Genomic DNA, 226,632 nt, shown 5'->3' with positions numbered 1-226,632 from the left:
ACGCCGGGGATCGGCCGCGGATAGCCCGATGCGGACAGGGCCGCTTCCGCCCCGTCCGCCGCGTCCTCGCGCATGCGAAAGCTGTCTCGCGGGCAGTCCCAGTCGACATCGACCCCGATCACCCCTGCCAGCGCGCCGGGCAGGCAGGGCGCATCGTCCACCGCGCGCGGCGCGACAACGATGGAACCGGCCATGGCCGCCCGATCGACCGCCGCGCCAAAGGCCGCCGCATGGCCCATATTGGTCGAACCGAGCGAGAGATTGACGATATGCGCCCCGTTTTCCGCCGCCCAGTCGATCGCCGCGATCAGCGCAAGGCCGGTGGCGCGCAGGCTGTCGTGAAAGATGCGCACCGGCATGCACAGCGCATCGGGCGCCTTTTCCTGAATGGCGGCGGTCACGGCGGTTCCGTGGCCCAGCCGGTCCATCACCGCATCGGGCGCGGCATCCAGCGTGCCGTCGCCCGCGATGGCAATGCCCGGGGCGATGCGCGTCTTGTCGATATGCGGGTGGTCGGGGTTCACCCCGCTGTCGATCACCGCGATCCGGATGTCAGCCATCGACCAGTTGAGCCCCGCGCGTCACCGCGATCTTTCCGTCATTCAGCGTCACTACCATATCGGCCAGATCGGCCAGCGCGGGCTTGTGCGTGATCACGATGATCGTCGCCTTGGGCAAAGCCTCGCGCAGGCCCAGCGCGACCAGCCGCTCGGTCTCGGTATCGAGCGCGGCAGTCGGTTCGTCGAGGATCAGCACCGAAGGCTTGCGCAGCAGCGCACGCGCGACGGCCACGCGGTGCCGCTCTCCGGCAGAGAGTGCCAGCCCGCGTTCGCCGGTCGGCGTGTCCAGCCCCTGCGGCAGCCGCGCGATCAGCGGCGCAAGACCCGCCTGCCGCGCGGCATCGGCAATCCGGTCGGCCCCCGCGTCGGGACAGGCGAATCCGATATTATTGGCCAGACTGTCGTTGAACAGATGCGGCGACTGATCAACCATCACCACCGCATGACGCAGATCGGCCAGCGACAAGCGGCGCAGGTCGATCCCGTCCGCCGTGATCGTCCCGCCATCGGGATCGAGCTGGCGCACGATCAGATCGGCCATGCTCGATTTGCCGATGCCGCTGGGGCCCAGAACCGCGCAAAAACAGCCCGCCGGAATGAACAGGTCGATCCCGTCAAGGATCACGCGCCGGTCATGCGCGAACCGCACATCGCTGAACTGCAGGCCGCGCTCGATCGCGGGAAGGGGCACAGGGTCGTCCACCTCCACCACGTCGGGCGCGGTATCGAACAGCGCATTGATCCGCCCCAGCGACACCCGCGCCGAGGCAAGGCCCGATACCATGCCCATCAGCACCTGCACCGGCGAGAACAAGCGCCCCTGATAGGTCATGAACGCGACCAGAGTGCCGATCGTCATCTCGCCCGCGATTATCCGCGATCCGCCATACAGCACGACGGCCGCGCTCGACGCGGTCAGCAGCGTGCCGGGCAGCGCGCCCGCCATGAAGGAGGTGATCTGCATCTTCTGCATCGCCGCGACAAAGGCATCGTTGCGCTGGCGGAAACGGGCAATCTCGTGATCCTCGGCCCGCAGGGACGTGATGGTGCGCATCCCCATCACCGTATCGACCAGCAGGCTGCCCAGATCGGCGCCGCGTTCGCGCATCGTGCGGGTGATCGCGGTCAGCCTGCGTTGCAGATGGACGAACAACAAGACGCAGACCGGCATCACCACCACGCCGATCAGGAACATCACCGGATCGAGCCACAGCATCATGCCGATGCAGCCTGCCAGCATCAGCAGATTGCTGAGCACCGAAAGCAGCGAATCCGCCGTCACGCGCTGGATATCGCTGACATCCGAATTGATCCGCGACATCAGATCGCCCAGTCGGAAGCGCGCGTAAAAGCGCGGCGACAGGCGTTGCAAATGCTGAAGCAGGGAAGCGCGAATATCGAACAGCATCGCCGCGCTGGCCGCGACATAGCGATAGCTGGCCCACATATTGAGCGCAAAGCCCGCCAGCGCGACCGCCACCATAGCGCCCGCAATTTCCAGCAATGCGCCCATGTCGCTGCGCATCAGTGCCTTGTCGATCAGCAGTTTCGACAGATAGGGCTGGGCGAGGTTCATGGCCGTTGCGATCAGGCTGATCGCCAGCACCAGTGCCAGCGGCCGGTAATAGGGGCGCAGGAACGGCAGCAGGCGGCGATAGGCGCTCCACCCCGCGATTTCGGATTGCGGATCGGGAATTGGCGTCATGCCGCCAGCTCGCGCCGGATCAGGCGAAAACCGTCAAGCGCGAAACGCGGCGGCGGTGTGCGTTCCAGCACGGCGCTCAGCGCGGCAAAGCCGTCCTCTATCGCCCGTTGCTGCGCGCGCCACCACGGGCCGGTGCCGCCGGTGGCATAGAATTCGGACGAGAGCCGCAAATGGCGGCGCATCGCGGCCACCATCATCGCGCGATAATGGGCTGTCATTTCCTCCTCGTCCCCTCCATCGAACCCGCGCTCAGATAGGGCACAGGCGATGGCGCTGGCCAGGATCGCCTGCCGCACGGCCAGCGCGGTGCCGTCGCCGCAAATCGGATCGAACGCCATCGCCGCCGAACCGCAGGCGATCATGCCGGTTGTGGCCATGCGGTCCAGCAGGCGCGGCGTGGTGTCGAAGCGGGCAGGAGCAGTGTCCGGCGGCGCGATGCGCGCGCGAACATGACGGCTCTGGCCCAGCAACACGTCGCATGGCGCGCCGATGGCAAGCAACCAGCCGGTCTCCGCGGTCGAGGGGATCAGGAACAGCCAGCCGTCATCGACCGATTCCACGAAACAGGCATCGGCTTCCCCGGGCCGGAGCCATTGTACCCGCGCGGCCTCTCCCTGCCGGTCGCCGAAGCGGTGCATGGGTTCTTCCGCCGCAATGTCGGTTCGGATGATCAACCTGGCCGCAGGGCCGGGCGCTTCTGCGTGCCCGGGCAGCTGTTCGGGCGCGAAATCCAGATCGCCCGCGCCCAGCATCACCGCGTCATGCGGCAGAGCGACCGGTTCCTGTCCGCCCCAGGCGACGATACGCCGCGCGATGCGCCGGTTTTCCGCGAACAGATCGGGCCGCGCCAGCGCGTCGCGCAGCAGCGCACGGGCCGGATCGCTGAGCATGATGGCGGGCACACCGCGCCGTTCGCGCATGCGCCAGCGGGTCGCGACCCCCGCCTGTCCCAGCAGATGCGCGCAGCAGGCGGCGGCCACTCCGCCGCCGTCTATCGCCACGCCTTCGGGCAGGCTCACGGCAGGGTCAGCAGACCCGCCATGGTAATATCGTTGGTAAGGTCCCAATCCTGCTCGAACTTCAAGGTTTGCGCATCATACACGTGGATCTGATATCCCGCGCCATAGATATAAAGCTTCTGCCCGTCGCGCGACATGCTGAAATAGAACCGCGACCGGCAGGGAAATTCCGCCTTGTCGAGCGCCGCGTTCGTTTCCAGATCGAATTTCCAGAACTCGCAACGCATCGCGCCCAGCTGGCCCGTGACGGTCACCGTATAGCCGGTCTTGCCGTCGGGCGTAACTTCCAGCCCTGCCATTTCGTCGGGCGCGGGACCGATCGGGTCGAAGGTGAAATCGCGCGACGACAGATCGAAACGCGCGATGCCGAACACCGGATTGCGGATATAGGGGTCTTGCGAATTGAAGACCGAGACATATTGGCCGGGCGTGCGCAATGTTTCCAGCCCGCCGCCAAAGCCGACATCCTGCATGCCGGGAAAATCGGGCTTTTCCAGATCGATCCGGTCGACCACTTCCAGCGATTTGGTGTCGACGATCAGCACTTTTTTCTGGAACACGTAAAGCGTCTTGCCATCGGGCGCCATTGCAAGGCGGGTGCGCCAGGTGGGGCCGCCATCTTCCTCTGGCAGATCGACCGCGCGCACGATTTCACCGCTTTTCAGGTCCACCACCATGAATTGCGGCTGGCCCACGCGGTACAGGTCGATCTCTTTCGAAATCTTCTCGCCGACTATATAGAAATAGCGCCCCGTCGGATCGGGCACCCCGCCCGAAAAACGGTATTTGGTATAGGCATCGTTCAGGCTGACCGACGTCACCACCTTGCGCGTGGCGGTGTCCAGCACTTCGATCCCGCCATGCGTCAGCGTGGTGACATAGGCGCGCTTGCCATCGGGAGAGAGCTGCAGATTGGTCGGCAATCCGGAATCGAGTGTGATCTTGTGGATCACCTCGCCCGTCTCGTCATCGATGAACTGCAACTGGTCGGGATAGCCGCCCAGAATGATGGTCGATGCCTGCGTGGGGAGCGCGCCTGCGGCCATCGCAAGGGCGGCGAGAGCGAAAGCGGGCCGGGCGAAAGCGGGCCGGTTGAAACTGGAAAGGACCGGACGGGGCGTTTTCATGCTGCGGGCTCTTTCTGAAAAAGGGCGGAACATTGGGCCGGAATGCGGCCGGTCAGGGGAAAACGATGTCCAGATTGCGCCAGTCCTTGGTCGCGACTGCGCAATTCGATGCCCAGTCGGGCGAATAATTGACATGGTCGGGCACCTGTACGGGCCAGAAACAGGTGACGTAACAGTCATAGATGTCACGCTCGACCGGCTGGCACAGGCCCGCCGTGCCGCCGCCCGCATCGACTTCCCAGCCGGGGGAGAACGACAGGGTGCACCCCATCGGCACATGCGGCAGCGGCGTTTTCTGCTGCAGGGCGACGACATCCTCTTCCATCAGGGATGCGGATTCGTCGATCCGCGCGGCTTTCAGATTGACGGGACGAAGGTGCTTCATGACAGGCCCTTTCGTGCTGCAAAACGTTGCAGGAATTCGGGATTCATCACGCTGACCGCGCCATAGATGCGCAGGCAGGTGTCGGTCCATTCGCGGATCCAGTCGCAATAATGCAGGTTCGCGTGGCCGGTATCGCCGTAACGGACGAACGCCTCGTGATGGCAGCCGCCCGCGCACAGGGGCCGCGCCCAGCACGACTGGCATTCATATTTCGCGCCGACATGGCCGCGCGACAGGAAATCCTCGCGCTTTCCGGCGTCGATGCCGGTGGCGATATTGCCCAGCGTGTGCGTGTCGGCATCGGTAAAGCGGTGACAGGGCGACAGATCGCCCGACGGGCTGACTCCCAAAAGGCCAAGCCCCGCGCCGCAGGGGTGCGACTTGTTCACCCCCTGAATCAGCTCTCCGATCGTCTCGCTGACATTCGAAAAGCCGTGCATCTCTCCGCGAAGGGCGAATTCCAGCCATTCGTCGGCCAGCTCGTGGAACTGGGCCAGCACTTCATCCATGCCCGAATCCGCGATCATGTAATCGCGGTCGCCCGAATTGGTGACAGGCGCAAAGCCGACTTCGTGAAAGCCCAGATCGTCCTTCAGGTGGCGATAGATGCGGATCACGTCGGTCACGCCGTCGGTCAGCGTCACGCGCGCGGTGATGGCGCGGGTTTTGTGCCCTGCGATCAGCTTGCGCAGCCGCGGTTCGATCACCGCATAGCTGCCCTTGCCCGACTTATACACGCGATGCTTGTCCTGAAGGTCGGGGGGGCCGTCCATGCTGACCGTCACGCCGATGCCGTGGTCGGACAGGAAAGCGATAATCTCGTCCGTCAGCAGCGTGGCATTGGTCGTCAGGCTAAAGCCGATGGTGCGGTCCTGCGCCGCGGCGCGCCCCTCGGCATAGTCGACCACTTCGCGCAGCAGCTTGAAGTTCATCAGCGTTTCGCCGCCGAAGAACGTAACATGCACCGCCTGGCGGCCGGGCGATTTCTCCAGCAGGAAATCGATCGAGTCCTTCGCCGTTTCCAGCGCCATATATTTGGGCTTGCCGCTGGGGGTGGCGATCTTGTCGGCCCCGAATTCATAGCAATAGGTGCAGGCCAGATTGCACTGGTTGGTGATGTTGAGCACCAGCGCCTGCAGCGGAAAATCGGCGGGCGGATTGCCCGGATGACTTTCGGGGGACGGGGCCTTGGCGGGGCGGATCGCATCCGATGTGATGCCCTGCACGAACAGCAGTTCGCGGATCAGTTCGAACGCATCCTGCCGCGAATAGCCCCCTTCGGCCAATGCGGCGACCAGATCCTCGTGGCTAAGCTCCTCATGCTCCAGACGGCGCAACACGCCATGCGCCGCCTCGTCCAGCGCAAAGATCGCGCCTGCCGAAACGAGATAGGCGAAGTTCTGCCCTTTGGCCGAAAATTCGTGCATTTCGCCCAGCCTGTAACGGCCCGACATAAGCGCGGTCATGCTGGTCATTGCGACACCTCCGGCTGGTCCCAACGACGATACATCGGAACGGTGGTGACAAGATAGGCCCGCGACGTCATCGGGTCGCCCTTCCTGTCCTTGAGCGCTTTGGCCGTCGCGACCACCCAGACTTCGCCGTAATTATTGCGGCTGAAGCGGCGTTCGGGATTGGGCCCTTCGAAGCTGGGGTCGAAAAAGCCGCTGTCGGACAGCGTGCCGACGAATTTCACATCATCGTCATAGGTGACGGTCGGCAGTTCCTGCATGGTAAAGCTGGCGTCGATAGGCATGATCGCGAAATCGTCTTCGGTACCGCGCTTGCCGTCGGGTCCGTCGGACCATGCGATCGCTTCGAACTGTTCGTAACCCTTGGCGTATTTGATCCCGCCTAGCCGCGCCATGGCGGTTTCGGGCGTGACTTTCATGTAATCGGCGGCATTGAAGACCGGCAGGGCCCCCGTCAGGACCGAGCTTCCCAGCGCGACATCGCGCACGCCGATCATCGCGTCGCTGGCCACATCGACCGTCGCCACCGCTTCGCCCGGCGATACGAGCGAGACGCTGCGCACCGTGATCCCGCTGCCGAAGTCGAGGTCGGCAGGCGCAAGACCGGCAGGCAGCGCATCGCCGTAAACATGGATCTGCGCGCCCTTGGCCCCTGTTTGCACCGCATAGGGTGCAACGGCCGACAGCACAGGCGCGCCGGTCGCGCGGGTCATTTTCACGTCGAGGCCGAATTCGTGATATTCGCCCCAGTACCACCGCCCCTCGGCCGAGGACTGGTCGGGCGAGAACCACATCGCCTCGCGCAGGGTCTTGGCGACATCGGCGGGAGAGGCGGGTTCGGCGCCGCTGTTCGACGTGCCGCGCCAGCTATAGCCGGCATAGACCAGCCCCTTGCCCGAACGGGTCAGCGTTTCGCCCGTCGACAGCGAGCGCAATGTGACGCTGGTGGTGAAATCGTCGCCAGCGGGCGTGATCGTCATTTCGCCGACATAGCGCCCCTTGCCGCGAAGATCGGCATCGACCAGCCATTTGCCGCCCAGCCGCGGGGTGCGGATGCGCGGGCGCCATGCCGACCACTCGGGCGTGTTGAGCGAGGCATTCTCGCTCAGCCACGCCAGCGCGACCTCTCCATGCGAAAGCGGCTTGGCATCTTCCGCGCGGCCCTCCGGCTGATCCCCGGCAGGACGTTCCAGCGCGAATTCGGCCTGCGAATACAGCGCGGAATGCATGCTTTGCAGCAGCCCCCATTCGCGCTTGCTGCGGCGCGAGGACAGCGGCTGGCCAAAGGCATGGCAGGATGCGCAGGCCATTTTCATATTATCGTTCGGGATCAGCGTTTCCTCGACGATGCGGCGTTCGGGCATATACATCACCGGCTTCGCCTCTTCGGGCGCAAGTCCGTGCCATGTGCCCAGATAGCGGGTGATCGACCGCGCCTCGTCTCCGGTGATCTGCATGCCGTTCAGCGATGCCATGCGCTTGATCGATTGCGACCACATTTCGGGCGTGGCGCGGATCCACGATATGCGCGACAGATTGCCCTTGTCGTCGGGCGCGTGACAGGTACCGCATTTCTCGATCGTCAGCGCGTCGGTGACGGGGATGCCTTCTTCGTCCTCGGTCCAGTCGGCAGGGTCCTTGGCGCTGCTGCCCGACGATTGCGCGGTCACCACCGATGCCGACAATATGGTCGCGGCGAACAGAGGGACAAGCAGGGCGGGGCGGGCGAAACGGCGGCGGGGCGCAACGTCGCGATCGGGCGGCAGATCGCTGCTGGAAACAGAACCGGTCAATCGTGCAACGGCCATAATCGCAATGCCCCCGAAGATCAGAAAACCGCGCGATCCCGATGCGGCCTTCAAGTCCGATGGATCGAACATAGGACGGTCGTCAAAATTTGGTCAAGCGTCTTTTTTTGCGACTGCGAAATCTGTTTGACGGGGGTGGCCAGACCCCTTGGGTAACCGGCGCCAGACCGCCCGACCGTTCAGCTGTCGGATGCGGTCCGCAGCATGCGCAGGCTGGCGGGGCGCAGCGAATCGGCCTCGGCATAGAGCAGGAACAGGCAGGCGAGAGCGATGGTGCAGATCGCCGCCGCCAAAAGCGAGGCGGGGCCAAATGCCGCGGTGACCAACGACCCTGTTAACGGCCCCAGAATCATGCCCAGTGCATGGGTGCAGGCAACGAAGCGGCGGAACAGATCGCCCCTGCTTGCTGCACTTGCGAGACCGGATGTGCGCGTGATGATCGCGGTGCATCCGATATTCAGCGCGACGATGGCGGCGATGAATGCCAGCGGGTCGCCGGTCTCGACCGCCGCGATCGGGGCCAGCAGGGCCAGCCCAGCCAGAATACCGCTGAGGGGCGGGGGCATCACCGGCTTTTCGCGCATGACCATGATCGCCGTTCCCGCACCTGCCAAAGAGCCGAGCGCGACCGCATCGCCGATGACATCCTCGGACAGGCCCGCCGATACGGCAAGGCCGCCCGCGAAGGTCCAGACCATCATCGTCGAACAGATGAACAGCAGGCACGATCCCGCCGCCGCCCATGCGCGCAGGCCCGTTTCTTCCGTCCCATGACCGGCGGGGAGAAATGCATGCGTTTGCAGGCGGACCGACGAATGCGAAAGGGCCGTGACCAGCGCCAGCGCGGCCAGCGGCGCGGCTGCCAGTGCCGAGAGTGCGGTTTTCGGCCCCGCGACATCGGCGATGGCGGGCAGGACCAGCGCAATGGCCGATGCCAGAAGCAACTGGAACAGGAAAACCGCGCCATAGGACCCGTGCGGCCGGTTGGCCGAGGCATTGGCCATGGCCTGCGTATAGAGCACCCCCATCGCCCCGCCATACAACGCGCGCAAGGCGATCATCGCGGGAAAATGACCGACCTGCGCGGTGGCCAGCGACACCGCAGCCGCCAGCACGGCCGCCGCGATGAAGGCGGGCTGCGGCAGCCGCGATCCCAGCCGCCATGTCGCCAGCGACCCCAGCGCCATGCCGCTTTGCGTGGCAGTGACGATCCAGCCGTGCCAGCCGCTGTCAAAGCCGTGGGCGGCGGATAGCAGGGTCAGGAAAACGGGGTCGATACCGGGCTGCAGACAGCCGATACTGGCCAGCACGACCGCCGGGAGAACGAGTTTCTGATTGCTTGCGGAAAATCCCGACACCACGCACCCCATCGCAAGACCGGCGCCCCGTCGCGCCTGCCTTTCAGGATGCCTTTCCCCCTGGCGTTTTACCGGTTGCCTATTCCAGCCCCGTCGCCTGTGCCATGCGTGCAATGTCACCCGGCTTGGTCGATTTGACAAGCGTTACGAACCAGTCGCTCGAAATTCCGATGACTGCGGGCATTTTGGCGTTCCACGGCTTTTGATAGCCGAGGAAGGGTGTCGTCCCTTCCATCGACGCGCTGATGAAAAGCGAGAGCGTATGCACCTCGTCCTTGCTGAGCGCGGGATTGATGCGCTGGACATATTCGCCGATCACATCGTGGACCTTGGCGTAAAACGCCTCCACCCGCTCGGCAATGAAATCATTGTGATTGGCCAGTGCCCACAACTCGGTAAAGAGGCGCGTCGTGCGCTTGCCGCAAATATCTTCCAGACAGATCAGGATCACCAGCTTCAGCCGCTCCTCGTCCGAAAGGGCGGGCTTGCGAACGTTCACTTCCAGCTTGGCGTGATATTTCTCCATGATCTCGTCCAGCAGGACCTGGATCAGCATTTCCTTTTTCGGGAAGTGATAGCTGACATTCCCCACCCGCAAACCGCAGGCTGCGGCGACGCGGCGGATGGTAAAAGCCTCGGCCCCCTCGTCCAGCAGAACGGTCAGCGCCGCCCGAAGAATGGCGTCGACGGTTTCCGCGCCGCGCGAATAGATTCCCGGCTTTGCGGGCGCGAGTTCGGTATCGGGCATAGGCCTCACATTAGTCATTTAACGTATTGTGCGCCAGTCCCCGCATAAACAGCCGCAATGAAATCTTGATGAACGTCCAGATTTTTTGCAGGGTTCTTTTCCCGTCCGCCGATCGTGGCTAGGGTGGGAAAACGCCGCATATCGCAGCGGCGTTCTTACGATTTCCGGCATCGATCATTCATCGAACGATCCAGTCAAACAGGGGGGCAGCATGGCGATCGAACTGACCGTCAACCGGCAAAAGCGCACGATCACCGCAGATCCCGAAAAACCGCTGTTGTGGGCTTTGCGAGAGGACATGAAGCTGCCCGGCACGAAATTCGGGTGCGGCGCAGGCCTGTGCGGTGCGTGCACCGTGCTGATGGACGGCCAGCCGATCCGTGCCTGCCAGACCCCGATCGGATCGGTGGGCGAGGCCGCGATCACCACGATCGAGGATGTCGCATCGCAACCGGCGGGGCCCGCCGTGCTGGCGGCATGGGGCGATCTGGACGTGCCGCAATGCGGCTATTGCCAGGCGGGCCAGATCATGACCGCGACATGGATGCTGGGCGAATTTCCCGACCCGTCGGACGAGGATGCCGAAGCGATTATGAGCGGGAATATCTGCCGCTGTTCGACCTATCTTCGGGTCAAGCAGGCGATCCGGCAGGCCGCCGATGCGCGGCTTTCCGTCGCGAGCGGGACGGAGGCAGGCGCATGACCATGCTGGACGTATCGCGCCGGTCGTTTCTGACCGCATCGCTGGCAGGCGGCGTTGCCGTTACCTTTACCGCGCGTCTGGCGCTGGCCAGCGAAGAACAGGTCGGGGCAGGCGGGCTGACTGCATTCGTCACCATCCATCCCGACAATTCGGTCACCATCGGTTCGCGCAATCCCGAGATCGGGCAGGGCGTGAAAACCATGCTGCCCATGCTGATTGCCGAGGAACTGGACGTCGACTGGGATCAGGTGAAGGTGGAACAATTGCCGCTGAATGCCGATCTGTATGGCCCGCAATTCGCAGGCGGCAGCCGTGCGACGCCGATGGCATGGCTGCCCATGCGACAGGCGGGCGCGGCGGCGCGGCACATGCTGATCGCCGCGGCGGCCGAACAATGGGGCGTGGGCGCCGACAGCCTGACGACCGCGGGCGGCATGGTGACGCATGCGGCTTCGGGGCGGACGGCCAGCTATGCCTCGCTCGCAGCGGGGGCGGCAGCGCAGACCGCGCCCGATCCGGCCAGCCTGACTCTGAAGGACGAAGACAGCTTCAAGATCATCGGCAAGTCCAAGCGCGGTGTCGATACGCCCGCGATCCTGAAGGGCCAGCCCTTGTACGGTATCGATACCGACCTGCCCGGCATGGTCTATGCCGCGATAGAGATTTGCCCCGTGTTCAAGGGCACCATCGCATCGTTCGACGATGCGGCGGTCAAGGCACTGGCGGGCGTGATCGCGGTGGTTCCGCTGAACAGCGGCCTGGTGGCCAAGGGCACGAACGATGCTCTGGCCATTGTGGCGGACAGCTGGTGGACCGCGCAAAAAGCGCGCGAGAAGCTGGCGGTGGAATGGAATACGCAAGGTTTCGACGGATTTTCGACCGAGGGATATGCCACAAGCGCAGCCGAAGCGCTGAAGGGCGCGCCGCAGGGCGACATCCTGAAGAAAGGCGATGTCGATGCCGCCATGGCGGGCGCGGCGAAAATCGTCAGCGCGCAATATGATTATCCGACGCTGGCCCATGCCACGCTGGAGCCGCAGAATTGCACGGCCCTGTTTCAGGGCGGCAAGCTGACCCTGTGGGCGCCGTCGCAAAGCCCTGCGGGCGGGGTGACGCAATTATCCGACATTACCGGCATCGCGCCCGAAGACGTCACCGTGAACCTGACCCGCATAGGCGGCGGTTTCGGCCGCCGGTTGATGAGCGATTATATGGTGCAGGCGGCCCAGATCGCGCAGGCGGTTCCCGGAAAGCCGGTGAAGATGATCTATGCGCGGGCCGACGATATGCGGCACGATTTCTATCGCCCCGCGGGCTGGCATTCATTGTCCGCCGCGATCGACGACAAGGGTGTGTTGACGGCGATTCGCGACCATTTCGTCACTTTTGGCGAGGATGGCCAGCCGATCCGCGCTGCGGGCATGGATGCCGACGAGTTTCCCGGCGAGCTGCTTGCCAATGTCGATTTCGGCGCAAGCTATCTGGCGACGAACCTGCCCACCGGCTGGCTGCGCGCGCCGACGTCGAACGCCATGGCCTTTGTCTTCCAGTCCTTCCTTGACGAGGTGGCCGAAGCCGCCGGCACCGATCTGCCCACGCTGATGCTGCAGATTCTGGGCGAAGGGCGGCAATTGCCGCAGACCGGCCGCGATCCCGGTTTTCACACCGGCCGCGCGCGCAAGGTGATCGAGGAGGTCGTGAAGCTGTCGGGCTGGGACGGCAAGCGTCCCGCGGCGCCCGTCGGCAAGGGGCGCGGCTTTGCGTTCTATTTCAGTCACATGGGCTATTTCGCCGAGGTGGTGGACGTGTCCGCCCCGCAGGATGCCAGGCTGTGGATCGACAAGATCTGGGTGGTCGGCGATGTCGGCAGCCATATCATCAATCCCGTCAACGCGCTGCATCAGGCGCAGGGGTCGGCCATCGACGGGCTGTCGCAAGCGATGATCGGGCAAAGGATCGATCAGGTGGACGGCGCGATCGTGCAGGAGAATTTCGACACGTTCCCGCTGATGCGGATGGATGCGATCCCGCGCGATATAGAGGTAAAGTTCATCACCACCCCGTTCCCGCCGACCGGCATGGGCGAACCGGCTCTGCCGCCGGTCATTCCGGCGCTCACCAATGCGATCTATGCCGCCACCGGACGGCGCATCCGTTCGCTGGGTAACGGATAAGGGGCAGGGCCGGGCCCGTTCGTCGCGGGTCCGCCCTTAAGAAAACTGCGCGCCGTTTTACTTCTGGCTGGCCAGAAAGGCGATCACGTCGGCCCGCTGCTTGTCATCGGGCAGCGATACCATCATGCGCGTGCCGGGCACCGTCTTGGTCGGCGATTTCAGATAGGCATCCAGATTCTTGCGATCCCAGCGCAGGCCCGATTTCTTGAGCGCGGGGGAGAAGGATTTGAACTCGCTCGACCCTGCCTTGCGGCCGACCACGCCTGCCAGATTGGGGGCCATTCCGCCCGGACCGTCGCCCTTGGCCACGCTGTGGCAGGCAGCGCAGCGCGCCTTGTAGATTTTTTCGCCCGGCTGCTCGGCAGGTGCGGCCATTCCGCTGGCGGCAAAGGTAAGGGCACCGATGGCAGGCAGGGCAAGGAGTAAAGGTTTCACGCAGGTCTCCGGTCGAAAGCCGATGATAACGCCAGCGTTCTGGCATCAAAGCGGCAAGCGGTCGAGTGCGTCATTCGACGTATTCCCGCTTGCTCTGACAAATCGCTGCAACGGGCGGACATGGTGCGCGCCAATCGAACGCGTCGGCGATGGAGCGCGGCCCTGCTTGACCCATTTGCCCAAGCGTCCCTAGCCCCCGTTCACTAGCCTATCGCACAAGGGGAAAGGACCGTTGCCGGTGACAGGCACAACGCAGATCGTTTGGCAGGGCGACATCGCGCGACCGACCGGGCTGGCATGGCTGGCCGGGGCGGAATGCCTGCTGGTGTGCGATCCCGAAGGTGGGCGCTTGGGCAGTTTGGACCCGGATGGCGGTGCGGTCTCGCTGATGTCGACCGGCGGACCGACCAGCTTCTGCTTTCCCACCCGCGACGGCGAATTGCTGCTGGGCATGGGGGGGGACCTTGTACGGCTGGACGGCAACGGGAACAGCGAGGTCGAGGTCAGGATCGACATGCCCGCCCATTTGCAAACCGGCACGGGAACGGCGGATTGCCTTGGCAGGCTGTGGTTTGCCGCTCCCGATGCGAGTGGCGGCGACGACGGGCGGGTCTATCGCTATCACGACGGGCGGATGATCCCCTCTCTGTTCGGCAGATGCAGGCCGGGCGGCGTGGCGGTGTCGGCGGACGGGCGCATGTTGGTCCATGCCAATGGCACGGCAAGGCGGATCGAATATTACCGCATCAGTCCGGCTGCGGCCCTGTCGGCGGGCGAAGTGCTGGCCGTGCTGCCCGACGATGCGGGCGAACCGCGCGGGATCGCGCTGGACCGCGATGGCGGGCTGTGGGTGGCGCTTTCGTCGGGAAGGCTGGCGTTGATTGCCCCCGATGGCACGATTGCGATGCAGGTGGAGATCGCGGGCGAAGCGATCGATGTGGCCTTTGGCGGCACGGATATGGCGACATTATTCGTCAGCACGCCGGGCGCGATCCACGCTGTCCAGCCGCCAGTGGCGGGGCTGGCCATTGGCGCCGTAAAATTGTCGGCAGGCGCCCATCTGGGACTGATCGAGGATGACGACCACTAGGGGCCATGCCCGCTAAACCGCCACTTCGACCGTTCCGTCGCGGATGCGCAGCGGGAAGGTAGCGACGGGCTTCGTCGCGGGCGGGTTGAGCGGCTCTCCGCTTGCCAGATCGAACCGCGCGCCATGGGCGGGGCAGGCGATCCAACCGTCGCGCACCATGCCGCAGGCCAGTTCCTGAAACGCATGGCTGCACCATGGCTCGATCGCATGCACCGCATCGCCCGACCGGCACAGCAGTACCGGCCTTGCCGGATCGCCCAGCCTGACGAGCAGCGTGCCGCCATCGGGCACATCCTCTTCGGCACAGGCGGGCAGGAACGGCGTCTGCGTCATGCGTGCGTACCGCTGTCTAGCCAAGCGCCCGCAGGTGCGGTGACCAGCGCGATATCGGCATGGTTGACGATGCCGGCCGGCGCTTTCGCCAACTGGGGCAGCACGTTCACCGCGGGCAATGCGGTCAGCACGCTCCAGTCTCCGCCCGTCCATTCGGGCGCGACGAACCGGACCCGCATATCGACGCCCGGTTCGCCGTCGACGGTCACGTGATAATGATCGTCGTCGAATGTCCATCCTTCGGCCAGAAGATCAGTCAGATACCATGCGACCGACAGGCGCACGACGTCGTGGCCGGACTTGCGCCCGATCCAGGTCGCGCGCAGCGCCGCATTGGTACCCTTGGCCAGCATCATGAAACCCAGATCGATATCCTGCGCCGCCGTCGCATAGTCGAGTTCGAAAGCGGTGTCGTCGAGCGTCACCCCGATCGCCCCGGCCACGCCCGTAACCGCGTCGCGGAACGACACCAGCGCGCCCTGTGCGGCCATGCGCATCGCCGCATCGGCGTCGGCAAAGCCCATGCCCAGCGCTGCCCATGTCTCTTTCGACGAATAATTCGCCACATTGGCCGATTCCGCAATCGTCACGCGGTCCACCCTTCGGCATACGGCCGTCAGCGATGCGGCGATCTGGTTGATCCAGCCGGGATTGACGCCGGTGATATAGAAAGAGCTTCCGCCCGCCGCGCAGGCCGCCGCGATCCTGTCGCGCGCTTCGCCGCCCAGCCCGCCGCAGTTGAGCAGCAGATTGGTGCTGGCCACATCGATGCCCGCACGCAGCAGGCGGTCCAGATGATCGAGGTCGGCCATGAAAGGCGTATAGACCACCGCATCGGGCCGTGCCGCGATCAGCGCGTCGATATCGTCGGTGGCGGCAATGCCGCAGGCAGGGCGGTCGCACAGCACTGCGGCATCCTGTCCCGCCTTGTCGGGCGAAAACGCATAGAGCCCCGCCAGTTCCATCCGCGGATCGTCGAGAATGGCGCGCAGCGCGCATTTGCCGACCTTGCCCGTTGTCCATTGCACTACGCGCAGCTTTTCCATCGCCAGCTCTCCCTTTTTATCGCGCGGCACATTGGGGACATTGGCGGCGGATCGGAAACGCGGTGGCGATGCTTTGCGCGGCGGGCCCGCATGCCCTTTCCGCAAGAGGGGATCAGGGCGTAGCGCAGACCCATGGACGAAACGCCCGCCATCGATGTTCCGGCGATCTGCCGCGCCGCCCTGGCGCAAGAGGGCGACGCGATCCGGTTCGAAGGGCGCTGGAGCGGCTGGGCCGATGTGCGCCGGATCGCGCAGGCGGTGGAACGGGCGCTGACCGCATCGGCCATTGCGGCGGACGCGCCGGTCGCCTTTGCGCCGCGCAACACGCCCGGCTCTCTGGCGGCGTTCCTGCCGCTGCTGGCGCAGCGGCGGCGGATCGTGATGGCCTATCCGTTCCAGTCGGCAGAAGCCTTGGCTAAAATGGTCGGCACATTGCAAGCCGCCGCGCTGATCATGGATCGCGGCGATTTCACCCCGCCTGTGATGGCCGCCATGGCCAAAGCGGGCATGGCGGGCATTGCGCTTGGCGATGACGGCGCGGAATTGCTTGCACCGGGCGGCGGGACATGCGCGCCCCAACCGCCGGCGGTCGTGCTGCTGACCAGCGGGACGACCGGCCCGCCCAAACATTTCCCGATCGGCTATGGTGTCATCGCGGGTTATATCGCGCAGGGATTGGCACAGGCAAAGGCCGATGCCATGCGCCCGACGTCGCTGTTGTGCTTTCCGCTCAGCAATGTGACCGGGCTCTATTCCATCGCAACCTCGTTCCTGTGCGGGCAGAAAGTGGTCCTGCTCGAACGCTTCAGCGTCGAGGGATGGCGCGATTATGTGGTCCAATACCGCCCCGTTGCGGGCGGCGGGCCGCCTGCCTCGCTCTCCATGATCCTGCAACGGCGCATTCCCCGCGGCGATCTTGCCTCGCTGCGCGTGTTCTCGACCGGTGCGGCCCCTGTCGATGCCGGCGTGCGCGAACGGTTCGAGGAAACCTATGGCATTCCCGTCGTCCAGACCTATGGCGCCACCGAATTCGGAGGGCCGGTCTGTGCGATGACGCCCGATCTGCTGCGCCGATATGGCAAGGCGAAATCGGCCAGCGTCGGCAGGCCGTTCGGCGGCGCGCAGATCCGCATACGTCAGAGCGATGGCGGCTCACTGGCGGATAGGGGCGAGGTGGGGCTGGTCGAAGTGGTGTCGCCGCGCATGGGGACCGATTGGATCGCCACGTCCGATCTGGGTTCGATCGACGCGGACGGGTTCCTGTTCCTGCACGGCAGGGCCGATGGCGCGATCATGCGCGGCGGGTTCAAGATCGTGCCCGAAACGGTCGAGGCCGCGATGCTGGCCCATCCCGATATTGCCGAAATCGCGGTCCTCGGCCTGCCGGACGAGAGGCTGCACGAATTGCCCGTCGCCGCCGTGGTCCCCGCGCAAGGCTGCGCCGCGCCGACGCCGCAGATGCTCGACCAGTATGCCCGCGCGTGCCTGCCCGCGACCCATGTGCCCGCGCGCTGGGCCATCGTCGACGCGCTGCCGCGCACCGTTTCGTTCAAGACCGACCGCGCGGCGGTGCGCGAAATCTGCGAGGCACAGGCCGTATCGCCGGGCCGATAAGGGGGCGTCCGGCCTTGCTCTTGGCGGCGCGGGGATTGACCAATCGGGCAAAATTCACGGGGAGCATGCATCTTGGCGACCAAGACACTCGATACCAGCGACATCGACCAATATCTGGGCAAGCCGATCGAAAGTTCGGAATTGCGCGAACCCATTTCGGTCACCGATATCCGGCGCTGGGTGCATGGCATGCAATATCCGAACCGCCTGCATTACGATCCCGATTTCGCCGCGCAAGGCCGCTGGGGCGGGATCGTCGCGCCGCAAAGCTTTGCCATCGCCTGCGACGACGGCCATGGCGCCGCGCCTGCCTGCGTAGGCAAGATTCCGGAATCGCACCTGCTGTTCGGCGGTGACGAATGGTTCTTCCGCGACGTGCGGATCAAGCCCGGCGATCGCATTTCGGTCTTGCGCGTACCGTTCGATTACGTGGTCAAGGAAACGGGTTTCGCGGGGCCCACCTGTTTCCAGCGCGGCGACAATATCTATACCAATCAGGACGGGGAGGAGATCGCGGTCCAGCGCTCCACCTCCATCCGTTACAGCGCCGAGGCGGGGGGGCAGAGCACCGATCTGTCCAATTCCGAAGACCCTGTCTGGACCGAGGACGAGCTTGCCGCGCTGGAGGATCGCAAATTCGCATGGGTCCAGATGCTGCACGATCTGGGCCATAGGGAGCGCTGGTGGGACGACGTGACGGTCGGCGATGCGCTGCCCGAGCGTGTGTTCGGCCCGCATTCCATCGCCAGCTTTACCACCGAATGGCGTGCGTTTTTCATGTCGATTTGGGGCGCGTTCCGGTTCCGCAAACAGGATCTGGAAGGCATGGGTTTCACCCGCGAGATGGCGGGGTATGAAAACGACCCCGACATGGTGCTCGTCAATCCGGCGCTGACCGACGGGGCCTATTACGGGCCGTCCCGCGGGCATCTCAATCCCGCATGGGCGCGCAAGATCGGCATGCCGCGCGGCTATGGCTATGGCGCGTCGATGGGGTCGTGGATTACCGACTACCTGTCGGGCTGGGCAGGCGAACATGGCCGCGTGGTCCATTCGAACAGCAATTATCGCGGCCCCGCGCTGACGGGCGATGTGACGATCCAGACCGCCGAAGTGACCGAGAAATCGGTGGACGAGGACGGCCGTCACCTGATCCATGTCAAGCACCGGATGGAAACGCAGACCGGCACGGTGATGGCAACCGGCACGGCGCAAATCGCGCTGCCAAAGAAGCCCGCCTGACCATGGCGGATTTCGACGAAAGTTCCGACCGGCCGGAAAGCGTTGACTGGCCGGAATCCTTCGACTGGCCGGAATCCTTCGACTGGATCGTCGTTGGCAGCGGGGCGGGATCGTTCGCCTCTGCACTGGTGATGCGCGAGGCGGGCTATTCGGTGCTGATCCTTGAAAAGACCGGATTTGCGGGCGGCACCACAGCAAAATCGGGCGGGGTGATGTGGATACCGGCCAATCCCTTCATGCTGGCCGATGGAGAGGATGACAGTATCGAGAAGGCGGAAGCCTATCTCGACGCGTTGCAGGAACTGGATGGCGGGACGGCGCCCGGAACGTCGAAGGCCAAGCGCAGGGCCTATCTGGAAAACGGGCCGAGGGCGGTGCAATTCCTGTTGGAGCAGGGGATCAAGCTGCGGCGCGGGCATGATTTCTGGCCCGATTATTACGACGAGCTTCCCGGCGGCTGCAAAACCAGCCGGACCGTGGTGGCCGAACCGTTCAACCTGAAAGAGCTGGGCCCGATGCGCAAACGTCTGCGCAAGGGGTTTGCCGAATTCAACATATTGCTGTCCGACGCATCGAAACTGGGGCACATCCGCACCAATCCCGACGCGAAGAAAATGCTGCTGCGCATCGCACTGCGCACCGTGCGCGACAGGCTTCTGGGCCGCAGGTTCACTACTGCGGGCGCGGCGCTGCAGGGGCGCATGTTCAAGGCGGCACTGGCGGCGGGGATCGATATACGGTTCGACAGCGCGGTGACCGAACTGGTGCAGCACGAAGGCCGCGTGACCGGTGTCACGGTCGAGGGGGCGCAAGGTTCGGGACGGATCGGCGCAAGGCGCGGCGTTCTGGTCAACGCAGGCGGTTTCGCCAAGGATCAGGCGATGCGCGACAGATACATGCCTGGTACCCGCGCCGAATGGAGCCAGGTGCCCGAAGGCGATACCGGCGATCTGCATCGCGAAATGGCACGGATCGGCGCGCAAATGGCGCAAATGGACCAGATGGTCGGCTATCAGGCGACGATCGCTCCGGGGACAGAGGGCAATTACGTCCTGCCCGGCGCGCAAAGCCTGACCGGCAAGCCGCATGCCATCCTTGTCGACCAGTCGGGCGTACGCTTCATGAACGAGGGCGGATCGTACGAGCTGTATTGCGAGACGATGCTGCGCCGGAACCGGACCGTTCCCGCCGTGCCCAGTTGGGCGATCCTCGATCGGCAATATGTCGAGAAATATAAGGTTGCCGACAAGTTCATCGATAAGAAGATTCCCGACGGTTGGGTCGAGGCCGGTTACCTTCACATGGGCGACAGCATCGAAGGTCTGGCGGACAGCATCGGGATCGACCCCAAGGCGCTGGCGGCCACGGTCGAACGCTGGAACGGATTTGTCCGCGCGGGCAAGGACGCCGATTTCGCGCGTGGCGAGCGTGCCTATGACGGCTGCGCCTTTGTCGGCGATCCCTATTCCGACGAACCGTCGCGCGGCACCATCGAAAAAGGGCCGTTCTATGCCGTGCCCGTCATCCCCGGCGATGTCAGCACCTATGGCGGGGCGGTGACCGACGAAAAGGCCCGCGTCCTGCGTGCCGACGGATCTGTGATCGGGGGGCTTTACGCCACCGGCACGTCCACCGCATCGGTGATGGGCAATGTCTATGCGGGCGCGGGCGCCAGCATCGGCCCTTCGCTAACCTTCGGCTATATCGCGGCGCGCCATGCCGCGGGCCTCGACAATTCGGCCTGAGGAAAGGAACGGCCATGGATATGATCGCCGCCGATTACGGCATCCGCCAGTTGCGGCGGGGCGGGGGTTAGACCCCGGCTGAAGAACGATACCAAGAGGTGGAGGGCAAGGGCCATGGAACTCGACAATTCGATCAGCGCCATCGTGACGGGCGGGGCATCCGGCCTTGGCCGCGCCAGTGCAGAGGCGCTGGCGGCAAAGGGGATCAAGGTTGCCGTCTTCGACCTGAACGAGGAGGCGGGCGAGCAGGTCGCCGCCGCGATCGGCGGCACGTTCCACAAGGTGAACATCATGGACGAGCGCAGCGTGGAGGACGGCTTTGCCGCCGCGCGCGCTGCCAACGGGCAGGAACGCGTGCTGGTCCATTGCGCGATGGCGGCCAAGGGCGGCAAGACGGTCAGCCGCGACAAGGAAACCGGTGGCTATAAGCGGCTGAGCACCGAGGATTACGCCTTTTCCGCGGATGGCATACTGGTCGCCAGCTATCGCGTGGCATCGATCGCGGCGCTGGGCATGGCGGCGAGCGATCCGGTCAATGACGATGGAGAGCGTGGAGCGATCATACTGACATCCAGCGCGGCAGCGCAGGACGGGCAGGTGGGTCAGGTGGCCTATGGGTCGTTGAAAGCAGGCGTCAACGGGCTGGTCCTGCCGATGGCGCGCGACCTGATGGATCTGGGCATTCGCGTGAATTCGATCATGCCGGGCATTTTCGCGACGCCCCCGATGCTGAAATTCAAGGAGTTTAACGAGAAGATGTGGGACGCGCTCAACGCGTCGGTCCCGTTCCCCAAGCGTTTGGGAAAGCCCGACGAATTCGGCAGGCTTGTCGTTGAAGTGGCGGGTAACAGCTATCTCAACGGACAGATGTTCCGCATCGACGGCGCGATCCGCATGCCGCCCCGTTAGGGCAGTTCGACATCGTCCGGTTTTTCAGGGGCGTCGCCATGGTGCGGCGCCCTTCGCATTTGCAAAAACCGTATTCGCGATTGCAAAAAATAAAACTAAGCTAGCTTGACAAATCCGACAGAATAATACTAAACAGGGTTAGCTTTTGAACGACGGACCCCCGATTGATTCGCGCCAGACCGGCCGAACGGGTTCGCCGGAACCGGATAGAAGAGAGAGAACGATGAAACTGAACAAAGCAACGCTTGCCGCTTTTGGTGCGATGGCCGTTCTGGCGGCTGGCGCCGCGCCCGCCATGGCCGAGGAAAACGCCGCAGAGGCCGCTGCCGCTGCCGTGTCGTTCCAGCCTGCCGAGGCGAAGAAAGGTTCGATGATCTATAGCGACGGCAAGCGCATCGGACAGGTGATCCGCGTGCGTGAAAACGGCGACGCGCAGATCGTAATCAACGGCAAGGCGCATCTGGTGCCGGCCGAAACCCTGTACGAGGAAAACGGCAAGCTGGTCACCTCGCTCAGCCGCGCCGAAGTGGTCGCGAACAAGGGCTGAACGCGCCCCGTATCGATTTCTCCCACCGGGCCACCTGCACGCACTCAACGGCCCGGCAAACTCCGCATATGCGGGCAGGGGCTGCCGGTTTCGACCGGCAGCCCTTTTTTCGTCAAAAACCTGGAATCGTGCAGCCGCGACGAAATCAGAACTGGGGAGAGCCCAGATTGCCCTGAATCCGGTCAAGCAGCGCGTTCATCTGCTCAAGCTCGTCATCGCCGATACCCGCAAAGGTCGCATCCTCGCTCACCGTGGCCGCAGCGCCCAGCTTGCCCGTCAGCTGTGTGCCCTTGTCGGTCAGGAATACCGCGTGGGCGCGGCGATCGTCCTCCTTGGGCTTGCGCTCGACCAGACCCTCGGCAATCAGCCGGTCGACCAGCCTTCCGGCGGAAGCCTCCGAAATTTCCAGCGCCTCGGCAATCACCCGCTGCGTCGCGCCGGGGCGCGAGGATACGACCGCGATCACCGTCCATTGCGAACGGGTGACTCCCAGCTCGGCAATGGCCTCGTCGAAATGCTTGCGCATCTGCCGCGCCAGAATCGAAATTTTCAAAGCGACATTGCGCTTCAGCGTGTCCGGCATCGCCCCGGGATCTCCTTGTTCAGGACAGGATAGGCCGCTCGCCGACAAAGGAAAACCTCAGATCCGTTCGATAATGATCGCGGGGGCCATGCCGCCTGCCGCGCACATGGTGATCAGCGCATAGCGGCCCCCGATCCGCTCCAGCTCGTCAAGGGCAGTGCCGATCAGCACCGCGCCGGTCGCGCCGATGGGATGGCCCAGCGCGATGGCGCCGCCATTGGGGTTCACCTTTTCGCGCGGCAGGCCAAGGTCGCGGATGAATTTCTCGACCACTACGGCAAAGGCCTCGTTCACTTCGAAAACGTCGATGTCGTCCGCGGTCAGGCCCGCGCGTTCCAGCGCCTTTTTCGCGGCGGGGACGGGGCCGTTCAGCATCAGCGTGGGATCGTCGCCCACATTCACGGCGGTCACCACGCGGGCACGCGGTGTCAGGCCGTGCTTTTCGGCATATTCCTTCGATGTCAGCAAGATCGCCGCCGCCCCGTCGACCACGCCCGACGATGTGCCGACATGATGCACCGGCGCGAATTCAAGATCGGGATAGCGGCGCTTGATCTGGCCCGCAAAACTGGTGCCGTCGCGTGTGGCAGGCAGGTCATAGAACATGGCAAAGGCGGGCTTCAGTTCCGCAAGGCTTTCGGCAGTTGTTTCGGGACGGGGATATTCCTCGTGGTCCAAGACGACGTTGCCGTCGGCATCGGTTACCGCGATCACCGATTTGTCGAAGCGGCCTTCCTTTATGGCCACGGCGGCGCGGCGCTGGCTTTCCGCGCCGAACGCTTCCAGCTCGGCCCGGCCGATCCCTTCCATCGCGGCGATGGCATCGGCGGCGACGCCCTGATTGGTCTGCGGATGCAGTGCGTCCAGCGTGGGATTGTTCGTGCCCAGACCGCCGGCGACATGGGCCTTTTTCTCGCGCAGCATCATGCCGTAATCGGTGACATGGCTCATCATCTCGGTCCCGCCGGCGATGACGCAATCTTCCAGCCCCGCCATGATCTGCCCCGCCGCAAGGCTGGTCGCCGTCAGTCCCGATCCGCAAAACCGGTCGAGCGTCACGCCGCTGACCTTCACGTCATAGCCTGCGTCCAGCGCTGCCATGCGTCCCATGTCGCCGCCCTGCAGCCCCATTTGCGCGCTGGTGCCCCAGATCACATCGTCGACGGTCGCGGTGTCGAGCCCGTTACGGTCGCGGATCGCAGCCAGCACTGCCTTGGCCAGATGCTGCGGATGCATGCCCGAATAGGCGCCCTTGCCGGTCTTGCCGATGGCGCGGGGGGTGCGGACGGCGTCGATGATATAGGCCTCGGCCATGCGGGGTCTCCCTGATTGCAGGCGCTATTTTCGGATAGTCTCGATATCCGGTCTTGCACCTGCGGGCGGCGGGGCCAAGCCTTTGGGGCCGTCGGGGCGCATATCTCCGCCCCGGCGATGGAGCGTTATTTGCCGCTGGACGTTTGGGGGCAATATGCCGAACATGGAACGATAACGGGCGGGGCCGGAAAGGGACGACATTGGCATCGGGATCGCTGCAAAACCAGCCGCCGCAGGCAGCGGGCGGCCCGCTTGCGCCGCTGGGCGAGCCGCTGTTCCGCCGTATCTGGACCAGCAGCGTCTTTTCCAATCTGGGCCATCTGATCCTTGGCGTCGCGGCGGCGTGGGAAATGACCCGCCTGTCGGACAGCCCCACCATGGTCGCATCGGTACAGACCGCGCTGATGTTGCCGCTGATGCTGGTTGCGCTGCCCGCGGGCGCGCTGGCCGACATGTTCGACCGGCGCAAGGTGGCGATGACGGGGCTGGGCTTTGCCTGCGTCGGCGGAACGGTGATGGCGGCGCTTGGCTATATGGGGCTGATCACGCCGTGGATGATCCTGATCCTGCTGTTCGCCATCGGGTCGGGCGTGGCGCTTTACGGCCCAGCATGGCAGGCCTCTATCGGAGAGCTGGTGCCGGTAAGGCTGTTACCGTCGGCCGTGGCGCTGGGTTCGGTCAGCTATAATCTGGCGCGTTCGGTGGGGCCGGCGATCGGCGGTTTCATCGTGATGGCAGCAGGGGTCTCGGTCGCCTTTACCGTCAATGCGCTGCTGTATATTCCGCTGATCATCGCGTTTTTCCTGTGGCGCCGATTGGTCGCCCCGTCACGCCTGCCGCCCGAAAGCCTGGGCCGCGCGCTGGTATCGGGTATACGCTATGCCGCCCATGCCAGCGGTGTGCGCAATGCCATCGTGCGGGCGTTTCTGTTCGGTTTCTGCGTTTCCACGCCATCGGCTCTCGCCCCGTTGATCGCGCGCGACCAGCTGGCGGGCAATGCCAGCACCTATGGCATATTGCTGGGCGCGGCAGGGATCGGTGCGATATTCGGATCGCTGGGCACATCCCCTGCGCGCGAGAAATTCGGGCCGGAAAACGCAGTCCGGCTGGGCACGGCGATCACGGCGGCGGGGCTTTTGGGAATCGCCTTTTCCAGCCATGTCTGGATCGCGGCGGTATTTTACGTGCTGCAAGGCGCAGGCACCATGCTGGTCTTCGCCATGCTGAATGTGGGCGTGCAATTATCCGCGCCGCGCTGGGTGACGGCGCGGGCGCTCTCGCTCTATTCATCGGCGCTGACGGGCGGGATCGCGCTGGGGGCCATGGCATGGGGCGCGGTCGCCGCGCGCACCGACCTGCACGAGGCGATGTTGCTGTCGGGCCTTGCACTGGCGGTGACGCTGCTGGCCGGTTTCGTCATGCCGCTGGTGCGCGAGGGAGGGGACAAGCGCGATCCCGTGGTGCTGAGCAACGAGCCCGAGGTCAATCTGGCGCTGACGTCGCGGTCGGGGCCGGTCGAGATCGAGATCGATTACCGCGTCGACCCCGAACACGCGCGCGAGTTTTTTCGTGCCATGCAGGACGTGGGCCGCACGCGCCGCCGCAATGGCGGTTTCGGCTGGTCGCTGGGCCGCGACATCGCCGATCCCGCCTTGTGGACCGAACGCTACGAATGCCCGACATGGGGCGATTATCTGCATATGCGCGACCGCTTTACCCAGGCTGACCGCGAGGCGCAGTTGCGGGCCGATGCGTTCAACAGCCTGCACGAAGGCCGCTTGCGGCGACGCCTGTTGCGCCCGTCCGGATCGGTCCGCTGGCGCGCCGAAGTGCCCGACACGGGCGAGGCGAGTCCCAATCCGCTGAACTTCTGACGCCGGCGCGGGTTCAGGCCGCTGCACGAAAGGTCTATCGCGCTGCGCCCTCTGTCGAGAGCGCGGGCGGCGGCGCATTCTACCTGTCTGGCACGATAAAGCATAAGTGCCGGAGGGGCCGATAGAATGAGTTACGCCTTGCGCCGCAAACTGGCCGAGCGGCCCGCACCGCTGCCGACCAGCGCGACCATCGATCCGGTGACCGCCGATATCATTCGCGGCGCGTTCGAAACCGTCTGTTTCGAAGTGGCGACCCATCTGGGCCGCGCGGCGTCCAGCCCGATCATCAACCAGTCCAACGAACGCAACGCGGCCATCGTCGACGCGCATGGGCGGCTGGCGGTCGGCTCGATCGGCACGCCGCACCTGACCTTCGTATCGCAGCTGACGGTGCGTTACGGGCTGATGCAGCAGGAAAAATACGGCTGGGGCGCGGGCGACGTGTTTCTTGGCAACGATCCCGACGCGGGCGGCGGGCATCTGCCCGACTATAATGTCTATGCGCCGGTCTATGACGATGCGGGCGATCTGGTCACCTGTATCGCATTGCAGGCGCATCAGGGCGATACCGGCGGCAAGGACCCGGGCGGCTTTACGCTGGAGGCGACCGATATTTTTACCGAGGGGCTGGCGATCCCCTGCGTCAAGCTGGTCCATCGCGGCGAACTGCGCACCGACATCATCGACATGATCGTGCGCAACAACCGCTTCGCCACTTTCGCGGGCGATCTGGCCGCCATGATCAGCGCGGTGCAAAAGGGCGTGCAGCGGATAGAGGCGATGATCGCGACCCATGGGGGCGATGCGATCCGCGCCGCGATCAACCATGCCATCGACCAGACCGAACGCCAGTTTCGCGGCGAAATCGCGAACTGGCCCGACGGCACGCACGAAGCCACTGTCTATATCGACCATGACACCACCGGCACCAAGGATGTGAAGGTGCATGTCGCGGTGACGGTCGATGGCGAAAAGCTGAAAGTGGACCTGACCGGCACCGACGACCGCCAGAACCTGACCGGCGTGTGGAACACGTTCGCCAATTCGCGCGGCTATGTGATGGTGCAGCTGGCGTCGATGATCGACCCGACCATCGTGAAGAACGAAGGGCTGTTCAACGCGGTCGACATCGTCATTCCCGAAGGGTGCATCGCCAATCCTCCGGTTAACAAGCCTGCCGCGCTGGGCAGTTTCCATCCGGCGTGCGAGATTACCGAGGCAGTCTGTGTGGCCTTGTCGAATGTCGTGCCGACCCGCGCGCAGCCGCAGGTGTACAAGATCGGCATGCCCAATGCCGTCATCGGTTTCGACGGGAACGGCCAGATGTTCATGGATCAGGGCGTCGACAGCCGTTCGATGGACGTCTCGGCAGTGCAGGGGCTGGACGGCTGGGGTTCGTGCCCCGTCAGCCTGGGCAATCTGCTGCTCAGCCAGGCCGAAGATGCCGAGAGCCGCTTTCCCGTGCTGAATATCGCGCGGGAACTGACGATGGATACGGGCGGCGCGGGGCAATGGCGCGGCATGGCGGGCAGCCGTAATGTGAAACAGGTGCTGCAACCGATGATGGCCACTGCATGGATGGTCAGCCACGACCACCCGATCAGCGGCATGTGCGGTGGCGAAACCGGCACGGCCTATGAGAATTATTTCGAAGTCGGCACCGAGCGCGAGCGGCGCATCGTGCTGGCCGAACAGGCCATGCTGCCCGAAGGGGCGACCATTGCCTATCAGCATGGCGGCGGCGGGGGTTTCGGCCCTGCGATTGCCCGCGACCCAGAAGCAGTGTTGGAGGACGTGCTGGACGAGTTGGTCAGCATCGAGGCGGCACGCACGCAGTACGGCGTGGTGCTGACGGGCGGGCTGGAGGATTATGACCTCGCCGTGGACCGGGCCGCCACGCGCACGCTGCGCGCCGAAATGGCCGAACGGGCGAAACAGCCCGAGCCTGCAGAATAAGCCGCCAGACGCGCGAACAACAGAATAGTCGAGGGGATTTTCATGGCCTATCGGGTCGGCATCGATATTGGCGGTACGTTCACCGATTTCGCGCTGCTGCGCGAGGCGGAAGGCGATGTGCGGCTGTACAAGAACCTCACCACGCCCGAGGACCGGTCTTTGGGAGTGATGAGCGGTCTGGCGCGGCTGGCCGAAATGGAAGGCAGGAGCCTTGAGGCGTTCCTGTCCGAATGCGATGCCATCGTGCACGGGACCACGGTCGCCGATAATGCGCTGATCGAAATGGACGGCGCGCTGACGGGGCTGATCTGCACCGAAGGCTTCCGCGACGAGATGGAATATCGCCGCGGTTTCAAGGAAAGCATCTGGGACCCGACCCTGCCGCCTCCGCCGCAGATCGTGCCGCGCCGCCGCCGCCTGACCGTGCCCGAACGCATCATGGCGGACGGATCGGTGCATACCCCGCTGGATGAACAGGCCGTGCGCGATCAATGCGCGAAATTGCGCAAGCAGGGCGTGGAATCGGTTGCCGTGTCGCTGCTTTTCAGCTTCCTGAACCCCGCGCATGAATTGCGCGTGGCCGAGATTGTGGCCGGGGAAATGCCCGATGCGCGCATTTCATTGAGCCACAAGGTGCTGCCCCGCGCGCCCGAATATGATCGCACCAGCACCACGGTGGTGAATGCCTTTGTCGCCGCGCGCGTGGCCGACTATCTCGAACGGCTGGTCGTGCGGCTGCGCGATGCGAAATATGCCAACCGGCTGATGGTGATGCAGGCATCGGGCGGGGTGATGACGGTCGATTATATCGAAGGCGCGCCGGTGCGCGTGCTGGCATCGGGCCCCGCGGGCGGCGTGGTCGGGTCGGCGCATACCGGCAGTGCCAAGGGATACCGCGACCTGCTGTGCGTCGACATGGGCGGCACATCCTATGACATGAGCCTTGTGCAGGATGGCGAGGCTCCGCCCGAGGCGGGGTGGAACATGCATCACCGCTATCTGGTCGGCGTTCCCATGGTGAAGGTCGAGACATTGGGCGCGGGCGGCGGGTCGATCGTGCAACTGGTCGCGGGCGCCTTGCGGGTCGGGCCTGAAAGCGCGGGCTCCGATCCTGGCCCCATTTGCTATGGCCGTGGCGGTACGCGCCCGACGGTAACCGATGCTTTGCTGATGCTGGGCATCTTGTCGGACGAGGCCGGCTTTGCGGGCGGCGATTTCCGCCTGACCCGCGACGGTGTGGATCGGGCCTTTGCCGATATCGGCGCGCCCTTGGGCAAAAGCGCCGAAGAAGCCGCCTTTGACGCGTTCCGGCTGGTCAATGCCAATATGGTCGACGGCATCCGCCGCACCACGGCCAGCAAGGGCATCGACCCCGCGGGGCTGACCATGCTGGCCTATGGCGGCAACGGGCCGGTCTTTGCTGCCGCGCAGGCACAGGAACTGGGCATCGACCGCGTCCTGATCCCGCGCGCCAGTCCGACGTTTTCGGCACTGGGCACGCTGGTCGCCAATCCCACGGTGGACGAGGAACGGTCGATCATCGCGGGCGTCAATGCGCTGCCGGTCGGGCAGATGCGCGATCTGTGGTCGCAATTGTCCGCCCGTGCGGCACAGCATCTGACCGATGCGGGCTTTGCACGGGAACAGGTGCAGTCGGCCTATCAGTTGAACATGCGCTATCCGGGCCAGAACTTCTCGCTGACTTTCGATGTGGCCCAAGGCGCGCCGGGCGATCTGGACTGGCTGGACGAAGGGATCGGCGAGCGCGCGCTGGAGCTGTTCAATGCCCGCCATATCGAGGAATACGGCCACATCCGCGACCATGAATTGCCCGAGGTAACGGGCCTGCGCCTGACCAGCCATGTCGCCACGCCCAACCCGCCAGCGGGTGGAGGGCGGTCTGCCGCGCCGCGCCATATCGAACCGCGCGGCAGGCGCATGGTCAATCTGGGCAGCGGCTTTGCCGACACCGGCATTTACGACGGGGCCGCCATGGTCGCGGGCGATGCCGTTACCGGCCCCGCGGTGATCGCGGAAAGCTTTACCACCATCGTCGTCTATACCGGCTGGCGCGCCAGCGTGGACGATGCGGGTGATTACATCATGGAGCGGGTCTAGTTGGAGAGGTTCTGGCGGAACTTTTGCGGGGTCGTGCCGGTCCAGCGCTTGAACGCGCGGCCAAAGCTGGTCTGTTCGCCATAGCCGAGCCATTCGGCAATCTCGTCCAGCGAACTGTCGGGCCGCTGCAAATAGGTCTTGGCCAGCAGGATGCGCACATCCTCGATCACTTGGGAAAAGCTCGTATCCTCTTCCGCCAGCCGCGCCTGTAGCGTGCGGACCGATACGCCGAATTTCTCGGCACAGCGTTCGATGGAGCAATTCCCCTTGGGCAGGTCGCCGCGCACATAATCGCGCACGCGCTGCGCAAAGCTGACGCGGTTGGCGGCCTTTACCCTGTCGAGATAGCCGCCCAACAGGCGATAGAGCAGCCGGTTCGCGCTGGGCACCGGATGGTCCAGCTGGCTGGCGGCAAAGCCGATGGCATTGATATGCGAACGGGTGCGCAACTGGCAGCCCAGCGCGCGTTCGATCTCGGCAATGTCGCAGGGACGGGGCGATACGGCCAGTTCGACATAGCGCGGCTGGAAACGCGGCCCGCCGATCTGGCGCAGCACTTTCATCTGCAGCACCACGGCCTGCAAATTCGCCTGATCGTTGATGCCCAGATCGTGCACCACGCCCCAGCGCAATTCGGCCCCGTTCTCACCCTCAAGCAGTTCGGGAGCGGCTTCGGGCGAATGGACGATGGGCAGATATTCGGTCAGCGCCGTGATGGCCGTGCGGAAATCCGCCGCCGAACGGGCCAGCGCGGTGATGCAACCGAACACTTCGGCATCCTGTTCCTGCGCCAGATGCAGGCCGAACAGCGGATCGTCGAACAATTCGCTGCAATATTCGAACGCATCGACCAGTGCTTGCGCGCCGACATAGGAATCGGGGTCCGACAATGCGCGCATGTCGATGCCGTGCCGGTCCAGAATGCGCTGCGGATCGGCATTGCGCCGCTGTGCGAAATCGGAAAAACCCCGCAGATTGGCGGCACGCAACTGCCCTTCGCCGGGCGTGCCGTCGAGCGGGCCTTCGATGCCGTAAAAGATCGGGTCCACGGGCATGATGACGCGCATCCTACGCCCGCGCGGGGGTTGCGTCCAATGTTCATCACACTGCACGGGCGATCTATACAGCCTTTCGCCACACTGGCAGCATCGGTGCAAACAAAGCCCGAGAGGATGCACATGGCCGAGATGAAGTCCCCCCGCGAACACCGCGAGGATGCGCTGCCCTTTATCCGATACGAAAAGGACCGGGAGCGGCGGATCGCCACGATTACCTTTGACCGGCAGGACCGCGGCAATGCACCGACGATCGGTATGCGCATGCTGTATGGCGATTACGTGCACCGCGCCAATGTGGACGACGAGGTAAAGGTGCTGGTCATCCGCAGCGAGGGCGCCGATTTCGGCACCGGCGCGGATATCGACGAACATGGCGACATGTATCTGAACCCCAAGGAGGGGGAGAGCTTTCTGCCCGATCTTGAAATCGGGCTGGACGAGGATGTCGCATGGCCGCCCGCGGGCAGTTTCCGCCATCTGCACAATCTGACCGATCATTACATCAAGGCAGGGGCAGGGGTCCGGCCGTTACAGGAATTCAAGAAGATCAGCATCGTGGAGGCCAAGGGCTATTGCTATGGCTGGCATTTCTACCAGTGCGGCGATGCCGATCTGCTAATCGCGTCGGACGATGCTTTGTTCGGCCATCCCGCGTTCCGCTATGCCGGATGGGGCCCGCGCATGTGGACCTGGCTGGAAACCATGGGCTATCGCAAGTTTTCGGAAATGCTGTTTACCGGCCGCCCGTTCACCGCGGCGGAAATGGACCAGACCGGCTTTATCAACAGCGTCGTCCCGCGCGACCGGCTTGAGGCGGAGGTCGACAAATATGCCGATGCCTGCTCGCGCTCTCGCCCGGTCGATGTGGTGGTGGCGCAAAAGACGTTTCTTGAAACCTATAAGCAATATCGCGGCGAATATCTGGGCAGCAAGCTGACAGGCTGGCTGGAAGGCATGCTGCCGATGATGAAGCCCGACCGCGAGACGGCGGTGGATCTGGGCGGCGACGCATTCGACGGCGGCATCGCCAAGGCGGTGAAGAACAACGACCGAAGCTATCCGCCCGAATGGCGGCTGAGCCGCAAGGGGCGCGAGGCGAAGGAGTAGATCGAGGGCGCAAGGGCGCTGCGCTAAATGTCGATGGTGCCGCGCCTTTGGCATGTGGGCCGGGCAGTGGCTTGTCCTAAGATGCAACCATGTTGACCGGGCGAGAATAACAAGCCCCGGAACGTGGGAGACAGATATGTCCGAACCTCTGTTCACGCTGGACGCGGACAATTACCGCAAGTGCCAGCAGCTGTTTCGCGGAACGCATCAGCGCGAATATTACGATGGCGAATTCTGGGTGGACGACAGCCTGCCCGTCGAGGTCGAGGCGCGGCGCCGCGCCATCGGCCCCTATACGATTATCGAAACCAGCGCCGCCACGCGCCAGTTCTTTCGCCGCACGCGCAAACATATCCGCGAAGATGCGACCGATCTGGGCGTTCTATGGTTCGTCAGGCGCGGATCGCTGGTGTTTTCGAACCAGCAGGGCCAACGGATCGTGGGCGAGGGGGAATTCCTGCTGACCCGTTCGATGGCGCCCTTTTTCATCGAATTGCAGCCCGGCGATGCCGGATCGCATGAAATCCTGCACCTGACAGTGCCGGCCCATCTGCTGCGCAAGCATATGGCCAGCCAGAACGGCGCGGGCGAAACCGGCTCCGGCGCCTATATGCCCGCCCACGTGCGCGAGATCGAAGTGGCGCAGGCAATGCTGGGCGATGTGTTCGATGACGACGCGATGGGCGAGGATTCGTCGCGCATTCTGGTCGAGGCCGCGATCCGGCTGGTGGAGCAGGCGATCTCTGCATCGCCGGGGGCGTGCCAGGCGCGCCAGACGGTAACCGAACAAAGGCTGGACGAGGTTTTGCGCTTTATCGAAGTGCATCTGTCCGACCCGAACCTGTGCACCGGCATGGTCAGCAAGGGTTGCGGCGTCAGCCAGCGTTACCTGTCCCTGTTGCTGCAAGGGACGGGCAAGACCTTTTCCGATCTTGTCTGGAGCCGTCGTCTGGAAATGGCGCGCGAATGGCTGGCGCATAGTCACAAGCGCGACGTGGCGATCAGCGAGATCGCCTATGGCGTCGGTTTCAAGAGCACTGCCCATTTCAGCCGCAAGTTCAAAAGCGTGTTCGGCCAGAATCCCCGCGATTTCCGCGAGGGCGCGCTGGCGGACCAAGCAGGCGAGATCGAGGCGATCAACGAACGGGCGGGCGCGACCATTCAATAGGGTCGCGATTTGACCCTGCGCGCGGGCCCGCTTGCCTGTGCGCCGACTGCGGCGGGGCGATGCTTTCGCGTGGCGGGTGCAGCCGGTAAGCGGGCGTGCCAAGACAGGAATGGAAGAGGAACTGGCGATGAACGCGGAAAGCAAAACAACCCGCCGCCTGATCGACCGGCCCGTAAGGATCGGCGCCGAGGCCTATACCAGCGCCGATTATGCGCGGGACGAGGCGGAAAAATTGTGGCCGCATGTCTGGCAAGTCGCCTGCCGCGAGGAAGAGATCGAGAAGCCGGGCGATTACGTCACCTATGACATTGCCAGCGATTCGATCATCGTCGTGCGCGGAAAGGACGGCGACATTCGCGCGTTCCAGAACGTGTGTCGCCACCGTGCCCGCCGGCTGACCGAAGGCTGCGGCAACAAGGCGCGTATCACTTGCCCGTTCCATGCGTGGAGCTGGGATCTGGACGGCAAGTGCATCGGCATGACCCGCGGCGAGGCATGGGGCGATGCATTGACGAAAGACGATATGCCCCTGCTGCCGGTTCAGGTCGGCACATGGGGCGGCTGGGTGTTCGTCAACATGGCCCCCGATGCCGCGCCGCTTACCGATTATCTGGGCGAGGTTGCCACCAATCTCGCGCCGTTCGAATTCGAAAAGATGTGCTATCGCTGGCGGCAATATCTACACTTTCCCTGCAACTGGAAGGTCGCGATAGAGGCGTTCAACGAAGGCTATCACGTGGCGGGCACCCATCCGCAGCTGACCAAGTTTTCGGCCAAGCCGACATGGAGCGACGGTTGGGGCATTCACGGCGTTTTCGGTTCGGCCGCACGCGAAGGATCGGGCGGGGCCAGTGCGGGCGCGGCAGGCGCGGTCGACATGCGCGAGGGGTTGAAACATTCGCTGAACCAGCTGTGGGAAGAGGTGAACGCCACCACGACCCAGACCATGGTCGATGTCGCCAATCGGCTGACCGACGAATTGCCCGAAACTGCGACGCCGCAGGAAGTGCAGATGCACCTCATGAAGCGCACGATCGAGGAAGATGCAAAGCGCGGCGTGCTATGGCCGCAGATCGACCCGGCCCAATTCGCCAAGGTGGGCAATGTCGTCCATATCTTCCCCAATACGGTGATCATCCACGGGCCGGTCTTTGCCCTGTGCTATCGCGCGCGGCCGGACGGGACCGATCCCAACCGCTGCATTTTCGAGGTCTATACGCTGGAGAAATATCCCGAAGGGACCGAGCCGCGCCCTGAAAACCTCCACCGTCCCGAAATGACCGAGGAGAACTGGCGCAAGGTGCTGTGTCAGGATTTCTCGAACATGGAGGCAGTGCAGCAAGGGCTGAACAGTCGTGCCTTTCCGGGGATCTATCCCAGCCCCGAAGAGGAAAAGGCCATCGTCAATTTCCACCGCGTGCTGGCCGGTTACATCGGTCGCGGCGCGCCCGAGCCCATAGATTGAAGGCGTGAACACATGGCCGATACGGACACCGAAACCGCAGTGACACTGGATACCAGCGACGTCGACAAATATGTCGGCAAGCAGGTCGTCTTCGCCGAGATGTGGGACCCTGCCAGCGGCACCGACATCCGCCGCTGGGTACAGTCGCTGGATTACGCGAACCCCATCCATTTCGACGAGGAAGCGGCCCGCGCCTCGCAATTCGGCGGGCTGGTCGCGCCGCAAAGCTTTACCGTGGCGATGGATTACGGCCATGGCTGCCATCCGTCGTGCATCGGACATGTTCCCGGCACGCATCTGATTTTCGGGGGCGAGGAATGGTGGTTTTACGGCGGGCGCATCCGTCCCGGGGACCATCTGCGGCAGGAACGTTTTTTCGCCGGCTACAAGGTGACCGACACCAGCTTTGCCGGCCCCACCATGTTCTCCGACGGCGACACCTATCACTACCGCGAAGACGGGACGCTGTTCGCCAAGGAACGCGCCACTTCGATCCGCTATCTGCGCGAGGAAGCGAACAAGCGCGCCGTCTATGACAAGGAAAACCGCGCGGTCAAAAGCTGGACCGCGGAAGAGATGGAAGAGATCGATCGTATCCGGCTCGACTGGATCCTGTCGAACCGGGAGGGTATTTCGCCCGCATGGGACGATGTGGCGATAGGCGATACGCTGCCGCGCCGCGTGATCGGCCCGCATACGCCGCTGACCTTCGGGTTCGAATATCGCGCCCACCGCCAGAACATCTGGGGCACCTGGCGCTGGAATCCGCCCGAAGGCGTGGTCGATCCGGCCAAGGCCGAAGCCGGTTTCTCGCAGGACATGACCTATGATTTCGAGGCGCAGAAGATCGATCCGCGCCAGAAGGACGGGCTGTATTACGGTCCCTCCAGCGGCCATCTGAACCCCGCGAAGGCCGAGAAGATCGGCATGGGCGGCACCTATGGCTATGGCGCGTCGATGAATGCATGGCATCTCGACTATGTCGCCTATTGGGCGGGGAACGAGGGCTATATCTGGCATTCGAAGACCCAGTTCCGCAAACCGGCATTCGAAGGGGACGTGACCTTTTTCGAGGGCGAGGTGATCGAAAAGATCGAGACGGGCGAGAACGGCCTGCCCGTCGTGAAGGTCAAGACGCGGCTGACCACGCAGGACGGCGACACGATCCTGACCGGCATCGCCACCGTCTCGCTGCCGCGCAAAGCGTAAGAGGGCGGGCGATGGATATCTCGCGGCTGGTCGCGCGTGCGCCCGGAGACAGCGGCCTTTCGCTGGTGGAGGCGATCGGTATTGCCGACGAACCGGGCCTTGGCGCGCTGACCATCGGCGGATATCTGGAAGATGTCGTCGCGCGCTTCGGCATGGCCGAGGCGGTCAGCTTCAACACCGGCCCGAATGGTTCGGATGGCGCGCGCCTGTCGTGGAGCTATATCGACTTGCGCGACGCCGCGATGGAGGTGGCGGGCGGGCTGCTGGCGGGCGGCATGCAGCCAGGCGAGCGGATCGGCATATTGATGACGAACCGGCCCGAATTCCTGTCTGCCTTTTTCGGGATCGCCATGGCCGGCGGGGTCGCGGTCGCGCTGTCCACCTTTTCGACCGAGGACGAGCTGGCGCATCTGGTGGAAGCGTCGGAGATTACCACGCTGCTGATGGAAGCGCGCGTGCTGAAAACCGATTTCGCAGCCATGATGGGGTCGCTGGAACCGGCGGTTGACGCGGGGGCGCTGCCGGGCGCGCGGTTCGCGAAGCTGCGCCGGATCGCGGCGCTGGGTGACACGGCGCAAGCGGGCATCGCGGAATGGCGCGAATGGCTGGCGACGGGCAGGGACATTGAAGAGCAGGCGGTGCTGGACCGTCTGGCCAGGGTCCGTCCCGAAGATGCGGGCGGCATATTCTTTTCATCGGGCACCACCAGCCTGCCCAAGGGCATCGCGCACAGCCAGCAGGCCTTTGCCATCCAGTGGTGGCGCTGGCCGCGTCTGTTCGGCATGCACGAACCGGTCCGCGCGTGGACCGGCAACGGGTTCTTCTGGTCGGGCAATATCTCGATGGTGGTCGGCACGGGATTGTCCACCGGCGGCTGCGTCGTGCTGCAACGCTTTTTCCAGGCGGACGAGGCGCTGCGCGTGATCGAGGCAGAGCGCGTGACCTTCGCCAATGGCCGCCCGCATCAATGGGCGCGACTGCAAGCGGCCGAGCGGTGGGATGCGGCCGATCTGTCCACGCTGAAATATGTGCCGCGGGGCGAGATTATCTGGTCCCACCCCAGCGTGGATACCGATTGGGAAGTGCCCCAGACCTTCGGCACGACCGAGACCATGTCCGCCTGCACCTGCATCGGGCGCGAGGCGAGCGAGGCGGATTACGCGGGCAGCTATGGCCTGCCGCTGCCGGGCAATGTGCTGAAAATCGTCGATCCCGACACGCGCGAGATCGTGCCCGTCGGTGACCATGGCGAAATGTGCATCAAGGGTCCGACCCTGATGAGCGGATATCTGGGCAAGAGTTTTGCCGACTGCTTCGATCCGGACGGATTTTACTGCACCGGCGACGGCGGGCGCGTGGATAGCGAGGGGCGGTTCTTCTGGGAAGGGCGGCTGACCGCGATGATCAAATCGGGCGGGGCGAATGTGGCGCCCGAGGAAATCGACGAGATCGTTGCCAACTGGCCCGGTGTCAAACGCGCGCAAACCGTGGGCGTGGCCGATGCGCTGCTGGGTGAGCGAGTGGTGACCTGCATCGTGCCGGTCGATGGCGCGGATGTCGATCGCGACGGGCTTGCCGCGCATCTCAAGGACCGGCTGGCAAGCTTCAAACTGCCCAAGCAGATCCTGATCTGCAGCGAAGAGGATTTCGCGATGACCGGCAATGAAAAGGTCAAGCCCGCGCTGGTCCGCGCCATGGCCGAACGGCGGCTGAGCGAGAACGCGGGCTAGGCGGCGACCTCGATCACCCCGTCCACGATCCGCACCTCATAGGTCTCGATCGGTTCGGTCGCGGGCGGGTTCATCGGCGCGCCGGTTTCCAACCTGAAGCGCGCGCCATGGGCGGGGCAGGATATCCAGCCGCTGCGCATGCGCCCGCATTCCAGCGCTTCCTCGGCGTGGCTGCACAGGTTCCGCACGGCGAAAATACGCCCCTGCGTATGGCACAGCAGCACCGATTTCCCCGTAATCTCGACCTTGTGGACCGTCCCTTCGGGAACAGCGCCGACGGGCGCGGCAGGCGTGAAATTTCTCTCTGTCATCGCCCGGTGATGTGCCGCCGTTCCGCCGCGTTCAAGTCCGGCGGAATGGCGGGCAATCGCCAATGCCTTCAGGGTCATTCGGCCCGCACGGGCGCGGTGTTACCCCAATGCTGGGAACCCGCGTGCGGAGAGGATAATGAACGAGCTCGATTACTATCAATACGCCTATGTCACGACCGACTGGCGCAAGGCGATGGAGGAATTGTCCGCCCAGCACGGGATCGGCGACTGGATGGAAATGCCCGATGCCGAATTCGATACCGGCCCCGGCAAGACGGCCGTGTGTCATTTCGCGCTGGCCTTCAAAAACGGCCTGCAATTCGAAGTCATCCAACCGCTCTCGGGCGATTGCGAGGTCTATCGCGCGGGGCTTCCGGCAAGCGGATATGCCAAGCGGTTCCACCATCTGGGGCGGCATTTTTCCAGTCGCGCGGATTTCGACAGCCATATGGCCGATGCGAAATCGCGATACAGCCTGCCGGTCGCGGCGGAAACGATGGGCGGCGAATATGCCTATTTCGATGCGCGGGACGAGACGGGGCATTTCATCGAATATTTCATCTTCCCGCCGGATTCGCATCTGTCTGCGGTGCCCAAATCGTGATCGGGGAAGGCGCGATGGAAACCGAATCCTATGATCTGGTCGTCGTCGGTTCGGGCGCGGCGGGCGCAATGGCGGCGCTGCGCGCGGCGGATGACGGGCTGTCGGTGCTGATCGTCGAAAAGGAACGCAAGTTCGGCGGCACTTCCGCCGTATCGGGCGGGGTGCTGTGGGTGCCCAACCATAAGCTGAACGGGCCGGAGGAAGACAGCCGCGAGGAAGCTTTGGCCTATCTTCGCTCGATCATCACCGTGCCGGTCAATGAAAAGCGGCTGGAAGCCTATGTCGATCAGGCGCCGCAAATGCTGCGTTTCATGGCCGATACGGGCGTGCCCGTGACGGCGGGCGTTTGGCCCGACTATTTCCCCGAAGCGCCCGGCGCGCGCAGCGACCGTTCGATCGTGGTGCCGACCTTTGACGGGCGCAAGCTGGGCGACAGGCTCTATCCGCTGATGCGAGAGCAATATAACCGGTTCAAACTGTTCGGAAAATATTCGATGGATTTGACCGAGACCTTTACCCTGATGCTCCAGTCCAAGGGATGGAAGCGGACGGTCGCCAACATCTACCGCCGCTATTACCTCGACCGCGAGACGCGCAAGATCAGCCACCGGGACCGCCGTTTCACACAGGGCGCCGCACTGATGGGCGAGATTTATGACAAGGCGTTCGCGCGCGGTGTGCAATTGCGGATGGAAACAAGGCTTGAGGAGCTGCTCGTCGATGCCGAAGGTGCGGTCACCGGCGTGGAGGTCAGCAATTACGGCCGCCGCTATACCATCGCCGCGCGCCATGGCGTGGTGCTGGCGGCGGGCGGGTTCGAATGGAACCAGCAATTGCGCGACCGTTTCTATCCCGTCCCCGGCCTGACGCGCCACAGCTCTACGCCAGAGGATGCGAACAGGGGCGAGGCGCTGATCGCGGGCGAAAAGATCGGTGCCAGCACCGAACATACCGAACAGGGCTGGTGGTTACCCACGATGCAATTGCCGATGCCGGGCGCATCCAATTTCCATGAAATCCATCAGGCCGCCTTTGACGTCGGCCGCCCGCACAGCGTGTGCGTCAACCGCAATGGCGTGCGTTTCGTGAACGAGGCGACCGGTTACGACCGTTTCGGTCAGGCGATGGTGGCCGACCACCAGAAGACCGGCGCGAATTGCCCGTGCTGGCTGGTGTTCGACGCATCCTTCCGCGACAAGTTCAGCGCGGGCGGGCTGATGCCCAATGTGCTGATGCCCGATGCCAAGGTGCCCGGCGACTGGTGGGATCATTATGTTTTCCGCGCCGATACGATCGCCGGACTGGCCGACAAGATCCACGTGCCTGTCGACGCGCTGAACGCCACGGTTACGCGCATGAATGAATATGCGCGCACCGGCGTCGATGCCGAATACGGGCGCGGGGGCAATGCCTATGACCAGATGTTCGGCGATCCGCGCGTGTCGCCCAATCCCTGCCTTGGCCCCATTGCCAAGGGGCCGTTCTATGCTGTGCCGATCAATAATGGCGATCTGGGCACCAAGGGCGGGCTGCGCTGTGACGAAAGGGCGCGTGTTCTGGACGGGGCGGGGCAGGCGATTGTAGGGCTTTACGCGGCGGGGAACTGTGCCGGATCACCCTTTGGCGATTGCTATCCGGGGGCAGGGGCGACCATCGGTCCGGCGCTGACCTTCGGCTATGTGGCGGCGGGCGATGTGATTGCGCGTGTCGGCAACAAGCGGTCGGTAAAGGAAGCGGAGCCGGCCTAGGCGACTGGCGGCGCGGTTCAGCTGATCGCGCCGCTTTCCTTCAGCCGCGCATATTCGGCATCGTCCAGCCCCAGCAGGTCGCGATAGACGTAATCGTCATGCTGGCCCAGCGTGGGCGCGCCGTGCACGATCTCGGCCTCGTCGGGCGACATATGCCATGACGGGCCGACGACGGGGCGCAAATCGCCATTGCCGTTCTGCACCATGCGATAGGTGCCATCGGCCCAGAACTGGTCCTCGCCCATCAGGTCCAGCGTCGAGTTGGCGCGATAGGCGCACAGCCCTGCCGCTCGCAGCCTGTCGGCAAGGGCGCCCGCATCGTGATCGCGTGTCGCACCGCCTATGGCGGCTTCCAGCGCGGCACGGTTCACAACGCGCTGCTTGTGTGTGGCAAAGCGCGGATCGTCGGGCAATTCCAGCGCTTCGGCCAGCTTTGCCCACTCCCCGTCCCCGTCGCAGGCAATGCTGATCCAGCCATCCTCGCTGGTCGGAAAGAAGCCGTGCGGAGCATATTCGGGATGGGCATTGCCCGCATGGCGCGGCAAATCGCCCGTCAGACCATATGTAAACAGGCTGTCCCCGATCAGGCCCGAGATTGCCTCCACCGCCGACAGGTCGACCTGTTGCCCTTCGCCGGTAGCGTCGCGGTGGTGCAGCGCGGCGATCGCGCCGAAAGCGGCGGCGGCCCCCGCGGTCGTATCGCCATAGCGGATATTCATGCCGCGCGGAACGCGGCCTTCGTGTCCGGTCAGCCCCGTCAAACCGCCGATAGCGGCAAAGCTGGGCGCATAGCCGGTCTGGTAACCCAGCGGCCCCTCCGCCCCGTACATCTTGATCGAGACATGGATGATGTCGGGCCTGATCGCCTTCATCGCATCATAGGACAGACCCAGCTTGTCCAGAGCGCCGGGGCGCAGATTGTCGAGCACGATATCGCTGACCGCGATCATGCGGCGCAATTGTTCGATGCCTTCGTCCGATTTCAGATTGACGCGAACGCTCAACGCCTCGGTATTCTGGCTAAGGAAATAGGGCGCATGTTCGATATCCACCCCGCCATAGGCGCGCATTTCGTCCATCGCGCTGGTGCTTTCGACCTTCAGCACCTCGGCCCCCAACTGGGCCAGCAGCTTGGCCGCATAGGGACCGGCCCAGACCTTGGCGATGGCCAGCACGCGCACGCCCGCCAGCGGACCACCCCTGTCACAGGCATGGCCGGCCGCGCTCATGGCAGCACCTCTGCGCGGTCGGCATCGGGGGCAGGGGCAAGGCGCGTCAGCCGGACGGGAGAGGCCGTCATGCGATAGGGCACGGTGGGATAATCCTGCACCCCCAACACCGGATGGGCGAGCGACTGGAAGAAGCCGCGATGGCGGTATTGCGCGTTCGCCAGCAGATCGGCGGCGGTGTTCACGGGCACCAGCGGCACGCCCAGTTTCTGGCCCCGTTCGCTGATTGCATTGCGGTTCTGCTGCTTCATCCAGGGGCGAAACGCCTCTCGAAATGCGGCCACACGCTCGGGCGTGCAATGGAATTCCAGCCAGTCGTCGGGAAATTCCGCCGCCCAGCCGGGATGGTCCATCAGCGCCTTTAATCCCGTCCAATGGTTGCGCGTCATCATCACCAGATGCACATGACCGTCGGCGCAGGCGAACACGTCGCCCGGCCCGCCCATGTCATAGCGGCGGCGCGAATGGCCGGGTTCGTCATCGCCCGCCAGCACACGGCCCAGCACGACATCGGCCCTGCTCATCTGCACGGCTACTTCGGAAATGGCGATGGATTGTCCCTTGCCGGTGCGCCGCTGGCGCAACAGGGCCGCAGATGTCGCAATCGCCGCGTCGAGGCCGGTGTCGTAATCCTGCATGAACCGGCCCGCACCCATCACGGGCGGGTCGGCGGGATCGCTCTCGCTGGGGGTATGCCATGCCCAGCCGCCGGCTGCGGCGATATTGATCGGCAGCGCGCGCTGCCGATCCTGCGGTCCGTGCAGGCCGAACGGAGTGATGTGGCAATGGACCAGCGCCCCGTGCCGCGCGCGCAGGGCAACCGGGTCCAGCCCTGCCGCCGCCGCCCAGCGCGGGTCGTGATCGTCGACCAGCGCATCGGCCCGCGCGAGCAGGCGGTCCAGCGCCGCGCGCCCGTCGGCGGTGTTCAGGTCGAGCACGACCGATTTCTTGTTGGTATTGCAATAGGCAAAGATCGCGCTTTCGCCTTGTCCGTGCGCATCGGTCACATGCGGGCCAAAGCGCCGCGTGGGCGATCCGCCCGGGCGTTCCACCTTGATCACGTCGGCGCCGAAATCGGCCAGCAGCCGTCCGGTCCATTCGCCGCACACGCGCTCTGCCGTTTCGACAATGGTCAGACCCGATAATGCGGTCATGTCGACACTCGCAAAGCCATCAGGGCTGCAAGTCCTTCATCGATGCCCTGAACGGCTCCATCGCCATATATTTATCGACCGTCGCCTCGAAATGGCGGATCCGGATTTCCTGGTAATTGGCAAGGCTGATGCCCTGCTTGGCGCTCGCTTCCAGACCTTCCTGCTGGGCGAACAGATTATCGGTATCCTGATCGAGAATCTTGCCGAAACCCGGGTCCATGCCTTCCGCCTCGGCAAAGCTCTGGCGGTCTTCCAATATCTGGACCTCGGCGGTCTCGTAATGGCCGCTCTTGGGCTTGGGCCGCATGAACATCACTTCGTAGATCGTGCGGCGATGGTCACGCGCATCGGGGCGGAAGCGATAGATCATCGGCAGCGAGATGCCGGGGAACAGGAACAGGTTCGGAAAGAACGTATAGCTGTAGGTATCGAGCAATTCGGTATCCGACACATGGCTGAGGTCGCTGTCGGTTGCAGCCTCGAACATCGAACGGAACATGTCGGCCATCACCTGCCGCGCGCGTTCGCCTTCCTTCAGTTCGGGCTTGGTGCCGCCCAGTGCGGAACTGTCGCCCAGCGTGAAATTCTCGATAATGTCGGCTTCGGAATATTTGTCGCGCAGCTTGGGGCTGACAACGCCCAGCGTCGAGATGAAGCGGTCCACGTGGTCGTCATAGACGTCATATTGCGAATTCACGTCGCCATTGGCGGGCGCGACCTGCGGGTGCGTGTCGCCGACGTGATAGGCTTCCATGAAAGCCTCCATCGTCAGCTTCCAGTTCGCCGGATAGCTTTTCTGCACATGGAGGTAGATATAGCGGTCCTCCAGCTTCCACGCCTTCAGATGCGACAGGGCCTTTTCGCCCAGATATTCCGCAAGCGGGGGAGCGGCAGGGTCCATATTGACCCACACGAAACCGCCCAGCCGCTCGACCCGCGCCTGCGGCAGGCACATCTTGCGGTCGTCGAGATGGGTGAAGTCCCAGTTTTCGGGGATCTCGTTCAGACTGCCGTCCAGATTCCAGCTCCAGCCATGGAACGGGCATTTGATCATCGGGGAATAGCCCTCGGTCCCCGAAGGCTTCAGCTTGGTCCCGCGATGCAGGCAGGCATTGTAATGCGCCTTGATCTCGTCCTCGGCGCTGCGCACGACGATAAAGCTGTAATGGCCGATGTCATAGACATAGTAATCGCCGACCTCGGGGATGTGATCCTCTCGGCAGGCCATCTGCCATGTGCGCGGCCACAGGCGGTCGAACTCGCCCTGCGCGAAGTCCGCGTCGGTATAGCGGTCCTTGGATACGTCCTCGCTGCCCAGATAGACATAGCTGTCGTCGCGCGCCCATGCGGGGGCGGCGTTGCGGTCGCGGGCGATGATGTCCTGCGTGCTTTCGGCGGGATGGCGCGCTTTGCCATGGTCCAGCTTTCCGGTTTCGACGTTCATCTTGGCCTCTCGGGTCTGTACTAACTGGTGTCAGGCGCTGGCGGCGGCAGTTGCGCGCGGCGCGGTGTCTTGCGGCGTCCGGGGCAGCGCGTTCTTGCAGATCGCGCCATCCTTCATCACGAACAGCACGTTGTCGGGCCCTGCCAGCACGCGCGGGTCTTCCAGCGGATTGCCGTCGACGATGATCAGGTCCGCAAGCCTGCCCGCCTCCAGCGTGCCGAGCGATCCGTCGTCCATCATGGCAAGGCCGCCATTCGCGGTGGCGCAGACCAGCGCTTCGGCAGGGGAATAGCCGTAATAATCGATGAAGAATTCGATATCGCGCGCCTGCGTGCCCTGCGGGCTCCAGCCAAAACCGTAATCGCCGCCGATCAGGTGCCTGATGCCGCGCTTGCGCAGCTCGGTATGCGTCTTGCAGCTGTTTTCGAGGAGATCGGGGATATTCATATACCCGCCGACTTCCGCCGATAATCCGTGCGCCGCCGCTTCGCCCGCCATGATCTGGTGGAACAGGCCGACGGTCGGCACCACGAAAATGCGGTCGCGCGCTTCCTCCATCATGTCGAACAGTTCCTCGTCCGCATATTCGCAGTGGAACAGCGCATCGACGCCCGCGCGAATGCAGTGCTTCGACCCTTCGACCGATCGCGTGTGCGCATTGATAATGCGGCCATAGGCGTGGGCGGTTTCGGCGGCGACGCGCACTTCGTCGAATGTCATCGGCGTGGTGTGTCCGGGCGTGCCGGGATAGAACGGATCGCCCGAGACATCGATTTTCACATTGTCGACCCCCTCGCGGCAATGCATCCGCACCGCGCGGCGCATTTCCTCGACCCCGTCGACGATCGTGCTGGGGCCGGTGCGCGGATCGTGCTCGCGCCCCTCGTCGCCGATGGAACCGGTCACGCTGATTTCCAGACCGCCCGCGCGGATGCGGGGGCCGGGCAGACGGCCCGCATTCACCTCGTCGCGCACCGCGACCGCCAGCCGCAGCTTGGCTTCCGACGCGCCATAGGCGCTGGTGAAACCCGCCTCGATCAGCGCTCTGGCTCCGCGCGCGGTGGTAAAGGCCTGCGCTTCGGGTGTCGGCTTGATCAGGTCTTCGGTCGCGCACACGTTTTCGAACGACAGATGGGCATGCCCTTCGACCATGCCGGGCATCACAAAGCGTCCGCCCGCGTCGATCACACGCTCTGCCGGTGCACCCTGCGCATCGGCAGGAGCAATGCGGTTGCCCTCGACCAGCAGTTCGCCGCGGCGCGGCTCGCCGCCGGTTCCGTCGAAGATCAGCGCATTTGTGATCAGCACGCGGCCCATAGTGAAAACCTCTCTCTTGCGGGCCTTTCACCTGTGCGTTCTTGTCGGCCCGTTCGGCTCCCTCCTACTACGCAGCCATGGCGGCCTGAATGACTGGGGGCGCAAATCCGGTTTGCTGTAGGCGACGGCGGGCGACAGCGCCGGGGCGATATGGCTGCGCTATGCCCGTGCGGACAATTCGCCCCGCTTTCCCGACAAGCGCGTTTGCGGCTAGCCTGCGGCGCAACCGATCAGAGCAATTCAGAGGAACGCATGGGCGCGATTACCGTCAGGCTGACAGATGTGGACGGAAAGGAAGTGACGATCGACGACTGCGAAGCGGGCGAGACGCTGATGGAAGCGGCCCGCCGGAAGGGCGTCGCGGGTATTATCGCCGAATGCGGCGGGGCGTGCTCCTGCGCCACCTGCCACGTCTATGTGGACGAGGAATGGATCGACATGGTGGGCGAGCCCGACGATGTCGAAGAGGATATGCTGGACATGGTGGACGATATCCGCCGCCCCAACAGCCGCCTTTCGTGTCAGGTCAAGCTGACCGCGCGGCTGGACGGGCTGACGGCGGAAGTCGCGCCGGAATTATAGGCCCGAAACGCAAGACGGCCGCCTGCGCGCGCGGGCAAGTCCCGCTTGGCGCACGGGCATGGTCCGGCGCCGCGCTTTGCGCGATGCTGGCGCCCGAAGACTGGAAAGAAGGGAAAGAGGATGGATGCCGCCGCACAAGGGCTGGAGGACGACCAGGGCCTGCAGGAGCAAAAGCGCCTTCTGGAAGAAAAGACACTGCTCGACCCCGTGGTGCACAAGCAGCCCCGCCGGTTCTATGCCGCCATGCGCAAGCTGGACCCCGTCCATTACGACAAGTCGATCGACATGTATCTGATCAGCCGGTGGGAGGACATCCAGACCATCCAGCGCGATCCCGTTACCTTCTCGGTCAACAAGGGCTATCACACCCAGCAGGCCAAGGGCTTTGCCGAGGAATTCCAGCAGATCCTGCGCGAAAAGGGCGGCGGCTATTTCCCCGACGCCATCATGTCGGACCCGCCCTATCACACGCGCGTGCGCAAGCTGATGGAAAGCGCCTTTACCGGCCACCGCGTGAAGGAGCTGGAGCCGCGCATCATCAAGGTGATCGACGATCTGATCGACGAGATCGTGGCCGATGTCCCTGCCGGCGAGCGCGGCGCGATGGACGCGGTCACCGACTTCGCCCAGCCGCTGACGATCCGCATCATTTGCGAACAGCTTGGTCTCGACTGGTCGATCAAGGAAAAGATCGCGCGCTGGTCGACCGCAGTGACGGCACAGATCGGCCGAATGCAGGACCGCGATGAGATGCTGGGCCATGCCGAACAGATTTGCGAATTGCAGCAATATATTATCGGCAGGATGCGCGAGCGTCAGGCCGATCCGAAAGAGGACATGATTTCCGACATCGTCCACGCCAAGGAGGGTGAGGGCGAGGATTCGGTGCTGACTTTCGAAGAGGCCGTATCGCTGGTCCGTGCCCTGCTGATCGCGGGGAACGAGACGACGGCGACGGCGCTGGCGAATCTGGTGTTCATCCTGGCGACCGAGCCGGGGATTGCCGAAAAGCTGAAGGCATCGGTCGACGACGACCGGCTGATGAACCGCTTTGTCGAGGAATTGCTGAGGATCGAGCCGCCGGTGCGCGGTTTGAGCCGGATGACGACCAAAGAGGTGCAACTGGGCGGCAAGACACTGCCCGAAGGGGCGCATCTTTTGCTGATGTATGCCTCTGCCAATGACGAGCCGGAGATTTTCGAAAATCCCCGCCAGTTCGACATGGATCGCAAGAACATCATGAAACATGTCAGCTTTGGCGGCGGCGTGCACAAATGCGTCGGCCTTGCGCTGGCACGGATGGAGATCAAGGTCGCCGCGCGCCAGCTGGTCAAAAGGATGGACGATTTCAAACTGGCGATTGCCGAGGAGGACATCGCTTTCCTGCCTACGGTCGCTACGCGTTCGATGGAGAGCCTGCCCGTAACCTACCGGAAGCGCGGCTGAACATGGCTGGCGAGCTTGCAGGCAAAACCGCCATCGTCACCGGCGGTTCGGGCGGCATCGGAAAGGCAACGGTCGAACTGTTCGCGGCCGAGGGCGCCCATGTCGTCATCGCCGATATCGACGCGGATGCGGGGCAGGCGCTGGCAGATGCGATCGGCGCCGCCGCACGGTTCCGCCGCACCGATGTCAGCAAGCGCGAGGATGTCGAGGCGCTGGTCGCCGACGCGGTCGACAGCTTCGGCCGGCTCGACATCATGTTCAACAATGCGGGGATCGCCTGCGCGGCCTTTCCTGATTTTCTGGACGATACGCTTGAGGATTTCGACCGCGTCGTCGGCGTGAACCTGTTCGGCCCGATGATCGGAACGCAGGCCGCCGCGCGGGTGATGCGCGGGCAGGGGGGCGGCGTCATTCTCAACAATGCCTCTATCGCGGGTATTCTGGCCGGACAGGCGATGATGACATATCGCGCGACCAAGGCGGGGTTGGTGCATTTTTCCAAGTCCGCCTCGATCGATCTGGCGCGGTACGGCATTCGCGTGAACTGCCTTGTCCCCGGCCATATCCGCACGCCGCTCAGCTCTTTCGAAGAGGGTTCGGAAGACGGCAATATCGGTGAATTATCGCGCGCGATCGACCAGATCTATCTGTCGAACCAGCCGCTGAAACGGCGCGGCGCGCCAGAGGATGTGGCGCAGGCGGCATTGTTTCTTTCCAGCGACCGCGCGCAGCAGATCACCGGCATCGCCATGCCCGTCGAAGGCGGGGTGACGACGGGCGATCCGGTGAACCATCTGGCCGACATCGTTGCCGCCCGCGCGCGTATTCTGGGCGATTAATCGCCCGCACCGGATGGTCAGCCGCGGGGCATGACGGGTGCGATGGCCAGACGTTCGATGATCGCGGCCACGTCGGCGCGCGGCATGCCGGCCCCGTTCTGAAGCCACCAGCCCAGAATTTCGAGCACCGAGGAAACCGACACCACGACGGCGAGATCCTTGGGAATGCCGCGCTCTGCCTGAGGCGCTGCGGCGGCGAGTTCGCGCGCCTGTGCCAGCAATTCCTCGCGCACCATGGCTGCCGCGCCGCCCGTCAGCAAGGTGGTCCACAAGGCGCGGTGCCCTGCCACGAAATCGCACAGCGCCATCGTCGATCCGCGCATGTCCGCGCTGAACAGCAGCCCCGCCGAATGCGCAATCAGATCGGCGATTTCCTGCGATGCGACCGCCGAAAGCAACGCGTCCTTGTCCGCATAATGGCGGAAGAAAGTGGCATAGCCGATGCCCGCTTCCTTGCAGATCTGGCGCACGGTCAGATCATCGAAGCGGTGCGTTTCCAGCAGGGTCAGCATCGCGGCGCGCAGGGCCGCCAGCGATTTGCGTGCGCGCGCATCGCGCGGCGCATCAGGCAGGCTTGACGGGGTCGGTTGATCCATTTTATGATACACAGTGTCTTATAAAATAGCGAGCGGGATGAGAAAGGCAATGGACGCAATCGTGGATCAGCGCAAATCCGCATGTATCGCGGCGCGTGGATTACGGATCGATGCCGATGCGCGGCGGGTGGTCTCTCTGGCCGAATCGCGCGCGATCATGCGCGATACGACCGCGCTGCAGGACGGACCCGGCGCGGATGAGGTGGATGTCGGCAATCCCGAGCATGTGCCGGTGTTCTATCTGGACGGAGATGCGCACAGGAAACGCCGCGCTGCCATTGCCCGCTATTTCACGCCCAAGGCAATCGCTACCCGTTATCAGGCGATCATGCAGGATACGACCGACCGGCTGCTGACGCGGCTGCGGGCGGACGGGCGGGCCCAGCTTGACAGCATCAGTTTCGAACTGACCGTCGCGGTCGCCGCCAATATCGTCGGCCTTGTCGAAACCAGCGCCGACAAGATGGCGCCGCGACTGGAAATGGTGCTGAAAACGGCCTTCAGCGGCGCGACGGGGCTGGGCCGGATCAGGGACAAGATTCTGCGCGCATGGTATGGCTATCTCTTCTATTGGGTCGACGTCCGGCCCACCATCGCGAAGCGGCGCAAGGCACCGCAGGACGACATCATCAGCCAGTGCCTTGCCAAGGGCTATTCGGACAAGGCGATCCTGGTCGAATGCATGACCTATGTGACGGCGGGCATGATGACCACGCGCGAATTCATCGTGATGGTCGCGTGGCACATGTTCGACAATCCCGATTTGCGCGCCGATTTCCTGCGCGGTGACGAGGACCGGCAAATGGCGATCCTGCTGGAAATCCTGCGGCTGGAGCCGATTGCGGCGGTGCTCTATCGCCGCGTGCCCGATGGCGGGGCGGGGGAACGCGTCGCGCTGGATATCAGGGCGGTGCATGACGACGAGGCTTCGGTCGGGCGCTGTCCCCATGCCGTCGATGCGGAGCGCGCCGCGCGCGAGGGGCAGAAGGGCGAATTCATGAGCTTTGGCGACGGCCCCCACCATTGCCCCGGCTGGCAGGTCGCCCTGCACGAAACGCGCGTGTTCGTCGATGCGCTGCTGCGCGTGCCCGGCATTACGCTGGCCCGTGCGCCCGATATGCAGTGGAACGATGTTCTGATGACCTATGAACTGCGCGACGCCATCGTCACCTGCGACCGGACCGGATAAAGCGGCACATCGGGTCGTTTCGATGACGGCCCAATCGCCGGAGCGAATTTTGCGCGCGCGTTGTGACTTGGCGCGAAGCCCGACTTAGCTTTCCCCGCAAACAGCCGCCCGCCAGCAGGGACATGGCTGTCATCGGGGAGTTTGCATGATGGCCAGACTGGCATTTCTTTTCACGGCATCCGCCATCGCCATGGCGGCGGTTCCCGCATCCGCGCAGGATGCCGCGCCCGCCGACGCAGGCACCGACACCGCGCCATTGATCGTGGTAACCGCGCAGCGGCGCGAGGAAGCGCAGATCGACGTTCCGATCTCGATCACTGCGCTGGACCGCAATGCCCTCGAAACCGCCAATGTGACCGAGCTTTCGGACATCCAGACGGTTTCGCCCGCCTTGCGCTTCGACCGGCAGAGCCAGTTCGTGCAACCCACCATCCGCGGCATCGGCACCAGCATCACCACGGCGGGCGGCGGTTCGAATGTCGGCATCTATGTCGATAATTTCTATTCGCCCAATCCGGCAGAGGCCGATTTCGACCTGCTGAACGTCAATAGCGTGCAGGTTTTGAAAGGGCCGCAGGGCACCTTGTTCGGCCGTAATACCACGGGCGGCGCGATCCTGGTGCAGACCGCCGACCCCAGCTTCCAGCCTGCGGGTGAGTTCCGCGCATCCTATGGCAGCTTTCACCAGCTGCGCACGCAGGCCTATTACAGCAATGGCATCACCGAAAACATCGCTTTCGATGTCGAAGGCGGCTATTCCACCGGCGACGCGTTCCAGCGCAATATCGCCACCGGCGACCGCGACCGGCGTTATCGCAACTGGCAGGTCCGCACCGGACTGCTGTTCGATTTCGGCAGTTTCAGCGCCAAGGCACGGTATCAGCATGTCGAAACCGACGATCCGCGCCCGCTGCTCTACAATATCTATGTCGACGACGATCTGGGCGTGGCCGCGCCCAGCTTTGCGCCGGCGGTGACCTATACCACCGATCCCGATTATTACGCGCCGGGGCAGGACCGCAGCTTTGTCACGACCAATAACGATATCTTCCAACTGACGCTGGAAGCCGATCTGGGCTTTGCCGATCTGGCAAGCTTTACCCAGTATCGCGAACAGGATGTCGATGCCTCGCTCGATCTCGACAAGACGGCGATCACCATCTTCCAGTTCGGCCTGCCGGTCTTCAACAAGACCTTTACGCAGGAATTCCTGCTGACGTCGAAACCCGGATCGCCGCTGCAATATACGGCGGGGCTGTTCTATCTGTTCAATTCGGACCGGTACGAAACTTATGTCGATAATGGCGTGGCGCAGGGCTTCGGCCGTTTCCGCCTTGGCGGATCGGAAGCGCCGACGCGCAGCTATGCCGCGTTCATCGACGCGACCTACGAAGTTACGCCCAGCCTCTTCGTGACGGCGGGCCTGCGCTATGCGCATGATACGATCGAGGATGCCTATTACAACGTGGGCACCGATGAATTCTATGTCGACGATGTAAAGGGCGACAAGTTCACCCCGCGCCTCGTCGTGCGCTATAAGCCAGGCGACAGTTCCAGCATCTATGCCTCTTACGCCAAGGGGTACAAGGCGGCGATCCTCGACGTCGGCGGCTCGTGCCAGAACCCGCCGGACTTTAGCTGTAACGATATCTCGCCCGAGGATGTCGACGCCTTCGAACTGGGCTTCAAGACCGATAATGGCGCGCTGAGCTTCGAGGCGGCGGCGTTCTATTACGACTACAAGAACCTTCAGGTATCGCTGTTCACCGATGACGGGCGCGCCGCGATCATCAATGCCGCGCAGTCGGAAATCTATGGTCTGGAAGGGGCAGTCGCGCTTGATCTGGGCAGCGGGTTCTCGTTCAATGCAGGCGGGGCCTATGTGCACGGCCGCTATACCGAATTCCCCGGCGCGCCGGTCTATACGCCCTGTGCCGATTTCGGTCCGGAAGCGGCGGCGGCCTGCGCGGCGAACGGCATTTCCTATCAGGCGGTGCCGACCGATCTGGAAGATGTCGACATGCAGCGCACGCCCGAATTTACCGGCAATATCGGTGCGCGCTATGAAGTCGATCTGGGGGGCGGCAGCCTCGCCCTCTCGGGCAATCTCTATTACACCTCGTCCTTCTTTTTCGGCCCGTCGGGTACCCAGTTCAAGGGCGGCGATTACGAGGTGCTGGCCCTGCGCGGCGAATGGAGCGATCCCGACGACCGCTTCTTCGTGGCGCTGTTCGGCGATAATGTGACCGACAGCCGCTATGTGAACCAGGTGCAATATAACAGCTTTGCCATGGGCGCGACATGGAGCCAGCCGCGCAGCTGGGGTGTCGAAGTCGGTTACCGGTACTGATCGCGTGCATATCGCGGCAGAGGACGGCGGCAGGCCGCAGGCAGAGGTGGCGGGTCTGCCGTCGATGGCCTATCGCGCCTATGTTCTGGCGCTGCTGACCGTGATTTCCGCGATCAGCGCGGTGGACCGGCAAATCCTCGACATATTGGTCGAACCGATCCGCGCCGAATTCGGCCTGTCCGACGGGCAATTGGGCGCGTTGAACGGCATTGCCTATGCAGGCGTCTATGCGCTGGCGGTGATCCCGCTGGCCTGTCTGGCCGACCGCTATCCGCGCAGGCTGGTGATCGCCCTGGGCGTGTTTTTGTGGAGCCTTGCCACCACCGTTTCCAGCGTGGCGCGCAACTTCACCTTTCTGTTCGTGGCGCGCATGGGCGTGGGGCTGGGCGAGGCGGGGCTGAGCTCTCCCGGTCCGGCGCTGCTGAGCGATCTGTTCCCCCGACACCAGCGCGGGACCGTGACCTCGATCTATATGACCGGCCCTGCCATCGGCATGGGACTTGCCTATGCCATCGGCGGCTATGTGGTCGAGGCGCATGGCTGGCGATCGGCCTTTCTGGTCGCGGGCGTGCCGGGGCTGATCCTTGCGCCGCTGTTCTATCTGACGGTCAGGAATTTTCCCAAGGGGCTTGCCGACGGATTGACCAAAGACCCGCCGCAACCGGGCTTTATGCGCACGATCAAGGCGATCGCGGGGCTGCGCACGATCCTCTGGATGATCGTCGGGCTCGCCTTTCTGGCGCTGATGGTGAACGGGCTCCTGCGCTGGATACCCGCATTCCTGACGCGCACCCATGGCATCGATCCGGTGGAATTCGGCGCGTGGCTGGGCACGGCGGTCGGCACGGGCAGTTTCGTGGGCCATCTGGTCGGCGGTCCGCTGGCCGATTTCGTCGGGCGCAAGGATATGCGCCGGCAAATGGGCATCGGCATGATCGCCTGCATCGGCGCGGCGCTGACCATCTGGGCGATGTTCAATGTCCAGTCGCTAAACGTGTTTTATGGTCTGGCGGGCGTGCTGTCTTTCACTGGCGGCATATTCGCCGCGCCGCTGATCATGGTTTGCACCACGCTGCCGCCCGTGTGGGCGCGCGCGACCACGGCGGCGATCACGCTGATGGCGGTCTATCTGGTCGGATATGGCCTTGGCCCCGCCGTGATCGGCATGGTCAGCGATCTGCTGATGCCGCAATTCGGCGAGGGGTCGCTGCGCATGGCTTTGCTGTGCAGCACCGTGCTCGCCATTCCGGCCATCGCCTGTTTCTGGATGGCCGCGCGCCATTACCGTCAGGATCTTGAAACCAGCGCCGCGCAGCTGGCCCGCGATGCCGCCGCGTCCCGTGATTGAGCCTGTAGTGCACGAGAGAGTGATATGACCGACACGAAACGCCGCATCCCCAACCTTCCGCGCGAGGAATGGACCGACCCCGCGCGCGAGGTTTTCGCGTTCTGGGGAGAGCCCGATGCATGGGAGCAGGGGTCGCGCACCAATATCATGATGGTGCTGGCGAACCATCCGGCAATGGCCACGCCCTATAACCAATGGTCCAAGCACCTTTTGATGACCAACACCCTGTCCACCCGCGCGCTGGAACTGCTGATCCTGCGTGTCGCGTGGCGGGTGAAGAGCGCTTATGAATGGCACAACCATGTCGGATACGGGCTGAATGCGGGGCTGACGCTGGAGGATATCGGCGCGATCCGCGATTACCCTTCGGATGCCGACCGCTGGGCCGAGGAAGACCGGCTGGTGCTTGCCGCCGTGGACGAGCTGATGGACGACAATGTCCTGTCCGATGCGACATGGGCGGGGCTGTCGAAGCATTACAACCGGCAGCAGATGATGGATCTGGTCATGTCGATCGGCCATTACGTGATGACCAGCTGGGCGATTTCGTCGTTCGGCGTGCCGATAGAGGGCGATGTCGATCCCATCGGTTTCGATCTGAAATCGGCAGGAGGCGAGGGGCCAAGGCGCACCTTTAAGCCGGGCGAGGTCGACGACTGGGCCGAACAGAACCGCAGCTGATCGCTGCGCCCCTTTTTTCCGCCGTCCAGTTCCCCGCCCGCACGCCTGTTCACGCATCGCCCGACCGATCAAATCGCCGGGTGGCTATCGCGCAATTGCGGGTATCGCACGCCAGCGGCACAACGGGACCGAACATTCCCGGAGACGCAATAATGGCAACCGATATCATCTTTCCCAAGATCGGCTTTTCGATGACCGAAGGGCAGATCGCCGAATGGTCCTATGCCGACGGCGAACAGGTGACCGAAGGCGAGACCCTGTTCCTGCTGGAAGCCGATAAATCGACCAACGAGGTCGAGGCCCCCGCCAGCGGCACATTGTCGATCAAGGTCCAGCCTGGCGAAACCGTTCAGGTCGGCACAATCGTCGGCACCATCGGGTAATCGCGTCATGGTGCTGAAGGTCGGTATCGTTGGCGCCGCATGGGGCGGCATGGCGCATTTGCCCGCGTGGCGTTCGCTGCCGGGTGTCGAGGTGACGGCCATCTGCACCTCGCGCGAGGAGACGGCGCGCGCCGCGGCGGAAAAGCTGGGGGTTGAGCGGGCATTCTGGGACGCGCACGAGATGTGCGCCGATCCCGATATCGATATCGTCGATCTGGGCACGCGACCCAATTTCCGCCTGCCATGGCTGGAAACGGCGCTGGCGCATGGCAAGCATGTCTATAATGCCTCTCCCCATGCGCCCGGCTGGGAAGGGGCCAAGGCCATCGATGCCGCCTGGCGCAAGGGCGGTTCCACGGGCGTGGTCGATGCGTTCATCGAATATGTCCCCGCCGTGCGCCGCCAGATCGAGCTGGTGCGCGAAGGCTATATCGGCACGCCGATCGGCGGGACATGCCACCTTAATATCTCGCTGTTCAACCGGGCGTCAAAACAGTTTCCCTATAACTGGTTCGCGCGCGGCGATGCCGGTGTTTCGGGGCTGCGCAATAATGGCAGTCACGCGCTCTATCCCTTGTTGAAAATGCTGGGTCCGGTCGCGGAAATCGTGGCGGACGACCGGCAGGTCCTGCCCGAGTGGGTGTACGAGGATGGCGAGACGGTCAAACCCGAAACGACCGACACGGGCAATGCCATGCTGCGCTTTGCCAGCGGTGCGGTGATGCAGCTTCGCGCGGGTTGGGCGATGACCATGCACGATGGGTGGCTGCTCGACATTTACGGCACCGAAGGGCGGCTGGTCAGCCGTTCGCCTACCTTCCCCAGCGCGCAGGAGTGCACTCTGTCGGGCCTGCGCGCCGCGGACAAACCCAATCCCCACGCGCCGACCGAATTGCAACCCCTCGACATTCCCGATGGGTTCCTGCGCGAGGATGGCGTGGGCATCGATGCCGCTTTCCCGATCCCGCCCTGCTTCCCCATGGCGCTGGCGATGAAGCGCATGGTCGCCGCCATCGAAGGCGATGGCGATGCCGCGCCCGATTTCGCCCGCGCGCTGGAGGTGGAACGCTGTCAGGAAGCGATGCGCCGGTCGCAGGCCGAAGGGCGCTGGGTCGCATTGGCCGATGTCGTTTAGGCTGATAGAAAAGGGCGTTAATTCAGTAATCTAGACCTATTTCTTCCGCGCCACGTTCAGATATCGCCGTGGCGCAGCGCCTCTCGTTGACCTTGGGCGGACAGGCCGCGACAGTCGACCGAACGCATGAAGCGAGAGAGGTTCTCCATGACTCAAGCGAGTAACGCCCGGCAGCCGGATTCGGCCGCACTTACCGATATTTTCCGCAGGATGCTGCGGGTTGAACGCAACGACGACGCGATCCTGTCGACCATCCGCAAGGGGCGTCTGCAAATGCCCTATTACTCGGCGCGCGGTCAGGAAGTGATCCCGGCGACAATCTCGCATTTCCTGTCGGACGAGGATCAGATCTGCACGATCTATCGCGGCATTCAGGACATGGTGGCCAAGGACATGCCGCTAAAGCCTCTTTGGGCAGAGATCGCCGGCCGTGTCGACGGCACTTGCAAGGGCAAGGGCGGGCCGATGCACCTGACGCATCCGCCCACGGGCGTGATGGTGACGACGGGCGTGGTGGGTTCGTCCATGCCGATCGCCAACGGTCTTGGCTGGGCGGCAAAGCTTGACGGATCGAAGCGGGTCGTCATCGCCTATTTCGGGGATGGCGCGTCCAATATCGGCGCGTTCCACGAATCGCTGAACCTCGCCTCGCTGTGGAAACTGCCGGTGATCTTCGTCTGCCCGAACAATGGCTATGCCGAACACACCAGCTTTGAAAACGGCACCTCGGTCGACCGGATTTCCAAGCGCGCCATCGGCTATGGCATGCCGGGCTTTACCGTCGACGGCAATGATCCGTGGGACATGTACGCCCATGTCTCCGCCGCCATCGACCGCGCGCGCGAGGGTGAAGGGCCGACCTTGCTGGAATGCAAGACCTTCCGCTTTTACGGCCATGTTCTGGGCGACGACAATAAATACATGGCCGAAGGCGAACTGGCCAAGGCGATGGAAAACGATCCGCTGCCCAAATTCCGCCAGCGCCTGATCGACGACGGCGTGATGACCGAGGCGCAACAGGCCGAGATGCAGGAAAAGATCGAGGCGGAAGTCGCCGAAGCGCGCGAATTCGGCCTCGCCAGCGAATTGCCGTCGGTGGACGAAATCCGCCGCGATGTATTTGAACAGGAGATCGGGGCATGAGCACCGCAGTCAAGATGAACAGCCTGCAGGCCGTGAACGCCGCGCTGCATCAGGCGATGGCGGCGGACGACAAGGTGATCGTGCTGGGCGAGGATGTGGCCGATAACGAAGGCGGCGGCGTCACCGGCGCGACCAAGGGGCTTTCGACCGCATTCGGCACCGACCGCGTCAAATCGACGCCGATTTCCGAACAGGCGATCATCGGCGCGGCCATCGGCGCCTCGCTGGCGGGATACAAGCCGGTGGCAGAAATCATGCTGATGAATTTCACCACCGTCGCCATGGACATGATCTTCAACCATGCCGCCAAGCTGCGCTTTATGTCGGGCGGGCAGACATCGGTGCCGATCACGATCCGCACGCTGACCGGCGCGGGCTGGCAGACGGCGGGGCAGCATGCCGACCACCTGGAAGGCTGGTATGCGCATGCGGCGGGCATCAAGGTGGTCGCCCCGTCCAATCCGGTCGATTACAAGGGGCTGCTGCTGTCCTGTATCGACGATCCCGATCCGTGCATCTTTATCGAAAGCGCCGGTTCGCTGTTCGTGCCCGCCGATGTGCCCGAGGATCAGGGACCGATCCCGCTGGGCAAGGCCAAAATTGTTCAGGAAGGCACCGATCTGACGCTGGTCACATGGTCCAGCCAGACCGTCCGCGCGATGATGGCGCTGCCCGCCTTTGCCGAGGCTGGCATTTCGGTCGAGCTGATCGACCTGCGCACGGTTTCGCCGTGGGATCGCGATACGGTCTATGCCTCGGTCGAAAAGACGGGACGCTTGCTGGTCGCGCATGAAGCAGTGCGCGATTTCGGTCCGGGCGCGGAAATCGCCGCCAGCGTGGCCGAGGAGATGTTCGCCAAGCTCAAGGCACCGGTGCGCCGTCTTGGCGCGCCCAAATGTCCGGTGCCGTTCGCCAAGGTTCTGGAAGATGCCTATATCGTGCAGCCCGACCAGATGGTCGCGGCGGCCAAGACGATGATGGGATAGAGGGAAGGGGCCGCCCGCAATGCAGGCGGCCCTTTTCATGACGGGCGATCAGGCGGGTTCGGCCAACAGGCTGCGGCCCGCCTTTTCGTTCCAATAGGCTGCGTTCCCGCCCAATTCGCGGTTCAGGAATGCGCGTTTCAGGAACAGATGCACGGGATATTCCACGGTTAGCCCGATGCCGCCGTGAAACTGCACCGCTTCTTCGGCGACCTGCTTGTACACTTCGGCGCAATGCGCCTTCATTGCGCCTGTCGCCAGCAAACCGGCATCGCAGCGTGCGTCATACAGGGCCGTCGCTGTTTCGATGGCGGCCTTCATGTCCGCTGCGCGATGCTTCAGCGCCTGGAACATGGCGAGAGGCCGGTCGAACTGCCGCCGCGTGCCCAGATAATCGACGGCCATCGTCAGCACCGCGCCCGCGCCGCCCAGCGCATCGCCCGCCAGCGCCAGCGCAAGCAGCGCATCGATCCGCGCTGTCAGGGCCGCTGCCCTGTCGCCGGTCGCCAGCACGATGCGCGCTGCGCCCGATGCCGGACGCACGTTGAACAGGCGGCGGGTCTTGTCCCACGTCTCGAACGCCTCCAGCGATGCTCCGTCAAGCGACACCAGCGCAACTTCGTCCGCGCCGCGCAGCAGCATGTGACCTGCCTTGTCGGCATCGGGCACCGCCAATGCCCCATCGGCGCCGATCGCCAGCGACGCGGTCAGCAATTCGCCCGCCATCGCGCTTTCCAGCATGTCGTCGCGCCCGTCGAAAGGGTCGCTGCCGACCAGCGCCTCGACCGACAGGAACTGCGCCAGCATCGCGCCGGGTACCAGCGCACGACCCAGCTGGGTGAAAATCACCGCCAGATCGGCGCGTTCGAGCCCCAGCCCGCCCATATCTTCGGGCACGCCCGCCATGAACCAGCCCAGCTCGGCCACTTGCGCCCACGCCGCATCGCCGTCGCGCACCGCTTCCCAATCGGGAAAGACCTTGCGCGCGCTGTCCTCCAGCTCGGTCCGCATCGCGCTCATTGTCCGGCCTCCACCATCCATGTTTTCGGCTCGCGCGGCATCCCCAGCATGCGTTCGGCGATGATGTTGCGCTGCACCTCGTCGCTTCCGCCGGCGATGGTCCACGCATAGCTGTTCATGAAATCCGCCATCCAGTTGCCGCTGTTCAGATCGCCAAACGTAATCGGCGTGTGCATTTGCCCAGAAAGTCCGGACAAATTAACGCCGAGATCGGCCCATGCACGCAGGCAGCGCGAATAGGCAAGCTTTACGATCGATGCGTCGCCGATCTGCTCGTCGTCATCCATCCGTTTCTGCAGGAAACGGTCGGCCAGCGCGCTGACCGCATCGACCCGCGTGCAGAGCGCGCCCAGATCGCGCAGCACGCCGCGATCGTCGGCCAGGCCCGTTCCCGCGACCTCGCCCGTCAACAACCGCATCGCCCCGCGCATGCGATAGGACAGTTCCATCAGGGTCAGACCGCGTTCCGATGCAAGGGTCGCCTGCGCCACGGCCCAGCCCGCACCCTCTTCGCCCACGCGCTGGCTGACGGGGATTTCCACTTCGTCCAGAAAGATTTCGGCGAATTCTTCGTCGCCCTGAATCTGGTGGATCGGCCGCACGGTCACGCCCGGCAGTTTCATGTCCATCAGCAGAAACGTGATCCCCGCCTGCTTCGCCTTTTCGGTCGAGGTGCGCACCAGCAGCAGGCACATATCGGCATATTGCGCCATGGTGGACCAGATTTTCTGCCCCGATACGACATAGGTGTCGCCCCGTCGCTCCGCCTTGGTGCGGATGGCGGCAAGGTCCGATCCGGCATTGGGCTCTGAAAAGCCCTGGCACCATGTTTCGCCTTGCAGGATGCGCGGCAGGTAATGGTCGCGCTGCTCTGCGCTGGCGCATTCCATCAGCGTCGCGGCGGCGTGATAGGTTGAGACGAAGGAAAGCAGCAGGCGCGGCGTATCGGCCTTGGCCAGTTCCTCGTAGATCACTTTCTGTTCGGCCAGCGACCTGCCGCCGCCGGGCCATTCGGCCGGCCAGTGCGGCACGGCATATTCCGCATCGGCCAGCTTGCGGAACCAGCCGCGTTGCGATGCCACGAAATCCTCATGCGTGGCGGCGGCGCGCCAGTCTGATGGTGCGTTTGCGGCGATCCATTGGCGTATTTCCGCCCTGAACTGGTCCAGTTTGTCACTCATATGCGTAGCCTAGGCCCCATTCGCGGGCATGCCATCAAGCCCGCCGTCGCGATATCGACGGCGCGATGCGGCATTTGCCCTGTTCTCGCGATCCATGTCGCGCTAACACCTAGCCTATGAAATTTGACTGGACAAATGAAGAGCAGGAATTTCGCCAACGCCTGCGCGATTTTCTGGCCGCGACGCTTCCCGACGACTGGGAGCGTTTTTCGCAGCACGGTCCCGCATCGCCCGCGCTGACCCGCTATGCCGAAACATTTTGCGGCACGCTGGCGGAACAGCAATTGCTGACCCCGCACTGGCCCGTGGACATCGGCGGGCAAGGGCAGGACCCGTGGCACCAGACCATTCTGGCCGAGGAGATGTGGATCGCGGGCGAACCGCGCGGCGGCCAGTATATGAACGTCAACTGGATCGGCCCCACGATCATCAAATACGGCACCGACGAACAGCGCGAGCGCTATCTGCCGCCGATCGCCGAAGGGCGGGCGCTGTGGTGTCAGGGTTTTTCCGAACCCGGATCGGGGTCGGATCTTGCCTCTTTGCGCACGCGCGCGGTGCCCGACGGTGACGATTACGTGGTCAACGGGCAGAAGATCTGGACCAGCTATGCAGGGCTGGCCGACACCTGTTTCCTGCTGTGCCGCACCAGCGACGACCGCAAGCGCGGCATTACGATCCTGCTGGTGCCGATGGACACGCCGGGGATTACCGTGCGGCAGATCCCCTCGATCATTGGCGAGGGCGATATTCACGAGGTGTTTTTCGACGACATGCGCGTGCCCGCCAGCGCCCGGCTGGGCGAGGAAGGGCAGGCGTGGGAGATCATCGCCTATTCGCTTCGCAACGAAAGGCTGGGCATTCCGCGCTATTCGCTGGCGCGCGCGGCGCTGGACCGTGCGGTGTCCGTCCTGCAGGAACGCGGCGAGTTCGTGCGTGAAGCCGTACGGATCGAAGCGGCGGAAGCAGCGGCCCTCTGCGAGGCGGCGAAGCTGGCCAGCTATGCCATCGTCACCCGGCGCGCCGATGGCGAGAATATCGGGCAGGAAAGCTCTTCGGCCCGTTTCGCCACGGTGATGTGCGAGCGCCGCGTGGCCGAATTCATCGTCGAACATCTGCCCGAGGCGCTGGCCGACGCGCATCCCTATCTGAAGATGCACCATCAGCGCGGCATCGTGGCGGGGATCGCGGCGGGGGCCGCCGAAATCCAGTTGAATATCATTGCCAGCGACGTGCTTGGCCTGCCGAGGGAGCCGCGCTGATGTATGTGGGTTTGAGCGAGGATCAGCGTGCCATTCTGGATGCGCTCGACGCCTTGGCACGGCCTTGGCAGGATGCGCCGGTGCATGATGCGCCGCTGGTCGCGACCAGCGCCGAGTTCGAGGCCGCGCTGGGCGAGGGGGGCTTTCTGGATGTCGCCGCCGATCCCGATCTGGGCACGGCGACGGCGGCAGTGGTGGTCGAACGGCTGGCCCGCCTGCCCTTTGCGGTCGAGGCGGCGGCGCGGGCGTTTTTCGGCCCTGTCATCGGGGGTACAGCCAGCCCGGTCTGCCTGATCGATGGCACGCGCACGCCGCGCATGGTGCGCCATCTGACGGCGGGGGCGACCGTTATCGTGGTGGAGGATGCGGGCGTCACCTGCTTTACCGCCAGCGACAGCCAGTTGCGGGCCGAACCGGAAAGCCTGTTCGCTTTTCCCATGGCGACCCTGCTGGATATTCCCGCTCAACGCGCCGCCCTGACCATCACGCCTGACGAGGCGCGCACCCGCTGGCGGGCGGCTGTTGCGGCGGAAGCAGCGGGGCTGCTCGCGGCGGCGCTGGCCAGCACATGCAGCCATCTGTCCGAGCGCGAGCAGTTCGGCCGCAAGCTGGCGACGTTCCAAGCGCTTCGCCACCGTCTGGCAGAGGCGCAGGTGCGCACCAACGGGCTTTACTGGATGGCGATGAAGGCCGCTGCCACGCTTGACCCGGCCGATGCCGCGATGGCCGTGTGGCATGCGCAGGAATCGGCGCGCGTGTGCGTCTATGACTTCCACCAGTTCCTGGGCGCGATGGGCATGACGCTGGAACACCCGCTGCATTTCTGGACCTATCGCCTGAAGGCTCTGGTCGGAGAGCTGGGCGGGCGGGGCGCCAATGCCGCCGCCGCCGCCGATGCGATCTGGGGCTAGGCCGGATTGTCCGCCTTGCTGTGGCCGAATTTCGGTTGCGGCAGGCTGATCACCAGAAGGCTGGCCGCCACCATCAGCCCGATGGTGAGGTAGAGGAAGCTGTTATAGCCGCCCGTCCGGTCATAGACAGCCGCCGCGCCGAGCGGTCCGAGCGCGGTCCCGATGGATAGCGCGACCAGCATGCCGCCATAAAGCGCGCCGAACGCCTTCAACCCGAAGTGCCGCGTGGCGAGATAGACGATCACATCCACCTCTGCCCCCAGAGTGAGGCCGACCAGAACCGCCACCGCCGCCGCCCCGTCCGCGCCCGCCAATAACAGGATGATGCTGGCGACGACCGGCAACAGAAAGATGATCGCGCCCACTTTCGATGCGGCGAACCGGTCGAGCAGGAACCCCGTCGCCAGCCGCCCGACAATCGAACACAACCCGATGATCGAGGCGAGACCCGCCGCGCTTTGCGCGCCGAGCCCCGCATCGGTCAGGATCGGCACGAAATGCACCACCAGCGCCAGAATGGTGAAGGTGAACAGCAGGCTGGCCAGCAACAGGCGGATATAGATCGAGGATTTCAGCCCTTCCAGAAAGCCGACTCCTTCCATGATGGCGCGCTCTTCGGCGGCGGCGAGTGCCTGTTCGGCGGTCTGCTTGCGCCGGTCATGCGCGCCGCGGAACAGCAGGATCACGACCGGCCATGCGATCGCCAGCCAGATCAGCGATTGCCACGCCATGGCGGTCTGCCACCCGTGGCTGGCGATCAGCCTTGCCCCCATCCACGGGAACAGCGCCGCCGCGACCGATGCGCCGCATAAGGTGATCGCAAAGGCAAAGCCGCGCGAATGTTCGAACCGGCTGGCGACGGCGGCGGTCCAGATCGTCGCCTGCGCCGGCAATGTGGCGAATGCCATCAGCACCCACAGCCCGTACCATTGCAGGTCGCTGCCACTGGCAGTGCCCAGAACGGCAAAGCCCGCACAGGTGAGCGGGACGCCCACCAGCCCCAGCACGCGCGGTCCGATCCGGTCGACCATGATGCCGATGGGAATGCCGAACACGGCCTGGATCAGCGTGGCGATGGTGATGCCAAATGTGGTGGTGGCGCGCGACCAGCCAAAGCTTTCGCTGATCGGTTCGATATACACGCCCAGCCCGTAAATATGGATCACGCTGGTCGCATATCCCAGCGCTCCGGCCAGCGGCACACCCCAATAGGCTTTCCATTCCGCGCGCGCCGTCGTCGGATGCATCGACCGTCTCCCCTCAGCCCTGTGCGGCCAGTTTCTCGCGTTCCGCCTTGGCCATTTCGAAGCTGGAGCCGAGATGGACCAGATAGCCGTTGAGGCCCAGATTCTTCAGCGTGGCCGGATCGCCGATCTCGTCCATGCGAGCGGCGACCTGCTCGACCGTCCATTCGGGCTGGAACACGCCTTCGGTTTCCAGAATGTCGATCCTGGCCATGCGCCCGCCGATGGCGACCAGCGCCTCGCCCGACAATTCGCAATCCTCATGCGCCAGCCAGCCGACCATGGGCGCGACCAGTTCGGGGCCCAGCGGCGGATATTGCGACGTGTCGAGCCCGTCGGCCATGCGGGTCATCGCGCCGGGCAGGATCAGATTGCTGCGGATATTATGCGCTTCGCCCTCCAGCGCGATCACGTTGGACAGGCCGATCATGCCCGATTTCGACACCGAATAATTCACGCAGCGCTTGTTGCCGTAAAACCCGCCGATCGACGATGTCAGCACGACCCGCCCGTAATCCTGCGCCTTCATATGGGGAAAGCTGGCGCGGACCAGATAGAACGCGCCCATCAGATGCACGTCGAGGACGGAGTGGAAATCCTCGATACTGATCTCGTCCAGCGCGCCATACCGGACATTGCCCGCATTATGGACCAGTATGTCGATCCGGCCGAAATGGCGGATCGCCGCATCGATGATGGCCGCCGCGCCTTCGGGGGTGGCGACGCTGTCGGTGCTGGCCACCGCCTCGCCGCCGGCATCGCGGATTTCGTTGACGACCTGCTGCGCGGGGCCTTCGTCCTCGCCCTCGCCTAGGATCGCGCTGCCATTGTCGTTCACGACCACTTTCGCGCCGCGGCGGGCCAGCAGCAGCGCATAATCGCGGCCCAGCCCGCGACCGGCACCGCTGATTACGGCCACGCGGCCGTCATAGCGCAATTCGTCCATCGTCCTCTCCAATATCGTCCCCCGATGGCTAGGCGTTGCGGGGGCGGGCGCGCAATTTGCCTGCGCCGCTTTCGCCGGGGCGATGGAGAACGGCTTGTTTTGCGGCGGAGCGGTCAAGCGCGCAAAATTGCCTGCATGGGAAAGGACACTTCTATGCAGACCGATCTGGACCAGCCCGATATCAGCAAGCCGGTCGTCGTTCCGGCAGAGGCCTATATCTCGCCCGAATATGCGCGGGCGGAGCAGGACCGCCTCTGGCGCAAGGTCTGGCTTCAGGCGGGCCGGATCGAGGATATTCCCGAAACCGGCGATTTCATCACCTATGACATCGGCCCCGATTCGATCCTGATCACGCGCACCGCGCCCGACCGGGTCGAGGCGCGCTTTAACGTGTGCCCCCATCGCGGACGGCGGCTGGTCGATACGCCTGCGGGCAAACGCAATGCATCGGGGCAGGCGCGCGGCTTTATCTGCGGCTATCACGGGTGGAGCTTCGCGCTGGACGGCACCAATACGCATGTCCCGCACGAAGACGACTGGCAGGGATCGCTGTGCGATGGCCGCGCCGATCTGACGCCGGTGCGGGCCGGATTGTGGGGCGGCTGGATCTGGATCAGCATGGACCCCGATGGAGAGAACCTGGAGGATTATCTGGGCGTGATCCCCGACATGCTCGACCCCTATCAGTTGCAGAACATGCGGGCGCGCTGGCGCAAGTGGATCGTGTTTGAATGCAACTGGAAGGTCGCGATGGAAGCGTTCTGCGAAACCTATCACGTCGCCACCACCCATCCCGAATTCAACGCGTTCGGCCAGTTCCGCGGCTGGGCGCGTAATCAGGGGCTGCATTCGCATATCGGCTATGAAGCGCCCAAGGACATGGAGGAAGACGCGGGCAAATTGCGCGTCGGCACCGGCGATGCGCGGCTTTCGACCGCCGAAATGCAGCGCTTCACATGGGAAAACGCCAATACCAACACGACCATGACCATGGTGCGCGCGGCCGAACGGCTGGCCGAGGAACTGCCCGAGGGCACGCCGCCCGCCGAGGTTTCGGCCCACTGGATCAAATCGTCGCGAGAGGCGGATGCCGCGCGCGGCGTGAACTGGCCGGTCGTGCCCCCGTCGCATACGGCGCAGGCGGGCACGGCGTGGCAGGTGTTCCCCAATTTCCAGATCGGGCAGGCGGTGAACAACATGCTCTGCTATGCCGCGCGGCCCTATGGCACCGATCCCGACAAATGCATTTTCGAGGCTGCGGTGTACGAGCTCTATCCCGAAGGCGAAGCGCCCGCGACCGAATGGGAATATACCGAGCCGCATGAATGGCCGCCGGTGCTGCAACAGGATTTCGGCAATATGGCCGCCGTACAGCAGGGCATGAAAAACGCCGGTTTCCGCGGCGCGCAGCCCAACCCCTATATGGAACGCGCAGTGGCCAGCCTGCATCGCAATCTGGCGCGGTACATGGATGCGGGGATGCCCGAACAGTCGGAATAGGCGCGGATCGCAGCCTGCCAAAGGTGACAAAGGTGACACGTTGTAACCTGCTGTCACCTGTCCGCAGACGGCAGAATTGCGCGGTTTTCGCGCCTGAGCCCGCGCGGACAATATGCGGCGGGATTCGACGATGGGAAAGAGCCTGTCGTTCCTTCGCTATCCCGTTCGAGCGGTGTAGGACAGGCCATTCTGCGCATCTGCGTGCTGAGCGCCGCACATGATGAAAAGGGCGGCGCGGACATGATCCGCACCGCCCTTTCCTGCTTCCTGAATACGGGTCAGGCGTCCGTTTACATCAGGCGAACGGCTCCTCGCCCTCAAGCTTGGTGCGGACCATCAGGCGGCCGCTGGTCACGTCGTACCATTCGGCGCGGTGCATGGTGCCGGTATTGTCCCAGATCACCAGATCGCCCTCGGACCACTCGTGGCTATAGGTGAATTCCTCGCGCGTTGCCCATTCGCGCAGCTCGTTCAGCAGCAGGCGGCCTTCCATCACGTCCATGCCGACCACCGTATGCGCGGTATTGCCGATCACCAGCGACTTGCGGCCCGACTTGTGCGTCCACACCAGCGGCAGCGTATTGTCGCCGATCGCCTGCATGCCCTTGAGCATGGCGACGGGCGGTTCGGGGTTATAGAAGAACAACGTTGCCCACGCGCCATGGCGGACCTTTAAATCCTCGATCCGGTCCTTTTCCTCCTGCGGCAGCGCGTCATAGGCGGCATAGGTATTGGAAAAGCCGGTATTGCCCGTGCCCTTGGGCGAGGGTTTCTTGCACGACAGGATCGAGGCGAGGATCGGCACTTCCTGCATGGTGCCGTCGATGTGCCAGTAAAGCGACCCTTTCAGATATTCGGCGGTCGGTCCCGCGACGGCGGGATCGATGCTGATCTTGGTCACCTCTTCCTCGTCCCCCTTGCGTTCGGGGGCATAGGTACCCAGCGTCTTGGTAAAGGCGATTTGTTCCTCGTCGCTAAAGGCGATCTTCGGGAACACCAGCACGCCGCGCTGCTCCAGCAGGTCGCGCAATTCATCGCCCAGCGTTCCCGCCAGCAGCTCTTCCTTGGAATTCAGCACGCGGCTGCCTATCCGGTCCTTGATCGCTTCGTGCTTCAGGGTCGTTTGCGTTGCGACGCCCATGGCTTATCCTCCGTTATCTGGCAGGGAATATAGACCTGTCGGGGCCCGCGATGAAGCTCGCCCCCGCGATATTCGATCATGCCGATCCCATATAGCGGCCGCCATTGGTGCTGATCGTCTGGCCGGTCACATAGCTCGAATCCTCGCTGGCGAGGAACAGGCAGGCGCCGGCGATTTCCTCGGGCCGGCCGATGCGCTTCATCGGCAGCGTCTTGGCAAAGGCTTCCATATCCACCGGCGCGGCGCGCAGGGCGGGGGTGTCGACCACGCCGGGCGGCACCATGTTGAACGTCACCCCGCTGGCCGCATATTCCAGCGCCAGTGCCTTGGTCATGCCCAGCACGCCGCCCTTGGTCGACACGTAATGGACCTGCCCGTTCGATCCCGACTGGGTGGAGCTGGAGGTGATGTTGATCACGCGGCCCCAGCCTGCGTCCAGCATGGCGGGCAGCATCTCGCGCGTGCAGAGATACGGACCTTTCAGATTGATCCGCATGATCTGTTCCCACTGGTCGTCGGTAATGTCGAAGAACGGGACGAAGGGCGCGATGCCCGCATTATTGACGAGAATGGCGATCGGACCGAATGCCGCGCGCGTCTGTTCGGCCGCATCGCGGATCTGCGCGGCATCGGAACAATCGGCCGTGACCGCAATGGCCTTTCCGCCTGCCTTGGTAATCGCCTCGACCGTTTCGGCGACGCCATCGCCGTTCAGATCCCATGCGCCGACATTGGCCCCTTCGCGCGCGAAGCGTTCGGCGATGGCGCGTCCGATGCCCGAACCCGCTCCGGTAACGACGGCGGTCTTGCCTGCAAGCTGCATTCTCGTCCTCTTATCTGTGTTGGCCGGTTGCCAGCCTTTCAATTGACCCTCTCGGCATAACCCGAACCGGCGCGCGTGCGGCCATCGGGCCGCGCGGTATCACCCGCGCGATGAGTTCTGCCCCGCAGCGCCATTGCAGGTTGCGTTTGTCCGGACTTGCGACTTGATTGCGCGGGCAATGGAAAGGGCCAACCGCATGAAGCGCCGCGAGATCGAGGGATGGAGCATCCGCTGGGACGAGGAACGCGCCGCCGCCGCGCGGCAGGCCGGCTGGTGGACGGGTGAGACGCTGGCCGATCTGTTGCCGCGCATGGCCGTTGCCGATCCCGACCGGCTGCTGGTGGTGGATGGCGGTGAACGGCTGACGGCCGCGGTGCTGCACGAACGCGCGTCGCGGCTGGCCGCATGGCTGCGCGCGCGGGTCGCGCCGAGCGGTGTGATATCGTTCATGTTGCCCAACTGGCACGAAGCGGCGGTGATCTATTTCGCGGCGACCTATGCGGGGCTGGTCGCGAACCCGATCCTGCCTTCCCTGCGCGAACGCGACACGCGTTTTATTCTGGAAGATTGCAAAAGCCGCGTGGTGTTCGTGCCCGAAAGCTTCCGCAATTTCGGCTATGGTGCGATGCTGGCCGGCATTGCGCAGGACATGGTCGATCCGCCGCAACTGGTCGTGGTGCGCGGGGAAGGGGCCGTCGCCGGAACGGAGCGGCTGGACGATATCCTTGCCGCCAGCGAGCCGGGCGCGAACCTGCGGCCCGATCCCGATGCGGTGCGCATGGTGATGTATACCTCGGGCACGACGGGGCGGCCCAAGGGGGTGCTGCACACGCATCATTCGCTGGGCGCGCTGCTGAAACAGATCGGGCAGCACTGGCGGGTCGATGCGGGCGACCGGTTCCTGGTGCCGTCGCCCGTCAGCCATATCGGCGGGTCGATCTATGCGTTCGAGGGGCCGGTCATGCTGGGCAGCACCGCCGTTCTGATGGAGCGGTGGGAGCCGGTCGAAGCGCTCGCCATCATGCGGCGCGAGGGCATTACCCATATGGCGGGGGCGACGCCTTTTCTGGAGCATCTGCTGGCCGCCGCGAAACAGGCGCAAGACCATCTGCCTGCGCTGAAAGTCTTTATCTGCGGGGGCGCTTCCGTCCCGCCCGCGCTGATCGAGGGGGCATCGGACTGGTTCGCCAATGCCTGCGTCACCCGCGTCTATGGCAGCACCGAAGTCCCCGTCACCACCGTCGGCGCGCTGGCCGAAAAGGGCATGGCCGAGGCTGCGCACAGCGACGGCAAGGCCGGCATTGCCGAGGTGATCATCGCCGACGGCGGCGAGATCCGCGCGCGGGGCCCCCAGATGCTGGCCGGATATCTGCGCGAGGAGGACGAGGCGAGCGCGTTCGACGCGGCGGGATTCTACCGGACGGGCGATCAGGGAGAGATCGACGCGAACGGCTTTCTGACGGTGATCGGACGGATCAAGGATCTGATCATCCGCAATGGCGAGAATATCGCGCCCAAGGAGATCGAGGACATATTGATCGACCATCCCGCCATTGCCGACATCGCCATCGTCGGCGTTCCCGACCCGAAAACGGGCGAGCGGGCGTGTGCGGTGATCGTGCCCGCCGCCGGAGCATCGCCCGATGTACCGATGCTGGCCGATCATCTGTCGGCGCTGGGCGTCACCCGTTTCAAATATCCCGAAACCGTGGTGCTGCGCGAAACGCTGCCCCGTAACGAGGCGGGCAAGGTTCTGAAGCATGTCCTGCGCGCCGAACTGGCCGGATAGGCGCCCTGCGCATCGCCCGAGCGGTGGCTGCTGCCCTGCGTTTCGCGAACACCGGTACTGCGCCTAAGTACGAATGCAAATCCGACCCGAGAGAGGACCATTTCGCCATGGCAGAGGCCGATCCTGCAACACGCTTTGACGTGCCGCATCTTGTGACCAATCCCGAACGGATACCGGCGGCCCGCTATTACGACGAAGCCTTCTACAAGGCCGAGACGGAACGGCTGTGGCCCCATGTCTGGCAGATGGCGACACGGCTGGAGCTGATCGAGAATGTCGGCGACTGGATCGAATACAGCAATCTGGGCAAATCGGTCATCGTGGTGCGCACCAAGGACGGGGTAAAGGCCTATCACAACGCCTGCCGCCATCGCGGCGTGCCCATTGCAGAGCCCGGCGGCCACGGCAATTGCAAAAGCGCCGGGTTCATCTGCCCGTTCCATGGCTGGCGCTGGAACCTCGATGGCGAGAACACCTTCGTTTACGGCAAGCACTTCTTTTCCGAAGAGCAACTGGACGCCGCCGATCTGGCGCTTCGTCCCTGCCGCGTCGAAACCGCCATCGGCTGCGCCTTTATCAATTTCGATGACGATGCGCCCTCGCTGCGCGACAGCATCGGCGGCGTGCTGGAAGCGCTGGAGATGCGCGGCATGGACGATATGCGCGCCGAATGGTGGTATGCGACCAGGCTGCCCGCCAATTGGAAAGTCGCGATGGAAGCCTTTATGGAAGGCTATCACGTGATGAAGACGCACCCGCAGCTTCAGCAGAAATTGCCGCAGCTTTACAATGTGATGTACGGCATGGACACGGGCGGCATCGGTCTGCCGATCAATCCCAACATGTCGGTCCGCGAAAATGTGCAGGCCCAGTTCGAGCATATGAAGCTGCTGAGCGAGGGCATGGCGGGCATGGTCCACGCCAAGGAGGTGGAGATTGCGAGCCATCTGCTGGATGTCGAACTGCCCGACGATCCGGCGCAGGCGATCCCCATGTGGTACGGCATCGTCCAGCACCAGATCGTCGAGCAACTGGGCGCAAGGGGTGAGAAGATTCCCGACCTTAACGCCGTGGCGCAATCGCATCCGGTGCAGGCGGTCGAATTCATCTTCCCGCATTATTTCCTGCTGCCGATCATGAGCAGCTCGTCCGCCTATCGCATCCGCCCGCTGGGGCCGGAGGAATGCCTGTTCGAGCTGTGGTCGCTGACCCATTTCGCCGAAAGCGACAATCACCAGAGCGTGACCGAGCCGACTGTCCTGCCCTATGACAGCCAGGATTTTCCCCCGATCCCGCGGCAGGATTACGCCAATATCCCGATCCAGCAGCAGGGGCTTCACGCCGAGGGGTTCGATTACATGCGGCTGGGCAAGGGGGTCGAAGGGCTGATCAGCAATTACAACCGCGTGATCGACGGCCATCTGCGCGGAGTCGATGGCGACAGGCTGGCCGATGCGACCCGCGAATTACAGGGCAATTTCGACGGCCAGATCAAGGAGTTCGGATTCTGATATGACGCGCACCGCCATCATTACCGGCGCGGGCAGCGGCATCGGCCTTGCCACCGCGAAAATGCTTCACGCCGCAGGCGACGCGATTGTCGGCGTGGGCCGCAGCGAGGACAAGCTGGCAGGTCTGCGTGATGCCATCGGCGACAGCGACCGGATCGCGACCGTCGCGGTCGATATCACCGACGACGACGGGCCGAAGCGGATCGTTGACTTCGCGCTCGAAAAATTCGGCCGCATCGACACTCTGGTGAACAACGCGGGGCTGGGCAGCCCGACCCCGCTGCTCGACACCGACGATGCGACACTGGACCTGTTCCTTGATGTCATGCTGCGCGCGCCGTTCCGCCTTTGCCGCGAAGCCGTGGCCCATATGGGCGCGGGCGGCTGCGTGGTGAATGTCACCAGCACATTCGCCATGATCGGCGGCAAGCGCGGCGGCCCCTATTCGGCAGCAAAGGGCGGCCTGAAATCGCTGACCGAGCATATGGCGGTCGAATATGGCCCGCTGGGCATCCGCAGCAATTGCGTGGCCCCCGGCGTCACTATGACCGACATGGTCCGCCACCGTTTCGAGGACGAGACGTTCAAGCGGGTCAATGTCGAGACCACACCCTATCCCCGCCTTGCCGAGGCCGAGGACGTGGCGAGCGCCATCGCCTTCCTCTGCGGTCCCGGCGGAGAGATGATCAATGGCCAGTCCATCGTGGTCGATGGCGGCTGGACACGCACCAAATATCTTTCCCCCCGCGCTCTGACGAGCAAATGGGTGGACCAGTAACGAACGGGAACCGATCATGCGCACGATAGACCATTTCATCGCAGGCGGAGCTGGTGCAGCAACTGGCCGCACGCATCAGGTGTGGAACCCGTCGACGGGCGAGGTTCAGGCGGAGGTGCCGCTGGGCGATGCGGCGCTGCTGGACCGCGCGGTGGAGATCGCGAAGAAGGTGCAGCCCGAATGGGCGGCGACCAATCCGCAGCGCCGCGCGCGGGTGATGTTCCGCTTCAAGGAGCTGATCGAACAGAACATGCAGCAGCTTGCCGAACTGCTGGCAAGCGAGCACGGCAAGGTGGTCGACGACGCCAAGGGCGACGTGCAGCGCGGTCTGGAAGTGATCGAGTTCGCCTGCGGCATCCCGCAGGTTCTGAAGGGCGAATATACCATCGGCGCGGGCACCGGCATCGATGTCTATTCGATGCGCCAGCCGCTGGGGATCGGCGCGGGGATCACCCCGTTCAACTTCCCCGCGATGATCCCGATGTGGATGTTCGGCATGGCGATCGCGGCGGGCAATGCCTTTATCCTGAAGCCCAGCGAGCGCGACCCCAGCGTGCCGGTGCGTCTGGCCGAACTGTTTGTCGAGGCCGGCGCCCCCGAAGGCCTGCTGCAGGTCGTGCATGGCGACAAGGTGATGGTGGACGCGATCCTCGACCATCCGGACATTGCGGCGGTCAGCTTCGTGGGCAGTTCCGACATCGCGCACTATGTCTACAGCCGGGGCGTTGCCGCCGGCAAGCGCGTGCAGGCGATGGGCGGGGCCAAGAACCATGGCATCGTGATGCCCGATGCCGATCTCGACATGGTGGTCAACGATCTGTGCGGCGCGGCCTTTGGCTCTGCTGGCGAACGCTGCATGGCGCTGCCCGTGGTGGTGCCGGTGGGCGAGGATACGGCCGAGCGTCTGCGCGAAAAGCTGATCCCCGCGATCAATGCGCTGCGCGTGGGCGTGTCGACCGATCCCGACGCGCATTACGGCCCCGTCGTGACGCCCGAGCACAAGGCGCGGATCGAACAATGGATCCAGACCGCGGTGGACGAGGGGTCCGAACTGGTCATCGACGGACGCGGCTTTACGCTGCAAGGGCATGAGAAGGGCTTTTTCGTGGCCCCCACGCTGCTCGACCGCGTGACGCCCGATATGTCGAGCTACAAGGAAGAGATCTTCGGCCCCGTGCTGCAAATGGTGCGGGCCAAGGATTTCGAGGAAGCGGTCGCGCTTCCCAGCAAGCACCAATACGGCAATGGCGTGGCGATCTTTACCCGCAACGGCCATGCGGCACGCGAATTCGCGTCGCGGGTGAATGTGGGCATGGTCGGCGTGAACGTGCCGATCCCGGTGCCGGTTTCCTATCACAGCTTTGGCGGGTGGAAGCGCAGCGCATTCGGCGACACCAACCAGTACGGCATGGAAGGCCTGCGCTTCTGGACCAAGGTCAAGACCGTCACCCAACGCTGGCCCGACGGTGGCGGCGACGGGTCGAACGCGTTCCTGATACCGACCTTGTGAGCGCAAAGGGCGGGCCGGTGGCGGCCCGTCCCTTACCTGACGACCTGCGTAATCGTGCCCTTGCGCCGCTGGAACAGCTTGCCACGCTCGCTGTACAGGATCAGCAGCAGGCCTGCCAGCGACAGGCCGAACAGGGCCATGCCCAGCGGCCGCGCCGTGCCGTCATAGGCGCCGCCGACAAACGCGCCCAGCACCGCGCCGCCGCCCACGCGCATCGCGGTTTGCAGCGATGATGCCGATCCGGCGAAATGCTGGAACGGCTGCAAGGCGATCGAGCTGAAATTCGCGCCCAGAAAACCGATCAGCGCCAGATTGACCGTCATGATCGGGGCGAACAGCCAGAACGCATCGGGATGAAACGTCGCCGCCGCCCATTGCAGCCCGCCGGTCACCACGAAAATCAGCAGCGCCGTATGGCTGACCCGCCGTGCGCCGTGTTTTTCGACGATGCGCGAATTCACGAAATTGCTGGCCGCCATGCACATCGCCATGCCGCCGAAGACATAGGCGAATTTCTCGTGCAATCCGAAATGCACGGCCACCAGCTGTTCGGAACAATTGATGTAACCGTACAGCCCGCCGAACACCAATGTCGCGCCAAAGACATAGCCGATGGCGTCGCGATTGGTGACGATCACGCGGAAATTATGCGCCACGCGCTTCAGATCCAGCGACTGGCGGTTTTCGGGTGCCATGGTCTCGGCCAGCCGGAAATAGACCCAGCAGAACATGATGATGCCCATCGCGAACATCACGCCGAAGATCGAACGCCAGTCCGCGAACAGCAGGATCGTCTGCCCGATGGTCGGCGCCAGCACCGGCACCACCATGAACACCGTCGCGATCATGGAAACGATGCGCGCCATCGCATCGCCTTCGTATTTGTCGCGCACGATGGCATTGGCGATCACCGCGCCTGCCGATGCGACCATGCCATTGGCGAAACGGAACGCGATCATCGCGGGAAAGCTGGTGATGATCATGCACAGAAAGTCGAACATGCAATAGACCGCGATCCCGCCCAGCAGCACGCGGCGGCGGCCGAAGCGGTCGGCCAGAAAGCCGAAGATCAGCGATCCCACGCCCATGCCGATCAGATAGCTGCCCACGACCAGCTGACGGTCGTTCGGGTCCTTCGCGCCCAGATCGGCCGCGATATCGCCCAGCGCGGGCAGCATCGTATCGATGCCCAGCGCTTGCAGCGACATCAGGAAAGCCAGCATGGCAGTGAATTCCGCCCGGCCAAGTTCCCGGGGCGGCGTGGGAAGGTTCAGCATGATGCGGTCCCCTTGCGCCTATTCGCAGGCACGCTCAATCCCTAATCTTGCTGCAACTGCGAAAACTTCGCCGGCCCGACAGGCACTGCCCAAGCGTGTCGCGGGCGGCTAGAACGCATGACGTGACTCAGCCAGGCGATCATGACAGCGCAAGTGACGGCGGGGGTGAGGCGGCAGGGCTGCGCAAGATCATCCATGTCGATATGGATGCGTTCTTTGCCAGCGTCGAACAGCGCGACAATCCGGCCTTGCGCGGCAAGCCGGTGGCCGTGGGCGGCGCATCGGGTCGCGGCGTGGTCGCGGCGGCAAGTTACGAGGCGCGCCGGTTCGGCGTGCGCTCCGCGATGCCGTCGGTCACTGCCAAACGGCTGTGCCCCGATCTGGTGTTCTGCAAATCGCGCTTTGACGTCTATCGCGAGGTCAGCGGCCAGATCCGCGCCATCTTCCGCGATTATACCGATCTGGTCGAACCGTTGTCGCTGGACGAAGCCTATCTCGATGTGACCGAGGACCGGCATAATCTCGGCTCTGCCACGCGCATCGCGCAGGCCATCCGCCGCCGCATCCGCAAGGATACGCGTCTGACGGCAAGCGCGGGGGTCAGCTATAACAAGTTTCTTGCCAAGCTGGCGTCGGACCAGAACAAGCCCGACGGGCTTTGCGTGATCCGTCCGGGCGAGGGGGCGGCATTCGTCGCGGGATTGCCGGTATCGCGCTTTCACGGCGTCGGCCCCAAGGGCGCGGAAAAGATGAAGCGCCTGGGCATCGCCACCGGTGCCGATCTGGCGGAGCGCGACCTGCCGTTCCTGCGCGCCCATTTTGGCAGTTTCGCCGATTACCTCTATCGCGCGGCGCGGGGCGTGGACCTGCGCGAGGTGCGCGCGCATCGCATCCGCAAATCGCTGGGCGGCGAACGCACGTTTCACGAGGATCTGTCCGCCCCCGATGCGCTGCGCGAGGCGATGGACAATATCGTCGATATCGTCTGGGACCGGATCGAAAAGGGCGAGGTGCGCGGGCGGACCGTGACGCTGAAGCTGAAATACAACGATTTCCAGATCGCCAGCCGCGCGCGGTCGATCCCCCATTTCGTCAGCGGCAAGACGGAGTTCGCGGCAATAGGCCACGCCCTTCTGGCCGAGATGATGCCCCTGCCGCGACCGATCCGCCTGATGGGTCTGACGCTATCGAAGCTGGAAGGGGTGGAGGAAGCGAAGACGCGCGGGCAGGACCGTCAGCTCGACCTGCTTTGACCCGCATGGTCCAGAGCCGCTGCGACATAGCGGCAGGCCCAGTGCGACATCGGGGCGGGCAGCGCGTCGGGCGCGAAAAAGCGTGCCTCGGCAATCTCGCGCATGTCGATCTGCGGTTCGCCGTCGACCCTGGCGATAAAGACGATCACATCGTTCAGCGCCCCGTGCATCGGCACCGGTTCGCGCAGCACAGGCGTCAGCACCTGTGCGGTCAGGCCCACTTCCTCGGCCAGTTCGCGATGCGCGGCCTGTTCGTGGGTTTCGCCCCTGTCCACACCGCCCGTCACCAATTGCCATTCATCCTGCGCGCGATAGGAATGGCGCACCATCAGCACGGCCCCTTGCGCGTTCACGGGCACCAGCGCGCAGCCGCGCAGATCGGGCTTGCGCAGCCGCCACCAGATGCGCCGCGCCCGCTCGCCCAGTTTGAGCGCCGCGCGATGCATCGCGGGCGGCATCAGTCCGGTCAGCGGAATGTTCGGCATTTACGAGAAACAGGCGATCCGCATCCGCGCCGCGCCCAAAAGGCGGGCGACGGGCAAATCGTTCTCGCCCCGCGCGGCAGCCTCGAACAGGGCCAGCTTGTCCGCGCCGCGCACCACGAACATCAGCGTTTCGGATGCCAGCAATTTCGACAGGGTCAGCGTCACGCGGTCGAACGGCGCTTCGGGCGGCAGCGGATCGGGGGTAAGGCGCCTGACCTGCGCCGGATCGTCCACCTGCGGGTCGGTATTGGGAAACAGCGAGGCGACATGCCCGTCGAGGCCCATGCCCAGCCATGCCAGCGCGAAATGGGGCGGGTGCTTGTCCTCGGTCAGTTCGACCACTGTCGCGCCCGTTTCGGCCAGCGCGGCGGCCAGTCGTCCGTAATTGCTTGCCTCGTGATCGGCGGGCACGCAGCGGTCGTCGCCCGGCCAGATTTCCAGCCGGTCCCACGCCAGATCGTGCTTTGCCAGTTCCGCGAATATGGGAAAGGGCGTCGATCCGCCCGGCACGGTGATGGCGACGGTGCCCTCCCGCTCGGCCAAAGCCTGTTTCAGCCGGTCCGCCAGCCATGCGGCGATATCGGCATCGCTCCAGCCCTTTTCATAATCGATTTCGGTCAGCACGGGGGACAGGCTCCTGTATTCTGCGATGATGGGCAGGTGGCGACGCAGCCCGATCTGCGCAAGGGGCCGTAAACCGGCTGCCCTAATCGGCAGGCGGCGCCTCGCATTGTTGCCACAGCTCGATCTTTACCCCGTCGGGGTCGAGCAGCCATGCGAACTTGCCGTAACCCTCGTCCACGCTGTCCAGAACATCGACACCCCTGGCCTTCAGCCCTGCGACAAACCCGTCGAGATCGTCGACCCTGAGGTTGATCATGAAGCTGGCCGTGCCGGGCTTCATATATTGATCGTCCTTGAAATGGCTGATCAGCGAATAGGGCGCATCGCCGGTTTCTTCCGACCAGCGCAGCATCGGCCCGTATTCGCCGTCGATCCCCAGCGTGTCGCGATACCATGCCCGCGTCGCTTCGGGGTCTTTCACGACGTAGAACACGCCGCCCAGTCCGGTAATTTTAGGCCCTGTAATCTTAGGTCCGGTAATTTTCGCCATGCCAACCTCCTGCCAGAAGGCGGCAGACTGCCACGCAGCGCCGCCTCTGGCCAGAGAGCTGTTCGGTCCGGTCTCTTATGCGGTCCGGCTCCTTATTGAGCAGCGCGCGGGACGGGCGCGCTCGACCCCATGCGGCTGACCAGCACGATCGCGCTCCACGCGGCGATGAAGCCGGGGATGATTTCATAGACGCCGGGGCCGCCAAGGAAGCTGTCGCCGAAACCGGCGGCGATCCATGCGACCACCACGACCGCGCCCGTCACCAGACCTGCGACCGCGCCCGAACCGGTCATGCGGTCCCACGTCAGCGACAGCACGATCAGCGGGCCAAAGGCCGCGCCGAACCCTGCCCATGCGTTGGAGACGAGGCCCAGAACCTCGCTTTCGGGATCGGCGGCAATGGCAATGGCGGCCAGCGCCACCAGCAGCACGCACAGGCGCGATACGTTCACCGTCTCCCGCTCCGACGCGTTCTTGCGCAGGAACAGGCGATAGAAATCCTCGGTCAGAGAGGAGGAGGCGACCAGCAGCTGCGAGCTGATCGTCGACATGATCGCGGCCAGCAATGCGGCCAGCAGGAAGCCGGTGATCAGCGGGTGGAACAGCGTGTCGGCCAGCAGGATGAAGATCGTTTCGGGATCCTCCAGCGTGAGGCCATTCAGCTCGACATGCGCGCGGCCCAGAATGCCCACGCCCAGCGCGCCGATCAGCGAGACGAACATCCAGCTCATCCCGATATTGCGCGCGGTCTTCACCCCGCCTTCCTTCACCGCCATGAAACGCACGATGATATGCGGCTGCCCGAAATAGCCCAGCCCCCATGTCACCGCCGACAGGAAGCCGATGAAGCTAAGCCCCGAGAACAGCGACAGGAAATTCGGGTCCACATTGCGCACAGCCTCTGCCACCGTGGCGCTGCCGCCGTCGCTGGTCAGCACGACGATCGGCATCAGGATCAGCGCGACCACCATGATGCAGCCCTGCACGAAATCGGTCAGCGACACGGCAAGGAACCCGCCCACCATCGTATAGGCGAGCACCACGCCCGCCGTCAGCCAGATGCCGGTCATGTAATCGGACAGGCCGGTATCGCCGAACAGTCCGGCAAAGCTCGACACGAACAGCTTGCCGCCGCCGACAAGGCCCGCCGCCGTATAGACGGTGAAGAACAGCACGATGATGATCGCGGAAACGACACGCAGCGCGATGGCGCGGTCGGGAAAACGGTTGGCCAGGAATTCGGGGATCGTCAGCGCATTGCCATAGGCGACGGTCTGGTCGCGCAGGCGGGGGGCAACGATGATCCAGTTCGCCAGCGCGCCGACGAACAGGCCGATGCCGATCCATGCCTCGACAAGGCCGGTGGCATAAAGCGCGCCGGGAAGGCCCAGCAGCAGCCAGCCCGACATGTCCGACGCGCCCGCGGACAGCGCCGCGACGGCCGGGGGCAGGTTACGCCCGCCGAGGAGATAGCCTTCCGAACTGTCGGTCGACTTTTTCCACGCGAACAGGCCGATGCCCAGCATCAGCACGAAATACAGGGTGAGCGATATGAGTGTTCCAGTAGCCATGGGGCCGCGACATATCGCCGCAGGCCCCGTTTGGCCACCGTCCGGCCCGAATTAGACCGTTTTCACCGCTGGTTGCGCAATTTTCCCTTGGATTATTGCGCGGGGTTCACGGCTTACGCGTCAACCTTGCGCTTCGCCTTCTTGCGCTCGTGCGGGTCGAGCAGCGCCTTGCGCAGGCGGATGTTCTGCGGGGTCACCTCGACCATCTCGTCATCGTCGATATAGGCGATGGCCTGTTCCAGCGTCATGCGGGTCGGCGGGGTCAGGCGCAGCGCATCGTCCTTGCCGGTCGAACGGAAGTTGGTCAGCTGCTTCGACTTCAGCGGATTGACTTCCAGATCGTCGGGCTTGGCATTTTCGCCGATGATCATGCCTTCATACAGCTTTTCCTGCGGGGACACGAACAATATGCCGCGCTCCTCAAGCCCGCCCAGAGCATAGCCGACAGCCTCGCCCGTGGCGTTCGAGATCAGGACGCCGTTCTGGCGGCCCTCGATCGGGCCCTTGTAGGGGCCGTATTTCTCGAACAGGCGGTTCATGATGCCGGTGCCGCGCGTGTCGGACAGGAATTCGCCGTGATAACCGATCAGCCCGCGCGAAGGGGCGCTGAACGCGATACGCGTCTTGCCCACGCCCGACGGACGCATTTCGGTCAGGTCGGCCTTGCGGCGCTGCATCTTTTCCACGACCGTGCCCGAATATTCGTCGTCCACGTCGATCACGACGGTTTCATACGGTTCGGTACGATTGCCGTCTTCGTCGGTGGCAAAGATCACGCGAGGACGCGAAATGCCCAGTTCAAAGCCTTCGCGGCGCATGGTTTCGATCAGAACGCCCAGCTGCAATTCGCCGCGACCTGCCACTTCAAAGCTGTCCTTGTCGGCCGATTCGGTGACGCGGATGGCGACATTGGTCTCCGCCTCGCGGTTCAGGCGGTCGCGGATCATGCGGCTGGTGACCTTGTCGCCCTCGCGTCCCGCATAGGGGCTGTCGTTCACCGAAAAGCGCATGGCCAGCGTCGGCGGATCGATCGGCTGGGCGGCGATGGGCTTGGTCACGGCAGGGTCGGCGATGGTGTTCGACACGGTCGCCTTTTCCATGCCGGCCAGCGCGATGATATCGCCGGCGCGGGCCTCTTCCACCGGAACGCGTTCAAGGCCGCGGAACGACAGCAGCTTGGATGCGCGGCCGGTTTCGATCACCTTGCCGTCGGCATCCAGCGCGCGGATCGGGTCGTTGACCTTGATCGTGCCCGATTGCACGCGGCCCGTCAGCACGCGGCCCATGAAATTGTCGCGGTCCAGCAGCGTGGCAAGGAACGAGAACGGAGCTTCCTCGTCCAGTCCGGGCGAGGGGACGTGATCGCGGATCAGTTCGAACATCGCGGTCAGATCGCCCGAGCGCGCCTCGATATCGGTGCTGGCATAGCCATTGCGGCCCGAGGCATAGAGCGTGGGGAAGTCGAGCTGTTCGTCATTGGCGTCGAGCGATACGAACAGGTCGAAAATCTCGTCCAGCACTTCGTCGGCGCGGCCGTCGGGACGGTCGATCTTGTTGACGACGACGATCGGCTTCAGGCCCAGTGCCAGCGCCTTGCCGGTCACGAACTTGGTCTGCGGCATCGCGCCTTCGGCACTGTCGACCAGCAGGATCACGCCGTCGACCATCGACAGGATGCGCTCCACCTCGGCGCCGAAGTCGGCGTGGCCCGGGGTGTCGACGATATTGATGCGCAGGCCTTCCCACACGATCGAGGTCGGCTTGGCGAGAATGGTGATCCCGCGTTCCTTTTCCAGATCGTTCGAATCCATCGCGCGTTCCTCGACGCGCTGGTTGTCGCGGAACGTGCCGGACTGGCGGAAAAGCTGGTCGACAAGCGTGGTCTTGCCATGGTCGACGTGCGCGATAATCGCGATATTGCGAAGGTCGGCGGACATTGGTCCCTCTTCAATAAATCATCTGTCTGCTGGTCGAGGGAAGGCCGGTTGCCCTGCAATATGCCGCGCGCCTTGCCGGTAAAAGCAAGGCCGCGCCCCTAATCACGCGCGCCCCTATAACAGAGTGTGCATTGCAGCAAGTCTTTTACCTGTTGCCGATGCGACACAGCACCATGCGCAGGCGGTGGGTATCTTTCTAACAATTATTGCCTGTAACCCGCAGAGTTTCTAGGGTTTGGGCTATCGGAACGTCCGGTCCCATCCCAAGGCGAAGACGCCATAGGGCCAGGGCGAATATGTGGAGAGTGGAGGAACCTCGCATGAAATCCATGGGTCACGGCCTTTCCGCCGTGCGTATGATCGTCCTGTCCGGCGGCAGCCTTGCCGCCATCGCCGCCAGCCCTGCCATGGCGCAGGACGCCGGTGGCGATATGGCGGAACCGGAAATGGCCGAACCTGCCTATGCCGAACCGGCCTTTGCAGAACCGGCCTTCGCTGAACAGGCTGCGTCCGCCAATGACGAAGGGGCCTATCGGGGCAATGACATCGTGGTCACCGCGACCAAGCGGGCGCAAAGCCTGCAGGATGTGCCCGTTGCGGTCAGCGTGACCACCGAAACCCAGCTGGAACGCGCCGAAATCCGCGATCTGAAGGATCTGACGACCGAGGTGCCGACCCTGCGCGTCACCCAGTTGCAGTCGAGCGCGAATACCAATTTCATCATCCGCGGGTTCGGCAATGGCGCGAATAACGCCGGGATCGAACCTTCGGTCGGCGTGTTCGTCGACAATGTCTATCGCTCGCGCAGCGCCGCGCGCATCAACGATCTTCCCGATCTGGAGAGGATCGAGGTATTGTCCGGCCCGCAATCGACCCTGTTCGGCAAGAACGCCAGCGCGGGCGTGATCTCTGTCACCACGGCAGAACCCAAGTTCCAGTTCGGCGGTCAGGCCGAGGTCAGCTATGGCAATTACGACGCCATGGTCGCCAAGGGCATCATCACCGGCCCGATCACCGACACCGTCGCCGCATCGATCGCGGGCGGGATCAACAAGCGCGACGGCTATATCCACGACGAGGCGCTGGATCAGGACACGAACGAGCGCAATCGCTGGTTCACGCGCGGCCAGTTGCTGTTCGAACCCAATAATCTGTTCAAAATCCGCCTGATCGGCGATTATGAAAAAACGGACGAGGATTGCTGCGCCACCGTGCTGTTGCAGAACGGCTTTACCGGCGCGGCGGTGAATGCGGTGGGCGGACAGTTCACCGACCCGGCCGATCCCTATGCCGATGTGTCCTATTCCAACTTCGCCTCGACGAACGAGATCGAGAACTGGGGTTTCTCGGGCCAGATCGATTACGGCTATGGCCCCTTCGGCATTACCTCGATCACGGCCTATCGCGGGGTCGACGCGGTGACCAATCAGGATTCCGATTTCACCAGCGCCGATCTGATTTCCGAAAACTCGCAGGATCTGGCGATCCGCACCTTTACGCAGGAGCTGCGGCTGACGGGCGAATTCGGCCCTGCCAATATCCTGCTGGGCGCGTTCTATTTCAACGAATCGATCGACCAGACCAATAATGTCCTGTTGGGCAGCGATTTCCGCGGATATGCCGATCTGCTGATCCGGGGCCAGACGGCAGGCGCGTTCACCGCCGACACCGTCGAACAGACCGTCGGCGCGCTGCTGGGCGATCCCACCCAGTTCATCGGCGAATTCTTCGGCGACGGGCAGGGGCTGGACGAAGCCTATACGCTGGATAACGAGGCGATCAGCATTTTCGGGCAGGTCGATTTCGAAGTGACCGACCGGCTGACGCTGACGGCGGGGCTGAACTATACCAAGGATAACAAGAAGTTCACCACCGACACCTATACCAGCGACACTTTTTCGACCATCGATCTGGTCGAAGTGGGCGGTATCGGCATTTACCAGCAGGCCCTGTCCACCACCATCGGCGATGCGCTGATGCTGGGCCGTCCGGCGACGGCGGCGGAAATCGGCGCGTTCGCGGGCGCCAATCCGGCGGCATTCGGGCTGATTTCGGCGGGATCGCAGGCCTATGCCGATGCCAATGCGGCAAACCCCGATGTGAACCCGCTGCTGGCCTTGCAGGCGCTGCAATTCCTGCCGCCGTTCCAGAACGTGCCCAATTCGGTCGAAAGCGGCAAGATCAAGGACGACGACCTCGCCTTTACGCTGCGTGCGGCCTATGATCTGTCGGACAGCGTCAATCTCTATGTCTCATACGCCACCGGCTATAAGCCGCCGTCGGTGAACCTGTCGCGCGACAGCCGCCCGACCGCGGCCGACCGGCAGGCGCTGATCGCATCGGGAGAGGCTGTGCCGAACCTGACCGCGGGCGGCCGCTATGCCAATGCCGAGGAGTCGGAGGTTTTCGAATTCGGGATCAAGGGCAACTGGGGGCTTGCGCAGGTCAATTTCGCGGCCTTCCGCCAGTCTATCAAGGATTTCCAGTCGAACATCTTTACCGGCACCGGCTTTCTGCTGGCCAATGCGGGCGAGCAGCGTGTGACGGGTTTCGAATTCGACGGCACAATGTTCCCCGTCGAACCGCTGATGCTGCGCCTCGCGCTCACCTATCTCGATGCCGAATATGTCGATTTCCCCGTTTCGGGCGTGGGCGATCTGTCGGGCACGCAGGTGGCGGGCGTTCCGCCGATCTCGCTGACGGCATCGGCGCAATATACGCATGAATTCGGCAACGGCTCGCAGCTGATCGCGCGCGGCGCCTATCACTACGAATCCGAAGTGCAGGTGGTCGAAGGGCTGCCGGGCTTTATCGATCTGGGTCAGGAGGCCGCCATCGGTGCGGTGCGCCCGTTCCCGCGCCAGGTCGACGATGTCTCTGCCTCGCTGACATGGGTCAGCGACATGGGCCTCGAAATGTCGGTCTGGGGACGCAATCTTTTGAACGACCGCTATCTGCTGTCGATCTTCGACACGCCGATCCAGCCGCTAAGCTTTTCGGGTTATCCCAATCAGCCGCGAACCTATGGTATCACCGCGCGGTACAAGTTCTGATTCTCTTGCAGGATCATCACGATATCTGACCGTGAGTGTCAGGGGAGAGGAAGGGGTCGTATGCCAGTGGCGTGCGGCCCCTTTTCATTACAGCCTATACATTCGCTGCGCGGGCATTCATGTTGCCCGCGACGCTGTCATCATGGCGCCGTCAGGACATACAAGTAATAATCCGGTCGGGAGAGGCCGGTTATGACGAAAACCGGGTCATGCAGGCAATCGGGCCATGCAGATATAGGGGGAATGCCGATATGGATTATATGCTGATGCCGCTGCGCCGCTATTTCGATTTCGAAGGCAGGTCGCGGCGCAAGGAATTCTGGATGTTCTTCCTGCTCAACACGATCGTCGTGTTCGTGCTGGGCGGCATGCTGCTGGCGACGGGCTATTCGATGGATCCCTATGGCGGATCGTCGGGCGGGCCGTTCGCATGGCTGCTGATGGCAGTGCTGGGGCTTTACTGGCTGGCGATCCTGATCCCGTCGATCGCGGTGCAGGTGCGCCGTTTTCACGATCAGGACAAATCGGGCTGGTTCGTGCTGATCAATTTCGTGCCCTATGTCGGCGGGCTGATCGTGCTGGTCTTCATGCTGATGGAAGGGACGCGCGGACCCAACAGATACGGTCCCGATCCCAAGGAAGGCGAAGCACGCGGCGTTTGATGCCGGACCGCGCCCGACTGGAGCGAGCGCAGCGCGCCCATCCATTCGTCTAAAGCGAGCGCAAGGCGCTCACACATTGGTCTAAAGCGAGCGCAGCGCACTCGCGGGGCGGGCGCGTAATACAGGGATGGAGGCGGCGGTGGCGGCAATGATCACCAGCGCCGCCCCGCCCAGCAATACCGACAGCACCAATGCCCAGTCGGGCCGGAAGGGCAAGTCGAACAGGCCGGTCATCACGCCCCAGCCGACCACACTGCCCAGCGCCAGCGCCACCAGCGCCAGCAATCCCGCCAGCAAAGCATATCGCAACGCCAGCGCGCCCAGAACCTGCGCACGGCTGGCACCCAGCACGCGCAGCACCACGGTTTCATAGGTTTCGCGCGCCCGCGCCGCCGCGATCGCGCCCAGCAATACGGCCAGCCCCGCCAGCACCGTCACCGATGCCGCCGCCAGGATCGCCGCTGCCATGCTGCCCAGAATATCGCGTGCCTGCGTCAGCACCGCGCCAACCTCTATCACCGCGCTGCCGGGGAATTCGCGCACCATCGACGACAGCAATGCGCGCCGGTCCGCGCCATCCGCCAGCGAAATGGTGGCGGCGAAATTATGCGGCGCATCGGCAATCGCGCCGGGGCTGAACACCAGCACATGGTTAAAGCCCAGATCGTCCCACTCGATGGTGCGGATCGATGCGACGACGGCCTCCCGCTCTGTGCCCAGCACGCTATAGCGCAGCCGGTCTCCGATCTTCAGCCCGATGGGCCGCGCCAGTTCCTCGTCCACCGAGACAAGCGCCTGCGTCGCGCCGTCCTGTTCGTTCCACCATGCGCCGTCGACAATGGTATTGCCCTGCGGAACCGCGCTGGCATAGGTCACCCCGCGCTCTCCGCGCAGGGCCCATGCGCCTTCGGGAATATCCTCGACATCCTCGACATATGTCATGGCGTCCTGCGGGCCATAGGCGATGATCGTGGCGCGCAGATTGGGCACCGCGCGGGTGGCTGAGCCGGGCGCGATCCGCTGGACCAGATCGCCGAACCGGGCCACGTCCGCGCTGGGCAGGTCGATCACGAAATAATCGGGCGCAACCTCGGGCACGCTGCTTTCGACATAGCGGTCGAGCGCGGACTGGATCGATGCGATCGCGGCAAAGGCGGCCAGCCCGAAACCCAGCGCCGTCGCCAGCGCCACGGTGGGCGCGCCGGGCCGGTCGAGCGAGGATATGCCCATGCGGACGGCAAGCGATGCCTTGGCACGGGGCAGGCGGCGGGCAAGGCGCCTGATCGCGAAACCGATCAGGGCCAGCAGGCCCAGCACCGCCGCCGCGCCGACCATGAACCACAAATTGAGCAGCGGATCGCGCGCGCCCAGCAGGACCAGCGCCACCAGCAGCGCCAGCCCGATCCCTACCGGCAGCGCTGCCGCGCGCCACACCGCCGCCCGCCCGTTCGCGCCCGACCGGAACAGCGCCATCGCGGTCACTTCACGCGCCGCGATAAGCGGCGGGGCGGCAAAGATCAGCGCCACCAGCAGCGCGAAACAGGCCGCGCGCAGCAATGCCAGCGGGTCGAAGCTGAACCGCGCTTCCACCGGCAGCATGCCTTCCAGCATCGAGGCCAGAATGGGCACCGCCAGATAGCCCAGCACCAGCCCCGCGATCACGCCGACCAGCGCGGCGGCAACGACCTGCACCACATGGATGCGCATCACATCCCCGCTCGATGCGCCCAGCACCTTCAGCGTGGCGATAGAGGTGCGGCGGCTTTCCAGCCACGAGGTGACCGCGCCCGCAATGCCGATCCCCGCGATAAACAGCGCCGCCAGCCCGACAAGGGTAAGGAACTGGCCCATATTCGCCATCAGCCTGTCCGCCCCCGGCGAAGCGCGGTCGCGCGTGCGGAAATCCCAGCCGGCAATCGGGAATTGCGCGGTGAATTCCTCTGCCAGCGTGTCGACATCGGCATCGGTGGGCAATTTGACGCGATATTTGAAGCGCGCCATCGACCCCGTCTGCACCAGCCCCGCATCCTCCAGCGATTCTTGCGAAATCAGCATCGGCGGGCCAAGCGAGAACCCTTCGGAAAGCCGGTCGGGTTCGCTGGCGATCAGGCCCGTCAGCCGGACCTGCGTTTCGCCAAGGCGGACCGTCGCCCCCTCATCAATGTCCAGCCGGTCGAGTAGGCCGGGATCGACCCATGCCTGCCCGCGCGGCGGCGCGCCGACACTGCGCCCGTCTTCCAGCTTCAGTTCGCCATAAAGCGGATAGGCGCCGTCGATCGCCTTTAACTGGACCGGCGCGCCGACCACATCGTCGCCGCTGCCGACCGAGGCGATGGCCTGCATCCGCACACCGCCCGATACGGTACCCAGCCTATGCATCGCGGCCAGTTCGTCGGGCGTGGCGGGCTGGCCATAGCGGAGCAGTTCGATGTCGCCGCCCAGAATATCCTGCCCGCGCGTCGCCAGCTCGCCGCGGATCGCGCCTTCCAGCGTGCCGATGGCCGACAGCGCCGCGGCCCCCAGAAACAGGCATACGATCAGCAGGCGCAGGCCGCGGAACCGCCATGAAAAATCGCGCCGCGCCAGCCGCAAGGCCAGCGCCCAGCGCGCCCATGTCCCGTTCATAGCGGGTCGGCGCCCGCGCGGTCGGACACGATGCGCCCGTCGGCCAGTTCCAGCACGCGCTGGCAGCGTTCGGCCAGCGCGGGATCATGGGTGATCAGGAACAGGGTCGCGCCGCTCGATGCGCGGCGGGCGAACAGCAGGTCGATGATGTCGGCCCCCGTCGCACTGTCGAGATTGCCGGTCGGCTCGTCCGCGAAGATCAGGGCGGGGCGGGGTGCGAGGGCGCGGGCGATGGCCACGCGCTGCTGCTCGCCGCCCGAAAGCTGCGCGGGGTAATGGTCAAGCCGGTGTCCCAGCCCCACCGCTTCCAGCTCTGCCCGCGCGCGGACAAAGGCATCGTCCATCCCCGCCAGTTCCAGCGGAGTGGCGACGTTTTCCAGCGCGGTCATGGTGGGTAGCAAATGAAACGCCTGAAGCACGATGCCGATGCGGCCCCGCCGTGCGGCGGCCAGCTCGTCCTCGCTCATCGCGGCGGCGCCTTCGCGGGCGAATTGCGCGCCCGCCACGTCCAGCGTGCCGCCCGTCGCGCGTTCCAGCCCCGACAGCACCGCCATCAAAGAGCTTTTGCCCGAACCCGACGGGCCCAGCAGAGCCACCGTCTGCCCCGTGGGCACGGTCAGGTCGATGCCTTTCAGGATCGGCACCTCGACCCGCCCGTTCATGAAAGCCAGCATCAGCCCGCTGGCGGCGATGGCAGGCTGTTCGTCGGCGGTTGCGGGAGAGGGGTAGGCAGCGGTCATTGTGTCGAGCATGATGTATGACATAGGGACGGGGGCGTAACAAAGAAGGTGTTGTAACAAGTGGTCGCAAGATTTTTGGCACTCGGCGTGGCATTTCTGCTGGCAGCATGCGGTTCGGCAGAGGAAACCGGCGAAGCGGCGGCGGGCGAACCGGTTACCGTGTCGGGGCCCGCCATTGACGTGCTGGCGTTCGGCGACAGCCTGTTCGCGGGCTACCGGCTGGACCGCGACGAATCCTATCCCGCCAAACTGCAGGATGCGCTGCGCGCGCGCGGGCTGAACGTGACAATCACCAATGCGGGCGTGTCGGGCGATACCACCGCGGCAGGGCTTCAGCGGATCGACTTCGTGCTCGATTCCATGGCGGGCCAGCCCGATCTGGTGCTGGTCGAACTGGGCGCGAACGACATGCTGCGCGGTCTGCCCGCCGGCCAGGCGCGCGAAAACCTCGATGCGATCCTGCGCACGCTCGACCAGCGGGGCATTCCCGTCATGGTCTATGGCATGCGTGCCGCGCCCAATCTGGGCGGCGATTACGGCCGGAACTTCGACGCGATCTTCCCCGAACTGGCCGAGAAATACGATGCCGGACTGGTGCCGTTCTTTATCGAACCGCTGATTTTCGACCGTTCGCTGGTGCAACAGGACCAGCTTCACCCCACGGCCGAGGGTGTCGATGCGATGGTCGACAAGACGGTGGAGCAGATCGAGGAGCGGATTGAGGCGCTTTAGGCTTTTTCAGCCACGCCGCCAGCCACGCGCCACACGGCGGCCTTGCCTTCCAGCCCGGCGAACAGCGCCAGTTCGGTGCCTGTCATCCAGACCTGCGCGCCGCTTTCGTCCAGCCTTTCGAACAGCGCGGCGCGGCGGACGGGGTCAAGATGGGCGGCCACCTCGTCCAGCAACAGGACCAGCGGGCGTCCCCCGTCGGCTCCCTGCGATTTCGAAAGCGTGGCATGGGCAAGGGTCATCGCGATCAGCAGCGCCTTTTGCTCTCCGGTCGAACAATCGGCCGCGGGGCGGCCGGTACCTGCCATCACCACCGCCAGATCGTCGCGGTGCGGGCCCGACAGGGTTCGCCCCGCGCCGCGCTCTGCCGCGCGCGATGCGCGCCATGTGTCGGCCAGCCGGTCCGCATCGGCGGGCGAGGCGGGATCGACCGCGATTTCAGGCCGCGCAAAGGGCGCTTCGGGCAGGGTGGCAAGGCGGGCGGACAGTTCCCCGACCACGGCGGCGCGATTGGCGGCGATGACGGCACCCGCCTCGGCCATTTCCTTTTCCAGCGCTTCCAGCCACGCAGGATCGGGGCCGCGATCGGCAGACAGCAGCCGGTTGCGTTCGCGCAGCGCCTTTTCATAACGGCCCGAATGCATCGCATGTTCGGGCCGGATCGCCAGCACCATGCGGTCCAGAAACCGCCTGCGGCCCGATGCGCTATCGGTGAACAGCCGGTCCATCGCGGGGGTCAGCCACGCGACCGACAGCCATTCGGCCAGCCGCGATGCGGGCAGGGGCGCGCCGCTGGCCTGCACGATGCGCCGGTTGGGGGCGTCCGCCTGTAAGGCGGTGCCCAGCCGGACCGGCGTGACCCCGCTGACCAGATCGGCCCCGATGGCGAAGCCCGCCGCATCGTCGCGCGCCATTTCCGACAATTGCGCCCGCCGCAGCCCGCGTCCCGGCGTGAACAGCGACAGCGCCTCCAGCACATTGGTCTTGCCCGCGCCATTCGCGCCCACCAGCAGGTTGAAACGCGCCGAACCATCCAGCCGCGTGGCGCGGTGGTTGCGAAAATCGGCAAGCTGGATGCGGTCGAATGCCATAACCGCCGCGCTAGTCTTTCAGGCCTGCCGCCGCCAAGCGAAATCCGGTTCCCAAACATTGGTGAAATTTCCCGAATATCGGCAAGCGTTCATCTGCGCGAAAGATTCCGGAAATTCTATCCTGTTGAAATACCGTATTTTTCCAAACTGGCACGGTGTCTGCAATGTGTTTGGCATGGAGGCCAAGGGGGCCCGCCAGACACACAGAAACGAATATCAGAAAGGAATTATCACCATGTCGAACTCGAACTTTGCATCGCAGGCCTTTGCCTTCGCACTCGCCCTGCTCGTCTCGGTCAGCGCTTTCGGCGTGACGGTTGCACCCGACCACAACGAAGAAGCCGCACCCGTCGCCGCGCAGATCGCCTGATCGCCTCACACACGTAAAAGGACAGAACCCATGTTAAAGAATTCCAATTTCGCCGCGCAGGCCTTTGCCTTCGTGCTCGCCCTTGCAGTCTCGGCCGGTGCGTTCGGCGTGACCGTTGCACCCGACCATGATAACGCCGGCCGCACCATCAGTTCGGAGATCGTGGCGTGAGCAATCTGACCAAGGGCAAGAATAATTCCCCGCGCAAGTTCCATTTGAACAAGCAGAGCGGCAAGCTGATGGGTGTCAGCGCGGGGATGGCCGATTATTTCGGCGTCGATGTCACGCTGGTCCGGATCGCCTGGGTTCTGGGAACCCTGCTGGGCTTCGGCTCGCTGATCCTGATCTATCTTGCCATCGGCCTTATCGCAGATTGAAGGGCGCGCTAGTCGCGCCCTTCGGTCGCATCCGCCGCTTTCCTGATATGCGCAAAGGGTGAGAAATCGGTGTCCGTGTCGAACACATCCACGCCTTCGCGCCGTTTGAGCCAGCCGACCACCGCATAGGTCACCGGCGTCAACACCACTTCCCACCCCGTTTTCAGCACCCATTGGGTCAGCGCGACCCAGAACACCAGCTCGCCCGTCCAGCCCGCCGCGCCCAGAAACGCCAGCGGATAGAAAATGGCGCTGTCCACGCCCTGTCCCACCACGGTCGATCCGATGGTGCGCGTCCACAGCATCCGGCCCTTGGTCCAGATCTTCATCTTGGCCATGACAAAGGCATTCACGAACTCGCCCGCCCAGAACGCGGTGATCGATGCCAGCACGATGCGCGGCACTTGCCCGAACACAGCCTCGTAAGCGGCCTGGTTGCCCCATTCGGGCGCGGGCGGCATGGCGACCACCACAAAGCTCATGAACGCCATAAAGGCCAGCGCGCCGAACCCCGCCCAGATACAGCGCCGCGCCGCGCCGTAACCGTATACTTCGGTCAGCACGTCGCCGATCACATAGGATACGGGAAAGAACAGCAGTCCCGCGCCGAACGGCCACAGGCCGACGACGGGCAGGTCCACCACCGCGACTTTCCCCGCGCCGATCACATTCGACAGCAGCAGTACGGTGACGAAACCCGCCATGACGAAATCGTAATAGCGGAAATTGGTCGGGGAAGGGCTGGACGCCGGGGAAGGGGCGCGACCGGCGCTTTCGCTGCGTTGCGGCATGGGATCCATGAAAACAACCGATAGCGGCAATTGCAGCCGCGTCAAACCGCCGCTATGCGAAGCGCAGCGCGCGCCCTTAGCTCAGCTGGATAGAGCACGAGACTTCTAATCTTGAGGCCGCAGGTTCGACTCCTGCAGGGCGCGCCATTTTCCCGAAATCCCGCGCCTAGTCCCTTTCCCCCCGCGAACATCGGGGCAAGGCCCTATGGCAGTCGCGCGCGGATCGCGGCACCCCTGTCGGCATTGATGGCAATGACACGGGGTAGGCGATAATGGGTTCGGGCAGGTTCGGTTCAGTTGCAGGCGCGGTGCTGGCAGGGGGCTGCTGCGTGCTGGCCATGCCCGCCATGGCGCAGGATGCCGCATCGGGTGTGCCCGCCGAACTGGCCAATATCTACCGCGAGGCGAAACCGTCGGAACGCCAGAGCATCGAACATATCGCCAAGCGGCTCTATCCCGACCATCGCGACGAGATCGACGACATCATCGACGCGATCGAGGACGAGGAAAAGGCCGCAGTGGACGAGGCCCGCTATCTGAAAGGCTGGGAAGGGGAAGGCAGTTTCGGCGCCAGCCTCGATACCGGCAATACCGAGGAATGGGGCGTCAGCGCGGGCGTGGAACTGACGCGCAAGGACAATCTGTGGGAACACCGCTTCAAGGGCGACATCAATATCCGCGAAGTCGACAGCCAACGGACCGAGGAACGCTTTGGCGCATCCTATCGCGCGCGCCGCGATTTTGCCGATTCCCCGATCTTCGCCTTCGGCACGCTCAGCTATGAACGTAACCGGTTTCAGGGGATTTCCCGCCGCTTTACCGAAGTGGTGGGCGTCGGTTACCAGATCATCGACAGCGATGATGTCGATTGGGAAGCATCGGCGGGCCCCGCGCTGCGCCAGACGCGCTTTACTTCGGGCGAGAGCGAGAACCGGCTGGGCGCCTTTGCCAATACCGATTTCAAATGGGACATCACCGACACGCTGGCCTTCAGCGAGAGCATCGCCTTTGTGCTGGACGAGGCGAACAGCACGCTGACAACGTCGACGGCCGTGACCAGCGATCTTTACGGCAATCTGTCGGCGCGGCTGTCGTTCGACACGATCTACGAATCCGATCCGGCCCCCGGCACGGTATCGTGGGATACCAGCACGCGGCTCAGCGTTGTGCTGGGTCTGTAACCTCCGCCTCTGCGTCCGCGCTGCCAGCGGGCTGGTTCGCGCGGAACGTGGCCCAGATATCGCTTTGGGGCAGGCCTTCCTGAATATCGTCGGCAGGGTTGGGATCGATCCGCGTGCCCTGACGGTGCAGATGCGCCTTGGCGATCATATTCGCGGTGATCGGGGCCGAAATGAACAGGAACAGCGTGATCAGCAGTTCATGCGCCGAGAAATGGCCGTGATAGACGGGGAAATAGATCATGCTGGCCACCAGCACCCCGCCCACGCCCAGCGTGGTCGCCTTGGTCGGCCCGTGCAGCCGCGTCATCAGCGAGGGGAGGCGAACCAGCCCCCACGACCCGATCAGCGCAAACGCACCTCCGCCAAGGATCAGCACGGCGATCAGAATATCGGCGATCAGTGTCATGCCGTTTACTCCACGATATCGCCGCGCAGCAGGAACTTGGCATAGGCCACCGTTCCCACGAAACCGACCATGGCGAACAGCAGGGCGGATTCGAAATACATGGTCGTGCCTTCCCTGATCCCGAACAGCACGATCAATGCGATGGCATTGATGACCATGGTGTCGAGCGCGAGGATGCGATCCCCCCGCGTCGGCCCCGCGAACAGGCGCCACACATTCAGCAGGATCGCAAGGCCGATCATGAAATAGCCGGCCAGAATGGCGTAATGGATGATCGGGCTCATCGGAAAATCCTTTTCAACCGGCTTTCGTAACGCGCCTTGATCTTGGCAATCTCTGCCTCGGGATCGCTGGCGTCCAGCGCGTGGACCAGCAATGCGTGGCCATCGGCGGACACATCGGCCGAAACCGTGCCCGGCGTCAGGCTGATGGTGCCCGCCAGCGTGGTAATCGCCTCGGGCTTGCGAATGTCGAGCGGGATGACCAGCCAGCAACTGTTGAGATCGCGGTTGCGGCGGAACAGGATCAGCCAGGCCACCTGAAAATTGGCGACCACGATGTCCCAAATGACCAGCGCGACATAGCCTGCCAGCGGCCAGCCCAGATTTATCAGCGGCTTGTCCCGCCAATAGGGCGCGGTGAACAGCGGCACGAAGAACCCGACCAGCAGCGCCATCACGACCGTCCCGGCCGAGATATCGTTGACCAGCAGCACCCAGACCAGCACCAGCAACCCGCTGAGCGCAGGGTGGGGGAACAAGCGGCGCATCATCGGCTGCCCTCCTGTTTCGGGGCATCGGGCTGGTCGACCAGAACCGCCTCGATATAATTGCCCACGGCGAAGATCTGCGCGCTTGTCGCCTGTGCGTTGCGGGTGACGGGACCGGCAAACACGGTCAGGGCGGCCAGCAGGGCGATCAGCACGAATGCGGGCGCGCTGGCCAACAGGCCGTCGCGGGGCGGCAATGCCTCTTCCCCGTTGCGCGACTTCCAGAACAGGATGCTGCCCGCGCGGGCAAGGCCGAGGATGGCGATAAAGGTCCCGCCCAGTATCGCGGCCCAGATCCACCATGCGAAACGCGCATCGGCACTGGCCGACAGGATCAGCAGCTTGCCGATAAAGCCCGACAGCGGCGGCAGGCCGGCCAGCGCGATCGCCGCCAGCATGAACATCGCGCCATATTGCCCCATGCGCGCAAAGGGCCGTTCGGGCACCAGCGCGTCGTCCACCTCGCCCCGCGCGCGGGCGACCAGATCGGCGACAAGGAACATCAACGCGCCCGACAGCACCGAATGCGGCAGGTAATACAGCGCCGCCGCCACGCTGGCCGGTTCGAACAGCGATACCGCCGCGAGCAGCGTGCCGGTCGATCCGATCACGCCAAAGGCCGCCATCAGACGCATGTTCCGGGCCGCCAGCACGCCGACAAAGCCCGCCAGAATGGTCAGCAGCGATGCGGGCAGCATCCAGCCCGACGGCGCAAAGGCCACCGCGCCCGCATCCGCGCCAAAGATCAGCACGGTGGTGCGCAGGATCGAATAGACGCCCACCTTGGTCAGAATCGCGAACAGCGCCGCGACCGGCGCGGAGGTATTGGAATAGGCGCGCGGCAGCCATAATTGCAGCGGCAGCAAGGCGGCCTTCAGCGCAAAGACCACGATCATGATCTGCGCCCCCATGCGGATCAGCGGCTGGTCTCCCGCGGGCGCCAGTGCGATGCGCATGCCCATATCGGCCATGTTGAGCGTGCCCGTCATGCCGTAAAGAATACCCAGCGCGATCAGGAACAGGGTCGACCCGACAAGGTTCACCACCACATATTGCACGCCCGCCTGCAGCCGCGCCGCGCCCTGACCGTGCAGGATCAGCCCATAGCTGGCGATCAGCAGCACTTCGAAAAACACGAACAGGTTGAACAGGTCGCCCGTCAGGAATGCGCCGTTCAGGCCCAGCAACTGGAACTGGAACATCGGGTGGAAATGCCAGCCGCGCCGGTCAAGCTGCGTCACCACCGCATGCACCAGCACGCAGAGCGCCAGCACATTGGTCAGCAGCACCATCATGGTCGACAACCGGTCCAGCACCAGCACGATACCGAACGGTGCTGGCCAGTCGCCCAGCCGGTAGACGCGGATCACCCCGTCCGAAGCCTCGGCAAACAGGGCGATGGCCACGGCCAGCAGCGCGGCAGAGGACGCCAGCGACAATATCGCCGCCAGCCGCGTCGTGCGGACCACGCGGATCAGCGTGATCGCGGCGATCATCGCGGGCAACAGGATGGGAACGATGGTCAGCATCAGTGATTGGCCTCGCCATCGGTCAGGTCGATATCCTCGGGCGTGCCGTCGACATGGTCGGTGCCGCTTTCCAGAAAGCTGCGCAGCGCAAGCACCACGACCAGCGCGGTCATGCCGAACGAAATGACGATCGCCGTCAGCACCAGCGCCTGTGGCAACGGATCGGTATAGTCCGCGCCCTTGGCATAGATCGGCGGCTTGTCCACCACCAGACGGCCCACCGAAAACAGGAAGGCATTGATCGCATAGGACAGCATGGCGATGCCCAGCACCACCGGAAAGGTGCGCCCGCGAAGGCACAGATAGATGCCCGCCGCCGTCAGCACGCCGATGGCGCTGGCGACAAGGAATTCCACGCTCATTGCGAAGCCTCCGCTGCCGTGTCCTCTTCCCTGCTGGGATCGATGTCCATCGCATGGTCGGAATGCTCGACCTCTGCCCGCCGGGTCGCATTGGCCAGCTGCGCCAGCGCCAGCATCACCGCGCCCACCACCGTCAGTGCGACGCCGGTATCGAACAGCATGGCGGTGGCCAGCTCGATCTCTCCCACCAGCGGGATATGGAAATAGCCATAGGAACTGGTCAGGAACGGCTTGCCGAATGCCAGCGCGCCCGCGCCCGTCGCCGCCGCGGTCAGCACGCCCACCGCGATCAGCGCGTGCCGTTCGGTGCGCCGCCGTTCCTCTGCCCATTCAAAGCCCGATGCCATATACTGGATCAGCATCGCGATGGAAAAGACCAGCCCCGCGATGAACCCGCCGCCCGGCATGTTGTGGCCGCGCAGGAAGATATAGATGCCCACCACGATCGCCATGGGCAGGATCACGCGGCCCGCGACCACCAGCATCATCGGATGGCGTTCGGGTGACCGGACGATGCCATCCATCAGCGCCAGCAGACGCCGCCCCGATTCCCCGCGCACTGCCGGCTGCAACAGCGCGAAGATCGCCAGCGCCGCAATGCCCAGCACGATAATCTCGCCAAAAGTGTCGAAACCGCGGAAATCGACCAGAATGACATTGACCACATTGGTGCCGCCGCCGCCGCTTTTCGCCATGGCCCAGTGATAGGCGGAAATCGTCTCGCCCTGCGGGCGCGTCATGATCGCCCATGCGGCCCAGCCGACGCCTGCGCCGCCCATGATGCCCAGCAATCCGTCGCGGATATGCCGCGCGGTCGAACTGCTGGTCGGCGGATTGCGCGGCAACAGATGCAGCGCCAGCAGCAGCAGCAGGATCGTCACCGTCTCCACCGAAATCTGCGTCAGCGCCAGATCGGGGGCGGACAGGAAGATAAAGCCCAAAGAGACGACAAGGCCGATCACGCTGATATAGACGAGGGCCAAAAACCGCTGCCGCTGTGACAAGACGACCGCGCCCGTGCCTGCCAGCAGTGCCAGCCACGCAAGGATGGCGACCGGCGGCGCGGGCATGGTCGGCCGCCCGCCCGACGCGAAACCGCCCGCAAGATGGCTGCCCAGCGACATCCCCTCAATCCCCAGCACCAGCGCAAAGGCGAACAGCACGAACAGGGTGCGCTGCAACGATCCGTTGTGAAAGCCATAGGAAATGACGCGCGCCGCATGGACCGCGCCGTGGATGCCGCGATCGAACATGTCCTTGGCCACCGGCACCGGCAGCGCGTTCCACACGCGGTCCAGCGCGCCATAGCGCCACAGCATGATCAGGCCGCCCGCGACCGCGATCCCGCTCATCAACAGGGCAGGGGTCAGCCCGTGCCACAGCGACAGGTGGAATTCGGGCAATGCAACGATCCGGTCCGGACCGCCGATCACCGCGCCCGCCACCGCCTCGACCAGATGCTGCGCCATCAGCGCGGGCAGCAGGCCGATCAGCACGACCAGCACCACCAGCACCGCGGGCGGACCCCACAGGCCGATGCCCGGATCGTGCGGCGGCTTGGGATAATCGTCGCGCTTCGGCCCGAAATAGACATGGGCGATAAAGCGGAAGGAATAGGCCGCCGACAGCAGCGCGGCGATGGTCGCCACCACCGGCACCAGCCAGCCCGTGCCTGCCCATGCGGTATGCGCCGCTTCCTCCAGCATCATTTCCTTGGACAGAAAGCCGTTGAAGGGCGGTATCCCCGCCATCGACAGGGCCGCGATCGTGCCCAAAGTCGCGGTCACAGGCATCAGCGCGGCCAGCCCGCCCAGCCGCCGCGCGTCGCGGGTGCCGACCTCGTGATCGACGATGCCCGCGTTCATGAACAGCGCGGCCTTGAACGTCGCATGGTTCAGGATGTGGAACACGCCCGCCACGGCGGCCAGCTTCGTTCCAAAGCCGAACAGCATCGTCAACAGGCCCAGATGGCTGACCGTGGAATAGGCGAGCAGCCCTTTCAGATCGTTCTTGAACAGCGCGACGCCCGCGCCGACCAGCATAGTGACCAGCCCCGTGGTGGCGACCAGATAGAACCACAATTCGGTGCCCGACAGCACCGGCCACAGCCGCGCCATCAGGAACACGCCCGCCTTTACCATGGTGGCGCTGTGCAGATAGGCGCTGACCGGCGTGGGCGCGGCCATCGCGTGGGGCAGCCAGAAATGGAACGGGAACTGCGCCGACTTGGTGAAACAGCCCAGCAGGATCAGCACTAGCGCCACGGGATACAGCGGCGATGCCTGAATGACATCCCGGGCGAGCAACATCTGCGTCAGATCATACGATCCCGCGATCCGGCCCAGCAGCACCAGACCCGCGATCAGCGCAAGCCCGCCGCCGCCCGTTACCGCCAGCGCCATGCGCGCGCCTTGCCGCCCTTCGGCCAGATGGCCCCAGAAACCGATCAGCAGGAACGAAGACAGGCTGGTCATTTCCCAGAACACCAGCAGCATCAGGACATTGTCGGACAGAACGATGCCCAGCATCGCGCCCTGAAACAGCATCAGGAAGGTCAGGAATTTGGCCGAACTGTCCGATGCGGACAGGTAGCTGGCCGCATAGATCACGATCAGCAGCCCGATGCCCAATATCAGTCCCGCGAACATCAAGCCCAGCGGGTCCATGAAATAATGGGCGTTAAGGCCGATGGCGGGCACCCAGTCGATCCGTGTGGTCACCACCTGTCCCGCCAGCACGGCGGGAGCCTTGACCAGCACCAGCGCCAGCGCGGTCAGGGTGAACAGCCCCGCGATGATCGCGTGCATGATCCGGGGCGCCCGGGCTGCCAGACCGATGGCGATGGCGCCAAGGAACGGCAGGGCGGAAATGAGCAGCAAGTCCAAAGGGAACTCCGGCTATCGAACGTCTGGCCTGTGCGGGCCGCCGGAACGGCCCCGTCTGATGCCCGCAGGGCAGGCTTGCCCCGCGTAAAAAGGCGCAGCAGCGATACAACATCGACAGCCTATGTCCATGGCTGGTCCGGGGAAAACCGTGGGATCAGGCGAATTCGTCCTGCGGCGGGCTGCGGTCGGCGCACAGGCGCCGGGCGCACATCGCCGAACATCGGGGGCGCATCGGGATAAGGGGAGCGATTCGGGCGATTCTTGCCGTTAACCCTGATTTCCCGCTGTCCCGGCGCGGGATAGAGATTTTTTCGAGAAAAATATTAACGCAGGGATTAACTCTGTTGCGCCGCCGAAATCGGGCATTCCCCGGCATCGGGCCGTCATGCAGCGGGTTCACGGGGATAGTTAACCGGTTCGACACGGGAACCGACCTGTGACCTTAGGGGTTTCTAGCGACAAGACACAATCTGCATGAGGTAACCCGAGCCATGTATACGCCCAGCTACCGCACGAGTTCGCCCGACCGTTGGACTCTGCCGCGCCCTTATTCCGATGCTTCACAGCGCTTTATGAAGTTCGGCGCATTGCAGCCGATGCACGAACCGACGCTGTGGCAGAAGCTGTTCCGCGTCAACTGATCGCGGACAGGCGCGCGGCCCCGCCGCCGCGCAACGCCGTTTACAAAGTTTAACGGCCAGCACCCTTTTCGGGCGCTGGCCGTTTGCACGTTAAGGTTTCGCAAACTGCGAAGAGGGGCTGTTTTCGGCCCCTTATTCGCCTCTCAGCGCCGCGATCAGCGCGTCGCCGCGCACCAGCTTGAAGTTCTGGGTCGCATTGCCGTCGGCATCGGGGCCGTTGTCCCCGTCCTGCGCGATGAAAATGCCGTCGGGGAAGGCGGGGCCGAAATCGCCCGCGGCGAATTCGATGCCGTCGGTTTCCGACGTGCCGTCGATCTGCGCGCCATCGGCGATCCGCACACGGCCGACATATTGCATCGAGGGGAGGGCGAAGGCCACATAGGCATTGTCCCCCTGGCCCGATGCCAGCAGATAGCCCGCATCCTCGCCCATCGGCGCGATCGCCAGCCCTTCGACATCGGGCACCATCGCGGTACCGTCTGCCACCGCGACAAGTTCGCCCGCCGGTGCGTCCTGCGCCAGGTCGAAACGGTGGATGCCCGCCGCTTCCTCGCCCACATACAGCATGTTGGTGCGGCCATCGACGACGCAGCCCTCGCTCTGGCTGGGGATGTCGAACACGCGGCTGGATAACACGGTCGGCGCCGCGACCGTGCCGCCGATCACGGCCTCGATCACGGGGCCTTCCTTGGTCACGATATAGGCGCGGGCCAGTTGCCCTTCTTCATTGGTGTGCGCCATGCAAAAGCCATAGGCTTCGCCCGTGCCGACCGACAGGCGCGCGCCCCTGGTCAGCTTGCCGTCGGTCGCCAGCGTGAAAAAGGCGATGGCGGGCTTGACCCCGTCGGTCCGGTCGCTGGCCGCGACCAGAACCGTGCCATCGGCCAGAGAGACCAGATCGACATTGTTGAGCAGGCCCGCCGGCACGAAATCGATGACCGTGCCATCCATCGCATAGGAATAGAGGCCGGCCTTCTTATCGGTGCCGAGCAGGATGCTCTTCGACGAATCCACCGGATTGCGCCAGATCGCCGGATCGTCGGCGGCATCGGCATTGGCAGTGCCGACCGGCACGGTCTCCACCGCGGCCCCGACATTGCCGGTGGGCCAGGGCGAAGGCGGCCAGACCTTCTCCGAAGCGCAAGCCGCCAGCAGGATGGCCGGGGCGATAATGGCCCCGACCTTGATTGCATTTTTCATGGAAATTCCCCTGTCTATATGCGGCAGGATCAGAAATTCAGGCGCGCGCCGAATTTCATCGTCCAGTTATATTCCTCATACTGGTACAGGTTCTTCTGGCCCATGTAATTGTTATAGGCGAAATATTTTGCGTTGTTGATGTTCACCCACTCGTAATACAGCTGGACGCCTTCGTTCAGGCGCAGTTTCGCGCTGAAATCCAGCTGGAAGTGATCGTCGACATAACGGTCTTCTTCCGGATCGCCGCCCACTTCGTCCAGATATTTGTCGCGATAGGTGCCCGCCAGACGCAGGCTGACGGGGCCCTTTTCATAGCCGAGCACGCCGTTGACCGTGTGCTTGGACGAAGAGGGGAGCATGATTTCGCGATAGGTGTCGATATTGTCGAGGTCGGTGAAGTCGCCGTCCGCGATCTCGCCCGTGGCGTCGGTATAGGTATAATTCGCCTGCACCAGAAAGCCCGAGAGGAAGCCCGGCAGGAAGTCCAGCGCCTGCGAGGCCGAGAGTTCGACACCCCAGACCTTGGCGCTGGGCCCGTTGAACGGGATGGTTGCCTCGTCAAAGGCGATGCCCGCGAACACGCCGGGTTCGTCGATATTCACATCGACGATATAGTTCTTGATATCCTTGTAGAATACCGCCGCGCTCAGCCCGCCATTGCTCGACATGTAATATTCGAGGCTGGCGTCGAAGTTCCACGCTTCATAGGGATCGAGGTCGGGGTTGCCGAAGCTGCCCTCGATCTCGTTCTCGTCGTTCACCTCGACTTCGAAACGCGGAGCCAGCGAACCCAGCTTGGGGCGCATCAGGCTCTTGTAACCGGCCACGCGGACCAGCAGTTCGGGCGAAACTTCGTATTTCGCGTTCAGGCTGGGCAGCCACTGGTCATAGCTTTTGCTGAATTCGACCGGAGCGACGCAGACGTAATCGTCATCCGCCTCGACACCGTCGCCAAAACCGCATTCCGCGCCCAGCGTCGAGCCTTCTTCATAGATCGTGGCGGTATTGCCGAACAGTTTGTTCTTGGTGTTCTCGTAACGGACGCCGCCGATGACCGACAGGCGGTCGGTTTCGAACTTGCCCAGCAGGTAACCGGCCAGAATATCTTCGTCGGCGCGGTAATCCTCGACCGAGGAGTCGAACATGGTGTCGATCTCGTTCAGTTCGAAGCTGTCGAAATTGGCGTCGAAATAATCGCGCGAACCGTGATAGCTGGGAACCGGATCGATGCTGGTCAGGCGATAGGTGCTGGTGCCCAGCACGTCGGCCAGCGTCATGTCGCTGTTTTCCCAGAACTCGACATTTTTGTCATAGGTCTTTTCGCGCCAGCGGCCCTTGAAGCCCGCCTGCACGCTGAACGTGCCCGCATCCATGAAGAAATCGCGGCCAAAGTCGAACTTCAGCGCATATTCCTCGTCCTGCGCGTCGGACAGGGCGGTATATTCGATCTCGTTCAGCTCATAGGATGCGGCATCGCGGAATTCGAAGCTGTTGCCCACCACGTCGAACAGGGGCACGCGCGGATCGCTGTAATCGACGGCGATGGCGACATTCTCGCCTTCGAAATCGCGGCGGAACTGGGCGGGGTCGATCGATCCGTCCTCGCGCTCGGTCGCCTTGGCATAGCTGGCCGAATATTCAGCGAACCAGCCGCTATCCAGCTCGGTCTTGCCGCCGAAGACGACGTTCCAGATGCGCTGGCGTTCGAACCGGTCCTTGACGTCGCGTTCGACGCGCAGGCGGCCTTCGTCCTCTTCCTCGTCATAGGTATCGCCCGCGGTCACGACATTGCCGTTCGCCACCGCGTCGATGCTGTCGCCGAAATCGAACGACAGGCGGCGACGGTATTCCTGATCGTCGAACTGGCTGAAGACGCCCTTCACATACAGCTCGGTCGTATCGCCAACGCGGAAATCGGCACCCAATGTGGCCGACAGGCGCTCGCGCTCGACGTCATAGTCGCGATATTCGAGTTCCTCGGCATAGGGCGTGCCGTCGACATCGGTCCAGCTGTCAGCCTCGATATTGTCGGTTTCGAACTTGCGCTTGTAATAGGATACGCCGCCCGAAATGCCGAAATCGTCGGTAATGCGCGTGGCGAAATCCAGGCTGCCCTTAGGCGTCACCTCGTTGGCGTAATCGTTATAGCTGCCTTCCAGACGCGCGCTCCACAGATCCTTTTCGCGGTCGAAGGCGCTGGTGGTCTCGATCTCGACCGAACCGCCGATGGTGTCGCCATCCATGTCGGGGGTCAGCGATTTCTTGACCGTGATCGATTCGATGATGTCGCTGCTGATCACGTCGAGCGCGACCGAACGCACATCGCTTTCGGGCGCGGGCAGGCGCACGCCGTTCAGCGAGGTCGAGTTGAGTTCGGGGTCAAGGCCGCGCACCGACACGAAGCGGCCTTCGCCCTGATCGTTCAGCACGTTGATGCCGGGCAGGCGGCGCAGCGATTCCGCCACGTTCTGGTCGGGGAACTGGCCGATGGCATCGCGGGTCAGCACGTCGGACACCGTATCGCCCGCACGCTTGCGCGACAATGCGCTGGCCTGGTTCGCCAGCTGGCCGACCACCAGGATCGAGCTGTCGGCACTGCCCAGCGCGACGGTCTGCCGGACGGTGCCGGTTTCGGGCACGGTCACGCTGATCGTTTCGGTCGGCGCGCCGACATAGGTCACTTCCAGCGTATAGGTGCCCGCGGGCACTTCGGGAAAGCGGAACGAACCGTCGCGTTCGGTCGAAACCGTGCGGCCCAGTTCAAGGATGGTGACCTGCGCGGCCTGCAGGGCGCGGGTGCCGGTCGCGTCGACGACCGAACCGTCCAGCGTGCCCGCGGCAAAGGCCTGCGGCGAAGCGATGATGGCGGAAAGCGCGCTGCCGATAACCAGCGCGGTGCGGAATTTGCGGTTCATAAAGCCCCCTGAAGGATAGCGGTTCGCAGGGGACTTGGCGCCCCTGTTGGCGCCGCTGGCTAGGGGCTGTTTGCGACGGTTACGCGACAGTTGCGTTTCAATTGCGTTACACGCGCTGCTTTTCGGTGCATAACTATTGTAACAGCGCCGCAATGCGGCATTTCGCCCGGACTATCCGCCTAACGGATACGGAAATCCACGTCGGGATAGCCATGGCCCGCGGGCACACCGGCCCAGCTTTCGCTGCCTTCGTGGCGCACCACGGGCAGGATCTCGCGCACGGGGAACTGTTCGGCACTGGCCTTCGCATCTGCAAAGCCGTGGCCCATGGCAAGCCGCATCAATGTCGCGCGCGTCGGGCCGACCATCTTGATCCGCCCCGCATCGTTGTCACCCACTAGCGTCGATGCGCGCGCCCAGAAGGCGGCGGCATTCTCGGTCCTGTCGGGGGAGACTTCGGCGCCTGCCGGTGCGCGCACGATGTAAAACCGCGCGTCGAAACGGCGGGCCAGCGTGATGCCCGCAGGCGGGCACCAGCGGGCAAAGGGCAACAGCGCACCGGCGTCGATCGCCCAGCCGCGATCGGCCAGCAACGCATCGAATGACGCGCCGTCCAGCATCTCGCGCCGGGCAGCGGCAATATGGTCACAGGCGGCGGGGCCTGTCGTTTCGTCCGGCCCTGCCAGCCCGCACAGCAGGCCGGTTTCCTCGAATGTTTCGCGGATTGCGGCAATGCGGGCGGCCGCTTCGGCAGGCGGCAGGCCCGGCGCTGCGCTGGCGGCCAGCGCATGGTCCTGCGCCTCGACCCGCCCGCCGGGAAAGGCGATCATCCCGCCCGCAAAAGCCAGTTTCTGCGCCCGTTCGACCACGAGAATCTCGTCCGGTCCGCCATCGGGGGCAGGGCGCATCGCGATCAGCGTCGCGGCGGGGATCGCATCTTTCAGCCGGTCGGCAAGGTCGGGCCTGTCGTCAAGCTCCATCGGCGGGCGGCCGTTTATTCCGCCTTTGCGCAGCCCTGTTCGGTCATCAGCTGCTGCAATTCGCCGGCTTCGAACATTTCCATCATGATGTCGCTGCCGCCCACGAATTCGCCCTTTACATAGAGCTGCGGGATCGTCGGCCATTCGGAATAGGCCTTGATGCCCTGGCGGATTTCCATGTCCTGCAGCACGTCGACCGAGCCATAGGCCACGCCGCAATGTTCAAGAATGGCGACCGCGCGGCTGGAAAACCCGCACTGGGGGAAAAGGGGCGTGCCCTTCATGAAAAGAACGACATCGTCCTTGGCGACGATATCCTGAATGCGGCTGTTGATGTCGGACATGTTCGATCCCGATAAAACTAGAATGTGTCGTGGCCCTCAGTTGGGAACCGCGGTCGTCAGTTGCAAGGCATGCAGTTCGCCGCCCATGCGCCCCCCAAGCGCATCGTAAACGGCCTTGTGCTGCTTTACCCGCGTCAACCCGGCGAAACTGGCGGATACGACATGGGCGGCATAATGATCGCCGTCGCCCGCCAGATCGCGGATCGTGACGTCCGCGTCGGGAATCGCGGCGCGGATCAGGGTCTCGATATCTTCGGCCTTCATCGCCATGGCAAATCAGCTCTCGCTCATCAGCTGGCGGCGGGCCTCGACCATTTTTTCCTCAAGCGCGGCGCGCACCATCGCATCGTCGGCATCGACGCCCGCGCTGGTCAGGTCGCCCAGCACCTTGCGGATCACGTCCTCGTCGCCCGCTTCCTCGAAATCGGCCTGCACGACCGCCTTGCGATAGGCCTCGGTCTCTACATCCGACAGGTTCATCAGCCCGGCGGCCCACTCGCCCACCAGACGGTTGCGCCGCGCGGTCACGCGGAACAGCATTTCCTCGTCCATGGCGGCCTTGGCTTCCTCGGCGCGGCGGCGGTCGTTGAAATCGGTCATCTGTCTAAGTCCCCTAAAAACCGTAATGTGATAGCCGCTTGGGCCTAGGCCGCGATGTCGCGCGGGCCGGAAAGAAAGGAAAGATCGCCCGCGGCCTTCGCCTCATACGCGGAAATCGCGTCCTGCCGCGCCATGGTCAGCCCCACCTCGTCCAGACCTTCCAGCAGGCAATGGCGGCGGAACGGATCGATTTCAAAGGTGAAACGGTCCTGAAACGGGGTGGTGACGGTGCAATGTTCCAGATCGATGGCAATCTCGTCGGTCTGGGCCACTTCCATCAGCCGGTCGACCTGTTCTTGCGGCAGCACGACGGTCAGAATGCCGTTCTTGAACGCATTGCCCGAAAAAATGTCGGAAAAGCTGGGCGCAATCACGGCGGTGATGCCCATGTCCAGCAGCGCCCATGCGGCATGTTCGCGGCTGGAGCCGCAGCCGAAATTATCGCCCGCGATCAGGATCGGCGCGCCTGCGTTGCGCGGATCGTCGAACACATTGCCGGGTTTCGCCCGCACCGTTTCGAACGCGCCTTCGCCCAGCCCCTCGCGCGTGATGGTCTTGAGCCAGCGCGCGGGGATGATCACGTCGGTATCGACGTTCTTCGCACCGAACGGGATGGCCCGCCCTTCGATCGTGTCAATCTTGTCCATGCAAAGGCCTATATGGCGAAGGGGCACGCGGCTCAACGCCGGAATGCCCTTCAATCGGTTTCGGGGTTCTCGCCTGTCGGCACGGTGGGGGCGGGCTTGCCCTTTTGTTTGGCCCGTTCCATCCGGCGCGAGGCATACATCACGGCCGCCGCCAGCGCCGCCGATCCGATGGCGGCCCCCGCCATCGCGGCCTTCGAAGTCCAGTTCTTGTCGTCGCTCATACCGTTGCTCGGTCTTTCTCTATCCGGTTCAGGCCCTCTCGGCCCCGGCCATCCGGCAGCGGGGCCAACCCTTCTGCCCTATCTGACCAGCCCCCGCCGAAAGGCAAGGGCGCGCGGGCGATTATTCACCGCTCCAGCCATTGTTTCAGCTCCATCCAGCGCATCTGCTTGTCGTGCGGGGTGATCGCGCAATAGGCGGGGCTGGACGAAGGCAGGTCGATCAGCGCGACGCGACCGTCACCCGCCATCAGCCTGCGCCCGATCCGCGCCGCCGCGCTGCCGTTAAAGGCGATGGCGCGCAGGGCAGGCAATGTCGCCGCCAGTCCGGCCAGATCGGTCGGCTCCACATTGCGCAGGGCGGTGTCCAGACTGCCGCGCCGCGACCCGCTGGCCGCCACGTCCCACAGGCCGATGCCGCGCGACAACAGCGCCCTCAGCCGGTCGTCATAGGGCAGGTCGGGCAATTCCGGCATGTCGGCCGCCGCGCCCAGCAAATGCCAGAACCGGTTGCGCGGATGCGCGTAATACCGCCCTGCCACCAGCGAGGCATCGCCCGGCAGGCTGCCGCAAACCAGCAGCCGCGTGCGCGCGTCGGCAACGGGCGCGAACCCGCGTTTCAGCGGTGCGTCCGGACAGGCGCCGGCATTCGGCGTTACGCCGTCGTCCGCGCGCACCGCCCGATCAGGCCGGTTCCGGCTCTGCCACGCCCAGCGTGCGGACATCGGTCAGGCGGCCGGTGACCGCCGCTGCCGCCGCCATGGCGGGGCTGACCAGATGGGTGCGCGCGCCCGGACCCTGCCTTCCGACGAAATTGCGGTTGGAGGTCGATGCACAGCGTTCGCCGGACGGGACCTTGTCGGGGTTCATGCCCAGACAGGCCGAACAACCCGGTTCGCGCCATTCAAGGCCCGCGTCGGTGAATATCCTGTCCAGCCCCTCGGCCTCGGCCTGCATTTTCACAAGGCCCGATCCGGGGACGACAATGGCCCATGTGACATTACCGGCCTTCTTCCGGCCCTTCAGCACGGCGGCGGCGGCGCGCAAGTCCTCTATCCGGCTGTTGGTGCACGAACCGATGAAAACGTTCTGGACCTCTATTTCGGTCATCTTCATGCCCGGCTCCAGCCCCATATAGTCCAGGCTGGCCTGCGCGGCGGCCTGTTTCGACGGGTCGGCAAAACCGGCGGGATCGGGCACCACGCCGGTAATCGCCACCGTGTCTTCGGGGCTGGTGCCCCATGTGACGGTGGGCTGGATATCGGCGGCGTCGATCACCACCGTCTTGTCGAATACCGCGCCCTCGTCGGTGGGCAGCGTCTTCCACCATGCCAGCGCCTTGTCCCAGTCGGCACCCTTGGGCGCCATCGGGCGGCCTTTCAGATAGGCATAGGTCTTGTCGTCGGGCGCGATCAGGCCGGCACGCGCGCCGCCCTCGATCGCCATGTTGCACACGGTCAGGCGGCTTTCGATGCTCATGTCCTGAAACACCTTGCCGCGATATTCCACGACATGGCCGGTGCCGCCCGCCGTGCCGGTCACGCCGATCACATGCATGACGACATCCTTGGCAGTGACGCCGGGGGCCAGCTCGCCCTCTACCCGCACTTCCATCGTTTTCGACGGTTTCAGCAGCAGCGTCTGGGTCGCCAGCACATGCTCTACCTCGCTCGTGCCGATGCCGAATGCCAGCGCGCCCAGGCCGCCATGGCTGGCCGTATGCGAATCGCCGCACACGATGGTCGCGCCGGGCAGGGAAAAGCCCTGTTCGGGCCCCACGACATGGACGATGCCCTGTTCCTTGTCGGCATCGCCGATATAGCGGATGCCGAAGGCGGGGGCATTCGCCTCCAGCGCGGCAAGCTGTTGCGCGCTGGCGGGATCGGCAATGGGAATGCGGTTGCCGGCCGCATCGCGGCGCGCGGTGGTGGGCAGGTTGTGATCTGGCACCGCCAGCGTCAGATCGGGGCGGCGCACGGTGCGCCCTGCCAGCCGTAGCGCCTCGAACGCCTGCGGGCTCGTCACCTCGTGCACAAGGTGGCGGTCGATATAGACAAGGCAGGTGCCGTCGTCGCGGCGTTCCACGACATGGGCGTCAAAGATCTTTTCGTAGAGGGTGCGTGCTTTGGTCATGATGCATGCGCGATTAGGCGCGACCGCCGCGCAATTCAAGCGCGACGGTCGTGCTTGCCCGCGCAATATTCGTGCGCGGGCAATCGGGGTCGGGGATCAGCCGCGATGCCTGTCGCGGTCGCGCTGTTCGGAGCGCAGCGACCATTCGATCCGGTCGATCTTTTTCGACAGCGTGGCGACCTCCTGCCGGTTCAGCCCGTTCCGCGCATAATTGCGGTAAAGCTGCTGCAGATCGTCGGTATCGCGGCGCAGCGCATTGGCTTCCTTGCGGCTGATGGACCGGTTGCGTTCGGCGCGGTCGATCCGGTTGTCCAGCTGCGCGATATCGCTGCGCAGCGATCCGCGATTGTCGACCTGCTTGCTATAGCGCGGTGCATCCCTGTCATGCGCCGCCGCCATTGCGGGCACGGGGGTCAGCGCGGCCATGCCCAGCACGGCGATCGCGGGGGTGAGGATCGTGGCAAACTTACGCATAACGGCACTCCTTATGTGTCATTTTCCGGGTCGGACGCATCTTTCATCCGATGCGTCCTGTGCATTCAGAAATAGTCGCGCGAAAATGAACGGCGGAGAAACCGACTGCATCGAAAAGCATCCCGATTGTAAGAGTTTGTCGCAAATCCGCGGGCCGGTGCTATAGGGCGGGCATGACGACCGTTTACGCCGTGCTGATCACTCTGGCCGCTTGCGCCGCGATGGAGGGCGTCGCTTGGGCGAGCCATAAATATATCATGCACGGATGGGGTTGGGGCTGGCACCGCGACCATCACGAACGGCACGACAATTTCCTTGAAAAGAACGATCTTTACGCGCTGGTTGGCGCGGCGATGAGCATTTCGATGTTCGCGCTGGGCAGCCCGCTGGTGATGGGCGACCTGCTGGGCATGGCCGCATGGTGGCCCGCGACATGGATCGGGCTGGGCATCTTATTATATGGCGTGATCTATACGCTGGTGCACGACGGCCTCGTCCACCAGCGCTGGTTCCGCTATGTCCCGCGCGGCGGTTATCTGAAGCGGCTGGTACAGGCGCATCACTTGCATCACGCAACACAGTCAAAGGAAGGCGGCGTCAGCTTCGGCTTCGTCATCGCCCGCGATCCCGCGGCGCTAAAGCGCGACCTGCGACAGCAGCGCGAGGCCGGCACGGCCGTTCTGCGCGAAGGGGCGGGGGTTTAGCGCGGCAACGGTTTCCATTGCCGCCGCCTATTCCGGATCGAAGTCGCGCATTTTCGATCGTGGCCCCGCATCCCTTCGTCATCCCCGCGAAGGCGGGGACCCAGAGCGGTCTAGCGCCACAGCCAAGTGGATTCCCGCCTGCGCGGGAATGACGAGCTGATGGGATTGGGGGCGTCGGCTTTCGGAGCGATTGAGGCAAATTGGTTGGAATGCGGTGGGTAGCTAATGTTGAAATTTTAGCTGTCAATTCACGCGAACATAATTGTACTTGATCGAATTGCCTTCCATCCAAGTAAATGACGCCAGCAAACCATCCACAACTATGATCTTGTAGATTACTTTCCCTTCTCTATCCGCACAATTTTCTGGATACGTTTTACAGAATTCTTTGGAAAGGTAAGCATCGGCCAAATAGCTATTGGAGCTTGATCGATGCTGCACCGATATCTCATAACTTCCGCATTCTTCACGACTTCTATCGGCTACGCTTAACCACGCTATATCGCCGTAGTCGAGGCATCTACTGTTTTTAGAAGGAGTCCTATATTCAATCCTATGTTCAATAATAGGGCCTGAAGGAGGAAGGTCGCTGAATGTAACAATTTTGTCGTTGTCGTAAATCATTCTGTATCCAGACGACGACTTTAGTTCAACTGTATCCTCTACAACACTTGGTGAAGTATAATTACACGACTGGAGCGCAGGCACCAGCAAGATGGATGGCAACGCCAATCTTGCAATCATCTGCGATCCCACTTTATTGGTCCTTAGGTGAACAGTCACAATGGTCTGCCATCGTTGCGTCCGCACGGTTGTAACCGGAATTGCAGGATTTAGGCAAAAATCTCGCCAATCCGCCACCCAGCCATGGCAAAGCCGCGACTATGACGCCGGCCGGTCACCGCCGCCTCCGGCGATGTCGGCCTCCGGTTGCTGCGCAGTATTCGACCAGAGATCGCGGGAGCTAAAAATCGCGGGCAGCAGCCCGTTCGTGGTGCCGGATCACCTCGTCGATTACGAAGCGCAGGAATTTTTCCGAAAACTCGGGGTCCAGATCGGCCTCCACCGCCAGCGCGCGCAGCCGTTCGATCTGGCGCTGTTCGCGGTTCGGGTCGGCGGGGGGAAGGGCGGCCTTTGCCTTGTACTCGCCCACCGCCTGCGTGATGCGAAAGCGTTCGGCCAGCATGTGGATCAGCGCGGCATCGATATTGTCGATGCTCTTGCGAAAGGCGGCCAGCACCGCATCAGGTGCGGGGGCTGCCGGGGGTGCAGGGCTAGTGTCATCGCTCATAATGACCGGCCCTATAATGCGAGCGCCGTGTCAGGCAAATTTTTTGCGCAAATACCCGCCCGTGCGCATCTTTCGGAACGTGCGGGCGTCAAACTTGGTGCTTGCCATCAGGGCCTTGGGACCACTAGGGAGGCGCCGTGACTGCGACCGTCCATACCCTCCCGCGCAGCGATGCCTCGCTTGGCCCGATCCTTGCCCTGACGGCGGACGGGATGAACCATGTCAATGCGATCATCCTCGATCGCATGCAGTCGAAAATCCCGCTTATTCCGGCGCTTGCGGGCCATCTGATCGCGGGCGGCGGCAAACGCATGCGTCCGATGCTGACGCTGGCCTGCGCGGCGCTGCTGGAATATGAAGGCACCCGCCATTACAAGCTGGCCGCGGTGGTCGAATTCATTCACACCGCCACGCTGCTGCATGACGATGTGGTCGACGGGTCCGACATGCGCCGCGGCAAGCAGGCCGCCAATGTCGTGTTCGGCAATCCCGCCGCCGTGCTGGTCGGCGATTTCCTGTTCTCGCGCAGTTTCGAACTGATGACCGAGGATGGCAGCCTGCGCGTGCTGAAGATCCTGTCGAACGCCAGTGCTATCATCGCCGAGGGCGAGGTCGACCAGCTGACCGCGCAGCGCCAGCTGGAGACGAGCGAGGAGCGCTATCTCCAGATCGTCGGCGCGAAAACCGCCGCCCTGTTCGCCGCTGCCTGCCGCATTGCCGCCGTGGTGGCCGAACGCGACGCGAAAACCGAACAGGCGCTGGACGATTACGGCCGCAATCTGGGCATCGCGTTCCAGCTGGTCGACGATGCCATCGATTACGATTCCGAAGTCGCGGAAAGCGGCAAGGACAAGGGCGACGATTTCCGCGACGGCAAGATGACGCTGCCCGTGATCCTCGCCTATGCGCGCGGTTCGGACGAGGAACGCGCGTTCTGGCGCGAGGCGATGACCGGCAAGCGCACGTCGGACGACGATCTGGCGCATGCCATCTCGCTGATCGCAAGGCATGACGCGGTGGCCGACACGCGCGAACGGGCGAAATATTTCGCCAATCGCGCCATCGACGCGATCTCGGGCTTTCCGGCCAATCCCGCCCGCGCGGCGATGATAGAGGCGGTGCAATTCGCGGTAGCGCGCCGCTTCTGATCCTTTTAGGCGGCTTGGGATGAGCGTGCCGCCCGAAACCTTACCCGTTCAGGACATCCTGCCCGACCTGCTGGCCGCCCTGCGCGCGGGACCCAATGCCGTGCTGGTCGCGCCGCCCGGCGCGGGCAAGACCACGGCGGTGCCGCCCGCGCTGATCGGTGAGGGCTGGTGTTCGGGACAGATCTGGCTGCTGTCCCCGCGCCGCGTCGCCGCGCGCGCCGCGGCGGAACGCATGGCGCAGATGCTGGGCGAGAAAGCGGGCGAGACCATCGGCTATCGCACCCGCATGGACAGCAAGGTCGGCGCAAAGACCCGCGTCGTCGTCATGACAGAGGCGATTTTCGTCAATGCCATCGCTGCCGATCCCGATCTGCCGGGCGTCTCCGCCGTGCTGTTCGACGAGGCGCATGAACGCCATCTCGACAGCGATCTGGGCCTTGCGCTGGCATTGCAGACGCAGGACGTGCTGCGCGCCGATCTGCGCATTCTGGTGATGAGCGCCACTATCGACGGCGCGCGTTTCGCACGGCTGATGGGCCCCGACACGCCGGTACTGGAAAGCGCGGGGAAGGCATGGCCGCTCGAACATCGCTGGCTGGGCAGCGATCCCGCGCGCCGCCCCGACGAGCGCATGGTCAGCGCGGTGCTGACCGCATGGCGCGAGACGGATGGCGACATCCTCGCCTTCCTGCCCGGTGTGGGAGAGATCGAACGCGTGCGCGAAATTCTGGCCGAACGGCTAAGGGACACGCCCGTCCTGCCGCTCCACGGTCAATGCGAACCCGCCGCCCAGCGCGAGGCGATCCGCCGCGACGCGCAGGGCCGCCGCCGTATCGTACTGGCAACCGCCATCGCCGAAACTTCGCTCACGCTGGACGGCGTATCGGTGGTGGTCGATTCGGGCCTGTCGCGCCATGCGGAATTCGATGTGGCCGCTGGCACCAGCCATCTCGTCACCCGCCAGTCCAGCCGCGCCGCATCGGACCAGCGCGCAGGCCGCGCCGCGCGGCAGCAGGCGGGCATCGCCTATCGCTTGTGGGAGGAAGCCGCGCATCAGGGGCGCCCCGCCTATGACCCGCCCGAAATCACCACGGCCAATCTCGCCCCGCTGGTGCTTACGCTGGCGCGGATCGGAGAGAACGACCCCGCCGCCCTGCGCTGGCTGGACGAGCCGCCCGCCGCCTCGATCTCAGGCGCGCGCGAAAGGCTGCGCGGCATGGGCGTGCTGGATGCCGGCAATTGCGTCACCCCGTTCGGGGAAGCGCTGGCGAAATTGCCGATGGACCCGGTGCATGGCGCCATCGTCCTTCACGGTGCGCGCGCGGGCGAGGCGCTGCCTGCCGCGAAACTGGCGCTGCTGTTACAGGAACGCGCGCTTGGCGGCAGGGGCGATGATCTGCACCAGCGCCTGATCCGCTGGGACGGGCAATCGGGCGGAAAGGCGGAACAGGCGCGCCGGCTGGCCGCAGGCTGGGCAAAGCGGGCCGAAGGGGTGATCGCCGCAGATCCGGACGCCCCCAATGGCCATCCCGGCATCCATCTGGCCATGGCGATGACGGGCCATGTCGCCAGACGCCGCGATTCCACGGGCGAACACTGGATCAGCGTCGGCGGGCGGGGCTTTATCCTCGACCCCGCATCGCCGCTGGCGCGCAGCGAATGGCTGGCCATCGGCGACGCGCAGGGACAGGCCAGGGGCGCGCGGATCACGGCGGCTTGGCCGCTGGAGGCCGCCGATGTCGAACGGGCGCTGGGCGATCTGGCCGAAACGCGGCATCTGCTGCGCTGGAATGCGGGCGAACAGCGGGTAGAGGCGCGGCAGGAAAGGCGGCTGGGCGCGATTACCCTGTCGACCGGCCCCGACCCCGATCCCGATGGCGCGGCCATTGTGGACATGCTTGTGGACAGGCTGTTGGCCGATCCGGCAAAACATCTGCCGCCCGCCTTGCTTGCCCGCGCGCGCCATGCGGGGATCGATGCGCTGTCGCCTGATGCGCTGGCGCATAATGCGGATATCTGGCTGCGGCCCCTGCTGACGGGCAGGCGCGATCTGAAACTGGCGAAGGGCGCCTTGACCGAGGGGCTTTTGAACCTGCTCGACTGGGATGACAGGCAAAGGCTGGACCGGCTTGCCCCGCGCGAATTCATCAGCGCGGCGGGCACGCATCACGCCATCGATTACGAATCGGATGGCGCGCCGCAAGTGGACGTGCGCGTGCAGGCCCTGTTCGGGATGGACCGGCATCCGGTGATCGGGCCCAAGGGGCAGGAAACGCCCTTGCTGTTGCACCTGACCAGCCCCGCGGGCCGCCCGATTCAGGCAACGCGCGACCTGCCCGGTTTCTGGCGCGGCAGCTGGGCCGACGTGGCCAAGGAGATGAAGGGCCGCTATCCCAAACACCGCTGGCCCGAACGCCCGTGGGAAGAAGCCGCGAGCCTGAAAACGAAAAACGCCTTCGCACGCGGCAGCGGGAAGGGCTTAGAGCGGTCTTGAGAATCCCGCCAAGTTGGATTATCCGGCCCGCGAAGCGAGAGCCGCAAGGCCAACCGGCCGCCCGAGCTTATTGCGAGGTAGCCAAGCGGACCGAATGGTCCGCGCCCGGCGTCTGAGGGACCGAAACGAAAATGCCAGCACGTATCTATCAGCGCCCCAAGAACGCGATGCAGTCGGGCAAGGCCCGCACATCCGACTGGGTGCTCGATTTCGTGCCCGCCGAAGCGAAAAAGCCCGATCCGCTGATGGGCTGGGCCGGTTCGGGCGATACGCAGCAGCAAGTGACGCTGTCGTTCCCCGACAAGGACGCGGCGGCGGCCTATGCGACGAAATACGGGATCGAGGCGACGGTGATCGCCACCCCGCCCAAGACGCTGAAAATTCAGGCCTACGCCGACAACTTCAAGTAAGCTTGCCGGCGTTTCCGGCCCGTCAGTCGCCCGAAGCGTCCAGATAGACCATTTCGCCGCGCCATTGCAGGCGGCCTTCGTCGAATGCCTTGCGGCAATCGCTGGCGTCATGGCCGACATCGTCGCCCAGCAGCGGCGTATCGGTCATGCCGATACCTGAAAAGCGCAGATCGTCGCACTCGCCATCCTTGGCGAAATCGCCCTTGTCGTCACCGAAATCGATGCCGCCGGTCTTCACGAACAGCGGGTTCACCTGAAGCTTGCCGCGCATGAAGGCGCTGCGGCAGTCGGTCGCGTCATTGCCAAGGTCTTCGGTCAACAGCGGCGTATCGGTCATCCCTTCGCCCGTAAAGCGCATGTCGTCGCACTCACCGTCATTGGCATAATCGCCATTATCGCCGCCCCATTCGATATTTCCGACGGCGCGGTAACCGGAATTATAGCTCAGCTCGCCGCGGAAAAACGCATTGCGGCAATCGGTGGCGTCATGGCCGATATCTTCCTCCAGCAACGGCGTATCGGTCATGCCGGGGCCGGAAAAGCGCATATCGTCGCATTCGCCGTCATTCGTGTAATCGCCCGCATCATCCCCGAAATCGAGGGTCTGCGGCTGCGCCAGCACGACCGTTGGCATGGTCGCGACGGGCAGGGCGCTGGCAGCGAGGATCAGCGAAAGACGGGTAAGGCGTTGCAAATTGAGTGCTCCGGTTCGGGATTGAATGTCTGCGGTGCTGATAAAGCATAATTATTGCCATTGTGTATGCGCGGCCATGCATTTCTTGCCCGTGCAGCGGAGCCCTTGCTTTCCGCGCCGCGCGCCGCCATATGGCCCACCGGGAGTCGGGCGGACGTTCGCGTTCGCCAACCTGGTCAGGTCCGGAAGGAAGCAGCCACAACGGATTGCTGCGGGTCGCTCGGCTCCTTTTTCACACACATTCTGTCGGCAGGGACGAACACGCCATGACCGACCATTATGACGCGATCATCCTTGGGGCTGGCGCGGCGGGCATGATGTGCGCCCTGCGCGCGGGCCAGCGCGGTCGGCGCGTGCTGATTGTCGAGAAACTGGCAAGACCGGGCGCCAAGATCCTGATTTCGGGCGGCGGACGGTGCAATTTCACCAATATCCACACCGCGCCCGACCGCTTCATCTCGGCCAATCCGCATTTCGTGAAATCGGCGCTCAGCCGCTATACGCCGCGCGATTTCCTCTCGCTGGTCGAGGGGCATGGCATCGCATGGCACGAAAAGACGCTGGGCCAGCTGTTCTGCGACGGTTCGGCGCGCCAGATCGTCGATATGCTGGTGGAAGAGGTCGGGCAGGCAGGCGGAACTTTCGCGCTGGGGCAGGAGATCGCATCGGTCAGCCACGATGGGGAACGCTTCACCGTCGAAACGCAGGATGGCCTGTTCACGGCCCAGAAGCTGGTGATCGCCACGGGCGGCCCCTCGATCCCCAAGATGGGCGCGACCGGCTTTGCCTATGATCTTGCCCGCCAGTTCGGCCTGAAAGTCGTGGAACCGCGCCCCGCGCTGGTGCCGCTGACGCTGAAGGGCGAGGATCTGCTGTTCCGCGAGCTTTCGGGCGTATCCAGCGATGTGATCGCCAGCGCGGGCAAGGCACAGTTCCGGGAAGCGGCGCTGTTCACCCATCGCGGCCTGTCGGGCCCCGCCATATTGCAGGTTTCCAGCTTTTGGCGCCCCGGCGACAGCATCGCCATCGATTTCTTCCCCGACCGTCCCGCCGACTGGCTGCTGACCGCCAAGCGCGAGGAGCCGCGCCGCGCCATCCGCAACCTGCTGGGCGAGGGGCTGCCCGAACGGCTGGCCGCCGTGCTGGCGGAGAAGCTGGCGCTTGACGGTCCGCTTCAGGAAATCGCGGACAAGCGGCTGCGCGCCGCGCAGGAACGCCTGTCCCGCTGGGCCTTTACCCCCAGCGGCAGCGAGGGTTTCGCCAAGGCCGAAGTCACGGTGGGCGGCATTGCGACGGCGGAACTCTCCTCGCAAACCATGGAATCGAAAAAGCGCCCCGGCCTTTACGCGATCGGCGAGGCGGTCGACGTGACCGGCTGGCTGGGCGGCTATAACTTCCAATGGGCGTGGGCATCGGGCAACGCCTGCGGTCTGGCGCTCTGACCCGATCGTTACACTTGCAACCTTTGCCGCTTTCCGCTTTGGCTTGCGCGATGCGAGGCGCTAGATAATCGCCCGCCGGTTCCAAGGGAGAAAGCACGCATGTCCGACGTCCACGCCAAGGGTAAGGGGCCTTCGCTGTCCGCATTCGACTGGGCGGACCCGTTCCTGCTGGAGGAGCAGCTGAGCGAGGACGAGCGCATGTTGCGCGATGCGGCGCGCGACTTTGCGCAGGGCAGGCTTCAGCCGCGCGTGATCGATGCGTTCCAGAACGAACATACCGATCCCGACATCTTCCGCGAAATGGGCGCGGCAGGCCTGCTGGGCGCGACCATTCCCGAAGAGCTGGGCGGCCTCAACGCAAATTACGTCACCTATGGCCTGATCGCGCGCGAGGTGGAGCGCGTCGATTCCGGCTATCGGTCGATGATGAGCGTGCAGTCCAGCCTCGTCATGTATCCGATCCATGCCTATGGCTCGCCGCAGCAGCATGCGAAATACCTCCCCGGCCTCGCCAGCGGGGAGCTGATCGGCTGTTTCGGGCTGACCGAACCCGATGCGGGCTCCGACCCCGCGGGCATGCGCACCACCGCGCGCAAGGTCGATGGCGGCTATGTGCTGAATGGCACCAAGACATGGATCACCAATGCGCCCATCGCAGATGTCTTCGTCGTCTGGGCCAAGTCCGAAGCGCATGGCGGCAAGATTCGCGGCTTCGTGCTGGAAAAGGGCATGAAAGGCCTGTCGGCCCCGAAGATCGAGGGCAAATTGTCGCTGCGCGCATCGGTCACCGGCCAGATCGCGATGGACGATGTGGAAGTGCCTGAAGATGCGCTGCTCCCCGATGTCGAGGGGCTGAAAGGTCCGTTCGGTTGCCTCAACCGCGCGCGTTACGGTATTTCGTGGGGCGCCTTGGGCGCGGCGGAATTCTGCTGGCACGCGGCGCGCGACTATGGCCTTGAACGCAAGCAGTTCGGCAAGCCGCTGGCCGCGACGCAATTGTTCCAGCTGAAGCTCGCCAATATGCAGACCGAGATTGCGCTGGGCCTGCAAGCCGCGCTGCGCGTGGGAAGGCTGATGGACGAGGGCAAGGCCGCGCCCGAGATGATTTCGATCACCAAGCGCAACAATTGCGGCAAGGCGCTGGACATCGCCCGCACCGCGCGCGACATGCACGGCGGCAACGGGATTTCGGGCGAATATCAGGTGATCCGCCATATGGTGAACCTTGAAACGGTGAACACCTATGAGGGGACGCATGATGTCCACGCGCTGATACTGGGCCGCGCGCAAACGGGCTTGCAGGCGTTTTTCTGAGGGGGCTGACCGGTGGCCAGCAATCCGGCAGACCGCGTCGCCATCGTTCACGACAATTTCCTGCGGCGCGTCGCGGCGGGCGATTTCCCGCAAGGCGCGCCGCCCGCCGGTCCGCTGGACGATATCACCGCCGTTTCGATATTCCGCAGCGCCTGCCTGACGCGCGCGCTGGACCGTGAAAGCCGCAGGATGCAGGCGGCGGGGCAGGGCTATTACACCATCGGCCCGTCGGGGCATGAAGGGCTGGCCTCGCTGGCCGCCGCGCTGGATCCTGCCGACACGGCCTTCCTGCATTACCGCGATGCCGCGTTCCAGATCCAGCGGGCGGAGCAAGTCGGCGGCACCACTATCGCGTGGGACATGCTGCTCTCTTACGCGTGCTCTGCCGAAGACCCGATTTCGGGCGGGCGGCACAAGGTTCTGGGATCGAAAGCGCTGAACATCCCGCCGCAGACATCGACCATCGCCAGCCATCTGCCCAAGGCGGTCGGTGCGGCCTATTCGCTGGGCCTCGCCCGCCGCCGTCCGCCCGAATTCCGCGCCATGGCGGACCATTCGATCGCGGTGTGTTCGTTCGGGGACGCGTCGGTCAACCATTCCACCGCGCAAGGGGCATTCAACACGGCGGGGTGGACCAGCTTCCAGTCGATCCCGCTGCCGCTGCTGTTGGTGTGCGAGGATAATGGCATCGGCATTTCGACCAAGAGCCCGCGAGGCTGGGTGCGCGCCAATTTCGAAAACCGCCCCGGTATCCGCTATTTCGCCTGCGACGGGCTGGACATGTTCGATACGTTTCGCGCGGCGCAAGACGCTGCCCGATATGTCCGCATGCGGCGCAAGCCCGCCTTCCTCCATATGCGCACGATCCGGCTTTACGGCCATGCGGGCGCCGATATGGCGATGGCCTATCTCTCGCGCGAAGAGGTGGAGGCCGAGGAAGCCAGTGACCCGCTGCTCCACATGGTTCGCCAGCTGGCCGAGGCGGAGATCATGGAGCCTGCCGAAGCGCTGGCGGTCTATAGCGAAACCGCCGCGCGCGTCGCCCGCATCGCCGCGCAAGTGGTACAGCGGCCAAGGCTGCAAAACGCGGATCAGGTGATGCAAAGCCTGATCCCGCCCAAACGCGATTGCGCCCCGCTGCCCGCGCCCGATCCGGCCCTGCGCGACGGCGTGTTCGATAGCGACATGGCCGCGATGCAAAAGCCGCAGCCGATGGGCAAGATCATCAATCTGGCGCTGACCGATCTGATGCTGTCCCACCCCGATATCGTGATGATGGGAGAGGATATCGCAAGGAAGGGCGGCAATTACGGCATCACGCAGCGCCTGTCGGCCCGTTTCGGCAAGGACCGCGTGATCGATACGCTGCTGGACGAACAGGCGATATTGGGCCTTGCCATCGGCATGGCGCAGAACGGGTTCCTGCCCGTGCCCGAAATCCAGTTCCTCGCCTATCTCCACAATGCCGAAGACCAGCTGCGGGGCGAGGCGGCGACATTGCCGTTTTTCTCGGACGGGCAGTTCACCAATCCGATGGTCGTACGCATATCCGGTTTCGGCTATCAGCGCGGGTTCGGCGGGCATTTCCATAACGACAATTCGGTCGCGGTGCTGCGCGATATTCCCGGGCTGATCCTTTGCACCCCGTCGAACGGGCGCGATGCGGCGCTGATGCTGCGCGAATGCGTGCGGCTGGCGCGCGAGGAGCAGCGGCTGGTCGTCTTCCTCGAACCCATTGCGCTTTATGCGATGCGCGACCTGCATACGGCAGGCGATGGCGGCTGGCTGACGCATTATCCCGATCCGGCGGACAGCATCCCGCTGGGCGAGGTCGGCGTGCATGGAACAGGCACCGACCTTGCCATCGTCACATTCGCCAACGGGGCCTATCTGGCGCGGCAGGCGCTGCTGCTGCTGGCGCAGCGCGGCATCGATGCGCGGGTGATCGATATCCGCTGGCTGTCCCCCTTGCCGGCCAGCGCGATTGCGCAGGCGGTCGCAGCCTGCCGCGCGGCACTGATCGTCGACGAAACGCGGCGCACAGGCGGCGTGGCCGAGGCGCTGATGGCGCTGCTGGACGAGAACGCCGACCTTCCCAAGGCGCGGCTGACGGCAGAGGACAGCTTTATCCCGACCGGCCCTGCCTATGCCGCGACCATGCCCTCCCGCGATAGCATCGTCGATGCGGCGGTCGCTCTGGTGGAGGGGCTGCGATGAAGACGGCAGTCGTCATCTGTCCGGGTCGCGGCACCTATAACGCGGGCGAGCTTGGCTATCTGGCGCGGCATTTTCCCGATCCCGCCATGCTGTCCGCATTCGATGCGCAGCGCGCGGCAGCGGGGCAGGAAACGCTGACCGCGCTCGACGGGGCGGCGAAATTCTCGCCCGCCACACATACGCGCGGCGACAATGCCTCGGGCCTGATCTTCGCGGCGTCGCTGGGCGATTATCTCTCGATCGACCGCGAGCGGATCGAGATCGTGGCGGTTACCGGCAATTCGATGGGCTGGTACAGCGCGCTGGCCTGCGGCGGGGCACTGGCGCCGCAGGACGGGTTCCATACTGCCAATACCATGGGCACGCTGATGCAGGACGCGCTGATCGGCGGGCAGATGATCTATCCGTGGATGGATGAGGACTGGGTGCCCGATGCCGCGCGAAAGCGGGAATTGCTGGAACGGGTCGCGCGGATCGGTGCCGCGCCCGACCGGCAGCTTCACCTCTCCATCGATCTGGGCGGCATGCTGGTGCTGGCGGGCGATGCGGCGGGTCTGGACGCGTTTGAACAGGCGGTCGGCGAACAGGCAACAGCCCGCGTGCAACAGCGCTTTCCCATGCGGCTGGCCAATCATGCCGCGTTCCACACCGCGATGCAGGAACCGGTGGCGGCGCGGGGCAGGGCGCTGATCGACCGCGCCCTGTTCGGACAGCCGCACACGCCGCTGATCGACGGGCAGGGCCGCATCTGGTGGCCGGGGGCCAGCGATACCGGCGCGCTTTATGATTACACGCTGGGTGCGCAGGTCACGCAAAGCTATGATTTCACCCGCGCCGTCACCGTGGCCGCGCGCGAATTCGCGCCCGACCTGTTCGTGGTGCTGGGGCCGGGCACGACTTTGGGCGGGGCGGTGGCCCAGTCGCTGATCGTGGCGGGATGGCAAAGCATGGCGAGCAAACAAGATTTCCGCCGCGTTCAGGACCGGTCGGGCCTGCTGGTTTCGATGGGCATGGCAGAGCAGCGCGCCATCGTCGCCTGACCGGAAAACGCCGGATTCACCGGTGCCTGGGACCGGAACCTCATCGCTTGATGAACCTCGTCCTTAGCAATTGTTAAGCAATCACTCATGCGGGAAACGGCACAATTCTTCCTGCGGGCGGCACGAACCGCCTGCGGGAAGGAGAACCGCATGTTTATGGATGTATCGAGGCAGGAAGGCGGCGGCGGCGAGCCGTACGGTCCGCCCTGCCATAGCTGCCACCGCATCATCGGCCCCGGCGAAGGCGCGACCGAAATCCGTTTCGAGGATGGCGACGACGAACGCCTCCACTCGCTGAACGGCCTGTATCACAGCGCCTGCGCGCAGCCGATCCTGAGCGTCAAGCGCGCATTCGATCTGCTGAAGCGCCCCGGCTGGCGTTAATCGCCGCCTTCGGCCGCGCCCAGCAGATCCATTAGATTGCGTGCTGCCTCGCGCTCGCCCTCGTCCTTGAACGCCACGTCGAGATCGGGCGCCGCGCCCAGCGTATAGAGCAGCGCCCATAGCACGAAACGCTGCGCAGGATCGCTCGCCAGCCCAAGGTCCACGCGCATATGTTCGATCCCCGCCTCGCGCGCGGCGGGCGGAACGGCGGCCAGATCGGATGTGCCGAAATAGCGGCGCAATTGTTCGTCGAAATCCATCGCTCGCGTTTAGGCGATCGCACCGCCCGCGCCAAGCATTGCCACCGACATAGGCAATCTGCCGGAACCAACCCCCTGCAAACAGGTTGCTTTTCGCGGCGAAGCGGCGCAATCATGCCGGATGGCCCGCCCTGTCCGCGGCGCTTACCGGAGGAACGCCGGCCCGCTTCGTTTCGACCTGCGGCCGGAGCGTATCTGCATGAATTTCGAAGCCCTGTTTGCGCTTTCGCCCAATCCCTATGTCGTGCTCGACGCGGAATTGCGGATCGCGTGGATGAACGATGCCTATCTTCAGGCGACGATGCGCGAACGCGCCGATATTCTGGGCCGCGCATTGTTCGACGCCTTTCCCAGCGAACCGGGCACCGACAGCCACGATCTGCTCCACGCATCGCTGCACCGCGTGCTCGACACGGGCGAGCGGGATGAGATCGCGCTGATCCGCTATGACATCGCCCAGCCTGACGGCACGATGACGCAGAGGTACTGGAGCGCGACGCATACGCCCCTGCTGGGCGATGACGGGCAGGTCAGCCATATTCTTCAGCACACGGTCGATGTGACAGAGCTTCAGGCGCTGCGCCGCATGCGCGACGAGATGGGGCTGATCCAGCGCGCGGGCGCGATCCAGGCGCGCAACACCGATCTGCAAGCGCAGAGCGAGCGCCTGCGCCGCCTGTTCGAACAGGCCCCCGGCTTCGTCGCCATTGTCGAGGGGGCGGACCATGTGTTCCAGATGGCCAATGCCGCCTATCGCGCATTGGTCGGGCGCGACGATCTGCTGGGCCGCCCCGTGGCCGAGGCGCTGCCCGAAATCGTCGAACAGGGCTTTGTCGATCTGCTCGACGGGGTGCTGGCCAGCGGCAAACCCTATTTCGGGCGGAACGAGCAGATATTCCTCGAGATCGAGGGGCGGATGGAAGAGATGTTCCTCGAATTCATCTACCAGCCGATCTTCGGCGACGATGGCGAGCCAAGCGGCGTGTTCGTCCAGGGCTATGACGTCACCGAGGAAGTGCGCGCCCAGCGGCGGCAGGAATTGCTGATCAGCGAACTGAACCATCGCGTGAAAAATACGCTGGCGGTGGTGCAGGGGCTGGCCAGCCAGTCGTTCCGGTCCGTCGACCCTGAGGGGGAGGCGCGGCGCATCTTCTCGCAGCGTTTGCATGCGCTGGCATCGGCGCATGATCTGCTGACCAGGGGGAACTGGGAACCGGCATCCCTGCGGGAAAGCCTGATCGCCGCCGTTACCGCCGCGACGGGCGAGGATGTGGCGCGCTTTGTATTCGACGGCCCGCCCGTGTCGCTGACCCCGCAAATCGGCGTGTCGCTGGCGCTGACGATCCATGAACTATGCACCAATGCCATCAAATATGGCGCCTTGTCGGCGGATACCGGCACGATCGCGGTGGACTGGCATCTGCGAGAGGATGACGCGGGTCGCCAGCGCCTGACCATCGAATGGCGCGAACGGGGCGGCCCGCCGGTGACCGCGCCCGAACGCAAGGGGTTCGGATCGCGGCTGATCGAACAGGGCTTCGTCATCCAGCATGACGGCAGCGCGCTGCTGGATTACCGGCCCGATGGCCTGTGCTGCACCATCGAACTGGAGCTGCCCGCCACGGTCTGATCGCGCGCGCCGCCGGCTTGGACACGGCGGCGCTTGGCGCTATGGGCGGCGCATGGCCGATATGACATGCGAATCCGGCGCGCCGCTGACGGTGGCGGCGCTTTACCGCTTTACCCGTTTCGACGATCCCGCCGCGCTGCAGGCCCCGCTGGAGGCCGTGTGCCGCCGCCATGGCGTGCGCGGCACGCTGCTGCTGGCGGGCGAGGGGATCAACGGCACCATCGCAGGCACGGCAGACGGCATCGCCGCGGTGCTTGACCATATTCGCACGCTGCCCGGTTGCGCGGCGACGGACGTGAAATTCTCGGCCGCCGCCACCATGCCGTTCCACCGGATGAAAGTGCGGCTGAAGCGCGAGATCGTGACGATGGGCCAGCCCGGCATCGACCCCAATCGCACCGTCGGCACCTATGTCGATCCGCAGGACTGGAACGCGCTGATATCGGACCCCGATACCATCGTGATCGACACGCGGAACGATTACGAAGTCGCGGTAGGCACATTCGACCGCGCGATCGACCCCAAGACCGCCAGCTTCCGCAATTTCCCCGCCTGGTTCCGCAGCGAGCGCGAAAGGCTGCTGGGTAAAGGCCTGCCGGGTGAGGGAAAAGCGCCCAAGGTCGCCATGTTCTGCACCGGCGGCATCCGCTGCGAGAAATCGACCGCCTTTTTAAAGCAGGAAGGCGTGGAGGACGTGTTCCACCTCAAGGGCGGCATCCTCAAATATCTGGAAACGGTGGACGAGCGCGACAGCCTGTGGCGCGGCGAATGTTTCGTGTTCGACCAGCGCGTAACCGTCGGCCATGGGCTGGTGGAGGGAAGCTATGGCCTGTGCCATGCCTGCCGCCGTCCGGTCAGCGATGCCGACATGGCCTCGCCGCTGTATGAAGAGGGGGTCAGCTGCCCGCATTGCCATGCCGAACGGACCGACGAACAACGCGCCGCCTATCGCGAGCGGCAGAAGCAGGAGGAACTGGCGGCGCAGCGGGGCGTGGCGCATGTCGGCGCGGTGCAAAAGGCGCGCGATGACTGAACCCGTGCTCTACAGCTTTCGCCGCTGCCCCTATGCCATGCGCGCGCGGCTGGCGCTGGCGATCAGCGGCACGCCCTGCACCCTGCGCGAGGTCAAGCTGGCCGCCAAGCCCGATGCCATGCTGGCCGCATCGCCCAAGGGGACGGTGCCGGTGCTGGTGCCGGACGACGCGGCGGTCATCGACGAAAGCATCGACATCATGCGCTGGGCACTGGCCCGCAACGATCCGGAAAACTGGCTGGAGCGCGACGACCATGCGCTGGTCGCGGCGAATGACGGGGCGTTCAAGCACGATCTCGACCGGTATAAATACCCCGACCGCCACGGATCGGACCCGCTGGCCCACCGCGAAAGCGCGCTGGAATTTCTGGGCGGTTTGAACGCGCGTCTGGCCGCGCATGGCCAGCTGGGCGGCACGCGGCGCGGGCTGACCGATGCGGCGATCTTTCCCTTTGTCCGCCAGTTCGCGGCGGTGGATCGCGACTGGTTCGACGCATTGCCGCTGCCCCATCTGCAAAAATGGCTGGCGGGCCATCTGGAATCGCCCCTGTTCAGGGCGATCATGGTCCGCCACCGGCCATGGGCAGAGGGCGACGATCCCATCCGCTTCGCGCCGGACCCTGCGTAACGCACAGCTCTGTCCGGCGCGGGGTTGCAACGTGCCATCGGCGCGTTATCGTCGCGCTCCATGCACATCAAACAGCTCGCAGCATCGCTCGCCGCCGTCTCAACGCTGGCCCTTGCAACCCCCGCCGCCGCGCAATCGCTTACTGAAAGCATAGAGCGCGACATGCCCGAGCTGATGGAGCTTTACCGCGAGCTCCACGCCAATCCCGAACTGTCGATGCAGGAAGTGAAAACGGCGGCACGGCTGGCGGGCATCATGCGCGGGCTGGGCTTTGACGTGACCGAAGGGGTCGGCGGCACCGGCGTCGTCGCGGTGATGAAAAACGGCGAAGGGCCGACCGTGCTGCTGCGCGCCGATATGGACGGGCTGCCGGTGACCGAACAGACGGGCCTGCCCTTTGCGTCCAAGGTTACCGCCACCGCGCGTTCGGGCGTGGAAAGCGGGGTGATGCATGCCTGCGGCCACGATACGCATATGGCGGGCTGGGTCGGCGCGGCGCGCCAACTGGCCGCGCGCAAGGATGAATGGAGCGGCACGCTGGTCATGATCGGCCAGCCGGGCGAGGAAGTGGGCGAGGGCGCGGGCGCCATGCTGGAAGACGGGCTTTATACCCGATTCCCCAAGCCCGATTACGCCATCGCCTTTCACGATGCGGCGCAGATTCCGGCAGGCGTCGTCGGCTATGCCAGCGGATGGGCGCTGGCCAATGTGGATTCGGTCGATATCGCCATCCCCGGCGTCGGCGGGCACGGCGCCTATCCGCACACCACCAAGGACCCCGTCGTGCTGGCCAGCAGCATCGTGATGCGGTTGCAGACACTGGTCAGCCGCGAACAGAACCCGCAGGACCCCGCCGTCGTCACCGTGGGCAGCATCCATGGCGGAGCCAAGCACAATATCATTCCGGACGAGGTGAAATTGCAGCTGACGGTGCGCAGCTATTCCGACGCATCGCGCGACGGGCTGTTGAAAGGCATCGAACGCATCGCAAAGGGAGAGGCCATCGCCGCGGGCATGCCCGAGGACAAGATGCCGGTTGTCACCGTCGATCCCGCCTTCACGCCCGCCACCTTCAACAATCCCGAACTGGTCGACCGTCTGGTGCCGGTGATGCAGTCGACATTCGGAGAGGCGCGGGTGATCGACACCCCCGCCGTGATGGGCGGAGAAGATTTCAGCCGCTATCGCCGCGAGGACCCCGACAATATCCAGTCGCTGATCTTCTGGGTCGGCGGCGTTACGCCCGAAAATATGGCGAAATCCGAAGCAGGCGAAATCACGCTCCCCTCGCTCCACAGCCCGTTCTGGGCCCCCGACGCCGACGCAGTGGTCGAAACCGGCGCGACCGTGCTGGCACAATCGGCACTGACGCTGATGGCAAAGCCGCCCGGTAACTAGGGCGAGCATTGCGCAGCAAGCGGAGCGCTAATTCGCCAGAGGCGGCGCCCCGGCTGACGGACGCAAGGGCGGCAAGGCCCGCAGCGATCCGTTCAACGTCACAGCCGCGGCTTTGCCGTGGCTGCGGCAGCTTTCGGGCGCTGAGGTTTTTGGTGCTAATGACTGGAATGGGGTGGTAGGCAGCCGCCCGTGAATTAGGGTGAGCATTGCGCAGCAAGCGGAGCGCTAATTCGCCTGAGGCGGCGCCCCGGCTGACGGACGCAAGGGCGGTAAGGCCCGCAGCGATCCGTTCAACGTGACAGCCGCGGCTTTGCCGTGGCTGCGGCAGCTTTCGGGCGCAAGGTTTCTACGCGCTAATGACTGGAATGGGGTGGATTGCGGTCATTAAAACCGAGTCCTTTTTACCGCACCGCTCCGCATTTAGGACAACTTACTGGCGCAGGTTTGAGCAGGTTCACACCTGTGATGTTCCACCCACTACCTGTGACACCTTAAAGCGAACTGGATAACGGCTGCGGAGGATGAGCAGACGAAGCAGGCCGCAAATGTGAAGACCAGCGGCCATGCAAAAAATATCGATGCCAGCATTACAGCATCGGAGCAGAAAAAGCTGAATTGGACCGTTCGGGCTTTGCGCAATTCGCGTGACATGAGAGATCGGCTCGGCGCAAACGACCCCAACCGTGCCGCTAATTAAAGATAGTCATATTTGCATGGTCATCCAATGCTATCAGTAGAGATCGTCATGAAAGCCCTTGCCATTATTTTTCCTGTCATTTTATCCGCCTGCGTCACAGCAAATGAACAAGTAGCAAAGGATGGCGTTGAGATAATTTACGCGGGTCAAAGCGAGAGACCGGAAAAGGACTATTTCGCAGTCGTCATGGAATTTGAGTTGATCAATCGGAGCAGCAAAGAGGTTTGCGTTTTCGAGGACATTTTCATCAATGATCTCTCGCCTCATATTGTTGTAAGAGTTGCGAACGATCGAGTTTCAGCCTCGGGACTTCCACACCTTCCAAAATCGAGCAAAATTATACACTTCCATCCAGGGGAGACGAGAAACTTTAGTAGTGTCGTTGCTTACAGGCAGTCCGGTATTGACCCCGTGCGTGATTATCGCATCGCGATTGATCTAAGCTTTTGTGAAGACGGGGCACGGTTTGAAGCAGATACAATTGTTCACCTCAACTCACCTACTCGTTGAACGACCCGGTTCAGTTACCGGATCGCGCCTTGGCATTTTGGGAGGCCTTATCCGACCGTGATGATGGTCTGTGATTAAGTGTCCGCAATCGGTCGCTTGCAGACATTCCGCTTTTGGACAAAAAAGCAGATAGCTGCCGGTCCGCATCCGGGCAGCGCCATTGCGCAGGCTAATGACCGAATTGGGTTGGATTCCAGTCATTGGCGCTTACGTCTTAGAACTGCCCGAACCCCCGCGATATAGGCGATTGCGAATACCACGAAGCTCACGACGACAGCCCAGCGCTTTTCCTGCCCACATGCCTTGAGGCCCATGTCAGTCTGCTCCAACCCGCAGTCGCCTCCAAATACCCAACTCAGGAGCAGGACAAGGGATAGAGAGATAGCCCAGTAGGCGCCTGATCCAAGCGTCCAGACAATGAATCGAGCGACCGGTTTCATACCGAGACTCTACGCGAGGCAGCAATGGAGGCAACCGGCCACTACCAGACATTCCGCTTTCATCCCGCCCTACAGCCAAAAACCCGCCAAATCCCTACCCAACACCCCTGAAAAGGCGTATATTTCCACCGTTAACGACTCCAGCGGTTGGAGCCGCGCTAGAATGCGGAACTGAATGCAAGGAGGAGATCATGCGTATCCCTCATGCGCCACGGATCGGAAAGCATGCCCGCTGGCATGTTCAGGCACCCCATATGCACGCACCCCATATCGATTGGGCCCATGTGGCCGCGGGGCTGGCGGCATTGCTGCTTGCGGTTGTGGTGATGTGGTTCTTCTATCAGCCCTGATCGGGGTTGGCGGAAGCGATGACGACATAGGCGGAAATGCACGGCCCCGCCCGCCACGGCCGGGCCGCGCATCCCCGCCATTCCTGCCATCCCGCCATTCCGGCGCCTTGACGGCGTGCCCTATTGATAGAGGGAATCTGTCAATTGCCATTCATTGATCGATTTCCTGAATTTTTCTGAATGGGTTTTCGTGTTTGGGGCCGCTGTCATCGCCATGTATGCTCCGCCCCATAAAAGGACGGGACAAGCTGCAGGAGAAGGAACATCATGGACGCCAAGACCAAAGACCCGCTGAAAGGCGGCTGCCCCGTTCAGCACGAGGCGCGCAAGTCCCTGCTGGGTCGCACCAACCGCGATTGGTGGCCCAACCAGATCACGCTGGATATCCTGCATCAGGGCGGCCAGAACCCCAGCCCGTTCGACCGCGATTTCGATTATGCCGAGGCGTTCAACGCGCTCGATTACGATGCGGTCAAGCGCGACCTGACCGCGCTGATGACCGACAGCCAGCCGTGGTGGCCTGCCGATTACGGGCATTACGGCCCGTTCTTCATCCGCATGGCATGGCACAGCGCGGGCACCTATCGCATTCAGGACGGTCGCGGCGGCGCGGGCGCGGGCCAGCAGCGTTTCGCCCCGCTCAATTCGTGGCCCGACAATGCCAATCTGGACAAGGCGCGCCGCCTGTTGTGGCCGATCAAGCAGAAATACGGCAAGAACCTGTCATGGGCCGATCTGATGATCCTGGCCGGCAATGTCGCCATCGAATCGATGGGCGGCCCCGTGTTCGGCTTTGGCGGCGGACGGCCCGATAAATACGAGCCCGAGACCGATGTCTATTGGGGCACCGAAGCCTATTGGGTGGGGGACGAGAATAACGAAACCCGCATCCAGCCCGACAAGGAAATGGTGCTGGAAGACCCGCTGGCCGCGATCCAGATGGGGCTGATCTATGTGAATCCCGAAGGGCCGGGCGGCGATCCCGATCCGATGGGCAGTGCGCGCGACATCCGCAAGACATTCGGCAATATGGGCATGAATGACGAGGAGACATGCGCGCTGACGGTCGGCGGCCATACGTTCGGCAAGTGCCACGGCGCTGGCGATGCCGCGCTGGTGGGGGCGGAACCCGAAGGGGCCGATATCGCGATGCAGGGCCTTGGCTGGACGTCGGGCCATGAAAGCGGGATGGGCGACCACACCATCACCAGCGGGATCGAGGGGGCATGGACCCCGACGCCGGTCACATGGGACATGTCCTATTTCGACATGCTGCTGGACCACGAGTACGAGCTGACCCGCAGCCCCGCAGGCGCCAAGCAATGGACTCCGGTGGGCGCGCCCGCCGATACGCTGGCCCCGCAGGCGCATGATCCGTCGAAGAAGCAGCCGACCATCATGACCACCGCCGATATGGCGATGAAGGTCGATCCCGGCTTCCGCGAGATCATGGAGAAATTCCGCGCCGATCCGGCCTATTTCGCGGACCAGTTCGCGCGGGCATGGTTCAAGCTGTGCCACCGCGACATGGGGCCAAAGGCGCGCTATCTGGGCCCCGAAGTCCCTGCCGAGGACCTGATCTGGCAGGACCCGCTGCCCGATGTGGACCATCCGCTGGTCGATGCCGCCGATGTGAACGCCTTGTCGGTGGCGATCGCCAACAGCGGCCTGTCGGTCGCGGAGATGGTCTCCACCGCATGGGCGGCGGCCAGCACCTATCGCGGGTCGGACCATCGCGGCGGCGCCAATGGCGGGCGCATCCGGCTGGCCCCGCAAAAGGACTGGCAGGAGAACGAGCCCGAAAAGCTGGCCAAGGTGATCAAGGTGCTGGAAGGCATCAAGGCCGATTTCGATGCCAAGGCCGGCGGCGGGAAGAAGATCTCCTTTGCCGATCTGGTCGTGCTGGCGGGCAATGTCGGGATCGAGGTCGCGGCAAAGCTGGGCGGGCACGAGATCGAGGTGCCGTTCACTCCGGGCCGCGTCGATGCCACGCAGGACCAGACCGATCCCGACAATTTCGGCTGGCTGGAACCGCGCGCCGACGGTTTCCGCAATTTCCTGAAAACGCGCCAAAGCGTGCCGACAGAGGAATTGCTGGTCGACCGCGCGCAATTGCTGACACTGACGGGGCCGGAAATGACGGTTCTGGTGGGCGGCCTGCGCGTGCTGGGCGCCAATTACGGCGGCAGCAAGGATGGCGTGTTCACCGACCGTCCGGGCGTGCTGACCAATGATTTCTTCGTCAACCTGCTCGACATGAATACCGCTTGGAAGCAGGTGGACGAGGATAGCGACGAATTGTTCACCGGCACCTGCCTCGATACGAACAGGGAGAAATGGACCGCGACGCGCACCGATCTGGTGTTCGGCTCCAACTCGCAGATGCGGGCCCTGGCCGAGGTCTATGCCGAAAACGGGATGGAGGAGAAATTCATCGCCGATTTCGTCAAGGCATGGGTCAAGGTGATGGAACTGGACCGGTTCGACCTGCACCGCTGATCCGCGGCAAAACCCGCGAAACCCCATCGAAAACCCTGCTGTGCTTTGTGCGCAGTGGGGTTTTCCTCTTGAAGCGCGGCGCGGGCCATAGCATTTAGGCATCATGCAAAGCGACAATCCCCGTATCTCGGACATCACCCGCCTGTTCACCGCCGCTGCCGGCACTTTCGCGGGCATGGGCCGCGAGGCGAGCGAGGCCGCGCGCGAGCGTTTCAAGGAAGCGATGGGCGGCCTCGATTTCGTGAGCCGCGAGGAATTCGACGCGGTCAAGGCGATGGCCGCCAAGGCCCGCGAAGAGAACGAGGCGCTGACCGCGCGCATCGCCGCGCTGGAAGCGAAGCTGGGCGACACCCCGGCGGCGCCTGCGAAAAAGGCCCCCGCGAAGAAACCCGCACCGAAAAAGCCTGCTGCCGAATAGAGACGGTCGCCGAATAGGAGGGGCGGCCGCTTTTCGTCAAAGCGCTTAACATCGGGCAATTCGGCGGGAACGCGTTCCGCTTCCCGCACATTGATCGTGAAATCGCATGTGTCAGGATTTCACGCCCATGTTCACACAGCTTAATCCGACGATCCCCGTCCACGTCCTTGGCAAGGGGCACGGTTATGCATTCGGCATGATCGATTACGGACAGGAACATAACCTTATCTGGGTCACCGCCATCGACGAGACGGGGGAGATCTGGTGCGCGCCCAATCCGCAGGTCCGGCTGGGCCGGAACTGGACGATGGGGCGGGGTGAGAACCCGCTGATCGCGGCGGACAAGGAAGCGGCTCGCCAGCGCAAGGCGGCTGAACCCTGCGGCTGCGAGGCGGACAAGGCGCATTCCGCGCCCGCCTGACCGGCCAGTGCGCATTCCGCGCCTGCCTGACCGCACATTGCCCAATCCGCGCCCGCCTGACCGCATATCGCCCGCCCCGGCAGCTGATGCCTTGCCATCGACCGGCGCGGCGGGCATGCCCCGCCCATGCATCTCAGCGTCTCTGCCATCGTTTGCGCCGCGCGCCCGCATGGCGAGAATGCCGCCATCGCGCGGCTGCTGACAGAGGAATACGGGCTGGTCGCGGGCTATGTCGCGGGCGGGCGGGGGCGGGTGATGCGCCCCGTGCTGATCCCCGGCAATGTCGTCGCGGCCGATATCGCCGCGCGCTCGGCCAGCCAGCTGCCGTTTTTGAAGGCCGAGCTGGTCACCAGCCGCGCGCCTTTCCTGACCGAACCTCTGCCTGCCGCCGCCATCGGCTGGGTGACCGCGCTATCCGCCGCGATCCTGCCCGAACGCAGCCCGTTTCCCGCGCTGTATCAGGCGCTGGACGCGGTGCTCGACGCGATCTGCCATGCCCCTTCCGCGCGTGGCTGGGTGCCCGCGCTGTCGGCCTATGAAGCGCTGATGCTGCGCGAGCTGGGCTATGGCGGAGAAAGGCCCGCGCTCGATCCGGCAGGGTGGGACGAAACGCTGGCCATATTCGACGCAACGGGCCGCCATGTGGAAAAGCGCCTGCTTGCAGACCGCGCCGGTCCTGTTATGGGCGACCTGCTGGCCGCCCGCGCAATCTTGCGCGCGCGGCTTTCGCGCATGGCATAGGTTTCACGAAAGTCAGGGATTACGACATGAAAATCGCGGTATTCGCAGGCGACGGCATCGGTCAGGAAGTCACCGCACAGGCCCTGCGCGTGCTCGAGGCGCTGCCGCTGCCGCTGTCGTTCCTGACCGGCGATGTCGGGGGCATGGCCTATAAAAAACACGGCCACCCGCTGCCGCCCGAAACGCTGACCGTCGCGCGCGAATGCGATGCGATCCTGTTCGGCGCGGTGGGCGATCCCGATTGCGACAATCTGGCGCGCGATCTGCGCCCCGAACAGGCGATTCTGGGCCTGCGCAGCGCGATGGGCCTGTTCGCCAATCTGCGCCCCGCCAAGATGTTCCCCGGCCTTGAGGGGGCGTCCGCCCTGCGGCCCGAAGTCGCCTCTGCCATCGATCTTCTGATCGTGCGCGAGCTGAACGGCGATGTGTATTTCGGCGAAAAGGGCATGCGCACGACCGATGCGGGCCTGCGCGAAGGCTATGACATCATGAGCTATGACGAGAGCGAGGTCCGCCGCATCGCCATCGCCGGTTTCGAAGCCGCGCAAAAGCGTCGCGGCATGCTGTGCTCGGTCGACAAGGCCAATGTCCTCGAAACCTCGCAATTGTGGCGCGACGTGGTGATCGAAACCGCCGCCGGTTTCCCCGATGTAAAGCTGACCCATATGCTGGTCGACAATGCCGCGATGCAGCTGGTGCGCAATCCGGGGCAGTTCGACGTGGTCGTCACCGGCAATCTGTTCGGCGATATATTGTCCGATCAGGCTTCGATGTGCGTCGGTTCGATCGGCCTGCTCGCCAGCGCCTCTTTGGGAGAGCGCAAGACGGCGCATGGCACGTTCGGACTTTATGAACCGATCCATGGTAGTGCCCCCGATATTGCGGGCAAGGGCATCGCCAATCCGCTGGCGACGATCCTGTCGGCCGCCGAACTGCTGCGCCACTCGCTGGGGCAGGAGGAACAGGCCGCGCGGGTCGAACAGGCGGTGGCGAAGGTTCTGGCCGACGGCATTTTCGGGGCGGACCTTGGCGGCGATGCCGATACGGCCACCATCGGCGATGCCGTGCTGGCGCGCCTGTAACGCGGCGAGCCGCAATAAGGGGGCGTCAGGCGAGGGGTAGGGCGGAACAGTGCAATGCATGCTCGACAGGATGGATTTCGCCCGTTGGCCATGGACGCTGCGCGCGTTCGTGGCGGTCGGGTTCGTTGCCCCGCTGCTCGCGCTGGCGATCACCTCGCCGCGTTTCTACACGCAGGTTTCGCTGACGGGGCTGTGCTATGCCGCGGCGGCGCTGCTGTTCGTCGCCACGCGGAACGACTGGGTGCGCTTTGCCATCAGCGGGGTGCATTTCATCTTTTCCGGCCTGGTGCTTTACGGCATCGTCTTCATCCTGCCCGACCGCACGCCCGATGCGCTGTTTCCGCTGCGCGCCATCCTGATCTTTGGCGCGACGCTGGTGACCACCGCGCTGCTGTGGCACCCCGATACGGGCCGCTGGGTGCAGCAGCGCCGCTGAAACCGGCCGTATTGCACCGCAAGTCGGTCCTTTGCGCATAAACTGCAATTGTCATGCGCGCGGTGCGCGTCTAACCGCTTGGCCATTATGAAACGCACCACCGGAACCGACCGCTCGATCACCCGCAACTGGCGTCCCGCCACCAAGGCCGTGCGCGCCGGCACATGGCGCAGCGAAATGGGCGAGACGAGCGAGGCGATGTTCCTCACCTCGGGCTACAGCTATGACGATGCGGCGACCCCTGCCGCGCGCTTTGCGGGCGAGGAGGCGGGGATGACCTATTCGCGCCTGCAGAACCCGACCGTCGCCATGCTGGAAGAACGCATCGCGGTGATGGAAGGGGCCGAGGCGTGCCGCACGCAGGCATCGGGCATGGCCGCGATGACCGCCGCGCTGCTGTGCCAGCTTTCGGCAGGCGATCACGTCGTCGCCGCGCGCGCCGCATTCGGTTCGTGCCGCTGGCTGGTCGACGATCTGCTGCCGCGCTTTGGCATTACCGGCACGACCATCGATGCGACCGACAACGAAGCGTGGGAGGCTGCGATCCGGCCCAACACCAGGGTGTTCTTCTTCGAAACCCCGGCCAATCCCACGCTCGACATCGTCGACCTCGAATATGTCTGCGGCCTTGCCAGGGCGCATGGCATCACCACCGTGGTCGACAATGCGTTCTGCACGCCGGTCATGCAGCGCCCGATGGAATTCGGCGCCGACATAATCGCCTATTCCGCAACGAAGCTGATGGACGGGCAGGGCCGTGTGCTGGCGGGAGCGGTTTGCGGTTCGGAAGAATTCATCAATGAAAAGCTGCTGCCGTTCCAGCGCAACACTGGCCCCAACCTGTCGCCCTTCAACGCATGGGTGGTGCTGAAGGGGCTGGAAACGCTGGAGCTTCGCGCGCGCCGCCAGTGCGACAATGCGCTGAAGATTGGGCAATTCATGGAAAGCCGCGTGCCGCAGATCAGGCACCCCGGCCTTGCCAGCCATCCGCGCCATGACATGGCGATGAAGCAGATGAATATGCCCGGCTGCATCTTCTCCTTCGTGCTCGACGGCGGGCGCGAGGCCGCGCATGCGCTGCTGGACAATCTGCAATTGATCGATATCTCCAACAATATCGGCGACGCACGTTCGCTGATGTGCCATCCGGCATCGACCACCCATCATTCGGTCGGACCGGAAAAGCGCGCCGAAATGGGTGTGGACGAGGGGATGTTGCGGTTCAATGTGGGCCTTGAAGACGCCGACGATCTTATCGAGGATATCGACCGGGCACTCTCGGCCATCGGCCTGTAAGCGCGTGTTGTCAGCCAATGACGGGGCCGTCGGCGCAAGTCCGGCGTCCCGCCGCACGGGATCGCGATAATGCCGATATTGGGAAGCGGCGCGGTCGGCACTCCTGCCGAGGGGCTTCTGGCCGCGATCTTCAACAGCTGCGAGGATGCGATCGTGTCCAAGCGTCTGGACGGCACGATCACCAGCTGGAATCCCGCGGCGGAACGGCTGTTCGGCTATAGCGCCGAGGATATCGTCGGCCGTTCGATCCGCATGCTGATTCCGGACGACCGCCAGCATGAAGAAGATCTGATCATCGAACGGATCATGGCGGGGGAGCGGGTGATGCCGTTCCACACGATCCGCCTGCGCAAGGACGGCAGCGAGGTCGAGGTGACCGTCACCGTCTCGCCCGTGCGCGACAGTGATGGCCGCATCGTCGGCGCCAGCAAGTTCGCGCGCGAGCTGGGCGAGCTGGACCTTGCCCGCAAGGCGCTGGCCGAAAGCGAAAGCCGTTTCGCCATGCTGGCCGACAATATCTCCCAGCTGGCATGGATCGCCGACGCCGACGGGTCGATTTTCTGGTATAACCGGCGCTGGTTCGATTTCACCGGCACCATGCTGGACGAAATGAAGGGCTGGGGCTGGAAATCGGTTCACCACCCCGATCATCTTGGCCGCGTGGTCGATAAATACAGCCGCGCCATCGCCAGCGGAGAGCCATGGGAAGATATTTTCCCGCTGCGCCGCCACGACGGCGTTTACCGCTGGTTCCTGTCACGCGCGCGCCCCATAACGGGCGCGGGCGGCAAGATCGAATATTGGTTCGGCACCAATACCGACATCACCGAACAGCGCGAACAAAGCGACGCGATCGAGGTGTTGCTGCGCGAGGTGAACCACCGGTCCAAGAACATGCTGACGCTGATCATGGCGCTGGCGCGGCGGTCGGCACCGGGGAACGAGGAATTCCTGAAACGCTTTACCCGCCGGATACAGGCGCTGGCCGCCAATCAGGACCTGCTGGTCAAGCGCGCATGGGGCAGCGTGTCGGTGGCCGATCTGGTCGAGGCGCAGCTGGCCTTTGCCATCGATCTGGCTGGAACTGCCCTGTCGCACGAAGGGCCTGTTGTGAATATCGGCGCGCGCGCGGCGGAAACGCTTGGCCTTGCCTTGCACGAGCTGGCGACCAATGCGCTGAAATATGGCGCGCTGTCGCAGGAAGGATCGGCAGGCAAGGTCACGGTACGCTGGGACATGGCGGACGGACGTTTCCGGTTCAGCTGGACCGAAAGCGGCGGGCCGCCCGTGACCCCGCCCGAACGCGAAGGGTTCGGCAGCGCGGTGATCCGCGATATTCCGGCGGCGTCGCTGGGCGCGGATGTGACGCTGGACTATCCGCCAGAGGGGCTTCGCTGGACGCTCGACGCGCCGCTGGAGGCGGTTCAGGCGGGGTAGCGCACCGGCCCGCGATCGACGTATCTGTTCACAATTTCAGCGCGCCAATTGCACGAACGGGCGAAACGGGCCTAGCCTGCCCTTCATGATAGAGCAGCTTTTCGAACATGCCGCGATATCGAACGGCATCACGGTGCGGGTCAGCGCCAGCTTCCTGCCGGAACAGTCCGAAGTGTCCGAAGGGCACTGGTTCTGGGCCTATCACATCCGCATCGAAAACCACGGCGACGAACCGGCGCAGCTGGTCACCCGCCACTGGCGCATCACCGATGCGGCGGGCCGCGTCAGCATCGTGACGGGCGAGGGTGTGGTCGGCGAACAGCCCCGCCTGCTGCCGGGCCGAAGCCATGATTACGTATCGGGCTGCCCGCTGGAAACACCCCACGGCACGATGGAAGGCAGCTACAGCTTCCGCCGCGACGACGGCACGATCTTCGACGCCGCGATCCCGTTCTTCCCGCTCGCGGCGCCTGCGACCGCGCAGCGTTAAAACGCGTCACCGCGCAGCGGTAAATACGCGCCACCGCGCAGCGGTAAGATACACCACCGCGCAGCGGTAAATTACGCCACCGCGCAGCGGTAAAGCAGGCAGGCAATTCGCCGCAAAATCGCGCTCTTCCCGAAAATGTCACGCGATTGTCACGCGCATGACCGACTAGGCCGCGTGGCCCGTCCGCATGGCCGCGCCGTTGTGCGTGCTGAGCCATGGCGCGCCCGCTGTCCCAAGGAGGTTCCCATCCGTCATTTCCCCCGTTTCGCCGCCGCAGCCCTGACCGCAGCCCTGATGTCGACCACGCTGATCGCCGCGCCCGCGGCCGCGCGTTCGGGCACCGGGGCGGAAGCGCAAGGTGATGTGCCGCGTTCCGCCGGTACGCCCTATGCCGCGCGCAACCTGCCCGACCGGATCATGCTGACCCCGGCTGCCGATCCGTCGCGCGGTATGGCGGTGGCATGGCGCACCGATACGGCGCAGCAGGCCAGCATCGCGCAGATCGCGGTGGCGGTCGATGGCCCGACGCTGGAGGAACAGGCGCGCATCGTTTCGGGCGCGGCGGGCATTGCCATCGACAGCGCGAACGGACCGGCGCTCTATCACCAGTTGCGTTTCGATGATCTGGAACCCGATACGGTCTATGCCTACCGGTTGAAGGGCAGCGCCGGATGGACCGAATGGCTGCAATTCCGCACTGCCAGCGCCGCGCCCAAACCGTTCCGCTTCCTCTATCTGGGCGATGTGCAGAACGGCATTCTTACCTATGCCAGCCGCGTGATCCGGCAGGCATTCCACGCCAATGGCGGGATCGAACTGGTGCTGCTGGCGGGCGATCTGGTCGCGCAGCGCGACGATCTGGACCATGACGACGAATGGGGCGAATTCAATCAGGCGGGCGGCTATAACTGGTCGATCGTTCCGCAGATTCCCGCCACCGGCAATCACGAATATGTCGATATGCTGCTGCCCGACGGCAGCGAGAGCCGCAGACTAGGGCCGTACTGGCCGCTGCAATTCGCCCTGCCGTCGAACGGCGCGCAAGGGGCGGAAGCGACGACCTATTACGTCGATTATCAGGGCGTGCGTTTCATCGTGCTCGACGGCACATCGGCCATCGACCTCGGCACGATGGAGCAGCAGACCCGCTGGCTGGACGAGACGCTGGCCTCCAGCACGGCGAAATGGAACATGGTGCTGTTCCACCAGCCCGTGTTCACCTGCGCGCGCCCCGACGATACTTCGGAAATAAAGGCCGCGTGGAAGCCGGTGTTCGAAAGCCGCAAGGTCGATCTGGTGCTGCAGGGGCACGACCATTGCTACAGCCGCCTGACGGCCGAGGCGGGGCGCGAGGTTTCGGCAAGCCGTCGCGCAGACGGGGCGGTGCAGGGGCCGGTCTATCTGGTGTCGGTCACCGGATCGAAGATGTACGGGCTGAACGACCGTGCGCTGACCCAGCCCGACCGCGTGGCCGAGGCGACCGAATTGTACCAGATCGTCGATGTCGACGGCGACCGGCTGCAATTCCGCACCTTTACCGCATCGGGCAGGCTTTATGACGGTTTCGACCTGGAACGCCGCGCCGACGGCAACCATCTGGTCGAGATCGACGAACCCGTGATCGCACAGCGCATTTGCCACGGCGATGTCGGGCCCGATGGCGGCGCCTGCGTCGCGCGGGCCAAGTAAGGCGGGCCATTTAAAGCGGGATAGCGGCGACGCAGCGGCGCGATGCGCTTCACTGCGTTGCCCTTCGCGCCATCGCGCATTATCAGCATGGGCACGATGAAGCGTACCCATCTTCCCCTGAACGGCCTGCGCGTGCTTGATGCCGCGGCGCGCCATCTGTCCTTCACCCGCGCGGCGGACGAGCTGGCGGTGACGCCCGCCGCCGTCGGGCAACAGATCCGCGCGCTGGAGGATTTGCTGGGCGTCGTGCTGTTCCGCCGCACGCCCAAGGGGCTGGAACTGACCGACGAGGCGATCGCCGGCCTCGATTCGCTGCGCAGCGGTTTCCTGCGGTTCGAGGAAGCGGTCCACGCGATGCAGGCGGGCCAGTCGAGCCACAAGTTCACCTTTGCCGCCCCGCGCGACTTTTTCGGCGCATGGTTCGCCCGCCGCCTTGCCGCGTTCCGCGAAGCCAATCCCGACACGCGCTTCCACATGGCGGGCGGCCACGACACCGATTTTACCGAAGCCAATCTCGATTTCGCGGTGCGCCTTGTCGACAGCCCGGGCGAGCTGGAAGGCGTGCCGCTGTCCCCCGGCAAAAGCGTGGCGGTCGCCGCCCCCGGCGCGCCCGACAGCTGGATTTCATGGCCCGGCGGCCCTCCCGGAAAACATGGCGGCGACGATGCCGAAGCCGCGCTGCGCGTGGGCGCGACCGGTCAGGCGCTGTCGGCAGTGCTGGGCGGCATGGGCCGCGCCGTGCTGCCGCTGCAACTGGTGGAGCACGAGATCGAGACGGGCCAGCTGATCGCCCTGTCTGATGTCGAGGACACGCGCGCCACATATTGGCTGGTCGCCCCACGCCCGCAATGGCGGCAGAAAAAGGTGAAGGCGCTGGTCGATTTCCTGACGGCCGCGAAAAATCCCGAGCCTTCCTGAAAACCCTCGCTTCAAGCGAAAGGGCGGGTCAGCCCGAAAGCCGCACCCGCCCCGTGGCAAATCAGCGGATCAGCGCGGAATCTGCCAGCGGATCCCGTTTTCGTAACGCCCCGCCGTCTTCGCTCCGTCCGCACCCGTCGCCGCGTCAAAGCGAGCACGGCGCGACACGAATTTGCATGCCGCCTCGTCCAGTCCGGGATAGCCGCTCGACGCGGTAACTGTGCATCCCGTCACTCGCCCGTCGGCGCCAATATCCAGCCGGAAGCGCGTCAGCCCTTCGTGCCCCATGCGCAATTCGCGCGACGGGTAATCGTCCGTCGTCACCCACGCCCCCGGATCGCCGCGAGGGACGGCGGCCTTGGGTTCATAGGCAGGCTTGGGAGCAGGGGGCTGCGGCAGGGGCGGCAGCGGGATATCGCCGATCCCTGCGAATACCGAAGGCTCCAGCGGCACGTCCAGCACGGCGGTGTCGATGCTCGACGGCCGGTCCAGCGTCAGCTTCGGCTCGGGCGCGGCGGCCTTGGGGGCAGGGCTGGGCTCGGCCTCCATCGGGGGCAGCGGGTCCAGCTTGATCGTCTCGACCTTGGGGATGAATGTCGTTTTGATCGTCTTGCCGACCTCGGTCATCACCGTCGCACCGAAGCCGGATATCAGCGCATAACCCAGCGCCACGTGGATGACAGCGACCGTCGCGATCGTAGCGCCGCGGTTCTGGCCTTGCGGAGTGTCTGTATAGGACATCAGGCACCTCTCTTCTTGGCGCCCGCCGTTACCGCTTGCCCACCGAAACATGTCCAAGCAGCAACCGGCCGGGCGAGTGGGACGGCCATGTTACCACATATCATCCCAATGCCAAGCACTTTGGTAGAGATTGGCGTAAGCCTTTGGTCGGGCTTGCCAATCCTCCCGCTATCAATATTCGTCCAGCGATTCCCCAGCCTTGCGGGCCTCGGCGCGGCGCATCTGTTCGCGGGCGCGGTCCAGCTTTTCGTTGATGCTGTCGATCACGTCCTGCTCGCTCATTTCCTCTGGCGCAGGGCGCAGCGCGGGCGGGCCGTAGCGCGCGGCGCGGCGGTTGCGCAAAAGGAACATCACCAGCCCCTCGTTATGCACGCGATATTCGCCGATGATCTCGCCCCGCGCGACGATGGGGCGCAACTCTCCCTCGATCGCGCGGGCAAGAGCGGTGTCCTCCAGCCTTGCGATGCCAAGGTCGATGGCCTTTTCCCACGCGGCGGCGAATTCCTCGGCCCCGCCGCGGGCGCGCAGATTGTATAAAGCCTCGACACTCGCGCCGATGGCCCGCGCGGCCTGCGTTACCGATCCGCTGGCGGCCAGCGCCGCGATAAAGGCGCGCTGCCGGTCGGGCGTGATAGAGTTCCTGCGCGGGCAGCGATGGAGAAAGGGGCGAAAGCCCAGCAGCGGATCGTCGGGATGCGGCTCCGGCCCCGTAAAGGCGGCACGGCTGGTCCGCCGCGACGGACGCGCCGACCGGCTGGCAAGATGGCCCGAATGATCGGAAAGCGGATCGGCGCAATAGGCACCGGAAGAATGCACCGACGGAGCGGGCGGCGACAGCCGGAACGCATGCGGCACATGGCCCGCATCTCCGTCCGCCCCATCCGGCCCGCGCGCGTCCCGATCCCGCGGGTCCTGTTCCAAGCGGGCCTGCTCCAGTCGGGCCTGCTCCAGCCGCTGGCGCTCCATCCGGTTCTTGTCCCTGCGGCGCGCCGAGCGGGCCTTGCGCGCCGCCTCGCACCCGCGCGCCGCATCCCATGCCGCGCGAAAGCTTTGGCCCCCCTTCGGGTTCTGGCCTTTCGGGGAATAGCGCAATTTCTCCAGCGCCGCGACGCTGACCCCCACTTCCTCGGCCGCCTCTGCCACAAGCCCCGTCCGCGCCAGCGCCGCAATAAACTGCCGCTGGCGTGCGGGTGTTAGCTTCCTTCGCGCGCGAGGGACGGGAGTGAAGGGGAATTCGGGCGGCGGCGTTGTGTCGGACATGGGGGCGCTCCTGCTGGGTGAGGGGCGCTTGGGGATATTGGGAGGTGGGGGTGTAGGAAAATAAATTTAAATCGGCGATTGAGGCGCTCCACTCGGATGGAAGATTAGTACTTGTTGCAAATGGGGGGCTGCAAATTGCTTATTAAGAGTTTGACTGCCAAAAATTTTCGCACGCTCGAAGATTTCAAAGTTAGCTTTAGATCTGGATATTGCACTCTATCCGGACAAAACAATGCCGGTAAAAGTGCGATCGTTAGAATAATAGAGTACTTTCTTCAAAATAGACACGATGAAGTTGCATATGTTCCTGGTGGAATAAGTATTTAGTACGATAGAGATAGCACTCAGTGGATTGATGATGAACCAGTGGATATTGGTTTAATCGTCGAGTTAGATAGAAATGATGATTCGGAAATATTTTTTGTAGTAGAGACATTTTCGGGATCGATAATATCAAATGAAAAGTGTGAAGTTTGTTTTTGCAGCTGTTTTATAAAGGTGGCGAATCGAAACTTACCTGCACTGTCGACGGGATGGAGCTTGAGCCTCAGAAAGCCTCAGAAATTTTGAAAAAGTTTCAATCAACTACAAGTATTGTTGTACATAATTCGACGAGTGTTCGTAGGGGTTATTTGTACTTCAATTCGTTTATGGAAATCGTGGAATCTCATTTTTCCGAAGAAGATCGCGGAAAGATCGCGGCGGCGCAGAGAAACCTTCAGTCTAAAATTAAGAAAGCGACACGTCAGCGTAAGGATGAGCTTGATAACCTGCTAGGAAAGTTGAGCGACAAATTTCAGGTCGAACTCAGTTCAATCGAAAGGGACGGTGATAGCAGTTATCCGCTCCAAGTTCGGTTGAGCGATAAGTCTGTCGTTACACCGCTTCACCAATGGGGAGCGGGAACGCAGAATAGGACGAGAGTTCTGATGTCCGTCCTTGAAGCAGTCCATGCCAGATCATCAGCATCCAGTGAAAATAGAGCGTCTCCCGTATTCGTTGTTGAAGAGCCTGAAAGCTTTTTGCATCCCTCAGCTCAGGCAGAATTTGGCAAAGTATTAAACGGAGTTGCAAGTGAATTAGGTTTACAAATAATTGCAACTACACACAGTCCGTACTTGCTTAATCAAACTAGCCCTGACTGTAATTACCTAATACATCGAAAGCATTTTAGGAATGTGCCTAAGGGCGCCGCTCTCGTTGACACCTCCGGTGGCGACTGGATGAAGCCTTTCGCTGAGACGCTGGGGGTGGTCCCATCGGAGTTCGAGGGCTGGAGGGAGATGTTTGGATCAACGTCATCCGATGTTATTCTGGTTGAGGGGGAAATAGACCTTGAGTACTTCCTCTTTATAAAAGAGAATTATCCTTCAACCTATCAATTGCCAGATAATATTGAGGTTGTTCCGTATGGGGGGAGTGGAGCGCTTAAAAATACGGCAATATTGGCATTTATGATTAATAAATTTAAAAGCGTTTATGTTACTTGTGACCTCGATTGCTACGGAGACGTCAAGCCCGCCTTGGAGCGTATCGGCTTGGTCGAAGAAGATGACTTCTGTGCAATAGGCCGGAGCGTAGCTGGTTATGACTGCATCGAGGGTCTGTTGCCAAACGATGTTAAGGAAAGAGTGTATGGCGGCAAAATTGAACTTGTCACAGCACTTGCATCGCAAAACTCGAAAGAACGCAGTAATGCTAAAAATAGGCTTAAGCGAGAGTTGCTGGACGCGTTCCGTTCGGTGAAATATCAAGATTCTGATTTGGCTGAATTCAAGAAGCTGTTTAAGCGCATTGCGCGTAAATTCAATTGATCCTTCTTGACCCGCCCCCCGAATCCCCCTAAGGGCCGCGCCAACCGCTCTCAGGGCTAACCCCCTACCGGCGGATAGAGCTGAACATTGCCGGTGAGTTGGACACGTCCAGTTATCCGTCAAAGTAACCCGGCTGGACCCGGGTGGAGCGTTTCGGTTCGTGCGGCGATTGCCAGGGGCAGGGCCTTTTATCGGGCCCAGATGCCCTTTTCGCGTTTCCGGCACGGTCCTTCCTCCATCGCTGATCCGACAGGCTGCTCGAACCGAGTTTTCGGCCCGAACCCATCCGCTTGTGCGCGGGGGAGGGCGCAACCCGCCGAGGACACTCGTCGGTCAAGGAAGGAAGTTTAATGCCGACTATCAACCAGCTGATCCGCAAGGGTCGCGAGCCGCAGAAGGCCAAGTCCAAGGTTCCTGCGATGGAGCAGAACCCGCAGAAGCGCGGCGTTTGCACCCGCGTTTACACCACCACGCCGAAGAAGCCGAACTCGGCACTTCGCAAGGTGGCCAAGGTGCGCCTGACCAATGGCCGCGAAGTCATCAGCTATATCCCCGGCGAAGGCCACAACCTGCAGGAGCACTCGGTCGTGCTGATCCGCGGCGGCCGTGTGCGCGACCTTCCCGGTGTGCGCTACCACGTGCTGCGCGGCGTTCTCGACACGCAGGGCGTGAAGGATCGCAAGCAGTCCCGTTCGAAGTACGGCGCCAAGCGTCCGAAGTAATTAAGGCGGCGCCGGACCGCTCCCCCACCCGACCACCCTACCGGGTAAACTTTGGGTGGTCGGGTGGGGGAGTGGGCCGGTGCCGCAAGGCAGTCACGGATGTGGCTGCCGCTTTCCGAAGGAAACGAAAACATGTCACGACGTCGTCGTCCCGAAAAGCGGGTCATCCTGCCCGATCCCAAGTTTGGCGATCAGGTTCTGTCGAAGTTCATGAACAACCTCATGCTCGACGGCAAGAAGTCGACCGCAGAGCGCATCGTTTACGGCGCGCTGGAAACCGTGGAAACCAAGGCCAAGACCGATCCGGTCCAGCTGTTCCACGACGCGCTGGGCAATATCATGCCGCAGATCGAAGTGCGCAGCCGCCGCGTCGGCGGTGCGACCTATCAGGTTCCGGTCGAGGTTCGCCCCGAACGTGCGCAGGCGCTGGCCATCCGCTGGCTGATCACTGCGGCGCGCAACCGCCCCGAAACCACCATGGCGGCACGTCTGTCGGGTGAACTGCTCGACGCTTCGAACAACCGCGGCAACGCCGTGAAGAAGCGCGAAGACACCCACCGCATGGCCGACGCGAACCGCGCGTTCAGCCACTACCGCTGGTAAGACCTGTGCAAAGACGCCCGTTTCCGACCTGTTTGGGGAAATGGGCGTCTTTCGCCGGTCACATTTATCACTATATGGGGCCCATCCGGCTCCGTTGAGAGTCGGCAATAGAGCGGCAGGCAAGCTAACCGTCGCCCCGTTGCAAGCTTCATACTCTTCCCGAGGAATTTTCCATGGCCCGCGAATATCCGCTGGAACGCTACCGCAATATCGGCATCATGGCGCATATCGACGCCGGTAAGACCACCACGACCGAGCGGATCCTGTACTACACCGGCAAGTCCTACAAGATCGGCGAAGTCCACGACGGCGCCGCCACCATGGACTGGATGGAACAGGAACAGGAACGCGGCATCACCATCACGTCGGCCGCGACCACGACCTTCTGGGCCGCCGAAGACGGCCAGGGCCCGAAGCACCGCATCAACATCATCGACACCCCCGGCCACGTTGACTTCACCATCGAAGTCGAACGCTCGCTGCGCGTGCTCGACGGTGCGGTCGCCGTGTTCGACGGCGTCGCAGGCGTGGAACCCCAGTCCGAAACCGTATGGCGCCAAGCCGACAAATACGGCGTGCCGCGGATGTGCTTCATCAACAAGCTGGACCGCACCGGCGCGGATTTCTATTACTGCGTGCAGTCGATCGTCGACCGCCTCGGCGCGACCCCGCTGGTGCTGTATCTCCCGATCGGCGCAGAAAGCGACCTGAAGGGCGTCGTCGATCTGGTGAACAATCGCGGCATCGTCTGGGAAAACGACGGTCTGGGCGCGACGTTCAACTATGTCGATATCCCCGAGGATCTGGCCGACAAGGCCGCCGAATATCGCGAAAAGCTGATCGAAACTGCCGTCGAGCAGGACGATGAGATCATGGAAGCCTATCTCGAAGGTGAAGTTCCCGATGCGGCCACGCTTAAGAAGCTGATCCGCAAGGGCACCATGGCGCGCGACTTCGTTCCCGTGCTGTGCGGTTCGGCCTTCAAGAATAAGGGCGTACAGCCGCTGCTCGACGCAGTGGTCGATTACATGCCGTCGCCGCTCGACGTGCCCGCCATCGAAGGTGTGCTGCCCGACAGCGACGAGAAGGACTCGCGTCCGTCGTCGGACGATGCGCCGTTCTCGGCTCTGGCCTTCAAGATCATGAACGACCCGTTCGTCGGTTCGCTCACCTTCACCCGCATCTATTCGGGCAAGCTCACCAAGGGTTCGGTTCTGAACTCGGTGAAGGACAAGAAGGAAAAGATCGGTCGTATGCTGCTGATGCACTCGAACAACCGCGAGGACATCGATGAAGCGTTCGCAGGCGACATCGTGGCGCTGGCCGGCATGAAGGACACGACCACGGGCGACACGCTGTGCGATCCCGCAAAGCCGATCATCCTTGAGCGTATGGAATTCCCCGAGCCGGTCATCGAACTGTCGGTGGAGCCCAAGACCAAGGCCGACCAGGAAAAGATGGGCGTGGCGCTCAATCGACTGGCTGCCGAGGATCCGAGCTTCCGCGTCACCACCGATCACGAATCGGGCCAGACGATTATCAAGGGCATGGGCGAGCTTCACCTCGATATTCTTGTCGATCGCATGAAGCGCGAATTCAAGGTCGAGGCCAATGTCGGTGCGCCCCAGGTGGCCTACCGCGAATACCTCGCGAAGCCGGTTGACGTCGACTACACCCACAAGAAGCAGTCGGGCGGTTCGGGCCAGTTCGGTCGCGTGAAGGTCAAGGTCACGCCGGGTGAGCGCGGTCAGGGCTTTGTCTTTGAAGACAGCATCAAGGGCGGTAACATTCCGAAGGAATATATCCCCGCGATCGAAAAGGGTCTGCGCGAGCAGGCCGAGAGCGGCTATCTGGTCGGCTTCCCGATCATCGACTTCACCGTCGAACTTTACGACGGTGCGTACCACGACGTCGACTCGAGCGCGATCGCGTTCGAAATCGCCGGTCGCGGCGCGATGCGCGAAGTGGCCCAGAAGGCAGGTATCAAGCTGCTCGAACCCATCATGAAGGTCGAGGTCGTTACGCCCGAGGATTACCTTGGTGACGTGATCGGCGATCTCAACTCGCGTCGTGGCCAGATCCAGGGCACCGACTCGCGTGGCAATGCGCAGGCTGTCGAAGCCAATGTGCCGCTGGCCAACATGTTCGGCTATGTGAACGAGCTGCGTTCGTTCACGCAGGGTCGTGCACAGTACACGATGCAGTTCAGCCACTATGACGAGGTCCCGGCAAATGTCGCGGCCGAAGTTAAGGAGAAGCTTGCGTAAGCAGCTTCATCGGTCTAGGGGCGGGCGCCTGATTCACGGGTGCCGGCCTCAAGTCCGCCCAATCATAATCACCGGATCAGCATATCCAGACGAATAGAGGTCTTTGAAAATGGCGAAAGCTAAGTTTGAGCGGAACAAGCCGCACTGCAACATCGGCACCATCGGTCACGTTGACCACGGCAAGACCACGCTGACCGCAGCGATCACCAAGGTGCTCGCTGACGAGTTCGGCGGCGCAGCCGTTGACTTCGCGAACATCGACAAGGCTCCCGAAGAGCGTGAGCGCGGCATCACCATCTCGACCGCACACGTTGAGTACGAAACCGGCGCGCGCCACTACGCACACGTCGACTGCCCGGGCCACGCCGACTATGTGAAGAACATGATCACCGGTGCCGCTCAGATGGACGGCGCGATCCTGGTGGTGAACGCTGCCGACGGCCCGATGCCCCAGACCCGCGAGCACATCCTGCTGGCCCGTCAGGTCGGCGTGCCTGCCCTGGTCGTGTTCATGAACAAGGTCGATCAGGTCGACGATCCGGAACTGCTGGAACTGGTCGAGCTGGAAATCCGTGAGCTCCTGTCGAGCTACGACTTCCCGGGCGACGATATTCCGATCGTGGCCGGTTCGGCACTGGCCGCTCTGGAAGGCCGCGACGACGAAATCGGCAAGGACAAGATCCTCGAGCTGATGAAGGCCGTCGACGACTACATTCCGCAGCCTGCCCGTCCGGTTGACAAGCCGTTCCTGATGCCCGTCGAAGACGTGTTCTCGATTTCGGGCCGTGGTACGGTTGTGACCGGCCGCGTCGAAACCGGCATCGTGAAGGTGGGTGAGGAAGTCGAGATCGTCGGCCTCAAGGACACCCGCAAGACCACCGTCACCGGCGTTGAAATGTTCCGCAAGCTGCTCGACCAGGGCGAAGCTGGCGACAACATCGGCGCACTGGTTCGCGGCGTTGCCCGTGAAGACGTCGAGCGTGGTCAGGTCCTCTGCAAGCCCGGTTCGGTCAACCCGCACACCGAGTTCAGCGCAGAAGTCTACGTGCTGTCGAAGGACGAAGGTGGCCGTCACACGCCGTTCTTCGCCAACTATCGCCCGCAGTTCTACTTCCGTACCACCGACGTGACCGGCGAAGTGATCCTTCCCGAAGGCACCGAGATGGTCATGCCCGGTGACAACGTCACCATCGGTGTGAAGCTGATCGCTCCGATCGCGATGGACGAAGGTCTGCGTTTCGCAATTCGTGAAGGTGGCCGTACCGTCGGTTCGGGGGTTGTCAGCACCATCACGAAGTAATATAGGCCTGCTCGCCGGCAGGGAGTGATTCTCTGCCGGACAGGTTTTTGAGAGGGGGCCGCCCCTTCCCGGGTGACCGGTGAGGCGGGGCGGGCCTTTCTTTTTTTGAGGCGGGGCACTTTTTCTTCTTTGGGAAGATGGCCCGCTTCTTGGCTCTTTCGCATCGGTAGTTGGACATGGAAGCTCAGAATATCCGCATTCGCCTTAAGGCGTTTGATCATCGCGTTCTCGACACGGCAACGGGTGAGATCGCAGAAACCGCCCGTCGCACGGGCGCGCTTATTCGGGGGCCCATTCCGCTGCCGACGCGTATCGAGAAGTTCACCGTGAACCGCGGCCCGCACATCGACAAGAAGTCGCGGGAGCAGTTCGAGGTTCGTACCTACAAGCGGCTGCTCGACATCGTTCAGCCCAACGCCCAGACGGTCGATGCGCTGATGAAGCTCGATCTGGCTGCTGGCGTCAACGTCGAGATCAAGCTGGCCTGATAGGCCGCGGGTCTCGCTGAAGGCCGAAAGGCTTTCGCAAGACATTGGGATACCGCCGGAGCGCCGCTTTCCAAGTGGCATGGGTTCTCCGGGCCGCGTCCCCCGTCTCGCTTCCATCATTCGTGATGGTGGCACTCAGCCCGGACGGGGCGATGCTTACATAATCGGGCTGAAACGGGCTGTGGCGGCATGTGCTTCCACGGCTCTTCACGCACCCGGGGGTGGTCCCCGACGTGCCTCTGTCACCGGGCCTATGGCGAATGGTCGCTATGCCCATGTTTAGGAGTTTTGATCATGCGCACTGGCGTGATCGCCAAGAAAGTCGGGATGACCCGCCTGTTCCAGGAGGACGGTCGGCACGTGCCTGTTACCGTTCTGGCGCTGGAAGATTGTCAGGTTGTCTCGCACCGCACGCTCGACCGCGATGGCTATGTTGCCGTTCAGCTGGGCGCCGGTGAGGCGAAGCAGAAGAATGTGGCCAAGCCGCAGCGCGAGCATTTCGCGAAGGCTGAGGTTCCGCTCAAGATGAAGGTTGCCGAGTTCCGTCTTGAGGGCGAGGATGGCCTCCTTCCCGTCGGCGCATCGATCTCGGCCGAGCATTTCATTGCCGGCCAGAAGGTGGACATCACCGGGCACACGCAGGGCAAGGGCTTTGCCGGTGCCATGAAGCGTTGGGGCTTCGGCGGTCTGCGCGCATCGCACGGCGTGTCGCTCTCGCACCGTTCGCACGGTTCGACGGGCAACCGCCAGGATCCGGGCAAGGTCTTCAAGAACAAGAAGATGGCCGGTCACATGGGTGACCGCCAGCGTACCCAGCAGAACCTGGAAGTCGTGCGCACTGACGCCGACCGCGGCCTGATCTTCGTCAAGGGCTCGGTGCCCGGCGCGAAGAACGCCTGGCTGCTGGTTTCGGACGCTGTCAAGCTGCCTCTTCCCGAAGGCGTGCCGTTCCCCGGCGCCGTGATCGAGAAGAACGCCGTGGCCGCTGCTCAGGAAGCGCCCGTCGAAGCGACCAACAATGACGCCGCAGAGGGCACCGCGCCCGACGCCGGCGAGAACAAGGAGGGCTGATCCGTGAAGGTGAAGGTCCAGAAACTCGACGGCAAGGCGTCGGGTGACATCGAGCTGAATGACGACGTCTTCGGCCTCGAACCGCGCGAGGACATCCTCCATCGCGTCGTCACCTGGCAGCTGTGGAACCGTCGCGCCACTGCCCGCCCGACGCGTGAGCGTTCGGACGTGGCCCGCACCGGCAAGAAGTGGGGTCGCCAGAAGGGCGGCGGCACGGCTCGTCACGGTGACCGCGCTGCTCCCGTCTTTATCGGTGGTGGTAAGGCTCATGGTGCCCGCAAGCGTGATTTCGACATCTCGCTGAACAAAAAGGTCCGCTCGCTCGGTCTGCGCATGGCGCTGTCGAGCAAGGCCAAGGCCGAAAACCTGTTCGTGCTGGAATCGCTGGAGCTGGCAGAAGCCAAGACCAAGGCGCTGGCAACCGACTTCGCGAAGCTGGGCTTCGGCAAGAAGGTTCTGGTGATCGACGGCGAAGCTGTCGAAGACGGTTTCCGCAAAGCAGCCGGTAACCTGGTCGGTGTGGACGTTCTCCCCGCAGTGGGCGCGAATGTCTATGACATCTTGAACCACGACACGCTGGTGCTGACCCGCGCCGCTGTCGAAAAGCTGGAGGCGCGTTTCAATGGCTAAGGCTGAAATCGACATCCGGCATTACGACGTGATCGTCGCGCCGCACATCACCGAGAAGGCAACGCTTCTCTCGGAGAACAATGCGGTCGTGTTCAAGGTCGCCAACGACGCCACCAAGCCGCAGATCAAGGCTGCGGTCGAGGCTCTGTTCGGCGTGAAGGTCACGGGCGTGAACACCATTGTCCAGAAGGGCAAGAGCAAGCGCTGGAAGGGTGCACCCTACAAGCGCACCGATGTGAAAAAGGCGATCGTCACCCTGGCTGAAGGCCAGTCGATCGACATCACCGAAGGCGTACGGGGCTAATCATGGCACTCAAGAACTACAAACCGACGAGCCCGGCCCGCCGCGGCCTCGTGTTGGTCGACAAGTCGGGGCTCTACAAGGGTAAGCCCGTCAAGTCGCTGACCGAAGGCAAGCGCAAGACCGGTGGTCGTAACAACAAGGGCCATGTCACTTCGCGTGGCATCGGCGGTGGTCACAAGCAGAAGTACCGCTACATCGACTTCAAGCGTCGTAAGTGGGACATGCCTGCGACTGTCGAGCGTATGGAATATGACCCCAACCGCACGGCCTTCATCGCATTGGTGAAGTACGAGGACGGTGAGCAGGCCTATATTCTCGCTCCGCAGCGTCTCGCCGTAGGCGATACCGTTGTGGCTGGTGAAAAGACCGATACCAAGCCGGGCAACGCCATGTTGCTCAGCCAGATGCCGGTCGGCACGATCTGTCACAATCTCGAGATGAAGCCGGGCAAGGGCGGTCAGATCGCTCGTTCGGCTGGTGCCTATGCACAGATCGTCGGTCGTGACCGTGGTCTGGTCATCGTGCGCCTTAACTCGGGCGAACAGCGTTACCTGCGCGGCGATTGCATGGGTACGGTTGGCGCGGTGTCGAACCCCGACAACTCGAACCAGACGCTGGCGAAGGCCGGTCGTCGTCGCTGGATGGGCAAGCGTCCGCTGACCCGCGGTGTTGCGAAGAACCCGGTCGATCACCCGCACGGTGGTGGTGAAGGTCGTACTTCGGGTGGCCGTCATCCGGTTACCCCGTGGGGCAAGCCGACCAAGGGTGCTCGCACTCGTCACAATAAGCAGACGGACAAGATGATCATCCGGTCCCGTCACGCGAAGAAGAAGAGGTAAGACCCATGGCACGTTCGCTTCGCAAGGGTCCGTTTGTCGAGCTTTCGCTGCTGAAGAAGGCAGAGGAAGCGCAGGAAAAGAACAGCCACGCGCCGATCAAGACCTGGTCGCGCCGCTCGACTGTCCTGCCCCAGTTCGTTGGCCTGACGTTCAACGTCTATAATGGCCAGAAGTTCATCCCCGTGTCCGTGAATGAGGACATGGTCGGCCACAAGCTTGGTGAATTCGCGCCCACGCGCAACTTCCCGGGTCACGCCGCAGACAAGAAGGGCAAGCGCTGATGAGCAAGCAGAAAGCTCCGCGCCGCGTTGCCGATAACGAGGCTCTGGCCGTCGGGACCACGATCCGTGGCTCGGCTCAGAAGCTGAACCTCGTTGCGGGTCTTATCCGCGGCAAGAAGGCCGAGGAAGCGATGAACATCCTCGCTTTCTCGAACAAGGCGATGGCTGTCGACGCACGCAAGGTGCTCGCCAGTGCGATTGCCAATGCCGAGAACAATCACAACCTGGACGTCGATGCCCTGGTCGTTGCGGAAGCATCGGTCGGCAAGTCGATCACCATGAAGCGTTTCCACACGCGGGGCCGTGGTAAATCCACGCGCATCCTGAAGCCGTTCAGCCGGTTGCGCATCGTGGTCCGCGAAGTCGAGGAGGCCTGATCATGGGTCAGAAGAGCAATCCGATCGGCCTGCGTCTGCAGATCAACCGTACCTGGGACAGCCGCTGGTACGCCGAAGGGCGTGACTATGCCGGCCTGCTCAAGGAAGATATTGAGATCCGCAAGTTCATCGTCGACACGCTGCCCCAGGCCGCGATTTCGAAGGTGGTGATCGAGCGTCCGGCAAAGCTTTGCCGCATTTCGATCTATGCAGCCCGTCCCGGTGTGATCATCGGCAAGAAGGGCGCGGACATCGAAAAGCTGCGCGCCAAGCTGGCGAAGATGACCGACAGCGAAGTGAAGCTGAACATCGTCGAAATCCGCAAGCCGGAAATCGATGCGAAGCTCGTCGCACAGGGCGTTGCGGATCAGCTGATCCGTCGTGTGGCTTTCCGCCGTGCGATGAAGCGCGCCGTGCAGTCGGCGCTGCGTCTTGGCGCCGAAGGCATCAAGATCGTGTGCGGCGGTCGTCTTGGCGGCGCCGAAATCGCCCGCGTGGAATGGTATCGTGAAGGTCGCGTGCCGCTCCACACCCTGCGTGCCAATGTGGATTATGCCGAAGCCGAGGCGCTGACCGCCTATGGCATCATCGGCATCAAGGTCTGGATCTTCAAAGGTGAGATCATGGCCCACGATCCGATGGCGCAGGACCGTCTGATGATGGAGGCCCAGACCTCCGGCGTGCGACCCGCGCGCTGAGGCTAGGCTGAGGTAAGAGCAATGCTGCAACCGAAAAAAACCAAATTCCGCAAGGCGTTCAAGGGCAAGATCCATGGCAACGCCAAGGGCGGCACCGCGCTGAACTTCGGTTCCTATGGCCTGAAGGCTATGGAGCCCGAGCGTATCACCGCACGCCAGATCGAAGCGGCCCGCCGCGCGATCACGCGTCACATCAAGCGCCAGGGTCGCCTCTGGATCCGCGTTTTCCCCGACGTGCCGGTTTCGAAGAAGCCTGCCGAAGTCCGTCAGGGTAAGGGCAAGGGTTCGGTGGAATACTGGGCTGCTCGCGTGAAGCCGGGCCGTATCCTGTTCGAGCTCGATGGCGTTGCCGGTCCGCTGGCCGCCGAAGCGTTCGAGCGCGCCGCGATGAAGCTGCCCATCAAGACCAAGGTCGTTGCCCGTCTTGGCGACACCTCGCATCTGGGAGGCGAATGATGGCCAACAAGACCGAAGACCTGCGCACCAAGACCGACGATCAGTTGACCGCTGACCTTTCGGAGCTGAAGCGCGAGGCGTTCAACCTGCGCTTTCAGGCAGCGACCAACCAGATCGAGCGTCCCGCTCGGATCAAGGAAGTCCGCCGCGAGATCGCGCGCATCAAGACGCTGCAGGGCGAACGCGCCCGCGCAGCGAATTAAGGAGCCAACCGATGCCGAAGCGTATCCTGATCGGGACGGTTGTTTCCGACAAGACCGACAAGACGGTGGTCGTGAAGGTAGAGCGTAAGGTGAAGCACCCGCTCTACGGCAAGATCATCCGCCGTTCGAAGAAGTATCACGCGCACGACGAAGACAATGCCTATCGCCCCGGCGAATGGGTACGGATCGAAGAGACCGCGCCGATGTCTAAGCTGAAGACGTGGAAGGTCATCGACCGCGTCGGTGGCAAGGCCGATGTCGCGCTCGAGGCGAACCTCGACGTCGAAGCTGCGGGCAACTGAGCCCGCTTTAGAGTTTTGGAACTGCCGGGCATTTGGTCCCGGCAAGCCGAGAAGAAGGAACCGGATCGATGATCCAGATGCAGTCAAACTTGGATGTCGCTGACAACAGCGGCGCCAAGCGCGTCCAGTGCATCAAGGTGCTGGGCGGATCGAAGCGTCGCACCGCGAGCGTTGGCGATGTCATCGTCGTCTCCGTCAAGGAGGCGCAGCCCCGTGCCAAGGTCAAAAAGGGCGACGTTCACCGCGCCGTGATCGTGCGTACCAAAAAGGACGTGCGTCGTCCCGACGGTAGCGTGATCCGCTTTGACTCGAATGCCGCAGTCCTCGTGAACAAGTCCGAGGAACCGATTGGCACCCGTATCTTCGGCCCCGTCGTGCGCGAACTGCGCGGCAAGGGCTTCATGAAGATCATCTCGCTTGCTCCGGAGGTGCTGTAATGGCTGCCGCAAAGATCAAGAAGGGCGATAATGTCGTCGTGCTGTCGGGTAAGGACAAGGGCAAGACCGGTACGGTCGCCCAGGTCATGCCCCTTGACGGCAAGGTCGTGGTGGAAGGCGTGAACGTCACCACCCGTCACCGCAAGCCCACCCAGATGAACCCGCAGGGCGGCATCGACCGCGCTCCTGCGCCGATGGCGATCAGCAAGGTCGCCGTTGCCGATCCCAAGGATGGCAAGCCTACCCGCGTCCGTTTCGAAACGAAGGACGGGAAGAAGGTGCGCGTTGCCGTCAAGTCCGGGGAGACGATCGATGGCTGATAAATACACCCCGCGCATGCGCACCAAGTATGACGAGGAAATCGTCAAGGCCATGACCGAGAAGTTCGGTTATGCGAACCGCTACGAAGTGCCCAAGCTGGAAAAGATCACGCTCAACATGGGCGTGGGCGAAGCGAGCCAGGACAAGAAGAAGGTCCAGACCGCTGCCGCTGAAATGGAGCTGATCGCTGGCCAGAAGCCCGTGATCACCAAGGCGAAGAAGTCGATTGCGCAGTTCAAGCTGCGTGAAGGCATGCCGATCGGTTGCAAGGTGACCCTGCGCCGCGAACGCATGTTCGAATTCCTCGACCGCCTGGTCACCATCGCAATGCCCCGCATCCGCGACTTCCGTGGTCTGAACCCGAAGTCGTTCGATGGTCGCGGCAATTACGCGATGGGTCTGAAAGAGCAGATCATCTTTCCCGAGATCAGCTATGACCAGATCGAGAAGGTGCGTGGCATGGACATTATCGTGACCACCACCGCGAAGACCGACGAGGAAGCCCGCGAGCTTCTGCGTCTGTTCGGATTCCCGTTCCCGGCCGAAGCGTCGGAAGAAAAGGAAGCGGCGTGAGCCGCCCCGGAAAGAGAGCTTAAGTCCATGGCGAAACTGAGTTCCGTGAACAAGAACGAGCGTCGCAAGAAGCTTGTCAAGAAGTACGCGAACCGCATCGCGAAGCTGAAGGCGATTGCTGATGACGAGTCGCTTGACGACGGCGAGCGTTGGCTGGCCCGTCTGAAGCTGGCCGAGGTGCCCCGTAACGGCAACCCGACCCGCGTGCGCAACCGTTGCACCACCACTGGCCGCCCGCGCGGTTATTACCGCAAGTTCGGTCTTAACCGTATCGAGCTGCGTGATCTGGGCAACAAGGGCCTGATCCCGGGCCTGACCAAGTCGAGCTGGTGAGGAATTAACCTATGGCGATGACCGATCCCCTGGGTGACATGCTCACCCGTATCCGCAACGGCCAGCAGGCGAAGAAGGATTCCGTCCTTTCGCCCGCATCGAAGCTGCGTGCGAACGTTCTGGAAGTGCTCCAGCGCGAAGGCTACATCCGTGGCTATAGCGAAGACGCGACCGGCAAGCACAAGGCGCTGCGGATTGAACTGAAGTATTTCGAAGGCGAGCCTGCGATCAAGCATCTCGCTCGCGTCTCCAAGCCCGGTCGCCGGGTCTATTCGGGCTCGAAGGAGCTTCCGAATGTCCGTGGCGGTCTTGGCATCACCATCGTCTCGACGCCCAAGGGCGTGCTCTCGGATGCCGAGGCACGCACCGAGAACGTCGGCGGCGAAGTGCTGGCGGAGGTGTTCTGATGAGCCGCATCGGTAAGAAGCCGGTTGCGATCCCCGGTGGCGTCGAGGCGAAGATTGCCGACGGCGTGCTGAGCGTGAAGGGTCCCAAGGGCACCCTCACCATGGGGCTGACCGACCTGGTCACCTATGAAGTGCAGGACGGTCAGATCGCCGTTCAGCCGGTGAACGACAGCAAGAAGTCGCGTTCGTTCTGGGGCATGCAGCGAACGCTGGTGTCGAACCTGATCGAAGGCGTGACCGAAGGTTACTCGAAGACGCTGGAAATCAAGGGCGTCGGCTATCGTGCGCAGTCGCAGGGCAAGAAGCTGAAGCTTCAGCTCGGCTTCAGCCACGACGTCGACCTCGACGTTCCCGAAGGTCTGGACGTGAAGACGCCCGACCAGACGACTGTCATCATCTCGGGCATCGACAAGCAGGCCGTGGGCCAGTTTGCCGCCGAGGTTCGCCGCTGGCGCAAGCCCGAGCCGTACAAGGGCAAGGGCATCAAGTACCAGGGCGAGTATATCTTCCGCAAGGAAGGGAAGAAGAAGTAAGATGGCCAAGCTTTCTCTTTTCGAACGCCGCCGCCGCCGGGTCCGCTCCGCGCTGCGCGCTCGTGGCAACGGTCGTCCCCGCCTGTCGGTGCACCGCACCGGCAAGCACATCTACGCGCAGATCATCGATGACAGCGAAGGCCGCACCGTGGCCGCCGCTTCGACGCTGGGCGCGAAGGCCTCGGGCGCGAATGTCGATGCCGCGACGCAAGTCGGCAAGGACATCGCAGCCGCCGCCAAGAAGGCGGGCGTGACTACGGTTGTGTTCGACCGTGGCGGCTTCCTGTTCCATGGCCGCGTCAAGGCGCTGGCCGACGCTGCGCGCGAAGGCGGGCTGGAGTTCTGATGATGGCAGAAGAAAACAACAACGAAACCCCGCAGGTCGATAACGCGGGTGAAACCCCGACCCCGACGGTTGCAAGCACCGAAGCGGCTGACAACCAGTCGACCGCTGCCGGTGATGCGCCGACCGAGCGTGAGGGTCGTGGTCGCCGCGAACGTGGCGATCGCGGCGGTCGCGGTCGCGGTCGTGGCCGTGACGACCGTCGCGGCGGTCGTGGCCAGCGCGAGGAAGAGGGCGAGGAACTCATCGAGAAGCTCGTTCACATCAACCGCGTTTCCAAGACCGTGAAGGGCGGTAAGCGTTTCGGCTTTGCCGCGCTGGTCGTGGTCGGTGACGGCAAGGGCCGTGTCGGCTTTGGCCATGGCAAGGCCCGCGAAGTTCCTGAAGCGATCAACAAGGCCACTGCTTCTGCCAAGAAGAAGATGGTTCGCGTTCCGCTCAAGGACGGCCGCACGCTGCATCACGACGGCAAGGGCCGTTTCGGTGCGGGCAAGGTCAATGTTCGCACGGCGCCTCCGGGTACCGGCATCATCGCCGGTGGTCCGATGCGCGCTGTCTTTGAGGCTCTGGGCGTTGCCGACGTGGTGACCAAGTCGGTCGGCACCTCGAACCCCTACAACATGATCCGCGCCACGTTCGATTCGCTGACCAACCAGACTTCGCCGAAGTCGGTTGCCCAGCGTCGCGGCAAGAAGGTCGCTGACCTTCTGGGTCGCGGTGGCGCAAGCGAGGCCGAGGCGGAAGCCGAAGCCGCCGCCCTGGTGGAGTAAGCTATCATGGCAAAGGCAAAGACCATCAAGATCAAGCAGATCGGTTCGCCGATCCGTCGCCCTGAAAGCCAGAAGAAAATTCTGGTCGGCCTGGGCCTTGGCAAGATGCATCGCGTCGTCGAAGTGCAGGACACTCCCGAAGTGCGCGGCGCCATCGCCAAGCTGCCGCATATGGTGGCCGTAGTCGACTGATCCGGTCGACCATCGCGTCCGCCGAACGGCAAGCGATACTTGACATGAGGCGGCCCGGGCGCGTACCGGGCCGCCTTCATTTGAAGGCCGGAGCACCGGTCTGATTTTTTCAGCGCGAAGAAAAGCGAAAGCGAGTGCAATTATGAAACTGACTGATATCCGTGACAACGAAGGTGCGCGTCACCGTCGTATGCGCATTGGCCGTGGCATCGGCTCGGGTAAGGGCAAGACCGGTGGTCGTGGCCAGAAGGGCGCGAAGAGCCGTTCGGGCGTTTCGATCGCCGGCTTCGAAGGCGGCCAGATGCCGTTGCACATGCGTCTGCCGAAGCGTGGCTTTAACAATCCGTTCGGCAAGGATTATGCCGAGGTGAACCTTGGCATGATCCAGAAGTTCATCGATGCGGGTAAGCTCGATGCCAAGGGTACCATCGATCACGCAGCGCTGCAGGCTGCCGGTCTGGCTCGTGGCGGCAAGGATGGTGTTCGTCTTCTTGCCAAGGGTGAACTGACCAGCAAGGTCAGCTTCAAGGTCGCGGGCGCATCCAAGGGCGCCGTGGCGCAGGTCGAAAAGCTGGGCGGGAAGGTTGAGACCACCGCTCCGGCCAAGGCTGCTGCCGAATAATCCGCAAGACTTTCTGCCGGCGGGGGTGTTAGCATCCCCGCCGGCACTCTATATGCGCGGGCGCAAGGCCCAATGGTCTTGCAGGAGGGGCGCGTCTGTTGTTAGCGCGTTCCGGTACTTCGGTCCGGTTGGATCGATCAGCCCGTCACCTGCATAGGCATTGATTACCGATGGCATCACGCGCCGATAATGTTGCGAGCTCTCTCAGCCTCGCCAATTTCTCGAAAGCGACCGAGCTCAAGCAGCGTATCTGGTTTACGCTGGGTGCACTGATCGTGTTCCGCTTCCTCAGCTTCGTGCCGCTGCCGGGCGTCAATCCGCTTATCCTGCAGGACCTTTACGACCAGACGCGCGGCGGCGTGCTGGATCTGTTCAACACATTCTCGGGCGGCAGCCTTGAGCGTATGAGTCTCATTGCGCTCGGCGTCATGCCCTATATTACCGCCTCGATCGTCGTTCAGCTGGGCGCGGCTCTGCATCCGGCGCTGGCGGCCCTCAAGAAAGAGGGTGAGAGCGGGCGCAAGAAGCTTAACCAGTATACCCGTTACGGCACGGTCGGCCTGACGGCGGTACAGGGCTATTTTCTTGCTGTCGGTCTTGAAACCTATGCCGCGGCCAGCGGGCTGAACGCAGTGGTCGATCCGGGCCTCATGTTCCGTATCGGCGCAGTAATCTCGCTAGTCGGCGGGACCATGTTCCTGCTGTGGCTGGGTGAGCAGATTACCTCGCGCGGGATCGGCAATGGCGTTTCGCTGATCATTATGGCGGGTATTGTCGCCCAGTTCCCGACCGTCGGCGCGCAGCTGATGGAAGGCGGCCGTTCGGGCTCGATCCCGTCCTATCTGATCGTGATGCTCTTCGTAACGATCATCGGGTTGATCCTCTTCATTTCGTTCATGGAGCGTGCTCAGCGCCGGCTGTTGATCCAGTATCCCAAGCGTGCCCAGCAGCGGGGGGGCATGCAGGCCGACCGTTCGCACCTGCCGCTCAAGCTGAACACCTCGGGCGTCATCCCGCCGATTTTCGCCAGCTCGTTGCTGTTGCTGCCGCTGACGATCACGCAGTTCGCCGGTAACTCGGTCACGCCCGACAGCACCATGGGCGGCGTGCTGGTCACCTTAAACCAGTATCTGCAGCACGGGCAGCCGCTGTATATGCTGCTTTACGCGGTGGGGATCATCTTCTTCTGCTTCTTCTATACGGCGGTTGTCTTTAACCCCGAGGAGACGGCCGAGAATCTGAAGCGCGGTGGCGGGTTTATTCCGGGCATCCGTCCGGGGCGGAACACGGCGAACTATCTCGACTATGTGCTGACGCGCATTACCGTGATCGGTGCTGCCTATCTGACGCTGGTCTGCGTTCTTCCGGAATATGTGATCGCGCAGACGGGACTCCCGTTCTTCCTCGGTGGAACGAGTCTTCTCATCGTTGTCAACGTAACCGTTGATACTATCGCGCAGATCCAGAGCCATCTGCTAGCACATCAGTACGGCGATCTTATCAAGAAGGCCAAATTCAAGGGTCGGTTGCGCTGACATCCTGTCCTAAGGTGTCGGTTCGATCAGGTGGGAGGAAGCGCAAGTGAATATCATCCTTCTCGGGCCTCCGGGGGCAGGCAAGGGAACGCAGTCGCAAAGGCTGGTGACCAAATTCGGCATGCGGCAGCTGTCCACGGGCGACATGCTGCGCGCGGCGGTCAAGGCGCAGACGCCGGTCGGTATCCAGGCCAAGGCGGTCATGGACGCAGGCGAACTGGTTTCCGACGAGATTGTCTCGGCGCTGATTTCCGCCGAACTGGCCGCAATGGGGGATGAAACCGGCGCGATTTTCGATGGCTATCCGCGGACTGCGGAGCAGGCACATTCGCTGGACGATATCCTCAAGGAACATGGCCGCACGCTCGACCATGTGATCGAACTGGAAGTGAATGAAGATGCGCTCGTCGAGCGTATTACCGGTCGCTATACCTGTGCGAATTGCGGCAAGGGCTATCACGACACTTTCGAACAGCCAAAGCAACTTGGTGTATGCGACAAATGCGGATCGACCGAGTTCAAACGCCGTCCCGATGATAATGAGGAAACGGTTCGGACGCGCATGGCCGAGTATCGCGCGAAGACCGCGCCGATCCTGCCGGTCTATGAGGCGCGCGGCATCGTGAGCCGTGTTGACGGCATGGCCGATATCGATGAAGTGACCTTGGCGATTTCAAAAATCCTGTCCTGACCGTTTTGTCGGACCCTCTTGCGACTTCCCCTTGCAACCTGTTCGGTCCCCGTCCTAACCAACGGGTGATCGAGCGATAGAGGGGACAGGGTAATGCGGGCCATCTTCCAATTCGGCGCAATCGCGGCCAGTTCGGTGTTTGCGGCGGGCCCCGTCCACGCCGAAGTAGCCTTGCTGAAGGAGGACTTCTTTGTCGTCCGGCATACGGAGACTGTCGCTGCCAGTCCCGAGGCAGCTTGGGACGTCCTCCTTTCGCCTGCCGACTGGTGGAGCGGCGAGCACAGCTTTTCGGGCGATGCTGAGAATTTTATCCTCGACGCGCGCGCGGGGGGCTGCTTTTGCGAAATGCTGCCCGCAGGCGATGGACGGCCCGAGCCGGGCAGTGTCCGCCATCTTGAGGTGATTTTTCTCGATCCGGGCAAGGCGATGCGCCTGACCGGCGCGCTTGGCCCACTGCAGAGCGAGCCTTTGAACGGGGTGCTGACGATCACCTTCAAGCCGGTCGACGGTGAAACGCGCATCCTTTTCGAATATGCGGTTGGCGGGCCATCGCGTTTCGATCCGCAAACGATTGCGCCTGCCGTGGACGCGGTAATCGGGGAACAGTTGGAACGGCTTGCGGCCTTGTTGGGGCAGGGCAAGGCGAAAGCTGACGACGTGCCGGTCGAGGCTGCACCTGCCGAAGTTGCACCTGCCGCCTTGCCCCCAGCCTGTTTTGGGCGCTGAGACGAGGGCGGTGCCGCCGATCGAGCCCGTTCCAGATGTGGTGGCTGACGCTGAGCCGGTGCCCGACGAATCCGAAGACGGCGGGATCGGAGCCGATTTCCTGTCGGGAACCTGACAGACAATCGAAAGGTCGTGCCATGGCCTGAGATTTTTGACCTTTGGCAGGCTTTGCGTTATATGCGGCAAGGATCAGGAAGCGGTGGCGCGCAAATCGTGCCGTCCGTTTTTCTGCATGCGTCAGACAGCCGTTGACATAACCGGCGAATCTGCGTAAGCGCGCCCCTCGCTCGTCTTTAAATGACAGTGGTCCGGCCGGATCGCGTGTTTGCGCGTTCTATCCGGGCTTTTTGCCGTTCAGGCAATTCGTCATTCAAATTCAAGCGATACGCGATGAGATAGGGGCCGTGATCCGCACTGGTGCTGATACCGCGCAACCCCTGTGGAGCAGGAGAATTTTGTGGCTCGTATTGCCGGGGTGAACATCCCCACCAACAAGCGCGTTATCGTGGCGCTTACCTATATTCACGGTATCGGTTCGAAATCGGCCGTCGACATCGCCGACAAGCTCGGCATTGATCACGCCCGCCGCGTGCAGGACCTGACCGACGCCGAAGTGCTGCAGATCCGCGAAGCGATCGACGCTGAATATGTGGTCGAAGGCGACCTTCGCCGCGAAACCGCGATGAACATCAAGCGCCTGATGGACCTGGCCTGCTATCGCGGCCTGCGTCACCGCAAGGGGCTGCCCGTTCGCGGTCAGCGCACCCATACCAACGCCCGTACCCGCAAGGGCAAGGCCAAGCCGATCGCCGGCAAGAAGAAGTAATTCACTACCCTTGGTAGCGAATTTCTTCCACTAGATCAGGATACGAGACAATGGCACGCGAACCTCAGCGCATTAAGCGGCGCGAGCGCAAAAACATCTCCAGCGGCGTCGCGCATGTGAACGCAAGCTTCAACAACACGATGATCACCATCACCGACGCGCAGGGCAATGCGATCAGCTGGTCCTCAGCGGGCATGATGGGCTTCAAGGGTAGCCGCAAGTCGACTCCCTATGCTGCCCAGGTCGCTGCTGACGATGCCGGCAAGAAGGCCGCCGAACATGGCGTCCGCACCCTGGAAGTCGAAGTAAAGGGCCCGGGTTCGGGTCGCGAAAGCGCTCTGCGCGCTCTGCAGGCGGTGGGCTTTACCATCACCTCGATCCGCGACGTGACCCCGATCCCGCACAACGGCGTGCGTCCGTCCAAGCGTCGTCGCGTCTGATACGGCTGGCGGGGCGTAGGATCCACGCCCCGTCTGTCCGCCTGCCCAAGGCTCATGCCGCGCCCTCACGCGGTTATGGCCACCCAAGAACAAACCCCAGGGGAAGCCCATGTCCGTCAATATGAAGAACTGGCAGGAACTGAAGAAACCCAACAATCTCGAGATCAAGGGGCAGGGCGACGCCAAGCGTCGTGCGACCTTCGTGGCCGAGCCTCTGGAGCGTGGCTTCGGCCTTACGCTCGGCAATGCGCTGCGCCGTGTTCTGCTGTCGTCGCTGCAGGGTGCTGCGATCACCTCGATCAAGATCGACAACGTGCTGCACGAATTCTCGTCGCTGGCCGGTGTTCGTGAAGACATCACCGACATCGTTCTGAACGTCAAACAGGTTGCGCTGAAGATGGAAGGCGAGGGCGTGAAGCGCCTGAATCTGTCCGTCACCGGCCCCGCCGAAGTGACTGCGGGCGACATTCAGGTGTCGGGCGATATCGAGGTGATGAACAAGGACCTCGTGATCTGCCATCTCGACGATGGCGCCACGCTCAACATGGAACTGACTGCGGACACCGGCAAGGGTTACAGCCCCGCCGTGGCCAACCGTCCGGCCGATGCGCCGATCGGTCTGATCCCCGTCGACTCGTTGTATTCGCCGGTTCGTCAGGTCAGCTACAAGGTTGAAAATGCGCGCGTCGGCCAAGAACTGGACTACGACAAGCTTTCGCTGACTGTCGAAACCGACGGCACCGTGACGCCCGAAGACGCGGTGGCCTATGCCGCCCGCATCCTGCAGGACCAGCTGGCCCTGTTCGTGCACTTCGAGGACGGTATCCCGCAGGGCGCTCCGCAGACCGCTGGTGCGGCTGCCGCCGCTCCCGAGGAATCGGATGCGAACCAGCTCAACCGTTACCTCCTTAAGAAGGTGGACGAGCTGGAACTGTCGGTGCGTTCGGCCAACTGCCTCAAGAACGACAACATCATCTATATCGGCGATCTGGTGCAGAAGACCGAGGCGGAAATGCTCCGCACTCCGAACTTCGGACGCAAGTCGCTGAACGAAATCAAGGAAGTCCTGTCGTCGATGGGTCTGCGCCTTGGCATGGATATCCCGGGCTGGCCGCCCGAGAATATCGAGGAAATGGCCAAGAAGCTGGAACAAGAGCTTCTCGGTTAAGAGCTTCCCGTCCTGGCGACGGCCGGGGCGGGAGACCGGGTATCGGGCTGGACCTTAATCAGCCTGGATCGGGGTACCTCATACGGCCCCCCTACGAACGAAGGAATGAACTATGCGTCACAAGATGTCGGGGCGTAAGCTCCAGCGTAAGACCGGCCACCGTAATGCGATGCTTCGCAACATGGCCGCGGCTCTGATCAAGCACGAGCAGATCAAGACCACCACGCCCAAGGCGCGCGAACTGCGTCCCTATGTCGAAAAGCTGATCACGCTGGCAAAGCGCGGCGGCCTGTCGAACCGTCGTCTGGCGCACAGCCGCCTGCTCGACGATGCGCAGCTGACCAAGCTGTTCGACGTTCTGGCAGAGCGTTATGCCGATCGTGAAGGCGGTTACACCCGCATCATCAAGGCAGGCATTCGCGCTTCGGACGCGGCACCGGTTGCGATCATCGAACTGGTCGACCGCGACGTCGAAGCCAAGGGCCAGGACAGCGGCCCCGTGATGAGTGACGAGGACGAATACGAGGACGCCTGATCGGCCTCGGCTTCGGTCTGACGAATTCAAGAGGGCGTCGGCGGATATTCTGCCGACGCCCTTTTTCTTTTCTGCCTTTGACCATCAGCGTGCTGCCGGCAGGCCGTTGCGTTTGAAACTTGATCATGGCGCGCGCGGCTCTACCATTGTGTTTATGATCGCTTTCGTACGTCGCAGCCTCAGCTTGCTGCTCGCCACTGCCACGCCGCTTGCCGCCCAGGCCCATGCGCAGGATATGACCCAAACCCGAACCCGGACAATCGAGGACGCACAATTGCCATCCTATCCCGAAACGCGCCGCGATGACGTCGTCGAAACGATCTTCGGTGAACCTGTGGCCGACCCATATCGCTGGCTGGAAACGGACGTGCGCAACAGCGCCGAGGTTGCAGATTGGGTCGCCCGCCAAAGCGCTTATACCAATGCGTTTCTCCAAACCCTGCCCGAACGCGATTGGTTTGCCGACAGGTTGGGCGAACTGCTGGATTACGAACGTTTCGGCGTGCCCGAGAAAAAGGGCGATCTGCTGTTTTATGGCTATAATCCCGGGCTTGCCGATCAGGACGTACTGATGGTGAAGCCGGCAGGCGGCGGCGTGGATGCCCAAGGCAAGGTCCTGCTCGATCCGAATGAATGGTCGCAGGATGGCACTGTCGCACTGGCAGGCTGGAACCCGTCTCCAAATGCCAAGGTGCTGTCCTATTCGGTGCAAGAGGCGGGAAGCGACTGGAATGTGATCCGCTTCCTCGACCTTGCCACGGGTGAGGAACTGGCCGACGCCATTGAATGGGTCAAAGTGGGCGGCGCGAACTGGATCGACGACCGCCGTTTCGTTTATGCACGCTTTCCCGAACCGTCAGAGGGCGAGGATTTTCAGGTCGCGAACCGCAACCAGCAGGTCTGGTTGCACGAACTGGGGCAGCCGCAATCGGCGGACAGGCTGGTTTATGCCACGCCCGATCGGCCCGCGATGCTGAATGGTGCCAGCGTCAGCCATGATGGGCGCTGGCTCTATATCTATAGTCAGGATGGCTCGACCCCGGGCAACGAATTGCGCATTCTGCCTGTCGATGATCTGGATGCAGCGCCTTTTGTCGTGGCCGACACCATGGATCACCAATGGAGCGTGGTCGAAGCCGTTGGCGAGCGGATCATCCTGCGTACAGATAAAGATGCGCCGCTCTATCGCCTGATGGAGCTCGACATGGCCGCCGCGGTGCCGGAAATGCGCGAACTGGTGCCCCAAACGGCGCATAATATGGACGCTGTGCGCGTGATGGGCGATCGGATCGTCATCGATTACCTCGAAGATGTAAAATCGCGCCTGCACCTGTTCACGCTCGACGGGCAGCCTGCGGGGCAGGTCGAATTGCCCGGCATCGGTTCGGTCGCCGGTCTCTCGGGCGAAGTGGGCGAAGACGAAGCCTGGTTCGGATTCAGCTCGTTCAACCGGCCTGCCGACATCTTCAGCCTGAACCTGCAAAGCGGGTCGACGAAATCGATCCTGAATCGCGAACTGGCGTTCGATCCCGACGATTTTTCGGTCGAACAGATTTTCTACACTTCGGCGGATGGAACCGAAATCCCGATGTTCGTCGTCAGGAGAGCCGACATTAAGGGGCCGGTGCCGACGCTGCTTTATGCCTATGGCGGCTTCAACGTTTCGCTTCCGCCCAGCTTTTCGTCGACCCGTATGGCGTGGCTGCAAGCGGGCGGTGCGTTTGCTCTCACCAATATCCGTGGCGGCGGTGAATATGGCAGCGCATGGCACGATGCAGCGCGCGGCCCGAAGCGTGAGAACGCCTTTGCCGATTTCATCGCGGCGGGCGAGTGGCTGAAGGCCAACGGGGTAACCGGCGGCGATCAACTGGCCATTCAGGGCGGGTCGAACGGCGGGTTATTGATGGGTGTGGTTACCAATCGCCGTCCCGACCTGTTCGATGCGGTGAACCCCGATGTCGGCGTGATGGATATGCTGCGGTTCGACCGTTGGGGGTATGGCCGTGCATGGGCGGCCGATTACGGTTTCCCCGACAAGGAAGAGGATTTTCGCGTCCTGCGCGGCTATTCCCCCTATCACAACATCCCCGAAAGCGGCGATTATCCGCCCATTCTGGTCACCACAGCCGATACCGACGACCGCGTTATCCCGGGGCACAGCTTTAAGTATGCCGCCGCACTTCAAGCTGCGGACTTGGGTGGATCGCCGCATCTGATCCGTATCGAAACGCGCGCAGGCCACGGGGCAGGAATGCCAATCTCGAAAATCATCGATAAGAACGCCGACGTTCTGGGCTTTCTCGCCCATTTCACGGGCTTGGTCCCCGACGGGAGAATTGTTCAGTAAATCGAAGGGCAAGATGAACGCGCGCTGACACCAAAGTTCAGCGCGCCATCATCGCCCATGGTGCATCTTGCGTTTCAACCGGTTGGATGGGCCCGACCGGATGAAAGGATCGCAAGCCATGAAGACTCTAACCAAAGCCATCGTCGGAACGGCAGCGGCGGGCGCAATGACCGTCGCAGGAATCAGCCCCGCCTTTGCACGGCCGCATGATCGCGACAACGGCATCGATGCCGGTGACATCATCGCGGGCGCGCTGATCATCGGCGGTATCGCTGCCGTGGCAGGTGCGTTCGACGGCCGTGACGACCGTTACACTTACCGTGACCGCGACCGCCGCTATTATGACCGTGACTATCGCGGGATGAGTTCGCGCGGGGCGGTGGAACGCTGCATCCGTGCGGCCGAACAGCGCGCCTATCGCGCCGGTTACGGGCGCGTGAAAGTGACCGATATCCGCGACGTCGACCGCAAGAGCTATGGCTATAAGATCAAGGGCCGCATTGCGGTCGATAGCGGCTATCGCGGCGGGCGCTATGGGCGTGGCTGGGATAACGACTATCGCGGTTGGAACAATTCCATGCGCGGTTGGGACAGCGGCAAGTTCTCCTGCAAGGTCGACGGACGCGGCGTTCGTGATCTGGACTATAGCGGCATTCGCGGTTTGCGCTGACAGGGCGACGATTTGCGACAAATGTCGCGGTTCAGGCTCCGTCAAGCGACAGGGTGTAGTCTGCCTGCGACAATCTGCCCGCTCGAACTGCGATCAATCGAGCGGGCCCCTGACCGGGGGCGCCTTCGTGGGGAGGGTGCGATTGATGAGAGGGCTCGATCGATGAAGACATTTCACTGGCTCGTATCCGCGCCTGCCATGCTGGCCGCGAGCGGACTGGCCCTGCCTGCGCAGGCCGCCGTCATGCAGACCGCTGTCGATGTGCAGGGGCCAACCCTTTCCGTGCTTGCCAAAGGCAATCAGGCGGGTTGGGACCGTGGCCGCCGCTATCGCGGGCACGGCCATGGTCATGGACGTTATGACGATAATATCGATGCGGGTGACGTGATTGCGGGCATACTGCTGATCGGCGGCATTGCGGCCGTGGCCAGTGCCATCGCCAATGACAAGGACAAGCAGCGCGACGAATACCGCGAACGTTATCCATATCCGGATGATCGGCCCTATCCGCAGAACGGGCCATATCCCGATGATGCGCGATATCCCGATAATGGAAACGCCTATCCCGACGATCGCTACCGATCCGCCCCTGCGGCGGGTGCAGCGGCAGGCGGCGGCATTCAGGGGGCCATAGACCGCTGCGTGGCAGAGGTGGAGCGGCAGGACCGTGTGGCAACCGTCGATGATGCAACACGCAGCGGGCAGGGCTGGACCGTGCAGGGCGGCTTGCGCGATGGCGGGCAATATCGCTGCGAGATCGACGGTGCGGGCAAGATCCGCGATCTGAACGTCGGGGGCAGCGACAGCTATGGCTGGACCGGTAACGGTCGGCAAACCTCGTCCTATGGCCAGCAGGGCGACGATTATTATGCCAATGCGCGGGCGCGGCAGGGTATGGGAACACCCGACCGCCCTGTCGGCAATGGCGATGTCCATGCTGGCGACATCTATGCTGGCGATGACTGGCGGGGCGATGACTGGCAGGCCGGTGACGACGGGCAGGGCGCTGCGGAAGAGCAGGACTGGCAGCGCGGCGAAAGCGACGATCGCTATCAGACTTCCAGCGGAACGGTTGTCGCGCTGGCGCAGTAGTCCGGAGCCGACATCAGTGACGCTCGGGATCGTCCGGATCGCCGGTGATCCCACGTGCATAGGCCGGCAGCTCGATTTTCCAGATCATCGCCGCGCCCCGCAGGCCGAACCCTGCGGCGCTTGCCAGCAATAGCGCGGGAAGGCGCGGCATGCCGAGGCCAAGCGCAATCAGCGAAACCGAAGCCGCCAGCGCGGCGGCCGTGACGTAAAGCTCGGGCCGCATGATGATCGACGGTATGCCTGCCAGAACATCGCGCACGATCCCGCCGACGCAGCCCGAAATTACGCCAAGCACAATGGCGGGCAGGGGCTGAACGCCATATTCGACTGCCTTGGCCGTCCCCAGCGCGGCAAAGGCGGCTAGCCCTGCCGCATCGGCCCATTCCAACACGCGTTCGCGCCACCAGCGCCCCGGCGTGAACCATACGGCCAGCGCCGAGAGCAGGATGACCAGCGCCACCAGCCTGTCGCCCAGCCACTCTGCCCTGATTCCCAGCAAAAGATCGCGCAGAGAGCCGCCGCCGACTCCCGTGACCAAAGCGAAAAAGCAAGCCGTGACGAAAGTCTGCCGCAGGCGCGTGGCGACCAATGCGCCCGACACCGCGAATACCGCGACCCCGACCAGTTCCAGCGCGGCCACGGGGGTGATCATGCGCGCACCCGTGTCTTGCGGCGGCGGAACATCAGCACGCAGCCGATGACGCTCATGATCAAACCTATGGTTGCGAACAGGATGAGCACGGGATGATGCGTATCCTCGCGCGTTTGCAGGTCCATGATATGCAGGCCCCACATGACATCGAACACCCGCCACCAACGCGTGCGAACTGCGGCGATCCGGCCGGTGTCGCGGTTGACATAGACATGGGTGCCGTCGTGCAGGGCCACTTGCCAGACGGGCACTGGATTGCGGAAATCGAACGGCGGATCGCTGGCCGGAAACGCGGTGACGGCCGAGACCCGATCGCCGCCCGTTATGTCCTGCGCTACGGTGGCGCGGGCTTGCTTTTCGGAGATTTGCGGAAGCCGGCTGCCGTCGGCAGCGGAAAAGCGCGCGATGCTTCCATCGGAAAGCTGCACGATCATCACGGGGTCTTTACCGGCCATGACGACGGACAGTTCGGTCGCAGGCGCAGGCAAAGTCTTTAGCGCTGCCACGGCGGGGGTCAGGTCCAGAGCGGGCAGCGCTTCGCTCTCACGCTCGATCCGCAAATGATTGCCGCGCACTTCCTCAATCGGGCGGGCAACCATGACCAGACCGGTCAGTGTCCACATTACCAGCGGGACGCCAGCCAGCCATCCCAGCCAGATATGCCATTTGGCAAAGCGGCGCATGATCGCGGCCTGACCCAAGTTGGAACCTCCCATTCTGAGCTGGGACAATCGTCCGGCAAAAGATGTGCGGAAACAAAAAGCCTCCGCGTTCCGTGTCGGCGCGCGGAGGCTTGTTCGTCAAGCGGCGAGGCGGGATCATACCCGCCTCTGGTGATCGCGATCAGATGTGAATGGGAAGGCCCTTGATGCCCATCGCCGCTTCCTTGATCGCTTCCGAATGGGTCGGGTGCGCGTGGCAGGTATAGGCGATGTCCTCGCTGGTCGCCCCGAACTCCATGGCTTGCGCGACCTGCGCAACCATCGTGCCGGCAACGCTGGCGATCATCCATGCGCCCAGCACGCGATCGGTTTCGGCATCGGCGATGACCTTCACGAAACCGTCGGGCTCGCGATTGGTCTTTGCGCGGCTGTTGGCCATCATGGGAAATTTGAACGATTTCACGCTGTGACCGGCTTCCTTGGCGGCAGCCTCGGTCAGGCCGACGCCTGCAAATTCGGGCATCGTATACACGACGCCGGGGATCACGGCATGGTTCACGATGCCGACTTCGCCAGCGATGTTTTCCGCTACGGCCAGACCTTCGTCCTCGGCCTTATGCGCGAGCATCGGGCCGGGGACGCAATCGCCGATGGCCCAGACACCTTCGACCTTGGTGGCGAAATCATGGTCGATTTCGATCTGGCCGCGCTGGTTGGTTTCAAGCCCTATGGCGTCAAGGTTCAACCCGTCGGTATTCGGCCTGCGCCCGATCGCGACAAGAACGGCGTCCGCCTCGATCGTTTCGGCATCACCGCCTGCTGCGGGTTCAATCGTCAGGGTGGCTTTCCCGCCCTTGACCTCGGCACCGGTGACCTTGGTCGAAAGCTTGAGCTCCATGCCCTGCTTCTTGAAGATCTTGCCGGCTTCCTTGCGGATATCGTCGTCCATGCCGGGAAGCAGCTTGTCGAGGAATTCGACCACGGTCACCTTCGCGCCAAGCCGGCGCCACACGCTGCCCAGTTCCAGACCGATCACGCCGCCGCCGATGACGACCATGTGTTCGGGCACCTTGGCCAGTTTCAGCGCGCCGGTGGAATCGACGATGACTCCGCCGTCATTGTCCACCTCGACCCCGGGGAGGGGCGTGACCGACGAGCCGGTCGCGATGACGATGTCCTTGGCGGTATAGTCCTTGCCGTCGACCTTGACAGTGCTGGCATCGACAAAGCTGCCCTTGCCCTTCAGCCAGGTGACCTTGTTCTTCTTGAACAGGAACTCGATCCCGCCGGTCAGGTCCTTCACCGCTGCCGATTTCTCGCCCATCAGCGTGTCGAGATCGAGCGAAACATCCTTCGCGATCACGCCGAACTTGGCCATCGTGCCGTGTGCCGCTTCCTCGAACAGTTCCGATCCGTGCAGCAGCGCCTTGGACGGGATACAGCCGACGTTGAGGCAGGTGCCGCCCAAAGTCTCGCGGCTTTCGACACAGGCGGTTTTCAGACCCAGCTGGGCGGCGCGGATCGCAGCCACATATCCGCCGGGTCCGGCGCCGATGACGATTACGTCGAAGTCAGTTTCAGCCATGATTTCAGTCTCTTTTGTCGTCTGGCTATCAAAGGTCGATCAGCAGGCGCGTCGGATCCTCGATCGCTTCCTTGATGATCTTGAGTGCGGTCACAGCCTCACGCCCGTCAATGATACGATGGTCGTATGACAATGCGATATACATCATCGGCCGGATTTCGACTTTGCCGTTAATGGCGACAGGTCGATCCTCGATCCGGTGGAGGCCCAGCACGGCGCTCTGCGGGGGGTTGATGATCGGGGTCGACATCAGCGATCCGAACACGCCGCCGTTGGAAATGGTGAAGGTACCGCCCTTCATGTCTTCCATCGTCAGCGTGCCGTCCTTGGCGCGGGCACCGAAATCGGCGATGTCCTTTTCGATCTGGGCAAAGCTCTTCTTGTCTGCATCGCGCAGGACAGGAACGACCAGCCCGTTGGGAGCCGACACGGCGACCGACACGTCGACATAGTCGTGGTAGAGGATTTCATCCCCTTCCATCTGTGCGTTGACGGCGGGAACATCCTTCAGCGCAAGGCAGGCTGCCTTGGTGAAAAAGCCCATGAAGCCGAGGCGCACATCGTGCTTCTTGGCAAACAGATCCTTGTACTTCGCACGCGTTTCCATGACGGCGGTCATGTCGACATCGTTGAAAGTGGTCAGCAGCGCGGCCGTGTCCTGCGCGCTTTTCAGGCGTTTCGCGATGGTCTGGCGAAGGCGCGTCATCTTCACGCGCTCGACATTGCGTCCGGCTGAAGGTGCAGCGGCGGGGGCAGGGGCGCTGGTCGATGCGGCGGGCGCATCTTTCTTTGCCTTGGCTGCGGCCAGCACGTCTTCCTTGGTCAGGCGACCATCCTTGCCGGTGCCCTTGATGGTCGCAGGGTCGATACCGTGTTCCAGCACCGCACGGCGCACGGCGGGAGAGAGAACGACCGCATCGCCCTCGCCGGCCAGTTCTGCTGCCGGAGCAGCAGCGGGGGCGGGGGAAGCGGCAGGCGCGGCTTCTGCCTTGGCGGCAGGCTTGGCGGCAGTGCCCGAACCTTCCTCGATCGTGGCGATCAGCGCGCCGACTTCGACGTTATCGCCTTCGGCCACCAGATGTTCGCCCATCACCCCTGCGACGGGCGAGTTTACGTCAACCGCGACCTTGTCGGTTTCAAGGCTGCAGATCGGCTCGTCCGCGGCGACGACCTCGCCGGGCTGCTTCAGCCATTCGCCGACGGTCGCTTCGGTGATCGATTCGCCCAGTACGGGGACCTTGACTTCGGTGCTCATTGCAATGTCCTTTACGGTATTTCTCGGGCCTCAGAAACTGGGGCTGGGGCTCATTTCTTGTCCGCGGCGATCATGTCTTCGATCGACAGGCCGAGCGCATCGGCGACCAGCGCCTGCTGCTGCGCAACGTGGCGAGAGGCAAGGCCCGTTGCGGGCGATGCCGCCGGTTCGCGGCCCGCATAACGCGGACGCGAAACAGAAGCTTCGGCTTCGGCCAGTGCCTGTTCGATCTGACTTTCGACGAAGAACCAGGCGCCATTGTTGCGCGGTTCTTCCTGACACCAGACGACCTTTTTCAGGTTCTTCATCCGGCTCATGCGCAGGGCAAGCGGTTCGCCCGGGAACGGATAAATCTGCTCGATCCGGACGATGCTGGTATTGTCCAGCCCCGCCTTGTCGCGCGCTTCGATCAGATCATAGGCGACCTTGCCCGAACACAGCACGAGACGTTCGACCTTCTCGTCGGGAATATCGGTGGTGTCCGATACGATCCGGCGGAAGTGCGATTCGCCCAGAAAGTCCTCCTTGGCCGATTTCGCCATCGGATGACGCAGCAACGACTTGGGCGTCATGATCACCAGCGGCTTGCGGAAGCTGCGAAGCATCTGACGGCGCAGAACATGGAAATAGTTCGCAGGCGTGGTGATGTTGCAGACCTGGATATTATCGCCCGCGCATAGCTGCAGGAACCGTTCCAGACGGGCAGAGGAGTGTTCTGGCCCCTGACCTTCATAGCCGTGCGGCAGCAGCATCACGAGGCCGTTCGCGCGCAGCCATTTGGCTTCGCCGGCCGCGATGAACTGGTCGATCATGATCTGCGCACCATTGCCGAAATCGCCGAACTGCGCTTCCCACAGAACCAGCGATTTGGGATCGGCCAAAGCATAGCCATATTCAAAGCCCAGCACGCCATATTCGGACAGCGGGCTGTCATAGACTTCGAAATGGCCGTGCGGCACATGGCAGAGCGGAATATATTTCTGCTCGGTTTCCTGATCGACCCATACGGCGTGGCGCTGCGAAAACGTGCCGCGACCCGAATCCTGCCCCGAAAGACGGACGGCAAAGCCCTCTGCCAGCAGCGAGCCGAAGCCCAGCGCCTCGGCAGTGGCCCAGTCGAAGCCTTCGCCATCGGCGAACATCTGGCGCTTGGCATCCAGCACGCGGTTCAGCGTTTTGTGGATCTTCACATCGTCGGGAACGGTGGTGAGGGTCCGCCCAAGGCTGTCGAACAGCTTCGGCTCGATACCCGTGGTCAGGTTGCGACGCGCGGTTTCGGGGTCGGCCGGCTTGTTAAGGCCGGTCCAGCGACCGCCGAACCAGTCGGCCTCGTTCGCCTTATAGCTTTTGCCCGCCTCGAACTCTTCTTCCAGCTCGTGGTGAAAGGCGTCTTCCTGGCCCTTCAGATAGCCGGGCTCGATCACGCCTTCTTCTTCAAGCCGCTGGGCATAGAGCGCGCTGACACCGGGATGCTTGCGGATCTGCTTGTACATCAGCGGCTGGGTGAAGCTGGGCTCGTCGCCCTCGTTATGGCCAAAGCGGCGATAGCACCACATGTCGATCACGATATCGCGGCCGAAACGCTGGCGATATTCGATGGCCAGCTTGCAGCAGAAGGTGACCGCCTCGGGGTCGTCGCCGTTGACGTGCAGGATCGGTGCCTGAACGCCCTTGGCCACATCCGACGGATAGGGTGAAGAGCGCGCGAATTGCGGGCTGGTGGTGAAACCGATCTGGTTGTTGATCACGAAATGGATGCAACCGCCGGTATTGTAACCGCGAATACCCGAAAAGCCGAGGCATTCCCACACGATCCCTTGCCCCGCAAAGGCCGCGTCGCCATGGATCAGCACCGGAAGGACCTGCTGGTGCTTGCCTTCGCCGATATCGTCGCGGAACTGCTGCTGCGCGCGAACCTTGCCCAGAACGACAGGATCGACCGCTTCGAGGTGCGAGGGGTTGGGCACTAGGCTCATATGCACCTTTACCCCGTCGAATTCGCGGTCGGTGCTGGTGCCGAGGTGGTATTTCACGTCGCCCGAACCGCCCACGTCTTCGGGATTGGCCGAGCCGCCAGAAAATTCATGAAAGATGACCTTGTACGGCTTGCCCATCACGTTGGCGAGGACGTTGAGGCGGCCACGATGGGCCATGCCATAGACGATTTCGCGCACGCCCATGGCGCCGCCGTATTTGATCACCGATTCCAGTGCCGGAATCATCGCTTCGCCGCCGTCGAGGCCGAAACGCTTGGTGCCGACATATTTCTTGGCGAGGAACTTTTCGTACTGCTCGCCGCGGATGACCGCGCCAAGGATCGCCTTCTTGCCCATGATGGTGAAGTCGATCGACTTGTCGGCACCTTCCATGCGTTCCTGTAGGAAGCGGCGCTCTTCCACATCGGCGATGTGCATATATTCAAGGCCGACCTTGCCGCAGTAATTCGCGCGCAAAATCTCGACCAGCTCGCGCACGGTCGTCCACTCAAGGCCGAGATTGCCGCCGATATAGATCTTGCGATCAAGATCGTTCGGGCCGAACCCGTGCCATTCGGGCGTGAGATCCTTGGGCAATTCGCGATGCGACAGGCCAAGCGGGTCGAGTTCCGCCGCCATATGGCCGCGCACGCGATAGGTGCGGATCAGCATCATGGCGCGCACCGAATCGTCGGCAGCCGCCTCGATCGCCTTTTCGTCGACCGGCGCGCCCTTTTTCTTGGCCGCTTCCTTCAACGCCGCCTTCATCCCCGTGGGATCGAGCGCCTGCGTCAAATCGTCGAAGCCGTCCGCGCCCGTCAGCGGCCAGCTCTTGCGCTGCCACGACGGTCCGGGCTGGGCCACATCGGGCTCCAGTTCGGGAAGGAAGGTCTGATGCTCTTTACCCATGGGTTTCTTCCGTGGTTGCCCGCGAATGGTGCGGGGCTTGAAATTCGGGTGCCTTGGCCCGCTTCCTCCTCCCCAAGGAAGCGGGCCGCAGCGGATCAGCTCAGGCGAGTTCCTTGAGGAGCCCGTCAAGCGTTTCGCCCAGCAGCGAGGGAGAGGGCGAGACACGGATGCCAGCTTCTTCCATCGCAGCGATCTTGTCTTCGGCGCCGCCCTGGCCGCCCGATACGATGGCGCCCGCGTGGCCCATGCGGCGTCCCGGAGGCGCCGTGCGGCCCGCGATAAAGCCGACCATCGGCTTCTTGCGGCCCTTCTTGGCCTCGTCCTTCAGGAACTGCGCAGCTTCCTCCTCGGCCGAGCCGCCGATTTCGCCGATCATGATGATCGACTTGGTCTCGTCATCAGCGAGGAAGAGCTCGAGTACGTCGATGAAATTGGTGCCGTTCACCGGGTCGCCGCCGATGCCGACCGCGGTGGTCTGGCCAAGGCCGATGTTCGAGGTCTGGAACACCGCTTCATAGGTGAGCGTGCCCGAACGCGACACCACGCCGACCGAGCCCTTCTTGAAGATGGAGCCGGGCATGATGCCGATCTTGCACTCGCCGGGCGTCAGCACGCCGGGGCAGTTGGGACCGATGAGGCGCGACTTCGAACCCTGCAGCGCGCGCTTCACGCGCACCATGTCGAGCACGGGGATGCCTTCGGTGATGGCGACGATCAGTTCCATTTCGGCATCGATCGCTTCGAGGATCGAGTCGGCAGCGAACGGCGGCGGAACATAGATGCACGAAGCGGTAGCACCGGTCGCGGCCTTGGCCTCTGCCACGGTGTCATAGTTGGGCAGTCCGATATGGGTCGTGCCGCCCTTGCCGGGGGTCACGCCCGCAACCATCTGCGTGCCATAGGCCAGCGCCTGTTCGGTGTGGAACGTGCCGGTGGCACCGGTCATGCCCTGGGTAATGACCTTGGTATTCTTGTCGACGAGAATGCTCATAGCGTTTCCTCCCCTTCGTTCGCAGGTGGAATGGATTGTGTTGAAGCCATCAATGTCCAAGATTCATCACGGACGGTTGTGAACTGATGGCCAAAGGCGCGTTCGGTTATGGCAACGTAGGTGATGCCTCGATTTTCGGTCTCGTCCGGTTTTAAATCAGGTACCTCCGGCCCCCGAACGAAATCGCGAATGAAGTTTCCGGCTTCTTCGAATATTTCCGCATGGACCAGAACCGCGCATACGGGATTGTCATCGACGCCCCGGTTTTCGGAATCGGAGAATACGAAAAATTCCACATCGTCTTTTACCCTGACGATTTCGCGCGGCAGTTTCCCGACATCGAATCCACCTTCGTCACGCATGTAATCTTTTGCGGGTAAGTAGGTGAACAGGTTCAAGGCACCGTTTGGAACGTCGGAAAGCCTTACGATAGAAGCGGTTTCGGCCGAAAAGCTGACCTCGCCTTGAATGCATGCCTGATCGAAGGCCGACACTGCCGGATGCAGTGTCGGTCCACTCGATGCCGCAACAAGAGCGAGGGCAGCCGGTATCATCAAATCAGGCCAGCGAGCCGTCGAGGCCCTTGCAGGCTTCCAGCAGTTCCTCGACCGCATCGACCGAGACCTTGAGGTTCTTGGCTTCTTCGTCCGAGAGTTCGATTTCGACCACGTCCTCGATACCCTCGGCACCGATCACGGCGGGGACGCCGACATACAGGCCGTCAACGCCATATTTGCCTTCGACATAGGCGGCGCAGGGCAGGATGCGCTTCTGGTCGCCCAGATAGGCTTCGGCCATGGCGATCGCGCTGGTCGCGGGTGCGTAATAGGCCGAACCGGTCTTGAGCAGGCCGACGATCTCGCCGCCGCCCGAACGGGTGCGCTGCACGATTTCGTCCAGACGGCCGGCATCGACACCCTTGATCTTGGCAAGGTCGCCAACGGGAATGCCGCTGATGGTCGAGTAGGAGAGGACCGGCACCATGGTATCGCCGTGGCCGCCAAGAACGAAGGCGTTCACGTCCTTTACCGAAACGCCGAATTCCCAAGCAAGGAAGGTCGCGAAACGTGCCGAGTCGAGCACGCCGGCCATGCCGACGACCTTGTTGTGCGGAAGGCCGGAAAATTCACGCAGCGCCCACACCATCGCGTCGAGCGGGTTGGTGATGCAGATGACGAAAGCGTCGGGTGCGTTGGCCTTGATGCCTTCGCCGACCGACTTCATGACCTTGAGGTTGATGCCCAGCAGGTCGTCGCGGCTCATCCCCGGCTTGCGCGGCACGCCGGCGGTGACGATGATGACGTCTGCGCCTGCGATATCGGCATAATCATTGGTGCCGGTGATGTTCGCGTCGAAACCCTCGACCGGGCCGCACTGCGACAGGTCCAGAGCCTTGCCCTGCGGCATGCCCTCGGCAATGTCGAACAGGACGATGTCGCCCAGTTCCTTCTTCGCGGCCAGATGGGCGAGCGTGCCGCCGATCATGCCCGAACCGATGAGGGCGATCTTCTTGCGTGCCATCGACTCTCTTCCTCTTCTTCTTCCCGTGGGTGCGCCCGCCAGAATTTACGAAGATGGGCGCTGTTTCGGGCAAGTGCCGTAGGCCCCGAAATAGGTGATTGCAACCGGCAAAAAAGAGGGCGGGCGGATTATCTTTGATAAGAGTTCGCAATATCAATAAACGCGGCAAATCGCAGGTTTAGTCTCGCCGCGCTTGCCAAGCGCACGGCTCGCGGCTAAGCGGCGCGCCATCGTTATGGGTTGGCTGGCCGCACGATTATGTCGCGCGTCTGGCCCTAAGAGGGAAGATCGGTGCGCCGCGACGTGCATGAAACGCGCGTAACCTGGCAAATCCGGCACTGCCCCCGCAACTGTAACCGGTGAGCGTCCGCCAATCGTGCCACTGGTCCCGAAAGGGGCCGGGAAGGCCGGCGGAACGCGGTGAACCGGAAAGTCAGGAGACCTGCCCGTAACGGTCGTTCGAGCCAGCGGGCGGGGTGTACCGAAGGCATCGGATAGGCGCGCGTGCGTCTTCCGACAGGAGCGACATTCGTTCTTGTTGGAGGATTTATGCGTTCTGTTTTCCGTATTGCCGTGTCCACCCCTGCCATCGCCAGTGCTGTCATTGCCAGTGCTGCCATCGCCAGTGCTGCCATTGCCGCGCCTGCCGCTGCGCAAGAGGCTATTACCGTCACTGCGACCGGCCTCGAAACCTCGCTCGACGATACCGGCCAGCCCGTAACCATCATCGAATTGCCCGAAATCCAGGCGATCCAGGGGCCCGACCTTGCCCGCGTGCTGCAACGCCTGCCGGGTGTGACAATCAGCCGCAATGGCCCATCGGGCAGCTTTACCGGCGTGCGCGTGCGCGGCGCGGGGGCAGAGCAATTGCTGGTGCTGATCGACGGGGTGAAAGTGGGCGATATGGGCGCGCCGGGTGGCGGGTTCGATTTCGCCAATATGCTGGCGGGCGATGTCCAGCGTGTGGAACTGCTGCGCGGCCCCAATTCGGTCATCTGGGGGTCGGATGGGATGGGCGGGGTAATGAACCTGACCACGCGGCAGGCCGACGGCATTGCGGCCAGCGCCGAATATGGCGCGTTCGACACCGCCTATGCCACGCTGTCGGGCGGGATCGCGACCGAGCGTGTAGAGGCAGGACTGACCGGCAGTTTTTACGATTCCGACGGATTCAGCGCGGCCGGTACCGGAAGTGAAAAGGACGGTTTTCGCCAGTGGCAGCTTACCGGTCGCGGCCGGTTCAACCTGTCCCACAGTCTTTCGCTGACTGCCAATGGTCGCTATGCCGACGGGCGGCTGGAACAGGACGGCTATCCCGCGCCGCTTTATGCGTTTGCCGATACCGACGATCTTCAGGATACCGAGGAATATTCGGGCCGCATCGGTGCCGATTATACCGGTGACAGCCTAACCCTGCGCGGCGGCTATGCCATTTCCGATACGACGCGGCTTTATACGGGGGAAAGCTATGGCGATTATCCCTATGAAACCAAAGGCCGTCTGGAACGCGCCGAATTGTTCGGGCGCTATGCAATCGTCGGTAATCTGGGCGTGGATTTCGGGGCCGACCGCGAATGGATGAGCTTTGAGGATTCGGGCAGCGACCGTTCGACGACGCTGACGAGCGGGCATGGCCAATTGTCATGGACCGGCGCGGCGCTGAAACTGGCGGCCGGGGTGCGCTATGACGATCATGAACTGTTCGGAGACGAATGGACATTCGGGGCCAATGGCGCGCTGGAACTGGGCGCGGGGCTGCGGCTGCGCGCGTCCTATGGCGAAGGGTTCAAGGCACCGACGCTTTACCAGCTCTACTCTTTTTACGGCGACGAGGGACTGAGCCCCGAACGCAGCAAGGGCTATGATCTGGGGCTGGAAAAGGGGCGGCGCGACGGACCGTTCTTTGCCTCTGTCTCGCTCTATCGCCGCGACAGCACGGGGCTGATCGACTTCGACCTCGTCAATTCGGTCTATTACAATATCGGCAAGGCCCGTGCGCAAGGCGTGGAACTGGAACTTGCGGCGCGTCCCGACAGCAATCTGCGCCTCGGCCTCGTCTATTCCTATCTGGAAACCGAGGACCGGACCGAAGGCGGTGCCTATCGAGGCAATGACCTCAACCGCCGTCCCGGCGATGCAGTGACGGCCAGCATCGACTGGACATCGCCGGTCGGGCTGGCGCTGGGCAGCGACGTGCGCATGGTGGGCGACAGTTTCGACGATCGCGGCAATTTCACGCGGCTCGACGGATATGTCACGGTCGATTTGCGCGCAGCCATGCCGCTGGGTGACAATCTGCAAGTCTTCGGCCGGGTCGAGAACCTGTTCGATACGGGGTATGAGACGACCGCAGGCTATAATACGGGCGGCGCGGCGGCCTATGGCGGGGTGCGGGTGAAAATCTGATGATGATGCGGGCGGCAGTCGTGTGGGCCGGGGCGGCGATGCTGTCCGCCTGTGCGCCTGCCACCCGGCATGAGCAGAAAGATGCACCGGTCATCGTATCGCTCAACCCCTGCACCGATGCGATACTGGCCGAAATCGCGCCCGGTCATCTTGCCGCGATTTCGCATTACAGCCATGATCCGGCGGGGTCCTCGATGCCGCCGGATCTTGCCGCCCGCTTTCCCGCCGTTTCCGGCAATGCAGAAGAAGTGGCTGCGCGACGGCCCGATATCGTGGTTGCCGCCATGTTTCTGCCCCCCGCGACCGAACAGGCCTTGCAGCGCATGGGCATACGCGTGGTGAAGACCGGCTCGATCGCCAATGTCGATGATGCCATCGCGCAGGTCCGCGATCTGGCATCGCTGGCAGGAGAGGCCGAGGCGGGTGAGCGCCTGGTGCAGCGGATCGAATCCAGCCTCAACATCCAGGACAATGTCGATCCGGTTCCTGCGCTGGTCTGGCAATCGGGCGGTCTGGTGCCGGGCGAAGGCGTGCTGATCAGCGATCTTCTGACCCATGCGGGCTTTACCAACTGGAGCGCGGGGCGCGGTCTGGGACAGGGCGCTATACTGCCGCTGGAGCAAGTGCTGGCCGATCCGCCCCCGCTGATCATCGCGGCAGGAAAGGGCGGCGAAGAGGACCGCAAGCTGCGCCATCGGGCCCTGAACGCATTGCACGATACGCGCCGCGCCGATTTCGACCCTCGGCTGCTCTATTGCGGCGGGCCGACCATTCCGCTCGCAATGGCGCGGCTGGCCGAAATCCGCGCAGAGGTGGCGCCATGAACCGGCTCAATGCGTGTTTGCTGGCAGCGCTTGCGGTGGCCTTGCCCTTATCCCTGCTGGCGGGGCGCACATGGATAGCGCCGTGGAGCGATCCTGTCCCCAATGCCGCGATCATCCTTGCCGAACTGCGCCTGCCACGCGGGATATTGGCACTGGTCATCGGCGCGGGTCTGGGCGGCGCAGGGGCGGCGATGCAGGGCTATTTGCGCAACCCGCTGGCCGATCCGGGCCTGTTCGGCATCGCGCCGGGGGCAGCATTTGGCGCGGTGATGGCGCTGTTTCTGGGGATTGCCGCCGTGCCAGTCACCCTTCCGGCCTTTGCCTTGGCGGGAGCGGCGGGGGCGATGGCGCTGTTGGCGGTGATCGCGGGGCGTACCGGGGGGATCGCACTGTTCACTTTGGCAGGGCTGATGATCGCCAGCCTTGCGGGTACGCTGACCAGCCTTGCAATCAGCCTGTCGCCCAATCCGTTTGCCATGTCGGAAATCGTGACATGGCTGATGGGCGCGTTGACCGACCGGAGTTGGGCCGACGTATGGATCGCCGCGCCATTGACGTTGGCGGGGCTGGTGGTGCTCTATCTCTGCGGCCCGTCGCTCGATGCGATGATGCTGGGCGAAGAAGCGGCGCTGTCGCTGGGTGTCGAGGCTCGTCGACTGCAATGGGCCATCGTTGCCGGCATTGGCCTGACCATCGGTGCTGGCGTGGCGGTTGCGGGGATCGTCGGCTTCGTCGGGCTGATGGTGCCGCATCTGGTGCGCCCCTTTACCGACCGCCGCCCGTCGAGCCTGCTGGTGCCGGGCGCACTGGCCGGGGCCTTGCTGGTACTGCTGGCCGATACAGTTTGCCGCGTGCTTCCGATGGCAGGCGAATTACGGCTGGGCATCGCCCTGTCGCTGCTGGGTGCACCGTTTTTCCTTGGCTTGCTGTTGCGGCTGCGACGGGGGTTGGCCTGATGATCGAGGCACGCCTTCTTTGCGTCCGGCGCGGTGCGCAAATGGTGCTCAACGATGCCGGATGCGCGCTCGAATCGGGCCGATTGCTGGCCATTTGCGGTCCGAACGGTGCCGGAAAGTCGAGCCTGTTGACCGCCATGGCGGGTCTGATCGATCCAGCCTCGGGCGAGGTGTCGCTGGACGGCAGGCCGCTGTCCTCGCTCGCGCCGCGCGAACGGGCGCGGGCCATCGGCTTCCTGCCGCAACAGGCCGAAGCGGCATGGGACGTCAGCGTTCGCACTCTGATCGGACTGGGCCGCCTGCCGTGGCGGGCCGTACCGGGCAGGCCGGCGCGTGCGATGCGCGAAGCGGACGATGCCGCGATTGCAAACGCGATTGCCGATATGCAACTGGCCGACCTGGCCGACCGGCCTGTTTCGCAATTGTCGGGGGGTGAAAGGGCGCGGGCCATGATGGCGCGCGTACTGGCGGGCGAACCGCGCTTCATCCTTGCCGACGAGCCGTTCGCCAGCCTCGACATCGGGCACGCCCGCGATCTGGCTGGATTGCTGCGCCTGCAAGCGTCGCGCGGCAAAGGCGTTGCCGTGGTGATGCACGATCTGGCCATGGCGATGAACCATGCCGACAGGGTGATCGTTCTCGATCAAGGGCGGATCGTGGCCGATGATGTCCCCGAACAGGCGCTGGACGAGGTAGTGATCAGCCGCGTCTGGAACACAAATGCGCGCTGGTTGGGCGACAGGGGCGCCCGCGCGCTGGCGGTTTAGCGCAGCGGATAGGCCACAACCGGATCGTATTGCGATCCCTGTGGCGTCAAAGTGCTCTCGTACAAAAAGAACCGTTCAACCCTGAAAGGGGCAGTGCGCAGGGCGGCGTGCTCGACCAGAAAAGGCGCGATCGCCCCCGCGTTGCCGGACAATCGCGCCAAAGTCACATGGGGTGCGAAGACGCGCGTTTCCGGCGCGATTCCCGCCGACCTGCACGCGCTCTCGACCCTCCTTTGCAAGCTTAGCAAGGCAGGCGAGGGCGCGATCCCTGCCCATAATGTGTGCGGTTTGCCCTTCTTCTCGAAATGACCGACGTCCCGTATTTCCAGATCAAAGGCAGGAGCGCGGATCTGTTCCAGCGCAGCGGCCAGATCATTGGCCAATGGCGTATCGACTTCGCCTGCGAAGCGCAGGGTCAGGTGCAACTGCTCTTCGCTTTGCCAGCGGGCGTTATCGATGCCTTCCATCGTGTCGATCAGCCGGTCGATCACATGCGGCGGAGGCTTGATGGCGACGAACAGGCGATGGGTCATGGACAGGCAGCCGCACGCGCGAGCGGGGAGCTATTTCGCCTTGTACACCTGCTCTTCGCCCGGAAAGCTGCGGGCGCGGACGTCGGCGGCATATTCGCCCGCCGTGTCCGAAATGATTTTGGCGATGTCGTTGTAACGCTTTACGAAGCGCGGCGTGCGTTCGAACATGCCCAGCATATCCTCTGCCACCAGCACCTGACCGTCGCATTGCGCCGACCCGCCGATCCCGATGGTGGGAATGGCGATTTCCCTGGTCAGCGTGATGGCAATATCCTCGACCACGCCTTCGATTACGATGGCGAATGCACCGGCCTGTTCCAGTGCCTTGCCGTCCGCGACAATCTTGGCTTCTTCCGCCTCGCTTCGTCCGCGTGCCATATAGCCGCCCAGCGCGTTCACTGCCTGTGGAGTCAGGCCGACATGGCCCATCACCGGAATGCCGCGCTGCGACAGGAAGGACACGGTTTCGGCCATGGCAGTCCCGCCTTCCAGCTTGACCGCCGCGGCGCCGGTTTCGGCCATGATACGGCTGGCGCTTGCGAAAGCCTGCTGGGGCGAAGCCTCGTAACTGCCGAACGGCATGTCGATCACTACCAGCGAGTGATAGGATCCGCGCACCACTGCCGCGCCATGGGCGCACATCATGTCGAGCGTGACCGGCAGGGTCGACGGCAGCCCGTAGATCACCTGTCCCAGCGAATCCCCCACCAGCAGCATATCGCAATGCGGGTCCAGCAATTGCGCCATGCGCGCGGTATAGGCCGTCAGCATGACAAGCGGTTCTTCGGTCACCCCGTCCTTCTTGCGCTGCATCACCTTGGGCACGGTCAGGCGCTTCATCGGGGCAGGGGTGGGATTGGCGCGGCTGGTCGCGGTGTCGAGCTGGAAGGTCGTGGACATGGGCGGCGTTCTAGCCGCGCTTTGCCATGTGGGAAAGGGCGCGCAGGCAACGTCTGTGTGGCACCACCATGTGGATGCAGGGCACGCAGCGGGTTTTCAGCGGGCGTTTCACCTTTATAAGTCAGGTCGGTTACAGATGAAACGGAGGATTGAATGGCAGGTGCGACCGGACAGGCCGGAGAACAGGGCTGGTCCTCGCGGACGGCATTTTTGCTGGCTGCCATCGGTGCGGCGGTCGGATTGGGCAATATCTGGCGCTTTCCGACGCTGGCGGGCGAGAACGGGGGCGGGGCATTCGTTCTTGTCTATATCGCCTGTGTTTTCCTGATCGGCCTGCCGCTCGTTTTGTCGGAAGTGATGATCGGGCGCACCGGGCGCGAGGATGCGGCGGGATCGATCGCCCGCGTGGCCGAGAAATCGGGCGTGTCGCGGAAATGGAGCCTGTTCGGCGGAATCGAGATTCTGGCCGCTTTTCTGATCCTCTCGTTCTATTCGGTCGTGGCGGGCTGGGCGCTGTATTACGTGTTCGTGATGGTCGGCAATGTCGCATCGTCCATCGGGGCGGGTGCTCCGTTCGGCGCGGCGTTTCAGGGCGAAACGCAGGATGCGATCACGGGGCGCATGGGCTCTTTGTTCGGCAGCCTTGGCACCATGATCGGGATGCACACGATTTTCATGGTGGTCACCGTGATGATCGTCGCCAATGGCGTGCACGACGGGATCGAAAAAGCGGCCGGCACGCTGATGCCGGCCTTTTTCGTGCTGCTGGTGGCGATCACCATCTATGGCGCGTTCACCGGTGAATTCGCGCAGGCGCTGGCCTTTCTGTTCACGCCCGATTTCTCGCAGCTGACGCCGACCGCGGTGAACGAGGCGCTGGGACAGGCCTTGTTCTCGCTGTCGCTGGGTTCGGCGGCGCTGATCACCTATGGCGCCTATGTGGGCGACGATGTGAAGCTGGCCCCCACGGCAGGCATGATCGCGGCGGCCGATACGGGTGTGGCGATATTGTCGGGCCTGATGATTTTTCCCATCGTGTTCGCGGTCGGCCTCGATCCGGCGGCAGGGCCGGTGCTGGTGTTCCAGTCGCTGCCGGTCGCCTTTTCGCAAATGCCTGCCGGTTCGCTGATCGGGCTGGCGTTCTTTGTCCTGATCTTCTTTGCCGCGCTCACCAGTTCGATTTCCCTGCTGGAAGGTCCGGTCGCATGGGTCATCGACCGGTTCGGGGTAAAGCGCCTGCATGCGGCCCTGCTGGTCGGCGGGGGTGCCTATGCGATCGGGTTGCTGTGCGCGATGGGGTATAATGTATTGTCGGATGTGCGGCCGTTATGGTTCTGGGGCATTTTTGCCGAGAGCGATATCCTGGATTCGATCGACGGCATCACGGGTAAGGTGATGCTGCCGCTGGCGGCGCTGGGCGTGTCGCTGTTCATCGGCTGGCGCGCGGATCGCAGGCTGGTGGAAACGCAGACGGGACTGTCGGTGGGCATGCTGGGTCTGTACCGCTTTGTGATGGCATGGCTTGCGCCGCTGGCGGTGGCGTTGATCCTGTTGTTCGGCCTGTTCCCCGGTTTGCTGGGCTGATTGAAAGCTGGGCTGATTGAAAAAAAGGGGCGCTCCGCGATGGAGCGTCCCTTTTCCGTTATACGGCCTTCGTCGTTTTATAGCGAAGTTTCGACATGCTTGTCGCGAACGTCGTTGGTGACATCCTTGCCCAGCATCATCTTGGCCGTGGTCGTAATGCCCAGATCGGCATCCCAGATCGACGCGCTTCCCAGATCCATGCGCAGCATCAACAGATTGGGATCGTCCTTGCCATCGGGGAACCATGCCTCGGTCATATTGCTCCATTCCTTTTCGCGGCGTTCGCGGCTGGTCTCTTCGACCAGCGTTCCGCGGAAGCGGGCAAAGACCGAATGGCCGCTGGAGGAGAATGTAGCCGTGGCGGGGCCCATCGCAGCGAAATGGCCGGTACGATAGGTGAAGAACCAGATCGCGTGATCGGCATCCTTGTCCAGTTGCGCGGTCATGGGGGCGGCGCTGTCGGGATTGCCGTCAAGCTGCAGCATCACAAAGGGGGATGAGGCCAGCTCCTTCCAGAACTTCTGCTTCAGCTCGTCGGCTTTGCCTTCCTTATATTGCATGGGGTCGTCCTTCCGGTTTGTTCTTTCCCTGATGCAACGGCGGGAAGGGCAGGCTGTTCCGTTTTTTCGGATGGGTCGGTGGACGCGGCGGGTGGAACATAATAAGAACATTGATCGTTTTCATGTCCCGATTCGATTCTCTGATGGAGCCTGTCATCGCCGGTCCCGATCCCCACGCAGGTGTGTGCCCTGCCGATCCGGCCCCCTTGCCCGAAGGGGTGTTTCCGGCTGCCGATCTGGCCGGTTCGCGCTGGCTGGAGGGCGGGGATAAGGGCGGGGACGAGGATGGGCGCGGCTGGAACCCTGCCATCGCCTTTCGCGGAGCGGGAGAGATCTTTGTAAAGGGCGGCGACGGCGCCGGGGCGGCGCTGGCTCTGGAACTGGCGCGCGGGGCACCGCGACCCTTGCACGAACGGGCGCTTACCGAAACGAGCGACGAGCGTGCCTTTCTGTGGGTGCAGGACGCCGCTTCTATCCGCGCGGGCGGCCGGCCGTTCTGGCCCGGCCTGCCGCGCGATCTGGCGCATCGGGCGATCCATGTGGCCGTCCGCACGGCAGAGGATGCCTTGTTCGCGCTGGAAGAAGGCGTGCGCTGCCGCGATCTGGCCTTTGTGATCGGAGAGATCGCGGGAAACCCGCGTGCGCTGGATTTCACGGCCTCGCGCCGGCTGGTGCTGGCGGCAGAACGGCATCGCGTGCCGCTGTGGCTGGTACGGGTGGATGCGCAGCGCGATCTGGGCGCGGCACGGATGCGGTGGGATGTATGCTCTGCCGCATCGCAGCCGCCGCGCTGGAACCCTCAGGCACCGGGCCTGCCGGGCTGGCGCGGCGAATTGTTCCGCGCCCGAGGCCTGCGCCCCGGCGCATGGTGGATCAGGCCCGAACGCATGACAAGTGATGGAGGGGGCAATGGGGGATCGATCCTCTCCGCCCGTCCGGTCGATCATGACGCCGCCGACCATGGCGGGCACCTTGCAGCCGGACAGGCAGGTGCTGGCGATCTGGTGCGCGCGGCTGGCGATCGATCGCTGGCGGCAGGCTGAAGCGGGAGCCGAGGCGGAGCCGGATGTCCCGCTCGCGCTGATTACCGAAACCGCGCATGGCCCCCGCATCGCCGCTGCCACGCGCGCCGCCGGGGCGGCGGGTGTGCGCATCGGCACCATGCTTGCCGATGCCCGCGCCTTGTGTCCCGCGTTGGAAGTGCGCCCTGCCGATCCGGCGGGCGATCTTGCCTTTCTGGAACGGCTGACCGTGTGGGCGCAGCGCTGGGGCCCGTGGAGCGCGCTGGATCCGCCCGACGGGGTGATCGTCGACATCACCGGCGCGGCGCATCTGTTCGGCGGCGAACAACGCTTGCTGGATGATGCGGCGCGCGTGTTCGCGGCGCGCGGCTTGACGGTACGGCTGGCCATCGCACCCACCGCAGGCGCGGCATGGGCGCTGGCGCATTACGGAAAGGCCCGTCAGGGAAAGGGCGGGCTGGTGCTGGAGGGTGGAGAGGATATCGCTGCCAGCCTGGCCCCTTTGCCGGTCGCGGCACTGCGGCTGGACGACGATGTGCTGCTGGTGCTGCGGCGGCTGGGGTTGAAACGGGTGGGCGATCTGGACGGGATCGGCCGCGATGCGCTGGCGCGCCGGTTCCGCAACCGCCGTTCGGCCATGGCCAATCCGCTGATGCGGCGCGACCAGATGATCGGACTGGTTCCCGAACCCATGCTGCCGGTCATCGGCAATCCGCCCGCCATGGTGCAATTGCGGCTGATGGAGCCGATCCGCCACTTGCCTTTGCTGGAAGTCGTGCTGGTCGATCTGGCCGCCGCGATGATGCGCATGCTGGAAGGGCGGGGCGAAGGGGCACGGCGGCTGGAACTCGCTTGCTGGCGTGTCGATGGCGAAATCGCGATCCGCACGCTGGAACTGGCCGCCGCGACGCGCGATGCCGCCCATGTCTGCCGCCTGTTTGCCGAACGGATCGCCACGATCGATGCAGGGCTGGGGATCGAAATGGCGCGGCTGGTCGCCCGCTGGGCCGAGCCGCTGGGGCTGGCGCAGGCCGATCTGGATGCCTCGGCAGAGGTGCATGGAACCAGCCTTGCAGCCTGTATCGACCGGCTGTCGGCGCGGCTGGGCACGCGCGCGGTGCGGCGGCCGGTGCCTTTTGCCAGCCATGTGCCCGAACGCGCCCAGCGCTGGCAGGCGCCGCTGCAGCCGGTGCCCGCAGCGCAGGAGAGCTTTGCCTTTCACGCCCGCCCGTTCAGGCTGTTGGACAGGGCAGAGCCGATCGCGGTGCTTTATGCCACGCCCGACGGTTTGCCCCAGCGCTTTCGCTGGCGCGGTGATGTCCACGATGTCGCCCGAGCCGAGGGGCCGGAACGCATCGCGCCCGAATGGTGGCGCGAAAAAGGTGCGGCGCGGCTGCGCGATTACTACCGGATCGAGGATGGCGAGGGACGGCGTTTCTGGATCTATCGGCTGGGGCTGGCCGGCGACGGGCGGGGCGGAGCGCCCGACTGGTTCATGCAGGGCCTGTTTGCCTGAGCATTCGTTCGCCTGAACATTCGCCGACGGGTGTTTGACGCGGTCACGCACGATCGCATTGCCGTGCAGCATCAAAGATACCGGATGATGCAATGATGCAACAAATGCGAAGGGCGACGAGGTCGAAACCCCGCCGCCCGCACACGGAGGCCTTCCGTGCTATCTGTAAAGGGCCCGATGCAATGGTTAACGCCAACATGCAAGTGCTTTGGTGCCGCGTGGCATTTTCGCCACTATCGCCCTGTCCTGCTGCAGAATCCAGCATATCTTTTGCGAAGTTTGCGCGGCTGCAGCGTATCGATTGATACTACATTGTGACATGATTGCGGCCTCGCCTGTCATAATATTGCGATTGGTCTGAGCGCCCTCGGTTCGTCGATTTTGCGCGAGCAGGGCTAGCCAGTACGATGAAAAGAACATAAAGTGAACATCGGAGTCGCAATGGCACAGAAATCACTTATCGAACGGCTGAAAGTCCTGGCGGATGCCGCCAAATATGATGCGTCCTGCGCATCGTCGGGCACGTCGAAACGCGACAGCCTGAACGACAGGGGGCGGGGCGGCAAAGGCATTGGATCGACCGAGGGTATGGGCATCTGTCACGCCTATGCGCCCGATGGTCGCTGCATATCCTTGCTGAAACTGCTGCTGACCAACCATTGCGTGTTCGATTGCCATTACTGTGTGAACCGCAAGAGTTCGAATGTGGAGCGCGCACGCTTTACCCCGCGCGAGGTCGCCGATCTCACCCTCTCGTTCTACAAGCGCAATTATATCGAGGGGTTGTTCCTGTCCTCGGGCATCATTCGCAATTCCGATCACACGATGGAGCAATTGGTCGAAACCGCGCGCATCCTGCGCGAGGAGCATGATTTCCGCGGCTATATCCATTTGAAGACCATTCCCGAGGCCGATCCCGAAATCGTCCGGCGGGCGGGGCTTTATGCCGATCGCATTTCGATCAATGTCGAATTGCCGACCGATGCGGGACTGGCCCGGCTGGCGCCCGACAAGAATGCGCATCGGATCGATGGCGCGATGGGCGCCATGCGCAATGCCATTGCCGAAGGACGCGACGCGAAAAAGCGTTTCCGCCATGCGCCCGCATATGCGCCCGCTGGTCAGTCGACACAGATGATCGTGGGCGCCGACGGGGCCAGCGATGCCGATATCGTAAGCCGTGCCAGCGCGCTTTACGGGCGGCACCGGCTGCGGCGCGTCTATTACTCGGCCTTCAGCCCCATTCCCGATGCCAGCGCCGTGCTGCCGTTGAAACGCCCGCCACTAGTGCGCGAACACCGGCTTTACCAGTCGGACTGGCTGATGCGCTTTTACGGGTTTTCTCCGGCGGAAGTGGCCGATGCCGCCGGGGCGGACGGTATGTTGCCGCTGGACATCGACCCCAAGCTGGCATGGGCATTGAAGTTCCGCGACAGCTTTCCCGTCGACGTCAATCGCGCTTCCAAAGAGGCTTTGCTGCGGGTGCCGGGACTGGGAACGCGCGGCGTGGCCCAGATCCTCAGTGCACGGCGGCATCGCGCCTTGCGACTGGACGATGTGGCCAGGCTGACCGTGTCGGTTGCAAAGCTGCGTCCCTTTATCGTCACGGCCGACTGGCGGCCCGTCACGCTGATCGACCGCGCCGATCTGAAGGCGCTGGTCGCGCCCGATACGGGGCGGCAACTGGACCTGTTCGCATGACTGCCCTGCAACATGTGCGGCTGGGCGCCTATCACGTGGTGCCAATGGCCGCGCCCGACGATTTCGACGAATGGCGCGATCATGCGCGGCGCATGGCCATGGCCGATGTGCCGCCCGACCGCGTGGCATGGACCGAACCGGGCGGACCGGCGGGCAATCTGTTCACGCATGGTGACCGCCGCTTGCCCGTACCCGACCGCGAGGCGCCGCCGCCGCGCGTGTCGCGGCGTTTTATCGAAATTGCGAAGACCGTGATCCTGCATGCCGATACCGACAGGTTCTCACTGCTGTATCGCGTGTTGTGGCGATTGCAGTCGAAACCCCGCCTGATCGAGGACGGGGCCGATGCGGACATACGCGCCATGGCCGATATGGCGCGGGGCGTGCGGCGCGACATTCACAAGATGCGCGCCTTTTTACGTTTCCGCGAGATCGAGCATGAGGGCGACGAATATTTCGTCGCATGGTTTGAACCGCAACATCACATCCTGCGCCATAATGCGGGTTTCTTCACGCGTCGCTTTGCCAATATGCTCTGGTCGATCCTGACGCCGCGGGGCAGCCTGCATTGGGATGGCGATACGTTGCGCGAAGGGCCGCCCGCCACGCGTGCCGATGCGCCTAACGGCGATCCGGTAGAGGGGATGTGGCGCGCCTATTACGCATCGATCTTCAATCCCGCTCGGTTGAAGATCGACGCGATGCTGAAGGAAATGCCGCGCCGATACTGGAAAAACATGCCCGAAGCGCAGCTGATCCCCGATCTGATCGCGGGGGCGCAAGCGCGCGAGGCGGCCATGGTTTCGGCAGGGGCGATGGAAAATGGCGAACGGCCCGCAACGCTGGACGCGGTGGACAAGGCGATCCATGCCTGCGCGCGCTGCCCCATCGGCGCGCTGGAAAACCGCGCGGTGATGGGCGAAGGGGTGCCCGATGCCCCGCTGATGATCATGGGCGAGCAACCGGGCGATATCGAGGACCGGCAGGGACGCCCTTTCGTCGGTCCGGCGGGGCAATTGCTGGACGTGCATCTGGAACGCGCGGGAATCGACCGTCGCGCCGCCTATGTCACCAATGCGGTCAAGCATTTCAAATATGTGTCGGGGGACGTGCCAAATCGCGATGTGCCAAATCGCGGCGTATCCGGTCGCGGCAAGCGGCGCCTGCACCAGAATCCCTCTGCCCGGGAGATCGACACCTGCCGCTGGTGGGTAGAGGCGGAGCGCGCCATCGTGCGGCCAAGGGTGGTGCTGGCACTGGGCGCCAGCGCGGCGCGCAGCGTGTTGGGCAAGACAATATCGGTCACCAAGGCACGCGGCACGCCTGTGCCGCTGGACGATGGCAGCGAGCTGTGGGTGACGGTGCACCCGTCCTATCTGTTGCGGTTGGAAGGGCCTGCGCGCGAAGAGCAGGCGCGGCTGTTCGACGCCGACCTGGCGGCCGTCGCAGCGCGTCTTCGGGAACTGGCGTAATGGCGCGCTGTGGACTGGCTGTGGATAAAGCTGTGCGCAAATCTGATGATAGTGCTGTGGACGGGGCGGCAGAACGTGGGGGTAACCGGCCTGTGTTCGCGGTGACCCGTCCGCTTTTCAGGGGCCTGCCGGTGCCGCCATGCCCGACGCGCCGCTAACGCCCGATCGTCGCCGGATAGAGATCGATACCGATGCATTGGGCGCGCCGCCGCGAGCGCCCTTTGTCGAACTTGGCCTCGTCTCGTGCTTTTCCTTCCTGCGCGGCGCGTCCGACGCGGTCGATCTGGTGATGACGGCGCGCGCTATGGGCTATGACGCCATCGGGATTGCCGATGCGAATTCGCTGGCAGGCGTGGTCCGCGTACATGGCGAGGCGGAGACTTTGCGTTTGCGCCCGGTGATCGGCGCGCGGATCGAAACGGTCGAGGGGCTGGCCTTTCTTGCCTATCCCGAAACGCGCGCGGCCTATGGCCGGTTGTCGCGGCTGATCAGCAAGGGGCGGATGCAGACCTTGTCGGGCGCATGGCAGGACAAGGGCGTGTGCGAGATCGATCTGGCGATGCTGACCGAACATGCGGCGGATGATGGCGGGCACGGCGCCTTGCATCTGATTGCCTTGCCGCCACCCGATCTGGATATGCCGTTCCGCGTCAGCCTGCCGGGCAATGTGATGCCGATTGGCGGGGGGCAGGCAGAGCCGGTTGCGCAAAGCCTGTCCTTTGCCGGTCTGGTGCCGCATCTGGCGCAATTATTGCCATCGCTGGGCCATATCGCGGCCAGCCATCTCTATCGCGGCGATGATGTGGCGCGGATCGGCAGGCTGGATACGCTGGCGCGCACCCATGGGCTGGGCCTGCTGGCCACGAATGACGTGCATTACCACGCACCCGACCGCCGCCCGTTGCAGGATGTGATGACCGCGATCCGGCACAAAACCACGGTGGCAAGGGCGGGGCATTTGCTGCACGCCAACGCCGAACGGCATCTGAAAGCGCCCGAGGAGATGCAACGCCTGTTCGCGCGCTGGCCGCATGCGATCCGCGCGGCCCGCGATCTGGCGGACCGCTGCCGGTTCAGCCTGAACGAATTGCGCTATGAATATCCCGATGAGATCTATCCCGAAGGCCGCACCCCGCAGCAGCATCTGGAAGTGCTGACATGGGAAGGCGCGGACAGGCGTTATCCCAGTGGTTTGCCGGAAACCATTCGCGCAACGCTGGAGCGTGAACTGGCGCTGATCGCAAAGCTCGACCTCGCGCGCTATTTCCTGACGATCCACGATATCGTCCGCTTCGCGCGCAGTGTCGATCCGCCGATATTGTGTCAGGGGCGCGGGTCGGCGGCCAATTCGGCGGTCTGCTATTGTCTTGAGATTACGGCCGTCGACCCGGCGCGCCATGCGCTGCTGTTCGACCGCTTCATTTCCGAAGAGCGCAAGGAGCCGCCCGATATCGACGTCGATTTCGAGCATGAGCGGCGCGAGGAAGTGATCCAGCATATTTACGAGAAATACGGTCGCCACCGCGCCGGACTGTGCGCCACGGTCATCCATTACCGGCCGCGCATGGCGATCCGCGAAGTGGGCAAGGCGATGGGCCTGTCGGAAGATGTCACGGCCAAACTTGCGGGCACCGTATGGGGCGGTTGGGGGCGCGAGATCGGCGAGGCGCATGTGGCCGAAACCGGCATGGACATCAGCGATCCGCATTTGCGGCGGGTTCTGAAGCTTACCCAGCAGATGATTGGAATGCCGCGACATCTGTCTCAGCACGTGGGCGGCTTTATTCTGACGCAAGGCGCGCTGACCGAAACCGTGCCCATTGGCAATGGCGCCATGCCCGATCGCAGTTTCATCGAATGGGACAAGGACGATATCGAGGCGCTGGGCATATTGAAGGTGGACGTGCTGGCGCTGGGCATGCTGACCTGCATTCGCAAATGTCTTGATCTTGTGCGCGATCATCATGGCCGCGCGCTGACTTTGGCCAGTGTCCCGCGCGAGGATCCGGAAACCTATGCCATGCTGCGGCGCGGGGATTCGCTGGGCGTTTTCCAGGTGGAAAGCCGCGCGCAAATGAACATGCTGCCGCGGCTGCGCCCGCGCGAGTTCTATGATCTGGTCATACAGGTCGCCATCGTGCGCCCCGGTCCGATTCAGGGGGACATGGTGCACCCCTTCCTGAAACGCCGGAGGGGAGAGGAGCGGGTGGAAATTCCGGCCCCGGGCCCCGCGCATGGCCCGCCGGACGAGCTTTCCAGCATTCTGGGGCGCACATTGGGCGTGCCGATCTTTCAGGAGCAGGCGATGAAGATCGCGCTGGACGCGGCGAAGTTCAATTCGGCCGAAGCCAACCGGCTGAGAAAGGCGATGGCGACGTTCCGTTCGCGCGGCATGGTCGACGAATTGCAGGACATGATGGTCGAGCGCATGGTGAAGCGCGGCTATGACCGCGATTTCGCGCAGCGCTGTTTCAACCAGATCAGGGGGTTTGGCGAATATGGCTTTCCCGAAAGCCACGCGGCCAGCTTTGCCCATCTGGTCTATGTGTCGAGCTGGCTGAAATGCCATTACCCTGCCGCTTTCGCCTGCGCCTTGCTGAATTCGCAGCCGATGGGCTTTTATGCACCCGCCCAGATCGTGCGCGATGCGGCCGAACACGGAGTAGAGGTGCGACCGGTGGATGTGAACCTGTCGCAATGGGATTGCACGCTGGAACCCGCGCGTGGCGATACGGTGGCGCTGCGGTTGGGGTTGCGACAGGTGGACGGACTGCCCGAACATGTCGCAGCGCGGCTGATCGCTGCCAGGGAAGAGCTGAACGGCAAGGATAGGGCCGCATTTTCTGATGTGGCCGCGCTGCGCGAATATTCGGGCATTCCCGCGGCCCATATCGAACGGCTGGCCAGTGCCGATGCGTTCGGTTCGCTGCGGATTACCCGCAGGCAGGCCCTGTGGGATGCGCGTTCGATCGTTTCGGCTCCGCCGTTGCCCCTGTTCGAAGCGGCGCGTGCCAGAGATCCGCGGGTGCGCGACGAAGGGGCGGAGGTCACGCCTGCCATCCTGCCCGCCATGCCCTTGTCCGAAGAAGTCGTCGCGGATTACCAGACCACGCGTCTGTCGCTAAAGGCGCATCCCATGGCGTTCCTGCGCGCTGGCCTCGCCGAACGCGGCTTTATCCGCGCCTGCGACCTGCGCGAACGCAAATACCGGTCGAATGTGCAAGTGGCGGGCGTTGTGCTGATCCGCCAGCGGCCCGGCAGCGCCAAGGGCGTGTGCTTTATCACGCTGGAGGACGAGACGGGGGTGATCAATCTGGTCGTCTGGCCGCATCTGAAAGAGAAATATCGCCGCGTGGTGATGGGGGCGCGGCTGATGGAGGTGCGCGGGCGGGTCGAATATGACGACGATGTCGTCCATGTGATCGTCCAGCAGATGTTCGATGCCAATCACGCCCTGCATGCCTTGTCGGACGATGTCATGCCCGCCGTAATGGCCCGTGCCGATCACGTGCAAAGCCCGCTGCCCGAGAAGTCCGAACGCGGAGGTAACTTGCGCGACGATCTGCGCAAGGACCGCCCGGCCGACCCGCATGGCAGTGCGCCCGACGGGGCGAAGCAGCCGATCGATCCGTGGGAGCCGCCGCCCGCGGGCAATCGCGAATGCGGGTTTCAGGGGCGCCATCCGCGCGATACGCGCATTATTCCCCGGATCCTGCCGCCGTCTCGGGACTTTCACTAGGGTGACTATCCGCAAACGCCTGCCGGCCCGTCCTTTCCGTATCGATCGCGCTGTCATCGCACTGCTTGTGCTGTTGGCATTACTGGCGGGAGGGCACGGCTGGCTGAAAGCGCATCCCGAGCATGATCCGCGCGCGCCGGTCGACCTGAACGGGCCCGAAGGCTGGGCGACTTCGATGCAACTGGCGGGTTTGCGCGGTGATCCCGTGCAATGCCGTCAGGCGCTGGACCGCGCAGGGATCGGCTTTACCGCACTCGACCCCATGGGCGAGGGGGCGTGCCGACGCGACGACCGGATGCGGATCGCGAGTGATGCCGAACGGGGCCTGATACTGACACCGACCATGCCCGAGGCGAGTTGCAGCGTGAATGCCGCGCTGCACTGGTGGATGCAGCACCGCGTGCAACCGGCGGCAGAGGATATTCTGGGGAGCAGGGTCGCCAGCCTGCAGCATCTGGGCACCTTTAATTGCCGACGCATCAATGGAGGCTCGCAAGGCCGGTGGAGCGAGCATGCGACGGGCAATGCCATCGACATAGCCGGGTTCACATTGGAGGATGGACGCCGATTGACCCTGTCGGCGGACTGGCAGAACGCCGGAAATCCGGAAGGCGCATTTTTGCGAGCAGTGCGCGACGGGGCCTGCGATGCGTTCGGGACAGTGTTGTCGCCCGACTATAACGCCTTGCACGCCGATCATTTTCATCTGGATCAGGCAGAGCGCGGCCTTGGCAGCTTTTGCCGGTAAGGGAAGGCGGGTGCGACCCGAACCCCGCCCGACCGGTCAGTCGCGGAATGTCATCGACCGAAGCAGCATCGAACCTGCCAGATGACGATATTCGGCGCGTTCGCCCGACGCGCTTTGCATCTGCGTTTCGGTCATCGCCATATGTTTGCGATAGGCCTCGGCGCGCGCCTCTTCCTCTTCGGGGCTTTCCCATTCGGTCCAGCGGGTGATCAGATAGACGTCGGGTTCACCCTTGCGCGGGAAAGAGTTCACCAGCACTTCGTATCCGGTGATCCAACCTTGTTCCATCGCAAAGGCCTGACCCTTGCGCCACATGCCCGCCAGATGATTGGCATAATCGAGCCCGTGCCCGTCCTCGATCTCGATCCCCGATACTTCGACATATTCGCCGCTGATGAACGGCCACTCGCTCTGCGCATGGGCAAGTTGCGGGCAGGCAAGCGCCATCGATGCCGCAAACAGCGGCGCAAGTAATTTGACAGTCTTCATCAATCATCCCCTTCGCGGAACATGTGCAAAACGCACAGGTTTCCCTCGGGCAGTCCCGATGTATTTACGATGTTCGGAAAAATACCCGATCGGGTCAGGCTGCGCGCCTGTTAATCTTCTGTCAATCTTGCAGCGCAGCAAAAATGATCAGGCAGCTTCGAATGCGTAACCGGCCGAACGGACGGTACGGACCGGGTCCTTGCTGCCTTCGACCGACAAGCCCTTGCGAAGACGGCGAATATGCACGTCGACCGTACGCAGTTCGATATCGCTGCCGGTGCCCCATACGGCATCGAGCAATTGGCCCCGGCTGAAGACGCGGCCGGGATGTTCCATAAAAAACCGCAGCAGGCGGAATTCGGTCGGACCCAGTTGCAGCGAATGGCCGCGACGGGTGGCTTTATGGCTGGTTGCGTCCAGCTTGATATCGCCGACCTCCAGCACCTCGCCCGCAAGGGCAGGGCGCACGCGGCGCAGCACCGCGCCGACGCGGGCGATCAGTTCGCGCGGAGAGAAGGGCTTGGTCACATAATCGTCGGCGCCGGTTTCAAGGCCGCGGATGCGGTCATCCTCGCTTCCGCGCGCCGTCAGCATTACGATGGGAACATGCGCCGTTTCCTTGTCGCGGCGCAGGCGGCGGCAGATTTCGATGCCGCTGGTCCCCTCGACCATCCAGTCAAGGATGACGAGGTCGGGTGTCTGTTCGTCGGCAAGGATCAGCGCCTCGTCACCATCGCCGGTGACGTGCACTTCATAGCCTTCGGCCTCGAACCGATATTGCAGCAACTCGGCAAGCGAGAGATCGTCTTCGACGAGAAGCAGGCGCGGAGCGGGCACTTCTACGGATCCTTATCAGTGGCGGTACGTCACCCCATCACACGCCTTTTATTACCGGCTTATGACAAGAGCTTGAATATTGCGCGACTGTGGTCCGGCGATCAGCCCTCGTGATCCTCGCGATCGGGCGGATAGGTGCCGGTGGCCGAGAAATGCACCATTTCCGCCACATTGGTCGCATGGTCGCCGACGCGTTCAATATTGCGCGCCACGAACAGCAATTGGGCCGCGCTGCCGATGGTGGCGGGGTTTTCGACCATATGGGTGACCACATTGCGGAAGATGCTGTCGTAAAACGCATCGACGCGCGCGTCGCGGGCGATCACTTCCTTGGCCAGCATCGGATCGCGCGCTGCATAGGCAGTCAGCACGTCATGTACCATCTCGACCGCGATCTCGCCCATGGCGGGGATCAGCGCGAGCGGTTCGAACCGGCGGCGGCCCTCGATGCGGTTGACGCGCTTGGCGATGTTCTTGGCGTAATCGCCGATCCGTTCGACCACGCCCGCGATTTTCAGCGCGGCGATCACTTCGCGTAAATCGTCGGCCATGGGCGCGCGCAGGGCGATGGTGCGAACGGCCAGACGGTCGATCTCCATCTCCAGCGTGTCGATTTCCTTGTCGCGGGCGATGACGCGATTGCCCAGTTCCTCGTCGCCATTGACGATGGCTTCGAGCGATTCCTGGACCGACAGCTCGGCTAGTCCGCCCATTTCAGCGACCAGACCGCGCAGGCGGGTAATGTCTTCCTCAAACGCTTTGACCGTGTGTTCCATAATCAGCCGTAGCGCCCCGTGATATAATCCTTTGTCCGTTCTTCGCGCGGATTGGTGAAGATGTCACTCGTCTTGCCGTACTCGACCATTTTTCCCATGTGGAAAAAGGCGGTCCGTTGCGAAACGCGGGCGGCCTGCTGCATCGAGTGGGTGACGATCACGATGGCATAACGACCGCGCAATTCGTCGATCAGCTCTTCGATACGCGCGGTTGCGATCGGATCGAGCGCCGAACACGGCTCGTCCATCAGGATCACTTCGGGGTCGACCGCAATGGCGCGCGCGATGCACAGGCGCTGTTGCTGGCCGCCCGAAAGCGCTGTGCCCGAATCGGCAAGGCGGTCCTTCACCTCGTCCCACAGGCCGGCGCGTTGCAGCGATTCCTCTACGATGCGGTCCATTTCGGCCTTGCTGGTGGCAAGCCCGTGGATGCGCGGCCCATAGGCGATATTCTCATAGATCGACTTGGGAAACGGGTTCGGCTTTTGAAAGACCATCCCGACACGCGCGCGCAATTGCACGACATCCATCCTGGAGCGATAGATATCCTCGCCGTCCAGCAGGATTTCACCTTCGACCCGCGCGCTGGCAATCGTGTCGTTCATGCGGTTCAACGTGCGCAGAAAGGTCGATTTGCCGCAGCCCGACGGGCCGATAAAGGCCGTCACATAGCGCGTGTGCACATCGATCGAGACATCGTCGATGGCCTTTTTCTCTCCGTAGAAAACGGAAACGCCATTGGCCGAAATCTTCGGCTTGGCAGCAGCGGTCTGCGTGGTGGCCTCGGCCAGTTCTTGTTCGGGCATGGTCATCTTCATTAGACGGTCTCAGGGATTACCAGCGGCGTTCGAATTTGTTGCGCAGGTATATGGCGAGGCCGTTCATGGCCAGAAGGAACAGCAATAGCACGATAATCGCGGCAGAGGTACGCTCTACGAAGCCGCGATCGATCTCGTCCGACCACAGGAAGATCTGCACCGGCAGAACGCTGGACGGAGAGGTGAAGCCCGCAGGCGGCGTGGCGACAAACGCGCGCATGCCGATCATCAGCAGCGGCGCGGTTTCGCCCAGCGCGCGGGCCATGCCGATGATCGTGCCCGTCAGAATACCGGGGAGGGCCAGCGGCAGCACATGGTGAAACACCACCTGCACCGGCGAAGCGCCGATCGCCAGTGCGCCGTCGCGGATTGAAGGCGGGACCGATTTGATCGCATTGCGCCCGCTGATCACGATAACCGGCATAGTCATCAACGCCAGCGTCATGCCGCCGATGATCGGGGCGCTGCGCAGGTTGGGAAAGATCCAGAGGAACACCGCCAGGCCCAGCAAGCCAAAGATGATCGACGGAACCGCGGCGAGGTTGTTGATCGAAACCTCGATAATATCGGTCCATTTGTTCTTGGGGGCATATTCCTCAAGATAAACGGCCGCCAGAACGCCGATGGGAAAAGCCAGCAACAGCGTCACGATCATCGTGAGCAGAGAGCCTTTGAGTGCGCCCCAGATGCCTGCTTCCTGCGGATCGGTGGCATCGGCGCGCGACAGGAATCCCCAGTCGAAAGCGCGCGACAAAACACCTTCGTCCTTCAGCCGCGATGCCATAGCCTGCAATTCGGCCGGTCCTTCGCCGCGATAGGCTGCGGCCAGATCGTCCTCGACCGGCAGGGCCACGGTGACATCGCGGGTCAACATGTCGGGATCAGCCACGATCTTCGCCGCCAGATCGCGCGAAGCACCGCCGCCCAGCTGCGAAGCGACGTCATCGCCATAGGCCTGCGTCGCGGCAAATTGCAGCGCGTCGGTCAACCCTGCCGAACGCAGCATCGCTTCGGCACCGGGCTGGCTGAGCTGGCTTTGATCGACAGCAAGGCCGAGTTCGGTGAATTTCACCGGCACCTTCAGTTCGGCGCGGGTAAAGCCGGCAATGCCGTTCGACGTCATCGCGACAAGCAACACGGCCAGCACCGCGACCGAGACCAGCACCGACAGCATCGCCAGCAATTTGAAGCGCCGCTCTGCCGCGTAGCGCTTCTTCAACCGCTTTGCGACAACGGCATTGCGCTGCACACGCTGCCGGTCGAGTTCGGACAAATCCTGCATCTGTGCGGGGGAAGGGGAGGCGGTGTTCATCGCATCCTTACTCATAGGCTTCGCGGTAGCGCTTTACGACGCGCAGGGCGATGAAGTTCAGGGTCAGCGTCACGGCGAACAGCACCATCCCCAGTGCAAAGGCGGAGAGGGTGGCCGGATGGTCGAAGCTGCCTTCGCCCGTCAGCATGGCGACGATCTGATAGGTGACCGTGGTCATGCTTTCCAACGGATTGGCCGAAAGATTTGCCGACGCGCCCGCAGCCATCACCACGATCATGGTTTCGCCGATCGCGCGCGATACGGCCAGCATCACACCCGCCACAATGCCGGGCAGGGCAGCGGGGATCAGCACCTTGCGGATGGTTTCCGACTGCGTTGCCCCCATGGCAAGGCTGCCGTCGCGCATCGCGGCGGGGACGGCTGCAATCGAATCGTCGGCCATCGAGGATACGAAGGGAATGATCATCACGCCCATAATCAGGCCTGCTGCCAAAGCGCTTTCGCTGCTGGCGCTGGAAATGCCGATCGACTGCGCCACATCGCGGATAAACGGCGCCACCGTCAGCGCAGCGAAATAGCCGTACACGACGGTCGGCACACCGGCGAGAATTTCAAGGATCGGCTTGAGCCATTTGCGCACCGTGGGTGACGCATATTGGGTCAGATAAATCGCGCTGCCCATGCCCAGAGGGATCGCGACGATCATGGCGATGATCGCACCGATATAGATCGTGCCCCAGAACAGCGGCAGGGCGCCGTAATCCTCACCCGTCGTATAGGCCGGATCGCGCATGGGATCGGGCGACCAGTGCGTGCCGAACAGAAAGTCGATGGGGTTGACCATGCCGAAGAAGCGCACGGTTTCGAATAGCAGCGACGCCAAAATGCCGAAAGTCGTCAGAATGGCGACTAGCGAGGCGAGCAGCAGCAGGCCCATGACCATACGCTCGACCTTGGTGCGGGCGGTAAAATCGGGGCGCAGCTTGAGAAAGGCATAGGCACCGCCTGCAAAGCCCGTCACCAAGGTGACGGCCAGCCCGATGATACCATAGCGCGACAGGGCCGCCGCGGCCGGTTCGACCAGAGGCTGCGCGCGCGGGTCGAACACCGCCTGCATGTCGCCGCTGGCAACCGCGATCGCCTCGCCAAGGATGGTATTGCGGGCAAGGCCAAAGGGCGGCAGCGAACCGGCGGCAGGATGCGACAGCATGGCCTGCAACACCAGTTGCGGGCTGACCGCGCTCCAGATCAGGGCGAACAGCATTGCGGGCACAAAGGCCCACAGTGCCACATACCACGCATGATAGCTGGGCAGCGAATGCGGACGGCTGTCACCGCTGCGAAACGCATAAGCGCGCGAGCGAGCCGCCAGCCACCCGGCCAAACCGAGGCCGAGTGCGAGTAGAACGAGAATTGCTGGCGACATCGCTAGGGTATTAAGCTCGCTTTATTGCAGATCCGTGGCCTGAATCACGGTCAGATTCGAGGCCACCTCGGCGTTGCGGGCTGCCGCTTCGGGCGTGGAAGCGATCATGCCCTTGCTCGTAAGCAGGCCGTCCTTGCCCCAGTTCTCGACCCAAGTCGAGAGATACTCTTTCAAACCGGGCACGGCTTCCACATGCTGTTTCTTCACATAGATATACAGCGGACGGGCGCCGGGATACTGTCCGCCCGCGATATTGTCATAGGTCGGCTCGAACCCGCCAAGGCTGAGACCGCGCAGCTTGTCGGAATTTTCCTCGAGGAAGGAATAGCCGAAAACGCCGATCGCCTTGGGATTGGTGGCCAGCTTCTGCACGATCAGATTGTCGTTCTCGCCCTGCTCGACATAGGCGCCGTCGCTGCGCACTTCGGTGCAGATCTGCTCGTAACGGTCTTCGTCGGTTTCCTTCAGCGCCTTGGTCGCGGCATCGGTGTTGCAACCGGCAGTCAGGATCAGCTCGGCCAGCGCGTCGCGCGTACCCGATGTCGGGGGCGGGCCATAGACAAGGATCGGCTCGTTCGGGAACGAGGGGTCGATATCCGACCAGTTCTTGGCGGTCTGCGGCTTGCCATAGGGCTCTGCCGCCAGCGCCTGATAGACCTGTGCCGGGGTCAGAGAAAAGTTCTGCCCTTCCTTCGATTCGGCGATCGCAATGCCGTCGAGGCCGACTTCAAGCTCCACAACCTCGGTCACGCCATTGGCCTGACAGGTTTCGAATTCCGACAGCTTCATCCGGCGCGAGGCGTTGGCGATATCGGGATATTGCGTGCCCACACCGCCGCAGAACAGCTTGAAACCGCCGCCTGTGCCGGTCGATTCGATGATGGGCGAGGAGAACTGCGGATAGCTGCGGCTGAATTCCTCGGCCGCGGCCTTGGCGAAAGGATAGACGGTGGACGAACCCACGGCCTTGATCTGGTCGCGGCCGGCCGACTGCGGGCCGCCGCAGGCCGCAAGGGTCGCCGCCGACAGGGCGGCCAGAAGAAGGGGCTTCATCATGCGCATGGGATTGGTTTCCTTTCGAATCGCCCGCGCCAATATGGGCTTAATATGACAGTGATGTGACATAATGCTACACGCCATACGTGTAAGCCGCTGAAATTGCGTGATTGCTGGAATTGCAAAATCGACGCTCCGGTCAGAAATCCAGCTGTGCGCGCGCTCCGAAGCTGTTCACGCCGTAAGACGTATCGCCGCTGGCCGTGGGATAAACCGCGCCATCATACTCGATATAGGCGTAGTTCAACAGGAAGCGGGTGTAGTCGGTCGGCGTCCAGATCAGCGATATGCCGTAAAGGTTCTGCTGTCCGCCCGTGATATCGACATCGTCGAGGTCGAGATAATCATAGCGCAGATTGACCTGTAGTGCGCCCATGCCGCCCTCGTTCACCGGATTGGCCGGGCGGATGCGGTCGAACAGGCCCTTCTTGTACCCGCGCCGATCGCCCGGCGTCAGGAAATAGCCAACTTCGGCATAACCGCCGAAGAAGGTGGGGTCGGCAAAGCCGGTCCGTTCGACATGCTGCCAGAAAGCTTCGCCCGCTACGTGGAACGGGCCCATGATGGCAGAGGTCTCGACACCCAGACCGGTTTCGCTGTCGGCCGAGAAAAAGCCGGTGTCGATAAAGCGCGAATTATTCGGATGTTCGAGCGGGCGCTGGCGATAGCGGACCAGCCCGTCATCCTCGATATCGTTGTAATGGACCGAACCGCCGATATGCAGCTGGGTGTCCCCGACCTTGGGCATATAGGCAAAGCGGATATCGCCGCCCGCGTTCTTGTTGTCGCGCAGCACTTCGATATTGTCGGTGAAGAAGCCCGCCTGCACCAGCCAGTCGTCGGTGATATATTGCGCCGAGATCCCAACGCGGCGTTCGAACACGAAGGCATCGGTAAAGGCTGCGCGTTCGATGAAAGAGGTGTGGAGCGAACTGGACAGTTCTTCCATCGACTGGAACGTGTTGTGCTGTCCGGCAATGATAGTGAGGCTGCCGTCGGTATAGTCGATATAGGCGTCGGTAGTGACGGTCACTTCCTGCGCGAAATCGAATTCCGCCTTATAGCCGAACCCGCCCGGCACTGTGCCTTCGATGCCCAGGCGAATGCGGCGCGCCTCGCTGGAATAGCCGTCGTCATGGCCGGTCGATTTGGGGGCCGAGATATAGGCGGCATCATAGTTGAAGCGCCCGCGCGGCTTGAAGCTCCATCCGTCGGGATGCGATATGACCGGCGCACCCTTCCATGCGATCTGCGTCTGCGGCTCTTCCTTCGCAGCAACGGGCACCGGCGCAGCCACCGGAACGTCAGCCGCGACAGGCTGCTCCGCATCGTCTCCTCGGGTGAGGGCGAGTTCCGCCTCGAGCTCTTCGATCCGGCGGTTCATCGCCTCCATGCTGGCGCGCATGGCGGACAATTCGGCCTGGATCGCGTCGGCGTCGCTCGCGGCTTCTTGAGCCATGGCGGTGGGGGCCGCCATCAGGCTGCTGGTCGCAAGGAGCGATAATGTGATTGCGTGCTTCATCGAATGTTACAGTTCAGTGTCGATTCCATGACAGGGAGGCGACGCCACTATGACGTATCAATGACAGTTTTGTTACAGTCTGTTTCCCGGGCATGGGCAAGCGCCTGCGAAACAGTAGGAAATCTGCGGAACAGAGCGGACTAAAAAATTTAACGGCGCAAGCGGCGGCGGGGCAGTTTTAGCCGTTTTTAACCTCTTCGTCGACATGGCGGGGCAGCCGGACGGTGATCGTCGTGCCGACGCCCAGTTCGCTTGCGATATCCAGCCTGCCGCGATGGCGTTCCACGATATGCTTCACGATGGCCAGCCCCAATCCGGTCCCGCCTGCCGCGCGGCTTCGTCCGGGATCGGTGCGGTAAAATCGGCGGGTGAGGTGGGGCAGATGCTCCGGCGCGATACCCTCGCCCTTGTCGGTCACGGTCAATTCATAGCTGGCGTCGCCGCGCTTGACCGACACTTGCACAGGTTCGGTCTTGGATCCGTATTTCATGGCATTGTCGATCAGATTGCGGGTCAGCTGGTCTAACTGCTGCGTATCGCCCCTGACGGGCATCGGGCGCGGATCGACATCCAGGAATACGCTGTCCTTGCCGTGGAGCGAGGTCACCCCCGATACGACATGTTCGGTCAGTTCGCGCAGGTCGAGCACGGTCGGCGGCAGATCGTGCTTGCCCGCTTCGACCCGCGAAAGGCTCATCAGATCTTCGACCAAAGCCTGCAGACGCTTGGCTTCCTTGGCGACGATTTCGAGGAAACGGTGGCGCGTGGCCGGTTCCATCGGCCGGCCGTCTTCAGCATCGGCCTCCAGCATGGTTTCGACATAGCCAATGATAGAGGAGAGAGGCGTGCGCAACTCGTGGCTGGCATTGGCGACAAAATCGGTGTGTGCGCGGCTGATGTCGGCCTCTGCCGTGCGGTTCACCAACTCGATCGTGGTCCGTGCATCGTCGACCGGGCGAACAGACACGTTCCAGATCGACCGCGGTCCGGAGAGACCCTTGATCGTCGCGCTGCCGCCCCCCTTGCTGTCCAGCAGGCGGATCGCTTCGGGATGGCGTACGGCGACGCGTGCGTCCTGCCCCACGATATGGGGGCCCAGCACTTCGCGTGCGGCGCGATTGGCGATGGTAATGCGCCCTTTTTCCATCATCAGATAGGGCTGCGACAACGGTTCGATCAGTTCGCGCGTCTGTTCGGGGCCCAGCGTGCCGCGTGCGGGCGGTTCGGGCGCAGGCGGCGGATCGCGGCGGCGCAGGAGCAGCGAGCAAATCCAGACAAGCAGGATCGCGCCGACCAGACCAATGTCATAGGTGGTGAACCAGATCGCCACCGCGCCCAGCAAAGCCAATAGAATGCCGCCCCACGGCAATCCGGCCATGGTCATGACAAGACACCTTTTTCAACGGACGGGAATCGGTTAGCGGCACGCAACATCCGGCCCTCGATAATGGGGAGCGGTGCAGGGCGCCAGCCCGAAGCGGGGTCATGTCGCCCTGTTGTCAATAAAGCGTTGTCAGTAATGCATTGTCAGCAATGGCCGGCATGACCGGACAGAATTATTGTGGCAGTTTCAGATCCGAGCCTGTCAAAAGGACGAGAAGGAGGATGACGCCAAGGGTGACGCCTACCATGAAACGGCCTGCACGCGAATTGGCGAAGCTGACGAACAGGGCGACGGCATCGGCGCCCGCTGCGAAAACCGCGCCTGCGCCTGCCATCATCGCGCCCATGACAATCAGCGCTGGCTCGTCGCCGCTATGACCCAGTAGCGCCAGCAGGCCTCCGGTAACGGCGATGAAACCGAATGCTGCCCAGCGCTTGGATCGATTGCGTTGGGCAGGGGCGGCAACCAGTCCCGCGCGGCGAAGCGAATCGTATAATTCGTAAGACAGGCCGCTGCCCCCGCATTGCGGGCAGGCCATCTGGCTGGCCCCCGCCGACCGGCATGCGCGGCAGGCACCGCTCCTCGTTCGCATTGTATCCCCTCTCGCTTCGGTAAGGCGAATAGACAGGAGATCGGCGGGCTTTTTAAGAGTCCCAAAGGAATCAGCCATTTGCAGCGCAGTTTGGTCGAAAAGCCCGCCGATTGCGGCATTCGCGCCATGGCCGCTTTGGCAAGCAATTGAATTACCGTCATTTATTCTGGCTCGATCGCTCTTCAACGCTGTCCCGGCGACAAGATGCCAGTATCCTCCCCACTGAGTAACCAGCAAGGATCGTGCGCGCGCGACGAACGACGTTTCGTGCAAGACGATCCGCTTTGGCGTTGGATGATTATGGGGGGCGGTCGTGGTGACCCCTACGGGAATCGAACCCGTGTTTCAGCCGTGAGAGGGCCGCGTCCTGACCGCTAGACGAAGGGGCCATGCCTGTCGGCAAGCCCGCACCTTGGTGACCCCTACGGGAATCGAACCCGTGTTTCAGCCGTGAAAGGGCCGCGTCCTAACCGCTAGACGAAGGGGCCTCCGTGGTGCGGAATGGCCCTCTAGATAGCAGACGGTCGGGGGTCAAGCGAAGATTGCAGAGTTTTTACAGACTTGCCGAAATTTCTTTTCACGCAGGGTTGAAGGGGCTCCCGCGATACCGATCTTATGAGCTTAGCCAGCTGCCCCGAAAAATTACGCCAGAGATGCAACAAATGCGCGACTGCCGCATTGTGGGGTTATCAAGGCGCGAAGAACAGGGCTTTGCGCGGAACAATCGAACATGACCAGCAGCGGACGAGAGCATCCATGCCCCATGAACCAAGCGGAATTCTTCCGATCTCCCGCCGTGGCCTTTTGGCAAGCAGCGCAGCCTCGGTCGCGATGACCGCGACACCGCCAATGGCCCATGCGCGCACGCCTGCGCCGGATGCGGTGCCGACCGAATCGGTTCGCTTCACCGTCAACGGCTCCGAACACACGCTCGAACTCGACACGCGTGTCACCTTGCTCGACGCGTTGCGTGAACATTTGAAGCTGACGGGTACGAAAAAGGGATGCGATCACGGTCAGTGCGGGGCCTGCACGGTGATCGTCAACGGCGAGCGGATCAATAGCTGCCTGTCTTTCGCGGTCATGCACGAGGGTGACGAGGTTACGACGATCGAAGGTCTGGGAACGCCCGACGACCTGCACCCGATGCAGGCGGCCTTTATCGAACATGACGGTTATCAATGCGGCTATTGCACGCCGGGACAAATCTGTTCCGCCGTCGCCGTGCTCGACGAAATCCGCGCCGGTATCCCCAGCCATGTGAGCGATGACATCACCGGATCTTTCGCGCCGACCGAAATGGAAATGCGCGAGCGGATGAGCGGTAATATCTGCCGCTGCGGGGCCTATTCCAATATTGCCGAAGCCATGGCGCAAGTCGCGGGAGAAAGCGCATGAGGGCCTTTACCTATGAGCGCGCCCAATCGCCGGCGGCGGCGGCAAAGGCAGTGCAGGGGCGGGCAGGTGCCAAGTTCATTGCGGGCGGCACCAACCTTATCGATCTGATGAAGATCGAGGTGGAGACGCCGACGCATCTTGTCGATGTGAACGGGCTCGGCCTCGACAAGATCGAGAGCGTCGGGGACGGCGGTCTGCGGATCGGTGCGCTGGTGTCGAACACGGCACTTGCTGCCGATGTGCGGGTGCGGCGCGATTACGGCGTCCTGACCCGCGCGATTGTGGCAGGCGCATCGGGGCAGCTTCGCAACAAGGCGACGACAGGCGGCAATCTGCTGCAACGCACGCGCTGCCCCTATTTCTACGATACCAACCAGCCTTGCAACAAACGCAGCCCGGGGTCCGGTTGCGGCGGACTTGAGGGGTATTCGCGCCAACTGGGTATCATGGGGGTCAGCGATCAGTGCATCGCCACCTATCCGGGCGACATGGCCGTTGCGCTGCGCGTGTTGGACGCGGTGGTGGAAACGGTAAAGCCCGATGGCCAGACGCGGGCTATCCCCATCGCCGATTTTCACCGGACCTGGGACAGCGCGCCCGAAAGGGACAATGTGCTGGATAAGGGCGAGCTGATAACCGCCGTCACCTTGCCCAAGCCGCTTGGCGGCACGCATATTTATCGCAAGGTGCGCGACCGCGCATCCTACGCCTTTGCATTGGTGTCGGTCGCGGCGGTGATCCAGCCCGATGGCACGGGGCGTTTCGCGGTCGGCGGGATCGGTTCCAAACCGTGGCGCAGCGCCGAGGCTGACAAGCAACTGCCCAATGGGGCCGCTGCCGCCGCACGCGTGCTGACGCAAGGCGCGCGCACGACCGAGGACAATGCGTTCAAGGTTCCGCTGGTCGAACGGACACTGGCCGCCGTTCTGGCAGAGGCACGCGGGAAGGGAGATGCGGCATGAAGTTCGATACGCCCGCAGGCGCCAATCCGATCGACCGTATGAAGCTGGTCGGCAAGTCGACCAATCGCATCGACGGTCGGCTCAAGACCACCGGTCTTGCGCCTTATGCCTATGAACGCCACGACGTCGCCGAAGGGCAGCTTTATGGCTATGTTCTGGGGGCTGCCATCGCCAAGGGGCGGATCCAGTCGATGGACCTGACCGAAGCGGAAAAGGCGCCCGGTGTGGTCGGCATTCTTTCCACCCTCGATCACCAGCCGGTGCCGCTGACGGGGTTCAATACCGCCAATCTGTTCGGCGGGGCACAGGTCCAGCACTATCATCAGGCCATCGCGCTGGTGGTGGCCGAAAGTTTTGAGCAAGCGCGCGCCGCATCGGCCTTGATCCGCGTCAGTTACCAGCGCGAACAGGGTCAGTTCGATCTGTCGGCCATTGCACCCTCAGCTCCCGTCAAGGAAGACAGCGTCGTCCGGCATGGCGATTTCGACAATGCCTTTGCGAAGGCGGCGGTGAAGATCGAGCAGACATATACGACGCCCGATGAAAGCCATGCTATGATGGAATGCCATTCCAGCCTGGCGCATTGGCAAGGCGAGAAAGTGACCGTCTGGACGTCCAATCAGATGATCCAATGGAACAAGCGCGCGCTGGCAAAGGCGCTTGGGTTACCCGAAGACAACGTGCGCGTGGATTCGCCCTATCTGGGTGGCGGATTTGGATCCAAGCTGTTCCTGCGCGCCGATGCGGTTATGGCTGCTCTGGCGGCAAAACAGGTTGGTCGTCCGGTCAAGGTTATGCTGCAACGTCCGCTGGTGTTCAACAACACGACCCATCGGCCCGCCACGATCCAGCGGATCAGGCTGGGAGCGGGCAAGGACGGCAGGCTGACCGCGATTTCGCATGCATCGGTCAACGGGAACCTGCCTAATGGCGACACCGAAGGTGCGACGGCGCAGACCGAATTGCTCTATGCGGGCGAAAACCGATTGACGCAGTTGCGGCTGGGTGTGCTGGACTTGCCCGAGGGTAATGCAATGCGCGCTCCCGGCGAGGCGCCGGGCATGATGGCTCTGGAAATGGCCATGGACGAGCTGGCCGAGAAGCTGGACATGAACCCCGTCGATCTGCGCATCATCAATGATACCCAAGTCGATCCGGTAAATACCGAACGTCGTTACAGCCAGCGGCAGATGATCGAATGCCTGCAGCGTGGCGCCGCAGAATTCGGGTGGAGCGACGCGAAGAGTTTCCCCAAACCGGGCCAGCGGCGCGAAGGCGAATGGTTGATCGGAACCGGTATGGCCGTGGGTTTCCGCAACCATCTGCTGATGAAATCCGCCGCACGCGTGCGCCTGTCGCCACAGGGGCGGGTGACCGTCGAAACCGATATGACCGATATCGGGACCGGAACCTATACGATTATCGCGCAGACCGCTGCCGAAATGATGGGCGTGCCGCTCGACATGGTGACTGTGACGCTTGGCGATTCCGATTTTCCCGTTTCGGCAGGATCGGGCGGGCAATGGGGCGCGGCCAATTCGACGGCGGGTGTCTATGCGGCATGCGTCAAATTGCGTGAGCAGGCCGCCGCCGTCGCCGGTTTCAACGCCGCCGACAATGTCGAGTTTGTCGACGGTGAAATTCGCGCGGCGGGCCGTTCGGTCCCCTTGGGCGAAGCAGCCGGCTCAGGCGAACTGGTCGCCGAGGATGCGATCGAATATGGCGATCTGGACAAGAAATTCCAGCAATCGACCTTTGCCGGCCATTTTGTCGAAATGGCGGTCAACGCCTATACCGGCGAGCCGCGCATCCGCCGTATGCTGGCCGTGTGCGCGGCGGGACGGATCCTGAATCCGAAATCGGCGCGCAGTCAGGTTATCGGCGCGATGACCATGGGTGTCGGCGCGGCGCTGATGGAAGAACTGGCGGTCGACAAGCGGTTCGGCTTTTTCGTGAACCACGATCTGGCCGGATATGAAGTGCCGGTCCACGCCGATATCCCGCACCAGCAGGTGATCTTTCTGGAAGAGGAGGATGCCACTACCTCGCCCATGAAGGCCAAGGGCGTTGGCGAACTGGGTCTGTGCGGCGTGGGCGCCGCCATTGCGAACGCGATCTATAACGCGACAGGTGTGCGGGTGCGCGATTATCCGATCACGCTCGACAAGCATCTGGCCGACCTGCCCGCCATCGCCTGATCTGGCTGGCCGGTGTCTGGCTGTCCGGTGTCTGGCTGGCCGGTGTGTCCGGTTCAGCGTCCGGTGCTGCCGGGTGCAAGCCCCGCAACCTGCATCGCGACTTCCAGTTCCATAACGGCCTGTTGCAGCGCCTCGACATAGGGTGCTGCAACGGCGGCGGTGCAGACGGCTGCGCGATCGCTCGTGCGATCAAGCAAGGCAAGCAGCAAGGCTTCCCCTTCGGCCACGACGGGGCAACAGGGTCGCGCGAATCCCAGCTGCATTTTGGCATGCACGGCCAGCAGCGTCATCGCGCGGTGGAACGGGGCGAGGGCAGCGATCATCCGGCGGTCGAGAAACAAGGGCGCGATTGCGTCTGCCGGACACTTGCGATCGGCCACGGCCATCACCCAGCTTCGCACGGATTTCACCGCGAACTGCCCACCTTCGTCGAGAGCCGACAGGCGCTGGTCGAGGAATCGGTACATGGTATCTCCGTCATTTGCGTCCGGTGATACGATTCCACGTCAGACCAATTAATGCAAGAGACTCGCAATATCATTTATATGTACCGCGACGACTGGTGGCGGGGGCGGCAAGAAGCGGGACTCGACCGTCGAAATGCGCTAGTGCAACGGTGTCAGATGCAACGAGCTTGGAAAGGGGATGTCCATGCGTATTGCCATTCTGCTTCCGGTGGCTGCTTCGGCGGCCTTGGCGGCCTGCGGTTCGTCCGGCGACACTGGTGCCGATGCGGAAGCCACGCCCTTTGAATTTCCACCCAGCCTGTCGCCCTTTGGCGATGGCTTTCCAGTGGCAGGCGATCCCTGCCGCCAGATCGGGGAGAGTGAAGCGGTCGTCGATCTTCTTGACGATAGTGCGATGCTGGTCGGCTGCCCGACCGTGGAGCAGGCCGAGGCGTTGGGCGGATCGCTTGTCGCGACGATCGACGGGGTCAGCCTCGTTTCCGTTCCGATGGGTGATGCGAACGCCGGGATGGGCGAAACGGGCGATACTCTTGTGGCCGGAACCGATTACAATGCAACGGCGATCCTGTCCTGCGCCTTTGACGGGGCGACCAGTTTTTCGGATTGCAACGCCGGAGTGAAGCGCAACTGGGGCGATGACGGCACCTCGCTGGTCGAAGTCTCCAAGCCTGATGGCACGACGCGCGCTATATTTTTCAACGGCACAGAAGCAACCGGCGCCGACAGCGCGCAGGCCGACGGTTCCGCCGGTTGGGACTTCAAGGTCGATCGACAGGGCGACGAAAGCACGGTCACTTTCGGACCCGAGAAATATATCATTCCCGACGCGCTGGTCATCGGCGGATGAGGGTCATCTGCGGTCTGTTCGGCTTGCTCTATCTGGGCGCATTGGGTTTGCTTGCGATCGGCACGTTCGGCCTTTTCGGTCAGGAGCAGGACCCGCTTTCGGGCGTGTTCCTGATCCCGCTGGGCATGCCGTGGATATGGCTGGCGGACAAGATCGGCCTGGGCGGCGCGCTGGTCGCGATACTGGCGCCGCTGATCAATCTGCTGATCCTGTTCGCCCTATGCCGGATGCTGACCCGACGCCGAGCGGCAAAGCGCGACACGGCGGCGCTCTAACCGCCGCCGGCGTGCTTGGGGCCAAGCGGCTTTCCGCCCTGCGCCTCGACGATTTTCTCGCCGTCCGAATGGGGCTTGCCGACCTTGCCGTCCCATTCGATGTGGTAAAGATCGAAACGCCGGTCGGCGAGGTTTTTCACTGTGCCTTCGGCGCGCGCCCATGACAGGTCGGCAAGATTGACGTCGCTGATCGTCAGCGTTTCGACATTTTCGCTTGCCTCTGCCGCGATACCGTCGCGGGCGAAGGGGAAGTCGCACGGCGTCAATATGCAGGACTGGGCGTATTGGATGTCCATATTGCCGACATTGGGCAGGTTCCCGACATTCCCTGCCATCACGACATAGCACTGGTTCTCGATCGCGCGGGCCTGCGCGCAGTAACGCACGCGCAGATAGCCTTGCCTGCTGTCGGTGCAGAACGGCACGAAGATGATCCGCGCGCCTTCGTCGACCAGTCGGCGGGCGAGTTCGGGAAATTCGCTGTCATAGCAGATGAGCACACCGATCGGGCCGCAGTCGGTCTGTATCGCGTCGATGCTGTCGCCGCCCTTGATGTTCCACCAGTAATCCTCGTTCGGGGTCGGGTGGATCTTTTCCTGCTCGTGGATCGATCCGTCGCGCAGGCAGACATAGGCGACATTGTGGATGTCCCCGTCCTCCATACGGGTCGGGTGCGAACCGCCGATGATATTGATGTTATATTCCAGCGCCATCTTTGACAACGCCTTGCGGATCTTGGGTGTGTACCAACTTAGCGCCTCGATCGCTTCCTGCGGGCTCAGCTCCTTTTCCGCGAAGGAAAGAAGGGGCAGGGTGAACAGCTCGGGAAAAAGGATGAAATCCGCTTCGTAATCCGCTGCGACATCGACGAAATATTCGATCCCGCGCATGAACTCATCATAGTCCTTCACCTGACGCGCCTGCAGCTGGCACGTGGCGATGCGGACTTGCTCGACCCCGCGCGGCAAGCGGAATTTCTTGGGCTGGTCGCGGTCGACGAAGGGGTTTCGCCACACCATGCGCACGGCATAGGCCTTGGACTTCTTATCCTCGGGCAAATAATCCTTCATCACGCCGTCGGGTTCAAATCCGTTGGCCATCTGGAAACGCAGAACGGGGTCGTGCAGCTTCCCTTCGATGACCTTTTCCAGATAGTCCTCGGCCCCGTCGACGCGCCGCCAGAAGCGGCTGAGATTGGGCATGCGTCCGGCAAAGACGATGCCGGTCAGTTCTAGCTCCTCTGCCAGCGCGCGCCGTTCTTCGTACAGGCGCCGTCCGATGCGCGTTCCGCGAACCTTGGGGTCGACGCACATCTCGTAACCGTAAAGCCAGTCGCCGGTAGGGTCGTGGCGCGATCCGAAACCATTGCCGGTGATTTCGTCCCAGTCATGCGGAGAGAATGCCAGCCCTTGCGAAACCCGCATCGACGCGCAATAGCCAACGACCTTTCCGTCCAACTTGGCGACGAAACAGCCTTCCGCGAAATTGTTCATCTGCCCGCGAATCTCGCCATAGGTATAGGCGGGCATATCCTCGTAAACGCGTCGGATCAGGGCGGCGATGCCCGATACGTCAGAGGATCGGGCCTGGCGGACTTCCAGGCGGGCGCGGGTGTTGGCCATGGGTACTTCCGGTGTTTTGGGCGGTCTGAATGCGAAAGCACCGGCCCCACCCGTTGGCGGAGCCGGTGCCCTTCTAACGCACGAAAAGAGAAATCAGGCCCAGTTGGCCATTTCCTTTTCGAGATTCTGAACGATCGCTTCGAAGAACTGCTCGGTCGTCATCCAGCTCTGCGAAGAACCGATGAGCAGGGCGAGATCCTTGGTCATCGAACCGCTTTCAACGGTTTCGATGCAGACACGCTCAAGCGTTTCGGCGAACTTCACCACGTCGGGCGTATCGTCGAACTTGCCGCGGTACATCAGGCCGCGGGTCCATGCGAAGATCGACGCGATCGGGTTGGTGCTGGTTGCCTTGCCCTGCTGGTGCTGGCGATAGTGGCGGGTGACGGTGCCGTGGGCGGCTTCGGCTTCGACGGTCTTGCCATCGGGCGCCATCAGGACCGAGGTCATCAGGCCGAGCGAGCCGTAACCCTGCGCGACGGTGTCTGACTGCACGTCGCCGTCATAGTTCTTGCAGGCCCAGACGAACTTGCCGCTCCACTTCAGCGCCGATGCGACCATGTCGTCGATCAGGCGGTGTTCGTAGGTGATGCCCTTTTCGGCGAACTTTTCCTTGAAGCCTTCGGTGTCGAACACTTCCTGAAACAGATCCTTGAAGCGCCCGTCATAGGCCTTCATGATCGTGTTCTTGGTCGACAGATAGACCGGCCAGCCAAGCCCCAGACCATAGTTGAACGAAGCGCGCGCGAAGTCGCGGATCGAATCGTCGAGGTTGTACATCGCCATGGCGACACCGGGGGCGGGGAAATCGAACACTTCGAGGTCGAGGTCGTTCTGCCCGTCTTCCGAATCGAAGACGAGGCGCAGCTTGCCCTTGCCGGGGATCAGCGTGTCGGTGGCGCGATACTGGTCGCCGAATGCGTGACGGCCGACGACGATCGGGTCGGTCCAGCCAGGGACCAGGCGCGGCACGTTCGAGATCACGATGGGTTCGCGGAAAACCACGCCGCCAAGGATGTTGCGGATGGTGCCGTTGGGCGAACGCCACATCTTTTTAAGGTCGAATTCCTCGACGCGCTGTTCGTCGGGCGTGATGGTCGCGCATTTCACGCCGACGCCATATTGCTTGATCGCATTGGCCGCATCGACGGTGATCTGGTCGTCGGTCTCGTCACGCTTGGTGACCGACAGATCGTAATATTTCAGATCGACGTCGAGATAGGGAAGAATAAGGCGTTCACGGATCCATTCCCAGATGATCCGCGTCATTTCGTCGCCGTCGATTTCGACGACGGGGTTCTTTACCTTGATCTTCTCCATGGGGCTTTCATCTCTCTTCGTGAGTTAGGGAGGAGCACGATGTTTTTGGCATCGCGCACGAATGAGTCGAGCGGGTCTTAGCAAAGCGCGCCGCTGGCGCAAGGGCGCTTGCCAGCGGATATGGAAGCGGGATCCGGGCAGACAGTGGTATTGCGACGCGCTTGCACCTACATCGGCGCGGCAAATAGCGACAAGGCAGGACCCATGAAATCAGTTCAGGCGCGGATCGAGGAAACCGGCGGGCCGGAGATTATCCGCTTTGCCACAGTCGAAACCGGCGAGCCCGGTCCGGGCCAAGTCCTGCTGCGGCACGAGGCGGTTGGCGTGAATTTCATCGACACCTATCACCGCTCCGGCCTCTATCCCGTGCCCTTGCCAAGCGGTCTGGGGCAAGAAGCCGCGGGAGTGGTGGAGCGGGTCGGCGAAGGCGTCGTCAATGTGCAGAGCGGCGACCGCGTCGCGACGTTCAAGTCGGGGCTGGGCGCCTATTCCTCGGCGCGGATCGTCGATGCGGAATGGTTGGTGCCGTTGCCCGATGCGGTCGGGTTCGATCAGGCGGCAGCATTGATGCTGAAAGGATGCACGGCCGAAGCGTTGATCGAACGCTGTGCCAAGGTAAAGGCGGGCGATGTCGTGCTGGTCCACGCAGGTGCGGGCGCGACAGGGCAGATCATGATCCGCTGGCTTGCGCATATCGGCGCGCGGGTAGTGGCAACCGCCAGCACTGCCGAAAAGCAGGCCATTGCCCGTTCGGCGGGCGCGCAATTCGTGTGCGGCTATGCCGAAGACGAAGTCATCGAAACGGTGCACGCCGCCAGTAAGGGACGCGGCGCAGATGTCGTCCTCGACGGGGTAGGCGCGGACAGCTGGCCGATATCGCTGCGTGCGGCGCGGTGCAGGGGGCTGATCGTCAGCTTTGGCAATGCCAGCGGCCCCGTCACCGGCGTCAATCTGGCAGCGCTTGCCACCCATGGCTCTCTGGTGGTGACCCGTCCGACGATGATGCATTTCTATGCCGAAAAAAGCGAGTTTCGCGCCGGTACGCAGCGCTTGATGCAGATGATCGCTGGCGGGGTAATCAATGCCGAAATTGGCCAGCGGTTTCCGCTGGAGCAGGCGGCAGACGTCCACCGCCTGCTGGAAGCGCGCAAGACAGTCGGGGCCACGATCCTTATCCCCTGATCGCGGCCCCCCGCGTGACGATCAGGCCATGCGGCGCAGCGGCTCTGCGGTTTGTCGGGCCGTGCAAACGGTTTCGCCAAGGATGCCGCATCGGATGCCATGTCGCTCTCTCGTCCGGTCGAGCGCCTTGCGGCATTGGGCGATATAGCGCGCGCCATTCAACCGGACATCGTCCATCGCGGCGGCGCGGCGTTCGGGCGCGTGGATCATATCTAGGTCGAGACCGCAGCGTTCCGCCACTTGGGGCGGCAGCACGCGTTGCATCAAGATCGTGTTGTGGAACGTCATCGCGAACATTGCCGCCATATAGGTCTTCTGGCCCAGCGCTCGCAGTTGTGGTCCGTCGACTTCGTATAGAGGAAGCCCGTCGAGCCGACCTGACAGCCACAAATGCGGTAGCAGATAGCCGGCCATGCTCGACAGGAAATGGACCATCGAACGCGGCCCGATCGACAATATGCAGCCGGCATCCGAAACATAGGGTTCATAGGGTTTCCGGCCACGCAGCAGATGGCCGGTGCAATTGACGAATATGGCACCCTTTTCGACCGGAAAGGTGCGGCCCGACCACATTTCCGCCATCGGACCTTCGGGGCCGTTCAGCACATCTTTCAGATAGCCCGGAACGATAGCGGTCAGACCGGAGGCGATCCGGTCACGCTCTTCACGGGAAAGGAGACCGAAAAAGAAGCCGTCTTCTTTACCGTCGAGGCCCAATGCGTGCTGCCGACGGAAATGTTCGAAGAGATCATCTTCATTCGTACCGTCGTATCGCAGGGCCAGATCGCGGAACAGCGACGCAAACAGCCGGCCTTCGCCATGGGGCGCGGGCATAAGCTGGTCGCGTTCGGCAAAAACGCTGCCCTTGCCGTTGATCAGCGTAACCCTGCGCCCGGAATTGCGGCGCAGCAGCTCATCCGCCGTATCCATGGCCGTCTTGCCGCCGCCCACCAAATAGACGGGCGCTTCGGAATAGAAATGCCCCAGCGGGCCCAGCCATTCGGGCGTGGTGGACACGACCTGGCTGCTATGCAGCGGCAAATGGGGCAGGGCGTTGATGTCGAAGCCCGCCGCCTTGATCACGCGCCGTGCCCTGACGATCCGCCTCTCGGCCTTTCCGGTGCGTCCATAGGTCAGCTCAACCCGTATGCCCTTTTCGGTCGGCACTTCGGCACAGAAAGAAACCTCGTGCCCCCACAAGACGATGCATTCCGTCTTGCGGCGCAGTTTTTCCAGGCAATCGCCCATGTGCTTGCGAACCTCGGCGGCAGTGGCGCGGTGGGTGACGGGGCGATCCCAGTCCCACGGGATATCGCCCACCGTGAACGAAGGATGCGGCTGGTGCAGCCGGCCATAGCTGTAGACATCGTTCCACATCCCGCCTGCAGCGGGCCGCTTGTCGATCAGCAGGATGCGATCGCCGCGTTCGAGATATTGCGATGCGCTGAACAGCGCATTGAGCCCGGCGATTCCGGCACCGATGATGCACAGCGCGACTTCGTCGGGAACCTGTTGCGACGCATTTTGACGCAGCGGCGCGAACTGGCTGGGTTTCATCTTTATACTCCCAAGAATTGCTGCCCCGCTTCAACAGCAACCGTGTGGGAGAAGGCGTGGAAGCCGCCGTGGTAAGCTGGCATCCCTCGCGTGGTAAGTTACGTATACCCTGACCAGACGTGTGAAAACGGGCTAGTCGCAGGCCAATACAGTCAGCGATTGCGTATTGCTGATCGCATTATTCTGGCGTCCGCGCACGTTGAACGCGCTTTCATAGCGGATCGTGGTGCTGGGAAAAAAGCCGGTGGTGACGAGCGGCTGGTAGGCATAGGTCACCTCTGCAAACATCAGCGCGGTGCCCTGCATGGCGGTGATGCGATGCCCGTCGGCGCCCAAACCGGTTGCCAGCGCGGCATCATAGCGTCCGTCACCCTGCTCGCCATAGGCAGGCTCGACGTCCATATCGCCCCAGCATCGCTGCCAGCGGATCATTTGCCCCGCATTGGATCCGGACTGCCCGTTCGCTTCCAGTGACGACAGCACCACGCGGCCATTCGCCTCGAAGTCGATCGATTCGCCGATCACCTGTGCGCCCGAGAACACTTCGTAAATATCGGCCTCGTCCACGCCCGACATGACGCGGCCCGCATTGTCGGCCACCGTCATGGCCAGATTGCTGACCCGCAAATGGGCCAGCGCCAGATTGGTCGCTTCGATTCCGCCGATGCTGAGCGTCAGGAAAACCGGCAGACCCAGCGCGAATTCGGCCATCGCCATGCCGCCATTCTCGCGCCAAAAGCGCTGCAGAAGTGACGTATCGACCATCAATCGTCTCCGCAAATGACAGCCGGTGTCGCCTGAAGCGCATAGGGCTGGTTGCGAACCGCCGTCTTGACGGTGAAGTTGGTAGTGTTCGAAACGGCGATGAAATTATAAATCGGCAACAATCGCGGCATCGCGATACTGGCTTGGTAAAAGGCGACATCGCTCGCGCCGCCGATCCCTTCGCCGCCGGCATCGGTGTCATAACTGCCGTTGCCGTTCATATCCTCGAAGCAATCGCCGTCGGATGCGTCATATTCGCCGTTGCCGTTCTTGTCGGTCATCAGCTTTTCGGGATTGCCGATGTCGCTGAAGTCCGAATAGCTCGATTGCGATGTGATCACGACTTCGTCCACGGCCACCAGTCCGACAGTACTGGTGATGTAATTCGCCACCTGTTCCTCGACCGTGTCGCCTTCGGAATCGAGCACCGGATCCTCGACCGCGGCAAGGCGGGCGGCATTGTTGAGCGCGCCCTGCGCCAGCGATTTGACATAGGCGACGTAGCCGAACTCCAGCGCGCCCAACAGGATGATCAGCAATGGCGTCAGCACCAGCGCGAATTCGACGGCAGCCGCGCCGCGTTCGTCGCGTCGCCAGAATTTCAAGCGTTGGAGGGCACTCATCGCGTCAGCCTCAGATTACCGATGCCCTGGCCGATATCCTCGAAGATTTCTTCAAGGTCGGAACCGTCGCTGGTGTAGAAATGGCCCGGGCTGGTCGCACAATCGGCGACATCCTCGGTTTCGGTCACGTCGAGCGCAACGACCCAGATCGTCATGCCCATCGATTTTGCCACCGAACAGGCCGCCCAAAAGCGGTTGATATGCTGCGTGTTCTGCGACCCCGTGCCCTTGGTGCGGTCCTGATAAGTCTCGACACCATGGGCGGAATAAAGCGTGCTGCCGGTGTCCAGTTCGCCATCGGTCATGAACACGATATGCTTGTTGACCGGCACGCCATCGATTTCGGTCGGATTATCAGCCGAAAAGAAACCCGTCGAAGACAGGAAACGCGCGCCCCAGAGGATGCCGATATCGTGATAGGTGCCGCCCGTTACATTGGCAGTCGCGCTGTTCACGGCATTCTTGAACGCTGTTTCGCTGGCATAGGTCTTCAGCCTGATCGATTCGCCCGGACAGCCATCCTGGCTTTCGCCTTCCTGCACGGCCGGATCGTAGCGGCCGAATTGCAAGGCATTGTCAGCGGATGCGGCAGAGCGGTTGTCGATATCCGCGCGGCTGACCGTGTCGTCGATCTCGATGGGCGAAAATGCGTTTCCGACCGACGGGCGTTCTTCGATACAGCCGCTACCGCTGGTGCGGAACGCGTCCTTGTTCTGGGTCAGGCTCCAGCTCGATTTGCCCCAGCTGGAGTTTTTCACCAGCACCGTTTTGGTGCCATAGACCCATTTGCAGTTTTTGCCCTGGCTGTTGCAGGACTGATAGCGGCTGACATATTGCTGGCTGTCGAGAATGTCGTTCGCCGCAAGTGACCGCCCGACATTCACCGTATGCGAATAGGAAACGATGCCGAAGCGCGTGACCGATCCGTTTTCGGAATCGTCGAGCGCACGGAAGATGCCTGCCGCACCGGTCCGCAGACGGCTGATCTTGGACGCGCCGCCGATCGACGGGGCATAGGCCATCGAGCCGGTGGTATCGAGCACCAGCAGCACATCGTTATGCCCCAGATCGCGCTTTGCATTGCAATTGACGGCCACGTCCATGGTCTCAAAACCGAACATATGCATGACGATGGTCGGGATGATGGCGCTTGCTTCGCCCAGCAGTTCGGCGTGATCGTCCGCGTTCTGCTCGATGTCGAAATCAAGGCCGGTGGCGTGATTGGTGCCCGCCGGGAAGTTGAAGTCGAAGAATTTGTCGGCCTCGACCTCCACCGCGCTTGTCCATGCATTGCCTTCCATCGACTGCCGTCCTGCCAGGACGGCGGCATCGCAGGCATTCTGCAGCTTGGCGCGCGCGGAATAATAATTGGCGATATCGACCGCGCCGCCGATCATCAGCAGCAACGGGATCAGCGCCCCCGCATAGAACATGAACACATTGCCCGATTCGTCATCGAACCAAGATGTGATGATTCGCCTAAGCGTTTTCATCTCCGCAATCCTGAAACACCCCTGGATGCGGTCTGTCTGTCACGAAAACAGTTAACATCTGTGTAAACAGCGGGGTATATTTTCACCGCCGTGTAATTAAACAACAAATTTGTATTTCTAACAGTCTCTCTGCGGGCTTCCGACAGCTTTGTTAGAAAGATTAACAACAATTGTTGTCATTTGGCGGCGGACCAGCAGCGGCAATCCGTGCGGGGCGCTGCAAGGCAGTTTCTATCGTGTATCGAAAAACGGAGCCGCGATGGTGGGCGTAGGAAGGATTGAACTTCCGACCCCTGCGATGTCAACACAGTGCTCTACCACTGAGCTATACGCCCACTCTATCGCCAGGCTCCGCTGGGCTGCCGGCCGTTCGTTCCGGCGGGCAGGCGCGATCCCCTAGCGGTGGTTTTCGCGCTGTTCAAGCCCAAACATGGGCAGGGATCAAATTTCCTGCGATCACCGCTCGGCAGTGGCGATATTCTCGTCGAACAGACGTTCCACTTCCAGCACCAGATCGCGCAGGTGGAACGGCTTGGATAGCACGCGGGCCTGCGGTGCCTCGCGGCTGGCTTTCATGGTGACGGCGGCAAAGCCCGTAATGAACATCACCTTGGTGGCAGGCGAAACCTTGGCGCAGCGTTGCGCCAGTTCGATACCATCCATTTCGGGCATCACGATATCCGACAATAGCAGATCGAAATGTTCGTTGGTCAGCAACGGCAACGCATGGGTGCCGCGGTCGACGGCCACAACGTCATACCCCGCATTCTCGAGCGCGCGGGCGAGGTAGGTCCGCATCGATTCCTCGTCTTCGGCCAGTAGGATACGAATCATGGATGTCACTTGGGCCCCTCTTATCCTGCCGTCACCGTGGCCTGCCATGGGCGGGCCGATATCATCATGCCACCCCGCCGGGGCAGGCCTGTCCTGAACCGATGCGGACTATATCCAATGTTGTCGCACTGCGGAAAAATTCGCGCATGTTGTACACCTTTGGAACAGGCGGCCATTGACCTGCGACGTCACAGGCCGCAGCCTTGCGGGCATGAGCGATGCCGCGCCGCAGCACAACCGGGACGATCCAGCCAACCGCCCTGCGGCCAGCAGCCGCTGCGAAGCGCTGGAATCGGGCGGATCGGTTCCGGGTCTTTCGCGGCCCGCCTTTACGTTGCAGCGGTTCGGGACAAGGGCGGTCAAATCTCCGCTTCCGGTGGTGATCGCCGTGCCGCACGCTGGGCGCGCCTATCCCCCTGACACATTTTCGGCGCTGCGCCATGGCGAAGCGGCCGCCCACCGGCTGGAGGACCGCTTCATCGATATGGTCGGCCGGTCGGCAGCCGCGGCGTGCGGAGCCAGCCTGCTGGTCGCGCATATGCCCCGTGCGTTGATCGACCTGAACCGGGATGTCGGCGATATAGATAGCGGCATGTTCGCGGGGCCTCCGCCTGCGCGGCAGGGCGATGTTCCGGGCATGCCCCGCCAGCAGCCGCGCGCGGGACGGGGGCTGGGCCTGTTTCCCCGCCGCTTGCCGGGTATGGGCGAATTATGGCGCGATCCCCTCACTGCGGAAGAGGCAGAGCGGCGCATTGCCTGCGTGCACCGGCCCTATCACGCGGCGCTGCAGGCGGAACTTGTGCGTCTGCGTGACACGCACGGGCACGCGATCCTGATCGACCTGCATTCCATGCCCAGCCTGCCGGGTCAGGGCGACGAAGGAGGTGCATCGCATGTCGTGGGCGACCGGTTCGGCGCGAGCTGCGCCAGCGCGCTTTCGGCAGCGGCGATGGATTTGCTGATCGGCGCCTATGCAAGGCCCGCCTATAACCGCCCCTACGCAGGTGGCTATGTACTCGACCGCCACGGGCGTCCGCGCCGCAATATTCATGCCTTGCAGTTGGAAGTCGATCGCGCGCTGTACCTGACAGGCGCGGGCGCACCCTCTGCCGATGGGATTGCTGCGCAGGCGCGAATCGTTACCGATCTGGCGCATCTGCTCTCTGCCGTGCTTGCCGGCAAAGACGCGGGCGGCAGTTGGGGACTGGCCGACGCCGCCGAATAGAGCCCCATGAAAAAACCACCCCGTGCACATGGCACGAGGTGGTCAAGGTTCAGGGAGGTGGTGCAATCGCTCGCACCAGTCCGAGGGGCCATGAGGGAAGCCCGCGCCGGACATTCGTAATATATGCGATTGGGCCTGCTGTTGCAAGAAGGCATCAATCAATAAAAATTAGTACGTCGGGCGATTCTGCCGCATTTCAGGACAAAAATGCGGCAGGACGCCTTGGAACGTCGATCAGGCGTTGGCCGGCTGTGCCGCGACCGGACCCTTGCCCTGACGGATCTGGCGCGCGAAGATTTCACGCGTCAGGTCGAGCGAGAACAGATGCGCGAAAATCAGCGCGATCAGGCCGTTTTGATTCCAGCTGCGAAGCACATCGCCGCGCACTTCGCGCAGCTTGGCCTGATCGACCATCTGGAAACCGCGATACACGAACGGTTGCTCGCTGTCGTCACGGCGGATCGAAACCTCGCCGTCCATCAGCAGGTCGTGTTTCTTCAGTTCTTCCATGAAGTTCTGGGTCTTCATGCCGGCCTGTTCGAACTGTTCGTTGAACTTCAGAATGTTCTGCGTGGCGGTGCTGGGCTGACCGTCTGTGAACAGCGGTTCGCCTTCGTCGAATTCGCCGACAAGACCGCTGTCGGGATCGAGGCACAGCGAAAGCTGGTCGTTATTCGCGTCAAGCTTTGCCAGCAGGAACGGATAGCGGCGGACATAGGCCGGCACATAGACCTGATCGATCATCGTGCCTTCGTCGTCGAAGAACGTGTTCACGCCTTCGTTCAGGCCCATCAGCGCGATCGGCACGGGGCTTTCGCCCGCCGTGAATACGATCGGGAAATGGCGCTGCGCCTGGGGAAATTCCTCAACCGTCAGCGGAATGGCGTGGTTCTTGCCCAGCCATGGCGCCTTGTCGGTGCTTTTCGCGCGCCAGTTGGCATGCGTGTTCGAATTCAGCGGAACGAGGTTCTTGTAGAACAGCGGCAGATTGGCGTTTTGCGGCGCGCTCGCCATGGGAAATCTCCGGTAAAGTCATGAAATGGGTTGGGCCGGATGCGCGGGGAGCGCAGGCTCTGGGGCGTGGCTTTAGGCGCTGTTCGGCGCGGGTGCAAGGCAGGCGAGGGCGGCGGCGGGGGTTTCGGGGGAAACTGCCCGCCGCGCGCGATGGTCAGACCAGCTTGCCGGGATTGAGCAATCCGCCGGGATCGAGCGCCTGCTTGACGGCACGCATCACCTCCAGCGCCGCCGGATCGCGGGTTTCGCGCAGGGTTTCGAACTTGTCCTGCCCGATCCCGTGCTCGGCACTGATCGATCCGCCGATATCGGTGACCATGCGATAGACATGCCTGCTGACATCCTTGCCCTGGCCCTGCTCCCAATCTTCTGCGTCGACACCTTGGGGGGCAACGGTATGAAGATGGATATTGCCGTCCCCCAGATGGCCGAAACCGACCACCTGAACGCCGGGGAAGAGCGCGGGTATGTCGCGTCCGGCCTGTTCCATCAATTCGGGCATCAGCGCAACGGGGACCGATATGTCGTGCTGCTTGGCCGGGCCGCGTTGCCGTTCGGCGGGGGCGACATTCTCACGCAGTTCCCAGAACGCTTCGGCCTGTTTCTCGTTCGCGGCGATGACGGCATCGGCGATTAGTCCGCGCTCCAGCGCATCGGCCATCGCGTTCTCGACCGCTTCGCCCAGCGCGTCGGCGCGATCCGGTCCTGCGTCGAATTCCATCAGCACGTTCCAGCCATGCCGGTCGGCCAGCGGCGGATGGGCATCGGGCATATAGTCAAGCACATGGTCGAGGCATTCTCGCGGGATCACCTCGAACCCCTCAAGCTCTTCGGCCAGAGCCTGCTGGCAATGAAGCAGCAGGCTGCGCGCCTGATGGATGGTTTCGACCCCTGCCCATACCACGCGGCGC

Annotated in this window: 218 protein-coding genes, 4 tRNA genes, 1 other RNA gene and 1 riboswitch (2 of these 224 only partly in view); of the genes, 128 read left to right on the top strand and 95 right to left on the bottom strand. The window is 63.3% G+C overall.

Translation table 11 applies throughout. The features are described from left to right. The 9 genes from LOZ74_RS12035 to LOZ74_RS11995 all read right to left on the bottom strand — a co-directional run. Window positions 1-560: the 5' portion of a S8 family serine peptidase gene (locus tag LOZ74_RS12035; protein ID WP_230291417.1), read on the bottom strand. It extends 139 nt beyond the left edge of the window; the window shows 560 of its 699 coding nt (coding positions 1-560); it begins with the start codon at window positions 558-560; its stop codon lies off the left edge, out of view. Further along, the gene (locus LOZ74_RS12030; protein WP_230291416.1) at window positions 553-2,265 is read right to left on the bottom strand and encodes an ABC transporter ATP-binding protein; all 1,713 of its coding nucleotides are present in this window, start codon (window positions 2,263-2,265) and stop codon (window positions 553-555) included. The genes LOZ74_RS12035 and LOZ74_RS12030 overlap by 8 nt, the downstream gene beginning before the upstream one ends. Continuing rightward, complete coding sequence (locus LOZ74_RS12025; protein WP_230291415.1) at window positions 2,262-3,284, bottom strand: hypothetical protein; 1,023 nt, start codon at window positions 3,282-3,284, stop codon at window positions 2,262-2,264. The genes LOZ74_RS12030 and LOZ74_RS12025 overlap by 4 nt, the downstream gene beginning before the upstream one ends. Next, window positions 3,281-4,411 (bottom strand): hypothetical protein, encoded by a 1,131-nt coding sequence (locus tag LOZ74_RS12020; RefSeq protein ID WP_230291414.1) that lies wholly within the window; start codon window positions 4,409-4,411, stop codon window positions 3,281-3,283. Before LOZ74_RS12020 ends, LOZ74_RS12025 begins: the two co-directional genes overlap by 4 nt. Window positions 4,412-4,463: 52 nt before the next feature. Then, entirely contained in the window at window positions 4,464-4,796 is a 333-nt protein-coding gene (gene qhpC, locus LOZ74_RS12015) for a quinohemoprotein amine dehydrogenase subunit gamma (RefSeq protein WP_230291413.1), read from the bottom strand. Then, the gene (gene peaB, locus LOZ74_RS12010; RefSeq protein ID WP_230291412.1) at window positions 4,793-6,271 is read right to left on the bottom strand and encodes a quinohemoprotein amine dehydrogenase maturation protein; all 1,479 of its coding nucleotides are present in this window, start codon (window positions 6,269-6,271) and stop codon (window positions 4,793-4,795) included. Before peaB ends, qhpC begins: the two co-directional genes overlap by 4 nt. Next, window positions 6,268-8,148, bottom strand: a complete 1,881-nt coding sequence (peaA, locus tag LOZ74_RS12005) for a quinohemoprotein amine dehydrogenase subunit alpha (RefSeq protein WP_230291411.1) — start codon at window positions 8,146-8,148, stop codon at window positions 6,268-6,270. Before peaA ends, peaB begins: the two co-directional genes overlap by 4 nt. Before the next feature lie 107 nt (window positions 8,149-8,255). Further along, the gene (locus LOZ74_RS12000; RefSeq protein WP_230291410.1) at window positions 8,256-9,434 is read right to left on the bottom strand and encodes an MFS transporter; all 1,179 of its coding nucleotides are present in this window, start codon (window positions 9,432-9,434) and stop codon (window positions 8,256-8,258) included. Between the two features lie 79 nt (window positions 9,435-9,513). Next, window positions 9,514-10,182, bottom strand: coding sequence for a TetR/AcrR family transcriptional regulator (locus LOZ74_RS11995; RefSeq protein WP_230291409.1), 669 nt, complete (start codon window positions 10,180-10,182; stop codon window positions 9,514-9,516). A gap of 211 nt (window positions 10,183-10,393) precedes the next feature. On the opposite strand from LOZ74_RS11995, the gene LOZ74_RS11990 reads away from it, so the two are divergent. Together LOZ74_RS11990 and LOZ74_RS11985 are read left to right on the top strand one after the other, a co-directional pair. Beyond that, window positions 10,394-10,885: a (2Fe-2S)-binding protein gene (locus tag LOZ74_RS11990; protein ID WP_230291408.1), complete on the top strand. Its 492-nt coding sequence runs from the start codon at window positions 10,394-10,396 to the stop codon at window positions 10,883-10,885. After that, window positions 10,882-13,059 carry a xanthine dehydrogenase family protein molybdopterin-binding subunit gene (locus LOZ74_RS11985; protein ID WP_230291407.1) on the top strand — a complete coding sequence of 726 codons (2,178 nt, stop codon included), beginning with the start codon at window positions 10,882-10,884 and terminating at the stop codon, window positions 13,057-13,059. Before LOZ74_RS11990 ends, LOZ74_RS11985 begins: the two co-directional genes overlap by 4 nt. A 57-nt stretch (window positions 13,060-13,116) precedes the next feature. On the opposite strand, the gene LOZ74_RS11980 is transcribed toward LOZ74_RS11985, so the two are convergent. Next, a complete protein-coding gene (locus LOZ74_RS11980; protein ID WP_230291406.1) occupies window positions 13,117-13,494 on the bottom strand; it encodes a c-type cytochrome in 378 nt (125 codons plus the stop codon). A 238-nt stretch (window positions 13,495-13,732) separates the two neighbouring features. On the opposite strand from LOZ74_RS11980, the gene LOZ74_RS11975 reads away from it, so the two are divergent. Further along, window positions 13,733-14,584, top strand: a complete 852-nt coding sequence (locus tag LOZ74_RS11975) for an SMP-30/gluconolactonase/LRE family protein (RefSeq protein ID WP_230291405.1) — start codon at window positions 13,733-13,735, stop codon at window positions 14,582-14,584. A gap of 12 nt (window positions 14,585-14,596) precedes the next feature. Here LOZ74_RS11975 and LOZ74_RS11970 read toward each other — a convergent pair whose 3' ends face one another. After that, window positions 14,597-14,917, bottom strand: a complete 321-nt coding sequence (locus LOZ74_RS11970; protein ID WP_230291404.1) for a Rieske 2Fe-2S domain-containing protein — start codon at window positions 14,915-14,917, stop codon at window positions 14,597-14,599. Beyond that, window positions 14,914-15,993, bottom strand: a complete 1,080-nt coding sequence (locus LOZ74_RS11965; RefSeq protein ID WP_230291403.1) for a hypothetical protein — start codon at window positions 15,991-15,993, stop codon at window positions 14,914-14,916. The genes LOZ74_RS11970 and LOZ74_RS11965 overlap by 4 nt, the downstream gene beginning before the upstream one ends. Before the next feature lie 102 nt (window positions 15,994-16,095). Here LOZ74_RS11965 and LOZ74_RS11960 point away from each other — a divergent pair, with 102 nt between their 5' ends. The 5 genes from LOZ74_RS11960 (at window position 16,096) to LOZ74_RS11940 (ending at window position 22,020) form a co-directional block, all read left to right on the top strand. Continuing rightward, window positions 16,096-17,577 (top strand): class I adenylate-forming enzyme family protein, encoded by a 1,482-nt coding sequence (locus LOZ74_RS11960; protein ID WP_230291402.1) that lies wholly within the window; start codon window positions 16,096-16,098, stop codon window positions 17,575-17,577. A 72-nt stretch (window positions 17,578-17,649) separates the two neighbouring features. Next, entirely contained in the window at window positions 17,650-18,819 is a 1,170-nt protein-coding gene (locus tag LOZ74_RS11955; protein ID WP_230291401.1) for a MaoC family dehydratase N-terminal domain-containing protein, read from the top strand. A gap of 2 nt (window positions 18,820-18,821) precedes the next feature. Beyond that, window positions 18,822-20,564 (top strand): FAD-dependent oxidoreductase, encoded by a 1,743-nt coding sequence (locus tag LOZ74_RS11950; RefSeq protein ID WP_230291400.1) that lies wholly within the window; start codon window positions 18,822-18,824, stop codon window positions 20,562-20,564. Between the two features lie 114 nt (window positions 20,565-20,678). Further along, window positions 20,679-21,473: an SDR family oxidoreductase gene (locus LOZ74_RS11945; protein ID WP_230291399.1), complete on the top strand. Its 795-nt coding sequence runs from the start codon at window positions 20,679-20,681 to the stop codon at window positions 21,471-21,473. A gap of 223 nt (window positions 21,474-21,696) precedes the next feature. Continuing rightward, window positions 21,697-22,020, top strand: a complete 324-nt coding sequence (locus tag LOZ74_RS11940; protein WP_230291398.1) for a hypothetical protein — start codon at window positions 21,697-21,699, stop codon at window positions 22,018-22,020. Window positions 22,021-22,165: 145 nt separating this feature from the next. Here LOZ74_RS11940 and LOZ74_RS11935 read toward each other — a convergent pair whose 3' ends face one another. Beyond that, the gene (locus tag LOZ74_RS11935; protein ID WP_230291397.1) at window positions 22,166-22,603 is read right to left on the bottom strand and encodes a MarR family winged helix-turn-helix transcriptional regulator; all 438 of its coding nucleotides are present in this window, start codon (window positions 22,601-22,603) and stop codon (window positions 22,166-22,168) included. A 57-nt stretch (window positions 22,604-22,660) separates the two neighbouring features. Beyond that, complete coding sequence (locus LOZ74_RS11930; RefSeq protein ID WP_230291396.1) at window positions 22,661-23,917, bottom strand: acetyl-CoA C-acetyltransferase; 1,257 nt, start codon at window positions 23,915-23,917, stop codon at window positions 22,661-22,663. A 200-nt stretch (window positions 23,918-24,117) separates the two neighbouring features. Here LOZ74_RS11930 and LOZ74_RS11925 point away from each other — a divergent pair, with 200 nt between their 5' ends. The 3 genes from LOZ74_RS11925 (at window position 24,118) to LOZ74_RS11915 (ending at window position 29,865) form a co-directional block, all read left to right on the top strand. After that, a complete protein-coding gene (locus LOZ74_RS11925; protein ID WP_230291395.1) occupies window positions 24,118-25,791 on the top strand; it encodes an MFS transporter in 1,674 nt (557 codons plus the stop codon). Between the two features lie 126 nt (window positions 25,792-25,917). Beyond that, window positions 25,918-27,747, top strand: a complete 1,830-nt coding sequence (locus LOZ74_RS11920) for a hydantoinase B/oxoprolinase family protein (RefSeq protein WP_230291394.1) — start codon at window positions 25,918-25,920, stop codon at window positions 27,745-27,747. 42 nt (window positions 27,748-27,789) lie between these two features. Then, complete coding sequence (locus tag LOZ74_RS11915) at window positions 27,790-29,865, top strand: hydantoinase/oxoprolinase family protein (protein WP_230291393.1); 2,076 nt, start codon at window positions 27,790-27,792, stop codon at window positions 29,863-29,865. Here the strand turns inward: LOZ74_RS11915 and LOZ74_RS11910 are convergent. After that, a complete protein-coding gene (locus LOZ74_RS11910) occupies window positions 29,862-30,920 on the bottom strand; it encodes an AraC family transcriptional regulator (RefSeq protein ID WP_230291392.1) in 1,059 nt (352 codons plus the stop codon). The genes LOZ74_RS11915 and LOZ74_RS11910 overlap by 4 nt on opposite strands. A gap of 123 nt (window positions 30,921-31,043) precedes the next feature. Here LOZ74_RS11910 and LOZ74_RS11905 point away from each other — a divergent pair, with 123 nt between their 5' ends. The 5 genes from LOZ74_RS11905 (at window position 31,044) to LOZ74_RS11885 (ending at window position 37,602) form a co-directional block, all read left to right on the top strand. Then, the gene (locus LOZ74_RS11905; RefSeq protein ID WP_230291391.1) at window positions 31,044-32,030 is read left to right on the top strand and encodes an enoyl-CoA hydratase/isomerase family protein; all 987 of its coding nucleotides are present in this window, start codon (window positions 31,044-31,046) and stop codon (window positions 32,028-32,030) included. Between the two features lie 136 nt (window positions 32,031-32,166). Next, entirely contained in the window at window positions 32,167-33,198 is a 1,032-nt protein-coding gene (locus LOZ74_RS11900; protein WP_230291390.1) for an AraC family transcriptional regulator, read from the top strand. 127 nt (window positions 33,199-33,325) lie between these two features. Next, window positions 33,326-34,663 (top strand): aromatic ring-hydroxylating dioxygenase subunit alpha, encoded by a 1,338-nt coding sequence (locus LOZ74_RS11895; protein WP_230291389.1) that lies wholly within the window; start codon window positions 33,326-33,328, stop codon window positions 34,661-34,663. 12 nt (window positions 34,664-34,675) lie between these two features. After that, on the top strand, window positions 34,676-35,872 hold the full coding sequence (locus tag LOZ74_RS11890; protein WP_230291388.1) for a MaoC family dehydratase N-terminal domain-containing protein: 1,197 nt from the start codon (window positions 34,676-34,678) through the stop codon (window positions 35,870-35,872). 11 nt (window positions 35,873-35,883) lie between these two features. Continuing rightward, complete coding sequence (locus LOZ74_RS11885; RefSeq protein WP_230291387.1) at window positions 35,884-37,602, top strand: class I adenylate-forming enzyme family protein; 1,719 nt, start codon at window positions 35,884-35,886, stop codon at window positions 37,600-37,602. On the opposite strand, the gene LOZ74_RS11880 is transcribed toward LOZ74_RS11885, so the two are convergent. Then, window positions 37,599-37,913 carry a non-heme iron oxygenase ferredoxin subunit gene (locus LOZ74_RS11880; protein WP_230293886.1) on the bottom strand — a complete coding sequence of 105 codons (315 nt, stop codon included), beginning with the start codon at window positions 37,911-37,913 and terminating at the stop codon, window positions 37,599-37,601. The genes LOZ74_RS11885 and LOZ74_RS11880 overlap by 4 nt on opposite strands. A 136-nt stretch (window positions 37,914-38,049) precedes the next feature. On the opposite strand from LOZ74_RS11880, the gene LOZ74_RS11875 reads away from it, so the two are divergent. Both LOZ74_RS11875 and LOZ74_RS11870 read left to right on the top strand, forming a co-directional pair. Further along, window positions 38,050-38,517, top strand: coding sequence for a VOC family protein (locus tag LOZ74_RS11875; RefSeq protein WP_230291386.1), 468 nt, complete (start codon window positions 38,050-38,052; stop codon window positions 38,515-38,517). Between the two features lie 14 nt (window positions 38,518-38,531). Next, window positions 38,532-40,265 (top strand): FAD-dependent oxidoreductase, encoded by a 1,734-nt coding sequence (locus tag LOZ74_RS11870; protein WP_230291385.1) that lies wholly within the window; start codon window positions 38,532-38,534, stop codon window positions 40,263-40,265. A 17-nt stretch (window positions 40,266-40,282) separates the two neighbouring features. Here LOZ74_RS11870 and LOZ74_RS11865 read toward each other — a convergent pair whose 3' ends face one another. The 4 genes from LOZ74_RS11865 to LOZ74_RS11850 are packed head-to-tail and all read right to left on the bottom strand — an operon-like array spanning window position 40,283 to window position 45,409. Beyond that, on the bottom strand, window positions 40,283-41,494 hold the full coding sequence (locus tag LOZ74_RS11865) for a CaiB/BaiF CoA-transferase family protein (protein WP_230291384.1): 1,212 nt from the start codon (window positions 41,492-41,494) through the stop codon (window positions 40,283-40,285). Beyond that, window positions 41,491-42,648 (bottom strand): CaiB/BaiF CoA-transferase family protein, encoded by a 1,158-nt coding sequence (locus tag LOZ74_RS11860; RefSeq protein WP_230291383.1) that lies wholly within the window; start codon window positions 42,646-42,648, stop codon window positions 41,491-41,493. Before LOZ74_RS11860 ends, LOZ74_RS11865 begins: the two co-directional genes overlap by 4 nt. 19 nt (window positions 42,649-42,667) lie before the next feature. Next, window positions 42,668-44,092 carry an SRPBCC family protein gene (locus tag LOZ74_RS11855; RefSeq protein ID WP_230291382.1) on the bottom strand — a complete coding sequence of 475 codons (1,425 nt, stop codon included), beginning with the start codon at window positions 44,090-44,092 and terminating at the stop codon, window positions 42,668-42,670. A 30-nt stretch (window positions 44,093-44,122) separates the two neighbouring features. Next, window positions 44,123-45,409: an amidohydrolase family protein gene (locus LOZ74_RS11850; protein ID WP_230291381.1), complete on the bottom strand. Its 1,287-nt coding sequence runs from the start codon at window positions 45,407-45,409 to the stop codon at window positions 44,123-44,125. Window positions 45,410-45,661: 252 nt separating this feature from the next. On the opposite strand from LOZ74_RS11850, the gene LOZ74_RS11845 reads away from it, so the two are divergent. From LOZ74_RS11845 to LOZ74_RS11835, 3 genes are all read left to right on the top strand, one after another. Next, entirely contained in the window at window positions 45,662-45,991 is a 330-nt protein-coding gene (locus LOZ74_RS11845; protein WP_230291380.1) for a 2Fe-2S iron-sulfur cluster-binding protein, read from the top strand. A 120-nt stretch (window positions 45,992-46,111) separates the two neighbouring features. After that, on the top strand, window positions 46,112-47,437 hold the full coding sequence (locus tag LOZ74_RS11840; protein WP_230291379.1) for a cytochrome P450: 1,326 nt from the start codon (window positions 46,112-46,114) through the stop codon (window positions 47,435-47,437). A gap of 2 nt (window positions 47,438-47,439) precedes the next feature. Beyond that, on the top strand, window positions 47,440-48,276 hold the full coding sequence (locus LOZ74_RS11835; RefSeq protein ID WP_230291378.1) for an SDR family NAD(P)-dependent oxidoreductase: 837 nt from the start codon (window positions 47,440-47,442) through the stop codon (window positions 48,274-48,276). A 17-nt stretch (window positions 48,277-48,293) separates the two neighbouring features. Here the strand turns inward: LOZ74_RS11835 and LOZ74_RS11830 are convergent, their stop codons facing one another. Beyond that, entirely contained in the window at window positions 48,294-48,872 is a 579-nt protein-coding gene (locus tag LOZ74_RS11830; RefSeq protein WP_230291377.1) for a TetR/AcrR family transcriptional regulator, read from the bottom strand. Window positions 48,873-48,972: 100 nt separating this feature from the next. After that, window positions 48,973-49,098, bottom strand: a complete 126-nt coding sequence (locus LOZ74_RS18340; RefSeq protein WP_370638826.1) for a hypothetical protein — start codon at window positions 49,096-49,098, stop codon at window positions 48,973-48,975. A 102-nt stretch (window positions 49,099-49,200) separates the two neighbouring features. Between LOZ74_RS18340 and LOZ74_RS11825 the strand changes: the two genes are divergently transcribed. From LOZ74_RS11825 to LOZ74_RS11790, 8 genes are all read left to right on the top strand, one after another. Further along, the gene (locus tag LOZ74_RS11825; protein ID WP_370638825.1) at window positions 49,201-50,061 is read left to right on the top strand and encodes a cytochrome P450; all 861 of its coding nucleotides are present in this window, start codon (window positions 49,201-49,203) and stop codon (window positions 50,059-50,061) included. 145 nt (window positions 50,062-50,206) lie between these two features. Beyond that, the gene (locus LOZ74_RS11820) at window positions 50,207-52,411 is read left to right on the top strand and encodes a TonB-dependent receptor (RefSeq protein ID WP_230291375.1); all 2,205 of its coding nucleotides are present in this window, start codon (window positions 50,207-50,209) and stop codon (window positions 52,409-52,411) included. Then, a complete protein-coding gene (locus tag LOZ74_RS11815) occupies window positions 52,386-53,759 on the top strand; it encodes an MFS transporter (protein ID WP_230291374.1) in 1,374 nt (457 codons plus the stop codon). Before LOZ74_RS11820 ends, LOZ74_RS11815 begins: the two co-directional genes overlap by 26 nt. A gap of 24 nt (window positions 53,760-53,783) precedes the next feature. Next, the gene (locus LOZ74_RS11810) at window positions 53,784-54,440 is read left to right on the top strand and encodes a carboxymuconolactone decarboxylase family protein (RefSeq protein WP_230291373.1); all 657 of its coding nucleotides are present in this window, start codon (window positions 53,784-53,786) and stop codon (window positions 54,438-54,440) included. A gap of 152 nt (window positions 54,441-54,592) precedes the next feature. After that, window positions 54,593-54,823, top strand: a complete 231-nt coding sequence (locus LOZ74_RS11805; RefSeq protein WP_230291372.1) for a lipoyl domain-containing protein — start codon at window positions 54,593-54,595, stop codon at window positions 54,821-54,823. 7 nt (window positions 54,824-54,830) lie between these two features. Then, window positions 54,831-55,958, top strand: a complete 1,128-nt coding sequence (locus LOZ74_RS11800; RefSeq protein ID WP_230291371.1) for a Gfo/Idh/MocA family protein — start codon at window positions 54,831-54,833, stop codon at window positions 55,956-55,958. Between the two features lie 147 nt (window positions 55,959-56,105). Next, window positions 56,106-57,101, top strand: coding sequence for a thiamine pyrophosphate-dependent dehydrogenase E1 component subunit alpha (locus tag LOZ74_RS11795; protein WP_230291370.1), 996 nt, complete (start codon window positions 56,106-56,108; stop codon window positions 57,099-57,101). Next, the gene (locus LOZ74_RS11790) at window positions 57,098-58,087 is read left to right on the top strand and encodes an alpha-ketoacid dehydrogenase subunit beta (RefSeq protein WP_230291369.1); all 990 of its coding nucleotides are present in this window, start codon (window positions 57,098-57,100) and stop codon (window positions 58,085-58,087) included. The genes LOZ74_RS11795 and LOZ74_RS11790 overlap by 4 nt, the downstream gene beginning before the upstream one ends. Before the next feature lie 48 nt (window positions 58,088-58,135). Here the strand turns inward: LOZ74_RS11790 and LOZ74_RS11785 are convergent, their stop codons facing one another. Both LOZ74_RS11785 and LOZ74_RS11780 read right to left on the bottom strand, forming a co-directional pair. Next, window positions 58,136-59,104 (bottom strand): acyl-CoA dehydrogenase, encoded by a 969-nt coding sequence (locus LOZ74_RS11785; protein WP_230291368.1) that lies wholly within the window; start codon window positions 59,102-59,104, stop codon window positions 58,136-58,138. Then, entirely contained in the window at window positions 59,101-60,285 is a 1,185-nt protein-coding gene (locus LOZ74_RS11780) for an acyl-CoA dehydrogenase family protein (protein WP_230291367.1), read from the bottom strand. Before LOZ74_RS11780 ends, LOZ74_RS11785 begins: the two co-directional genes overlap by 4 nt. Before the next feature lie 116 nt (window positions 60,286-60,401). Between LOZ74_RS11780 and LOZ74_RS11775 the strand changes: the two genes are divergently transcribed. Together LOZ74_RS11775 and LOZ74_RS11770 are read left to right on the top strand one after the other, a co-directional pair. Beyond that, a complete protein-coding gene (locus tag LOZ74_RS11775) occupies window positions 60,402-61,547 on the top strand; it encodes an acyl-CoA dehydrogenase family protein (protein ID WP_230291366.1) in 1,146 nt (381 codons plus the stop codon). Beyond that, entirely contained in the window at window positions 61,547-62,458 is a 912-nt protein-coding gene (locus LOZ74_RS11770; RefSeq protein WP_230291365.1) for an acyl-CoA dehydrogenase family protein, read from the top strand. The genes LOZ74_RS11775 and LOZ74_RS11770 overlap by 1 nt, the downstream gene beginning before the upstream one ends. Here the strand turns inward: LOZ74_RS11770 and LOZ74_RS11765 are convergent. Beyond that, a complete protein-coding gene (locus LOZ74_RS11765; protein WP_230291364.1) occupies window positions 62,455-63,705 on the bottom strand; it encodes an MFS transporter in 1,251 nt (416 codons plus the stop codon). The two genes, LOZ74_RS11770 and LOZ74_RS11765, sit on opposite strands and share 4 nt — an antisense overlap. A gap of 13 nt (window positions 63,706-63,718) precedes the next feature. Further along, a complete protein-coding gene (locus LOZ74_RS11760) occupies window positions 63,719-64,648 on the bottom strand; it encodes an SDR family NAD(P)-dependent oxidoreductase (RefSeq protein WP_230291363.1) in 930 nt (309 codons plus the stop codon). Window positions 64,649-64,801: 153 nt separating this feature from the next. Between LOZ74_RS11760 and LOZ74_RS11755 the strand changes: the two genes are divergently transcribed. After that, complete coding sequence (locus LOZ74_RS11755; RefSeq protein WP_230291362.1) at window positions 64,802-66,148, top strand: SRPBCC family protein; 1,347 nt, start codon at window positions 64,802-64,804, stop codon at window positions 66,146-66,148. A 295-nt stretch (window positions 66,149-66,443) separates the two neighbouring features. On the opposite strand, the gene LOZ74_RS11750 is transcribed toward LOZ74_RS11755, so the two are convergent. Further along, window positions 66,444-67,289, bottom strand: a complete 846-nt coding sequence (locus tag LOZ74_RS11750) for a TauD/TfdA family dioxygenase (RefSeq protein ID WP_230291361.1) — start codon at window positions 67,287-67,289, stop codon at window positions 66,444-66,446. Window positions 67,290-67,365: 76 nt separating this feature from the next. Next, a complete protein-coding gene (locus tag LOZ74_RS11745; protein WP_230291360.1) occupies window positions 67,366-68,112 on the bottom strand; it encodes an SDR family NAD(P)-dependent oxidoreductase in 747 nt (248 codons plus the stop codon). 178 nt (window positions 68,113-68,290) lie between these two features. On the opposite strand from LOZ74_RS11745, the gene LOZ74_RS11740 reads away from it, so the two are divergent. From LOZ74_RS11740 to LOZ74_RS11725, 4 genes are all read left to right on the top strand, one after another. Continuing rightward, on the top strand, window positions 68,291-69,901 hold the full coding sequence (locus LOZ74_RS11740; RefSeq protein WP_230291359.1) for an AMP-binding protein: 1,611 nt from the start codon (window positions 68,291-68,293) through the stop codon (window positions 69,899-69,901). 107 nt (window positions 69,902-70,008) lie between these two features. Continuing rightward, window positions 70,009-71,412, top strand: a complete 1,404-nt coding sequence (locus LOZ74_RS11735) for an SRPBCC family protein (protein WP_230293885.1) — start codon at window positions 70,009-70,011, stop codon at window positions 71,410-71,412. A gap of 1 nt (window position 71,413) precedes the next feature. Next, a complete protein-coding gene (locus LOZ74_RS11730) occupies window positions 71,414-72,190 on the top strand; it encodes an SDR family NAD(P)-dependent oxidoreductase (RefSeq protein WP_230291358.1) in 777 nt (258 codons plus the stop codon). Between the two features lie 16 nt (window positions 72,191-72,206). Beyond that, the gene (locus LOZ74_RS11725) at window positions 72,207-73,700 is read left to right on the top strand and encodes a CoA-acylating methylmalonate-semialdehyde dehydrogenase (RefSeq protein WP_230291357.1); all 1,494 of its coding nucleotides are present in this window, start codon (window positions 72,207-72,209) and stop codon (window positions 73,698-73,700) included. Between the two features lie 32 nt (window positions 73,701-73,732). On the opposite strand, the gene LOZ74_RS11720 is transcribed toward LOZ74_RS11725, so the two are convergent. Then, on the bottom strand, window positions 73,733-74,977 hold the full coding sequence (locus LOZ74_RS11720) for a multidrug effflux MFS transporter (RefSeq protein WP_230291356.1): 1,245 nt from the start codon (window positions 74,975-74,977) through the stop codon (window positions 73,733-73,735). A gap of 122 nt (window positions 74,978-75,099) precedes the next feature. Here LOZ74_RS11720 and dinB point away from each other — a divergent pair, with 122 nt between their 5' ends. Continuing rightward, entirely contained in the window at window positions 75,100-76,230 is a 1,131-nt protein-coding gene (gene dinB, locus LOZ74_RS11715) for a DNA polymerase IV (RefSeq protein WP_370638824.1), read from the top strand. On the opposite strand, the gene LOZ74_RS11710 is transcribed toward dinB, so the two are convergent. The 5 genes from LOZ74_RS11710 to typA form a co-directional block, all read right to left on the bottom strand. Continuing rightward, on the bottom strand, window positions 76,212-76,715 hold the full coding sequence (locus LOZ74_RS11710; protein WP_230291355.1) for an NUDIX domain-containing protein: 504 nt from the start codon (window positions 76,713-76,715) through the stop codon (window positions 76,212-76,214). The genes dinB and LOZ74_RS11710 overlap by 19 nt on opposite strands. Next, a complete protein-coding gene (locus tag LOZ74_RS11705) occupies window positions 76,716-77,339 on the bottom strand; it encodes a 6-phosphogluconolactonase (RefSeq protein ID WP_370638039.1) in 624 nt (207 codons plus the stop codon). Between the two features lie 82 nt (window positions 77,340-77,421). Then, window positions 77,422-77,829 (bottom strand): VOC family protein, encoded by a 408-nt coding sequence (locus tag LOZ74_RS11700; RefSeq protein WP_230291354.1) that lies wholly within the window; start codon window positions 77,827-77,829, stop codon window positions 77,422-77,424. A gap of 92 nt (window positions 77,830-77,921) precedes the next feature. Next, window positions 77,922-79,400 carry a sodium/proline symporter PutP gene (putP, locus tag LOZ74_RS11695; protein ID WP_230291353.1) on the bottom strand — a complete coding sequence of 493 codons (1,479 nt, stop codon included), beginning with the start codon at window positions 79,398-79,400 and terminating at the stop codon, window positions 77,922-77,924. A 113-nt stretch (window positions 79,401-79,513) separates the two neighbouring features. Continuing rightward, on the bottom strand, window positions 79,514-81,337 hold the full coding sequence (typA, locus tag LOZ74_RS11690; RefSeq protein ID WP_230291352.1) for a translational GTPase TypA: 1,824 nt from the start codon (window positions 81,335-81,337) through the stop codon (window positions 79,514-79,516). A gap of 320 nt (window positions 81,338-81,657) precedes the next feature. On the opposite strand from typA, the gene LOZ74_RS11685 reads away from it, so the two are divergent. Together LOZ74_RS11685 and LOZ74_RS11680 are read left to right on the top strand one after the other, a co-directional pair. Then, the gene (locus LOZ74_RS11685) at window positions 81,658-84,390 is read left to right on the top strand and encodes a TonB-dependent receptor (protein WP_230291351.1); all 2,733 of its coding nucleotides are present in this window, start codon (window positions 81,658-81,660) and stop codon (window positions 84,388-84,390) included. 251 nt (window positions 84,391-84,641) lie between these two features. Then, window positions 84,642-85,052, top strand: a complete 411-nt coding sequence (locus LOZ74_RS11680) for a DUF805 domain-containing protein (protein ID WP_230291350.1) — start codon at window positions 84,642-84,644, stop codon at window positions 85,050-85,052. An 81-nt stretch (window positions 85,053-85,133) separates the two neighbouring features. On the opposite strand, the gene LOZ74_RS11675 is transcribed toward LOZ74_RS11680, so the two are convergent. Together LOZ74_RS11675 and LOZ74_RS11670 are read right to left on the bottom strand one after the other, a co-directional pair. Further along, on the bottom strand, window positions 85,134-87,677 hold the full coding sequence (locus LOZ74_RS11675) for an ABC transporter permease (protein WP_230291349.1): 2,544 nt from the start codon (window positions 87,675-87,677) through the stop codon (window positions 85,134-85,136). After that, window positions 87,674-88,417 carry an ABC transporter ATP-binding protein gene (locus tag LOZ74_RS11670; protein WP_370638823.1) on the bottom strand — a complete coding sequence of 248 codons (744 nt, stop codon included), beginning with the start codon at window positions 88,415-88,417 and terminating at the stop codon, window positions 87,674-87,676. Before LOZ74_RS11670 ends, LOZ74_RS11675 begins: the two co-directional genes overlap by 4 nt. Before the next feature lie 60 nt (window positions 88,418-88,477). Here LOZ74_RS11670 and LOZ74_RS11665 point away from each other — a divergent pair, with 60 nt between their 5' ends. Continuing rightward, a complete protein-coding gene (locus LOZ74_RS11665; protein ID WP_230291348.1) occupies window positions 88,478-89,149 on the top strand; it encodes an arylesterase in 672 nt (223 codons plus the stop codon). On the opposite strand, the gene recF is transcribed toward LOZ74_RS11665, so the two are convergent. Next, window positions 89,146-90,237, bottom strand: a complete 1,092-nt coding sequence (gene recF / locus LOZ74_RS11660; protein ID WP_230291347.1) for a DNA replication/repair protein RecF — start codon at window positions 90,235-90,237, stop codon at window positions 89,146-89,148. The genes LOZ74_RS11665 and recF overlap by 4 nt on opposite strands. Between recF and LOZ74_RS11655 the strand changes: the two genes are divergently transcribed. From LOZ74_RS11655 to LOZ74_RS11645, 3 genes are read left to right on the top strand one after another with little or no spacing between them, the layout of a single operon-like run. Then, window positions 90,221-90,607, top strand: a complete 387-nt coding sequence (locus tag LOZ74_RS11655; RefSeq protein WP_230291346.1) for a hypothetical protein — start codon at window positions 90,221-90,223, stop codon at window positions 90,605-90,607. The genes recF and LOZ74_RS11655 overlap by 17 nt on opposite strands. Window positions 90,608-90,637: 30 nt before the next feature. Then, the gene (locus LOZ74_RS11650; RefSeq protein ID WP_230291345.1) at window positions 90,638-90,778 is read left to right on the top strand and encodes a hypothetical protein; all 141 of its coding nucleotides are present in this window, start codon (window positions 90,638-90,640) and stop codon (window positions 90,776-90,778) included. Beyond that, window positions 90,775-90,984: a PspC domain-containing protein gene (locus tag LOZ74_RS11645; RefSeq protein WP_230291344.1), complete on the top strand. Its 210-nt coding sequence runs from the start codon at window positions 90,775-90,777 to the stop codon at window positions 90,982-90,984. The genes LOZ74_RS11650 and LOZ74_RS11645 overlap by 4 nt, the downstream gene beginning before the upstream one ends. Before the next feature lie 8 nt (window positions 90,985-90,992). On the opposite strand, the gene LOZ74_RS11640 is transcribed toward LOZ74_RS11645, so the two are convergent. Beyond that, window positions 90,993-91,784 (bottom strand): queuosine precursor transporter, encoded by a 792-nt coding sequence (locus tag LOZ74_RS11640; protein ID WP_370638822.1) that lies wholly within the window; start codon window positions 91,782-91,784, stop codon window positions 90,993-90,995. Window positions 91,785-91,845: 61 nt separating this feature from the next. On the opposite strand from LOZ74_RS11640, the gene LOZ74_RS11635 reads away from it, so the two are divergent. Together LOZ74_RS11635 and LOZ74_RS11630 are read left to right on the top strand one after the other, a co-directional pair. After that, window positions 91,846-91,922: transfer RNA gene (locus LOZ74_RS11635), tRNA-Arg, on the top strand. Between the two features lie 125 nt (window positions 91,923-92,047). After that, complete coding sequence (locus LOZ74_RS11630; protein ID WP_230291342.1) at window positions 92,048-92,956, top strand: YdiY family protein; 909 nt, start codon at window positions 92,048-92,050, stop codon at window positions 92,954-92,956. Here LOZ74_RS11630 and LOZ74_RS11625 read toward each other — a convergent pair. From LOZ74_RS11625 to LOZ74_RS11600, 6 genes are read right to left on the bottom strand one after another with little or no spacing between them, the layout of a single operon-like run. Further along, a complete protein-coding gene (locus LOZ74_RS11625; protein WP_230291341.1) occupies window positions 92,934-93,362 on the bottom strand; it encodes a Na+/H+ antiporter subunit G in 429 nt (142 codons plus the stop codon). The genes LOZ74_RS11630 and LOZ74_RS11625 overlap by 23 nt on opposite strands. Window positions 93,363-93,367: 5 nt before the next feature. After that, the gene (locus LOZ74_RS11620; RefSeq protein WP_230280731.1) at window positions 93,368-93,646 is read right to left on the bottom strand and encodes a K+/H+ antiporter subunit F; all 279 of its coding nucleotides are present in this window, start codon (window positions 93,644-93,646) and stop codon (window positions 93,368-93,370) included. Beyond that, window positions 93,643-94,134: a Na+/H+ antiporter subunit E gene (locus LOZ74_RS11615; RefSeq protein ID WP_230291340.1), complete on the bottom strand. Its 492-nt coding sequence runs from the start codon at window positions 94,132-94,134 to the stop codon at window positions 93,643-93,645. The genes LOZ74_RS11620 and LOZ74_RS11615 overlap by 4 nt, the downstream gene beginning before the upstream one ends. Further along, window positions 94,131-95,660, bottom strand: a complete 1,530-nt coding sequence (locus LOZ74_RS11610) for a monovalent cation/H+ antiporter subunit D (RefSeq protein ID WP_230291339.1) — start codon at window positions 95,658-95,660, stop codon at window positions 94,131-94,133. Before LOZ74_RS11610 ends, LOZ74_RS11615 begins: the two co-directional genes overlap by 4 nt. After that, entirely contained in the window at window positions 95,660-96,016 is a 357-nt protein-coding gene (locus LOZ74_RS11605) for a Na+/H+ antiporter subunit C (RefSeq protein ID WP_370638096.1), read from the bottom strand. Before LOZ74_RS11605 ends, LOZ74_RS11610 begins: the two co-directional genes overlap by 1 nt. A gap of 2 nt (window positions 96,017-96,018) precedes the next feature. Further along, on the bottom strand, window positions 96,019-98,907 hold the full coding sequence (locus tag LOZ74_RS11600; protein WP_230291338.1) for a monovalent cation/H+ antiporter subunit A: 2,889 nt from the start codon (window positions 98,905-98,907) through the stop codon (window positions 96,019-96,021). Between the two features lie 491 nt (window positions 98,908-99,398). On the opposite strand from LOZ74_RS11600, the gene LOZ74_RS11595 reads away from it, so the two are divergent. After that, the gene (locus LOZ74_RS11595; RefSeq protein WP_230291337.1) at window positions 99,399-99,548 is read left to right on the top strand and encodes a hypothetical protein; all 150 of its coding nucleotides are present in this window, start codon (window positions 99,399-99,401) and stop codon (window positions 99,546-99,548) included. Between the two features lie 132 nt (window positions 99,549-99,680). Here LOZ74_RS11595 and LOZ74_RS11590 read toward each other — a convergent pair whose 3' ends face one another. The 11 genes from LOZ74_RS11590 to LOZ74_RS11540 form a co-directional block, all read right to left on the bottom strand. Next, window positions 99,681-100,748 carry a phytase gene (locus tag LOZ74_RS11590; RefSeq protein WP_230291336.1) on the bottom strand — a complete coding sequence of 356 codons (1,068 nt, stop codon included), beginning with the start codon at window positions 100,746-100,748 and terminating at the stop codon, window positions 99,681-99,683. Window positions 100,749-100,777: 29 nt separating this feature from the next. After that, the gene (locus LOZ74_RS11585) at window positions 100,778-103,663 is read right to left on the bottom strand and encodes a TonB-dependent receptor (protein WP_230291335.1); all 2,886 of its coding nucleotides are present in this window, start codon (window positions 103,661-103,663) and stop codon (window positions 100,778-100,780) included. Window positions 103,664-103,842: 179 nt separating this feature from the next. Continuing rightward, entirely contained in the window at window positions 103,843-104,643 is an 801-nt protein-coding gene (locus LOZ74_RS11580) for an NUDIX domain-containing protein (protein WP_230291334.1), read from the bottom strand. Window positions 104,644-104,657: 14 nt separating this feature from the next. Continuing rightward, window positions 104,658-104,987, bottom strand: coding sequence for a Grx4 family monothiol glutaredoxin (gene grxD / locus LOZ74_RS11575; protein ID WP_230280740.1), 330 nt, complete (start codon window positions 104,985-104,987; stop codon window positions 104,658-104,660). Window positions 104,988-105,023: 36 nt separating this feature from the next. Then, entirely contained in the window at window positions 105,024-105,257 is a 234-nt protein-coding gene (locus LOZ74_RS11570; RefSeq protein ID WP_230291333.1) for a BolA family protein, read from the bottom strand. A gap of 6 nt (window positions 105,258-105,263) precedes the next feature. Beyond that, complete coding sequence (locus LOZ74_RS11565) at window positions 105,264-105,587, bottom strand: DUF1476 domain-containing protein (RefSeq protein ID WP_230280742.1); 324 nt, start codon at window positions 105,585-105,587, stop codon at window positions 105,264-105,266. Between the two features lie 44 nt (window positions 105,588-105,631). Continuing rightward, entirely contained in the window at window positions 105,632-106,234 is a 603-nt protein-coding gene (gene leuD / locus LOZ74_RS11560) for a 3-isopropylmalate dehydratase small subunit (RefSeq protein ID WP_230291332.1), read from the bottom strand. Window positions 106,235-106,284: 50 nt separating this feature from the next. After that, a complete protein-coding gene (locus LOZ74_RS11555) occupies window positions 106,285-106,455 on the bottom strand; it encodes an isopropylmalate isomerase (RefSeq protein ID WP_230280744.1) in 171 nt (56 codons plus the stop codon). A 125-nt stretch (window positions 106,456-106,580) separates the two neighbouring features. After that, the gene (locus LOZ74_RS11550) at window positions 106,581-107,177 is read right to left on the bottom strand and encodes a DNA-deoxyinosine glycosylase (RefSeq protein ID WP_230291331.1); all 597 of its coding nucleotides are present in this window, start codon (window positions 107,175-107,177) and stop codon (window positions 106,581-106,583) included. Next, a complete protein-coding gene (leuC, locus tag LOZ74_RS11545) occupies window positions 107,137-108,585 on the bottom strand; it encodes a 3-isopropylmalate dehydratase large subunit (RefSeq protein WP_230291330.1) in 1,449 nt (482 codons plus the stop codon). The genes LOZ74_RS11550 and leuC overlap by 41 nt, the downstream gene beginning before the upstream one ends. A 96-nt stretch (window positions 108,586-108,681) precedes the next feature. Beyond that, entirely contained in the window at window positions 108,682-109,059 is a 378-nt protein-coding gene (locus tag LOZ74_RS11540; RefSeq protein ID WP_230291329.1) for a hypothetical protein, read from the bottom strand. 173 nt (window positions 109,060-109,232) lie between these two features. Between LOZ74_RS11540 and LOZ74_RS11535 the strand changes: the two genes are divergently transcribed. After that, entirely contained in the window at window positions 109,233-109,763 is a 531-nt protein-coding gene (locus tag LOZ74_RS11535) for a sterol desaturase family protein (protein ID WP_230291328.1), read from the top strand. Window positions 109,764-110,006: 243 nt separating this feature from the next. Here the strand turns inward: LOZ74_RS11535 and LOZ74_RS11530 are convergent, their stop codons facing one another. Then, on the bottom strand, window positions 110,007-110,519 hold the full coding sequence (locus LOZ74_RS11530) for a hypothetical protein (protein ID WP_230291327.1): 513 nt from the start codon (window positions 110,517-110,519) through the stop codon (window positions 110,007-110,009). Between the two features lie 208 nt (window positions 110,520-110,727). Then, window positions 110,728-111,054, bottom strand: a complete 327-nt coding sequence (locus tag LOZ74_RS11525; protein WP_230291326.1) for a chorismate mutase — start codon at window positions 111,052-111,054, stop codon at window positions 110,728-110,730. Window positions 111,055-111,191: 137 nt separating this feature from the next. On the opposite strand from LOZ74_RS11525, the gene LOZ74_RS11520 reads away from it, so the two are divergent. The 3 genes from LOZ74_RS11520 to LOZ74_RS11510 all read left to right on the top strand — a co-directional run bounded on the left by LOZ74_RS11520 (window position 111,192) and on the right by LOZ74_RS11510 (window position 115,106). Next, a complete protein-coding gene (locus LOZ74_RS11520) occupies window positions 111,192-112,202 on the top strand; it encodes a polyprenyl synthetase family protein (protein WP_230291325.1) in 1,011 nt (336 codons plus the stop codon). A gap of 19 nt (window positions 112,203-112,221) precedes the next feature. Then, a complete protein-coding gene (gene hrpB, locus LOZ74_RS11515; protein ID WP_230291324.1) occupies window positions 112,222-114,696 on the top strand; it encodes an ATP-dependent helicase HrpB in 2,475 nt (824 codons plus the stop codon). 131 nt (window positions 114,697-114,827) lie between these two features. Further along, window positions 114,828-115,106, top strand: coding sequence for an ETC complex I subunit (locus LOZ74_RS11510; RefSeq protein WP_230291323.1), 279 nt, complete (start codon window positions 114,828-114,830; stop codon window positions 115,104-115,106). A 22-nt stretch (window positions 115,107-115,128) separates the two neighbouring features. On the opposite strand, the gene LOZ74_RS11505 is transcribed toward LOZ74_RS11510, so the two are convergent. Then, a complete protein-coding gene (locus tag LOZ74_RS11505; protein WP_230291322.1) occupies window positions 115,129-115,800 on the bottom strand; it encodes a hypothetical protein in 672 nt (223 codons plus the stop codon). A gap of 139 nt (window positions 115,801-115,939) precedes the next feature. Between LOZ74_RS11505 and ffs the strand changes: the two genes are divergently transcribed. The 6 genes from ffs to LOZ74_RS11475 all read left to right on the top strand — a co-directional run bounded on the left by ffs (window position 115,940) and on the right by LOZ74_RS11475 (window position 122,197). Beyond that, window positions 115,940-116,034, top strand: an RNA gene (gene ffs, locus LOZ74_RS11500) — signal recognition particle sRNA small type. Between the two features lie 32 nt (window positions 116,035-116,066). Beyond that, on the top strand, window positions 116,067-117,242 hold the full coding sequence (locus LOZ74_RS11495; protein WP_230291321.1) for an NAD(P)/FAD-dependent oxidoreductase: 1,176 nt from the start codon (window positions 116,067-116,069) through the stop codon (window positions 117,240-117,242). A gap of 99 nt (window positions 117,243-117,341) precedes the next feature. Beyond that, the gene (locus LOZ74_RS11490) at window positions 117,342-118,556 is read left to right on the top strand and encodes an acyl-CoA dehydrogenase (protein ID WP_230291320.1); all 1,215 of its coding nucleotides are present in this window, start codon (window positions 117,342-117,344) and stop codon (window positions 118,554-118,556) included. Window positions 118,557-118,568: 12 nt separating this feature from the next. Then, window positions 118,569-120,773 (top strand): thiamine pyrophosphate-dependent enzyme, encoded by a 2,205-nt coding sequence (locus tag LOZ74_RS11485; protein ID WP_230291319.1) that lies wholly within the window; start codon window positions 118,569-118,571, stop codon window positions 120,771-120,773. Next, window positions 120,770-121,813: an ACP S-malonyltransferase gene (locus LOZ74_RS11480; RefSeq protein ID WP_230291318.1), complete on the top strand. Its 1,044-nt coding sequence runs from the start codon at window positions 120,770-120,772 to the stop codon at window positions 121,811-121,813. Before LOZ74_RS11485 ends, LOZ74_RS11480 begins: the two co-directional genes overlap by 4 nt. A 150-nt stretch (window positions 121,814-121,963) precedes the next feature. Further along, the gene (locus LOZ74_RS11475) at window positions 121,964-122,197 is read left to right on the top strand and encodes a hypothetical protein (RefSeq protein ID WP_230291317.1); all 234 of its coding nucleotides are present in this window, start codon (window positions 121,964-121,966) and stop codon (window positions 122,195-122,197) included. On the opposite strand, the gene LOZ74_RS11470 is transcribed toward LOZ74_RS11475, so the two are convergent. Then, entirely contained in the window at window positions 122,194-122,457 is a 264-nt protein-coding gene (locus LOZ74_RS11470; RefSeq protein ID WP_230280759.1) for a hypothetical protein, read from the bottom strand. The genes LOZ74_RS11475 and LOZ74_RS11470 overlap by 4 nt on opposite strands. Before the next feature lie 199 nt (window positions 122,458-122,656). Between LOZ74_RS11470 and LOZ74_RS11465 the strand changes: the two genes are divergently transcribed. The 17 genes from LOZ74_RS11465 to LOZ74_RS11385 all read left to right on the top strand — a co-directional run bounded on the left by LOZ74_RS11465 (window position 122,657) and on the right by LOZ74_RS11385 (window position 140,570). Next, complete coding sequence (locus LOZ74_RS11465) at window positions 122,657-124,087, top strand: sensor histidine kinase (RefSeq protein ID WP_230291316.1); 1,431 nt, start codon at window positions 122,657-122,659, stop codon at window positions 124,085-124,087. Between the two features lie 52 nt (window positions 124,088-124,139). Next, window positions 124,140-125,120, top strand: coding sequence for a rhodanese-related sulfurtransferase (locus LOZ74_RS11460; protein ID WP_230291315.1), 981 nt, complete (start codon window positions 124,140-124,142; stop codon window positions 125,118-125,120). Next, window positions 125,113-125,748 (top strand): glutathione S-transferase, encoded by a 636-nt coding sequence (locus LOZ74_RS11455; RefSeq protein ID WP_230291314.1) that lies wholly within the window; start codon window positions 125,113-125,115, stop codon window positions 125,746-125,748. Before LOZ74_RS11460 ends, LOZ74_RS11455 begins: the two co-directional genes overlap by 8 nt. A 60-nt stretch (window positions 125,749-125,808) precedes the next feature. Beyond that, a complete protein-coding gene (locus tag LOZ74_RS11450; RefSeq protein WP_230291313.1) occupies window positions 125,809-127,146 on the top strand; it encodes an amidohydrolase in 1,338 nt (445 codons plus the stop codon). 745 nt (window positions 127,147-127,891) lie between these two features. Continuing rightward, window positions 127,892-128,353, top strand: a complete 462-nt coding sequence (locus LOZ74_RS11445) for a hypothetical protein (protein WP_230291312.1) — start codon at window positions 127,892-127,894, stop codon at window positions 128,351-128,353. Window positions 128,354-128,984: 631 nt separating this feature from the next. Then, window positions 128,985-129,143, top strand: coding sequence for a hypothetical protein (locus LOZ74_RS11440; RefSeq protein ID WP_230291311.1), 159 nt, complete (start codon window positions 128,985-128,987; stop codon window positions 129,141-129,143). 267 nt (window positions 129,144-129,410) lie between these two features. Further along, on the top strand, window positions 129,411-131,642 hold the full coding sequence (gene katG / locus LOZ74_RS11435) for a catalase/peroxidase HPI (RefSeq protein WP_230291310.1): 2,232 nt from the start codon (window positions 129,411-129,413) through the stop codon (window positions 131,640-131,642). Window positions 131,643-131,745: 103 nt separating this feature from the next. After that, on the top strand, window positions 131,746-132,060 hold the full coding sequence (locus LOZ74_RS11430) for an accessory factor UbiK family protein (RefSeq protein ID WP_230291309.1): 315 nt from the start codon (window positions 131,746-131,748) through the stop codon (window positions 132,058-132,060). A gap of 127 nt (window positions 132,061-132,187) precedes the next feature. Continuing rightward, window positions 132,188-132,481, top strand: a complete 294-nt coding sequence (locus LOZ74_RS11425; protein ID WP_230291308.1) for a hypothetical protein — start codon at window positions 132,188-132,190, stop codon at window positions 132,479-132,481. Between the two features lie 126 nt (window positions 132,482-132,607). Further along, window positions 132,608-133,222 (top strand): DNA repair protein RecO, encoded by a 615-nt coding sequence (locus tag LOZ74_RS11420; RefSeq protein ID WP_230291307.1) that lies wholly within the window; start codon window positions 132,608-132,610, stop codon window positions 133,220-133,222. 26 nt (window positions 133,223-133,248) lie between these two features. Continuing rightward, on the top strand, window positions 133,249-134,304 hold the full coding sequence (gene leuB / locus LOZ74_RS11415) for a 3-isopropylmalate dehydrogenase (protein WP_230291306.1): 1,056 nt from the start codon (window positions 133,249-133,251) through the stop codon (window positions 134,302-134,304). 70 nt (window positions 134,305-134,374) lie between these two features. Next, window positions 134,375-134,740 (top strand): hypothetical protein, encoded by a 366-nt coding sequence (locus tag LOZ74_RS11410; protein ID WP_230291305.1) that lies wholly within the window; start codon window positions 134,375-134,377, stop codon window positions 134,738-134,740. Window positions 134,741-134,827: 87 nt separating this feature from the next. Beyond that, window positions 134,828-136,036: a PLP-dependent aspartate aminotransferase family protein gene (locus tag LOZ74_RS11405; protein ID WP_230291304.1), complete on the top strand. Its 1,209-nt coding sequence runs from the start codon at window positions 134,828-134,830 to the stop codon at window positions 136,034-136,036. A gap of 69 nt (window positions 136,037-136,105) precedes the next feature. Next, window positions 136,106-137,473: a sensor histidine kinase gene (locus LOZ74_RS11400; protein WP_230291303.1), complete on the top strand. Its 1,368-nt coding sequence runs from the start codon at window positions 136,106-136,108 to the stop codon at window positions 137,471-137,473. 88 nt (window positions 137,474-137,561) lie between these two features. After that, a complete protein-coding gene (gene apaG / locus LOZ74_RS11395; RefSeq protein ID WP_230293882.1) occupies window positions 137,562-137,963 on the top strand; it encodes a Co2+/Mg2+ efflux protein ApaG in 402 nt (133 codons plus the stop codon). 294 nt (window positions 137,964-138,257) lie between these two features. Further along, window positions 138,258-139,652 (top strand): metallophosphoesterase, encoded by a 1,395-nt coding sequence (locus tag LOZ74_RS11390; RefSeq protein ID WP_370638911.1) that lies wholly within the window; start codon window positions 138,258-138,260, stop codon window positions 139,650-139,652. A gap of 96 nt (window positions 139,653-139,748) precedes the next feature. Next, window positions 139,749-140,570, top strand: a complete 822-nt coding sequence (locus LOZ74_RS11385; RefSeq protein WP_230291301.1) for a LysR family transcriptional regulator — start codon at window positions 139,749-139,751, stop codon at window positions 140,568-140,570. Between the two features lie 69 nt (window positions 140,571-140,639). On the opposite strand, the gene LOZ74_RS11380 is transcribed toward LOZ74_RS11385, so the two are convergent. Further along, complete coding sequence (locus LOZ74_RS11380) at window positions 140,640-141,311, bottom strand: energy transducer TonB (protein WP_230291300.1); 672 nt, start codon at window positions 141,309-141,311, stop codon at window positions 140,640-140,642. Between the two features lie 171 nt (window positions 141,312-141,482). After that, window positions 141,483-142,571, bottom strand: coding sequence for a hypothetical protein (locus LOZ74_RS11375; protein WP_230291299.1), 1,089 nt, complete (start codon window positions 142,569-142,571; stop codon window positions 141,483-141,485). Between the two features lie 120 nt (window positions 142,572-142,691). Between LOZ74_RS11375 and LOZ74_RS18335 the strand changes: the two genes are divergently transcribed. The 37 genes from LOZ74_RS18335 (at window position 142,692) to LOZ74_RS11195 (ending at window position 169,487) form a co-directional block, all read left to right on the top strand. Beyond that, the gene (locus tag LOZ74_RS18335) at window positions 142,692-142,898 is read left to right on the top strand and encodes an AAA family ATPase (RefSeq protein ID WP_370638910.1); all 207 of its coding nucleotides are present in this window, start codon (window positions 142,692-142,694) and stop codon (window positions 142,896-142,898) included. A 152-nt stretch (window positions 142,899-143,050) separates the two neighbouring features. Further along, entirely contained in the window at window positions 143,051-144,385 is a 1,335-nt protein-coding gene (locus LOZ74_RS11370; RefSeq protein WP_230291298.1) for an ATP-dependent endonuclease, read from the top strand. Window positions 144,386-144,735: 350 nt separating this feature from the next. Continuing rightward, on the top strand, window positions 144,736-145,107 hold the full coding sequence (gene rpsL, locus LOZ74_RS11365) for a 30S ribosomal protein S12 (protein WP_230280778.1): 372 nt from the start codon (window positions 144,736-144,738) through the stop codon (window positions 145,105-145,107). Window positions 145,108-145,239: 132 nt separating this feature from the next. After that, complete coding sequence (gene rpsG / locus LOZ74_RS11360; protein ID WP_230280779.1) at window positions 145,240-145,710, top strand: 30S ribosomal protein S7; 471 nt, start codon at window positions 145,240-145,242, stop codon at window positions 145,708-145,710. A gap of 173 nt (window positions 145,711-145,883) precedes the next feature. Beyond that, complete coding sequence (fusA, locus tag LOZ74_RS11355) at window positions 145,884-147,977, top strand: elongation factor G (protein ID WP_230280780.1); 2,094 nt, start codon at window positions 145,884-145,886, stop codon at window positions 147,975-147,977. A 109-nt stretch (window positions 147,978-148,086) separates the two neighbouring features. Beyond that, complete coding sequence (gene tuf, locus LOZ74_RS11350; RefSeq protein ID WP_230280781.1) at window positions 148,087-149,277, top strand: elongation factor Tu; 1,191 nt, start codon at window positions 148,087-148,089, stop codon at window positions 149,275-149,277. A gap of 176 nt (window positions 149,278-149,453) precedes the next feature. Next, a complete protein-coding gene (gene rpsJ / locus LOZ74_RS11345; protein ID WP_066775157.1) occupies window positions 149,454-149,765 on the top strand; it encodes a 30S ribosomal protein S10 in 312 nt (103 codons plus the stop codon). Window positions 149,766-150,059: 294 nt separating this feature from the next. Next, a complete protein-coding gene (rplC, locus tag LOZ74_RS11340; protein ID WP_230291297.1) occupies window positions 150,060-150,836 on the top strand; it encodes a 50S ribosomal protein L3 in 777 nt (258 codons plus the stop codon). A 3-nt stretch (window positions 150,837-150,839) separates the two neighbouring features. After that, window positions 150,840-151,466 (top strand): 50S ribosomal protein L4, encoded by a 627-nt coding sequence (rplD, locus tag LOZ74_RS11335; RefSeq protein WP_230291296.1) that lies wholly within the window; start codon window positions 150,840-150,842, stop codon window positions 151,464-151,466. Then, window positions 151,459-151,770 (top strand): 50S ribosomal protein L23, encoded by a 312-nt coding sequence (locus LOZ74_RS11330; protein ID WP_230291295.1) that lies wholly within the window; start codon window positions 151,459-151,461, stop codon window positions 151,768-151,770. The genes rplD and LOZ74_RS11330 overlap by 8 nt, the downstream gene beginning before the upstream one ends. Window positions 151,771-151,772: 2 nt before the next feature. After that, a complete protein-coding gene (rplB, locus tag LOZ74_RS11325; RefSeq protein WP_230280785.1) occupies window positions 151,773-152,609 on the top strand; it encodes a 50S ribosomal protein L2 in 837 nt (278 codons plus the stop codon). 5 nt (window positions 152,610-152,614) lie between these two features. After that, complete coding sequence (gene rpsS / locus LOZ74_RS11320) at window positions 152,615-152,890, top strand: 30S ribosomal protein S19 (RefSeq protein ID WP_230280786.1); 276 nt, start codon at window positions 152,615-152,617, stop codon at window positions 152,888-152,890. Further along, window positions 152,890-153,267, top strand: coding sequence for a 50S ribosomal protein L22 (rplV, locus tag LOZ74_RS11315; protein ID WP_230280787.1), 378 nt, complete (start codon window positions 152,890-152,892; stop codon window positions 153,265-153,267). Before rpsS ends, rplV begins: the two co-directional genes overlap by 1 nt. Before the next feature lie 2 nt (window positions 153,268-153,269). After that, the gene (gene rpsC, locus LOZ74_RS11310; RefSeq protein ID WP_230280788.1) at window positions 153,270-153,965 is read left to right on the top strand and encodes a 30S ribosomal protein S3; all 696 of its coding nucleotides are present in this window, start codon (window positions 153,270-153,272) and stop codon (window positions 153,963-153,965) included. 21 nt (window positions 153,966-153,986) lie between these two features. Then, entirely contained in the window at window positions 153,987-154,421 is a 435-nt protein-coding gene (rplP, locus tag LOZ74_RS11305) for a 50S ribosomal protein L16 (protein ID WP_230280789.1), read from the top strand. Then, complete coding sequence (gene rpmC, locus LOZ74_RS11300) at window positions 154,421-154,624, top strand: 50S ribosomal protein L29 (RefSeq protein WP_230281757.1); 204 nt, start codon at window positions 154,421-154,423, stop codon at window positions 154,622-154,624. The genes rplP and rpmC overlap by 1 nt, the downstream gene beginning before the upstream one ends. A gap of 11 nt (window positions 154,625-154,635) precedes the next feature. After that, window positions 154,636-154,926 carry a 30S ribosomal protein S17 gene (gene rpsQ, locus LOZ74_RS11295; protein WP_230280790.1) on the top strand — a complete coding sequence of 97 codons (291 nt, stop codon included), beginning with the start codon at window positions 154,636-154,638 and terminating at the stop codon, window positions 154,924-154,926. 68 nt (window positions 154,927-154,994) lie between these two features. Then, a complete protein-coding gene (rplN, locus tag LOZ74_RS11290) occupies window positions 154,995-155,363 on the top strand; it encodes a 50S ribosomal protein L14 (RefSeq protein WP_066775183.1) in 369 nt (122 codons plus the stop codon). Next, window positions 155,363-155,683 carry a 50S ribosomal protein L24 gene (gene rplX / locus LOZ74_RS11285; protein ID WP_230291294.1) on the top strand — a complete coding sequence of 107 codons (321 nt, stop codon included), beginning with the start codon at window positions 155,363-155,365 and terminating at the stop codon, window positions 155,681-155,683. Before rplN ends, rplX begins: the two co-directional genes overlap by 1 nt. Then, the gene (gene rplE / locus LOZ74_RS11280) at window positions 155,676-156,257 is read left to right on the top strand and encodes a 50S ribosomal protein L5 (RefSeq protein WP_230280792.1); all 582 of its coding nucleotides are present in this window, start codon (window positions 155,676-155,678) and stop codon (window positions 156,255-156,257) included. The genes rplX and rplE overlap by 8 nt, the downstream gene beginning before the upstream one ends. Window positions 156,258-156,284: 27 nt before the next feature. Further along, a complete protein-coding gene (gene rpsN / locus LOZ74_RS11275; RefSeq protein WP_230280793.1) occupies window positions 156,285-156,590 on the top strand; it encodes a 30S ribosomal protein S14 in 306 nt (101 codons plus the stop codon). A gap of 11 nt (window positions 156,591-156,601) precedes the next feature. Further along, complete coding sequence (gene rpsH / locus LOZ74_RS11270) at window positions 156,602-156,997, top strand: 30S ribosomal protein S8 (protein ID WP_230280794.1); 396 nt, start codon at window positions 156,602-156,604, stop codon at window positions 156,995-156,997. Then, window positions 156,997-157,530 carry a 50S ribosomal protein L6 gene (gene rplF, locus LOZ74_RS11265; RefSeq protein ID WP_230280795.1) on the top strand — a complete coding sequence of 178 codons (534 nt, stop codon included), beginning with the start codon at window positions 156,997-156,999 and terminating at the stop codon, window positions 157,528-157,530. The genes rpsH and rplF overlap by 1 nt, the downstream gene beginning before the upstream one ends. Before the next feature lies 1 nt (window position 157,531). After that, entirely contained in the window at window positions 157,532-157,876 is a 345-nt protein-coding gene (rplR, locus tag LOZ74_RS11260; RefSeq protein WP_230280796.1) for a 50S ribosomal protein L18, read from the top strand. Continuing rightward, window positions 157,876-158,643: a 30S ribosomal protein S5 gene (gene rpsE, locus LOZ74_RS11255; RefSeq protein WP_370638041.1), complete on the top strand. Its 768-nt coding sequence runs from the start codon at window positions 157,876-157,878 to the stop codon at window positions 158,641-158,643. The genes rplR and rpsE overlap by 1 nt, the downstream gene beginning before the upstream one ends. Before the next feature lie 6 nt (window positions 158,644-158,649). Further along, the gene (rpmD, locus tag LOZ74_RS11250) at window positions 158,650-158,835 is read left to right on the top strand and encodes a 50S ribosomal protein L30 (RefSeq protein ID WP_230280797.1); all 186 of its coding nucleotides are present in this window, start codon (window positions 158,650-158,652) and stop codon (window positions 158,833-158,835) included. Between the two features lie 142 nt (window positions 158,836-158,977). Next, on the top strand, window positions 158,978-159,457 hold the full coding sequence (rplO, locus tag LOZ74_RS11245; protein ID WP_230291293.1) for a 50S ribosomal protein L15: 480 nt from the start codon (window positions 158,978-158,980) through the stop codon (window positions 159,455-159,457). A 170-nt stretch (window positions 159,458-159,627) separates the two neighbouring features. Then, window positions 159,628-160,992 carry a preprotein translocase subunit SecY gene (gene secY, locus LOZ74_RS11240; protein WP_230280799.1) on the top strand — a complete coding sequence of 455 codons (1,365 nt, stop codon included), beginning with the start codon at window positions 159,628-159,630 and terminating at the stop codon, window positions 160,990-160,992. 46 nt (window positions 160,993-161,038) lie between these two features. Next, window positions 161,039-161,683 (top strand): adenylate kinase, encoded by a 645-nt coding sequence (locus LOZ74_RS11235; RefSeq protein ID WP_230291292.1) that lies wholly within the window; start codon window positions 161,039-161,041, stop codon window positions 161,681-161,683. A gap of 93 nt (window positions 161,684-161,776) precedes the next feature. Next, the gene (locus tag LOZ74_RS11230) at window positions 161,777-162,409 is read left to right on the top strand and encodes an SRPBCC domain-containing protein (RefSeq protein ID WP_230291291.1); all 633 of its coding nucleotides are present in this window, start codon (window positions 161,777-161,779) and stop codon (window positions 162,407-162,409) included. Between the two features lie 457 nt (window positions 162,410-162,866). Continuing rightward, complete coding sequence (gene rpsM, locus LOZ74_RS11225) at window positions 162,867-163,235, top strand: 30S ribosomal protein S13 (protein ID WP_230293881.1); 369 nt, start codon at window positions 162,867-162,869, stop codon at window positions 163,233-163,235. Window positions 163,236-163,285: 50 nt separating this feature from the next. Next, window positions 163,286-163,675, top strand: a complete 390-nt coding sequence (gene rpsK, locus LOZ74_RS11220) for a 30S ribosomal protein S11 (RefSeq protein ID WP_057884041.1) — start codon at window positions 163,286-163,288, stop codon at window positions 163,673-163,675. A 109-nt stretch (window positions 163,676-163,784) separates the two neighbouring features. Then, window positions 163,785-164,843 carry a DNA-directed RNA polymerase subunit alpha gene (locus tag LOZ74_RS11215; RefSeq protein WP_230280802.1) on the top strand — a complete coding sequence of 353 codons (1,059 nt, stop codon included), beginning with the start codon at window positions 163,785-163,787 and terminating at the stop codon, window positions 164,841-164,843. 112 nt (window positions 164,844-164,955) lie between these two features. Further along, entirely contained in the window at window positions 164,956-165,378 is a 423-nt protein-coding gene (rplQ, locus tag LOZ74_RS11210; protein WP_230291290.1) for a 50S ribosomal protein L17, read from the top strand. A gap of 235 nt (window positions 165,379-165,613) precedes the next feature. Then, the gene (locus LOZ74_RS11205) at window positions 165,614-167,725 is read left to right on the top strand and encodes a prolyl oligopeptidase family protein (protein ID WP_230291289.1); all 2,112 of its coding nucleotides are present in this window, start codon (window positions 165,614-165,616) and stop codon (window positions 167,723-167,725) included. 118 nt (window positions 167,726-167,843) lie between these two features. Then, window positions 167,844-168,395 carry a hypothetical protein gene (locus LOZ74_RS11200; RefSeq protein ID WP_230291288.1) on the top strand — a complete coding sequence of 184 codons (552 nt, stop codon included), beginning with the start codon at window positions 167,844-167,846 and terminating at the stop codon, window positions 168,393-168,395. A 162-nt stretch (window positions 168,396-168,557) separates the two neighbouring features. Further along, window positions 168,558-169,487: a hypothetical protein gene (locus tag LOZ74_RS11195; RefSeq protein ID WP_230291287.1), complete on the top strand. Its 930-nt coding sequence runs from the start codon at window positions 168,558-168,560 to the stop codon at window positions 169,485-169,487. A 13-nt stretch (window positions 169,488-169,500) separates the two neighbouring features. Here LOZ74_RS11195 and LOZ74_RS11190 read toward each other — a convergent pair whose 3' ends face one another. The 8 genes from LOZ74_RS11190 to mdh all read right to left on the bottom strand — a co-directional run bounded on the left by LOZ74_RS11190 (window position 169,501) and on the right by mdh (window position 179,038). After that, entirely contained in the window at window positions 169,501-170,139 is a 639-nt protein-coding gene (locus LOZ74_RS11190; RefSeq protein ID WP_230291286.1) for a trimeric intracellular cation channel family protein, read from the bottom strand. Next, window positions 170,136-170,855, bottom strand: coding sequence for a PepSY domain-containing protein (locus LOZ74_RS11185; protein WP_230291285.1), 720 nt, complete (start codon window positions 170,853-170,855; stop codon window positions 170,136-170,138). Before LOZ74_RS11185 ends, LOZ74_RS11190 begins: the two co-directional genes overlap by 4 nt. A gap of 127 nt (window positions 170,856-170,982) precedes the next feature. Further along, on the bottom strand, window positions 170,983-172,386 hold the full coding sequence (lpdA, locus tag LOZ74_RS11180) for a dihydrolipoyl dehydrogenase (protein WP_230291284.1): 1,404 nt from the start codon (window positions 172,384-172,386) through the stop codon (window positions 170,983-170,985). A gap of 28 nt (window positions 172,387-172,414) precedes the next feature. Further along, on the bottom strand, window positions 172,415-173,641 hold the full coding sequence (gene odhB, locus LOZ74_RS11175; RefSeq protein ID WP_230291283.1) for a 2-oxoglutarate dehydrogenase complex dihydrolipoyllysine-residue succinyltransferase: 1,227 nt from the start codon (window positions 173,639-173,641) through the stop codon (window positions 172,415-172,417). Window positions 173,642-173,691: 50 nt separating this feature from the next. Beyond that, on the bottom strand, window positions 173,692-176,526 hold the full coding sequence (locus LOZ74_RS11170; protein ID WP_230291282.1) for a 2-oxoglutarate dehydrogenase E1 component: 2,835 nt from the start codon (window positions 176,524-176,526) through the stop codon (window positions 173,692-173,694). Window positions 176,527-176,626: 100 nt separating this feature from the next. Then, window positions 176,627-177,517 (bottom strand): succinate--CoA ligase subunit alpha, encoded by an 891-nt coding sequence (sucD, locus tag LOZ74_RS11165; protein WP_230280811.1) that lies wholly within the window; start codon window positions 177,515-177,517, stop codon window positions 176,627-176,629. Then, complete coding sequence (locus tag LOZ74_RS11160) at window positions 177,514-178,071, bottom strand: hypothetical protein (RefSeq protein WP_230291281.1); 558 nt, start codon at window positions 178,069-178,071, stop codon at window positions 177,514-177,516. The genes sucD and LOZ74_RS11160 overlap by 4 nt, the downstream gene beginning before the upstream one ends. Before the next feature lie 4 nt (window positions 178,072-178,075). Next, the gene (gene mdh / locus LOZ74_RS11155) at window positions 178,076-179,038 is read right to left on the bottom strand and encodes a malate dehydrogenase (RefSeq protein WP_230280812.1); all 963 of its coding nucleotides are present in this window, start codon (window positions 179,036-179,038) and stop codon (window positions 178,076-178,078) included. A gap of 220 nt (window positions 179,039-179,258) precedes the next feature. Next, window positions 179,259-179,503, top strand: a riboswitch (cobalamin riboswitch). A gap of 84 nt (window positions 179,504-179,587) precedes the next feature. On the opposite strand from mdh, the gene LOZ74_RS11150 reads away from it, so the two are divergent. Genes LOZ74_RS11150 through LOZ74_RS11135 form a run of 4 tightly spaced genes read left to right on the top strand, consistent with a single transcriptional unit; the run spans window position 179,588 to window position 183,991 of the window. Further along, window positions 179,588-181,444: a TonB-dependent siderophore receptor gene (locus LOZ74_RS11150; RefSeq protein ID WP_230291280.1), complete on the top strand. Its 1,857-nt coding sequence runs from the start codon at window positions 179,588-179,590 to the stop codon at window positions 181,442-181,444. Next, on the top strand, window positions 181,444-182,268 hold the full coding sequence (locus LOZ74_RS11145; protein ID WP_230291279.1) for an ABC transporter substrate-binding protein: 825 nt from the start codon (window positions 181,444-181,446) through the stop codon (window positions 182,266-182,268). The genes LOZ74_RS11150 and LOZ74_RS11145 overlap by 1 nt, the downstream gene beginning before the upstream one ends. After that, entirely contained in the window at window positions 182,265-183,224 is a 960-nt protein-coding gene (locus tag LOZ74_RS11140) for an iron ABC transporter permease (RefSeq protein ID WP_230291278.1), read from the top strand. Before LOZ74_RS11145 ends, LOZ74_RS11140 begins: the two co-directional genes overlap by 4 nt. Then, window positions 183,224-183,991 carry an ABC transporter ATP-binding protein gene (locus tag LOZ74_RS11135; RefSeq protein WP_230291277.1) on the top strand — a complete coding sequence of 256 codons (768 nt, stop codon included), beginning with the start codon at window positions 183,224-183,226 and terminating at the stop codon, window positions 183,989-183,991. Before LOZ74_RS11140 ends, LOZ74_RS11135 begins: the two co-directional genes overlap by 1 nt. Here the strand turns inward: LOZ74_RS11135 and thpR are convergent. After that, on the bottom strand, window positions 183,988-184,524 hold the full coding sequence (gene thpR, locus LOZ74_RS11130; RefSeq protein ID WP_230291276.1) for an RNA 2',3'-cyclic phosphodiesterase: 537 nt from the start codon (window positions 184,522-184,524) through the stop codon (window positions 183,988-183,990). The two genes, LOZ74_RS11135 and thpR, sit on opposite strands and share 4 nt — an antisense overlap. A 30-nt stretch (window positions 184,525-184,554) precedes the next feature. Continuing rightward, window positions 184,555-185,424 carry a 3-methyl-2-oxobutanoate hydroxymethyltransferase gene (gene panB, locus LOZ74_RS11125; protein WP_230291275.1) on the bottom strand — a complete coding sequence of 290 codons (870 nt, stop codon included), beginning with the start codon at window positions 185,422-185,424 and terminating at the stop codon, window positions 184,555-184,557. Between the two features lie 153 nt (window positions 185,425-185,577). On the opposite strand from panB, the gene LOZ74_RS11120 reads away from it, so the two are divergent. Next, a complete protein-coding gene (locus tag LOZ74_RS11120; protein ID WP_230291274.1) occupies window positions 185,578-187,008 on the top strand; it encodes a sodium-dependent transporter in 1,431 nt (476 codons plus the stop codon). A 77-nt stretch (window positions 187,009-187,085) separates the two neighbouring features. Here LOZ74_RS11120 and LOZ74_RS11115 read toward each other — a convergent pair whose 3' ends face one another. Then, entirely contained in the window at window positions 187,086-187,568 is a 483-nt protein-coding gene (locus tag LOZ74_RS11115) for a pyridoxamine 5'-phosphate oxidase family protein (RefSeq protein WP_230291273.1), read from the bottom strand. Between the two features lie 122 nt (window positions 187,569-187,690). On the opposite strand from LOZ74_RS11115, the gene LOZ74_RS11110 reads away from it, so the two are divergent. The 6 genes from LOZ74_RS11110 to LOZ74_RS11085 all read left to right on the top strand — a co-directional run bounded on the left by LOZ74_RS11110 (window position 187,691) and on the right by LOZ74_RS11085 (window position 197,766). Next, entirely contained in the window at window positions 187,691-188,611 is a 921-nt protein-coding gene (locus LOZ74_RS11110) for a hypothetical protein (protein WP_230291272.1), read from the top strand. Beyond that, the gene (locus LOZ74_RS11105) at window positions 188,514-190,106 is read left to right on the top strand and encodes a DNA polymerase Y family protein (RefSeq protein ID WP_230291271.1); all 1,593 of its coding nucleotides are present in this window, start codon (window positions 188,514-188,516) and stop codon (window positions 190,104-190,106) included. Before LOZ74_RS11110 ends, LOZ74_RS11105 begins: the two co-directional genes overlap by 98 nt. A gap of 441 nt (window positions 190,107-190,547) precedes the next feature. After that, on the top strand, window positions 190,548-191,807 hold the full coding sequence (locus tag LOZ74_RS11100; protein ID WP_230291270.1) for a putative DNA modification/repair radical SAM protein: 1,260 nt from the start codon (window positions 190,548-190,550) through the stop codon (window positions 191,805-191,807). Beyond that, complete coding sequence (locus LOZ74_RS11095) at window positions 191,804-193,279, top strand: UdgX family uracil-DNA binding protein (protein WP_230291269.1); 1,476 nt, start codon at window positions 191,804-191,806, stop codon at window positions 193,277-193,279. The genes LOZ74_RS11100 and LOZ74_RS11095 overlap by 4 nt, the downstream gene beginning before the upstream one ends. Before the next feature lie 139 nt (window positions 193,280-193,418). Then, window positions 193,419-197,018: an error-prone DNA polymerase gene (locus LOZ74_RS11090; RefSeq protein ID WP_230291268.1), complete on the top strand. Its 3,600-nt coding sequence runs from the start codon at window positions 193,419-193,421 to the stop codon at window positions 197,016-197,018. A 1-nt stretch (window position 197,019) separates the two neighbouring features. Further along, window positions 197,020-197,766 carry an extensin family protein gene (locus LOZ74_RS11085; RefSeq protein WP_230291267.1) on the top strand — a complete coding sequence of 249 codons (747 nt, stop codon included), beginning with the start codon at window positions 197,020-197,022 and terminating at the stop codon, window positions 197,764-197,766. A 36-nt stretch (window positions 197,767-197,802) separates the two neighbouring features. Here LOZ74_RS11085 and LOZ74_RS11080 read toward each other — a convergent pair whose 3' ends face one another. The 12 genes from LOZ74_RS11080 to LOZ74_RS11025 form a co-directional block, all read right to left on the bottom strand. Continuing rightward, window positions 197,803-198,255, bottom strand: a complete 453-nt coding sequence (locus LOZ74_RS11080; protein WP_230291266.1) for a hypothetical protein — start codon at window positions 198,253-198,255, stop codon at window positions 197,803-197,805. Window positions 198,256-198,402: 147 nt separating this feature from the next. Next, window positions 198,403-199,092 carry a phosphate regulon transcriptional regulator PhoB gene (gene phoB, locus LOZ74_RS11075; RefSeq protein ID WP_230291265.1) on the bottom strand — a complete coding sequence of 230 codons (690 nt, stop codon included), beginning with the start codon at window positions 199,090-199,092 and terminating at the stop codon, window positions 198,403-198,405. A 101-nt stretch (window positions 199,093-199,193) separates the two neighbouring features. Next, window positions 199,194-199,874, bottom strand: a complete 681-nt coding sequence (phoU, locus tag LOZ74_RS11070; protein ID WP_230293880.1) for a phosphate signaling complex protein PhoU — start codon at window positions 199,872-199,874, stop codon at window positions 199,194-199,196. Then, the gene (gene pstB / locus LOZ74_RS11065) at window positions 199,871-200,680 is read right to left on the bottom strand and encodes a phosphate ABC transporter ATP-binding protein PstB (RefSeq protein WP_230293879.1); all 810 of its coding nucleotides are present in this window, start codon (window positions 200,678-200,680) and stop codon (window positions 199,871-199,873) included. The genes phoU and pstB overlap by 4 nt, the downstream gene beginning before the upstream one ends. Window positions 200,681-200,702: 22 nt before the next feature. Beyond that, complete coding sequence (pstA, locus tag LOZ74_RS11060) at window positions 200,703-201,968, bottom strand: phosphate ABC transporter permease PstA (protein WP_230293878.1); 1,266 nt, start codon at window positions 201,966-201,968, stop codon at window positions 200,703-200,705. A 37-nt stretch (window positions 201,969-202,005) separates the two neighbouring features. Beyond that, window positions 202,006-203,385, bottom strand: a complete 1,380-nt coding sequence (pstC, locus tag LOZ74_RS11055) for a phosphate ABC transporter permease subunit PstC (protein WP_230291264.1) — start codon at window positions 203,383-203,385, stop codon at window positions 202,006-202,008. Between the two features lie 21 nt (window positions 203,386-203,406). Beyond that, complete coding sequence (locus LOZ74_RS11050; protein WP_370638042.1) at window positions 203,407-204,447, bottom strand: substrate-binding domain-containing protein; 1,041 nt, start codon at window positions 204,445-204,447, stop codon at window positions 203,407-203,409. Between the two features lie 133 nt (window positions 204,448-204,580). Then, a complete protein-coding gene (locus LOZ74_RS11045; RefSeq protein WP_230291263.1) occupies window positions 204,581-205,963 on the bottom strand; it encodes an OprO/OprP family phosphate-selective porin in 1,383 nt (460 codons plus the stop codon). A gap of 178 nt (window positions 205,964-206,141) precedes the next feature. After that, window positions 206,142-207,347 (bottom strand): cell wall metabolism sensor histidine kinase WalK, encoded by a 1,206-nt coding sequence (locus LOZ74_RS11040; protein WP_230291262.1) that lies wholly within the window; start codon window positions 207,345-207,347, stop codon window positions 206,142-206,144. Between the two features lie 172 nt (window positions 207,348-207,519). Next, the gene (locus tag LOZ74_RS11035; protein WP_230291261.1) at window positions 207,520-207,939 is read right to left on the bottom strand and encodes a hypothetical protein; all 420 of its coding nucleotides are present in this window, start codon (window positions 207,937-207,939) and stop codon (window positions 207,520-207,522) included. A 314-nt stretch (window positions 207,940-208,253) separates the two neighbouring features. After that, window positions 208,254-208,328, bottom strand: a tRNA-Glu gene (locus LOZ74_RS11030). A 24-nt stretch (window positions 208,329-208,352) separates the two neighbouring features. After that, window positions 208,353-208,427 (bottom strand) — tRNA-Glu (locus LOZ74_RS11025). Window positions 208,428-208,770: 343 nt separating this feature from the next. Here LOZ74_RS11025 and paoA point away from each other — a divergent pair. Genes paoA through paoC form a run of 3 tightly spaced genes read left to right on the top strand, consistent with a single transcriptional unit; the run spans window position 208,771 to window position 212,497 of the window. Then, on the top strand, window positions 208,771-209,337 hold the full coding sequence (paoA, locus tag LOZ74_RS11020) for an aldehyde dehydrogenase iron-sulfur subunit PaoA (protein WP_230291260.1): 567 nt from the start codon (window positions 208,771-208,773) through the stop codon (window positions 209,335-209,337). Then, window positions 209,334-210,299, top strand: coding sequence for a xanthine dehydrogenase family protein subunit M (locus LOZ74_RS11015; RefSeq protein WP_230291259.1), 966 nt, complete (start codon window positions 209,334-209,336; stop codon window positions 210,297-210,299). The genes paoA and LOZ74_RS11015 overlap by 4 nt, the downstream gene beginning before the upstream one ends. Next, window positions 210,296-212,497 (top strand): aldehyde oxidoreductase molybdenum-binding subunit PaoC, encoded by a 2,202-nt coding sequence (paoC, locus tag LOZ74_RS11010; RefSeq protein WP_230291258.1) that lies wholly within the window; start codon window positions 210,296-210,298, stop codon window positions 212,495-212,497. Before LOZ74_RS11015 ends, paoC begins: the two co-directional genes overlap by 4 nt. Window positions 212,498-212,550: 53 nt before the next feature. Here the strand turns inward: paoC and LOZ74_RS11005 are convergent, their stop codons facing one another. After that, a complete protein-coding gene (locus LOZ74_RS11005; protein WP_230291257.1) occupies window positions 212,551-212,964 on the bottom strand; it encodes a hypothetical protein in 414 nt (137 codons plus the stop codon). Window positions 212,965-213,148: 184 nt separating this feature from the next. Here LOZ74_RS11005 and LOZ74_RS11000 point away from each other — a divergent pair, with 184 nt between their 5' ends. Next, window positions 213,149-213,811 (top strand): hypothetical protein, encoded by a 663-nt coding sequence (locus LOZ74_RS11000; protein WP_230291256.1) that lies wholly within the window; start codon window positions 213,149-213,151, stop codon window positions 213,809-213,811. Then, window positions 213,808-214,086 (top strand): hypothetical protein, encoded by a 279-nt coding sequence (locus tag LOZ74_RS10995; protein ID WP_230291255.1) that lies wholly within the window; start codon window positions 213,808-213,810, stop codon window positions 214,084-214,086. Before LOZ74_RS11000 ends, LOZ74_RS10995 begins: the two co-directional genes overlap by 4 nt. Here LOZ74_RS10995 and LOZ74_RS10990 read toward each other — a convergent pair. Both LOZ74_RS10990 and LOZ74_RS10985 read right to left on the bottom strand, forming a co-directional pair. Continuing rightward, window positions 214,083-215,708, bottom strand: a complete 1,626-nt coding sequence (locus LOZ74_RS10990; protein WP_230291254.1) for a GNAT family N-acetyltransferase — start codon at window positions 215,706-215,708, stop codon at window positions 214,083-214,085. The genes LOZ74_RS10995 and LOZ74_RS10990 overlap by 4 nt on opposite strands. A 93-nt stretch (window positions 215,709-215,801) precedes the next feature. After that, window positions 215,802-217,028 carry an NADP-dependent isocitrate dehydrogenase gene (locus tag LOZ74_RS10985; protein ID WP_230291253.1) on the bottom strand — a complete coding sequence of 409 codons (1,227 nt, stop codon included), beginning with the start codon at window positions 217,026-217,028 and terminating at the stop codon, window positions 215,802-215,804. A 204-nt stretch (window positions 217,029-217,232) separates the two neighbouring features. Here LOZ74_RS10985 and LOZ74_RS10980 point away from each other — a divergent pair, with 204 nt between their 5' ends. Then, complete coding sequence (locus LOZ74_RS10980; protein WP_230291252.1) at window positions 217,233-218,210, top strand: quinone oxidoreductase; 978 nt, start codon at window positions 217,233-217,235, stop codon at window positions 218,208-218,210. A gap of 21 nt (window positions 218,211-218,231) precedes the next feature. On the opposite strand, the gene LOZ74_RS10975 is transcribed toward LOZ74_RS10980, so the two are convergent. From LOZ74_RS10975 to cpdR, 6 genes are all read right to left on the bottom strand, one after another. Next, window positions 218,232-219,767, bottom strand: a complete 1,536-nt coding sequence (locus LOZ74_RS10975; protein ID WP_230291251.1) for an NAD(P)-binding protein — start codon at window positions 219,765-219,767, stop codon at window positions 218,232-218,234. Window positions 219,768-219,899: 132 nt separating this feature from the next. Continuing rightward, window positions 219,900-220,532, bottom strand: coding sequence for a TadE/TadG family type IV pilus assembly protein (locus tag LOZ74_RS10970; RefSeq protein WP_230291250.1), 633 nt, complete (start codon window positions 220,530-220,532; stop codon window positions 219,900-219,902). Beyond that, window positions 220,532-221,155, bottom strand: coding sequence for a TadE/TadG family type IV pilus assembly protein (locus tag LOZ74_RS10965; RefSeq protein ID WP_230291249.1), 624 nt, complete (start codon window positions 221,153-221,155; stop codon window positions 220,532-220,534). Before LOZ74_RS10965 ends, LOZ74_RS10970 begins: the two co-directional genes overlap by 1 nt. Continuing rightward, window positions 221,152-222,648 (bottom strand): Tad domain-containing protein, encoded by a 1,497-nt coding sequence (locus tag LOZ74_RS10960; RefSeq protein ID WP_230291248.1) that lies wholly within the window; start codon window positions 222,646-222,648, stop codon window positions 221,152-221,154. Before LOZ74_RS10960 ends, LOZ74_RS10965 begins: the two co-directional genes overlap by 4 nt. 260 nt (window positions 222,649-222,908) lie before the next feature. Next, window positions 222,909-222,983, bottom strand: a tRNA-Val gene (locus tag LOZ74_RS10955). Between the two features lie 121 nt (window positions 222,984-223,104). Next, entirely contained in the window at window positions 223,105-223,482 is a 378-nt protein-coding gene (gene cpdR, locus LOZ74_RS10950; protein ID WP_230293877.1) for a cell cycle two-component system response regulator CpdR, read from the bottom strand. A gap of 175 nt (window positions 223,483-223,657) precedes the next feature. On the opposite strand from cpdR, the gene LOZ74_RS10945 reads away from it, so the two are divergent. Then, window positions 223,658-224,707 (top strand): N-formylglutamate amidohydrolase, encoded by a 1,050-nt coding sequence (locus tag LOZ74_RS10945; protein ID WP_230291247.1) that lies wholly within the window; start codon window positions 223,658-223,660, stop codon window positions 224,705-224,707. A gap of 234 nt (window positions 224,708-224,941) precedes the next feature. Here the strand turns inward: LOZ74_RS10945 and LOZ74_RS10940 are convergent, their stop codons facing one another. Next, window positions 224,942-225,721, bottom strand: a complete 780-nt coding sequence (locus LOZ74_RS10940) for a SapC family protein (protein ID WP_230280846.1) — start codon at window positions 225,719-225,721, stop codon at window positions 224,942-224,944. Between the two features lie 154 nt (window positions 225,722-225,875). Further along, window positions 225,876-226,632: the 3' portion of an FAD-binding oxidoreductase gene (locus LOZ74_RS10935; protein ID WP_230293876.1), read on the bottom strand. 662 nt of this gene lie beyond the right edge of the window; only the last 757 of its 1,419 coding nucleotides appear in the window; the start codon falls outside the window, past its right edge; its stop codon occupies window positions 225,876-225,878.

Source organism: Croceicoccus sp. Ery5 (genome assembly GCF_020985325.1).
Lineage (GTDB): Bacteria > Pseudomonadota > Alphaproteobacteria > Sphingomonadales > Sphingomonadaceae > Croceicoccus.
This window is presented reverse-complemented; position numbering and strand designations above follow the sequence as displayed.

Bases quoted from the DNA above. Each gene is read 5' to 3' on its own strand.
- LOZ74_RS11590 (WP_230291336.1), bottom strand. From the start codon at position 100,748: ATGAAAAATGCAATCAAGGTCGGGGCCATTATCGCCCCGGCCATCCTG.
- LOZ74_RS12020 (WP_230291414.1), bottom strand. From the start codon at position 4,411: ATGAAAACGCCCCGTCCGGTCCTTTCCAGTTTCAACCGGCCCGCTTTC.
- LOZ74_RS11820 (WP_230291375.1), top strand. From the start codon at position 50,207: ATGATGGCCAGACTGGCATTTCTTTTCACGGCATCCGCCATCGCCATG.
- LOZ74_RS11895 (WP_230291389.1), top strand. From the start codon at position 33,326: ATGAACGCGGAAAGCAAAACAACCCGCCGCCTGATCGACCGGCCCGTA.
- LOZ74_RS11870 (WP_230291385.1), top strand. From the start codon at position 38,532: ATGGAAACCGAATCCTATGATCTGGTCGTCGTCGGTTCGGGCGCGGCG.
- LOZ74_RS11725 (WP_230291357.1), top strand. From the start codon at position 72,207: ATGCGCACGATAGACCATTTCATCGCAGGCGGAGCTGGTGCAGCAACT.
- LOZ74_RS11760 (WP_230291363.1), bottom strand. From the start codon at position 64,648: ATGGACGAATTGCGCTATGACGGCCGCGTGGCCGTAATCAGCGGTGCC.
- LOZ74_RS11775 (WP_230291366.1), top strand. From the start codon at position 60,402: ATGAAATTTGACTGGACAAATGAAGAGCAGGAATTTCGCCAACGCCTG.
- LOZ74_RS11000 (WP_230291256.1), top strand. From the start codon at position 213,149: ATGCGTATTGCCATTCTGCTTCCGGTGGCTGCTTCGGCGGCCTTGGCG.
- rplX (WP_230291294.1), top strand. From the start codon at position 155,363: ATGGCTGCCGCAAAGATCAAGAAGGGCGATAATGTCGTCGTGCTGTCG.
- LOZ74_RS11960 (WP_230291402.1), top strand. From the start codon at position 16,096: ATGGACGAAACGCCCGCCATCGATGTTCCGGCGATCTGCCGCGCCGCC.
- LOZ74_RS11835 (WP_230291378.1), top strand. From the start codon at position 47,440: ATGGCTGGCGAGCTTGCAGGCAAAACCGCCATCGTCACCGGCGGTTCG.
- LOZ74_RS11430 (WP_230291309.1), top strand. From the start codon at position 131,746: ATGCAAAGCGACAATCCCCGTATCTCGGACATCACCCGCCTGTTCACC.
- LOZ74_RS11920 (WP_230291394.1), top strand. From the start codon at position 25,918: ATGAGTTACGCCTTGCGCCGCAAACTGGCCGAGCGGCCCGCACCGCTG.
- LOZ74_RS11595 (WP_230291337.1), top strand. From the start codon at position 99,399: ATGTATACGCCCAGCTACCGCACGAGTTCGCCCGACCGTTGGACTCTG.
- mdh (WP_230280812.1), bottom strand. From the start codon at position 179,038: ATGGCACGCAAGAAGATCGCCCTCATCGGTTCGGGCATGATCGGCGGC.
- panB (WP_230291275.1), bottom strand. From the start codon at position 185,424: ATGTCCACGACCTTCCAGCTCGACACCGCGACCAGCCGCGCCAATCCC.
- LOZ74_RS11790 (WP_230291369.1), top strand. From the start codon at position 57,098: ATGAGCACCGCAGTCAAGATGAACAGCCTGCAGGCCGTGAACGCCGCG.
- LOZ74_RS11840 (WP_230291379.1), top strand. From the start codon at position 46,112: ATGGATGCCGCCGCACAAGGGCTGGAGGACGACCAGGGCCTGCAGGAG.
- rpmC (WP_230281757.1), top strand. From the start codon at position 154,421: ATGGCCAACAAGACCGAAGACCTGCGCACCAAGACCGACGATCAGTTG.
- LOZ74_RS11140 (WP_230291278.1), top strand. From the start codon at position 182,265: ATGAACCGGCTCAATGCGTGTTTGCTGGCAGCGCTTGCGGTGGCCTTG.
- LOZ74_RS11570 (WP_230291333.1), bottom strand. From the start codon at position 105,257: ATGGCGATGAAGGCCGAAGATATCGAGACCCTGATCCGCGCCGCGATT.
- LOZ74_RS11620 (WP_230280731.1), bottom strand. From the start codon at position 93,646: ATGAGCCCGATCATCCATTACGCCATTCTGGCCGGCTATTTCATGATC.
- LOZ74_RS11750 (WP_230291361.1), bottom strand. From the start codon at position 67,289: ATGGGCGTCGCAACGCAAACGACCCTGAAGCACGAAGCGATCAAGGAC.
- rpsH (WP_230280794.1), top strand. From the start codon at position 156,602: ATGGCGATGACCGATCCCCTGGGTGACATGCTCACCCGTATCCGCAAC.
- LOZ74_RS10985 (WP_230291253.1), bottom strand. From the start codon at position 217,028: ATGGAGAAGATCAAGGTAAAGAACCCCGTCGTCGAAATCGACGGCGAC.
- LOZ74_RS12030 (WP_230291416.1), bottom strand. From the start codon at position 2,265: ATGACGCCAATTCCCGATCCGCAATCCGAAATCGCGGGGTGGAGCGCC.
- LOZ74_RS10990 (WP_230291254.1), bottom strand. From the start codon at position 215,708: ATGGCCAACACCCGCGCCCGCCTGGAAGTCCGCCAGGCCCGATCCTCT.
- LOZ74_RS11740 (WP_230291359.1), top strand. From the start codon at position 68,291: ATGGAAAGGGCCAACCGCATGAAGCGCCGCGAGATCGAGGGATGGAGC.
- rpsN (WP_230280793.1), top strand. From the start codon at position 156,285: ATGGCGAAACTGAGTTCCGTGAACAAGAACGAGCGTCGCAAGAAGCTT.
- LOZ74_RS11385 (WP_230291301.1), top strand. From the start codon at position 139,749: ATGAAGCGTACCCATCTTCCCCTGAACGGCCTGCGCGTGCTTGATGCC.
- rpmD (WP_230280797.1), top strand. From the start codon at position 158,650: ATGGCAAAGGCAAAGACCATCAAGATCAAGCAGATCGGTTCGCCGATC.
- rpsJ (WP_066775157.1), top strand. From the start codon at position 149,454: ATGGAAGCTCAGAATATCCGCATTCGCCTTAAGGCGTTTGATCATCGC.
- LOZ74_RS11810 (WP_230291373.1), top strand. From the start codon at position 53,784: ATGACCGACACGAAACGCCGCATCCCCAACCTTCCGCGCGAGGAATGG.
- LOZ74_RS11035 (WP_230291261.1), bottom strand. From the start codon at position 207,939: ATGCGAACGAGGAGCGGTGCCTGCCGCGCATGCCGGTCGGCGGGGGCC.
- LOZ74_RS11100 (WP_230291270.1), top strand. From the start codon at position 190,548: ATGGCACAGAAATCACTTATCGAACGGCTGAAAGTCCTGGCGGATGCC.
- LOZ74_RS11420 (WP_230291307.1), top strand. From the start codon at position 132,608: ATGCATCTCAGCGTCTCTGCCATCGTTTGCGCCGCGCGCCCGCATGGC.
- LOZ74_RS11890 (WP_230291388.1), top strand. From the start codon at position 34,676: ATGGCCGATACGGACACCGAAACCGCAGTGACACTGGATACCAGCGAC.
- recF (WP_230291347.1), bottom strand. From the start codon at position 90,237: ATGGCATTCGACCGCATCCAGCTTGCCGATTTTCGCAACCACCGCGCC.
- LOZ74_RS11200 (WP_230291288.1), top strand. From the start codon at position 167,844: ATGAAGACTCTAACCAAAGCCATCGTCGGAACGGCAGCGGCGGGCGCA.
- LOZ74_RS11655 (WP_230291346.1), top strand. From the start codon at position 90,221: ATGCGGTCGAATGCCATAACCGCCGCGCTAGTCTTTCAGGCCTGCCGC.
- rpsS (WP_230280786.1), top strand. From the start codon at position 152,615: ATGGCACGTTCGCTTCGCAAGGGTCCGTTTGTCGAGCTTTCGCTGCTG.
- tuf (WP_230280781.1), top strand. From the start codon at position 148,087: ATGGCGAAAGCTAAGTTTGAGCGGAACAAGCCGCACTGCAACATCGGC.
- LOZ74_RS11880 (WP_230293886.1), bottom strand. From the start codon at position 37,913: ATGACAGAGAGAAATTTCACGCCTGCCGCGCCCGTCGGCGCTGTTCCC.
- leuB (WP_230291306.1), top strand. From the start codon at position 133,249: ATGAAAATCGCGGTATTCGCAGGCGACGGCATCGGTCAGGAAGTCACC.
- LOZ74_RS11475 (WP_230291317.1), top strand. From the start codon at position 121,964: ATGTTTATGGATGTATCGAGGCAGGAAGGCGGCGGCGGCGAGCCGTAC.
- LOZ74_RS11780 (WP_230291367.1), bottom strand. From the start codon at position 60,285: ATGAGTGACAAACTGGACCAGTTCAGGGCGGAAATACGCCAATGGATC.
- rplC (WP_230291297.1), top strand. From the start codon at position 150,060: ATGCGCACTGGCGTGATCGCCAAGAAAGTCGGGATGACCCGCCTGTTC.
- LOZ74_RS11785 (WP_230291368.1), bottom strand. From the start codon at position 59,104: ATGAGCGCGATGCGGACCGAGCTGGAGGACAGCGCGCGCAAGGTCTTT.
- LOZ74_RS11535 (WP_230291328.1), top strand. From the start codon at position 109,233: ATGACGACCGTTTACGCCGTGCTGATCACTCTGGCCGCTTGCGCCGCG.
- LOZ74_RS11680 (WP_230291350.1), top strand. From the start codon at position 84,642: ATGGATTATATGCTGATGCCGCTGCGCCGCTATTTCGATTTCGAAGGC.
- odhB (WP_230291283.1), bottom strand. From the start codon at position 173,641: ATGAGCACCGAAGTCAAGGTCCCCGTACTGGGCGAATCGATCACCGAA.
- LOZ74_RS11490 (WP_230291320.1), top strand. From the start codon at position 117,342: ATGTCCGACGTCCACGCCAAGGGTAAGGGGCCTTCGCTGTCCGCATTC.
- rplN (WP_066775183.1), top strand. From the start codon at position 154,995: ATGATCCAGATGCAGTCAAACTTGGATGTCGCTGACAACAGCGGCGCC.
- LOZ74_RS11610 (WP_230291339.1), bottom strand. From the start codon at position 95,660: ATGCTGACCATCGTTCCCATCCTGTTGCCCGCGATGATCGCCGCGATC.
- LOZ74_RS11005 (WP_230291257.1), bottom strand. From the start codon at position 212,964: ATGTACCGATTCCTCGACCAGCGCCTGTCGGCTCTCGACGAAGGTGGG.
- LOZ74_RS11455 (WP_230291314.1), top strand. From the start codon at position 125,113: ATGACTGAACCCGTGCTCTACAGCTTTCGCCGCTGCCCCTATGCCATG.
- LOZ74_RS10980 (WP_230291252.1), top strand. From the start codon at position 217,233: ATGAAATCAGTTCAGGCGCGGATCGAGGAAACCGGCGGGCCGGAGATT.
- thpR (WP_230291276.1), bottom strand. From the start codon at position 184,524: ATGACCCATCGCCTGTTCGTCGCCATCAAGCCTCCGCCGCATGTGATC.
- LOZ74_RS18340 (WP_370638826.1), bottom strand. From the start codon at position 49,098: ATGCTCGGGATTGCCGACATCCACCTCATCCGCGCCGGGTCCGTCCTG.
- LOZ74_RS11640 (WP_370638822.1), bottom strand. From the start codon at position 91,784: ATGGATCCCATGCCGCAACGCAGCGAAAGCGCCGGTCGCGCCCCTTCC.
- LOZ74_RS11580 (WP_230291334.1), bottom strand. From the start codon at position 104,643: ATGGAGCTTGACGACAGGCCCGACCTTGCCGACCGGCTGAAAGATGCG.
- cpdR (WP_230293877.1), bottom strand. From the start codon at position 223,482: ATGATTCGTATCCTACTGGCCGAAGACGAGGAATCGATGCGGACCTAC.
- LOZ74_RS11440 (WP_230291311.1), top strand. From the start codon at position 128,985: ATGCGTATCCCTCATGCGCCACGGATCGGAAAGCATGCCCGCTGGCAT.
- grxD (WP_230280740.1), bottom strand. From the start codon at position 104,987: ATGTCCGACATCAACAGCCGCATTCAGGATATCGTCGCCAAGGACGAT.
- sucD (WP_230280811.1), bottom strand. From the start codon at position 177,517: ATGAGCATTCTCGTCGACAAGAATACCAAGGTCATTACCCAGGGCATG.
- LOZ74_RS11050 (WP_370638042.1), bottom strand. From the start codon at position 204,447: ATGCGCATGATGAAGCCCCTTCTTCTGGCCGCCCTGTCGGCGGCGACC.
- LOZ74_RS11150 (WP_230291280.1), top strand. From the start codon at position 179,588: ATGCGTTCTGTTTTCCGTATTGCCGTGTCCACCCCTGCCATCGCCAGT.
- LOZ74_RS11795 (WP_230291370.1), top strand. From the start codon at position 56,106: ATGACTCAAGCGAGTAACGCCCGGCAGCCGGATTCGGCCGCACTTACC.
- rpsG (WP_230280779.1), top strand. From the start codon at position 145,240: ATGTCACGACGTCGTCGTCCCGAAAAGCGGGTCATCCTGCCCGATCCC.
- LOZ74_RS11615 (WP_230291340.1), bottom strand. From the start codon at position 94,134: ATGATGCGCCGCTTGTTCCCCCACCCTGCGCTCAGCGGGTTGCTGGTG.
- leuC (WP_230291330.1), bottom strand. From the start codon at position 108,585: ATGACCAAAGCACGCACCCTCTACGAAAAGATCTTTGACGCCCATGTC.
- LOZ74_RS11950 (WP_230291400.1), top strand. From the start codon at position 18,822: ATGGCGGATTTCGACGAAAGTTCCGACCGGCCGGAAAGCGTTGACTGG.
- katG (WP_230291310.1), top strand. From the start codon at position 129,411: ATGGACGCCAAGACCAAAGACCCGCTGAAAGGCGGCTGCCCCGTTCAG.
- LOZ74_RS11710 (WP_230291355.1), bottom strand. From the start codon at position 76,715: ATGCCGAACATTCCGCTGACCGGACTGATGCCGCCCGCGATGCATCGC.
- LOZ74_RS11410 (WP_230291305.1), top strand. From the start codon at position 134,375: ATGGATTTCGCCCGTTGGCCATGGACGCTGCGCGCGTTCGTGGCGGTC.
- LOZ74_RS11805 (WP_230291372.1), top strand. From the start codon at position 54,593: ATGGCAACCGATATCATCTTTCCCAAGATCGGCTTTTCGATGACCGAA.
- LOZ74_RS11730 (WP_230291358.1), top strand. From the start codon at position 71,414: ATGACGCGCACCGCCATCATTACCGGCGCGGGCAGCGGCATCGGCCTT.
- LOZ74_RS11040 (WP_230291262.1), bottom strand. From the start codon at position 207,347: ATGACCATGGCCGGATTGCCGTGGGGCGGCATTCTATTGGCTTTGCTG.
- LOZ74_RS11675 (WP_230291349.1), bottom strand. From the start codon at position 87,677: ATGAACGGGACATGGGCGCGCTGGGCGCTGGCCTTGCGGCTGGCGCGG.
- paoA (WP_230291260.1), top strand. From the start codon at position 208,771: ATGACCGCGACACCGCCAATGGCCCATGCGCGCACGCCTGCGCCGGAT.
- LOZ74_RS11940 (WP_230291398.1), top strand. From the start codon at position 21,697: ATGAAACTGAACAAAGCAACGCTTGCCGCTTTTGGTGCGATGGCCGTT.
- pstA (WP_230293878.1), bottom strand. From the start codon at position 201,968: ATGCAGGATTTGTCCGAACTCGACCGGCAGCGTGTGCAGCGCAATGCC.
- LOZ74_RS11935 (WP_230291397.1), bottom strand. From the start codon at position 22,603: ATGCCGGACACGCTGAAGCGCAATGTCGCTTTGAAAATTTCGATTCTG.
- LOZ74_RS11985 (WP_230291407.1), top strand. From the start codon at position 10,882: ATGACCATGCTGGACGTATCGCGCCGGTCGTTTCTGACCGCATCGCTG.
- LOZ74_RS11585 (WP_230291335.1), bottom strand. From the start codon at position 103,663: ATGAACCGCAAATTCCGCACCGCGCTGGTTATCGGCAGCGCGCTTTCC.
- leuD (WP_230291332.1), bottom strand. From the start codon at position 106,234: ATGGACAAGATTGACACGATCGAAGGGCGGGCCATCCCGTTCGGTGCG.
- LOZ74_RS11045 (WP_230291263.1), bottom strand. From the start codon at position 205,963: ATGAAGCACGCAATCACATTATCGCTCCTTGCGACCAGCAGCCTGATG.
- LOZ74_RS11625 (WP_230291341.1), bottom strand. From the start codon at position 93,362: ATGACACTGATCGCCGATATTCTGATCGCCGTGCTGATCCTTGGCGGA.
- LOZ74_RS11565 (WP_230280742.1), bottom strand. From the start codon at position 105,587: ATGACCGATTTCAACGACCGCCGCCGCGCCGAGGAAGCCAAGGCCGCC.
- LOZ74_RS11110 (WP_230291272.1), top strand. From the start codon at position 187,691: ATGTCCCGATTCGATTCTCTGATGGAGCCTGTCATCGCCGGTCCCGAT.
- LOZ74_RS10960 (WP_230291248.1), bottom strand. From the start codon at position 222,648: ATGAAAACGCTTAGGCGAATCATCACATCTTGGTTCGATGACGAATCG.
- LOZ74_RS11390 (WP_370638911.1), top strand. From the start codon at position 138,258: ATGTCGACCACGCTGATCGCCGCGCCCGCGGCCGCGCGTTCGGGCACC.
- LOZ74_RS10995 (WP_230291255.1), top strand. From the start codon at position 213,808: ATGAGGGTCATCTGCGGTCTGTTCGGCTTGCTCTATCTGGGCGCATTG.
- LOZ74_RS11765 (WP_230291364.1), bottom strand. From the start codon at position 63,705: ATGCATCCGACGACGGCGCGCGCGGAATGGAAAGCCTATTGGGGTGTG.
- LOZ74_RS11405 (WP_230291304.1), top strand. From the start codon at position 134,828: ATGAAACGCACCACCGGAACCGACCGCTCGATCACCCGCAACTGGCGT.
- LOZ74_RS11170 (WP_230291282.1), bottom strand. From the start codon at position 176,526: ATGGGTAAAGAGCATCAGACCTTCCTTCCCGAACTGGAGCCCGATGTG.
- rplF (WP_230280795.1), top strand. From the start codon at position 156,997: ATGAGCCGCATCGGTAAGAAGCCGGTTGCGATCCCCGGTGGCGTCGAG.
- LOZ74_RS10965 (WP_230291249.1), bottom strand. From the start codon at position 221,155: ATGAGTGCCCTCCAACGCTTGAAATTCTGGCGACGCGACGAACGCGGC.
- LOZ74_RS11630 (WP_230291342.1), top strand. From the start codon at position 92,048: ATGGGTTCGGGCAGGTTCGGTTCAGTTGCAGGCGCGGTGCTGGCAGGG.
- rpsK (WP_057884041.1), top strand. From the start codon at position 163,286: ATGGCACGCGAACCTCAGCGCATTAAGCGGCGCGAGCGCAAAAACATC.
- LOZ74_RS11230 (WP_230291291.1), top strand. From the start codon at position 161,777: ATGCGGGCCATCTTCCAATTCGGCGCAATCGCGGCCAGTTCGGTGTTT.
- LOZ74_RS11855 (WP_230291382.1), bottom strand. From the start codon at position 44,092: ATGAACGTCGAAACCGGAAAGCTGGACCATGGCAAAGCGCGCCATCCC.
- LOZ74_RS11380 (WP_230291300.1), bottom strand. From the start codon at position 141,311: ATGTCCTATACAGACACTCCGCAAGGCCAGAACCGCGGCGCTACGATC.
- LOZ74_RS11540 (WP_230291329.1), bottom strand. From the start codon at position 109,059: ATGCGTAAGTTTGCCACGATCCTCACCCCCGCGATCGCCGTGCTGGGC.
- LOZ74_RS11105 (WP_230291271.1), top strand. From the start codon at position 188,514: ATGACGCCGCCGACCATGGCGGGCACCTTGCAGCCGGACAGGCAGGTG.
- LOZ74_RS11995 (WP_230291409.1), bottom strand. From the start codon at position 10,182: ATGCCCGATACCGAACTCGCGCCCGCAAAGCCGGGAATCTATTCGCGC.
- LOZ74_RS11865 (WP_230291384.1), bottom strand. From the start codon at position 41,494: ATGAGCGCGGCCGGCCATGCCTGTGACAGGGGTGGTCCGCTGGCGGGC.
- LOZ74_RS11905 (WP_230291391.1), top strand. From the start codon at position 31,044: ATGGCCGAGATGAAGTCCCCCCGCGAACACCGCGAGGATGCGCTGCCC.
- LOZ74_RS11215 (WP_230280802.1), top strand. From the start codon at position 163,785: ATGTCCGTCAATATGAAGAACTGGCAGGAACTGAAGAAACCCAACAAT.
- paoC (WP_230291258.1), top strand. From the start codon at position 210,296: ATGAAGTTCGATACGCCCGCAGGCGCCAATCCGATCGACCGTATGAAG.
- LOZ74_RS11990 (WP_230291408.1), top strand. From the start codon at position 10,394: ATGGCGATCGAACTGACCGTCAACCGGCAAAAGCGCACGATCACCGCA.
- LOZ74_RS11090 (WP_230291268.1), top strand. From the start codon at position 193,419: ATGCCCGACGCGCCGCTAACGCCCGATCGTCGCCGGATAGAGATCGAT.
- rplQ (WP_230291290.1), top strand. From the start codon at position 164,956: ATGCGTCACAAGATGTCGGGGCGTAAGCTCCAGCGTAAGACCGGCCAC.
- LOZ74_RS11190 (WP_230291286.1), bottom strand. From the start codon at position 170,139: ATGATCACCCCCGTGGCCGCGCTGGAACTGGTCGGGGTCGCGGTATTC.
- LOZ74_RS11970 (WP_230291404.1), bottom strand. From the start codon at position 14,917: ATGACGCAGACGCCGTTCCTGCCCGCCTGTGCCGAAGAGGATGTGCCC.
- LOZ74_RS11875 (WP_230291386.1), top strand. From the start codon at position 38,050: ATGAACGAGCTCGATTACTATCAATACGCCTATGTCACGACCGACTGG.
- LOZ74_RS11115 (WP_230291273.1), bottom strand. From the start codon at position 187,568: ATGCAATATAAGGAAGGCAAAGCCGACGAGCTGAAGCAGAAGTTCTGG.
- LOZ74_RS11525 (WP_230291326.1), bottom strand. From the start codon at position 111,054: ATGAGCGATGACACTAGCCCTGCACCCCCGGCAGCCCCCGCACCTGAT.
- typA (WP_230291352.1), bottom strand. From the start codon at position 81,337: ATGTCCGCCGACCTTCGCAATATCGCGATTATCGCGCACGTCGACCAT.
- LOZ74_RS11770 (WP_230291365.1), top strand. From the start codon at position 61,547: ATGTATGTGGGTTTGAGCGAGGATCAGCGTGCCATTCTGGATGCGCTC.
- LOZ74_RS11825 (WP_370638825.1), top strand. From the start codon at position 49,201: ATGCAGGATACGACCGACCGGCTGCTGACGCGGCTGCGGGCGGACGGG.
- rpsQ (WP_230280790.1), top strand. From the start codon at position 154,636: ATGCCGAAGCGTATCCTGATCGGGACGGTTGTTTCCGACAAGACCGAC.
- LOZ74_RS11700 (WP_230291354.1), bottom strand. From the start codon at position 77,829: ATGGCGAAAATTACCGGACCTAAGATTACAGGGCCTAAAATTACCGGA.
- LOZ74_RS11195 (WP_230291287.1), top strand. From the start codon at position 168,558: ATGAAGACATTTCACTGGCTCGTATCCGCGCCTGCCATGCTGGCCGCG.
- LOZ74_RS11910 (WP_230291392.1), bottom strand. From the start codon at position 30,920: ATGCCCGTGGACCCGATCTTTTACGGCATCGAAGGCCCGCTCGACGGC.
- LOZ74_RS11670 (WP_370638823.1), bottom strand. From the start codon at position 88,417: ATGACCGCTGCCTACCCCTCTCCCGCAACCGCCGACGAACAGCCTGCC.
- LOZ74_RS11425 (WP_230291308.1), top strand. From the start codon at position 132,188: ATGTTCACACAGCTTAATCCGACGATCCCCGTCCACGTCCTTGGCAAG.
- LOZ74_RS11550 (WP_230291331.1), bottom strand. From the start codon at position 107,177: ATGTCCGCACGCTGGGCGTGGCAGAGCCGGAACCGGCCTGATCGGGCG.
- LOZ74_RS11945 (WP_230291399.1), top strand. From the start codon at position 20,679: ATGGAACTCGACAATTCGATCAGCGCCATCGTGACGGGCGGGGCATCC.
- LOZ74_RS11555 (WP_230280744.1), bottom strand. From the start codon at position 106,455: ATGAGCGACGACAAGAACTGGACTTCGAAGGCCGCGATGGCGGGGGCC.
- rplV (WP_230280787.1), top strand. From the start codon at position 152,890: ATGAGCAAGCAGAAAGCTCCGCGCCGCGTTGCCGATAACGAGGCTCTG.
- LOZ74_RS11095 (WP_230291269.1), top strand. From the start codon at position 191,804: ATGACTGCCCTGCAACATGTGCGGCTGGGCGCCTATCACGTGGTGCCA.
- LOZ74_RS11915 (WP_230291393.1), top strand. From the start codon at position 27,790: ATGGCCTATCGGGTCGGCATCGATATTGGCGGTACGTTCACCGATTTC.
- LOZ74_RS10970 (WP_230291250.1), bottom strand. From the start codon at position 220,532: ATGGTCGATACGTCACTTCTGCAGCGCTTTTGGCGCGAGAATGGCGGC.
- LOZ74_RS11375 (WP_230291299.1), bottom strand. From the start codon at position 142,571: ATGTCCGACACAACGCCGCCGCCCGAATTCCCCTTCACTCCCGTCCCT.
- LOZ74_RS11860 (WP_230291383.1), bottom strand. From the start codon at position 42,648: ATGACCGCATTATCGGGTCTGACCATTGTCGAAACGGCAGAGCGCGTG.
- rplB (WP_230280785.1), top strand. From the start codon at position 151,773: ATGGCACTCAAGAACTACAAACCGACGAGCCCGGCCCGCCGCGGCCTC.
- LOZ74_RS11145 (WP_230291279.1), top strand. From the start codon at position 181,444: ATGATGATGCGGGCGGCAGTCGTGTGGGCCGGGGCGGCGATGCTGTCC.
- peaB (WP_230291412.1), bottom strand. From the start codon at position 6,271: ATGACCAGCATGACCGCGCTTATGTCGGGCCGTTACAGGCTGGGCGAA.
- pstB (WP_230293879.1), bottom strand. From the start codon at position 200,680: ATGACCATGCCCGAACAAGAACTGGCCGAGGCCACCACGCAGACCGCT.
- LOZ74_RS11685 (WP_230291351.1), top strand. From the start codon at position 81,658: ATGAAATCCATGGGTCACGGCCTTTCCGCCGTGCGTATGATCGTCCTG.
- LOZ74_RS11205 (WP_230291289.1), top strand. From the start codon at position 165,614: ATGACCCAAACCCGAACCCGGACAATCGAGGACGCACAATTGCCATCC.
- rplE (WP_230280792.1), top strand. From the start codon at position 155,676: ATGGCTGATAAATACACCCCGCGCATGCGCACCAAGTATGACGAGGAA.
- hrpB (WP_230291324.1), top strand. From the start codon at position 112,222: ATGAGCGTGCCGCCCGAAACCTTACCCGTTCAGGACATCCTGCCCGAC.
- LOZ74_RS11450 (WP_230291313.1), top strand. From the start codon at position 125,809: ATGCACATCAAACAGCTCGCAGCATCGCTCGCCGCCGTCTCAACGCTG.
- qhpC (WP_230291413.1), bottom strand. From the start codon at position 4,796: ATGAAGCACCTTCGTCCCGTCAATCTGAAAGCCGCGCGGATCGACGAA.
- LOZ74_RS11445 (WP_230291312.1), top strand. From the start codon at position 127,892: ATGAAAGCCCTTGCCATTATTTTTCCTGTCATTTTATCCGCCTGCGTC.
- LOZ74_RS11495 (WP_230291321.1), top strand. From the start codon at position 116,067: ATGACCGACCATTATGACGCGATCATCCTTGGGGCTGGCGCGGCGGGC.
- LOZ74_RS11400 (WP_230291303.1), top strand. From the start codon at position 136,106: ATGCCGATATTGGGAAGCGGCGCGGTCGGCACTCCTGCCGAGGGGCTT.
- LOZ74_RS11080 (WP_230291266.1), bottom strand. From the start codon at position 198,255: ATGAAGACTGTCAAATTACTTGCGCCGCTGTTTGCGGCATCGATGGCG.
- LOZ74_RS11330 (WP_230291295.1), top strand. From the start codon at position 151,459: ATGGCTAAGGCTGAAATCGACATCCGGCATTACGACGTGATCGTCGCG.
- LOZ74_RS11160 (WP_230291281.1), bottom strand. From the start codon at position 178,071: ATGATACCGGCTGCCCTCGCTCTTGTTGCGGCATCGAGTGGACCGACA.
- LOZ74_RS11185 (WP_230291285.1), bottom strand. From the start codon at position 170,855: ATGGGAGGTTCCAACTTGGGTCAGGCCGCGATCATGCGCCGCTTTGCC.
- LOZ74_RS11720 (WP_230291356.1), bottom strand. From the start codon at position 74,977: ATGCTGAACCTTCCCACGCCGCCCCGGGAACTTGGCCGGGCGGAATTC.
- LOZ74_RS11830 (WP_230291377.1), bottom strand. From the start codon at position 48,872: ATGGATCAACCGACCCCGTCAAGCCTGCCTGATGCGCCGCGCGATGCG.
- rpsE (WP_370638041.1), top strand. From the start codon at position 157,876: ATGATGGCAGAAGAAAACAACAACGAAACCCCGCAGGTCGATAACGCG.
- LOZ74_RS11755 (WP_230291362.1), top strand. From the start codon at position 64,802: ATGCAGACCGATCTGGACCAGCCCGATATCAGCAAGCCGGTCGTCGTT.
- rpsL (WP_230280778.1), top strand. From the start codon at position 144,736: ATGCCGACTATCAACCAGCTGATCCGCAAGGGTCGCGAGCCGCAGAAG.
- fusA (WP_230280780.1), top strand. From the start codon at position 145,884: ATGGCCCGCGAATATCCGCTGGAACGCTACCGCAATATCGGCATCATG.
- LOZ74_RS11930 (WP_230291396.1), bottom strand. From the start codon at position 23,917: ATGGCCGAGGCCTATATCATCGACGCCGTCCGCACCCCCCGCGCCATC.
- lpdA (WP_230291284.1), bottom strand. From the start codon at position 172,386: ATGGCTGAAACTGACTTCGACGTAATCGTCATCGGCGCCGGACCCGGC.
- LOZ74_RS18335 (WP_370638910.1), top strand. From the start codon at position 142,692: ATGGGGGGCTGCAAATTGCTTATTAAGAGTTTGACTGCCAAAAATTTT.
- LOZ74_RS11735 (WP_230293885.1), top strand. From the start codon at position 70,009: ATGGCAGAGGCCGATCCTGCAACACGCTTTGACGTGCCGCATCTTGTG.
- LOZ74_RS11015 (WP_230291259.1), top strand. From the start codon at position 209,334: ATGAGGGCCTTTACCTATGAGCGCGCCCAATCGCCGGCGGCGGCGGCA.
- LOZ74_RS10940 (WP_230280846.1), bottom strand. From the start codon at position 225,721: ATGGCGAGCGCGCCGCAAAACGCCAATCTGCCGCTGTTCTACAAGAAC.
- LOZ74_RS11900 (WP_230291390.1), top strand. From the start codon at position 32,167: ATGTCCGAACCTCTGTTCACGCTGGACGCGGACAATTACCGCAAGTGC.
- rplO (WP_230291293.1), top strand. From the start codon at position 158,978: ATGAAACTGACTGATATCCGTGACAACGAAGGTGCGCGTCACCGTCGT.
- LOZ74_RS11480 (WP_230291318.1), top strand. From the start codon at position 120,770: ATGAAGACGGCAGTCGTCATCTGTCCGGGTCGCGGCACCTATAACGCG.
- putP (WP_230291353.1), bottom strand. From the start codon at position 79,400: ATGGCTACTGGAACACTCATATCGCTCACCCTGTATTTCGTGCTGATG.
- LOZ74_RS11745 (WP_230291360.1), bottom strand. From the start codon at position 68,112: ATGCAGCTTGCAGGCAAGACCGCCGTCGTTACCGGAGCGGGTTCGGGC.
- LOZ74_RS11845 (WP_230291380.1), top strand. From the start codon at position 45,662: ATGGGCGCGATTACCGTCAGGCTGACAGATGTGGACGGAAAGGAAGTG.
- LOZ74_RS11800 (WP_230291371.1), top strand. From the start codon at position 54,831: ATGGTGCTGAAGGTCGGTATCGTTGGCGCCGCATGGGGCGGCATGGCG.
- LOZ74_RS11460 (WP_230291315.1), top strand. From the start codon at position 124,140: ATGGCCGATATGACATGCGAATCCGGCGCGCCGCTGACGGTGGCGGCG.
- pstC (WP_230291264.1), bottom strand. From the start codon at position 203,385: ATGTCGCCAGCAATTCTCGTTCTACTCGCACTCGGCCTCGGTTTGGCC.
- LOZ74_RS11885 (WP_230291387.1), top strand. From the start codon at position 35,884: ATGGATATCTCGCGGCTGGTCGCGCGTGCGCCCGGAGACAGCGGCCTT.
- LOZ74_RS11135 (WP_230291277.1), top strand. From the start codon at position 183,224: ATGATCGAGGCACGCCTTCTTTGCGTCCGGCGCGGTGCGCAAATGGTG.
- rpsC (WP_230280788.1), top strand. From the start codon at position 153,270: ATGGGTCAGAAGAGCAATCCGATCGGCCTGCGTCTGCAGATCAACCGT.
- LOZ74_RS11510 (WP_230291323.1), top strand. From the start codon at position 114,828: ATGCCAGCACGTATCTATCAGCGCCCCAAGAACGCGATGCAGTCGGGC.
- LOZ74_RS11650 (WP_230291345.1), top strand. From the start codon at position 90,638: ATGTTAAAGAATTCCAATTTCGCCGCGCAGGCCTTTGCCTTCGTGCTC.
- peaA (WP_230291411.1), bottom strand. From the start codon at position 8,148: ATGTTCGATCCATCGGACTTGAAGGCCGCATCGGGATCGCGCGGTTTT.
- LOZ74_RS11470 (WP_230280759.1), bottom strand. From the start codon at position 122,457: ATGGATTTCGACGAACAATTGCGCCGCTATTTCGGCACATCCGATCTG.
- LOZ74_RS11120 (WP_230291274.1), top strand. From the start codon at position 185,578: ATGGCAGGTGCGACCGGACAGGCCGGAGAACAGGGCTGGTCCTCGCGG.
- secY (WP_230280799.1), top strand. From the start codon at position 159,628: ATGGCATCACGCGCCGATAATGTTGCGAGCTCTCTCAGCCTCGCCAAT.
- LOZ74_RS11850 (WP_230291381.1), bottom strand. From the start codon at position 45,409: ATGGGCCGCGTGCTGATCACAAATGCGCTGATCTTCGACGGAACCGGC.
- rplP (WP_230280789.1), top strand. From the start codon at position 153,987: ATGCTGCAACCGAAAAAAACCAAATTCCGCAAGGCGTTCAAGGGCAAG.
- LOZ74_RS10975 (WP_230291251.1), bottom strand. From the start codon at position 219,767: ATGAAACCCAGCCAGTTCGCGCCGCTGCGTCAAAATGCGTCGCAACAG.
- LOZ74_RS11465 (WP_230291316.1), top strand. From the start codon at position 122,657: ATGAATTTCGAAGCCCTGTTTGCGCTTTCGCCCAATCCCTATGTCGTG.
- rplR (WP_230280796.1), top strand. From the start codon at position 157,532: ATGGCCAAGCTTTCTCTTTTCGAACGCCGCCGCCGCCGGGTCCGCTCC.